General features: G+C 59.9%; 206 protein-coding genes, 1 tRNA gene, 1 other RNA gene, 1 pseudogene and 1 riboswitch (2 of these 210 running past the window's edge). Of the genes and pseudogenes, 115 read left to right on the top strand and 94 right to left on the bottom strand.

The genetic code is table 11. The features are described from left to right. The 4 genes from RLW41_RS06530 to RLW41_RS06515 form a co-directional block, all read right to left on the bottom strand. Positions 1-103, bottom strand: partial view of an ABC transporter permease gene (locus RLW41_RS06530; protein ID WP_409561101.1) — the 5' portion only. 722 nt of this gene lie to the left of the window's left edge; only the first 103 of its 825 coding nucleotides appear in the window; it begins with the start codon at positions 101-103; the stop codon falls past the left edge of the window. Continuing rightward, positions 100-996 (bottom strand): ABC transporter permease, encoded by an 897-nt coding sequence (locus tag RLW41_RS06525; protein WP_409561100.1) that lies wholly within the window; start codon positions 994-996, stop codon positions 100-102. The genes RLW41_RS06530 and RLW41_RS06525 overlap by 4 nt, the downstream gene beginning before the upstream one ends. 66 nt (positions 997-1,062) lie before the next feature. Then, positions 1,063-2,346, bottom strand: a complete 1,284-nt coding sequence (locus RLW41_RS06520; RefSeq protein WP_414463976.1) for an NAD(P)/FAD-dependent oxidoreductase — start codon at positions 2,344-2,346, stop codon at positions 1,063-1,065. Positions 2,347-2,446: 100 nt separating this feature from the next. Continuing rightward, the gene (locus RLW41_RS06515) at positions 2,447-2,881 is read right to left on the bottom strand and encodes a septal ring lytic transglycosylase RlpA family protein (protein WP_414463975.1); all 435 of its coding nucleotides are present in this window, start codon (positions 2,879-2,881) and stop codon (positions 2,447-2,449) included. A gap of 102 nt (positions 2,882-2,983) precedes the next feature. Here RLW41_RS06515 and RLW41_RS06510 point away from each other — a divergent pair, with 102 nt between their 5' ends. Further along, complete coding sequence (locus RLW41_RS06510; protein WP_414463974.1) at positions 2,984-4,240, top strand: MFS transporter; 1,257 nt, start codon at positions 2,984-2,986, stop codon at positions 4,238-4,240. A gap of 85 nt (positions 4,241-4,325) precedes the next feature. Here the strand turns inward: RLW41_RS06510 and RLW41_RS06505 are convergent, their stop codons facing one another. Further along, the gene (locus RLW41_RS06505) at positions 4,326-4,736 is read right to left on the bottom strand and encodes a hypothetical protein (RefSeq protein ID WP_414463973.1); all 411 of its coding nucleotides are present in this window, start codon (positions 4,734-4,736) and stop codon (positions 4,326-4,328) included. Positions 4,737-5,211: 475 nt separating this feature from the next. Here RLW41_RS06505 and RLW41_RS06500 point away from each other — a divergent pair, with 475 nt between their 5' ends. The 7 genes from RLW41_RS06500 to RLW41_RS06470 all read left to right on the top strand — a co-directional run bounded on the left by RLW41_RS06500 (position 5,212) and on the right by RLW41_RS06470 (position 17,667). Beyond that, positions 5,212-7,710, top strand: coding sequence for an EAL domain-containing protein (locus RLW41_RS06500; RefSeq protein WP_414463972.1), 2,499 nt, complete (start codon positions 5,212-5,214; stop codon positions 7,708-7,710). Between the two features lie 118 nt (positions 7,711-7,828). Beyond that, on the top strand, positions 7,829-8,476 hold the full coding sequence (locus RLW41_RS06495) for an ImuA family protein (RefSeq protein WP_414463971.1): 648 nt from the start codon (positions 7,829-7,831) through the stop codon (positions 8,474-8,476). Continuing rightward, entirely contained in the window at positions 8,400-9,941 is a 1,542-nt protein-coding gene (locus tag RLW41_RS06490; protein WP_414463970.1) for a Y-family DNA polymerase, read from the top strand. Before RLW41_RS06495 ends, RLW41_RS06490 begins: the two co-directional genes overlap by 77 nt. Then, positions 9,938-13,285: an error-prone DNA polymerase gene (locus tag RLW41_RS06485; protein WP_414463969.1), complete on the top strand. Its 3,348-nt coding sequence runs from the start codon at positions 9,938-9,940 to the stop codon at positions 13,283-13,285. Before RLW41_RS06490 ends, RLW41_RS06485 begins: the two co-directional genes overlap by 4 nt. Before the next feature lie 381 nt (positions 13,286-13,666). After that, on the top strand, positions 13,667-15,880 hold the full coding sequence (locus RLW41_RS06480) for a TonB-dependent receptor plug domain-containing protein (protein ID WP_414463968.1): 2,214 nt from the start codon (positions 13,667-13,669) through the stop codon (positions 15,878-15,880). 61 nt (positions 15,881-15,941) lie between these two features. Next, on the top strand, positions 15,942-16,475 hold the full coding sequence (locus RLW41_RS06475) for a hypothetical protein (protein ID WP_414463967.1): 534 nt from the start codon (positions 15,942-15,944) through the stop codon (positions 16,473-16,475). A 121-nt stretch (positions 16,476-16,596) separates the two neighbouring features. Further along, positions 16,597-17,667 carry a cytochrome-c peroxidase gene (locus tag RLW41_RS06470; RefSeq protein ID WP_414463966.1) on the top strand — a complete coding sequence of 357 codons (1,071 nt, stop codon included), beginning with the start codon at positions 16,597-16,599 and terminating at the stop codon, positions 17,665-17,667. A gap of 85 nt (positions 17,668-17,752) precedes the next feature. Here RLW41_RS06470 and cynS read toward each other — a convergent pair whose 3' ends face one another. The 6 genes from cynS to RLW41_RS06440 all read right to left on the bottom strand — a co-directional run bounded on the left by cynS (position 17,753) and on the right by RLW41_RS06440 (position 23,322). After that, the gene (gene cynS, locus RLW41_RS06465) at positions 17,753-18,202 is read right to left on the bottom strand and encodes a cyanase (protein ID WP_414463965.1); all 450 of its coding nucleotides are present in this window, start codon (positions 18,200-18,202) and stop codon (positions 17,753-17,755) included. A gap of 40 nt (positions 18,203-18,242) precedes the next feature. Continuing rightward, the gene (locus RLW41_RS06460; RefSeq protein ID WP_414463964.1) at positions 18,243-19,163 is read right to left on the bottom strand and encodes an ABC transporter ATP-binding protein; all 921 of its coding nucleotides are present in this window, start codon (positions 19,161-19,163) and stop codon (positions 18,243-18,245) included. Between the two features lie 55 nt (positions 19,164-19,218). Next, positions 19,219-20,127, bottom strand: coding sequence for a nitrate ABC transporter permease (gene ntrB, locus RLW41_RS06455; protein ID WP_414463963.1), 909 nt, complete (start codon positions 20,125-20,127; stop codon positions 19,219-19,221). 69 nt (positions 20,128-20,196) lie between these two features. Next, a complete protein-coding gene (locus tag RLW41_RS06450) occupies positions 20,197-21,540 on the bottom strand; it encodes an FAD-dependent oxidoreductase (RefSeq protein ID WP_414463962.1) in 1,344 nt (447 codons plus the stop codon). Further along, the gene (locus RLW41_RS06445) at positions 21,537-22,712 is read right to left on the bottom strand and encodes an acyl-CoA dehydrogenase (RefSeq protein WP_414463961.1); all 1,176 of its coding nucleotides are present in this window, start codon (positions 22,710-22,712) and stop codon (positions 21,537-21,539) included. Before RLW41_RS06445 ends, RLW41_RS06450 begins: the two co-directional genes overlap by 4 nt. A gap of 58 nt (positions 22,713-22,770) precedes the next feature. After that, a complete protein-coding gene (locus RLW41_RS06440; protein WP_013949582.1) occupies positions 22,771-23,322 on the bottom strand; it encodes an OsmC family protein in 552 nt (183 codons plus the stop codon). A gap of 433 nt (positions 23,323-23,755) precedes the next feature. Between RLW41_RS06440 and RLW41_RS06435 the strand changes: the two genes are divergently transcribed. From RLW41_RS06435 to RLW41_RS06425, 3 genes are all read left to right on the top strand, one after another. After that, positions 23,756-25,090 carry a CmpA/NrtA family ABC transporter substrate-binding protein gene (locus RLW41_RS06435; protein WP_414463960.1) on the top strand — a complete coding sequence of 445 codons (1,335 nt, stop codon included), beginning with the start codon at positions 23,756-23,758 and terminating at the stop codon, positions 25,088-25,090. Positions 25,091-25,191: 101 nt separating this feature from the next. Beyond that, the gene (locus RLW41_RS06430; protein ID WP_414464571.1) at positions 25,192-26,790 is read left to right on the top strand and encodes a sigma 54-interacting transcriptional regulator; all 1,599 of its coding nucleotides are present in this window, start codon (positions 25,192-25,194) and stop codon (positions 26,788-26,790) included. 176 nt (positions 26,791-26,966) lie between these two features. Beyond that, positions 26,967-28,418: a porin gene (locus RLW41_RS06425; RefSeq protein WP_414463959.1), complete on the top strand. Its 1,452-nt coding sequence runs from the start codon at positions 26,967-26,969 to the stop codon at positions 28,416-28,418. Between the two features lie 133 nt (positions 28,419-28,551). On the opposite strand, the gene RLW41_RS06420 is transcribed toward RLW41_RS06425, so the two are convergent. After that, positions 28,552-29,670: a DUF1254 domain-containing protein gene (locus tag RLW41_RS06420; protein WP_414463958.1), complete on the bottom strand. Its 1,119-nt coding sequence runs from the start codon at positions 29,668-29,670 to the stop codon at positions 28,552-28,554. Next, positions 29,600-30,061 carry a hypothetical protein gene (locus tag RLW41_RS06415; RefSeq protein ID WP_414463957.1) on the bottom strand — a complete coding sequence of 154 codons (462 nt, stop codon included), beginning with the start codon at positions 30,059-30,061 and terminating at the stop codon, positions 29,600-29,602. Before RLW41_RS06415 ends, RLW41_RS06420 begins: the two co-directional genes overlap by 71 nt. A gap of 27 nt (positions 30,062-30,088) precedes the next feature. Between RLW41_RS06415 and RLW41_RS06410 the strand changes: the two genes are divergently transcribed. The 10 genes from RLW41_RS06410 (at position 30,089) to cobA (ending at position 42,468) form a co-directional block, all read left to right on the top strand. Beyond that, entirely contained in the window at positions 30,089-30,391 is a 303-nt protein-coding gene (locus tag RLW41_RS06410; protein WP_414463956.1) for a hypothetical protein, read from the top strand. Positions 30,392-30,395: 4 nt separating this feature from the next. Further along, positions 30,396-31,091 carry a helix-turn-helix transcriptional regulator gene (locus tag RLW41_RS06405; RefSeq protein ID WP_414463955.1) on the top strand — a complete coding sequence of 232 codons (696 nt, stop codon included), beginning with the start codon at positions 30,396-30,398 and terminating at the stop codon, positions 31,089-31,091. A gap of 147 nt (positions 31,092-31,238) precedes the next feature. Continuing rightward, positions 31,239-31,850, top strand: a complete 612-nt coding sequence (locus RLW41_RS06400) for an ANTAR domain-containing response regulator (protein WP_414463954.1) — start codon at positions 31,239-31,241, stop codon at positions 31,848-31,850. Between the two features lie 2 nt (positions 31,851-31,852). After that, positions 31,853-33,076: a CmpA/NrtA family ABC transporter substrate-binding protein gene (locus RLW41_RS06395; protein WP_414463953.1), complete on the top strand. Its 1,224-nt coding sequence runs from the start codon at positions 31,853-31,855 to the stop codon at positions 33,074-33,076. A 304-nt stretch (positions 33,077-33,380) separates the two neighbouring features. After that, entirely contained in the window at positions 33,381-34,703 is a 1,323-nt protein-coding gene (locus RLW41_RS06390; protein ID WP_414463952.1) for an MFS transporter, read from the top strand. A gap of 17 nt (positions 34,704-34,720) precedes the next feature. Then, positions 34,721-37,174 (top strand): nitrite reductase large subunit NirB, encoded by a 2,454-nt coding sequence (nirB, locus tag RLW41_RS06385; RefSeq protein ID WP_414463951.1) that lies wholly within the window; start codon positions 34,721-34,723, stop codon positions 37,172-37,174. Beyond that, the gene (nirD, locus tag RLW41_RS06380; protein WP_414463950.1) at positions 37,174-37,515 is read left to right on the top strand and encodes a nitrite reductase small subunit NirD; all 342 of its coding nucleotides are present in this window, start codon (positions 37,174-37,176) and stop codon (positions 37,513-37,515) included. Before nirB ends, nirD begins: the two co-directional genes overlap by 1 nt. A gap of 11 nt (positions 37,516-37,526) precedes the next feature. Next, complete coding sequence (locus tag RLW41_RS06375) at positions 37,527-40,184, top strand: molybdopterin-dependent oxidoreductase (RefSeq protein WP_414463949.1); 2,658 nt, start codon at positions 37,527-37,529, stop codon at positions 40,182-40,184. A 4-nt stretch (positions 40,185-40,188) separates the two neighbouring features. Beyond that, positions 40,189-41,499, top strand: a complete 1,311-nt coding sequence (locus RLW41_RS06370; protein WP_414463948.1) for a porin — start codon at positions 40,189-40,191, stop codon at positions 41,497-41,499. Positions 41,500-41,538: 39 nt separating this feature from the next. Beyond that, complete coding sequence (cobA, locus tag RLW41_RS06365) at positions 41,539-42,468, top strand: uroporphyrinogen-III C-methyltransferase (RefSeq protein WP_414463947.1); 930 nt, start codon at positions 41,539-41,541, stop codon at positions 42,466-42,468. 383 nt (positions 42,469-42,851) lie between these two features. Here the strand turns inward: cobA and mddA are convergent, their stop codons facing one another. Then, complete coding sequence (gene mddA, locus RLW41_RS06360; RefSeq protein WP_414463946.1) at positions 42,852-43,631, bottom strand: methanethiol S-methyltransferase; 780 nt, start codon at positions 43,629-43,631, stop codon at positions 42,852-42,854. Between the two features lie 153 nt (positions 43,632-43,784). Here mddA and RLW41_RS06355 point away from each other — a divergent pair, with 153 nt between their 5' ends. Further along, positions 43,785-44,750, top strand: a complete 966-nt coding sequence (locus tag RLW41_RS06355) for an AraC family transcriptional regulator (protein ID WP_414464570.1) — start codon at positions 43,785-43,787, stop codon at positions 44,748-44,750. 210 nt (positions 44,751-44,960) lie between these two features. Next, entirely contained in the window at positions 44,961-45,221 is a 261-nt protein-coding gene (locus RLW41_RS06350; RefSeq protein WP_414464569.1) for an SDR family oxidoreductase, read from the top strand. A gap of 20 nt (positions 45,222-45,241) precedes the next feature. Here the strand turns inward: RLW41_RS06350 and RLW41_RS06345 are convergent, their stop codons facing one another. Continuing rightward, on the bottom strand, positions 45,242-45,838 hold the full coding sequence (locus RLW41_RS06345) for a TetR/AcrR family transcriptional regulator (RefSeq protein ID WP_414463945.1): 597 nt from the start codon (positions 45,836-45,838) through the stop codon (positions 45,242-45,244). 110 nt (positions 45,839-45,948) lie between these two features. Between RLW41_RS06345 and RLW41_RS06340 the strand changes: the two genes are divergently transcribed. Together RLW41_RS06340 and RLW41_RS06335 are read left to right on the top strand one after the other, a co-directional pair. Then, complete coding sequence (locus RLW41_RS06340) at positions 45,949-46,980, top strand: aldo/keto reductase (RefSeq protein WP_414463944.1); 1,032 nt, start codon at positions 45,949-45,951, stop codon at positions 46,978-46,980. A gap of 633 nt (positions 46,981-47,613) precedes the next feature. Continuing rightward, complete coding sequence (locus RLW41_RS06335) at positions 47,614-48,288, top strand: CGNR zinc finger domain-containing protein (RefSeq protein WP_409561069.1); 675 nt, start codon at positions 47,614-47,616, stop codon at positions 48,286-48,288. Positions 48,289-48,344: 56 nt separating this feature from the next. Here the strand turns inward: RLW41_RS06335 and RLW41_RS06330 are convergent, their stop codons facing one another. Continuing rightward, a complete protein-coding gene (locus tag RLW41_RS06330) occupies positions 48,345-49,322 on the bottom strand; it encodes an AraC family transcriptional regulator (RefSeq protein WP_414463943.1) in 978 nt (325 codons plus the stop codon). 275 nt (positions 49,323-49,597) lie between these two features. Here RLW41_RS06330 and RLW41_RS06325 point away from each other — a divergent pair, with 275 nt between their 5' ends. The 7 genes from RLW41_RS06325 (at position 49,598) to RLW41_RS06295 (ending at position 58,007) form a co-directional block, all read left to right on the top strand. Then, a complete protein-coding gene (locus RLW41_RS06325; RefSeq protein WP_414463942.1) occupies positions 49,598-50,311 on the top strand; it encodes an alpha/beta fold hydrolase in 714 nt (237 codons plus the stop codon). Positions 50,312-50,382: 71 nt separating this feature from the next. Then, entirely contained in the window at positions 50,383-51,234 is an 852-nt protein-coding gene (locus RLW41_RS06320) for an alpha/beta fold hydrolase (protein ID WP_409561067.1), read from the top strand. A gap of 67 nt (positions 51,235-51,301) precedes the next feature. After that, a complete protein-coding gene (locus tag RLW41_RS06315; RefSeq protein WP_414463941.1) occupies positions 51,302-52,276 on the top strand; it encodes a zinc-binding alcohol dehydrogenase family protein in 975 nt (324 codons plus the stop codon). Between the two features lie 152 nt (positions 52,277-52,428). Next, entirely contained in the window at positions 52,429-53,094 is a 666-nt protein-coding gene (locus tag RLW41_RS06310) for a hypothetical protein (protein ID WP_414463940.1), read from the top strand. 1,737 nt (positions 53,095-54,831) lie between these two features. Then, entirely contained in the window at positions 54,832-55,746 is a 915-nt protein-coding gene (locus RLW41_RS06305) for a hypothetical protein (RefSeq protein ID WP_414463939.1), read from the top strand. Between the two features lie 129 nt (positions 55,747-55,875). Further along, complete coding sequence (locus RLW41_RS06300) at positions 55,876-57,312, top strand: FAD-dependent oxidoreductase (RefSeq protein WP_414463938.1); 1,437 nt, start codon at positions 55,876-55,878, stop codon at positions 57,310-57,312. 23 nt (positions 57,313-57,335) lie between these two features. After that, the gene (locus tag RLW41_RS06295) at positions 57,336-58,007 is read left to right on the top strand and encodes a sigma-70 family RNA polymerase sigma factor (protein ID WP_414463937.1); all 672 of its coding nucleotides are present in this window, start codon (positions 57,336-57,338) and stop codon (positions 58,005-58,007) included. A gap of 61 nt (positions 58,008-58,068) precedes the next feature. Here RLW41_RS06295 and RLW41_RS06290 read toward each other — a convergent pair whose 3' ends face one another. Beyond that, positions 58,069-60,477: a molybdopterin-containing oxidoreductase family protein gene (locus RLW41_RS06290; RefSeq protein ID WP_414464568.1), complete on the bottom strand. Its 2,409-nt coding sequence runs from the start codon at positions 60,475-60,477 to the stop codon at positions 58,069-58,071. Positions 60,478-60,761: 284 nt separating this feature from the next. Between RLW41_RS06290 and RLW41_RS06285 the strand changes: the two genes are divergently transcribed. Beyond that, positions 60,762-61,340, top strand: coding sequence for a cytochrome P460 family protein (locus RLW41_RS06285; protein ID WP_409561060.1), 579 nt, complete (start codon positions 60,762-60,764; stop codon positions 61,338-61,340). A gap of 315 nt (positions 61,341-61,655) precedes the next feature. Further along, positions 61,656-62,150: a YkgB family protein gene (locus RLW41_RS06280; RefSeq protein ID WP_414463936.1), complete on the top strand. Its 495-nt coding sequence runs from the start codon at positions 61,656-61,658 to the stop codon at positions 62,148-62,150. Between the two features lie 296 nt (positions 62,151-62,446). On the opposite strand, the gene RLW41_RS06275 is transcribed toward RLW41_RS06280, so the two are convergent. Then, positions 62,447-62,523, bottom strand: a tRNA-Arg gene (locus tag RLW41_RS06275). Between the two features lie 197 nt (positions 62,524-62,720). Then, complete coding sequence (locus RLW41_RS06270; protein ID WP_409561058.1) at positions 62,721-63,038, bottom strand: hypothetical protein; 318 nt, start codon at positions 63,036-63,038, stop codon at positions 62,721-62,723. Between the two features lie 240 nt (positions 63,039-63,278). Here RLW41_RS06270 and polA point away from each other — a divergent pair, with 240 nt between their 5' ends. Then, positions 63,279-66,260, top strand: coding sequence for a DNA polymerase I (gene polA / locus RLW41_RS06265; RefSeq protein ID WP_414463935.1), 2,982 nt, complete (start codon positions 63,279-63,281; stop codon positions 66,258-66,260). Here polA and RLW41_RS06260 read toward each other — a convergent pair. Both RLW41_RS06260 and RLW41_RS06255 read right to left on the bottom strand, forming a co-directional pair. Beyond that, positions 66,257-66,754, bottom strand: a complete 498-nt coding sequence (locus tag RLW41_RS06260; protein ID WP_414463934.1) for an MgtC/SapB family protein — start codon at positions 66,752-66,754, stop codon at positions 66,257-66,259. The genes polA and RLW41_RS06260 overlap by 4 nt on opposite strands. A 54-nt stretch (positions 66,755-66,808) precedes the next feature. Continuing rightward, on the bottom strand, positions 66,809-68,191 hold the full coding sequence (locus RLW41_RS06255; protein ID WP_414463933.1) for a polyhydroxyalkanoate depolymerase: 1,383 nt from the start codon (positions 68,189-68,191) through the stop codon (positions 66,809-66,811). A 269-nt stretch (positions 68,192-68,460) separates the two neighbouring features. Here RLW41_RS06255 and RLW41_RS06250 point away from each other — a divergent pair, with 269 nt between their 5' ends. Then, on the top strand, positions 68,461-69,753 hold the full coding sequence (locus tag RLW41_RS06250; protein WP_414463932.1) for an NTP/NDP exchange transporter: 1,293 nt from the start codon (positions 68,461-68,463) through the stop codon (positions 69,751-69,753). Between the two features lie 69 nt (positions 69,754-69,822). On the opposite strand, the gene infA is transcribed toward RLW41_RS06250, so the two are convergent. The 3 genes from infA to RLW41_RS06235 all read right to left on the bottom strand — a co-directional run bounded on the left by infA (position 69,823) and on the right by RLW41_RS06235 (position 71,160). Continuing rightward, positions 69,823-70,116: a translation initiation factor IF-1 gene (gene infA, locus RLW41_RS06245; RefSeq protein ID WP_013949510.1), complete on the bottom strand. Its 294-nt coding sequence runs from the start codon at positions 70,114-70,116 to the stop codon at positions 69,823-69,825. Between the two features lie 89 nt (positions 70,117-70,205). Next, positions 70,206-70,412, bottom strand: coding sequence for a cold-shock protein (locus RLW41_RS06240; protein ID WP_013214405.1), 207 nt, complete (start codon positions 70,410-70,412; stop codon positions 70,206-70,208). Between the two features lie 295 nt (positions 70,413-70,707). Next, a complete protein-coding gene (locus tag RLW41_RS06235) occupies positions 70,708-71,160 on the bottom strand; it encodes a YcbK family protein (RefSeq protein WP_414463931.1) in 453 nt (150 codons plus the stop codon). A gap of 420 nt (positions 71,161-71,580) precedes the next feature. Here RLW41_RS06235 and RLW41_RS06230 point away from each other — a divergent pair, with 420 nt between their 5' ends. Then, a complete protein-coding gene (locus tag RLW41_RS06230; protein WP_013949507.1) occupies positions 71,581-72,036 on the top strand; it encodes a hypothetical protein in 456 nt (151 codons plus the stop codon). A gap of 104 nt (positions 72,037-72,140) precedes the next feature. Then, on the top strand, positions 72,141-72,392 hold the full coding sequence (locus RLW41_RS06225) for a hypothetical protein (protein ID WP_414463930.1): 252 nt from the start codon (positions 72,141-72,143) through the stop codon (positions 72,390-72,392). A gap of 9 nt (positions 72,393-72,401) precedes the next feature. On the opposite strand, the gene RLW41_RS06220 is transcribed toward RLW41_RS06225, so the two are convergent. The 3 genes from RLW41_RS06220 to fumC all read right to left on the bottom strand — a co-directional run bounded on the left by RLW41_RS06220 (position 72,402) and on the right by fumC (position 74,451). Continuing rightward, entirely contained in the window at positions 72,402-72,632 is a 231-nt protein-coding gene (locus tag RLW41_RS06220; RefSeq protein ID WP_414463929.1) for a ribbon-helix-helix domain-containing protein, read from the bottom strand. Continuing rightward, positions 72,632-72,859 (bottom strand): DUF4169 family protein, encoded by a 228-nt coding sequence (locus RLW41_RS06215; protein ID WP_013949504.1) that lies wholly within the window; start codon positions 72,857-72,859, stop codon positions 72,632-72,634. The genes RLW41_RS06220 and RLW41_RS06215 overlap by 1 nt, the downstream gene beginning before the upstream one ends. A gap of 200 nt (positions 72,860-73,059) precedes the next feature. Then, entirely contained in the window at positions 73,060-74,451 is a 1,392-nt protein-coding gene (gene fumC, locus RLW41_RS06210) for a class II fumarate hydratase (RefSeq protein WP_414464567.1), read from the bottom strand. Between the two features lie 152 nt (positions 74,452-74,603). Here fumC and RLW41_RS06205 point away from each other — a divergent pair, with 152 nt between their 5' ends. Then, entirely contained in the window at positions 74,604-74,993 is a 390-nt protein-coding gene (locus tag RLW41_RS06205; protein ID WP_409561051.1) for a GFA family protein, read from the top strand. A 38-nt stretch (positions 74,994-75,031) separates the two neighbouring features. Here the strand turns inward: RLW41_RS06205 and RLW41_RS06200 are convergent, their stop codons facing one another. The 3 genes from RLW41_RS06200 to RLW41_RS06190 are packed head-to-tail and all read right to left on the bottom strand — an operon-like array spanning position 75,032 to position 76,019. Next, positions 75,032-75,442 (bottom strand): SRPBCC family protein, encoded by a 411-nt coding sequence (locus RLW41_RS06200; RefSeq protein ID WP_414463928.1) that lies wholly within the window; start codon positions 75,440-75,442, stop codon positions 75,032-75,034. A gap of 35 nt (positions 75,443-75,477) precedes the next feature. Continuing rightward, positions 75,478-75,699, bottom strand: coding sequence for a hypothetical protein (locus RLW41_RS06195; RefSeq protein ID WP_409561049.1), 222 nt, complete (start codon positions 75,697-75,699; stop codon positions 75,478-75,480). Then, positions 75,696-76,019, bottom strand: coding sequence for an ArsR/SmtB family transcription factor (locus RLW41_RS06190; RefSeq protein WP_414463927.1), 324 nt, complete (start codon positions 76,017-76,019; stop codon positions 75,696-75,698). Before RLW41_RS06190 ends, RLW41_RS06195 begins: the two co-directional genes overlap by 4 nt. A gap of 245 nt (positions 76,020-76,264) precedes the next feature. Between RLW41_RS06190 and RLW41_RS06185 the strand changes: the two genes are divergently transcribed. Continuing rightward, positions 76,265-77,731 (top strand): ArnT family glycosyltransferase, encoded by a 1,467-nt coding sequence (locus RLW41_RS06185; RefSeq protein ID WP_414463926.1) that lies wholly within the window; start codon positions 76,265-76,267, stop codon positions 77,729-77,731. A 106-nt stretch (positions 77,732-77,837) separates the two neighbouring features. Here RLW41_RS06185 and RLW41_RS06180 read toward each other — a convergent pair whose 3' ends face one another. Then, entirely contained in the window at positions 77,838-78,500 is a 663-nt protein-coding gene (locus RLW41_RS06180) for an SspB family protein (protein WP_409561046.1), read from the bottom strand. A gap of 104 nt (positions 78,501-78,604) precedes the next feature. Beyond that, positions 78,605-79,041, bottom strand: a transfer-messenger RNA (tmRNA) gene (ssrA, locus tag RLW41_RS06175). Positions 79,042-79,190: 149 nt separating this feature from the next. Here ssrA and RLW41_RS06170 point away from each other — a divergent pair. The 9 genes from RLW41_RS06170 to pssA all read left to right on the top strand — a co-directional run bounded on the left by RLW41_RS06170 (position 79,191) and on the right by pssA (position 87,418). After that, positions 79,191-79,949: a lysostaphin resistance A-like protein gene (locus RLW41_RS06170; RefSeq protein WP_414463925.1), complete on the top strand. Its 759-nt coding sequence runs from the start codon at positions 79,191-79,193 to the stop codon at positions 79,947-79,949. 32 nt (positions 79,950-79,981) lie between these two features. Then, positions 79,982-80,776: a thymidylate synthase gene (locus RLW41_RS06165; protein ID WP_414463924.1), complete on the top strand. Its 795-nt coding sequence runs from the start codon at positions 79,982-79,984 to the stop codon at positions 80,774-80,776. Positions 80,777-81,022: 246 nt separating this feature from the next. Then, positions 81,023-81,547 carry a dihydrofolate reductase gene (locus tag RLW41_RS06160; protein ID WP_409561043.1) on the top strand — a complete coding sequence of 175 codons (525 nt, stop codon included), beginning with the start codon at positions 81,023-81,025 and terminating at the stop codon, positions 81,545-81,547. A gap of 247 nt (positions 81,548-81,794) precedes the next feature. Next, complete coding sequence (hflK, locus tag RLW41_RS06155; RefSeq protein ID WP_409561042.1) at positions 81,795-83,003, top strand: FtsH protease activity modulator HflK; 1,209 nt, start codon at positions 81,795-81,797, stop codon at positions 83,001-83,003. Position 83,004: 1 nt separating this feature from the next. Further along, complete coding sequence (gene hflC / locus RLW41_RS06150; protein WP_409561041.1) at positions 83,005-83,904, top strand: protease modulator HflC; 900 nt, start codon at positions 83,005-83,007, stop codon at positions 83,902-83,904. Further along, the gene (locus tag RLW41_RS06145) at positions 83,901-84,086 is read left to right on the top strand and encodes a DUF2065 domain-containing protein (RefSeq protein ID WP_013949489.1); all 186 of its coding nucleotides are present in this window, start codon (positions 83,901-83,903) and stop codon (positions 84,084-84,086) included. The genes hflC and RLW41_RS06145 overlap by 4 nt, the downstream gene beginning before the upstream one ends. A gap of 120 nt (positions 84,087-84,206) precedes the next feature. Next, the gene (locus tag RLW41_RS06140; protein WP_409561040.1) at positions 84,207-85,673 is read left to right on the top strand and encodes a Do family serine endopeptidase; all 1,467 of its coding nucleotides are present in this window, start codon (positions 84,207-84,209) and stop codon (positions 85,671-85,673) included. A 45-nt stretch (positions 85,674-85,718) separates the two neighbouring features. Then, positions 85,719-86,432 (top strand): phosphatidylserine decarboxylase, encoded by a 714-nt coding sequence (locus tag RLW41_RS06135; RefSeq protein WP_013949487.1) that lies wholly within the window; start codon positions 85,719-85,721, stop codon positions 86,430-86,432. A 65-nt stretch (positions 86,433-86,497) separates the two neighbouring features. Next, the gene (pssA, locus tag RLW41_RS06130; RefSeq protein ID WP_013949486.1) at positions 86,498-87,418 is read left to right on the top strand and encodes a CDP-diacylglycerol--serine O-phosphatidyltransferase; all 921 of its coding nucleotides are present in this window, start codon (positions 86,498-86,500) and stop codon (positions 87,416-87,418) included. Between the two features lie 34 nt (positions 87,419-87,452). On the opposite strand, the gene RLW41_RS06125 is transcribed toward pssA, so the two are convergent. The 10 genes from RLW41_RS06125 to RLW41_RS06080 all read right to left on the bottom strand — a co-directional run bounded on the left by RLW41_RS06125 (position 87,453) and on the right by RLW41_RS06080 (position 97,063). After that, positions 87,453-88,898 carry a mannose-1-phosphate guanylyltransferase/mannose-6-phosphate isomerase gene (locus tag RLW41_RS06125; RefSeq protein ID WP_414463923.1) on the bottom strand — a complete coding sequence of 482 codons (1,446 nt, stop codon included), beginning with the start codon at positions 88,896-88,898 and terminating at the stop codon, positions 87,453-87,455. A gap of 148 nt (positions 88,899-89,046) precedes the next feature. Next, a complete protein-coding gene (locus tag RLW41_RS06120) occupies positions 89,047-91,038 on the bottom strand; it encodes a helicase HerA domain-containing protein (protein WP_414463922.1) in 1,992 nt (663 codons plus the stop codon). A 14-nt stretch (positions 91,039-91,052) separates the two neighbouring features. Continuing rightward, positions 91,053-91,937 carry a sensor histidine kinase gene (locus RLW41_RS06115; RefSeq protein WP_409561037.1) on the bottom strand — a complete coding sequence of 295 codons (885 nt, stop codon included), beginning with the start codon at positions 91,935-91,937 and terminating at the stop codon, positions 91,053-91,055. Between the two features lie 164 nt (positions 91,938-92,101). After that, positions 92,102-92,821: an energy transducer TonB gene (locus RLW41_RS06110; protein WP_414463921.1), complete on the bottom strand. Its 720-nt coding sequence runs from the start codon at positions 92,819-92,821 to the stop codon at positions 92,102-92,104. An 18-nt stretch (positions 92,822-92,839) separates the two neighbouring features. Next, positions 92,840-93,325, bottom strand: coding sequence for an ExbD/TolR family protein (locus RLW41_RS06105; RefSeq protein WP_024276395.1), 486 nt, complete (start codon positions 93,323-93,325; stop codon positions 92,840-92,842). Continuing rightward, on the bottom strand, positions 93,325-94,008 hold the full coding sequence (locus RLW41_RS06100; protein ID WP_013949480.1) for a MotA/TolQ/ExbB proton channel family protein: 684 nt from the start codon (positions 94,006-94,008) through the stop codon (positions 93,325-93,327). Before RLW41_RS06100 ends, RLW41_RS06105 begins: the two co-directional genes overlap by 1 nt. 4 nt (positions 94,009-94,012) lie before the next feature. Beyond that, complete coding sequence (locus RLW41_RS06095) at positions 94,013-94,501, bottom strand: hypothetical protein (RefSeq protein ID WP_409561035.1); 489 nt, start codon at positions 94,499-94,501, stop codon at positions 94,013-94,015. Then, on the bottom strand, positions 94,498-94,815 hold the full coding sequence (locus RLW41_RS06090) for a hypothetical protein (RefSeq protein ID WP_414463920.1): 318 nt from the start codon (positions 94,813-94,815) through the stop codon (positions 94,498-94,500). The genes RLW41_RS06095 and RLW41_RS06090 overlap by 4 nt, the downstream gene beginning before the upstream one ends. A 14-nt stretch (positions 94,816-94,829) precedes the next feature. Continuing rightward, on the bottom strand, positions 94,830-96,449 hold the full coding sequence (locus tag RLW41_RS06085) for a lipopolysaccharide biosynthesis protein (protein ID WP_414463919.1): 1,620 nt from the start codon (positions 96,447-96,449) through the stop codon (positions 94,830-94,832). Between the two features lie 236 nt (positions 96,450-96,685). Further along, complete coding sequence (locus RLW41_RS06080; RefSeq protein WP_409561032.1) at positions 96,686-97,063, bottom strand: hypothetical protein; 378 nt, start codon at positions 97,061-97,063, stop codon at positions 96,686-96,688. Between the two features lie 191 nt (positions 97,064-97,254). Here RLW41_RS06080 and RLW41_RS06075 point away from each other — a divergent pair, with 191 nt between their 5' ends. Further along, positions 97,255-98,223, top strand: a complete 969-nt coding sequence (locus RLW41_RS06075; protein ID WP_409561031.1) for a 2-hydroxyacid dehydrogenase — start codon at positions 97,255-97,257, stop codon at positions 98,221-98,223. A gap of 222 nt (positions 98,224-98,445) precedes the next feature. Here RLW41_RS06075 and RLW41_RS06070 read toward each other — a convergent pair whose 3' ends face one another. Continuing rightward, positions 98,446-99,795, bottom strand: coding sequence for an amidase (locus tag RLW41_RS06070; protein WP_414463918.1), 1,350 nt, complete (start codon positions 99,793-99,795; stop codon positions 98,446-98,448). A 241-nt stretch (positions 99,796-100,036) separates the two neighbouring features. Between RLW41_RS06070 and RLW41_RS06065 the strand changes: the two genes are divergently transcribed. Next, positions 100,037-101,248 (top strand): pyridoxal-phosphate-dependent aminotransferase family protein, encoded by a 1,212-nt coding sequence (locus RLW41_RS06065; RefSeq protein WP_409561029.1) that lies wholly within the window; start codon positions 100,037-100,039, stop codon positions 101,246-101,248. A 173-nt stretch (positions 101,249-101,421) separates the two neighbouring features. Here the strand turns inward: RLW41_RS06065 and RLW41_RS06060 are convergent, their stop codons facing one another. Genes RLW41_RS06060 through RLW41_RS06050 form a run of 3 tightly spaced genes read right to left on the bottom strand, consistent with a single transcriptional unit; the run spans position 101,422 to position 104,670 of the window. Then, on the bottom strand, positions 101,422-103,392 hold the full coding sequence (locus RLW41_RS06060; protein ID WP_414463917.1) for a cisplatin damage response ATP-dependent DNA ligase: 1,971 nt from the start codon (positions 103,390-103,392) through the stop codon (positions 101,422-101,424). 2 nt (positions 103,393-103,394) lie between these two features. Then, complete coding sequence (locus tag RLW41_RS06055) at positions 103,395-104,414, bottom strand: ligase-associated DNA damage response exonuclease (RefSeq protein ID WP_414463916.1); 1,020 nt, start codon at positions 104,412-104,414, stop codon at positions 103,395-103,397. 49 nt (positions 104,415-104,463) lie between these two features. Beyond that, complete coding sequence (locus tag RLW41_RS06050; RefSeq protein ID WP_414463915.1) at positions 104,464-104,670, bottom strand: YdcH family protein; 207 nt, start codon at positions 104,668-104,670, stop codon at positions 104,464-104,466. Between the two features lie 257 nt (positions 104,671-104,927). Here RLW41_RS06050 and RLW41_RS06045 point away from each other — a divergent pair, with 257 nt between their 5' ends. Further along, the gene (locus RLW41_RS06045) at positions 104,928-105,104 is read left to right on the top strand and encodes a YdcH family protein (protein WP_414463914.1); all 177 of its coding nucleotides are present in this window, start codon (positions 104,928-104,930) and stop codon (positions 105,102-105,104) included. Between the two features lie 184 nt (positions 105,105-105,288). Here the strand turns inward: RLW41_RS06045 and RLW41_RS06040 are convergent, their stop codons facing one another. From RLW41_RS06040 to RLW41_RS06030, 3 genes are all read right to left on the bottom strand, one after another. Beyond that, positions 105,289-106,275, bottom strand: a complete 987-nt coding sequence (locus RLW41_RS06040; RefSeq protein ID WP_414463913.1) for a catalase family peroxidase — start codon at positions 106,273-106,275, stop codon at positions 105,289-105,291. A 214-nt stretch (positions 106,276-106,489) separates the two neighbouring features. Beyond that, positions 106,490-107,749 (bottom strand): zinc metallochaperone GTPase ZigA, encoded by a 1,260-nt coding sequence (gene zigA / locus RLW41_RS06035; RefSeq protein WP_414463912.1) that lies wholly within the window; start codon positions 107,747-107,749, stop codon positions 106,490-106,492. A 181-nt stretch (positions 107,750-107,930) separates the two neighbouring features. Beyond that, positions 107,931-108,728: a DUF1236 domain-containing protein gene (locus RLW41_RS06030; protein ID WP_414463911.1), complete on the bottom strand. Its 798-nt coding sequence runs from the start codon at positions 108,726-108,728 to the stop codon at positions 107,931-107,933. Positions 108,729-109,040: 312 nt separating this feature from the next. Here RLW41_RS06030 and RLW41_RS06025 point away from each other — a divergent pair, with 312 nt between their 5' ends. Further along, entirely contained in the window at positions 109,041-109,340 is a 300-nt protein-coding gene (locus tag RLW41_RS06025; protein ID WP_050976893.1) for a hypothetical protein, read from the top strand. 97 nt (positions 109,341-109,437) lie between these two features. Here RLW41_RS06025 and RLW41_RS06020 read toward each other — a convergent pair whose 3' ends face one another. After that, the gene (locus tag RLW41_RS06020) at positions 109,438-110,652 is read right to left on the bottom strand and encodes a polyhydroxyalkanoate depolymerase (RefSeq protein ID WP_414463910.1); all 1,215 of its coding nucleotides are present in this window, start codon (positions 110,650-110,652) and stop codon (positions 109,438-109,440) included. Positions 110,653-110,773: 121 nt separating this feature from the next. Between RLW41_RS06020 and RLW41_RS06015 the strand changes: the two genes are divergently transcribed. Both RLW41_RS06015 and RLW41_RS06010 read left to right on the top strand, forming a co-directional pair. Then, the gene (locus RLW41_RS06015; RefSeq protein ID WP_414463909.1) at positions 110,774-111,430 is read left to right on the top strand and encodes a glutathione S-transferase family protein; all 657 of its coding nucleotides are present in this window, start codon (positions 110,774-110,776) and stop codon (positions 111,428-111,430) included. A 389-nt stretch (positions 111,431-111,819) separates the two neighbouring features. Then, complete coding sequence (locus RLW41_RS06010; protein WP_414463908.1) at positions 111,820-113,793, top strand: acyltransferase family protein; 1,974 nt, start codon at positions 111,820-111,822, stop codon at positions 113,791-113,793. A gap of 21 nt (positions 113,794-113,814) precedes the next feature. Here RLW41_RS06010 and RLW41_RS06005 read toward each other — a convergent pair whose 3' ends face one another. Next, positions 113,815-114,540, bottom strand: a complete 726-nt coding sequence (locus tag RLW41_RS06005) for a DUF4396 domain-containing protein (protein ID WP_414463907.1) — start codon at positions 114,538-114,540, stop codon at positions 113,815-113,817. Between the two features lie 70 nt (positions 114,541-114,610). Then, on the bottom strand, positions 114,611-116,236 hold the full coding sequence (locus RLW41_RS06000; RefSeq protein ID WP_409561018.1) for an acyl-CoA synthetase: 1,626 nt from the start codon (positions 116,234-116,236) through the stop codon (positions 114,611-114,613). Positions 116,237-116,493: 257 nt separating this feature from the next. On the opposite strand from RLW41_RS06000, the gene RLW41_RS05995 reads away from it, so the two are divergent. Both RLW41_RS05995 and RLW41_RS05990 read left to right on the top strand, forming a co-directional pair. Beyond that, positions 116,494-116,802, top strand: a complete 309-nt coding sequence (locus RLW41_RS05995; RefSeq protein WP_013949455.1) for a helix-turn-helix domain-containing protein — start codon at positions 116,494-116,496, stop codon at positions 116,800-116,802. Between the two features lie 107 nt (positions 116,803-116,909). Beyond that, positions 116,910-118,613, top strand: a complete 1,704-nt coding sequence (locus tag RLW41_RS05990) for a SulP family inorganic anion transporter (protein WP_414463906.1) — start codon at positions 116,910-116,912, stop codon at positions 118,611-118,613. A gap of 13 nt (positions 118,614-118,626) precedes the next feature. On the opposite strand, the gene RLW41_RS05985 is transcribed toward RLW41_RS05990, so the two are convergent. After that, positions 118,627-119,367, bottom strand: coding sequence for a DUF1013 domain-containing protein (locus RLW41_RS05985; protein WP_414463905.1), 741 nt, complete (start codon positions 119,365-119,367; stop codon positions 118,627-118,629). Positions 119,368-119,611: 244 nt separating this feature from the next. Between RLW41_RS05985 and RLW41_RS05980 the strand changes: the two genes are divergently transcribed. The 9 genes from RLW41_RS05980 (at position 119,612) to mutL (ending at position 132,083) form a co-directional block, all read left to right on the top strand. Further along, on the top strand, positions 119,612-120,049 hold the full coding sequence (locus RLW41_RS05980) for a MaoC family dehydratase (protein ID WP_409561015.1): 438 nt from the start codon (positions 119,612-119,614) through the stop codon (positions 120,047-120,049). A gap of 70 nt (positions 120,050-120,119) precedes the next feature. Next, entirely contained in the window at positions 120,120-121,046 is a 927-nt protein-coding gene (locus RLW41_RS05975; protein ID WP_414463904.1) for a bifunctional riboflavin kinase/FAD synthetase, read from the top strand. A 218-nt stretch (positions 121,047-121,264) separates the two neighbouring features. Then, a complete protein-coding gene (ileS, locus tag RLW41_RS05970) occupies positions 121,265-124,405 on the top strand; it encodes an isoleucine--tRNA ligase (protein ID WP_414463903.1) in 3,141 nt (1,046 codons plus the stop codon). Then, a complete protein-coding gene (gene lspA, locus RLW41_RS05965; RefSeq protein ID WP_414463902.1) occupies positions 124,402-124,911 on the top strand; it encodes a signal peptidase II in 510 nt (169 codons plus the stop codon). Before ileS ends, lspA begins: the two co-directional genes overlap by 4 nt. A 61-nt stretch (positions 124,912-124,972) precedes the next feature. Further along, positions 124,973-125,452, top strand: coding sequence for a hypothetical protein (locus RLW41_RS05960; protein WP_409561011.1), 480 nt, complete (start codon positions 124,973-124,975; stop codon positions 125,450-125,452). A 302-nt stretch (positions 125,453-125,754) separates the two neighbouring features. Then, a complete protein-coding gene (locus RLW41_RS05955; protein WP_409561010.1) occupies positions 125,755-127,119 on the top strand; it encodes a M16 family metallopeptidase in 1,365 nt (454 codons plus the stop codon). 5 nt (positions 127,120-127,124) lie between these two features. Further along, positions 127,125-128,546 carry a M16 family metallopeptidase gene (locus tag RLW41_RS05950; RefSeq protein WP_414463901.1) on the top strand — a complete coding sequence of 474 codons (1,422 nt, stop codon included), beginning with the start codon at positions 127,125-127,127 and terminating at the stop codon, positions 128,544-128,546. 356 nt (positions 128,547-128,902) lie between these two features. Next, positions 128,903-130,228: a glucose-6-phosphate isomerase gene (locus tag RLW41_RS05945; RefSeq protein WP_414463900.1), complete on the top strand. Its 1,326-nt coding sequence runs from the start codon at positions 128,903-128,905 to the stop codon at positions 130,226-130,228. Between the two features lie 28 nt (positions 130,229-130,256). Next, positions 130,257-132,083 carry a DNA mismatch repair endonuclease MutL gene (gene mutL / locus RLW41_RS05940; RefSeq protein WP_414463899.1) on the top strand — a complete coding sequence of 609 codons (1,827 nt, stop codon included), beginning with the start codon at positions 130,257-130,259 and terminating at the stop codon, positions 132,081-132,083. 262 nt (positions 132,084-132,345) lie between these two features. Here mutL and bfr read toward each other — a convergent pair whose 3' ends face one another. Both bfr and RLW41_RS05930 read right to left on the bottom strand, forming a co-directional pair. Continuing rightward, positions 132,346-132,834, bottom strand: coding sequence for a bacterioferritin (gene bfr, locus RLW41_RS05935; protein WP_013949443.1), 489 nt, complete (start codon positions 132,832-132,834; stop codon positions 132,346-132,348). A gap of 153 nt (positions 132,835-132,987) precedes the next feature. Continuing rightward, on the bottom strand, positions 132,988-133,260 hold the full coding sequence (locus RLW41_RS05930) for a hypothetical protein (RefSeq protein ID WP_414463898.1): 273 nt from the start codon (positions 133,258-133,260) through the stop codon (positions 132,988-132,990). A gap of 381 nt (positions 133,261-133,641) precedes the next feature. Between RLW41_RS05930 and RLW41_RS05925 the strand changes: the two genes are divergently transcribed. Both RLW41_RS05925 and RLW41_RS05920 read left to right on the top strand, forming a co-directional pair. Continuing rightward, positions 133,642-134,931: a sugar MFS transporter gene (locus RLW41_RS05925; protein WP_414463897.1), complete on the top strand. Its 1,290-nt coding sequence runs from the start codon at positions 133,642-133,644 to the stop codon at positions 134,929-134,931. A 72-nt stretch (positions 134,932-135,003) separates the two neighbouring features. Then, the gene (locus tag RLW41_RS05920; RefSeq protein WP_414463896.1) at positions 135,004-135,564 is read left to right on the top strand and encodes a DUF2239 family protein; all 561 of its coding nucleotides are present in this window, start codon (positions 135,004-135,006) and stop codon (positions 135,562-135,564) included. Positions 135,565-135,568: 4 nt separating this feature from the next. On the opposite strand, the gene rsmD is transcribed toward RLW41_RS05920, so the two are convergent. Then, positions 135,569-136,135, bottom strand: a complete 567-nt coding sequence (rsmD, locus tag RLW41_RS05915; protein WP_414463895.1) for a 16S rRNA (guanine(966)-N(2))-methyltransferase RsmD — start codon at positions 136,133-136,135, stop codon at positions 135,569-135,571. Next, positions 136,132-136,929, bottom strand: coding sequence for a pseudouridine synthase (locus RLW41_RS05910; protein ID WP_414463894.1), 798 nt, complete (start codon positions 136,927-136,929; stop codon positions 136,132-136,134). The genes rsmD and RLW41_RS05910 overlap by 4 nt, the downstream gene beginning before the upstream one ends. A gap of 197 nt (positions 136,930-137,126) precedes the next feature. Between RLW41_RS05910 and RLW41_RS05905 the strand changes: the two genes are divergently transcribed. Continuing rightward, positions 137,127-137,588, top strand: coding sequence for a nucleoside deaminase (locus RLW41_RS05905; RefSeq protein ID WP_414463893.1), 462 nt, complete (start codon positions 137,127-137,129; stop codon positions 137,586-137,588). 120 nt (positions 137,589-137,708) lie between these two features. On the opposite strand, the gene RLW41_RS05900 is transcribed toward RLW41_RS05905, so the two are convergent. Then, positions 137,709-138,689: a patatin-like phospholipase family protein gene (locus RLW41_RS05900; protein ID WP_414463892.1), complete on the bottom strand. Its 981-nt coding sequence runs from the start codon at positions 138,687-138,689 to the stop codon at positions 137,709-137,711. A gap of 26 nt (positions 138,690-138,715) precedes the next feature. Then, positions 138,716-139,993, bottom strand: coding sequence for a phosphoribosylamine--glycine ligase (purD, locus tag RLW41_RS05895; protein ID WP_414463891.1), 1,278 nt, complete (start codon positions 139,991-139,993; stop codon positions 138,716-138,718). On the opposite strand from purD, the gene xseA reads away from it, so the two are divergent. Both xseA and RLW41_RS05885 read left to right on the top strand, forming a co-directional pair. Continuing rightward, complete coding sequence (gene xseA, locus RLW41_RS05890) at positions 139,955-141,565, top strand: exodeoxyribonuclease VII large subunit (protein WP_414463890.1); 1,611 nt, start codon at positions 139,955-139,957, stop codon at positions 141,563-141,565. The genes purD and xseA overlap by 39 nt on opposite strands. 91 nt (positions 141,566-141,656) lie before the next feature. Then, a complete protein-coding gene (locus RLW41_RS05885; protein ID WP_409560997.1) occupies positions 141,657-141,902 on the top strand; it encodes a DUF2093 domain-containing protein in 246 nt (81 codons plus the stop codon). Between the two features lie 139 nt (positions 141,903-142,041). On the opposite strand, the gene lpxK is transcribed toward RLW41_RS05885, so the two are convergent. Next, the gene (gene lpxK / locus RLW41_RS05880; protein ID WP_414463889.1) at positions 142,042-143,070 is read right to left on the bottom strand and encodes a tetraacyldisaccharide 4'-kinase; all 1,029 of its coding nucleotides are present in this window, start codon (positions 143,068-143,070) and stop codon (positions 142,042-142,044) included. A gap of 3 nt (positions 143,071-143,073) precedes the next feature. Next, entirely contained in the window at positions 143,074-145,077 is a 2,004-nt protein-coding gene (locus RLW41_RS05875; RefSeq protein ID WP_409560995.1) for a glycosyltransferase N-terminal domain-containing protein, read from the bottom strand. A 322-nt stretch (positions 145,078-145,399) separates the two neighbouring features. Here RLW41_RS05875 and RLW41_RS05870 point away from each other — a divergent pair, with 322 nt between their 5' ends. After that, positions 145,400-146,050 carry a fused DSP-PTPase phosphatase/NAD kinase-like protein gene (locus RLW41_RS05870; RefSeq protein WP_414463888.1) on the top strand — a complete coding sequence of 217 codons (651 nt, stop codon included), beginning with the start codon at positions 145,400-145,402 and terminating at the stop codon, positions 146,048-146,050. Positions 146,051-146,083: 33 nt separating this feature from the next. Here the strand turns inward: RLW41_RS05870 and RLW41_RS05865 are convergent, their stop codons facing one another. The 3 genes from RLW41_RS05865 to ubiA form a co-directional block, all read right to left on the bottom strand. Further along, positions 146,084-147,895, bottom strand: coding sequence for an ABC transporter ATP-binding protein (locus RLW41_RS05865; RefSeq protein WP_414463887.1), 1,812 nt, complete (start codon positions 147,893-147,895; stop codon positions 146,084-146,086). Continuing rightward, complete coding sequence (locus RLW41_RS05860; protein WP_414463886.1) at positions 147,892-148,155, bottom strand: DUF4170 domain-containing protein; 264 nt, start codon at positions 148,153-148,155, stop codon at positions 147,892-147,894. Before RLW41_RS05860 ends, RLW41_RS05865 begins: the two co-directional genes overlap by 4 nt. A 270-nt stretch (positions 148,156-148,425) precedes the next feature. Next, a complete protein-coding gene (ubiA, locus tag RLW41_RS05855; RefSeq protein ID WP_414464669.1) occupies positions 148,426-149,388 on the bottom strand; it encodes a 4-hydroxybenzoate octaprenyltransferase in 963 nt (320 codons plus the stop codon). Positions 149,389-149,510: 122 nt separating this feature from the next. On the opposite strand from ubiA, the gene RLW41_RS05850 reads away from it, so the two are divergent. The 12 genes and pseudogenes from RLW41_RS05850 (at position 149,511) to hisG (ending at position 163,174) form a co-directional block, all read left to right on the top strand. Then, positions 149,511-150,257 carry a 16S rRNA (uracil(1498)-N(3))-methyltransferase gene (locus RLW41_RS05850; RefSeq protein ID WP_409560992.1) on the top strand — a complete coding sequence of 249 codons (747 nt, stop codon included), beginning with the start codon at positions 149,511-149,513 and terminating at the stop codon, positions 150,255-150,257. A 100-nt stretch (positions 150,258-150,357) separates the two neighbouring features. After that, positions 150,358-151,740 (top strand): glutamate--cysteine ligase, encoded by a 1,383-nt coding sequence (locus RLW41_RS05845; RefSeq protein ID WP_414463885.1) that lies wholly within the window; start codon positions 150,358-150,360, stop codon positions 151,738-151,740. A 153-nt stretch (positions 151,741-151,893) separates the two neighbouring features. Next, positions 151,894-152,253 (top strand): hypothetical protein, encoded by a 360-nt coding sequence (locus tag RLW41_RS05840; RefSeq protein ID WP_414463884.1) that lies wholly within the window; start codon positions 151,894-151,896, stop codon positions 152,251-152,253. 149 nt (positions 152,254-152,402) lie between these two features. Further along, positions 152,403-153,797 (top strand): annotated as a pseudogene (locus RLW41_RS05835) (FAD-binding oxidoreductase); the annotation flags it as partial. 91 nt (positions 153,798-153,888) lie between these two features. Then, on the top strand, positions 153,889-155,112 hold the full coding sequence (locus RLW41_RS05830; protein ID WP_409560990.1) for an FAD-binding protein: 1,224 nt from the start codon (positions 153,889-153,891) through the stop codon (positions 155,110-155,112). 26 nt (positions 155,113-155,138) lie between these two features. Further along, positions 155,139-156,503: a glycolate oxidase subunit GlcF gene (gene glcF / locus RLW41_RS05825; protein ID WP_409560989.1), complete on the top strand. Its 1,365-nt coding sequence runs from the start codon at positions 155,139-155,141 to the stop codon at positions 156,501-156,503. Beyond that, positions 156,500-157,546 carry a nicotinate-nucleotide--dimethylbenzimidazole phosphoribosyltransferase gene (gene cobT, locus RLW41_RS05820; protein ID WP_414463883.1) on the top strand — a complete coding sequence of 349 codons (1,047 nt, stop codon included), beginning with the start codon at positions 156,500-156,502 and terminating at the stop codon, positions 157,544-157,546. Before glcF ends, cobT begins: the two co-directional genes overlap by 4 nt. Continuing rightward, complete coding sequence (cobS, locus tag RLW41_RS05815; protein ID WP_414463882.1) at positions 157,543-158,310, top strand: adenosylcobinamide-GDP ribazoletransferase; 768 nt, start codon at positions 157,543-157,545, stop codon at positions 158,308-158,310. The genes cobT and cobS overlap by 4 nt, the downstream gene beginning before the upstream one ends. A 149-nt stretch (positions 158,311-158,459) precedes the next feature. After that, entirely contained in the window at positions 158,460-159,653 is a 1,194-nt protein-coding gene (locus tag RLW41_RS05810; protein WP_414463881.1) for a GNAT family N-acetyltransferase, read from the top strand. Between the two features lie 127 nt (positions 159,654-159,780). Next, positions 159,781-161,277: a histidine--tRNA ligase gene (gene hisS / locus RLW41_RS05805; RefSeq protein WP_414463880.1), complete on the top strand. Its 1,497-nt coding sequence runs from the start codon at positions 159,781-159,783 to the stop codon at positions 161,275-161,277. A 2-nt stretch (positions 161,278-161,279) separates the two neighbouring features. Beyond that, positions 161,280-162,455 carry an ATP phosphoribosyltransferase regulatory subunit gene (locus RLW41_RS05800; protein ID WP_414463879.1) on the top strand — a complete coding sequence of 392 codons (1,176 nt, stop codon included), beginning with the start codon at positions 161,280-161,282 and terminating at the stop codon, positions 162,453-162,455. After that, positions 162,452-163,174: an ATP phosphoribosyltransferase gene (hisG, locus tag RLW41_RS05795; RefSeq protein ID WP_414463878.1), complete on the top strand. Its 723-nt coding sequence runs from the start codon at positions 162,452-162,454 to the stop codon at positions 163,172-163,174. Before RLW41_RS05800 ends, hisG begins: the two co-directional genes overlap by 4 nt. 27 nt (positions 163,175-163,201) lie before the next feature. Here hisG and recQ read toward each other — a convergent pair whose 3' ends face one another. From recQ to RLW41_RS05780, 3 genes are all read right to left on the bottom strand, one after another. Continuing rightward, positions 163,202-165,385: a DNA helicase RecQ gene (gene recQ, locus RLW41_RS05790; protein WP_409560983.1), complete on the bottom strand. Its 2,184-nt coding sequence runs from the start codon at positions 165,383-165,385 to the stop codon at positions 163,202-163,204. A gap of 322 nt (positions 165,386-165,707) precedes the next feature. Then, positions 165,708-166,364, bottom strand: a complete 657-nt coding sequence (locus RLW41_RS05785; RefSeq protein WP_414464668.1) for a pyroglutamyl-peptidase I — start codon at positions 166,362-166,364, stop codon at positions 165,708-165,710. A gap of 75 nt (positions 166,365-166,439) precedes the next feature. After that, a complete protein-coding gene (locus RLW41_RS05780) occupies positions 166,440-166,841 on the bottom strand; it encodes a DUF983 domain-containing protein (RefSeq protein ID WP_409560981.1) in 402 nt (133 codons plus the stop codon). A 254-nt stretch (positions 166,842-167,095) separates the two neighbouring features. Between RLW41_RS05780 and RLW41_RS05775 the strand changes: the two genes are divergently transcribed. The 5 genes from RLW41_RS05775 to modC all read left to right on the top strand — a co-directional run bounded on the left by RLW41_RS05775 (position 167,096) and on the right by modC (position 172,071). After that, on the top strand, positions 167,096-168,481 hold the full coding sequence (locus tag RLW41_RS05775) for a PLP-dependent aminotransferase family protein (RefSeq protein ID WP_414463877.1): 1,386 nt from the start codon (positions 167,096-167,098) through the stop codon (positions 168,479-168,481). Positions 168,482-168,540: 59 nt separating this feature from the next. Next, the gene (ada, locus tag RLW41_RS05770) at positions 168,541-169,668 is read left to right on the top strand and encodes a bifunctional DNA-binding transcriptional regulator/O6-methylguanine-DNA methyltransferase Ada (protein ID WP_414463876.1); all 1,128 of its coding nucleotides are present in this window, start codon (positions 168,541-168,543) and stop codon (positions 169,666-169,668) included. Positions 169,669-169,840: 172 nt separating this feature from the next. After that, the gene (gene modA, locus RLW41_RS05765) at positions 169,841-170,650 is read left to right on the top strand and encodes a molybdate ABC transporter substrate-binding protein (RefSeq protein ID WP_414463875.1); all 810 of its coding nucleotides are present in this window, start codon (positions 169,841-169,843) and stop codon (positions 170,648-170,650) included. Between the two features lie 39 nt (positions 170,651-170,689). Then, positions 170,690-171,388, top strand: a complete 699-nt coding sequence (gene modB, locus RLW41_RS05760; RefSeq protein WP_013949404.1) for a molybdate ABC transporter permease subunit — start codon at positions 170,690-170,692, stop codon at positions 171,386-171,388. Beyond that, on the top strand, positions 171,385-172,071 hold the full coding sequence (gene modC, locus RLW41_RS05755) for a molybdenum ABC transporter ATP-binding protein (protein ID WP_414463874.1): 687 nt from the start codon (positions 171,385-171,387) through the stop codon (positions 172,069-172,071). The genes modB and modC overlap by 4 nt, the downstream gene beginning before the upstream one ends. Before the next feature lie 7 nt (positions 172,072-172,078). Here modC and RLW41_RS05750 read toward each other — a convergent pair whose 3' ends face one another. Continuing rightward, entirely contained in the window at positions 172,079-172,471 is a 393-nt protein-coding gene (locus tag RLW41_RS05750; RefSeq protein ID WP_013949402.1) for a winged helix-turn-helix domain-containing protein, read from the bottom strand. A 294-nt stretch (positions 172,472-172,765) separates the two neighbouring features. Here RLW41_RS05750 and RLW41_RS05745 point away from each other — a divergent pair, with 294 nt between their 5' ends. From RLW41_RS05745 to RLW41_RS05715, 7 genes are all read left to right on the top strand, one after another. Continuing rightward, positions 172,766-173,920: an ABC transporter substrate-binding protein gene (locus RLW41_RS05745; protein WP_414463873.1), complete on the top strand. Its 1,155-nt coding sequence runs from the start codon at positions 172,766-172,768 to the stop codon at positions 173,918-173,920. Positions 173,921-173,979: 59 nt separating this feature from the next. After that, positions 173,980-174,990 (top strand): ABC transporter ATP-binding protein, encoded by a 1,011-nt coding sequence (locus RLW41_RS05740; protein WP_414463872.1) that lies wholly within the window; start codon positions 173,980-173,982, stop codon positions 174,988-174,990. Then, positions 174,987-175,922, top strand: a complete 936-nt coding sequence (locus RLW41_RS05735) for an ABC transporter permease (protein WP_409560974.1) — start codon at positions 174,987-174,989, stop codon at positions 175,920-175,922. Before RLW41_RS05740 ends, RLW41_RS05735 begins: the two co-directional genes overlap by 4 nt. Continuing rightward, the gene (locus RLW41_RS05730) at positions 175,912-176,730 is read left to right on the top strand and encodes an ABC transporter permease (protein ID WP_414463871.1); all 819 of its coding nucleotides are present in this window, start codon (positions 175,912-175,914) and stop codon (positions 176,728-176,730) included. Before RLW41_RS05735 ends, RLW41_RS05730 begins: the two co-directional genes overlap by 11 nt. Before the next feature lie 31 nt (positions 176,731-176,761). After that, the gene (locus RLW41_RS05725; protein ID WP_409560972.1) at positions 176,762-178,189 is read left to right on the top strand and encodes a gamma-aminobutyraldehyde dehydrogenase; all 1,428 of its coding nucleotides are present in this window, start codon (positions 176,762-176,764) and stop codon (positions 178,187-178,189) included. Between the two features lie 159 nt (positions 178,190-178,348). Next, positions 178,349-179,416 carry a phosphotransferase enzyme family protein gene (locus RLW41_RS05720; RefSeq protein ID WP_414463870.1) on the top strand — a complete coding sequence of 356 codons (1,068 nt, stop codon included), beginning with the start codon at positions 178,349-178,351 and terminating at the stop codon, positions 179,414-179,416. Between the two features lie 153 nt (positions 179,417-179,569). Continuing rightward, a complete protein-coding gene (locus RLW41_RS05715) occupies positions 179,570-180,625 on the top strand; it encodes an AraC family transcriptional regulator (RefSeq protein ID WP_409560970.1) in 1,056 nt (351 codons plus the stop codon). Positions 180,626-180,673: 48 nt separating this feature from the next. Here the strand turns inward: RLW41_RS05715 and fabG are convergent, their stop codons facing one another. From fabG to RLW41_RS05690, 5 genes are all read right to left on the bottom strand, one after another. Next, positions 180,674-181,453, bottom strand: a complete 780-nt coding sequence (fabG, locus tag RLW41_RS05710; protein WP_414463869.1) for a 3-oxoacyl-ACP reductase FabG — start codon at positions 181,451-181,453, stop codon at positions 180,674-180,676. Positions 181,454-181,550: 97 nt separating this feature from the next. Further along, entirely contained in the window at positions 181,551-183,098 is a 1,548-nt protein-coding gene (locus RLW41_RS05705) for an APC family permease (protein ID WP_414463868.1), read from the bottom strand. A gap of 203 nt (positions 183,099-183,301) precedes the next feature. Then, positions 183,302-183,997, bottom strand: a complete 696-nt coding sequence (locus tag RLW41_RS05700; protein WP_414463867.1) for a cysteine hydrolase family protein — start codon at positions 183,995-183,997, stop codon at positions 183,302-183,304. Positions 183,998-184,007: 10 nt separating this feature from the next. Beyond that, a complete protein-coding gene (locus tag RLW41_RS05695) occupies positions 184,008-184,436 on the bottom strand; it encodes a diol dehydratase small subunit (protein WP_409560966.1) in 429 nt (142 codons plus the stop codon). After that, positions 184,433-186,715 carry a propanediol/glycerol family dehydratase large subunit gene (locus RLW41_RS05690; protein ID WP_414463866.1) on the bottom strand — a complete coding sequence of 761 codons (2,283 nt, stop codon included), beginning with the start codon at positions 186,713-186,715 and terminating at the stop codon, positions 184,433-184,435. Before RLW41_RS05690 ends, RLW41_RS05695 begins: the two co-directional genes overlap by 4 nt. A gap of 247 nt (positions 186,716-186,962) precedes the next feature. Here RLW41_RS05690 and RLW41_RS05685 point away from each other — a divergent pair, with 247 nt between their 5' ends. Then, positions 186,963-188,300 carry an aspartate aminotransferase family protein gene (locus tag RLW41_RS05685; protein WP_414463865.1) on the top strand — a complete coding sequence of 446 codons (1,338 nt, stop codon included), beginning with the start codon at positions 186,963-186,965 and terminating at the stop codon, positions 188,298-188,300. 35 nt (positions 188,301-188,335) lie between these two features. Beyond that, positions 188,336-189,808 (top strand): aldehyde dehydrogenase family protein, encoded by a 1,473-nt coding sequence (locus RLW41_RS05680; protein ID WP_414463864.1) that lies wholly within the window; start codon positions 188,336-188,338, stop codon positions 189,806-189,808. Between the two features lie 12 nt (positions 189,809-189,820). On the opposite strand, the gene RLW41_RS05675 is transcribed toward RLW41_RS05680, so the two are convergent. The 6 genes from RLW41_RS05675 to RLW41_RS05650 form a co-directional block, all read right to left on the bottom strand. Beyond that, positions 189,821-190,582: an ABC transporter permease gene (locus RLW41_RS05675; protein ID WP_414463863.1), complete on the bottom strand. Its 762-nt coding sequence runs from the start codon at positions 190,580-190,582 to the stop codon at positions 189,821-189,823. Then, positions 190,579-191,505 carry an ABC transporter ATP-binding protein gene (locus tag RLW41_RS05670; RefSeq protein ID WP_414463862.1) on the bottom strand — a complete coding sequence of 309 codons (927 nt, stop codon included), beginning with the start codon at positions 191,503-191,505 and terminating at the stop codon, positions 190,579-190,581. The genes RLW41_RS05675 and RLW41_RS05670 overlap by 4 nt, the downstream gene beginning before the upstream one ends. A 67-nt stretch (positions 191,506-191,572) precedes the next feature. After that, positions 191,573-192,322: an SDR family NAD(P)-dependent oxidoreductase gene (locus tag RLW41_RS05665; RefSeq protein ID WP_414463861.1), complete on the bottom strand. Its 750-nt coding sequence runs from the start codon at positions 192,320-192,322 to the stop codon at positions 191,573-191,575. 51 nt (positions 192,323-192,373) lie between these two features. Beyond that, entirely contained in the window at positions 192,374-195,589 is a 3,216-nt protein-coding gene (locus RLW41_RS05660) for an efflux RND transporter permease subunit (protein WP_409560959.1), read from the bottom strand. A gap of 49 nt (positions 195,590-195,638) precedes the next feature. Continuing rightward, positions 195,639-196,841, bottom strand: coding sequence for an efflux RND transporter periplasmic adaptor subunit (locus tag RLW41_RS05655; protein WP_414463860.1), 1,203 nt, complete (start codon positions 196,839-196,841; stop codon positions 195,639-195,641). A gap of 130 nt (positions 196,842-196,971) precedes the next feature. Then, positions 196,972-197,181: a hypothetical protein gene (locus RLW41_RS05650; protein ID WP_414463859.1), complete on the bottom strand. Its 210-nt coding sequence runs from the start codon at positions 197,179-197,181 to the stop codon at positions 196,972-196,974. A gap of 92 nt (positions 197,182-197,273) precedes the next feature. Here RLW41_RS05650 and RLW41_RS05645 point away from each other — a divergent pair, with 92 nt between their 5' ends. The 9 genes from RLW41_RS05645 to RLW41_RS05605 all read left to right on the top strand — a co-directional run bounded on the left by RLW41_RS05645 (position 197,274) and on the right by RLW41_RS05605 (position 207,223). After that, positions 197,274-197,924: a TetR/AcrR family transcriptional regulator gene (locus RLW41_RS05645; protein ID WP_414463858.1), complete on the top strand. Its 651-nt coding sequence runs from the start codon at positions 197,274-197,276 to the stop codon at positions 197,922-197,924. A gap of 110 nt (positions 197,925-198,034) precedes the next feature. Further along, positions 198,035-199,336, top strand: a complete 1,302-nt coding sequence (locus RLW41_RS05640; RefSeq protein WP_414463857.1) for a PQQ-dependent sugar dehydrogenase — start codon at positions 198,035-198,037, stop codon at positions 199,334-199,336. A gap of 36 nt (positions 199,337-199,372) precedes the next feature. Beyond that, positions 199,373-200,374 (top strand): hopanoid-associated sugar epimerase, encoded by a 1,002-nt coding sequence (hpnA, locus tag RLW41_RS05635; protein ID WP_414463856.1) that lies wholly within the window; start codon positions 199,373-199,375, stop codon positions 200,372-200,374. Then, the gene (locus tag RLW41_RS05630; RefSeq protein ID WP_414463855.1) at positions 200,371-201,534 is read left to right on the top strand and encodes a glycosyltransferase; all 1,164 of its coding nucleotides are present in this window, start codon (positions 200,371-200,373) and stop codon (positions 201,532-201,534) included. The genes hpnA and RLW41_RS05630 overlap by 4 nt, the downstream gene beginning before the upstream one ends. Next, positions 201,531-202,421, top strand: a complete 891-nt coding sequence (gene hpnC / locus RLW41_RS05625; protein ID WP_414463854.1) for a squalene synthase HpnC — start codon at positions 201,531-201,533, stop codon at positions 202,419-202,421. The genes RLW41_RS05630 and hpnC overlap by 4 nt, the downstream gene beginning before the upstream one ends. After that, positions 202,411-203,253, top strand: coding sequence for a presqualene diphosphate synthase HpnD (gene hpnD / locus RLW41_RS05620; RefSeq protein ID WP_414463853.1), 843 nt, complete (start codon positions 202,411-202,413; stop codon positions 203,251-203,253). The genes hpnC and hpnD overlap by 11 nt, the downstream gene beginning before the upstream one ends. Next, the gene (gene hpnE / locus RLW41_RS05615) at positions 203,254-204,507 is read left to right on the top strand and encodes a hydroxysqualene dehydroxylase HpnE (RefSeq protein ID WP_414463852.1); all 1,254 of its coding nucleotides are present in this window, start codon (positions 203,254-203,256) and stop codon (positions 204,505-204,507) included. Between the two features lie 30 nt (positions 204,508-204,537). Beyond that, positions 204,538-206,538, top strand: a complete 2,001-nt coding sequence (shc, locus tag RLW41_RS05610; protein WP_414463851.1) for a squalene--hopene cyclase — start codon at positions 204,538-204,540, stop codon at positions 206,536-206,538. A gap of 1 nt (position 206,539) precedes the next feature. Next, positions 206,540-207,223, top strand: coding sequence for a phosphorylase (locus tag RLW41_RS05605; protein WP_414463850.1), 684 nt, complete (start codon positions 206,540-206,542; stop codon positions 207,221-207,223). Here the strand turns inward: RLW41_RS05605 and hpnH are convergent. Then, positions 207,167-208,315, bottom strand: coding sequence for an adenosyl-hopene transferase HpnH (hpnH, locus tag RLW41_RS05600; RefSeq protein ID WP_414463849.1), 1,149 nt, complete (start codon positions 208,313-208,315; stop codon positions 207,167-207,169). The genes RLW41_RS05605 and hpnH overlap by 57 nt on opposite strands. 46 nt (positions 208,316-208,361) lie before the next feature. Further along, complete coding sequence (gene ispH / locus RLW41_RS05595) at positions 208,362-209,291, bottom strand: 4-hydroxy-3-methylbut-2-enyl diphosphate reductase (RefSeq protein WP_409560947.1); 930 nt, start codon at positions 209,289-209,291, stop codon at positions 208,362-208,364. Between the two features lie 351 nt (positions 209,292-209,642). Between ispH and RLW41_RS05590 the strand changes: the two genes are divergently transcribed. Next, on the top strand, positions 209,643-212,267 hold the full coding sequence (locus tag RLW41_RS05590; protein WP_414464667.1) for an MMPL family transporter: 2,625 nt from the start codon (positions 209,643-209,645) through the stop codon (positions 212,265-212,267). A gap of 7 nt (positions 212,268-212,274) precedes the next feature. On the opposite strand, the gene hpnJ is transcribed toward RLW41_RS05590, so the two are convergent. Further along, positions 212,275-213,702 (bottom strand): hopanoid biosynthesis associated radical SAM protein HpnJ, encoded by a 1,428-nt coding sequence (gene hpnJ, locus RLW41_RS05585; RefSeq protein ID WP_414463848.1) that lies wholly within the window; start codon positions 213,700-213,702, stop codon positions 212,275-212,277. An 11-nt stretch (positions 213,703-213,713) separates the two neighbouring features. Further along, positions 213,714-214,847: a bacteriohopanetetrol glucosamine biosynthesis glycosyltransferase HpnI gene (hpnI, locus tag RLW41_RS05580; RefSeq protein ID WP_414463847.1), complete on the bottom strand. Its 1,134-nt coding sequence runs from the start codon at positions 214,845-214,847 to the stop codon at positions 213,714-213,716. A gap of 132 nt (positions 214,848-214,979) precedes the next feature. Between hpnI and RLW41_RS05575 the strand changes: the two genes are divergently transcribed. Then, a complete protein-coding gene (locus RLW41_RS05575) occupies positions 214,980-216,026 on the top strand; it encodes a VacJ family lipoprotein (protein ID WP_414463846.1) in 1,047 nt (348 codons plus the stop codon). 260 nt (positions 216,027-216,286) lie between these two features. Here RLW41_RS05575 and RLW41_RS05570 read toward each other — a convergent pair whose 3' ends face one another. Continuing rightward, positions 216,287-216,922 (bottom strand): ABC transporter substrate-binding protein, encoded by a 636-nt coding sequence (locus RLW41_RS05570; protein ID WP_414463845.1) that lies wholly within the window; start codon positions 216,920-216,922, stop codon positions 216,287-216,289. A gap of 244 nt (positions 216,923-217,166) precedes the next feature. Here RLW41_RS05570 and dxs point away from each other — a divergent pair, with 244 nt between their 5' ends. Further along, entirely contained in the window at positions 217,167-219,113 is a 1,947-nt protein-coding gene (dxs, locus tag RLW41_RS05565; RefSeq protein WP_414463844.1) for a 1-deoxy-D-xylulose-5-phosphate synthase, read from the top strand. Positions 219,114-219,171: 58 nt separating this feature from the next. Here dxs and RLW41_RS05560 read toward each other — a convergent pair whose 3' ends face one another. The 3 genes from RLW41_RS05560 to RLW41_RS05550 all read right to left on the bottom strand — a co-directional run bounded on the left by RLW41_RS05560 (position 219,172) and on the right by RLW41_RS05550 (position 220,543). Further along, positions 219,172-219,453, bottom strand: a complete 282-nt coding sequence (locus RLW41_RS05560) for a hypothetical protein (RefSeq protein ID WP_414463843.1) — start codon at positions 219,451-219,453, stop codon at positions 219,172-219,174. A 42-nt stretch (positions 219,454-219,495) separates the two neighbouring features. After that, positions 219,496-219,774: a hypothetical protein gene (locus RLW41_RS05555; protein WP_409560940.1), complete on the bottom strand. Its 279-nt coding sequence runs from the start codon at positions 219,772-219,774 to the stop codon at positions 219,496-219,498. A 211-nt stretch (positions 219,775-219,985) separates the two neighbouring features. Then, positions 219,986-220,543 (bottom strand): carboxymuconolactone decarboxylase family protein, encoded by a 558-nt coding sequence (locus tag RLW41_RS05550; protein ID WP_414463842.1) that lies wholly within the window; start codon positions 220,541-220,543, stop codon positions 219,986-219,988. Between the two features lie 118 nt (positions 220,544-220,661). On the opposite strand from RLW41_RS05550, the gene RLW41_RS05545 reads away from it, so the two are divergent. Next, on the top strand, positions 220,662-221,582 hold the full coding sequence (locus RLW41_RS05545) for a LysR family transcriptional regulator (RefSeq protein WP_414463841.1): 921 nt from the start codon (positions 220,662-220,664) through the stop codon (positions 221,580-221,582). 3 nt (positions 221,583-221,585) lie between these two features. On the opposite strand, the gene RLW41_RS05540 is transcribed toward RLW41_RS05545, so the two are convergent. The 4 genes from RLW41_RS05540 to RLW41_RS05525 form a co-directional block, all read right to left on the bottom strand. After that, complete coding sequence (locus tag RLW41_RS05540) at positions 221,586-222,011, bottom strand: hypothetical protein (RefSeq protein ID WP_013949359.1); 426 nt, start codon at positions 222,009-222,011, stop codon at positions 221,586-221,588. Between the two features lie 148 nt (positions 222,012-222,159). Beyond that, entirely contained in the window at positions 222,160-223,029 is an 870-nt protein-coding gene (locus RLW41_RS05535) for a DUF1289 domain-containing protein (protein WP_414463840.1), read from the bottom strand. Positions 223,030-223,126: 97 nt separating this feature from the next. Next, positions 223,127-223,843 carry a CbtA family protein gene (locus RLW41_RS05530; protein ID WP_409560935.1) on the bottom strand — a complete coding sequence of 239 codons (717 nt, stop codon included), beginning with the start codon at positions 223,841-223,843 and terminating at the stop codon, positions 223,127-223,129. A gap of 21 nt (positions 223,844-223,864) precedes the next feature. Next, the gene (locus RLW41_RS05525) at positions 223,865-224,092 is read right to left on the bottom strand and encodes a CbtB domain-containing protein (RefSeq protein WP_414463839.1); all 228 of its coding nucleotides are present in this window, start codon (positions 224,090-224,092) and stop codon (positions 223,865-223,867) included. 61 nt (positions 224,093-224,153) lie between these two features. Next, positions 224,154-224,228, bottom strand: a riboswitch (cobalamin riboswitch). 69 nt (positions 224,229-224,297) lie between these two features. Between RLW41_RS05525 and RLW41_RS05520 the strand changes: the two genes are divergently transcribed. The 3 genes from RLW41_RS05520 to RLW41_RS05510 all read left to right on the top strand — a co-directional run bounded on the left by RLW41_RS05520 (position 224,298) and on the right by RLW41_RS05510 (position 227,513). After that, positions 224,298-224,858, top strand: coding sequence for a histidine phosphatase family protein (locus RLW41_RS05520; RefSeq protein ID WP_414463838.1), 561 nt, complete (start codon positions 224,298-224,300; stop codon positions 224,856-224,858). A 256-nt stretch (positions 224,859-225,114) separates the two neighbouring features. Next, positions 225,115-226,833, top strand: coding sequence for a pyrroloquinoline quinone-dependent dehydrogenase (locus RLW41_RS05515; RefSeq protein ID WP_414463837.1), 1,719 nt, complete (start codon positions 225,115-225,117; stop codon positions 226,831-226,833). Positions 226,834-226,913: 80 nt separating this feature from the next. Further along, a complete protein-coding gene (locus RLW41_RS05510; RefSeq protein ID WP_414463836.1) occupies positions 226,914-227,513 on the top strand; it encodes a c-type cytochrome in 600 nt (199 codons plus the stop codon). 15 nt (positions 227,514-227,528) lie between these two features. Here RLW41_RS05510 and RLW41_RS05505 read toward each other — a convergent pair whose 3' ends face one another. Together RLW41_RS05505 and RLW41_RS05500 are read right to left on the bottom strand one after the other, a co-directional pair. Then, a complete protein-coding gene (locus RLW41_RS05505) occupies positions 227,529-228,458 on the bottom strand; it encodes an ankyrin repeat domain-containing protein (protein ID WP_414463835.1) in 930 nt (309 codons plus the stop codon). A gap of 92 nt (positions 228,459-228,550) precedes the next feature. Continuing rightward, positions 228,551-229,738: a nickel/cobalt transporter gene (locus RLW41_RS05500; protein ID WP_414463834.1), complete on the bottom strand. Its 1,188-nt coding sequence runs from the start codon at positions 229,736-229,738 to the stop codon at positions 228,551-228,553. A gap of 161 nt (positions 229,739-229,899) precedes the next feature. On the opposite strand from RLW41_RS05500, the gene RLW41_RS05495 reads away from it, so the two are divergent. Next, a complete protein-coding gene (locus RLW41_RS05495; protein ID WP_024276349.1) occupies positions 229,900-230,409 on the top strand; it encodes a hypothetical protein in 510 nt (169 codons plus the stop codon). 61 nt (positions 230,410-230,470) lie between these two features. Here RLW41_RS05495 and RLW41_RS05490 read toward each other — a convergent pair whose 3' ends face one another. Then, positions 230,471-230,686: the 3' end of a metal ABC transporter solute-binding protein, Zn/Mn family gene (locus tag RLW41_RS05490; protein WP_409560927.1), read on the bottom strand. It continues 684 nt past the right edge of the window; the window shows 216 of its 900 coding nt (coding positions 685-900); its start codon lies beyond the right edge, outside the window; the stop codon is at positions 230,471-230,473.

The following is a 230,686-nucleotide window of genomic DNA, read 5'->3' as shown; positions in this document are numbered from 1 at the left end:
AGATCGGAATGATCGCGATCGGCAGATAGAGAAAAAGCACGTAGGCGAGGATATAACCCTTGAGCCACGTCGCGTTTTTCGAACAAGCCGCGCCCGCGCTCATGTCCGGCTCCCGAAGTGCTTGTCCGCAAGCCGCACAGCCACGACAACGGCGAGGATCACCAGCATCACGATCACCGCAAGCGCCGCGCCAAACGGCCAATCGTTCGCCTTGCCGAACTGCGCTTGGATCATCGAGCCGATCATCGTGCTGTTTGGTCCGCCGACGAGGGCTGGCGTAACGTAGTCACCAACGGTCGGCACGAACACGACGAGCGCCGCTCCCATGACGCCTGGCATCGAAATCGGCAGGATAATCTTGCGGAAGATTGTGAACGGCCGCGCACCAAGATCCTCTGCGGCTTCGATCAGAGAACGCGGCACATTCTCCAGCGCGACGTAAATCGGCAGGATTGCGAACGCCGCATAGGCATGTGCCAGCGTTACGACGACAGCGGCCGGCGTATTGAGAAACGCGAGGATCGGTTCCGACGTGAGCCCGGTCGTCAGCAGGACCGAGTTTAGAACGCCGTTGTACGCCAGCACGACTTTCCACGCGAAAACGCGCAACAGGTAGCTGGTCCAGAACGGCAGCGTGACGATGAAGAGCAACAATCCGCGATGCTTGCCGGCGTGAAACGCCAGATAGTACGCCACTGGATAGGCCGTCACGACCGTCGCAAGCGTAACGAAACCGGCAATCGCCAGCGATCTGAGGATGATCGTTGCGTAAAGTGGATCGGACAACGTGTCTGAGAAATTGCGGAGCGTGAACGCCCCGCCGAGCAGAGAGCCATCATTCGTTCTGAAGCTCAGAAACAGCACCACGCCAAGCGCAAAGAGAACGAGGATGGATGTCGCCAGCGCACCCGGCGCCGACATTCCAAGCTGGAATAGCCCTCTGTGGCGCGCAGAGGCCGCCGGTATTGCGTGGTCAGTTTCGGCGGAAGCGTTCATCAACTCGCAATCCTGAACTGGCAGGATAGTTTTTCACATTTGCGAAAATGTCAATCGCTGTATTACTCAGCGCTCCAGCATGTCGATCAGCCGGTACCACGCGATGGCTGCACCGATGCCGATGTTGCGAAACGCGTGAAACGGGATCGGATTTATCGGCGTGATTGGGAGCGGAATGCATTCGGGATCACGTGACGCGAGATAGTCGACGAGACGCGGAGCGAGCGCCGTCATCAGGCCGACGCCGCGCCCTTGGCATCCCGCGGCGACCATCAAGCCGCGCTCCGGTTCGTGAACATGCGGTAAGTAATCGAGCGTGACGGCGACGCGCCCATGCCAGCGCTTTTCGATTTTTACATCGGTGAGAGCGGGATAGAGCCGCTTCAGCGCATGTTCGAGGTGCGCCCAGGCTTTCGGGCTCGTTGGCTCCGCCATCGAGCCGCGCCCGCCGAGAAGCATGCGATTGTCCGGTCCTCTGCGGTAATAGGTGACGATGCGGCGCGAATCCGAAACGACCTGGCCGCCGGGAAGAATATTTGCGAGCACCTCGTAGGGGAGCGGCTCGGTTGCAATCTGGAATGAGTGCAGCGGTAACAGCGTGCGCGCGAGGCCCGGAATAAGACCGTCTGCATAGGCGTTCGTCGCAACGATAACGGATTTCGCATGCAGCGTTTTTCCATCTGCTGTCGCAAGCGCCCATGACGAATTTTCGCGCCGCAACCGCGAAATTCGCGTGTTTTCCGCAATGCGAACGCCGGCTGCCACGGCGATGCGCGCAAGCTCGCGTGTGTACGTAAAAGGCTGGATCGCTCCGCCGCGCGGATCTAGCCAGCCACCGAGATAGCCCTGTGCTCCGGTCATCTGTGTCACGTCATCGGCGGTAAGAATTTTTGCCGGCACGCCGCGCGCGATCCACTGCGCCGCGCGATCTTCCGCGGCCTTCAATGCCGTTTCAGAATGCGCAGCTTGGATCCAGCCTTTGGCTTGTCGTGGGACGTTAAGGTTCTCGCGCTCGATGAGCCCAAAGACGGCATCGGGCGTCGACGCACCGAACGACACCAGTGCTGATCCTCGCTTGTCGCCAAAATGCTCGATGAGCCAATCAGGATCGTACTTAAATCCCGCGATGACCTGCCCACCGTTGAGACCCGAAGCGCGGTCGGCAATCCGCGCCGCATCGACAATACGGATAGCAAGTCCTTGTCGCGCCGCATGAAGGCCAGAGCAAAGCCCGAGAATCCCGCCACCGATGATCGCAAGGTCGCAATGTTCGTCGGGCCGCAGCGGATCGTCGGGAAGCGTCCCTGAAGACGTGTCGGCCCATGCCGAAGCAGTCGTGAAAGCTGTCACGAGATGTCCCCATCCTTCCTAAATGAAGAATGGCGAAAGTTTTTCATTTATATGAAAGCATGTAAAGAACCTGACGGGCCCGCGAACATTCGGTCGCGGGCTATTGGGCCGAAATTTCCACCCGCATCAAATCCGCCGAGCCGAGTTGGCGCGCTGCGCCCTCGGAAAGATCGATAATCCGTCCTTTGACGAACGGCCCGCGATCCACGATCGTCACCGTCACGCGTTTACCGTTCTCCAGATTTTTTACTGTTACGCGAGAGCCAAACGGCAGAGAGCGATGAGCAGCGACCAGCGCCGTGCACGGATAGGATCGTCCGCTGGCGGTGCGCGATAATTCGCAAAATTTTGAGGCGATGCCGACTTGTCCTGCGCAGAGGGAATCTGAGGAAAATAGAATAAACACAAGAAATAACGTCGCTTTATACATGGTCGCACTCCTTGCGAACGAAACGCCGTGCCCGCTTGCTTGTTCCGAGAAAAATTGGATCCCCGCCCCCGGAATGGTCAGCCAACAAATAGAGCTGTGTTTCAAGCATTCCCCCGATGTGCATTCCACCAACGGCGGGCAGGGCCGCGGGAACTTTTAAGATTGGTCAGTCGTCTTCATCGCGGCTTTGTTGTTCGGAGCAGGGAAGTGCAACGGTCGTCTGCACGCGAGTTTTCAATCGAGAGGCAGACGAAGCCAGAACTTGCGGGCGCTCACCTTTGGCCGCTGCTCGCCGTCAATTTCTTTATGGCGGATTTTCAGGCCGGGATCGGTCCGTTTCTCGGCGTCTATCTGCTCGGGCATCACTGGCAAAGCGGACTGATCGGCACTGTGATGACGATTGGTGGCATCGCCGGAATGCTGATGGTCATCCCCGCAGGCGCATTCATCGATCGCACGCATGCCAAACGAGCATGGGTTGTCGTCGCCGGGATCAGCACGATAGCGGCGTCGGCGATCATCTTGCTGTCGCAGGAGTTCTGGGTCGTCGCGACATCGCAAGTCGCAACAGCTATCGCCGGAGCCGCAATCGTTCCAACCATGAACGCCATTACGCTCGGAATTGTCGGGCAGCGCGGATTTAACCGCCAGAATGGAAGAAACCAGGCTTTCAACCATGCAGGCAACGTCATCGGCGCCGCCTTGTCGGGTTATCTGGGCTGGAAATTCGGCTATGGCGCCATCTTCGCGTTGGCCGCAGTGTTCGGTGTGCTGTCGATAACATGCATCATGCTGATCCCGCCGTCATCGATCGACCATGCCGCCGCCCGCGGAATGAAGGAAGGTGAAAGCGACTCGTCGGCAAGCAGCCTTGCCGTGCTGCTCGAATGCAAGCCGCTTCTTATTCTCGCGGTCGCTCTTTTGGCTTTTCATCTCGGCAACGGCGCGATGCTGCCGCTTTACGGTATGGCCGTCGTCTCGCACGGACAAGTAAGCGGTCCGTCGTTCGTTGCGATGACGATCATCGTCGCACAAGCCAGCATGATCGTTGCTTCGATTGTCGCGATGCACATGGCTGAAGGCGGCGGGTATTGGCCGGTGCTTTTGATCTCGTTCTTGGCATTGCCGGTGCGGGGCGTCATCGCTGCACAGCTGCTGACGCCTTGGGGCGTCTACCCCGTGCAAATCCTCGATGGCATTGGCGCAGGTTTGCAGAGTGTTGCCGTCCCGGGATTGGTTGCGCGCATATTGAATGGCACTGGCCGCATCAACGCCGGTCAAGGCGCTGTGATGGCGATACAAGGCGTCGGCGCCGCGCTCAGTCCCGCGATCGGCGGGTGGATGGCACAACAATTCGGTTACGCCGCGATGTTTCCGACGCTGGGCGCTTTCGCAGTGCTGTCAGTCGTACTCTGGCTGAAATTCCGCACGGAACTCGTAGCAGCCGAAACCATCCGCGAGTGATAGCAGGCTATGCAAAGAAACGCCGGGGCTTTCGCTCCGGCGTTGTGTCGATCTGGCGGTCATGCACAAAGGCTTTGCAGCCTTGTTACTTGATCAAAAATTCGTTCTGCAGAGGGAGCGATTTTTTCCAGAAGGGCTGCTTGTCGGAGTTTGTGAGCGAAGCCCACAAAGATGTGCCCGCTGGCAAATCTTTATCGAGCTTGACGCTGAAGTCGTTGTGCGCGCCGGCATCGAGCTTCACACTGCCGACGATCGAGTCATTGGCTTTGCCCGAACCATTCGATCCGTAAATCACGAAGTGCCCAGCCGACGGCATAAACGCATACGTGACGTTGATTTGGCCGTCCTTGGGTTTCTGGTTGAACACAATCACTGAAGGCGGCGTTTGCGACATAGTGCTAGAAGGATTCTCTACGAGGGCGTAGGCCGACATCGGTACGGCGAACAGCATAAGAGTGGCGGCGGCGATTCCACTGCTGATTTTCAGACGAGACATAGGGGATCTCCATTCTGGCAAGTTGGCTTCGGCGACTCGAAAACCTCCCCGCGCCCCGTCCGAGTTGCGCGAGCGGGAATTTAAGATCGCTATGTTTGACGTATGGTGCCCGCTGCAGAAAAAAAGTAAGCCGCTTGGCCATATCGGTTCACGTTTGTTTGAGTCCGGCGTGACCCTCTTCGTGGGCCCTAACGCATCATTCTTAAGCTGCGCTTGTGTCGATCATCGGCTAAGTGCCGTCGACCTCGTGGTGGTTAGAAGACCTACATGAGGCCACCGTCGGAGTACGAGCGACGTGCTGACGCCGAAGAGATTGCTCGGCGCGTCCGCCTCGACATCATTTTTCTGTGCATTTTTCATTGTCATCAAACTGACATATTAGAAAGTGAATTAGGCATCATTTTCAACGCGTTAGTGAAGATAAAACACTTTTGCTCTAATGCCGGCGCCGGTCCAACTGGCAGCATAGATTCTCATGAAAGTGCCTATCGTTTTCCGCTTCGGCATCGCCGCCAAAGCCGCGGTGCTCATCGTCTCCCTTGGGGCGCTATCGGCGCTCGCTAACTTCTTCGTGCTTGAAGGGGCGCAAAGTCTCGATCGGGTCAATCGCGCAATGATTGAGCGTGTTGGACCCGCACGCCTCGCGTTGTCCGATGCCAAGGCGGCCCTGAACGATGTCGGCTTGGCTGTTTATAAAAGCATGTCCGCATCGGACTTGGACGATGCGCGGATGGCCAGCCGCGAAGCCATCAATCAAATCGCAGCTGCACGCCGCTGGATCTCCGCCGTCGCCGATTATTTCCCCGCGCGTGGCGCAGATTGCGACCTCATCCAGAGCAAGCTGCGATATCTCGAAGGCACCGTACGTCCGCTTCGCGATGCAATCCTCTCCAGCGACAAGCAACGTCGTGCTGATGAAATGCTCGATCTCCGTTTCGATGCGGCGCTCGACGACGCGCTAGGGCAGATGAACCGGCTGACCAATCTCCTCGGCGCTGAATCCCGTGAGGTCCTTGCCCAGGCGGAAGCCGAGCAGAACGCGATGCTTGAGGTTATCATCGCGATCTTAGCAATCGGCACGTCGTTGATCGTTTTATTGGCGTTGGCGCTCGTTCACTATTCGCAGGCGCGTCCCCTTTGTCATCTCAGTGAAGCTGCGCTGCGAGTTCGAGAAGGCGGGGCGATGTTACTGGATCTCGATGAGGATCTGCTCCGCCGCTCCGACGAGATCGGAACGCTTGCGCGTTCATTCCAATCAATGCTGACGAAGCTTGCCGAGGCCCAACAGTCGCTGGCTGTTCAATACGCCCGTGTCGATGCTGCGATCAACAACCTGCCTCAGGGTCTCTGCATGTTCGACGCTGAGCAAAATCTCATCATCTGCAACCGGCGCTATGCCGAGCTCTACGGTCTGAATCCAGAGCTGACCGTCGCGGGCACGCCCCTCCGATCGATATTGCGGGAGCGCCGTAAGAACGGCCATTTCTCGAAGTTTCAGGAAATGGCTTTGGTCGATCATATCGAGTCGGCCTCCGGCCGCGATCCAATCTATCGAATCGAAGAACTGACCGACGGCCAGGTCATCGCCATTTCCCATCAGCCGATGCGTGACGGTGGCTCAATCGCTATTCATGAAGACATCACCGAGCGGCGCAAGATGGACGCCAAAATCGCCCACATGGCGCATCATGACGCTCTGACCGACCTTCCCAACAGAGTGCGGTTCCACGAGGCTATGGAAATGGCGCTCAAGGGCGCCGAGCACGGTCGCACGGTCTCAATTCTTTGTCTCGACCTCGACAACTTCAAGACGGTCAACGACACGCTTGGGCATCCCGTCGGGGACGCTCTGCTCCAGGCGGTGGCGGATCGGCTGCGCGCCTGCGTCAGAAAACATGACATCATCGCGCGTCTCGGCGGCGACGAGTTTGCAATCGTGCAAATCGATGCCGATCAGCCTCTCGGAGTCACGATTTTAGCGCAGCGCATCATCGCCGAATTGAGTGCGCCGTTCGAAGTGCTCGGGCACCAGGTCGCGGTGGGTGTTAGCATCGGTGTTGCAATGGCTCCGACGGACGGCAACACCGTGGATCAGCTGATGAAGAACGCCGATATGGCACTCTATCGCGCCAAAGAAGCGGGTCGTGGCATCTATCACTTCTTCGAGCCTGGCATGGACGCCAAGCTGCAGGAACGCCGCGCGCTCGAAATTGATCTGCGCAAGGCAATTGACGGTAACCAGCTCGAACTCTTTTACCAGCCGCTAATTTCTCTCGACACGAACGAGGTCAGCGGCTTCGAAGCGCTCGTGCGCTGGCAACACCCGACGCGCGGAATGGTTTCTCCGGTGGAATTCATCCCGCTCGCCGAAGAGATCGGTTTGATCGGCGCAATCGGCAACTGGGTGCTGGATCGCGCCTGCGCAGATGCGATGAAATGGCCATCAGACGTCAAGGTCGCCGTAAATCTTTCGCCGCTGCAGTTCAAGAACAATGCGCTCGTTCTTCAGGTTGTCGGTGCGCTGGCGAAATCAGGCCTGCCTGGGTATCGCCTCGAACTTGAAATCACCGAGACGGTCCTGCTGCGCGATACGGATGCAACGGTTGCGATGCTGAATGAACTGCGCGCCCTCGGCGTCCGCATCTCTATGGACGATTTCGGCACGGGCTATTCGAGCCTTGGTTATCTGCGGAAGTTTCCGTTCGACAAGATCAAGATCGACCGGTCGTTCATTCAGGATCTTGAGGCCAATCCGGATTCCATCGCTATCGTGCGTGCCGTTGCAAGCATCGGCCATGCGCTCGGCATGGCGACGACGGCGGAGGGGGTCGAAACGGAAGCGGAGCTGCTACAGCTTCGCCATGAGGGCTGCACCGAGGTGCAAGGCTATCTCTTCAGCGAGCCACGGCCGGCGGATGAGATTCTGTATCTGATGGCGCATCGGACACCGAAGCTGGAGAAAGAGGCTGTCTGAGCGGCATCTCTCGCGAGATCGCTGCCTTGTCGACTGCAAAAGCAGGACTGGACAGGGCGGCTATCCTGCTGTAGAACAAAAAGGGAACAATCATGTCTGAGGCTCTTTCTCTTTTGCCATGCTGCCGCTCTCGATTTGCGCCCCCTCAGCCCCTGTCATTCTTCGCGAAGTCGTCGCCGGGCCGGGGCATGCCGCTGCGGCTGTCGGCTTCGGCCTGACGCTGGCGGCCCAGACGAAGGCAGCAGCGCCGCGCGATGCCATGCTGTTGTGGGTGCGCGAGGCAGCGGCAATCGCGGAAACCGGAGACGCCTATGGTCCGGGCTTGGTCGCGCTTGGCCTGTCTCCCGAGAGCTGCATCGTTGTGGAAGCGCGTTCTTCCGTTGACGGACTGCGCGCCGCTCTTGAAGGCGTGCGTTGCAGTGCGCTGCATGCCGTCATCCTGGAGACGGCCGCTCCGATCGACCTGACGGCCAGCCGACGATTGAAACTTGCTGCGGAGAAGTCGGGAGTCGAGATCGTGCTCATTCGGCACGGTGGCCGCATCGCCCCCAATGCCGCGCAAATCCGCTGGCGCGTGCAGGGTGCACCTCAGATGAAGCCGAACGGCCAGCGGCGGGCAGCCTTCGACGTGTTCGTGCTGAAAAGCTCGTCGGGTCTCGATGAGAGAAGCTGTATCTTGGAGTGGGATCATGAGCGGCGATGTTTCGCGCAGGCGGTATCTGTGCCTCTGGATGCCGTTCCTGTCGTCGGATCGTTGGCAGCGTGACAACGGCGGCGGCGCACCTCTGCCGCTGGTCTTCGTTGCCAAGGTCAAGGGCGTCTCGCAATTGGCCGCCGTCGATTCCCGGGCTCTAGCCGTCGGCCTGCGAGCTGGAATGACGCTCGCCGACGCGCGGGCGCGGATGCCGCGATTGCGCGCCATCGAGGCCGATCCCTCAGCCGATACCGCTTTCGTTGCGTATCTTGCCGATCTGGCGCTGGCTTTTACGCCCTCGGTCACCTTGGATCCGCCCGACGGTCTCGCACTCGATATCACAGGATGCAGCCATCTCTTCGCAGGTGAGACGATGCTTGCCGCGCGCCTGCAGAAGGTTTTGCAGACGGCCGGCATCTCAGTCGCGAAACTTGCCGTCGCTCCGACGCCTGATATGGCGCGCGCACTGGCGCGCTTCTCTGACGTCAATCCATGCTTTGTCGAGGACGCTAGGCTTGTGCGGGTACTTCCTGTCGCGGCGCTCGAATGCGCGGAAGAAGACGCAACTGCCTTGAGGCGCGCCGGGCTGAGGACTGTCGCCGAGATTGCCGACCGGCCGTCCTTGCTGTTCACCGCCCGTTTTTCGTCGGCTTTCACGGCCAAGCTCGCCCGCGTGCTCGGAGAGGAAGACAGACGAATCGCGCCTCGCCGCCAGCCTGCGCCTTACAGGGCCGAGCAGCGCTGCGCCGAGCCGGTTGCGAGCCACGAGGTCATTGCCAACATGCTCGCCGATCTGGCTGCGTCCGTCTGCGATCAATTGGCAGCGCGAAGCGTCGGCGGCCGCATCTTTACGGGAACTTTTTTTCGGGCTGACGGCGTCGTCCGCCGCATCCGCGTCGAGACCAGCCGCCCGACACGCGATCCTGAAGGGATCTTGCGCCTCTACCGCGACCGTCTCGATGGCCTCGCCGACCCGCTCGATCCTGGCTTCGGTTTCGATCTCATTTGCTTCGAGGCGACGCGCGCTGAACCGTGGACTGAGAGCCAGTGCACGTTCAATGCGCAAGACGACCAGCAAGACAAGGTCGCGCAACTCGTCGACCGGTTGAGCATCATGTTCGGACGCGAGCGCGTAATGCGATTGCAGCCGGTCGATAGCCATATCCCGGAACGGGCGCAGGCTGCGGTTCCGGCAGCGCTTCCCGCGTCGCCACACGAATGGGAGCAGGAGACGATCCAAAGCAGGGCGGGTCTGCGTCCGCCACTGATCTATGCGCGCCCGCATCCAATCGACGTCGAAGCCGACAAAGACGATAGGCTGGAAAGCATCCGCTGGCGCCGCGTTACGCATCGCATTGCGAACGCGATCGGTCCGGAGCGCATTGCCGAAGAATGGTGGCGCCCACAGTCAGACTATGGTGTGCGCGACTACTATCGTGTCGAAAGCTCTGAAGGGCGGCGCTTCTGGATTTTCCGCGCAGCCGTAACGGCGGCCGATGGACAGCCTCGGTGGTTCCTGCATGGAGTGTTTCCATGACGCCCTATGCCGAACTTGCTACCACCACGAATTTCTCGTTTCTGCGCGGCGCCTCAAACCCTGAGGATTTCGTCGCGCGCGCCGTCCTTCTTGGCCATACGGGGCTCGGCATTGCCGACCGCAATACACTCGCCGGCGTCGTCAGAGCTTACAGCGCTCTCGAAGACTTGCTGAACGAAGGATTGCCCGCTCCGCAAAAGGTCCGCGAAGGCTCCGGCCCCGGCGAATACGCTTGGATCGACGATGCGAACGCCGACGATTGGGCCGGCATTTCAGAAGCCGTCAAAGCTCGCGCAAAAAATTTCAAGTTGCTCGTCGGCGCACGCCTCGTCTTCATCGACGGTACCCCGGATATCATCGCCTATGCCGAAAATCGGGCCGGTTGGGCGCAGCTCTGCCGTCTGCTCAGCTTTGGCAAGCTAAAGGCCAAGAAGGGCGAATGCAGTCTGCAACGCGACGATTTGCTTTCGGACTGCGCCGATCTGCAATTGATCCTCATGCCGCCGTCGGTGCGCGGTGGCCTCGAAGCGCATGTTCAAATTGTTTCAGAAGCAGCGCCCGGAAAAACATGGCTTGCCGCTGCAATGCATTTGCGCGGAAACGATCGGGAAGAGCTGCATCATCTGATGAGCGTCGCTGCTTTAACGCATGTGCCGCTGATCGCCACAAACGACGTTCTGTACGACATACCGGAGCAACGGGAGGTGCAAGACATCCTGACGTGCATCCGCGAAGGCTTGCGCATCGAGACGGCGGGCCGGCGCCTCGAAGCCAACGCAGAGCGCCACCTCAAGCGACCCGCGGACATGGCGCAGCTATTCCGCGACTGTCCTTCCGCCATTTCCGCCACGCAGGAACTTCTTCAGCGCATCGACTTTTCTCTTGGGCAGCTTAAATATGAGTATCCCGACGAGCCCGTTCCGCCCGGCTGGACACCGCAAGGGTGGCTTGAGCATTTGACGTGGCAGAAAGCGCACGAGCGCTATCCGGCAGGCATCCCGGATAAAGTGCGAAATCAGGTGGCGGACGAGTTGGCACTCATCGCCAAGCTCGAGTATGCACCGTACTTTCTCACCGTTTACGACATCGTCCGCTACGCCAATGAACAAAAAATTCTGTGTCAGGGACGAGGCTCAGCAGCGAATTCCGCCGTTTGCTACGTGCTCGGGATCACGTCGGTCGATCCTGAACGCAATAACTTGCTTTTCGCCCGTTTCATTTCGAGCGAGCGGCGCGAGCCGCCGGACATCGACGTCGACTTCGAGCATGAACGGCGCGAAGAGGTCATCCAATACATCTATAAGCGCTATGGACGCGAGCGCGCGGGCCTCGTGGCGACGGTGATCCGCTATCGCCCGCGCAGCGCTATTCGTGAAGTCGGCAAAGTTCTGGGCTTGAGTGAAGACATCACCAGCCGCATCGCCGGAACCGTGTGGGGAAGCGGGGGATCGAAACTGTCCGAAGCGCATCTCCGGCAAGCCGGCATTGACCCGCGCAATCCGGTCATCGGCCAGGCGATCGCATTTGCGACACGTATTCTCGGTTTTCCGCGCCATCTCTCGCAGCATGTCGGCGGCTTCGTGCTGGCTCGGGGACGGCTGGACGACATTGTTCCCATCGGCAATGCCGCGATGGATAAGCGGACCTTCATTGAATGGGACAAGGACGACATCGATGTTCTCGGTCTGATGAAAGTCGACGTTCTCGCGCTGGGCATGCTGACCTGCATCCGCAAGGCGTTCGACCTGATCCGCACGCACGAAGGCAAGAGCTTCGATCTCGCCGACCTTCCTGCCGAGCAGTCGGATGTCTACGAAATGCTGCAGAAGGGCGATTCAATCGGCGTCTTTCAGGTCGAGAGCCGGGCGCAGATCAACATGCTCCCGCGCCTGAAGCCGAAAGAGTTCTACGATCTCGTCATCCAGGTCGCGATCGTACGGCCGGGGCCTATCCAAGGCGATATGGTGCACCCCTATCTGCGCCGCCGCAAAAATCCGGAAGAGATAACCTTTCCATCGCCCGCGCCACCGCACGATCCTGATGAGCTTCGCAACGTGCTGTCGCGAACGCTCGGCGTTCCGCTGTTTCAGGAACAGGCGATGCAACTCGCGATGGTCGCGGCAAAGTTCACTGATGCCGAGGCCAATCAGCTTCGCCGCGCAATGGCGACGTTTCGCAATGTCGGCACGATCCATAAATTCGAATCGATGCTTGTCGAGCGTATGGTCGAGCGTGGCTACGATCGCGATTTCGCACAGCGCTGCTTTGAGCAGATCAAAGGCTTCGGCGAATATGGGTTTCCCGAAAGTCACGCCGCCGCGTTCGCCAGGCTCGTCTATATCTCTGCCTTCATAAAATGCCGCTATCCGGCGGCTTTCGCGTGCGCGCTTCTGAATGCGCAACCTATGGGATTTTATGCCCCGGCACAGATCGTGCGCGACGCGCGCAATCATGGCGTCGAAGTCTATCCGGTGGACGTCAACGAAAGCGACTGGGACAATACGCTGTGCGCTGGCGCCGACGGCAAAACGGCGCTGCGTCTCGGTTTCCGGCAAGTCGACGGCTTGTCGGAGGCGTGGTGCAAACGGCTGATTGAGCTGCGCCGAAACGGATATGCCGACCTCGATAACCTGGCGCAGCGCACCCGTCTGCCGCAACGGGCGCTTCGCGTGCTTGCCGATGCCGATTGCTTCCGCTCTGTCGGTATTCATCGCCGAGACGCGTTGTGGGCGGCGCGGCGTTTGCCGGAGGCAGACGAACTGCCGTTGTTCGCTGCCGCGCGCGAGCCGGATCTGGGTGACGAGCCTAATGCGCAATTGCCGTCAATGTCGCTCGGAGAAAACATCGCAGTGGACTACCAGACCGCCCGTTTGTCGCTCAAAGGCCATCCGATGGAATGTCTGCGCGACATCTTCCGGAGCGAAGGCATTGCCACCTGCGCCGAGCTTGCGGCTCAACGTGACGGCAGCCGAGGACGCGTCGCCGGAGTTGTTCTCGTGCGTCAGCGCCCGGGCAAGGGCAATGCCATTTTCATAACTTTGGAGGACGAGACGGGAATTACGAACGCCGTGCTTTGGGTGCGTACGTTCGAGAAGTTCCGCAAGGAGGTTATGGGCGCCCGGTTGCTGCTGATCGAAGGCAAAGTGCAGCGCAGTCCCGAAAACGTTATCCATCTCATGGCGGCGCGTGTCATCGACCGGACGGCTGAGCTTTCTCGCCTTTCAGACGCCTACGAGCCGACGATCGAATTATCTAATGCCGACGAATTCGTGCATCCCCAGCATTCACGTGCGGGCCATCCCCGCAACGTCCGCATTCTGCCGGGCTCTAGGGATTTTCATTGATCGAACGCCCCTTTCAACGAAGGACTTGGTCTCTCAAGATCACAGCCGCAGGCGCCATGAAACAGGCAGGACCATGTGGCTCGCCGAAATCAAGTACGTGTCGGAGAGAAAGACGCCACCGCGGATCCCCGAAGTCGTGACCCAGTTGCATGCCTCGACTGCGAACGAACACACGCAGTCTTCGGCAAGTGGGCAATGTGGAAGCGACATTTCGATTCACTAATCTGTTCACTGAAACCAAACTGCCACACTGCATCCGATAGGCGCCATCGCCTCGGCCATGCGTATTGCATCCCCGCAACTTTCAACATAGTCGTTCGGCTATATCGTTTGCGTAATTGGAGTTGGGGGAATTAGCGAATGTGCCGGCGAAAAGTTCGTGTGTTAGCGTTCACTGCCTTTGCGATGTCATCTGCTGGAAACCTGAAAGCCCAAGAAGCCGCACAAAACGTTCAGGATGCATCGTCCGTCGCCTTGCCGCCCGTCGTGGTGGCAGCTCCGAAACAGCTCATTTCGCAAAAGCCCAGCAGCACATCCGCGGGCATCGACGACGGCAAGTCAAAAGGTACAGCCAGCAAATCTAAAAAAGCCGACGGCGGCACCGATACCGCAGCATCCAGTCAGGGCCTGCCAGGATCCGCAGGCGTTTTTACCCTCGGCCAAATCGATATGGTCGGCGGCACGGCGATCACGAACGACGCTATGTGGACGTTCTCGAAAGCGACCTTGGATCAGTCGCTGTCTCTGGCTCCCGGCGTCGCCGCATCGAATTCAGGCGGCACGCGCAACGAACAGCTGATCTTCGTCCGCGGCTTTGACCGCTGGCAGGTTCCGATCTCGATAGATGGTATCCCGATCTATCGTCCCGCCGATAACCGCATCGACTTCTCAAGCTTCCTGACAGCCAATCTGTCCGAAGTGCAGATTGCGAAGGGTTACACGTCGGTTCTCAACGGACCCGGCGGCATGGGTGGCTGGATCAATATGGTGACCAAAAAGCCGACCAAACCGTTCGAAGGCCAGATCGAAGGCGGCATGATGTTCGGCGGTGACGGACAATACGAGGGTTATAGAACCTACGCGTCGTTCGGAACGCGGCAGCGCGGATACTATGCGCAGGTCAGCGGCTCTGTGCTGGATTTGGATGGCTGGTACCTGTCGGACAATTTCAAGCCGACGTCGGTCGAAAACGGCGGCGAGCGCGATCATTCCAACAAGAGCAATTGGGAAGCCAACGCCAAAATCGGTTTGACCCCGAATGCGACCGACGATTATTCGATCAACTACGTGCGAATGAACAATTCCAAGGGCGCGCCCTACCACGTAACGGATCCCGTCTCGACGCAGCGCTATTGGGATTGGCCGGACACCACGCAGCAAAACATCTATTGGCTTTCACATACGAAACTCTCTCCGGCGTCGTTCGTCGAAACCAAAGTTTACTACACGACTTTCAGCGATAACCTGATGAGCTACGACGATGCGGCTCAGACCACGCAGAAGACTCCAAAAGCCTTCGATAGTATTTATAACGACTGGGCGGGCGGCGGCAGCATCCTGTACGGCCTCGACATCACGCCGTGGGACACGCTGAAGTCAACCTTCCTTTATCGGCGCGATAACCACACGGAATCGCAAGGCTACAACGTCAAGGGCGTATCTTGCGGTAAAACCACGCCCTGCTTCTGGGAACCTGATCAAACCGATCTGGAAGACACCTATTCCGTTGCCTTCGAAAACACGCTCCGCGCCACCAATCGCATCGATATCGTCTCTGGCATCAGCTACGACTGGCGCAGGCTTTACGAGGCCCAGGAGTTCACGACGACCGACGGTCTGTTCGAATATCCAAAGAAAGATACCGACGCGCTCAATTGGCAGTCGGCCGTCGTTTATCGCTACAACGATACCGGCACGATGCACGCAAGCGTTTCCGACCGCACTCGATTCCCGACGATTTTCGAGCGTTTCAGCTCACGCTTCGGCGGCGCCACGTCGAATCCGGGTCTTCAGCCTGAGCGGTCGATCAATTACGAAGTGGGCTGGGCCAACAATTTCGCGCGCAACAGCCAGATGTCGGCGGCTGTGTTCTACAGCGATGTCACCAACCTCATTCAATCGGTGCCGTTCATCTATGATGGGCAGGCGGTGACCCAAAGTCAGAACGTCGGCGACGGCCATTACTACGGCATCGAATATTCAGTTGATTATGCAGTGAACGACTCGCTGCTCGTCGGTGGCAACATCACCTGGATCCGCCGTGACGTGCATAATCCCGACAACCCATCATTCGAGCTGACCGGCCTGCCGGCGGTGAAGGGCATTGCTTACGCCACGTACAAGATCACCAACGCCTGGAGCATCACGCCGAACGTTGAATTCGCCACTGATCGCTGGACGGTCAACACCGCCGGCACCGTGTATTACGAAACTGGGGCATTCGCGCTCGCGAACTTTCAGACCGAATACGACATCAACGACACGACGAGCCTTATCTTCAACGCTCGCAACTTGACGGACGAGAACTACACGCTGACGGACGGCTATCCGGAGCAGGGACGCAACTTCTACGTCGGCATGCGCACGCAATTCTAGGATCACGATCTCAACATACCGCCGACGCTTCGATAGCGCCGGCCTTCGATAAGGAATAGAGATGTCGCGCAATTTTCCATTACTGAAATCTCTTTTACCGATCGCGGCCTTGGTGGCGGCGTTTTCCGGAGTAGCCTCCGCCGAGACGTGCACCGGTTTTAAATGGTCCGTTGCGACCGAATTGAGTTGGATCGCCGCGCCGGACGCGGAAGCGGTGGAGACAGGCGGCAAGATCGTGTCGATCCCTGATAAGGCGATCGAGCTGACGCTCAAACCCTCGCCATCAGTCAAGCTACCGGCGACACCTGGCATCAAGAAACAAGCCATAGCGAAAAACAGCTTTTCCGGCTGGTTCTCGATTGCCGATGTGGGCAAGCCCGGGCTCTATCAAATCACGATTCCCAGCCACGCCTGGATTGATGTCGTCCAGAACGATGCGTTGGTTTCCACGGTCGCATTTTCCGGCGACAAGAATTGTAAAAGTTTGCGCAAGAGCGTGCAGTACGATCTTGGCGCTGGGCCTGCGATCATTCAGATCAGCGGGGCGCCGGATAAATCCATGAAGTTGACCATCCATGCCGCGGAAAAAAAATGAAGTGAATGCGTCCCGCAGCATAGCTGTGGCTTGTAAGAGCCGACGGTGGGCCTTCATCGGCTTCTTGGCGGCCACATCAATCGCGACCGCGGTAGCATCCCGTCCTGTCGAGGCCGCAAGCTTGCGTACGCCGATCGAACTTGGCCGGGCGCTTTTCGCAGATCGAAACCTTTCGTTCAGCCGCAAGCAGAACTGCGTAAGCTGTCACTCGCCGGAGTTGGCGTTCACCGATCCTCGTGCGTTGGGAGACGTGCAAGGCGCGGTTTCTCGCGGAGGAGACGGTCACTCGCTCGGCGATAGAAATTCGCCGACACTCAGCTACATCATGATGACGCCACCGTTTCATATCTCGGCAGAGCACACGGCGGCAGGTGGAATGTTTTGGGACGGCCGAGCGCGAACCATAACGGATCAAGTGCGCGTCCCAATCCTCAATCCAATAGAAATGGGCATGCCCAATGAGGCAAGTGTCGTCGCGCGGCTTCGCGAAAGCGCGGATTATCAAGCGGCCTTTCCGGAAATTTTCGGACCTGGCGTCTGGGACGACACGCCAAAGGCGTTCGCGGCACTTCAGACCGCATTGGCGTCTTATTTGAAAACGTCCGATTTCGCACCGTTTGATTCCAGGTATGACAAGTCGCTCCGAGGCGAAGCGGCGCTCTCGCAAAACGAAGCCAGGGGACGCGACTTGTTCTTCGCCGCGAACGGGGCGGGTTGCTCCCGCTGTCATTCGAGCACGGGCGTCGCAGATTCGCGCAACGATGCATTCACAAACTTCCGGTACTATAATCTGGGAGTTCCGGAAAATGTTGCGGTTCGCCGTCTGAACGGAAGCGCCGCTCAACGCGTCGACCATGGTCTCATGCAAAATCCTGCAGCGAATGACCCGACCTATGACGGTGCGTTTAAGGTCCCGACGTTACGCAATATTGCCGTCACCGGCCCTTACATGCACAACGGCGCCTTTCAGGAGCTGCGCACCGCCGTCCTATTTCACTTGAGATTTTCAGCCGGCAGCGTCGGGAAGATTAATCCGGAAACCGGAACAGCGTGGAACGCACCGGAAGACGGCACCAATCTCGCAACCTCCGATCTGAAGGCGCGACCGCTGTCAGACGCCGACGTCGATGCTTTGATCGCATTCCTGAAGACGTTGACGGACCGGGCTTACGAATCTCTCGTCGACAACTGAAACGAAATGGCCATCGCGCGGAAATCCGTGCGATGGCCTTGTTTGATCAGTTTCGCCGTGCGAGGGCAGCAGCGGTCACGCCGCTTTAATAGCGGCGATAGCCGAGGAACTTTCCAGACATGCCGATTTTCACGCGGTCGCCCTTCTGGTCGGGCTGACGTTCCAGCGTCATATCGAAATCGATTGCTGACATGATGCCGTCGCCGAACTCCTCCTGAATGAGTTCCTTCCACGTCGTACCGTAGACCTGAACCAATTCGTAGAAGCGGTAGATCAGCGGATCGGTCGGCGGCACTTGCGGGAGCGATCCGCGGTAGGGAATTTCCGTCAGAATAATCTTCGCTTCCTCGGGAAGATCCAGCAGCCTCGCGGCACGCTCGGCTTCCTCAGGCTCCAGACGCATCTGTCCGAGAAGGGCTGCGGTGACGACGATCGGTGAGGTCGAGACCGACACGGTTTGCTGAATCTCTGCCCACGTCAGGCCCTTCATCCGTTTTGCGGAAAGCACAAGTTCGGTCACTTCGGCGCGGTTCATGCGTGTCACTCCTTTGGTTTGGATGGCTAAAGAATTCGGTTCAGGCTGTTACGGCAGCGCGGTCGACGACGGCCGCGGCTCCATCTTTCTCGGCATCGACCCGCATTGGTTTTGCAGTTGGGCGCACGATGGGAGGTCGCATGGGATCGTAGGCCTTGCCCGCGATTTCCTGGTCGAACGTCTTCGAGCGACTGACGAGAAAATCGAGAAGATGGTTCCGCATCGGATAGTAATTGGCATGCCGATGCATCGTCGCCGGTTGCCGGTCTTTCGGCAGCGTATTCTCAACGATCTCCGCGATCTTGGCATGCGGACCGTTCGTCATCAGTACGATCTTGTCAGCGAGCAATAATGCTTCATCGACGTCGTGCGTAATCATAAAGACGGTCTGCTGCGTCTCGGTGCAGATGCGGCGGACTTCGTACTGCAACGAGCCGCGCGTCAGTGCATCGAGTGCCGAAAACGGTTCGTCCATCAGCAACATCTTCGGCTCGATGGCGAGCGCGCGGGCAATGCCGACGCGTTGCTTCATGCCGCCCGACAACTCAGCTGGTTTCTTCTGCTCAGAGCCTTTGAGATGGACAACATCAATATACGTCTGACAGTGCGCAAGAATTTTCGCCTTCGGCCAATCGGGATGACGGGACTTCACCGCGAACGCGACGTTCTGCTGGACTGTCATCCATGGCAGCAACGAGTGCCCCTGGAAGATGACAGCACGATCGAGGCTCGGTCCCGATATCTCGCGGCCGTCGACGATCACCACGCCATCGGACGGATTGTCGAGGCCCGCTAGAACGTTGAGGATTGTCGTCTTGCCGCAACCCGAATGCCCGATGAGACAGACGAACTCGCCCTTCGCAATCGGCAGCCAGATATTCTCAAAGACGGTAGTCTCGCCGCCGCCATGCTTGGGATAGCGCCGAGCCAGGGCTTCGATGGAGATCAGTGGCTTTTCCATAGCGTCCTCGTGTTCGGGCCTGGGGTGAGTGATTGCAATCTTCCGCTGGCGGACGTCATTCCCGATAGGCGACCAGCCGGGCCGCGCGCGCCAGGATGACGTCCAGCGCCATGCCGGTCAGACCAATCAGCAAGATCGCGGTCAGGATGTTGGAGATCGAGAGATTGTTCCACTCGTTCCAGACGAAGTATCCGATGCCGGTACCGCCAACGAGCATCTCGGCTGCGATAATGACGAGCCACGCGATGCCGATCGAAATTCGCATGCCGGTCATGATCGTGGGAGCGGCCGCGGGCAATATGACCTGAAACGCCTTGCGCAACGGGCTGACCTCAAGGGTGGCTGCAACGTTCAGCCATTCCTTACGCACGCTTGCGACACCGAAGGCGGTATTGAGCAGCATGGGCCAGAGCGCACAGATGAAGATCACGAAGATCGCTGAAATGCTGGAATCCTTGATCGTGTAGAGCGCGAGCGGCATCCAGGCCAAAGGCGAAATCGGCTTCAGGATCTGAATGAAGGGATCCAGCGCGCGGTGGATGAGCGGCGACATGCCGATCACGAATCCCAGCGGAATCGCGACTATTGCCGCAAGAAAATAGCCAAGCAGCACGCGTCCCAGCGAGTAGCCGAGCTGAATGCCGATGCCTTGGTCGTTGGGGCCATGAACGTAAAACGGATTTTTGATTTGGCCCCAGAGCGTCGACGCAAAGTCGGCCGGCGTTGGAAAGCCGGTCTTCTGTCCTTCGGCGGCGGCACCTGAAACAAGAGCTGCGTATTCTGGGTCGACTGACGTCGCGGTGCTAGCGGCCGGCGTCGTTGCGAGCTGCCATACCCCGACTAGCAGGAGGAGGATGACGAGCGATAAGCACGCTGCGCGGATTGCCAGCGGAAACTTCGGCAAGCTGCCTCGCTCTTTGCGCCGGAAGGATGCGCCTGAGGTGGTGATATCTGTCGTGGCCATCTTCAAAGTCTCCGTGAAAGTTCCGGCGCATATGAGCGGGAGATCGCGTGGCTCCCGCGAGCGGCAACATCATGCAGCGAGCTTGGCAACGCGCTCGGTTCCCACCCATTGCTCCATGATCAGCGCGCTTGCATCGTCGCGCAGGATGCGCCACTCGCCATAGGCCGAGATCCAGCCTTCGAGCACGATCGGCGTCGATCGTGTCTTCAGGCGAACGGTCGGCGTTTTATGAGCGTAGCCCTCGTGCTCATGTCCGAGGATGGCTTTGGCAATCGCCTCGGCCTGGCCGCGGATCGGCTCGATGTAGCGGCATGGTGCGCCGCCGATGGTCACGCAGTCTCCGAGCGCGTAGACGTGCGCGACGCTCGTTCTCATCGTTTTCGGATCGACGATGATGCCGCGGTCGAATGCAATGCCACCGCTGCGTGATAGCCGCTGCTCCGTCGCCAAGCCGGTAGCCGCGACGACATGGTCGGCTGCGATCGTGTCGCCCTTCATGGTCGCAACGAGCAGTTTACCGTTACTTCGCGCGACGCGCTTTACATTCTGTTCGCCCTGGAAGGTCACGCCGACGCTTTTAAGTCCAGCGGCAAGCCGCGCGGCAGCGGGCACCGGTAAAAAGGGCCGCATTGGCAGCTTGTCCGGCGCCAAGAGTGTGACGTGATGGCCCGCACGCGCAAGATCTTCGGCCAATTCGCATCCGACCATTCCAGCGCCAACGATGACGATACGTTGAGGACCGGTCGAGAGCGCACGATAAAGCCCGCTCCACGCGGTAAGATCGTTGATGCGCCAAACGAGCTCGGGCGGCAAGCAATCGGGCGCCGCTGAGCGCGCCCCTTGCGCGAGAACGAGATTGTTAAAACGCAGCGTGCCGCGCGTGGTCCGCAGCATCCCGAGATTTGGCGACAGACCGACCGCATACGTCTGCGGCAGCAACTGAACGCCAAGGCGCGCGGCCGCCTCGGTGCCGGTTTCTCGCGTCAGGCTTTCGGGCGTCGCACCACGCGTCAATGCAATTGAAAGCTCAGGCTTATAATAGACATCCCCGCTGCAACCGGTAACGACGGTAATCGGAAGCGTGCCGTCGTGGGCGCGAATGGCTTCCGCCACTGCCCATCCGGCAGCACCCGCGCCGACAATGACGACGCCTGTTTCGCGCGACCGCACCGCCGTCGATACGGGCATATCCGTAATGGCACGCGGCACGTAGGGATCGAAATCGGCCTTGGTGACGTTACAGATTGGGCATTCCCAATCGTCTGGAATGTCCTCGAAACGCGTGCCCGGTGGAAGTCCGCTGTCGATGTCGCCTTCGGCTTCGTCGTAAATCAACCCACAGACGCGGCAGATGAAACGCTTCCACGGCCCGCGGCCGTCGGTTGGTTCGATCAATCGTGTTTTGGTGCTCATGGTTGCGCTTCCGTTGGCTGCACGTCTTTCGACAGGCGTTCCATCTCGCGCCTCAGATGTTTGATCGCCGGGGTGACGATAGCAACGAAATGCGCTTCCCGGATGCGGCGCTGAGGCGCGGCCGACATCAGATAGCCGCGCGCGCCCTGATGCATCAGCGCCGACTGCGTCGCCCGCAACGCTAGCTCCGCCGCTTGCGCGCGGACGTCGATGACATCCAGAAGAAAATCTTTCGATCGTTCGAATGGGGTTTCGATAAGCTTCGATGCGCGGGTCGAAAGCTCTTGGAACTCCGCTACGATGTCTGCCGGACGATCGGCAAGATACTGATTGACGTGACCGAGCACGCCTTCGACGTCCAGCATCGACTCGATTGCGCCGTCGATGATGCCGAGCGCCATTCCGTACTGTAGAAGAATAAACGCGCCTTGAATCTGACCGATGAACGGCCGCGCCGGATCGGCAATCAAATCCGACTCGTCGATGAAGACGTCGGTCAGTCGCACACTCCACGTGCTCGTGCCTTCCATGCCGGAAAACGCCGGGCACTGCCGCAGCTCGACGGGCTCATGGCAGCGGAGCACGAACATGATCTCGTGCAATGGGGCACCAAAACCATCAAACACTTGCGCGATCGCGCCAAAATATTGGCCGCGCCCGATATGGCTGACCCACGGCAGTGTGCCCGAAACGCGATATCCGGCCGGAGCACGCACGGCCTTCAGCGCCATTGGCTCAATCCCGGCGAAGGCCTTCATGGGGTTCGACAGGCCGGTGCCACCGAAGGTCTCGCCCATCGCGTGGGCGGCAAGCATGCGGTCGGCCAGCGATCGGTTCGGCGACTGATCGAGATAGAGTCCGAATACGTCGTGACACCATGTCAGAAAGCCGGTCGAGCCGCACGACTTGCTGACGGCCCGCATCGCCTCGATAGCGACGCCGAAGCGCTCACCGCCGCTTTTGAGATGCGCCGACAGGGCTCCGGCCTCGCCCAAGGCGCGCATCATGTCGAGAGGATAGTGTCCTTTGTCGATGGCGTTGGCCTGGTCGCGCAAAGGGCCTTCGGCAATCGTGCGCGTGCGCGACAGAATCTCCTCGTCTGGCCGGGCACTGACGGGCGGAGCTGCATCGCCGCTCGGCGCGTTCTTTTTAAACGCGAGGACAGTCTGCATGGGGGAACTCCCGCTGAGGAAATGGGAAGAGACCGGGGGTCGGTCTCTTCATCGGCAATCAGTCGGCGACTGCGATCTTGAACGGGATCGGGTTGCGCATCGTGTTGGCGACCGGCGAGAAATAGTTCGCATGACGCACGATTTCCGCGAGTTCTTCGCGGCTGGCGTCGCCCTCGACGTCGACCGTAACGCGGATTTCCTGAAAGCCCATCTGCGACGGTTCACGCTCAGCGCCGCCTGCACCCCATGCGGCAGGGTTGCCGATGTCGCCTTCAAGTTTCAGCTCAAGTTTCGACAGCCGCACGTTCTTCCAGGTCGCGACGGCCGTGATGCCGACGGCAAGGCAGCCGCCAAGCGCTGAGAGGACGATCTCGCCCGGAGCCGGAGCGGTGTTCTGACCGAAGAGATGCAGCGGCTCGTCGACGACGACCGGCGTGTGGTCGCCGACATAGCTGAGCGTGCGGTATTGGCCCTCGCACACCGTCTTGACGACGTTGGTGCCGCGGGAGCCGGGGTTGTTACGGCCCTTTTCGGCGAATGCCATCAGGCCGTCGCGGTCGATCGGCCGAAGATAGGTTTCGATGGTCTTGGTCTGGGCAGAGGCGGTCATGCTGTTTCCTCGGTTCTCATGGATTGACGGTCTTTCCGTCGCCTTCGAGGGGATATCCGCAAGCCGCGTGCCAAGACCTCAAGCAATCGTAAACAACCAAAAATTCATAAACATATTCAATTTGTTAGATTGACTGTGGCGCCATATCGGGCGCATTTCGAATGCGCCTCTCTCGCCAACAATTTGTCGACAATGTCGACGGTCTTTTTTTGCTTGGCGATTGGGATGCGAGAGGAGTCCTAGATGGGCTGTCCTAGCCATGGCGAAGGCACTGACAAAATGTCGACGAAAGTCGACAAGAGGCGGGGACTGGCCGCTCTGTCACAGCGTCGCGCTTACGTAGTCAATTGATTCTGCGCGTCTATTTCAAAACTCCAGGCCTTGGCACAGCTGTTGCGAAGCGCCGATCCATGCAACAACTGGGGTGCGCGATATGGATAAAGACAAAGTGGCAGGCGGTCGAAGCGGATGTTCGTGCGGGGGGCACGACGCGCATGACATTGCGACATCGGGTCAAGCCAGCGCCCTTGAGCGAGCGACTGAGCGCGCACTTTTCAGAGCTGTGTTTCCCAATCCGCTGGAGCGGCGCAACTTCCTGAAAGCTGTCGGCGCGACGACAGCTGCGGCCGCACTCAATCATCTCTTTCCGGTCAAGGCAGCGGCCGAAGCGCTGGAAGAAACCGGCAAGCCAGAAAAGACCGACCTCAAGATCGGATTTCTTCCGATCACCTGCGCGACGCCGATCATCATGGCGGCGCCGATGGGCTATTACACCAAACAGAAGCTCAACGTGCAGCTCATGAAGACGCCGGGTTGGGCCATCGTCCGCGACAAGACGATCAACGGCGAATATGACGCAGCGCATATGCTGGCGCCGATGCCGCTCGCGATCTCACTCGGACTCGGATCGACGAAAGCGCCGTTCGTTTCGCCCGCAATCGAGAACATCAATGGTCAGGCCATTTGTTTGGCCAACAAGCACAAGAACAATCGCGATCCGAAGAACTGGAAAGGCTTCAAGTTCGCAATACCCTACGATTTCTCAAATCATAACTATCTGCTGCGCTACTATCTGGCGGAGCACGGCATTGATCCCGATACCGACGTGCAGCTTCGTTTGGTGCCGCCGCCGGAGATGGTCGCCAACCTGCGCGCCAACAACATCGACGGTTTCTTGGCACCCGACAACCTCGTCCAGCGCGCCGTATACGACGGCGTCGGCTTCATTCACATTCTCTCCAAAGAGATTTGGGACGGTCACCCTTGCTGCAGCTTCTCGCTGTCGCGCAAGATGATCGCTGAGACGCCGAACACGTCCGCGGCGTTGCTGCGCGCCATCATGGAGGCGACGGCCTATGCGCAGAAGGCGGAAAATCGCAAGGAGATCGCCGCGGCCATCGCACCAACGAACTATTTAAATCAGCCGCTGACTGTGGTCGAGCAGGTGTTGACTGGGACTTACGCTGATGGTCTAGGCGGCGTTAAAAAGGACCCGGCTCGCATCGCATTCGATCCGTTCCCTTACGAAAGCTTCGCCGTCTGGACGCTGACGCAGATGAAGCGCTGGGGCCAGATCAAGGGCGACGTTGACTATCAATCGGTCGCGCGCGAGGTATACCTTGTGACGGACGCGGCGAAGGCCATGAAACAAGCAGGTTTGACGCCGCCACAAGCAACGACAAAGACGTTCAGTGTCATGGGCAAGCTGTTCGATCCCGCCAAGCCGGACGAATATCTGAAGTCCTTTGCAATAAGTCGCGCCGGGTGAAACGCTCGATCCGCGATCTTTCGGCACTGGACGCCCGCGCCGCATCGTCGGCGCGGGCGATTTCGCGTTATGAAAGGTCCGGAGATGCAATCGAAAGCGTTATGACGGCGAGCGAGAAGAAATCACAACGCGAGAGCAGTAATTTCTGGCGGGCTCAGGAGCTTTATCTGATTCAGGAAGTCGCGAACCTGATCGGGAAAGGACTCTACTTCGATCAGGTTGCGCGCGGGGTGCTGCACCTGCTTTCGGAGATGCTTGGGCTGAACCGCGGCCGCATCGTGCTGAAGTCGCCTGACGAAGACATCTACCGCATCGCTTATTACTACGGGTTGACGTCCGCAGAAGCTGCGCGCGGCCGATATGCACTCGGCGAAGGCGTCACGGGTTACGTCATTCAGACCGGCCAACTCATTATCGTCCAGGATATTGATAAAGACCCAAGCTTTCTTGGCCGCGCGGTCGAACGCAGCAAGTTGCCGGAAGGCGTCGTCTCGTTCTTTGCCTGCCCGATCCGTGTCGAGGACCGCACCGTTGGTGCGCTCGCCTGTCACAGGATACGCCATAGGGATCGTCCGCTGCAGGACGATGTTCGCATTCTCAAAATTCTTTCTGCGATCCTCGGTCAATTTCTAACGCTCAACGATCGCATTGATCGGCGGATGCGGGCCATCGAGGCGCGCGATGCAGCGTCGGCACCGGCCGGCGACAAGGCAACACAATACGGCATTGTTGGACGCTCGCCGGCCCTGCTGCGTGCGATCTCGCAGATCGAGCAGGTCGCGGACGCCACCGCGAGCGTTTTGCTGCTTGGCGAGTCGGGAACCGGAAAAGAGCTTTTCGCCCACGCGCTGCACGTCGCCGGGCCGCGAAAAGACAAGCCGTTTATCAAAGTCAATTGCGCAGCCATTCCCGAAACGCTGTTTGAATCGGAGCTTTTTGGGCACGAGCGCGGCGCCTTTACCGGCGCAAGCGAAGCCCGCATGGGCTGGTTCGAGCAAGCCAACGGCGGCACGATCTTTCTCGATGAGATCGGCGAGATGCCGCTGCTCATGCAGACTAAGTTGCTGCGTACGCTGCAAGAGGGGACTGTCGTCCGCTTGGGCGGTAAGCGGGAGATCAAGGTCAACATGCGCGTGGTGGCGGCCACCAATCGCGATCTTGCCGGAGCGGTGGAGAGCGGCGACTTTCGCGAGGACCTTTATTACCGTCTCAACGTCATTCCCATTCTTCTACCGTCGCTCGCGCAGCGTCAGTCCGATATTCCCGAACTCATCCGTCATTTTTTGGGCCGCGCGAACGTGGCGAACAAGCGGGAGGTCGCGTTGACGGCCGACGCGATGCATTATCTTGTCGAACAGCCGTGGCCAGGAAATGTCCGTCAACTGTCGAATTTCATCGAACGTCTGGTTCTTCTCGCGAGCGCACCGGTTCTCGGTCGTGTCGAGGTTTCCGCCTTGTTGACCGATCGCGTCTTCGATATCAATCCGCCGAGCGAGCACCGTCAGACGCGGCAACCGATGTCATCCGTGATGCCTGTTCGCCCCTATCTTCCGGCCGCGTCGCACGGACCCGACGATCTGAAACGGGCGCTCGAATTCTCAGGCGGCAACAAATCGCGAGCCGCGCAACGGCTCGGTTTGACGGAGCGGCAGTTCTCGTATCGGCTTCGCAAGTTCAAGGCCGAAGGCACGAAATTCTAAGTCGACAAACTTTGACATTGTCGACACTTTGTCTTGCAGACAATGCCGGCCATCGCGAAAAGCTCATTGATAAGTGCCTGAATTCAAGCATTACGAGCTGCCGCCCCTTCGGACGTAATTGGCACATCGATTGCAACCTCCCTCTCTCAGGCGACGGATGAACCGGGGGGTACAGCATGAACGCCATCACAGAGATCACCGCTCTCGATAGCCGAGAGTCGGTTGATCGCCCGCTACTGCCTCTCGGCAACGAGCGGATAAGCGACACTGCCGCCAGACACAAATCGAAGCATGAAATCTGGACGCGGAGTCGATCATTGAAACGAGCAACCGAACTTCTTTGCATTGCCGTTGTCGCAGGAGTGTGTGTCGCTGCGGCTACCCCCTCTCAAGCGGCCGATCTTGGCGGCGATTGCTGTGCGGATTTGGAAGAACGCGTTGCCGAGCTTGAAGCAACGACGGCGCGCAAAGGCAATCGCAAGGTCTCGCTGACGATCTCCGGCTACGTGGCTCAGGAGATGACCTGGTGGGACGATGGCGCTGAAAGCAACGTCTACCTGCATGGCCTCGGGCCCACACAGGCCACGAATGTGAGGTTCAACGGCCAAGCCCGGATTCTACCCGAATGGACCGCAGGCTACATGCTGCGCATTCAGAACCTTGCGGATAATCCGTTTGGCCGCAACGCCTCGACCGGCGCGGCGATGAACCAAAACTCAGCGGACTTCAACCAGGGCCTCAATGTCCAGATGTCGTTCTGGTATCTGAAGAGCGACCAGTTGGGCAGCGTCAGTGTCGGCCGTCAGGCCAACGCTTCAAAAAGCGCGGCGATGTTCACGGATCAATCCGGTACGCAGATCATCGACAACTACACGTTCTTCGACGGCTTTCCGCAGTTCAAGCTGCGCCAGAAAGGCGGCGGGTACGCGCCAGGCAACATGACGTGGGGGCAGCTGTCTTATTGCTATTCGCAGGATGCGCCGATCGGCGGCGATTGCGACGGCATCGTGATGAACGCGGTGCGCTATGATTCACCCGTGTTCGGCGGCTTCTCGGTCTCGGCGAGTTGGGGCGAAGACGACGACTGGGAACTTGCGGCGCACTATGCCGGCAAGTGGAACGACTTCAAGGTCAACCTTGGCGTTGGCTATTCTGAGAACTCTGATGAGCGCATCAGCGGCACGGCAGTCTTGACCTCGAAGGACAGTCAATACTTCCAGGCTGGCGGCTACATCGAGCATATGCCGACGGGTCTGTTCTTCCACGGCGCGTATGGCCGTGAAGACAACAACGACGCCAAGCTTGTGAACGGCGCGACCGCCCCCGACAGCCATCACTGGTACATCAAGTCGGGTATTCGCCGGAACTGGATGCCGCTGGGTGCGACGATCGTCTATGGTGATTATGCCGAATACGATGACCAGCTTGGACCGTCTGCGCTGGCGCTTGGCGCGACGGGGAGTTCGTTCCAGCGTTACGGCGGTGGCATAGCCCAGGAGATCGACGCAGCAGCTATGACGGTCTACGTCAAATATCAGCACTACGATGCGGATGTGTCGGGCGTGTCCAGTCTATCCGACCTCGAAGGCCTCGACCTCGTCAGCTTTGGTGGGCTGATCAATTTTTGATCGAAGCTTCCTTCCGCAACTTCGGCGGAATGCCAGCGAGCAGCTAAATCCCGGGCTGCTCGCTGGCGCTTGATGAACTCCAGGCTATCAGGTCATCGCCGTATGCGCGATCTTTCACTCCGATAAGTGCAGCTCAGTTTGCCTTCACGACCTCGGGCGGGCTCCAACTCCCATCCAGAATCGAAGGGCTCGTTTCCTTAGGCCAATACATCCGCAGCATCGGCAGGAATGCACCTTTCGGAGCCGGGAGCCAATTGGATTCCTTATCGGCACCCGGCGATTCATTCTGAAAGTAAAGCGTAACGGAGCCGTCGGGATTGGCTTTCAAATCGTTGCGCGGACTGACAGTAAATTTGTTCAGCGCATTCGGTACGAACCACCACCCCTGGTCGATTTGGTACATCGTGATCGACCAGAAACCGTTGACCGGCGGCTCCTGGCCCTTAGCAAACGTCAGCGTATATTTGTCCGCGCCGCTGAGCGGCTGTCCGGCGCTGTCGACCTCCGTATAGGGATAGACGGCGTCAGCCTGCAAATTGGCCGGCCATCCAAAAGCCGCGACGAGCGCGCGCTTCATGTAGTCGGTGCCGTATTCACCAAGACCCTTGGTGAAGATCCATCTCTTGACCTCCACTCCCATCGCAGCCTTGTTCGCTCCGATTTTATCGAGCGCCTGCTGCGGCAACGCTTTCAACGCTGCCTGAACATCAGGATCGAGATGAGCCAAGCTGAATGTCTTGCACGGTTCAATGCCGATTTTCGCCATCTCTGCGAGGATAGGTGCGTCCTCAGTCGCCGGGGGCGCATCCATGCACATCAATCGCGCCATCATATTGAAGTAGCCTTCGGTTCCAAGGCCAAGAATGACGTCCTGTGGTTTGTCGGTCATGGAGAAACCCGGATTGGGATCCACCGGCGGGGCCACATACGTGTAATCAGCGCCGACCGCCGAGAGCGGCCGGAGGTCGTACTCAGCCTGCAGAGCATTCACGGCTTTGTAGTCGGCCTCGCTTCCGTCTGCGTACGTCCGTCCGAGAATCAGCATGTAACGCGTGGGAGATTTGATCTCCGTCATGCCGGACGGCACCTCGCCTTTCCATCCCGGGCCGGTCAGCAGGAATTTCTCTGCTGCGCCGCCCGTCGTGCGGGTGCCAGGAGAATGGATCACAGGCATCCAAAGACTATACATGGGAAACAGATAGTATCGCTTCCCCATATCCGGATGAGAGAAAACGGTCGGACCTTTTTCCAAATCTATCCAGGCGAGCGAATAAAGCGTATCGGCATTCGGCGCTGATACCGCGATAGTCCGCAGGCGGATAACGCGGAATATTAACAAACTTGCCCATTGGCCCCCGCGTGCCGTCGGGCTTGTCGACGTTCGTCATTTGAAAGCGCGTAACTTCAGTAGTGATGAGAGAATAACCATAGATATAGGCATCCATCGCAATCGCTTTGGATTCGTCCACCGTCAAGGCGTGAGCGGCGCATGAAAAAAAAGCGGCACTCATGAGAGCCGCCGACGCAATTTTAAATTGTTTTTTTATTACCACGCTGTCTCTCCATTTCACATTTTTGCGGGAGAATACGATGCGGGCGGAGGAATAATTCGCTTTATGCGCCAGACGGTGTAAAATAGCCAAGGTCCGCTTGTTTGTATCGCTGCTCGCATGATCTCAAGCTTTCCGTTGGTGCGCGCGTCCGATATCGCGCCGTTCGTTCGATGGGTTCAAAAAAACGGACGGTCGCTCGACGACGTGCTCGCGTGCGGAGGGTTGTCGGCCCCGCCTTGGGACGCGACCGCCCGCCCGATTTCCCTGATCAAAGCTCTTTCAGTAATGCGGATGCTGTCCCTGCAGGAAGGACCGGACATCGCGACGCGCGTCGTGACAGACACGAGCATTCTCGATCTCGGAGAGCTGGGTCAGCTCGTGCTTGGCGGCAAGACGCCGCGCGAGGCACTCACTCTCTGAAGCGATGCCCCGTCATTGTACACACGAATTTCTAACGATCACGCCTGCCGCCGCAGGCGCGTTCATTCGTGAGGAACTCACTCTCGATGTGGACGATGTCACGCGGCACACCGTGCAGCAATACGTGGCCGCACTGATCCGTTCGCTCTGTAAAACGACGGGTTACGCAGGCGAGCCGCTCAGCAGGATCGAACTCACGCCTCATCCGGAATTCGGCTTGTCGCACCTCAACGGGAGCCTCGGACCAGAGCTGACGCCGAGCGCCACGAACGCGCTCACGGTCTTTATATCGGATGATGTTCTGGATCGGGCGTTCCCCAGTTCCATCCGGAAGTTTGGAGGCGATTGGCCCAAAGATCATTGGGATTCGCTCTACAGCGCAAACAGTTTCGCGTGTACAGCGCGGGCATTCATCGATTTCATGCTCGATGATGGCGAACCGACCGTTGAGCGGTTTGCCGAGGCGAGTGGCTTCAGCGTGCGAACATCGCAGCGGCGACTTGCGGCCGAAGGCACGAGCTTTTCGGATCTTCTGGATGAAGCGCGAAGGGCCCGCGCGCTCGTTGCGTTGAGCGACTCTTCGAAATCGATCACGCACGTTGCCGCGGATCTAGGATATTCCGGGCAGCCCTCTTTCGTTCGCGCCGTCCGCCGGTGGACGGGCGTATCGCCGCGACGGTATCGGAACGGCGCCGTTTGAGCAAACCGGCCCGGCGCGAATTTCTGTGCAATCAACGGTCCGTCGTCCGGCCTTGTCGCGACCCTAGTTCCGACCCTGAGCACTTGCGGGCAGTTGACCGCGCGCGGAAATCGTGTACCCGAGACAGTCTTCTTGGTGGACACGGGCATGCACGCTGGGCCGAAACGACTTTCCATCTTGGTCATAGATGAAAACCGTCTGCGCGCCTCGGTCATCGAAGCGGGCCTGCGGGAAGCCGGCTATGATCACCTCACCGTCGTCCACGACGTCGCGGGAATTGCGCGCCGTATTTCCGAGATCGAGCCGGACGTCATCGTTATCGATCTCGAAAATCCCAACCGCGATATGCTCGAGAACATGTTCCAACTTTCTCGTGCCGTGAACCGCCCCATCGCGATGTTTGTCGACCGTTCGGACAGTGCATCGATCGAGGCGGCGGTCGAAGCGGGGGTATCGGCTTACGTCGTTGACGGACTGAAGCAGGAGCGCGTCAAGCCGATCCTCGAGATGGCGATCAGTCGCTTTAACGCCTTCTCGCGCATGACCCGGGAACTTGAAGAGGCGCGTTCGGAGCTTGAAAACCGCAAGCTCATCGACCGGGCGAAGGGCATTCTCATGACGACGCGCGGTCTCTCCGAGCCCCAGGCTTACGCCTTGCTACGCAAGACTGCGATGAACCAAAATAGAAAGCTCTCCGAAATCGCCGAAAGCTTGATAACGGCAGCCGGGCTTCTCGCCCCACCCGACGAGGAGGGATGACGATGGCGAGCCTTTACCAGATCACTGCCGGGTTCATGCCGCTTCTCGACAGCGCGGTTCTCGTGACTGCAAAAGAAATGGGCTTCGCCGAGGCCGAAGGCGTCGATTTGGTGCTCGTCCGTGAGATGTCGTGGGCCAACATCCGTGATCGCCTCGCGGTTGGACATTTCCAGGTTGCCCACATGTTGGCGCCGATGCCGATTGCCTGCAATCTTGGCCTGACACCGCTGGCTGTTCCAACCATCGTTCCGATGGCGCTCGGTCTGGGCGGCAACGCCGTTACCGTGTCGAATGCCCTGTGGGACGCGATGGCAGACAACGGCGCAAAGGCCGACTTCGATCCTGCGACGAACGGCAAGGCTCTAAAGGACGTCGTTCGTACGCGCACGGCCCAAAACAAGATGCCGTTGCGGTTCGCTGTCGTCCATCCACACTCAGGGCATAACTACGAGCTTCGCTATTGGCTGGCCGCCTGCGGCATTGACCCATCGCGCGATATCGAGATTGTCATCGTGCCCCCGCCGTTGATGGTGGACGCTCTCGCGAGCGGCACGATTGACGGCTATTGCGTCGGCGAGCCGTGGAATTCTGCCGCGGCTCTCCTGGGGCACGGCCATATAGCGACCGTGAAGGCCGCCATTTGGCGGTCGAGCCCCGAGAAAGTTCTCGCCGCCGGCGCGCACTGGGCGCAAGAGAATCCTGAAGCGCTGTCCGCCTTGTTGCGCGCGTTGAATAACGCCGCCCAATGGTGCGCCGACGCGCACAATCGTAATGATCTCGCACGCATTCTGGCCGAGCGGACGTATGTCGCTCAGCCTGTCGAATGGATGCTGCCTGCGCTGCAGGGCCAGTTGCCCGTCGGCAATGAACACGCCGTCGCCGTCTCCGACTTCTTTGTACCGTTTGCCAAAGCAGCGACGTTCCCATGGAAGAGTCATGCGCTCTGGTTTTATTCGCAGATGGTTCGCTGGGGGCAGGTGCTACACAGCGCGGAGAACGCAAAAATTGCGCGCGAAACGTATCGGCCGGATCTTTATCGTGCCGCGCTGAAGCCGTCAGGCATTGCGCTCCCGGTGGCGAACGCGAAGGTTGAAGGAGCGCTCACGGCGCCCACTCCGGTCGGTTCATCCGGCGCGAGCCTGGTGCTTGGGCCGGACGGTTTTTTCGACGGGGGCTTGTTCGATCCCGACAAGCTCGACGCCTACATCACAAGCCAGAAGCGGTGACGATCCCCGACCTGCGTCAAACGTGCACTGCACAAAATTTGCGCCGACGGGTCGTGAAATTGCTAAATGTTTGGACTTGCGAAGCGTTCGCTACTGCCGCAATCCTGGCAGGGACTCGAGTTGAAGGTTTGTAATTTCAGCTCGCCTAAGTTGCGTGATTTCCGCGCTTAGGGTTTCGTCCGCGTCCAATGACGGGCGCTCAATAGGCAAAGCTGCCGTTCAAGCCTTCCTACCCTCTTTGCCGAGGGTGCGAGCGCTTGGCCGGCAGCTTTTTTGTTTTTGGCGCCACGACCGGGAGCAATCGATGCGCACACAGGAAAGTTCGGGATTATCGCTGTCCACGGCCGAAGGGCGCGCTCTTTGGATTTCGACGATCGCTTTCACGGCCTGCTTCGCAGTCTGGACGATCTTCGCGATCATCGGTATTCGCATCAAGGCACAGCTCGGATTGAATGAAACCGAGTTCGGCCTGCTGGCGGGAACGCCCATTCTGACGGGCTCGCTCGCTCGTATCTTCCTCGGCATCTGGACCGACCGCTACGGCGGACGGGTCGTATTCACGCTCAACATGATCGCGGCAAGCATCGCGACGGCGCTTCTCGTTTTCGCGCACACCTATACGCAAATGCTTGTCGCGGCGCTTGGTGTTGGTCTGGCGGGCGGCTCATTTGCGGTCGGTATCGCCTACGTCTCGCGCTTCTATCAATCCGGCCAGCAAGGCACCGCGCTCGGTATCTTCGGCGCCGGCAACGTCGGCGCGGCCGTCACTAAATTTCTTGCCCCGTTTGCACTTGTCGCCTGGGGCTGGCATGCCGTCGCGCTGATCTGGGCGGCTGCACTGGCGGTGATGGCCATCGTCTTCTGGTTTACGACGACTGACGACCCGGTCACCGCCGAGCGCCGCCGCACAGGCGAAGCGCCAAAGGCGTACGCGATGGAACTCGCGCCGCTGAAGGACATCCGTGTTTGGCGGTTTTCCTTCTACTACTTCTTCACATTTGGCGCTTTCGTCGCCCTTGCACTCTGGCTGCCGCGTTACCTGATCGGCGTCTATGGTTTCGACATTGAAACCGCGGGCATGATTGCTGCCTCCTATTCGATTCCGGCGAGCATATTCCGCGCTTACGGTGGTGTGCTGTCGGATCGCATCGGCGCCCGCGCCGTCATGTACTGGTGCTTCGGCGTCTCCGCCATCGCGACGCTAGCTCTGTCGCTGCCGCCCACCGACTACGTCATGCACGGCACGCACGGGCCGATCTCCGCGCATTTCGAGATTAGCCCCTTGATATTCGTCGGGATCGCGATGGTGCTCGGGTTCTTCATGAGCATCGGCAAGGCCGCGGTCTATAAGCACGTTGCGACGTACTATCCCGACAACGTCGGCTCTGTCGGCGGCCTCGTCGGCATGATCGGCGGCCTGGGAGGTTTCGTTCTGCCAATTGCCTTTGGCTTTCTCAATCAGGTGACAGGCCTTTGGACGAGCTGCTTCATGCTGCTGTTCGTTATCGTCGTCGCCCTGTTCGTCTGGATGCACGTTTCGATACGGCGCATGGAGCGAGACGGCACCTCCCAGAAATCCGCAACCAATACCGACAGCGCCCTGGTCCAAATCGCCGGCCAGGCATGAGAGCGGGAACAACAGTCATGACGGAAAAACTCGTCATAATCGGCAATGGCATGGCGCCTGGGCGGATGCTTGAGCATCTGTTCGAGACATCACCCGGCCGCTACGCCGTCACGATTTTTAACGCCGAGCCGCGCGTCAATTACGATCGCATCATGCTCTCTCCCGTTCTGTCCGGCGAGAAGAACTATGAGCAGATCATCATCCACGGCGACGGCTGGTACATCAAGAACGGCATCACGCTCTACAAGGGCCACAAAATCGTCGCTATCGATCGCAACGCCAAAACCGTCACGTCCGATCACGGCGTCGTCGAATCTTATGACAAGCTCGTCATCGCGACAGGATCGGTGCCGTTCATTCTGCCGGTGGCGGGTAACAATCTGCCGGGCGTCTTGAGCTATCGCGATCTGGATGACGTCAACGCCATGCTGCTTGCGGCGCAGTCGCGGGCCAAGGCGGTCGTCATCGGCGGCGGCCTCTTGGGATTAGAAGCTGCGGCAGGTCTTGAAGCACAGGGCATGGACGTCACCGTCCTGCATTTAATGCCGACGCTGATGGAGCGCCAGCTCGATCCAGCGGCAGGTTATCTCTTGCAGCGCGCGATTGAAGACCGCGGCATCAAGGTCATCTGTAAAGCCAACACGAAAGCCATTCTCGGCGACAGACGTGTTGAAGGTGTAGAGCTTGCTGATGGTCGTATCATTCCGGCGACGCTCGTCGTCATGGCGGCCGGTATCAAGCCGAATGCCGAGCTCGCAAAGGACGCTGGTCTGGCCACCAATCGCGGCATTCTCGTCAACGCCGGCATGCAGACGTCCGATCCTGATATTTATGCGGTCGGCGAGTGCGCTGAAGTCGGGGGGCACGTCTACGGCCTCGTCGCACCGCTTTACGAAATGGCGCGCGTGGCAGCGGCCCGCCTCGCAGACGAAAAAAGCACGACGGCGTTCGTCCACAACGACACGCCGACGAAGCTCAAGGTCACCGGTATCGAGCTTTTCTCGCTCGGTGACTTCGCTGACGGTGAAGACCGGCACGAGATCGTCCTGCGCGATGCTTCGGCCGGTGTTTACAAGCGCATCATCCTGAAGGACAACCGCATCATTGGTACCGTCCTTTATGGCGAAACCGCCGATGGCGCGTGGTTCAACGACCTGAAGAAGAAGCAGGTCGATATCTCCGACATGCGCGACACCTTGATCTTCGGCCAGGCCTATCAGGGAGGAATGCCCCTCGACCCTATGGCGGCCGTTGCAGCCTTGCCCGATGACGCAGAAATCTGCGGCTGCAACGGCGTATGCAAAGGCAAGATCGTCGGTGCCATTCAGGTGAAGGGCCTGACGTCGCTCGATGACGTCCGGGCTCACACCAAAGCTTCTGCCTCGTGCGGCTCGTGCACGGGCCTCGTTGAGCAACTCATGGCTCTGACGCTCGGGGATACCTACAACCCGACCGCCGTGCAACCGATGTGTGGATGCACAACCCTGGGCCATGACGATGTTCGCCGATTGATCAAGGCGAAAAGCCTCAAGAACATTTACGCCGTCATGCAGGAGCTTGAGTGGACGACGTCGTGCGGCTGCGCCAAGTGCCGCCCGGCGTTGAATTACTATCTCGTCTGCGACTGGCCCGGCGAATACGCCGACGACTATCAATCGCGTTTCATCAACGAGCGTGTGCACGCAAACATCCAGAAGAACGGCACGTATTCCGTCGTACCGCGCATGTGGGGCGGCGTTACGAGTGCAAATGAGCTGCGGGCCATCGCCGACGTCGTCGACAAGTTCAACATTCCGACCGTGAAGGTGACCGGCGGCCAGCGCATCGACATGCTGGGCGTGAAGAAAGAAGACCTGCCCGCCGTCTGGGCCGATCTCGGCAAAGCGGGCTTCGTATCGGGTCACGCTTACGCGAAAGGTCTGCGAACCGTGAAGACGTGTGTCGGCACCGACTGGTGCCGCTTTGGCACGCAGGATTCGACCGGCTTCGGCATCCGCATCGAGAAATTCATGTGGGGCTCGTGGACGCCCGCGAAGGTCAAGATGGCCGTTTCGGGCTGTCCGCGAAACTGCGCCGAAGCAACTTGCAAGGACGTCGGCGTGATCTGCGTCGACTCCGGCTACGAGGTTCATTTTGCAGGTGCGGCCGGTCTCGACATCAAGGGCACGGAAGTTCTGGGTCTTGTCAAAACCGAGGACGAAGCCCTCGAAGTCATTGTTGCGCTCGTACAGATGTACCGCGAGCAGGCGCGCTATCTCGAACGCATCTACAAATGGGCAAAGCGCGTCACCATCGACGAGATTCGTCGCCAGGTTCTCGATGATACCGAGAAGCGCCGCGGCTATTACGACCGCTTCGTCCATTCGCAGAAATTCGCACAGGTTGACCCGTGGTCGGAACGCGTTTCCGGCCTGCACAAGCATGAGTTCAAGCCGATGGCAACCATCGGCATGGCAGACGCGGCGGAGTGATGGACATGAGCTGGGCATTGATAGGCAGCATCACCGATATTCCGCGACGCGGTGCGCGCTGTGTCGAGACGCCGCGAGGCAAGGTCGCGGTCTTCCGCACGGCGGAAGATCGCATCTTTGCAATCGAAGATCATTGTCCGCACAAGGGCGGGCCGCTGAGTCAGGGCATCGTCCACGGCGCCGCCGTAACATGCCCGCTTCACAACTGGGTCATCTCGCTCGAAACCGGCAAAGCGCTCGGCGCCGATGAAGGCAGCGTGCGGACGATACCGGTCAAGGTCGAAGGCGACCAACTCTTTATTGCCTTGGCTTCCGAAGCCAAAGCCCATCGCGCGGCGTAAGGCAAATAGAGATGACCATGCCTCAGCCAACCAAGACGACGTGTCCGTACTGCGGCGTCGGCTGCGGTGTGCTTGCAGAAGCGTCGGCTGACGGCACGGTCGCGGTGAGCGGCGATCCGAATCATCCGGCAAACTTTGGCAGGCTGTGCTCGAAGGGTTCGGCGCTTGGCGAAACCGTCGCTCTCGATGATCGCCTGCTATATCCCGAAGTCGGCGGTCGGCGCGTGAGCTGGAACGCGGCGCTCGATTTCGTCGCTTCTGGTTTTTCCAAGACGATCGCCGAGCACGGCCCGGACTCGGTCGCGTTTTATGTCTCCGGCCAGCTTCTCACCGAAGACTATTACGTCGCCAACAAACTGATGAAGGGCTTCATCGGCTCGGCGAATATCGACACGAATTCGCGGCTGTGCATGGCGTCGTCTGTTGCGGGGCACAAGCGCGCATTCGGCACCGATACCGTACCTGGCTGCTACGAGGATCTCGAATGCGCGGATCTCATCGTGCTCGTCGGCTCGAACCTCGCGTGGTGTCATCCGGTTCTCTATCAACGCATCGTCTCGGCAAAAGAAAAGCGGCCGAGCATGAAGATCGTGCTGATCGATCCGCGTCGAACGATGACCGCCGATCTCGCTGAGATGCATTTGCCGATCAAGCCTGATGGCGACGTCGCGCTGTTCGTCGGCTTGCTCAATCATCTGGCTGATGTGGGCGCAATCGACGACGCCTTCGTTTCCGCACACACAACGGGGTTCGAAGGCACACTCAACACTGCGCAATCTGTTGATGCGCTGACCGTCGTTGAGCGAACCGGACTGTCGCACGCACGGCTTAAAGACTTCTTCGATATCTTCGCGCGCACGGAAAAGGTGGTCACCATCTTCAGTCAGGGTGTCAACCAATCGTCCTGCGGCACCGACAAGGTCAACGCCATCATCAATTGCCACCTCGCGACGGGCCGCATTGGTAAGCCAGGCATGGGGCCGTTTTCCATTACCGGCCAGCCAAACGCCATGGGCGGTCGCGAAGTTGGCGGTCTGGCAAACACGCTCGCCGCTCATATGGAATTCGACAGGGTAGGCGACGGCGACCGCGTCCAACGCTTCTGGCAATCTCCGGTGATCGCGGCAAGGGCCGGCCTCAAAGCCGTCGATATGTTCCGCGCCGTCGCCGATGGACGCATCAAGGCGATCTGGATCATGGCAACGAATCCCGCCGTTTCGATGCCAGACGCAGGCGACGTTGAAGAATCATTGCGCAACTGCCCGTTCGTTGTAGTCTCGGACGTCATCGCGAAGACAGACACCGTGCGCCATGCTCACGTCACGCTTCCCGCCGCAGCATGGGGAGAGAAAAGCGGCACCGTCACCAATTCCGAGCGGCGCATCTCGCGACAGCGCAGTTTCCTACCGCTACCCGGCGAAGCACAACCCGACTGGTGGATCATGTGCGAAGTCGCAAAGCGCATGGGATTCGGCGGCGCCTTCGCGTTCCAATCGCCGTCAGAGATTTTCGCTGAGCATGCGGCGCTCTCCGCATTCGAGAATAAAGGCACCCGCGATTTCGATATCGGCGCATTCAGCAATATTTCCGGGGACGATTTCGACGCACTCGAACCGTGTCAGTGGCCTCGCCGGATAGGCGAGAGTTCCCGCATCCGCTTCTTTGCGGACGGAAACTTTTTCACGCCTGATCGCAAGGCACGCTTCGTAAACACTAGGATCGGCAGCGGTCGGCGCGAACTTTCAGCTTTTCCTCTGACTCTCAATACCGGTCGCATTCGCGATCATTGGCATACGCTGACCCGTACTGGAAAAAGTCAGCGTCTGTCACAGCATTACGGCGAGCCGTTTGCCGAGATCCATCCCGAAGACGCAAGTCGTTACGGTATCGCGGACGCAGATCTCGTTCGCGTTTCGACTGGGTCTGCGGCTGTCCTGGTGCGAGCGCTGATTTCGCCGCGCCAGCAACGCGGCTCGATATTCGTTCCGATGCATTGGACGGATCAGTTCGCCTCGAAGGCTCGCGTCGATACTCTCGTGCCGTCTATTGTCGATCCGATCTCGGGTCAGCCGGCTTCGAAGAACGTCGCTGTTCGCATCGAGCGCTTCGTCGCCGAAACATATGGCTTTGCGGTTCTTGCCCGCAAGCCAGAGCACATCGACGCTGAATACTGGGCGCTTGCCAAGTGCAATGGCGGCTGGCGCATCGAGCTTGGCTTTGCGTCGGCGCGCGAGGATTGGGCCGCGTTCGCCAACGCGCTTTTCGGTTCGTCGTCGAACGCCGATACGATCGCCTTTCACGACTGCCAAAGCGCACGCTACCGCTTCGCTTGCTATCGCGATGAAACGCTGTTGGGCGCTGTTTTCCTCGCTCCCGAGCCGGTGGCCGTGTCCCGCGATTGGGCTGTTGCACAACTCGCGGCGGCACATCAGCGCGCTGCTCGCTTTAGGATCATCGCTGGTCGTCCGGGCGCTGGCGGTGCCGATAAGGGCGCAACGGTCTGCTCGTGTTTCGGGGTCGGCGCCAACGACATCGCTGCTGCTGCGCGGCGCGGCTGCCGTACCGTGGCAGACATCGGCGAGACGTTACAGGCCGGAACAAATTGCGGCTCATGCCGTGCCGAAATCAAAACCATTATCGAAGCGCAGAACCTTCAGGCAGCGGAGTGAATCTTTGAAGCGAGCAAGCAAATATCTTTCTGTGATGCTGGCGTTTGGTGCGTTGCCGAGTTTCTCTACCCCGTCTCAGGCAGCCGACCTTGGCGGTGATTGCTGCGCGGATTTGGAAGAACGCGTTGCCGAGCTTGAAGCGACGACGGCGCGCAAAGGAAACCGCAAGGTCTCGCTGACGATCTCGGGCTACGTGGCTCAAGAGATGACGTGGTGGGACGATGGCGCTGAAAGCAACGTCTACCTGCATGGCCTCGGCCCGACGCAGGCCACGCATGTGATCTTCAACGGCAAGGCCCAGATCCTGCCCGGATGGACCGCCGGCTACCTGCTGCGCATCCAGAACCTCGCTGATAATCCGTTTGGACGCAACGCCTCGACCGGCGCGGCGATGAACCAGAATTCGGCGGACTTCAACCAAGGCCTCAATGTCCAGATGTCGTTCTGGTATTTGAAGAGCGAGCAGCTCGGCAGCTTGAGCGTCGGCCGGCAGGCCAACGCCTCCAAAAGTGCGGCCATGTTCACGGACAAATCCGGCACGCAGGTCATCGACAACTACACGTTCTTCGACGGCTTTCCGCAGTTCAAGCTGCGCCAGAAGGGCGGCGGCTATGCACCAGGCAATATGACGTGGGGCCAGCTGTCTTATTGCTATTCGCAGGATGCGCCGATCGGCGGCGATTGCGACGGCATCGTGATGAACGCGGTGCGCTATGATTCACCTGTGTTCGGCGGCTTCTCGGTCTCGGCGAGTTGGGGCGAAGACGACGACTGGGAACTTGCGGCGCGCTATGCTGGCAAGTGGAACGACTTCAAGGTCAACCTTGGCGTCGGCTATTCTGAGAACTCTGATGAGCGCATCAGCGGCACGGCCGTGCTGACCTCGAAGGACAGTCAATACTTCCAGGCCGGCGGCTACATCGAGCATATGCCGACGGGTCTGTTCTTCCACGGCGCGTACGGCCGTGAAGACAACAACGACGCCAAGCTTGTGAACGGTGCGACCGCACCCGACAGCCATCACTGGTACATCAAGTCGGGTATCCGCCGGAACTGGACGCCGCTGGGTGCGACGATCGTCTATGGCGATTATGCCGAATACGATGACCAGCTTGGACCGGCTGCGCTGGCGCTTGGCGCGACGGGGAGTTCGTTCCAGCGTTACGGCGGTGGCATAGCCCAGGAGATCGACGCAGCAGCGATGACGGTCTACGTCAAATATCAGCACTACGATGCGGATGTGTCGGGCGTGTCCAGTCTATCCGACCTCGAAGGCCTCGACCTCGTCAGCTTTGGTGGGCTGATCAATTTTTGAAGCCTGAAATTTGGATCGGCGATGGCTGAGGACTTCTCCATGCAATCAGATGCGACGACGTTTTCGCAGCCGGCCGCAAGTTGGCAGTTGTCATTGCTCCGAATGTTCGGTTTGGCATTAAAGGCCGCCGTGGCGCCGGTTGCCGCAATGCTGAAGGGTTCGGCAGCGAAGATCGGCTCGACAATAAAAGGCGACAAGCCGCGCGGTTGCGTTACGCTGGTCGGCGCGGGGCCCGGTGATCCCGAGCTTCTGACGATCAAGGCGTTGCGCGCCATAGAAGCAGCGGATGTCATTCTATTCGATGCGCTTGTCTCCGACGCCATACTCAAAATGGCATCGGGAAACGCCGAGCTGATTTGCGTTGGCAAGAGAGGTGGACGGCCGAGTTGCCGCCAAGACGACATCAATCGGCTGATGGTCGAATACGCCAGCGCGGGCAGTCATGTCGTTCGCCTGAAAGCCGGAGATCCCGCGATCTTCGGAAGGGCAGGAGAAGAAGTATCGTATCTCGCAGCACAAGGTCTGGAGGCACGAATCGTGCCCGGCATCACAGCGGCATCGGCGATGGCTTCCGCCTTCGGAATTTCGCTGACGCATCGCAATCACGCAAAATCAGTACGCTTCGTGACCGGGCATTCGAAAAACGGCGGCCTGCCGGAAGATCTCGATTGGCAAGCGATCGCCGATCCTTCGGCGACGACGGTTTTCTATATGGGCGCGCCTCTCGCCGCAGAAATTTCCGAGCGCCTCATCGCGCTCGGGATGTCAGAGGATACACCCGTTGGTGTGGCGTCTTCGCTCAGTCGTCAAAATCAGAAGGTTGCGAGCTGTCAGCTTAAAGAGCTTGAAAGTGTTGTTGCGACGTTCGATCGTTCGGAACCGCTCGTACTCGGAATCGGATCAGTATACGCGGGAACCGAAACCGTAGCCGCGCATTGCCTGCCGCAGAGTGGATACGCGGCTGTTTGAGCGTGCGCTTTGCGCTGCGGTTTTTTGAGGGATATACCGCCTGCAGAACGACCCGCCCTGCGACGGAGACCCCTTTCAGCCTGCATGCGAAGGCGATCGAGACGCTGTTGGAGACCAGCCTCAGCCAAAAGCAGAGGTAATAGCAACCTACCGCACTCCGCAGCGCCCTTTCTAGTTCGTAAGGTGACCCAGTCTGCTCAATCGCACTAGTCGCATTGAGCGAAAATCCTACTCTTGGCCCGGCAGTTGGGGTCGCAGCCGCCGCGTTGGCGGGCGGATAATCTCATGCGGGAAGATGATGACTGCGAAGGGCGCGCTGCCTCGTCGGAGGAGGAGTTATCCCGCCGGGCAGTGCAACCGACCAATCGTATTGCGTCCGAACACTAGCAAATTTCGGAGTTGGCCCGGTGGATCGCCGTAGCTTTGTCCACATCGTGCTTCCGCAATAATGGCACAAGCATCGGGACGCGCTGACGGTAGTGATTATACTCGTCGCCAAAGAGTTCGCTCAAGTCTCGCTCCTCGAGTGCGATGCCCACAAGTATGTAGGCGGTTGCCCCCACGGCGAAAAGCAGATGCCCCGCTGTCATCAGCGGCGTTGCCCACATCGCAATGACAAAGCCGAGATAGAGGGGATGTCGGACAATTTTGTATAGCATGGGTGTCCTGAATTGAGGTTCCGCTTGACGTTGCCCCGTCAGATTGAGAAGGACTTGCCGCAAGCCAAACAACTCTAAATGGCTGATCAGGAACGTGCTGGCGAAGACGAGCAACCAGCCAAACAACGACAGCCCAAACAAGACTATCGCCAGAGTTGGTTCACTCATGTGCCATACAACGTGAGTAATCGGTCGCCACTGCCAGAACAGCAGAATGAGCGCCAAACTGGACAAGAGAACGTATGTGCTGCGCTCGACTACAGAAGGAATGAACTGCGTCAGCCATTTCTTGAACGGCTTCCTGGCCATCACACTATGTTGCACAGTGAACACCGAAAGGAGAAGAATGTTCACAATGAGTGCTTCACTGAGAGGCGCAGCTTGGCCGGTGTCGATCGTCTTTGGAACGCCAAAACCGCTAACGAAGCCGATAGTGTACAAGATTGTGCCAAGGAACGCGCAGTAAGATGCGAGTCCATAGGCGAAGGTAATTCCTCGACCCATTGAGATTCCTCCTCGTTTGGGGCAGGCCGAATTTGTCGGCCGAGTAGGCGCATAGCCGTCTCCTCGGAGACTGGTATAGTTGAAGCCCCGTTGGACACCTATGATCAGTTCACCGAACGTCTTGCTCAAAACGCCGGAATATGTTGGTCGGCAATGGATGCGCTGTCAGATGTCCTGAGAGTTGTTCGGCTACGAGGCGGTGTGTTCTTGCACGCCGAGTTCGCTGCGCCGTGGTGCGTCTCCTCTCATCTCGGCGAAGAGGAAAGGCGAGTCTTGACCAAGGGCGCGGAGCACCTTGTTCTCTACCATTACGTCGTTGAAGGACGCTTGCTGGCACAGGTTCCGGGCGAAACTCCCGTAGCTATCGAGGCTGGCGAGGTTGTGATCCTCCCGCATAATCACATCCATGTCCTGGGCAGCACACTAGATCTGCCGCCCGTGCCGACACGGCAGGTAATGAACGTTACGCCTGGTGGCGGGTTTTGGACGGCTCGGCACGGTGGCAATGGCGAACGCACACGCATTGTGTGCGGCTTCCTGGGTTGCGATCGCCTCGATGGCAATCCCTTAACGGAGAGGCTTCCGCCGTTGCTTCGCTTCGACATCCGACAGGGGAGCGCCGCGGCCTGGATGCGAAGCTCGCTCGAGTTCGCGGCCGACGAGGTCGCAGCCAACAGAGCTGGCTCCGAGACAGTGTTGGCAAAGCTGTCGGAACTCCTTTTTATCGAAACTCTGCGGAGGTATGTCGAAGGTCTTCCCGACGAACACACCGGATGGCTCGCGGGCTTGAAAGATCCATTCGTGTCGCGTGCTCTTTCCTTGCTTCATACTCAGATCGCCGACGAATGGACCGTTGAGAGCTTAGGGCGCGAGGTCGGCCTTTCCCGCTCGGCGTTAACGGACCGCTTCGTCCGCCTAATTGGTGAGCCACCAATGCGCTATCTAGCGCGCTGGCGAATCCAGGTCGCCGCGCATCACCTGCGCAACAGCGAAATGTCATTGGCGCGCATAGGTGAGCAAGTAGGATATAAGTCCGAAGCTGCCTTCAACAGAGCCTTCAAGCGCAGCCTGGGGCTCCCTCCGGCCACGTGGCGCAACAACCTTTATAAGGTCGAATAGGAACGGCCGCTGCAACGGCTGAATTAATTTAGCTTTTTGGAGTGGCGCGCCGGTGATGATGAAGATGAGAACTTTTGCGTCATTGTTAAGGTTGCTTGAAACAGCCTGACCCACATAACGCTTCAAGGCGCAGCTTCGGTGACGGGCTCGTCGGCGGTAGGTGTCTTGTAGCTCTGCAGCCCAGCAGCGCGCGTCGTTTTTCCGACATATATTAGCTCGTGCCGGGCTGCTGACCCTTCAGGCCGTTCTGCCCCACAACTGCGCGAGGACACGTCCGTGATCCTCAATACGTCATTCGTCGCGCAGACTGGAAAGCACGGGATTTCGTTGACAGCAGCCGCGAAAGCCGCACTGCGATCGCTTGCGCGCAGCTGGTCGTTCGAGTTCCTCGATCGCAAGATGCGTGTTAATGCCCACGTCAGGAAAGGTGTGCTTCATGATCGCTCGTGCCCCGTTGCGGACGTGCGGTAGCTTTATGGCAACGTATTCACTCAAGACGCGCCGTAGCGTAATCCATCTACAAGGAGGGCAACAATTCGTCGAGCGCGCGCCAAGCCCTCCTTTCCCTCGGCGGACATGCACAGGCTCGGAACCGCGCGCAGCAGATCGTCCGGCTCTTCCCCCGCTCGGATCTCGCCTGCTCTAACCGCATCATCCAGCAGCGCGCAAAGCGCGGGCTTGAGATGCTGGTCAAAATATCCTCTCAGCGGCTCGTAGGCCGGATCGCCCGAGTGGAGTGCGCTTGCCAGGCCCCGCTTGTTCGCAACGAAATCGACGTAACGCTGCATCCAACGAGCCAATGCTTCGCCCGGCTTGTGCTTGGCAGACAAAGTCTGCGCGGCCTCTGAGCAGGCGTCGATCTCACGTTGCATGATTGCGACGATCAGATCAGATCGCTGAGGAAAGTGTCGGTAGACGGTGCCGAGGCCGACGCCGGCTTTCTCAGCAATCTCTCGAACCGGCGCGTCTACTCCTGATGTCGCGAAGACTTCCTTAGCGGCTTGCAGCAACGAGTCGACGTTGCGCCGCGCATCTGCGCGCTTCGAATGTTCCGATCCCTCTTCGCGATGCGCCGGTTTGTCCTTCACATGCGCCTCTTGCTAATCGGAACATTGTTCCATATAAACGGAATCGTGTTCCGCTTGATCTCTATAGCGTGGCACGCTTGAGTTGACCACATCGGAGCAAAGAACCAGCAATGCAATATCGCTCATTGGGACGAACAGGCATCAAGGTCAGCCCATATTGCCTGGGTGCGATGATGTTTGGAAAACTTGGAAACCCCGATCACGACGATGCTGCCCGCATCGTCCACAAAGCGCTGGACGCTGGCATCAACTTCATCGATACCGCCGACCGTTACAGCGCTGGCGAGTCCGAAGAAATTATCGGCAAGGCGCTGAAGGGACGTCGAGATAAGATCGTGCTCGCGACAAAAGTGCATGGGCCGATGGGCGATGACCCAAACATGCAGGGCAATTCGCGGCGCTGGATTACCCGCGCGGTTGAAGACTCGCTTCGTCGGCTGCAGACGGACTACATCGACCTCTACCAGATTCACCGGCCTTCACCCGATACCGATATCGAGGAGACGCTTTCCGTGCTCACCGATCTGATGCGCGCGGGCAAGGTGCGCGCGATCGGCTCCTCGACCTTCCCCGTCTCCGAGATCGTTGAAGCGCAGTGGGTGGCAGAGCGGCGCGGCGTCGCTCGCTTCCGTACCGAACAACCGCCTTACTCGATCCTCGACAGGGGAATTGAGCGGGACATGCTGCCGACATGTCAGCGCTATGGCATGGGCGTATTGGTCTGGAGCCCGCTTTCGAAGGGCCTGCTCACCGGGCGCTACCGCAAGGGGCAGCCGCTGCCTGATAGCCTGCGGGTGAAAGTGTTTCCGAAACAGATGTCGGATGAGCGGAGCTTGGATGCCGTGGAGGAGTTGATTCTGCTTGCGGTCGAAGCAGGGCTATCACTCACCCACATAGCGATGGCGTTCGTGATGGCGCACCCGGGCGTGACGTCCGCCATTCTCGGCCCGCGCACGATGGAGCATCTCGACGATCTCCTCGCCGGTGCAGAGTTGCGCCTCAGCGATGATCTTCTCGACCGAATCGACCAGATCGCCCCGCCGGGCAACGATATCGCTGTAAATGGGGCAGCCTACAATCCGCCGGCAATCTTGAAAGCCGACCTGCGCCGCCGGCCCGCGGTCGAACGCGCCGCCGTGTAGATCAGCGGTATCGCCCGACAACCCAGACAATTCGTAACTTCGAAGGAGAATGGCTATGCTCGACAAACGCGTAACCCTGGTCACGGGCGCCAATCAGGGGAACGGCCTCCAGATCTCAATGGATCGTTGACGATGCTGGCGTCCGGCAACTCTTCGTTCAAACTTGTCTTTCTTTCCGTTGGGTGAAATTTCGCTTTGGCCCGAGCGGAATTGGTCTTTGGCGTTTTGCGCAAACGCTTTTTGGTCAGAAAGCAGATGTTCTGCCAACTTCTTCCCGAGCCGTGATTTGAGTGGTGGTCGACTGCGGCCCTCTCGCCATATGGCGCGCCGGACAAGATGAAAGTACGAACACTTATGTCATTGAAGTTTCATTTTAATTTCGACGCCTTCGGTGACGTTGAGTTCGGATTTTTAGGCTGCTACCTCGGCGGCTTGGAGCGTAGGGACGCAGTGGAGTTCCCACGCGATGTGGGTTCGCACGCTGTGGTATCCCTTCAAGCTAATGGCAGGCAGGTTGAAACGCCTGTTGCTCGCCTCAGCTAATTTTCTTGGTCAGAGGGCTCAATTTTAGTGTAACTTGTAAAATCCGAAATCAATGGTTACTTAGTGGGTTGAAGTTTTTCTTGAAAGTCCATGACAACCAACCGTCCGCCCCCGTTTTTCATTGCTGACAATTTGGGATTAGACTTCCTGAACTCTATCGCCGTTCCGGTGGACGAGAAGGTTGAGTGGCTTGGCTCTGGGGAGGATCTTCTCGCTTGGCTTAAACAAGGTGGATTGGTCCCCGAGGACGTGTTGGAGGCTTTTCGGAAGAAGTCGGCTCCCCGTGAACTCGATGCGGTTGCAGCGCAAGCTCGCGACCTACGGGATTGGTTCAAGCGGTTTGTTTATAAGCATATGGGCAAGCCACTCGACGCGCGAGCGCTCCGCGAACTCCAGCCTCTTAATCAGCTTCTTGCGCGCGATGCAGAGTATGGTCAGCTGGTAGTTCGCGGTCGATCCCACGGCAGAAATTCGGTGCACGGTCACGATGTTGCGCCGGGATCGGGTTTCATGTGGCGACCACAGAGGCGCTGGGAAGCGCCCGACTCGTTGCTGTTTCCGTTGGCGCGATCTCTGGCTGATTTGATCTGCACAGAGGATTTCACCAACCTAAAAGCTTGTGAAGGGCCAGCCTGCACGCTTCTCTTTGTCGATCGGACGCGAGCTCGCGGCAGACGGTGGTGCAGCATGGCTGTCTGTGGCAATAGGGCTAAACAAGCTGCACACCGCGAGCGGACGCAAAAGGCACGAGATCAGCGTCATTGATATACGCTTTACACCGTGCCGCTGCGATTTGCGTCCGACAAACAGCGAGAAAACGATCAGTCCAATAGGGACGTTTCGAGGCTCTCAAGTTTTCCCAAAGAGTGGATCGCCCGGTATTCCATCGGATCTATGCCGTAGATCGCGCGAAACGCACGGAAAAAGCCACTTCGGTTCTTGTACCCGACCGCGCTTGCAATCTGTTCGACAGAGCGCACGTTGGCCTCCAGAAGACCGGCCGCTTTCTTCATTCGAAGTTGCCGCAATACGACCAGGGGCGGGGATCCGATAAGTTTAGTGAAGCGCTGCATGAAACTCGATCGGCTTAAACCAGCTGTGCGCGCAAGCGATTCAACGGTGTGAGAGGCTCCCGGTTCGGCGACCATCCCGGCATATGCGCGGGCGATTTGAAAATCATTCAAGATTGGAAAACGTTCGATCCAACGTTCACTAGACGTAAACGACCGCCGTAAAACTGCGATCAATACCTGTTTGATCAATGATGCCGTCATCGCTCGCGCTCCGACCTCATGGCCGATTAGCTCGCAGAGCGCCATTTTGAGGCTGAGATCAAGTCGATCGCAGGCACCGAACTGTTCGACAAGCGGCGTGGGTAAATTGCCGAGAATGTCAAGCGACGTCCCGTAAACCGTACGGATAAAGCCGCAGATCAGAAGGATTTCCGGCGCGCCGTTACCCGCAACATAACGCGTTAGCTCTGACGGGGCGGACTGATGCACGTTCACCTGTTGGTACGTAGTTCCGTTTGACCCATTCGCTTCAATGCGAAAGGGCGTCATCGGCGGTAGGATGACCAACGTGTGCGGAGCGAGGGGAATGGGGGGGAAAGTCCCGGCAATCATTCTTCCATGACCGGCGAGATTGTAGTGCATGCCGGCGAATTCGCTCGGGGGTAACGATAATGCCCAGCCTGGCGAAACGAGACATTCAGTCAAGCTGACGAAGTCGACTTCAAGACCGGATATCAACCGGTCGAGATCCGAAACCTCGATTTTTTTTGGACGATCGGCAACCAATTTTGGACCCTCAGATCAAGTCATCACTCTAATGCCAGTGGGCATTCGGGAGGTTCTTGAGGTCATTCCTGACATTCAAAGTCCATTTCGCAGACCGGAGACGATGGCACCCATGCTCTGCGTTCTCCGGCGCCGTTGCGAAATTTCTGCACGCTGACTGATAACCTCTAAAACTTAACTTGACAAGTTACGCAACCATAAAGTAACCGCTAAAATAAGATTATAGAGGTTAGCTCCGGAGAACGGAAATCCGATGCTATTTCGCAAGACAGGCCATGATCGAGGGCAACGTGAGTAAATCGAGCGGTTGCGCAACAGTGATTATGGTTCACGGCGCTTGGGCTGACGGCTCAAGCTGGAATCAGGTCATCGCACCGTTGCAGGCGGGAAGCCTCGATGTCATCGCCGCACCATTACCATTAACGTCGTTGTCTGAGGATGTGACGGCACTCGAGCATGCCATCGAGCGGACGCAAGGTCCCGTGGTGTTGGCAGCGCACGCATATGCGGGGGCCGTGATATCCGCCACGCGGAATGAGCGCGTGAAATCTCTCGTTTACGTATCGGCGCTTGCACCGGATGAAGGCGAGACGGTCGCGGATGTCTTCTATCGTGAACCGCCACATCCCGAAGCGCCGCAGCTGGTGCCGGACGAGCATGGTCTCATCTGGATGCCGGCGGATGGGTTCGCATCAGCATTCGCTCAACATGCTTCGCCGAAGCAGAATGCGCTGTTCGCTGCAACCCAAAGGCCGATCGCAGTTGCCTGCATTCAGGAAGGCGTACAGCGCCCCGCCTGGAAAGAAAAACCGTCTTGGTTCTTGATTGCGGAAGAGGATCGCATGATCAACCCGGCAACTCAGCAATTCATGGCTGAACGAATGGGCGCGAAAATACACTCCGAGAAAGTCGATCACATGCCTCTGGTCACGGCGCCAGAACTCGTCGTGGAAATCATTCTGGAGGCGATGGGGCCCGCGCGCCCCTAACCCCAAAAATTTCCGGCAATCGCACTCCGACAACTATCAAAGCGCGTTTTCATGTCACTTTGAGGTTCCCCATGAGCAAGGTCAGCTACAAGAAAGCCGATGTCGATGGCTTCAACATCTTTTACCGAGAGGCAGGTGCTAAGGATGCGCCGACCATCCTTTTGCTTCACGGGTTTCCAACCTCCAGCCATATGTTTCGAGACTTGATCCCGCTGCTTGCGGATCGCTTTCACGTCGTTGCGCCAGATCTCCCAGGCTTTGGTCAATCCGATATGCCGTCGCGAGACACGTTCGCCTACACGTTTGATAACATCGCAGCCGTGATGGATCGGTTTACGGAAGTGATCGGCCTCCAGCGCTTCGCGATTTACGTTTTCGATTACGGCGCGCCAACCGGCTTCCGAATTGCCGCAAAACATCCCGATCGTATTACCGCGATTATCTCACAAAATGGTAATGCATACGAGGAAGGGTTGAGCGATGGTTGGAATCCCATTCGCGCTTATTGGCAGGATGCTTCTAAAGCCAATCGCGATGCGCTCCGGGCTTTTCTGAAACCGGAAACGACGATGTGGCAGTATACGCATGGCGTGACCGAAGGATCATCGGTGTCGCCGGACGGTTATACGCTGGATAATTTTTACCTCGCGAGGCCAGGCGCCGACGACGTCCAGTTGGATCTCTTCAGCGACTACAAGAGCAACGTCGCACTTTATCCGGCCTTTCAGGAGTATTTTCGGGCGTACACGCCGCCCTTTCTTGCCGTTTGGGGCAAGAACGATCCGTTTTTCCTGCCCCCGGGCGCCGATGCATTCAAACGCGATATCCCGAATGCAACCGTGAAATTCTTCGACACTGGCCACTTCGCTCTTGAGACACATGCTTCCGAGATTGCGTCGGCAATCCGGAACTTCCTCTCCTGAACACAACCATCGCAGCCGTGGACCGCATCATCGTAGGTGCGACAGAGCGGCGTCCTGGAGGTTCGCTATGCGCGCGATCGTTCTCGAAAAATTCGGCGGCCTCGACAGTCTTGTCTACAAAGACATTCCTGAGCCGAAGCCGATGGCTGGTCATGTCGTGATTCAGATCAAAGCGTTCGGTATCAATCATGCCGAGATGCACATGCGGCGCGGCGAATGGCCCGAAGCTGCCGAGGTCAGTGGCATTGAGTGTGTTGGTATCGTGAAGTCCTGTCCCGGCGGCGAATTTCCCGTCGGAGCAAAAGTTGCTGCATTAATGGGAGGTCTCGGACGCACGATCAACGGCAGCTATGCGGAGTTTACGCGTGCGCCCGTATCAAATGTCGCGTCGATTGAATCCGAACTTCCATGGGCAGAGCTTGCTGCCATTCCCGAAACCTATGCAACCGCGTGGACCTGCCTCTTCCGCAATCTCGACCTGCAAAAGGGTCAGTCGCTTCTTATTCGAGGCGCGACCTCGTCGTTCGGCCAGGCGGCCGTCAACATGGCGGTCAACGCCGGCTCTCGAGTCATCGCTACCACACGCAGCAAAGAGCGCTTTGCCAAGCTCGAAGCTCTTGGCGTCCTGCGTTGTGAAATTGAAGGGCCAAATATGTCGGCCCGTCTACCGGAAACCAAGAAGCTCGATGCGGTGCTCGATCTTGTTGGCAACAGCACGATCGTCGATTCGCTCAACATGCTTCGGCGGGGCGGCCGTGCTTGCCTCGCTGGATGGCTCGGTGGTCTTGATCCGATCCACGACTTCAACCCGCTCCTCCAAATGGCGAGCGGGGTCTATCTCACGTTCTTCGGGAGCTTCGTTTTTGGAACTCCGGGATTTCCTTTGTCAGACGTGCCGCTTCAGGACATCGCACGGGACGTGGCGGAAGGAAGGTTGCAAGCGAAGCCGTCCCGCATCTTCAATTTCGAAGACATCCGTGAAGCACATCGCGTTATGGAGGCAAATCAGGCGAACGGAAAAATGGTCGTTGTGCACGCATGAACGGAGCTTTGTTGAGAACCGCTGCAATTTTTGCCGGCACCGAGATTCGAACGGATATTCGGTTCCAAATCAGCCCTGCGATGTGATTTGCGCAGCTCAGTAAAAATCCAAAGAATTTCGGAATACACCGAAACACTGCAAGTGCAATCGCTGTGCTCGCTCTTGTTTTCGTTGCGCGTTCTGTGGCTGCGGAAAGTAACGGTTTTTCTCCTTGGCAGGAGAGCTTTACCGGCCGGCTCGAGGCTCTAGCGGTGCTCGAAACCTTGAATGCAGATCTTCTCAGTCACGACGGCGCAACGCTAACTCTAGACCGCTGGTGTGGTGGCCACCATCTTGCGTCTTCGGCCCACGTCGTCGCCGAGCTTATCCACGGCACGGACAAGGCGCCAACAGCAGAGCAACGCCAGCTGCTCGGCGTGACGCCCTCAGAGCCGATCCGCTATCGCAAGGTGTGTCTTAGCTGTGGTGACCACGTCCTCTCGGAAGCGGACAACTGGTGCGTGCCTAGTCGGCTGACACCAGACATGACCCAGCAACTCGATCACACCAACATTGCCTTTGGACGCGCAGTGCACGCCCTCAATTTCCGTCGGCGGACGCTTTCAGCGAAGCTTCTCTGGACGCCTTTGCCTCATAACTGGGATATGGGAGAGCCAATTCCGGAGAGGCAAGAGACTACGCTTGCGGTGCCGCATGCGGTTTTGGAGCACCGTGCCATGCTGACACTACCTAATGGGATTCCGTTCAGCCAAGTGGTCGAGACCTACACTTCGGAGGTGCTCGCCTTTCCGCAGCCGCAGGGCGCGGATCAGCGATGACGTAACGATGTCGTCGAAGCGTCGCTCGAAAATCGTGACTGGTGTGCTGTTTCGTTGAGGGAAGGCCCCGCAGATTCTCCGCAGGGCCTCTATAATACTAACCTTTGTGGTTTGCCGGCACGAACCGAGTGCCCGCAATTTCTTGGCATTTGGCTGCAGTCATTTCTTTGAACCCCAGCCCCTTGCAGGCGTTCTGTCCCTTGCAAGCGTTCGAGGCAGACTTGCAAGCGCTTTGGCCCTTGCAGGCATTCGCGCCGAAGCATTGGCCAGCGGCTGCAGCATGAGCAGAGGGAGCAACGACCGCTCCAGCAATAAAAAGTGCTGCCGCTGCTGTGGCAATCGTGGCGCCGGAATTTACAGAAAATTTCATTCAATCCTCCAAGAGTTGCCATTAGCCCGATCGACTAATGCGTTGAGCCCGACATTTTCTCAAAACGTCGGGCGGACGCGGCTCCTACGTTGATAGAAAGCACGCCGTTTCAGCTCGGCTGAAATATGTCCCGGCAAGATTGAGCCGACAGCTTTTTTGAGATGTTTTGTCCAGGCCTATCGTCGGGGGCCGGCCTCTGCTCCCGGATCCTGATATTCAGCGTCAGTAACGAGTTTATTTTTGAGGCTATGAAACGCATCGAATTGGATAGGCGAAACCTGTTCTCGAGCGATCGCAAGAATGAGCGACCTCGCGCAACTTCGCAATCTGATTTGGAGTTTCATCATGTCTGTCTTTCTTAGAATTGGCGTCGCGGCTATCGCATTATCTATAGCGGTGAGCACTTTGGCAGTTGCGGGTGGGCATGATGACCCGCGTGCTTGCAATGACCATGCTTTCAGACATTGCCGGTAAAATTTATCTTTGATGCCGATCTTCTTGCCAGAGGCGTTGTCGAAACTATTAAGCGAAACAGGCCATTTCGCCGGCCAAATTGGCGTTAGTGCTCGGGGAGCGGTCAATTCCCGCTGCCCGAGCTTTGAAGAAATGTGCATTTCAGTAGAGGAAGCTGACGTCAATTTAAGAATTGCGATATTCGGCCCAGTTGATCGCCCGCGTGGAAACAAAATCCGAAATTTTTCGGACGAACGGCAACCGATTTCGGACCTTCAGCTTTCATCCTGATCTTATCAAATGGCTATTCAGTTCGAGAGAGTTATCGGACCGATTGTTCTCATTGAAACAGTGCCGCTGGACCCGTTGTGAGATAAAAAGGATCGAAAGCAAGAAATGCATCCTGTCATCGATATTGCCAATATGATGCCGGTACCGATGACGGCAACCACTGCTCCGATCATCGAGTCGAGAAAGGATTCTGGTAGCTGGCGCTATCTTCGCCAAGCCTCAGAATCCGGCGACCTCTCTTCACGAATGAAAAACATGCACGCCGATGATGCAGCTAAGATCATCGCAGCTCAGCTACGTCGCCAAGGTGTCGCTTGCACGTTTCCGCGACACGCCCACAGGAACTCCGAAAATTCAGCGGCTAATCAAGTCGTTTGGACTTTGCGCTGCGATGAAGCCTCCTACAGGGTCCAACTAATTCCGCATATAGGAGCGCGCGTCATGACCGTAGAAGAGGATCTCAGCAGGCCTCAGGGCGGGCAGAATGGAGATATGGAGAACTCGCCCCCGGCTGTGAAACGTCAGCCGGCGCGCTAGCGAGAAACCCCAGCAACTTCCTACACCGCGTGTCGAGCCTGCCGGTTCGACGTCTCAACTACGGATCCGACTAAAGAGGATCGCTTATGAACTTCCGCCTCCCACTCGTTATGATCGCAGCTTGGTTGGCTGTTGCCAGCTGTCCTGCGCAATCGGCGATCGAGCCTAAGGATCCGGACCACGCACCAATCGCATCGGTCGACCGCTTCGGCGACAAAGCCGGAACTCTTTTACGGCGGTCGGCTGATAAACGTCTCCCTGGGCCGAACGAGCCGATCGACTTCGACACCCAGCCGTTGAACGCGCTCGGGTTATCTCCCCAGGGTAAGCCAGCGCTTTACTATCATCTGGATGTGCGAAGCACCACGCCGGCGCCGGTCTATATCTTGTATCGGGACGGAGAAGACACGCCCATCGCCGGGCAGCTCGATATCATAGACACGTTGCCGGGTGATCAGGGCTACAACGATTTCCGCCAAGTTTCCAAAGTGTGGGTGCCGAAGGAATACGTGCCCAATACGATAGTGGACGCAGCGTCTTTGCTGCGAGCCGGCTACAAGATGGAGAAGACAGGCACGCTGCTTAACATGGCGGTCGTGCCCGATAAATCGGTCGCGCGCATGCGCTTTAAAGGCGGAAAATCCGAGTTACAGCGCGCTTGGTATCGGGGCGAGGTCGCGAAATATTTCCTTTTCGACGAAGCGCCGCTGTCGGTATCGGACGGCGAAGTCCCAGTGTCGCCAATATACGATGGCTTCACCATTAATCCCGGGCAACCGAATGGGGGAGAAGTCTTCCACACCGAGCCAAATTCGAAGCAGACGCATAATGTCGTCGCTACTGCGCCAGGCGATGAAGGTTACTCGCCACTGTGGCTACGGGTTGTCTACGATAGCGCAGCCTGGCCGTCGGTACACGACCTCGACTCAGCGCTCAAGGCGAAGGTAGTCCCCGCCGAAACGCTCTTGATCAACTGCCCAATTGTATCGGTTGGGCAATAGCGAGCGGAAGGTGGTGGCCTACCCCCGGCATCACCTTCCACTCTGTCTCCGGGAGATCCGGAAATTTCATGGCACTTCGCCATCTCTGAAGAATTTCAATCACTGATCGAACATACCTAAGAGGATTTAATGGCAACGGCCGAGCACTTCGAAAACCTAATTCTCGGTAGCGGACAGGGAGGGAAATTACTCGCTTGGCATTTGGCGCGAGCAGGACAACGCACGGCCGTCGTGGAGAAACGCTGGATTGGAGGTTCCTGTCCTAACGTCGCGTGCATGCCTAGCAAGAACGAAGTTTGGAGCGCGCGGGTCGCTCATTTGGTGAAGCGCGGCGCCGAGTTCGGCGCAATGACAGGACCGGTCACGGTAGACATGGCCAAGGTCCGGCTGCGCAAGCGAGCCATGGTTGCCCATGAGATCGCATTGCATTTGCAGAACTACGAGCAAAGTGGCGCTCAACTCATCATGGGAAGCGGCCGGCTTATTGCGGAAAAAACGCTTGAGGTCCGCCAGAAAGATGAGAGTACACGTCTGCTCACAGGCGATCGCATTTTCCTCAACGTCGGGACGCATGCCGCTATTCCAAATGTTCCCGGCCTCGAGGCTGCTCGACCCCTCACGCACATTGAAGCTCTCGATCTCGACTACGCGCCGTCTCATCTGATTGTTTTGGGTGGCGGATATGTTGGGCTCGAAATGGCCCAAGCCTATCGACGATTTGGCAGTCGCGTCACCGTCATAGAGGCAGGTCCGCAAATCGTCGGGCGTGAGGATTCGGACATCGCAGACGCTCTGCAGCAGATCCTAAGTGATGAAGGCATTCAATTTGTGCTCGGTGCCGAGTCCATTCGCGTGAGTGGCAAATCGGGCCGGGAAGTCAGCATCGTTGTTCGAACGCCCTCCGGTGATCAAACGATAGACGGTAGCGACATCTTGGTCGCAATCGGCCGCGTTCCGAACACAGCAGGTATCGGGCTTGAAGATGCGGGTGTCGAATTGGATGCAAACGGCTACATTCGAACGAATGAGCGATTGGAGACAACGGCACCCGGTGTCTGGGCGATTGGTGAAAGTGCCGGTAGCCCGCAATTTACGCATGTTTCCGTCGATGACTTCCGAATTATCAAAGACAATTTAGCTGGCGGCGCTCGCAACACGGGGGATCGGCTCATTCCGGCTTGCGTGTTTACCGATCCTCCATTCGCCCGCGTTGGATTGAGCGAAGGCGACGCCAAACGGCAACGACTTTCGGTCCGCGTCGCGGTGCTGCCAATGAGCGCCGTGCTCAGGACCGCTGCAACGGATGAAACTCAGGGCTTCATGAAAATACTGGTCGATAGGAGTGACCTCATCGTTGGATTTGCAATGGTTGGCTCGGATGCCGGCGAGGTTGTGGCAGCGGTGCAAACAGCGATGTTAGCGAAGCTGCCATATCCAAAGCTTCGGGACGCTGTGATCACTCATCTGACGATGGCCGAAGGGCTCGGACCACTCCTAGGCAAGGTTCCATCCTATCAGAGCGCGAGCCGCAAGGCGGATCATGATAGCAGTGAGATTTCACTTTAAATTATGCGAACGAGCGTTGAGCTATGGCGAACGCCGATGTTTTTGATGAGGTCGATGCAGAGCTTGAACTTCGACGTTCCACCTCCCCAAAAGAGTCCCACACACTGACAACCCCGCTAAGAGACTCAATATGGGAAACTCAAAGACGCCAAGAAGCCCGCTGCTCGACCTTGATGCGCAAAGGACTTGCGGGTGACGAAGCGGCCTATAACCAGCTTCTTACAACATTGTCGGTCCGACTGGGTGCCATTATCCGATCCAAGTCGCGGCGCTACCGAATGGCGGCAACAGACATTGATGATATTCTTCAGGAAACCCTTATTGCGGTCCATACTCAGCGGCACCGTTGGAATCCAACGTTACCTCTAATGCCCTGGGCGGCAACAATTGCAAGAAACAAAATTATCGATGAGATGCGGCGTCGCAACCGGAGCCACTGTACAGCGACCGGCGACGTTTCACAAATTTTCAGCGGCGCATCCTGCGAAGAGGCAACTGCTCTTGCAAAATACGACGTAGAGCGCCTTATCAAATGCCTGCCGGAGAGGAGTCAGGAAATAGTTGCAGCTATTGCATTGAATCAGAATTCCGCGCGCGAGGTCGCAGCTCGCTTGGGAATGCTCGAGGTTACGGTCCGCGTAACCCATCACCGAAGTCTGAGGTATCTCGCCAAGAAGTTCGCAAATGGGAAGTAGCAAACTTGCCGCCGAAGCGCTGGGGCCGTCGAGTATTTTCTCTCGCGGTGGATCGAAGGCGTCACTTCGGGTCTCGCTGGACTTCGCAAGGGTACGAACGGTGCGATGCGGTTCCGCTGAGGGGATCGAGTGTCTCGGTGCCGATGATTAAATTAAGATTGGCGCCGTCACTGGTGAAAGGATTATAGCCAGGCGCACCTATCTCCTGACAAGATTGCCACCAACCATGCTCTCCGACAACCACGCGAGGATCAAGCTTGTCGTTCAAGCGCGCGTGGGCATGCACGCTGCCTTCGGGTGTGAAGATTGAGACCCAGTCGCCTTCAGAAATACCCCGTGATTTTGCAGTGTCGGGGTGCAATTCGACCTTCGGGTAAAACGCATGCTTGCGGAGGCTTGGCACCGCGCGGTGCTGCGACTGGCAGAACAATGAGTGTTTGGCGCTCGTGAGAATCAATGGGAAGCGTGCCAGAAAATCTGAGCGTGCAACGCGCCCGATCTGCGGTTCTTCGAATTCGGGCAGCGGTGCGTAGCCATGATCGAGGAAGGTTTGCGAATAGAGTTCGATTTTGCGCGAGGGCGTTGCAAAGCCACGTGCCTCACCGCACGCACCCCTCTCGGCATATTTGGCATAGCGGGTCTGCAGGGGCAGGTGGACGCCCCTTGGAGCGGCCCGCAGTTGTTCCACCGTGATGCCCGTCGGACCAAGTTGCTGGCGATAAGCGCCGTCAATTTCGCCGTTCCAAAACTGCTGGGCCAAGCCTAGATGCGAAGCAATGCCAAAGACGATCTCCGTATCTGAGCGGGCTTCGCCGGGCGGAGATACCACGGCCTGACGCAACTGAATATGCGATTGCGCCTCAGAGCTGATTTCGAATCCGATCTTGAGCGCTTCTCGTTCGAAGCACGAAGCGGCCGGGAGGACGATGTCCGCAAGTTCGGCAGTCGGGGTCATGAACAGATCGGCGTGTGCGTAAAATTCCAATGCGCTGAGAGCTTTTCGTCCCGTCCTGCTGTCGGCGTGCGCCAATAGCATATTTGATCCGAAGCCGATCAAAGCGCGGATCGCATACGGTTTGTTCTCGAGAATAGCTCGGTAGAGATCATGGGTGGTGACGCTGCCCCATCGCGCTGGTCCTAAAGGACGTTCGGTTTGGCCGAGGACATCAGCCATGGGTTTGTTCGAAATTGATTCCACACGATTAATCGGCGCCGCGCCAACTGTTGGCAAGATTACGTTCCCACCCGGCGCATCGAAATTTCCGGTAAGCGCATAAAGCAGCGACATCGCGCGTGCGGTCTGGGTGGTGTTGGAATGCTGTTCGTGACCACTCCAGGCGTAGTAGGAAACCGGACGCGAGTGCCAGATAAGCCGTGCAGTTTCCTCAACTTGATTGGCTGGAATACTTGAAATCGTTTCAACAATTCCGGGCGAATAGCGTCGACAGAGCCGAGCATAAAGTTCGAAAACGGTGTGGCAGATGACATGACCGCCAGTAGCCTTGACGCGATACTCGCCCTCTAGAGCGACATCAGCGGTATCGACTTTGTAGCGACCGGTCGTCGTGTCGTAAGGCACCAATCGCTTCGCCGATCTGTTCCATGCAAAATAGCGATGTGCATCTCCACCTGGTGTCACGTCGCGTTCAGTGAGCAGCCTTCCTGTGTCGGCTCGAACTAGGAGCGGTCCATTGCTCCAAGCGCGGATGAACTCGCGATCGTACCAGCCGCGTTCGATCATCACATTGGCGATTCCGAGCGCTAGGGCGCCATCACTTCCAGGTCGCACGCGGAGCCAGAGATCCGCCTTGCTGGCGAACCCCGCATGGCGTGGATCTATAACGATCAGTCGCATGTCGCGCTTAAGCGCTTCGGTAATAGCGGTCGCGTGGGTTAAACGGGAGAAGCTAGGATTGTAGCCCCAAAGGATCATGCAACCGCTTTTTGATATTTCCGGCATGGCACCGCCGAGTGCGCCGGCACCAAGACTCCCGACGCCGAAGGTGTAGCTCGTTGCCAAGGCGCGGCCCCAGCCGCATAGGTCGATACTATTAACTGCATTCGGACTGCCGAAAGCGCTCATCAGTCGCTGGACAAAAGCGTATGAATCCGCGAGCGCGGTCGTCGAGGGCGAAGATAAACTGAAGGCAACTGACTCCGGTCCATACTTCTCGGAAATTCCCGACATTGCGTCGGCTATCAATCCGAGTGCCTCATTCCAGCTAATTTGTTGCCAGCGAGGATCGGCCTCCCCTTTCGGGGTCGTCCGCCGAAGTGGGTTTTTTAGTCGGTCCCGATGATAGACGAGCTCGGGCGCCGCGCGGCCCTTCGCACACAGAGCTTGGCCGGTCGGATGTGCGGTATCAGCTTCCAGAGTAGTGAAGCGACCGTCTTCGACCACCGCCATTGCACCGCATCGCGCGACACATAGGCTGCAATAGATGGGGACGCGCCGTGCATTCTTAGCCACGATCTTTCGCCTTAGGGCAAATCCGATATCAATTATTCGGGAAAAGCTCCGTTGTTGCAGGTTGGTTTCAATATTCAAGGGTCGGAACGCGGAGGCACTTCAGGACTATCGGCACCAACTTCAGGACTCTCGGCTGAAGCCAATATTTTAAACGTGAGAAGCATTTCGGGCTCGCGGGCCAATAAAGTCGATGCTCTCGCGCGAACTCACATTAGGGCGGAATTCAAGGTCGTCGGCCCCGTGCGTTCAACTTCCCGATATAACCATTCGCTTAGGGAAATAATATGAAAACACCCTACAAAGTAGCAATAGTTTTTGCCTGTGTGGGTGCGGTCGGCGCGCTCTCGACGGTGTCTAGCAGCCAGGATGCTACCTCAAATAAGACGGAAGCTCTTGTCGACAACGCCGGTAATTTGAAGGTCCCGTCTAATTACCGCGCGACTTACGAATATCTAGGAAGCTGGGCAGTTGCTGACGACAAGGGCCAGGAAGGTTCGAAGCAGATCCATACAGTTTACGCATCTCCGGGAACGATAGAAGCGTATCGAACGAGCGGCAAATTTCCGGACGGCTCAGCGCTAGTGAAGGAGGTCTTTGCCGCGAAAACCCAGCCGATGACGACCGGCACCGTAAGCCATGAGGATAAGTTGCAAGGTTGGTTCATGATGGTCAAGGACGATAAAAACGCTCACCCCGAAAACAATCTTTGGGGAGATGGTTGGGCGTGGTCGTGGTTCGACGCCAGCAATCCTAACAAGACAACGTCGACAAATTACAAAAACGACTGCAAGTCATGTCATGAGCCCGCGCAGGCGACAGACTGGGTTTACACGAACGGCTACCCATCACTGCAAAAACAGTAAACTTCTTAGAAGGAAGTCTCCTCGTTTCATTGGCCGGAGAAAGCCGCCGGTCTGAGAGATGAGAAGCGCAGTGACTATCAGTGCCAGAGCGGAAATTGCAAGATAGACGCTGCATAGCGCTTTGACTGCTTGGTCTTTAGCAGGCGACGACTTGGCTCGTAATCGATCGCTCCGCGAAATTTGCTGAGATCGTTTGGACGCAGTTCCGCTGGCAAACGCCTCATGTCGGAGCCCGGCCATTTTTCTTTTCAAGCCTGTTCCGCTGCGCTGCCCAGGCGGCGCGGATCGGCGCCTTCGTTTCAACAGGAGAACACTATGAACTTTATCGTCGATGCGCTTAGCCGTTCGGGACTGCTCCGGCGCGATCTCGATTATCACCTACTCCGTGCCTCGATGGTGATTATCTTCGCGTGGTTCGGATATGATAAATGGTTCGAATCTGAAATCAGAGGACTACTTCCATTGATCAGCCACGGCCCTTTTATCTCCTGGACGATTCCAGTCTTCGGCATTCGAGGCACCGGCTATTTTCTAGGAATGTCCGAATGGATCTTCGGTTCGTTATTGTTATTGGGGTTTTGGAATAAGAAATTAGGCGTGCTCGGGGCTCTCGGTTCTTGCTGCACCTTCCTTGCTACCTTGACGATAATGCCATTCGCTCCTGGTGCGTGGGACCCCGCTGCCGGAGGTTTTCCAGCCATGACAATTGTTTCGGCCTTTCTTTTGAAAGATCTCGTTTTGTTGGCTGTCTCTGTCTATTTGCTGAAGCAGGATGTCTCGCGGGTGCTCGCGGCGCGCGAAGAGGCCTAGTGATTTGCCCGCACCGTTGAAAGGAAACTCAGGCGAGGGTACCAAGAGAATTAACATGGCTCGAGCCACCCTTCCTTCGGGCATCGTTATGCCGGTCTTGCTCAGGACCTCGTCGGCTCGCTCGAACTCGGCCAAATATCTCGCGATTGCGTTATCGGTCTCGCCTAGGCGTCGCAACAGCTTCGGCGAGATCGCACAATAGTTCGCTAGATCGGAGGAATTTTCACGCAGCCACTCTGCAAAGCGACGTCAACCGTGTGGCGGCGAGTTACTTGTTCGAATCCCGCTCGGTGACATGGCGCACCCGAGAGGATTCGAACCTCTGGCCTCTGCCTTCGGAGGGCAGCGCTCTATCCAGCTGAGCTACGGGTGCTTCGGGCGAGACTGATAGCCCATTCGAAGGTCGGCCGCAAACGCCATGCTGCGCAGCCCAGGCCGCAGAACCGGCGATCCTCGGAAAATTGAGGTGAGGCGGGACGCCTCACCCGGCTTCCTGCCAGAGCGGCGCGAGCTACAACCCGTGAGTTCAGGCGCCGAAGCCCTTCGTCACAAGCCCTCAATACTGGCCGCTCAATACCGGCAAGGCTTGGCGACGACGACACACTTGGCGAGCAGGATCGCGCCCTTCTTGCAATCCCATTGCTTGTTCTGGGCGTTGTAAAAATCGGCATAGCGGCGGCCATAGAGACGGGCGACCGTGTACTTCCAATTTTCCCGCGCCTCGATCCGCGCTTTCTCGGTACCGGCACCTAGGATGCCGGTCGCAGATGCCGTACCTTCGACCGGGGGTCGGCAGCGCGGCAGGGCGCTGGCGTCGGTGGCCGCAAGCCCGGACGCCATGGCTCCAGCAGTGACGGCGAGGGCAGCGAGTTTGACGGTCGTGCGCATGACAAATACTCTCCCAAGAGCGACGATTTGCAACTTTGCCGGCCGGTATTTAGATAAGGACCGGCGGACTTCAGCCATGGGGGCGACCCGCTGTCAACGGACGTCTGACCCAAGCAACAGAATGTTCCGATAGCGTGGGAAAATGGCCGCGATTTCGCGGCGAAGCGCATATTCCGAGGCAATTCGATAAACGACGCGCAACCGCAACCGGGCGCTTCCGCCATGGCCAACAGAGAAACAATGCAGCAAACGAAAATTGAATCTCCTTCAGCTTCAGAACTGGCCGAGACCGTACCGGTCGCCAAAGGAAGCCACGTCTATCTGATCGATGGATCAGGCTACATTTTCCGCGCCTTTCATGCCCTACCGCCACTGACGCGACCGTCGGACGGCTTGCCGGTCGGCGCCGTCCACGGTTTCTGCGCCATGCTTTGGAAGCTGCTGCGCGAGACGAAAATCTCTGAAGCGCCGACGCACTTCGCGGTCATCTTCGATGCCGGGCGCGAGACGTTCCGCAACGCTATCTATCCCAAGTACAAGGCGCAGCGGCCGCCCCCGCCGGAAGAACTGTTGCCGCAATTCCCGTTGATCCGCGATGCCGTCAAAGCCTTCAATGTCGCTTGCATAGAGCGCGAGGGCTACGAGGCCGACGATCTGATCGCGACTTATGCCAGGCTCGCCGTCGATGCCGGTGGCGACGTTACGATCGTGTCGTCCGACAAGGATCTTATGCAGCTCGTGCGTCCTGGCGTCACGATGTTCGACGGCATGAAGTCGAAACGCATTGGCCGAGACGAGGTGATCGAGAAATTCGGCGTGCCGCCCGAAAAGGTTATCGATGTCCAGGCTCTGGCAGGTGACTCGGTCGATAACGTTCCGGGCGTGCCCGGTATCGGCATCAAGACGGCGGCCGAACTCATCACCAGCTACGGCGATCTCGATACGCTTCTGGCGCAGGCCGGCGAGATCAAGCAACCGAAACGGCGGGAAAAGCTCATCGAGTTTGCCGAGCAAGCCCGTATCTCGCGCCAACTCGTCTTGCTGAAGGACGACGTTCCGCTCGATACCGTCATTGAAGCGCTCGGCGTGCGCGATCCGCATTCGGATGCCCTTCTGAGCTTCCTGCGCACGATGGAATTCAACACGCTGACGAAGCGCATCGCCGAAGCGCTGGGCACCGAAGCGCCGCCGCCTCTTGCCGTATCAGTCGGTGCGAGCGTGAAAGCTAAGCCGCAAACGCTTTCCGACAAGATCGAAGATTTAGAAGAAGAAGCTGCATCGGAAGATGCCACGCCCGCCGCTGCAGTGGCGGCCGGTAGCGCGCTTGCGCGCGGCGCGCAGGTCGACCGGTCGCGTTATCAGACCGTCACAACGCGCGCCGAGTTGGAAACATGGATCGCCAAGGCGCAGAGCGCAGGCCGCGTCGCCTTCGATACCGAAACCTCGCGGCTGAGCGCGACGGAAGCTGACCTCGTCGGCTTTTCATTGTCGGTGACGCCGGGCGAGGCTTGCTACGTTCCCGTCGACCACCAGTCCGGCGGCGGCGATCTCTTTGGCGACGGCAAACGTCCGCCTCAACTCGCCGTTGCCGAGGCGGTCGCGCTGATGAAGCCGCTGCTCGAAGACCCATCGGTTTTGAAAATCGGACAGAACATCAAATACGACGTGCTGGTCCTGAAGCGTTATGGCGTCGAGGTCGCGCCGTTCGACGATACGTTGCTGCTCTCTTATGCGCTCGACGGCGGGCGCGGCCAGCACGGTATGGACGTTCTGTCGGAACGCCACCTGGGCCACACATGCCTGTCGTTTTCCGAAGTCATCGAGCACGCGCCCGGCGCCAAGAAGGCCGACAAGTCGTTCGCCGGCGTTCCAATCGACAAGGCAACCGAATATGCGGCCGAAGACGCGGACATCACGTTGCGTCTCTGGATGGCACTGAAGCCGCGCCTCGCCGCTGAGCACATGGCAACGGTGTACGAGACGCTTGAACGACCACTCGTCCCCGTGATCGTCGCGATGGAGCACGCAGGCATCAAGGTCGATCGCGATATTCTCGCACGACTTTCAAGTACATTCGCGCAACGCACTGTGCAGCTCGAAGAAGAGATCTACGGCCTCGCCGGTCACAAGTTCAATCTCGGCTCACCGAAACAACTCGGCGAGTTGCTGTTCGATCGCCTGAAACTTCCCGGTGGCAAGAAAACAAAAACCGGCCAATGGGAGACGCGCGCCAACCTGCTCGATGATCTCGCCGCCAACGAAGACCTTCACGGCGACGCCCGTCGCCTCGTCAACACGATGCTCGAATGGCGGCAGTTGATGAAGCTCAAGTCGACGTACACCGACGCGCTGCCGACTTATATCAATCCAGAAACGGGCCGCATTCACACTAGCTACGCGCTCGCCTCCACGACGACTGGGCGCTTGGCATCGTCCGAGCCGAACCTGCAGAACATTCCGATCCGCAACAAGGAAGGCCGCGAAATTCGCACGGCTTTCATTGCAGAAAAAGGCATGAAACTCGTTTCGGCGGACTATTCGCAGATTGAATTGCGCGTGCTCGCCCACGTCGCCGACATTCCGCAGTTGAAGAAGGCTTTCGCTGACGGCCTCGACATTCACGCCATGACCGCGTCAGAAATGTTCGGCGTGCCCGTGAAGGATATGCCGGCCGAAGTTCGTCGCCGCGCCAAGGCGATTAACTTCGGCATCATTTACGGTATCTCGGCCTTCGGCCTAGCGAACCAGCTCAGCATCAGCCGCGAGGAAGCAGGCGATTACATCAAGACCTACTTCCAACGCTTTCCCGGCATTCGCGACTACATGGATGCCACGAAGAAGCAGGCGCACGCGCACGGCCATGTCGAAACGATTTTCGGACGCCGCATCCATTATCCTGAAATCAACACCAAGAACCCGTCGATGCGTGGCTTTCTTGAGCGTGCCGCGATCAACGCGCCGATCCAAGGTTCCGCCGCCGACATTATCCGCCGGGCGATGATCCGCATGCCAAATGCTCTCGAGGTGGCAAATCTGTCATCAGCGCGCATGCTGCTGCAGGTCCACGACGAACTGGTCTTCGAGGTTCCGCAAGATAAGGCTGAGCTGCTGATCAAGACCGCACGCCACGTGATGGAGACCGCAGCCGAGCCTGCGATCAAGCTTTCCGTTCCGATCCACGTCGATGCCAAGGCCGCGGACAATTGGGATGAGGCGCATTAATCCCCGTCGCGCGACTTGAACGTGTCCTCCTCGGGCTGATCGGGAGGATCGTCGGGCTTTGTCCAAAAGCGCGATCCAAGGAAGTCGAGGACCAGCACTGCTATCGCAAGCGCGGACGCGGCAACCGCCAATTGCAGCTCGCCGAGGCCGCACAACAGGCCGATTGCGGCCGTGAGCCAAATCGTGGCCGCCGTCGTCAGCCCTTTGACGTTCCGGATCTTGTCGCCGCGTTGAAGAATGACGCCTGCGCCGAGAAAGCCGATACCGGTCACCACGCCCTGCGCGATACGGCTGAACGCTGCTGTGTCACCCGTGCGCTCACCGGCGAGGGTAGCGATGCACGCACCGAGACTGACGATCGCCATCGTCCGGAATCCGGTCGGCATGCGTCGCAGGTCGCGCTCGAGGCCGATGACGCCGCCGCACAGAACAGCTGCTACCATGCGCCATACGACTTCATAGTAGTCGAGAGGGGTTGTCAGAGGAGTTGTCATGTGAATCCCATCCGAGACAGAGATGAGGTCAGCACGACATGACTGACCTTAAAGCTATTCGCCGGCGGAAGCAGGCGAATGCTGCCCATTCACCTCATCAAGAACGCCGTTCGCCTTAGCTCGCCAATCGGGCGCGACGTCGGGCGTATCCTTCAGCGCGCGATAAGGTCTCGGCATCTTCGTGCTCTTGCCGCCGGTCAGCCGCTTGTAGTTGATCGTGCGGATGAACTCGCGAATGCGTGGTTGGATTTCGGTGCGCCAGCGTGTGCCGTTGAATACGCCGTAATGCCCGACGCCGGACTGCACATAATGAATTTTCTCGTCCGTCGGTACGCCGACGCAGAGATCGTGCGCCGCCTCCGTTTGTCCTAGTCCGCAAATGTCGTCACGCTCGCCCTCGACCGTCATGATCGCGGTCTGGCGGATCGCTGCGCAATCGACGAGTTCGCCGCGGTGCATCAGTCTCCGATCAGGTAACAGATGCTCTTGGAATACGATCTGGACTGTCTGCAGATAGAACTCGGCCGTGAGATCCATCACTGACAGATATTCCTCGTAGAACGTCTGATGCTGCTTGACGCTGTCGCAGTCGCCTTTGACGAGGTTGTTGAACAGATCGACGTGCGCATTCATATGCCGGTCGAGGTTCATCGTCATGAAGCCGGTGAGCTGCATGAAGCCCGGATAGACGGGACGCATGAAACCAGCGTGCGGGAAGGGCACCGTCGAAATGACGTTGTTCTCAAACCACGCAAGCGACTTTTGTGCCGCCAGATCGTTGACCTTCGTCGGATTGCGCCGGGTGTCGATCGGCCCGCCCATAAGCACCAGAGACGACGGCTGACACTGCTCGCCGCGCGCCGCCATCACGGCCGCTGCGACGAGTGCCGGAACGGCCGGCTGACAAACCGCAATGACGTGCGTGTTGGTGCCGATAAAACTCATGAACTCGATCAGGTAATCGACGAAATCGTCGAAATCGAATTGGCCGGAGGCGAGGGGAACGTTCCGCGCGTCTGACCAATCGGTGATGTAGACATCGTGCTCGGGAAGCATGGCTTCGACCGTGCCGCGCAGCAGCGTTGCGTAGTGGCCCGACATCGGCGCTACGATCAGCACCTTCGGATCGTGGCGTTTGCCGGTGACCGTTTCGTCGCGCACAAAATGGATGAGGTTGCAGAATGGCTTGGAGAGCGCGATTTCTTCGCTGATCGGGACTGTAAGACCCGCGTGCTGCACATTCCTGATGCCGAACTCAGGCTTCCCGTAGCGGCGCGTAATGTTTTCGAACACCTCGCACGCAGCGATCATGTTTTTGCCGGCAGTCGTGTACCCCATTGGATTTAGTGGCCATCCAAGCGTCTGCCTCAAGGCCTGGACGCCGAATCGCACCGGGGACATGAACGCATGGGCCATTTCATAGGCGTAATAGTTCATATCAATCCCAACCCTTTGTTTTATATGGTCTTTGGGGGCTTCGACCACGTCGCAGTGCAGCGCGTTGTTGCTGCATTGCATAAGTATAGAACGATTACACATCGTCACAATCTAGAAATAGTTCATGAGCCTAACGATTAAGCACCCCGTGCATAAAGGGTACACTTGGTGCTTCACGATTGCGGTGCACCAATCATAAAGACGCGCGCCCTTGATTGATTGTTCCGTTTTAAGCAAAGACCGTACCATCGTCGGTACCGCGGGGAACAATGCTAACAGAACAGTCTGGGTCGCCGCGGCTGTGGTTGCGCCGTTTCGTTAATGTTCGGCCTGACGAGGTGGCGGCACTTCTCGCGTCCTTCGCGATGTTTTTCGCGTTGCTGTCCGCCTATTATGTCATCCGCCCGGTGCGCGATGAAATCGGCGTCGCCTTAGGTAAGGATTCGCTCCACCAACTTTTTACCATCGTCTTCTTCGTGATGCTGGCGCTGGTGCCGCTCTTTGGCTTTATCGCTGCCCGCTTTCCGCGCCGCTACGTGCTGCCCGCGATCTATGCATTCTTCGTCGCCAATCTGGTTGCCTTCTGGCTGGTGCTGAGAGCGGCACCGGAAAATCACGCGGCGCTGGGAGCGTTTTTCGTATGGGGCAGTGTCTTCAATCTTTTCGTCGTGTCGCTGTTCTGGAGCTTGATGTCGGAGCTCTGGTCGCACGACGCGGCGAAGCGGCTTTACGGCTTCATTTCAGCCGGTGGCACCGCAGGCGCGCTGGCCGGTCCTCTCATTACGCAAGGGCTCGTGCGCATTTTCGCGCCCGTCGATCTGATGCTCGTTTCGGCGGTCTTGCTGTTGGCCGCGATGATCGCGAGCCTGCTGTTGCGCCGTATCAAACCGCCGGAAGCGACGGGTGGTGAAACCGAGCCCGCTGGCGGCGGCATTCTCGACGGCGCCATCAAGGTCTTCACGACGCCGATGTTCGCGCGCATCGCGCTTTTTATTTTCATCGCGAACGTCATCGGTACGTTCTTCTATCTGGAGCAGGCGCGCCTCGTGGCAACGTCGATATCGAGCAACGCCGACCGCGTCCTATTTTTCTCCGGTCGCGATCTCGTCGTCAGCATCGTGACGTTCCTGATCGAAGTGTTTGGCACGGCGCGCATCCTGAAACGCTTCGGCGTGACTGCTGCATTGCTCGCATTGCCGGTGACCGGCGCGATCGGTGTGCTGATGTTGTCGTTCGATGCTGCGCTCGGCATCGTCGCCGCCGTCATGGTCGCCGAGCGCATTGTGGCGTTCGCGCTCGCCAACCCCGCGATCAAGCTGATCTACACGCTCGCGAGCCCGGACGAGAAGTACAAGGTGCAGAATTTCATCGACACCGTTGTGTTTCGCGGCGGCGACGCAGCATCGGGCTGGCTCTATGCGTTGCTCGGCGGAGGCCTTGGCTTTGCCGGAGGCGCAATGGGCGCCGTCGCCGTTCCGCTTGCCGCCGCTTGGTTGTGGATCGCGCAGCGCCTCGGCGCAGATCACAAAAGACGGGCCTCCGAGATCGTCACTCGCGCCTGAGCAGCGCTTCGGGGCCGTCAGTAGATAGACGCTGCGTCGCCGTGATGACGGTGCAGCCGTTGCTCTTGATTAGCGTCCGCCGCGGCGCGGAGGTCCGCCACTCGTGCGCGAGGCGCCAGAAGCATCACCCATCGGCGGGCGTCCGTCCTTGTGACGGAAATTGATGCGGCCCTTGGTCAAGTCGTAAGGCGTCATCTCGACCGTCACGCGGTCACCAGCGAGAATGCGGATGCGGTTCTTCTTCATGCGACCGGATGTGTAGGCAATCACTTCATGCCCATTGTCGAGCTTCACGCGGCAGCGGGCGTCCGGCAGAACTTCGTCCACCACGCCTTCGAACTCGAGCATCTCTTCTTTCGCCATTCGATCTCCGAACGTTGTTTGTTTTCAGAATAAGAAAAGCGGGGAGCAGACGAGCTGCTCCCCGCATGAGTGGAGTGGTTTCGAAAACCTTAGAGCGGACGCAGGTTCACAGCAGCGATTTTGCCGTTACGTCCACGCTCGGTTTCGAAGTAGATCTTCTGGCCTTCGCGGAGCGACTGAAGGCCTGCACGCTCAACAGCGGAAATGTGGACGAACACATCGTTCCCACCTTCTTCCGGCTGAATGAAGCCATAGCCCTTCTGACCATTGAACCACTTCACAGTCCCGTTCGACATCAATTGCCTCCAAAGCAAACATAAATTCCCCGGTTAAACACCGGAGGCTAATCAAATCGCGCGATGGAGACGTCTTAGGGCAGGCGGTAGCGCTGGTAAGAGTAAGCCAAGGCGTGTTCGACGGCGACTTATATGCCTTGGTCCTGTGAGAAAGGCAAGATCGTCGCAGCCTCCGGGCACCCCCTTCCGAGATCAAAATAGCTTTGAAATGCGGGGCGTTTCCGATCGTCTTCGCAAACCATATGCGGCGCCCAGAGGAAAATCAGGCGGGAAACCATATTCCCGCCTTCAACCTTTAGCTGCGCCCGCTGGCGGCATTGAGCGCCACGAACCGAGGCCCGACGTCGACGTGAATATGGTCCATGTCCCGGTAGGTCATGACGCCCCCGTTCCGGTGGTTGGCGATAAGCCAACGCACGACCTCAGCCTTGCGGCCCGGCACGCGGAAATCGATCGCCTGCCCCGAGGCATGACGGGACGGCCGTCCCGTACCGGCAATGCGAGCGCCCGGCCGGCAGGTGGAGACGATCTGGACGTTGCCAAACTGTCCGCGGATACGCGCGAGGAGGTTGCGAGCCTCCGATGTCAGACACGCAGTCGATGTACCGGAGCCGCGCGCGATCTTGCGGCTCGTCATGGCCCGATCTCGATAGTGGTCGCCGTCGTCGCTGTCCGGCCTGGCGTCGGCTACACCCGACGTTGTGGCGGCAAGTACAAGAGAAAGCGCGGCAATCGTTCCCTTACGCATGGGAAGTCCTCGTTTGGTTGACTGATGGGAAAAAGCCCAATCGGGGTCCGCTCCGCGTCGGTGCGACGCGGCTCTGGCGAGCTCAAGGCTCGAACGGCCAAGCGATTGGGATAAGCAGGGAACCGCGAGCGCCAGCCCCCCGACGCGCCGCCCCCGTTTCAAATCTCATTCGAGATTGCGGTGCCCATCCTGTGGATAAGCGGCACCTTTTGTGCGGCGCGCACTGAAAGCCGTAGCGAATAGGCGAAAATGAGGCCGTTCGCGTCGCCGAGGCCGGAACCGTTGCCGCATGCGGACAATGCCAGCCCGAAATCCGCATTTTGAGCATCGGACAATGGATTTGGCCGACCAAGCAGAGTAGCAAGACAGTGTGGGGAGCGTCACACGTAAAAAGGGGACATCTGGAAGGGGGACACGGCCATGAATGTCTTGAAGAGCTTGGGTTTGGGCTTCATCGCGGGAGTGATCGCCGCCGCGACCGTCCAAGAGGCGATCAGCTGGTTTTTCGTTCACTACTGGACCGGGTGGGACGCCGAACCTTGGAGCCTTCGGCCGATGCCGAGCCTCCTTATTCCTTCGGTTGTGCTGCCTTGGATGATTGGCAACGGCATCACCGCCGGGCTTTGGGGCGCACTCTTCGGTTTTCTCCTGGGTTGGAAGCCGATCGGCATGATGACGATCCGCGGCGCCATCCTCGGCCTTTTCGGTCCGGCACTCATCGGCGCATTCATCGTCGTGCCGTACCTCGCCGGAAAACCTTCGCCGCTGCTTGAGGGTGACGTCAGTCAGATCGTGCCCATCCTGTGCATGTCGGCAGGATTCGGCGCGGTCACGGCGTGGTTTTACGGCCTCTTCAGCTGGGGCAGACTGCCCTAGGCAATTTCGGCGCGGCGGCTGTTTATCCGTCGCGCCAATGCTTACCTCCGGTGCGGCGCGGTCCCGTTTGTGACGTGCGCCGCGCATTTTAAGCGAGGTTGGGCATGCGAGGATTATCGATTGCACTAGCCGCTGCCGTTGCAGCTTTTGCCGTCTCATCACCGGCAGAGGCGACGCATAAGCCGCGCTCCAAAACCAAGCACACTTGGCAGAAGCCCGCGCCCCGCGGTGACCGTGATTGCGTGCCGATCAATGGCCGCTTTGGTTATTATGGCAATCCATGGTGCGACACCGGCTCGTCACGGCCTCCCGACATCGAGTTCCGCGAGCGCCAGCGCCTGCAAAAGCAACGTTGAAGAAGTGCGTTAGCGATCGGCCGATGGCTGCGCGCGCGCTTTGAGCCGCTCCAGCAACCAAACGCGCACGGCGCTCGAAAGCCCGGCTTCACCACGCGTTTTGTCTATGGAATTGATGAGACCTGCGAGCGTCATACCGTCTTCCGCCGCGGCTTCCTTGAGTGCGACCCAGAACGCGCTCTCCAGCGAAATCGACGTGCGGTGGCCCTGGATCGAGAACGAGCGCTTCTCAGGCCTCATTACGAGGCGGTGCTGGGATCGAAGTCGTCAGCATCTTCCGCCGGACTGTTATCGTCGCGCCGCGCGCCGTCGAGTTCGCCTTGCGTCTTGCGCTGCTGCGCATCGGCGAGACTGCGTTCAGCCTTCGATTGCCCGTACTTAAGCCGGTTCTCGTGCGCCTCCCGTTCGCGGTCGGCGCGCTCGCGGGCTTTACGGACCTTGTTGAGATTGATGATCTCGGCGGTCATAAAATGCTCTCCGCATGGGATGCAAATCGCATCCTGGCTTCGCGCTATTTTAGGAGCACCTGCGCAAAGTCGTCAAACACTCGCGCACATTTTATTGCGCGAGTGCCGTTCGGTCGCAACGCGTTTCGGTTTCAGCATTCGTTCAGAGACGTCGTCGGTGCGCCTCAGCGGACGCACACAGATAGAACGATTTTAAATCGTCACTCCGGTCCGATCATTTTTTCCGGACGCACGATGGCATCGAACTCCTCGTCTGTTACATAGCCGCCGCCGACGGCTTCCTCGCGCAGCGTCGTGCCCTTTTTGTGCGCGGTTTTCGCGATCTTGGCGGCGTTATCGTAACCGATCTTCGGTGCGAGCGCCGTCACAAGCATTAACGAGCGCTCGAGCCCCGCCTTGATGTTGTCTTCCCGCGGTTCGATGCCGACGACGCAGTTGTCGGTGAACGATACCGCTGCATCGCTCATCAGGCGGACTGATTGCAGGAAGTTATAGGCCATCACCGGATTGTAGACGTTGAGTTCAAAATGACCTTGGCTGCCGGCGAACGAGATTGCAGCGTTGTTGCCGAAAATCTGAATGCAGACCTGGGTCAGCGCTTCGCATTGCGTCGGGTTAACCTTGCCCGGCATGATCGACGAGCCCGGCTCGTTTTCAGGCAGCGACAACTCGCCGAGGCCTGAGCGCGGCCCCGATCCGAGCAGGCGGATATCGTTCGCGATCTTGAACAGGGACGCCGCAACCGTGTTGATCGCGCCGTGCGTGAAGACCATGGCGTCATGCGCGGCGAGCGCTTCGAATTTGTTCGGCGCCGATTTGAATGGCATGCGGGTGATGGTCGCAATCCGCTCCGCAACCATTTCCGCGAAGCCCTTCGGTGCATTGAGGCCGGTGCCGACGGCGGTGCCGCCCTGCGCGAGCTCCATCAGCTTTGGCAAAGTTTGCTCGATGCGCTCAATGCCGTTTTCTACCTGCTGGGTATAACCGGAGAATTCCTGACCGAGTGTCAGCGGCGTCGCATCCTGCGTATGTGTACGCCCGATCTTGATGATCTTCGCCCACGCGTTGGCCTTGTCGTCGAGCGCGCCTTGAAGCTTCTTGAGCGCCGGGATCAGCCGGTTAACGACTTCCTCCGAGCACGCGATATGCATCGCAGTCGGATAGGTGTCGTTCGAAGACTGGCTCATATTGACGTGGTCGTTCGGATGCACCGGCTTCTTCGAGCCCATCTCGCCGCCGAGCATTTCGATGGCGCGGTTCGAGATCACCTCGTTGGCGTTCATGTTCGACTGCGTGCCAGAGCCCGTCTGCCAGACGACGAGAGGAAAGTGCTGGTCGAGCTTGCCGTCGATGACTTCCTGCGCCGCCTTGACTATAGCGTCGCCGATTTTTTGGTCGAGCCGGCCGAGCGCCATGTTCGTCTCGGCTGCAGCGCGCTTGACGATGCCGAGCGCGCGGACGATCGGGGCCGGCTGCCTTTCCCAGCCGATCTTGAAATTGCCGAGACTGCGCTGGGCCTGCGCACCCCAATATCGGTCCGCAGCAACGTCGATGGGCCCGAAGGTGTCGGTTTCAATGCGCGTCTTGGTCATGAGATCGGTCCATTCTTCGTTCGGATGCCGGAAAATGCGTGCTTCGTCGCGCATGGAAGCCGCTTTGTCGAGTTGTTTCGAATGCGACTACGGGGTTAACTTCTCCATTCGTCGCTTTTCCCGTAAGTCGAGCCGCCAGGGAGAATAGCGGAATGCTGGAAGGATCCTGTCACTGCGGCGCTGTGCGCTGGACGTTCGACGGCGTCCCGCAGGATGCCACCGCCTGCAATTGTACGGTCTGCCGCCGCTACGGTGTACTTTGGGCCTACGACTTCGAAAATGAGCGCATCCGCGTCTCGGGCCAGACGAAAGATTACGCCCGCGGCAAGGCCCTCGAATTCCACTTCTGTCCCGAGTGCGGATGCGTGGCCTACTGGCGCGCATGTTTCGCCCAGGAAGACGGCCGCCGCCGCATCGCCGTAAACCTTCGCCTCACCGAGCCCGACGCAATCGCCGCGATCCCGATCGATCACTTCGATGGTCTTGTGAGTTTCGATGACCTTCCACGCGACGGACGCTGCATCCGCGATATGTGGTTCTAGCGGCGACGACGCGGCCAGAAGGTATCATCAGATTGGCGCTATTTTGTTTTCGCGAGCACGCTGTCGAGATTGTCGAAGAACTTCGACCAGCCGAACTTCGCGCCTTGATACGCCTGCTGCTGATCCGGCCGGAAGCCAGACTGCTCCATGCGCAGACGCGTTCCGGTATCGGTCGGCGTAAGCGTCCACGTCACGACGCTCTCAAGACCGTAAGCTGCCCAGGTGTACGACAACGACGTATTCGGGTCGACGACCAGAACCTTGCAATCGACGGCGCCCCAATCGGCGCGAAGATTGAAGCGATGATCGACCACCGGCACGAAGTCGTTCTGCATCAGCCACTCTTCGATTAGATGCGGCTGCGTCAGCGCCCTCCAGATCTTTTCCGCCGGATAGGGAATATCGCGCTCGATGACGACGGACAGCGTTTCGCTCGCAGTCTGCTTCATGGGGCGTCCTCTCATTTTCTTCGTTGCGATGCGTGTCATTGAAGGGCATTGGCCCTCCGGCGTGATTTCGCCATGTAAGGCAGAGCGAACATGTAGAGTCCGCTAAACAGCAGCAAAAAGAGCGGTGGCAATGGCGAATAAGTAATCCACGCCGGAGGCTCGCCCCAAATCCGCACAACGAAATTGGCGATGACCGTCAGAGTGAATGCAATCGACAGCCAGCGGTGAATTTGCCGAACCCACATGTTGAGAGTCATTGGTCCATCCTCTTCAGCAGGTCTTCGAGTTGATCAAAACGGCTCTGCCAGAAGCCGGTCATCTGGCTCGTCCAGTCGATGAGCGGAGCAAGCGCGCCGACCTTTGCGCTGTAGTGCGTCTGCCGGCCTTCATGCCGGTCTCGCACGAGCCCGGCATCTCTCAAGATGCCGAGATGTTTCGAAACGGCCGGCTGCGAAATCCCAGCTTGCGCCGTCAGCACACTGACTGTTTGCTCTCCATTGCGGCACAGGCACTCGAAAATGGCGCGCCGTGTGGGATCGGCGAGTGTGCGAAAAAGAATGTCGTGAGTGCCCTGCATCGCAATCCATAACCCATTGGCTATGAATAGATCCATATCTGACCAGTTATGTATTAGTCAAGCGCCAAAGGAGGAGGAGTGATCAATGACATGAGAAGATGAGAGAGAGGTTGCGCAAGCCAGTGCGCACACGGAACACATGTCGTGTTACAGGATCGTATGACCGATGACCTGATTTTGCCGCCAGGAACGGCAATTCCTCCTGGCGTCATTTTGCAAAACCGTCTCGGGGCAATTCAAAAAGCATGTCAGACGAAATCGTCGGGTTGGCCCAAGCCAAAGGCTGGCGCGCGCTGCGTCTTCCGCTTCTCGCTCAGCATTCAAAGAGAATATTCAAAGCGCTAGCCCATCGCAGCGATGCGATAGTCCTCATCATCGCCCTGGCGCTCATCGTCTCCGTGCCGCAATCGCTCCTTCACGGATATCACTACGTCGAAGGACTAACCGTCACCGTGGCTCAAAGCGCCTTGGATGACGGGAATTGGTTTAATCAGCATATGTACAATCTGCGCTGGATAGAGCGGCCTATGCTACTGTCCTGGGTTATTGCCGCGCTGAGTATGCCGTTTGGCCAGGTGTTCCCATTTATCGCGCGTCTGCCCGTGGTGCTTTCCCTCGTCGCGGGCACCGTTCTGATCTGGCGCGCAGTACGACCGAATGCCAGTCCTGAAGCTGCAGGCTTTGGGGCCCTGTTGTTTTTGGCCTGCCCGCTTGTCATGAGATATTACGTGACGTCCGTGGCGGACCTTCCGCTAGCGGTATTATTGTTTGGCGCTTTTCTGGTGTGGTGGAATGCATATGTCGCCGACCGGCTAACGGTCGGTCGCTGGATTATCATTGGAGCTATCTTAGCGATCGCCGCCCTTATGAAGGGTCCGCAACCGACAGCATATTTCTTTCTCGGTATCTTCGTCTTTCTCTCGTTGACCTCAGGGTGGCGTCAACTTCCTGGCCTCATCCTCGCCGGCTTTATCGCAACGGTTCCAACTGCGTTGTGGTATGCCCATGTTTTCGTCGCCGGAGATCAAGGCGAATGGCTGCGCTACACTCGGCTTTCGTCCAACGGCGTTGTGTGGCCTCACCCGTTTGCGAACGGCGCCGATTTCTTTTTTGAATGTTTGCCGGCTGCAATGCTGGCGGCGGCTCTTCCGTTTGCCGACTTCAGCGCTATGGAAACGAAACCTCGCCGGCACTTCATCCTTGCTGTCAGCTGCTATGGTCTGACGTGCACTTTGGTTGTTCTGTTCTGGCCGGCCGAAGTTAACCCGCGTTACATCTTGCCTGCGGTGCTACCCTTGTGCGTTCTTGGGGGCGTTGCATTTGATGCCTTGTCGAAACGAATGGCGCCGTTCGTTGCGACAGCCGGTGTGCTCGTCGCCGCTCTGTTGGGATACGCGATTTACCACTCGATGAGCGACGTGTTCCTGACGCCGGGATATATTCGTTCAGAAGTCGACGGCGCGAAAATCGCAACGCTCGTGAAGGAAGCGCCAGGCCCAGTCTATCGAACGGGCTGGCATGTGGCCTTGAACGAACTTCCGTATGTGCACGTCCCGGTGATGACGATAACGCCCAATCAAATAGCAAAGATTACGAGACCGGCTTGGCTTGTCGCGCCGGAGACTGATGCGCGCGCCATGCTCGCTCGAAGCCACGGACTAATGACATCGGTTCTCGCGTTTAACCACTTCGCGTTGCTTCGATTGAACTAGCAAGAAGCCGGCATCGACCGACGAAATGGGAGCATCAATCCGATGCTCTTATCGGCTGCGGTTTGCTCGTTTCGAACGATAATCGAGAGCGGCCGTCAAAGACGGCTCACTTCTTCCTGAACTGATCCAAGCTCAGAATTTTTGCGCCGCCGCTTTCGGGCTGTTTATCCGCCGCATCTTCGTCGCCGTCGCCCGGCAGGTTTTCTCCGGCGCGCGCTGCAGGCTCCGGATTGGGCGGCAGCACTTCCACCGGTTCGACTGCCGTCAGCGTAGAGACGTTTTGCGCATCCTTTTCGGCGGCGCGGGGCTTGCGCGGTGCGCGCGGCTTCTTCGGACGCGGCGCTTCGGTGCTCGCGTCATCGTAAGTTGCGTCGATGGCGCGAGGCGAAGAGGCAGCCTCCTGCTCGTTCGTTTCTTCATCGAACTGCAGGCCGTAGCGTACGCTCGGATCGATGAAGACCTTGATCGCCGCGAACGGCACGACGAGACGTTCCGGAATGCCATCGAACGTCAGCTTCACTTCGAATCGTTCGTCGGAAACGATCAGGTCCCAGAAGCGATGCTGGAGGACGATCGTCATCTCGGTCGGATATTTTTCCTTGAGCCGCTTCGACAGGATCACGCCCGGAGCCTGCGTTAGGAAGGAAATATAAAAGTGGTGGTCGCCGGGGAGACCCGTCTTGACGACCCGTTGCAGAACGGCGCGCACGACCCCGCGCATCGCCTCCTGCTGCAACTTCCCGTAATCTATGGACGGCCCCGATGCCATGCCTCAGCCTTCGATCCTACTTGAATTCCATCTGACCTCTGAAATCAGATTTCCCGTCCCGTCAAGCCCGCGCCGTCAAGTTTACCTCGGCGCCCAGGCGGAAAGGTGGAGGGCTTCTGTTGCCCGGTGCCCTCCGGACCGCGCCTTACCCTGCTAGGGGCAAGGGCTTCAAGTTCAGGCTAGTCGCGCTGCATTACGCAGCGAGAGCGGCCTCAGCATAGTTGTCATTGGCAACTATTCTGTATGACCCGATAACGGTGGTATCATGCCGGGCAAAAGCTAAGTCCTTTACACCTTCGTCGATCCTATTTCGCCCCCATAACAGCTGGGCCTTACGGCCGGTGCTCGCCGGGAAACCCAACGAGATCACCGGGCCTTGCGGCCGGCTCCCCGGAAGGGGAGTCGCAAGGCCCAGCGTAAATGGTGGAGGCGCCGGGTACCGCCCCCGGGTCCGATCGGCTTATTACGACCGCGTTTATCGCCATAGCTGGCAGAGCCAGCACCATTGAATATAGGGGGCAATGCTTACGAAAAAAAGCGTTTCGGTGACCTAGTTTCGCTCGCCCTGAAAACCTGTTACCCGCTGTGACGGCTGGGTGACGATCAACCGGCTCAGGCGGACCCCCCGGAGGCCGTATTTGCGTGGGTGTTTCGATGCGACCGCCGCCGGAAAGAAGCAGATAATCCCCCGTGGAAAACATAATTCAGACCTGGAAAGGTGTGGTCGTCACGGCCGTTCTGGCTGTCGCGATCATCGTCCTGGCCACCGGAGCCGGGTATGGAGCAGCCTGGCTGTTCGACGTCTGGGCTCAAATTCATGAGCCTCGCGCATTTGCCGCAGGCGAGCTTGAGGCGCTGCTGACCGGCCGCGTCGCGTCTTCGCTGTTCGCCTTCCAGGTGGTGACGGTCGCCTCGGTCCTGATGGTCAACGCCTACGGACGCCGGACGACGGGCGCCAGCGCGTTGAGCTTTGCCATGCCGCGCGGCGGAATCTGGACGCTTTTTCTCGCCGTCATTGCCCTAGTCTCACTGGCGACCTGTTTCGCCTCGCTCGTCTTCGTCTTCAATCCGGATGCGCTGCGCCACGATTTGCAGCCGTTTTCCGAGATGATGAAGTCTCGGACCTGGTGGCTCATCCTGCTGGCCGCCGGCATTGGCGCACCGTTGGCGGAAGAATTGCTGTTTCGTGGCCTGATCTACGGCGCGCTGCGGCAATCGCCGCTAGGCTTCGTGGGGGCGATGGTCATTACAGCGGTCGCGTGGGCCTCCCTCCACGCCAACTATTCGCTTTACGGTCTCGGCGCGATCACGCTCATCGGTCTTTACCTAGCGTGGCTGCGCGAGCGCACCGGCAGCCTGCTGACCCCGATGGTGTGCCATGGGTGCTACAACTCATTGATCATTCTGCTTATGGTCTTGGCGCCCGATAGTGCGCTGACTACGGGCTGAAGGTCGTCTCAGAATCGCATAAGTCTGACCCCATGCAGCAATACCTCGATCTCCTGCGCCGCGTGCGCGACCACGGTACCGAAAAGACTGACCGCACCGGCACCGGCACGCTGTCCGTCTTCGGTCATCAGATGCGCTTCGATCTGGCCGAGGGCTTTCCGCTCGTCACGACCAAGAAGCTGCATACGAAGTCGATCATCGTCGAGCTGCTATGGTTCCTCGCCGGCGCGACGAACACACAGTATCTGAAGGAATATGGCGTCAGCATCTGGGACGAGTGGGCAGACTCGGAGGGCAATCTCGGTCCGGTCTACGGCAAGCAATGGCGAAGCTGGGAAGCCGCCGACGGCTCGACCATCGACCAGATCGCGAACGCGGTGTCTGATCTGAAGCGCAATCCGGATTCGCGCCGCATCATCGTGACGGCCTGGAACCCCGGCGACCTCTCGAAGATGGCGCTCGCGCCGTGCCACTGCCTGTTCCAGTTTTACGTCGCCGACGGCAAGCTCTCGTGCCAGCTTTATCAGCGTTCGGCCGATATTTTCTTAGGCGTGCCTTTCAACATCGCGAGCTACGCGCTGCTGACGATGATGATGGCGCAGGTAACCGGGCTGAAGCCGGGCGAGTTCGTGCACACGTTCGGCGATGCGCACCTTTATCTCAATCATCTCGAACAGGCCGACCTGCAGCTTTCGCGGGATCCACGGCCGCTGCCGACGATGACGATCAACCCGGACGTCGCGTCGATCTTCGATTTCAAATACGAAGACTTCACGCTGTCGGGCTACGACCCGCACCCCCACATCAAAGCGCCCGTCGCGGTTTAAGCTATCTCCACATCGTCATGCCGACGAAGAGCCTGCCCCGGCGAAGGCCGGGGTCGGCACCCAGGCAAGCATCAGCAGACGCTTGTTTCGAGTTGACTGGATCCCGGCCTTCACCGGGATGACGTTGCTGGTCTCCGTCCACGACGGCCGGCTAGACGAATGAGAGTCGTCGCGACAAACGAAAAGCTCGGCCGGCTCCCCGCAGGGGAGTCGCAAAGAGCAAACAAATAATGCTATGCCCCGCCGATGAATGACACATGCATATCCCTGATCGTCGCCGTTTCGGAAAACGGCGTCATCGGCCGTGACGGCGCGCTGCCGTGGCGGCTCTCGTCCGATCTGAAAACATTTCGCCGCCTGACGATGGACAAGCCCATCGTCATGGGCCGAAAAACGTTCGACTCGATCGGCAAGCCGCTGGACGGCCGCGATAATATCGTCATCACGCGCGATCCGGCTTTCGAGGTAGCAGGCGTCTCGACCTGTGAGTCCGTAGCCGACGCGCTGACGCTCGCCCGAGTGCTCGCCAAAACCCGCGGCGCCGACGAGATCATGGTTATCGGCGGCGTTCAGGTATTCGAGGCCGCGCTTCCCGTTGCAGATCGAATTTATCTGACCCGTGTTCACGCCGATGTCGAAGGCGACCGCCATTTCGGCGCGCTCGATGCAGCCGAATGGCGCGAGTTAAGCCGCGAGCCGCTGCCCCAAGGCCCGCGTGACGACCACGCCGCAACGCTCATTGTTTACGATCGCCAAAAGCAGGACGCCTGAAAAGCCTGGCCGCCCTTGAAGGCGCGTGCCGAGGCCCCAAATTGCGATTAGCCAAACCAACGGGAAATTTGCGAACGTCGGGGCCCTGCCCTATAAGCTGCGCAAATCCCGGTTTTATCTACGTTGCTCAGGCCTTTGCAGTGCGTGTGTTTACATCCGGCGTCACCACGGTGCCGCCACATCTCGAAAAGGCCATTGGGGGGCACGATTTTAATCTTCAGCTCAAATTCGAAAGAGGCCCTGATTTATGCCCTGGAGTAGTCAAGGCGGTAGCGGCAGCGGTGGGGGAAACGGCGGCCGCAAAGGTGGTGGTGGTCCGTGGGGCCAAGGGCCATGGGGACCGCAGGGCGGCGGTGGCGGCGGGAAAGAACCGCCGGATCTCGATGAAATTTTGCGTCGCGGCCAGGATCGCATGCGTCAGGTGATGCGCGGTGGCGGCGGCAACGGCAGTGGCGGCGGTAGCTTCGGCGGCGGCGTGCCCAAACCGTTCCTGTTCTTTATTGCGATGCTCGTTCTGGCGGGCGTCGTCTTCTACGGCTTTTTCTTCCGCGTGAACCCGGACGAGCAGGGCATCGTCCTCCGCTTCGGCAAGTATGAGCGCTGGGTCGGCCCCGGCCTCAATTGGCGCTTGCCGTACCCGATCGAGGAAGTGCGCCTGCCGAAGGTTACGCAGCAGCGCACCATCGAAATCGGCGCCGGCCGCAGCGTCATCGGTGCGCGCGACAGCGGCTTGATGTTGACAGGCGATGGCAGCGTCGTTGACGTCCGCTTCGTCGTCTTCTGGCGCATCAGCCCTGACAAGAATGAAGCCAACGGCCAGACCGGCGTTGAGGAATTCCTGTTCAACATCGCACAGCCGGAAACGACGGTGCGCGAGGTTGCTGAAAGCGCGATGCGCGAAGTCGTCGGCCAGTCCAATCTGCAGCCGCTGCTGACCGGCGGCCGTCAGGCGACGCAGGAAGCCGTGCAAAAGCTCATGCAGAAGACGCTCGATTCCTATGGGGCCGGCATCAAGATCGACCAGGTTCAGCTGAAAGAGGTCGATCCGCCGGAAGAAGTCATCCGCTCGTTCCGCGAAGTTGCAGCCGCGGCTCAGGAAAAGGAAACGCTGATTAAGCAGGCGCAGACCTATGCCGATCAGGTGGTGCCGCGCGCCCACGGTGATGCCGATCGCATCATCGCCGCCGCCGAGGGCTATCGCGATCAGACGGTCGCGGAAGCAACCGGTCAGGCCGCCCGCTTCCTCAAGGTCTACGATGAATACAAGAAGGCGCCCGACGTAACGCGCGAACGGCTCTATCTCGAAATGCAGGAGCGCGTGCTCTCCGGCGCCGACAAGATCATTCTGGACCAGAAGAGCAACGGCCAGGGTGTCGTGCCGTTCTTGCCGCTGGAGCAGCTCCAGCGCCGCCCGAGTGACGATCAGACCAGCACCGATACGGATGGAGCGAAATAACATGCGTGCGTTCTTCGCTTTCATTCTCGCCGTTATCGGCGTCGCAGCGGTGGTGCTCTATTCCTCCGCGTTCATCGTCCACCAGAACGAGCAGGCGCTTGTCCTGCGCTTTGGTAAGGCGCAACCCGCGATCACTCAGCCGGGCCTGCATTGGAAGATGCCGTTCATCGATACGGTCGAGAAATTCGACAAACGTATCCTCGATCTCGACACGACCGAGCAGGAAGTGACGGCGTCCGATCAGCAGCGTCTCATCGTCGACGCTTACGCCCGCTATCGCATCGTCGACTTGCTGAAGTTCTATCAGAACGTCCACGACGAGGATCGCGTCCGCGAAGTTGTCGGCCCGCTGATCGAATCTGAAATCCGCCGCGTGCTTGGCTCCGCGACCTTGCAAGAGGTCGTGAAAGACAAGCGTGAATCGCTGATGAAACAGATCGCGGATCAGGTGAATACGGAAGGCCGCGACTATGGCCTCGAAGTCGTCGACGTCCGAATCAAGCGCGCAGACCTGCCGCAGGAAAACCTCGTGAAGGTTTATGACCGCATGCGGGCCGACCGTGTTCGCGAGGCGACTGAGCTTCGCGCCCAGGGCGAAGCCGAAAGCAACCGCGTTCGCGCCAACGCCGACAAGGATGTGACGATCATCAAGGCGACCGCCACGCAGAAGTCGGACGAAATCCGCGGTGACGGCGAGGCCAAGCGCAGCCGCATCTTCGCTGAAGCCTTTGGCCAAGATCCGGACTTCTTCCGCTTCTATCGGTCGATGCAGGCGTATACGACGGCCCTGAAGCCGAGCGATACCCGCATGCTGTTGTCGCCCAACAGCGAATTCTTCCGGTACTTTGAGGATCCTAACGGCAAGCCTCCCACTGCGGCTGCTCCCGCGCCCCAGCGATGAACGACCTCCTGGCGGGACTGGGCGTCGCCCTTGTCCTTGAGGGTCTCTTATGGGCCGCCGCGCCCCAGTTTGCGCGGCGGACCGTTGAAGAGATTGCGAATTTCTCCACCGGCCGCATCCAGATCTGCGCGGTCGCCGCAGTGGCCGTTGGCGTATTTGTAGTCTGGCTCGCGCGGGGATAGGCAACTTATCCCCGCATGCTGGCGATATGCTACCTTGCCATGTTCACGCTTTGATGTTGGGCGAGCTAGCATAGGTCCGCGGCGGTCCTCGGGTGCCGGTCAGACTTGGAGTTCCTTGCAATGACGAAGAAAGTATCGGCGCTTCTTCTCGGCTTGAGTTTGAGCCTGGGATTGTTGAACGTGCCAGGCGCCTGGGCTGAGACGTTCCAATACGGTCCCGCGTCTGTTGCTCCGCTGGCCAAGAAACTCTCTGATGCCGTCGTCAACATTTCGACGTCGCAGACCGTGAAGGGGCCGGCAGGCGTGCCGCTGCCGAAGGTGCCGAAAGGTGCGCCATTCGAAGACTTCTTCGATGATTTCTTCAACAAGCGCGGCGGCGTTCCGCACGGCGACCGCAAGATTTCCTCTCTCGGGTCCGGCTTCGTCATCGACGGCAAGGAAGGCCTGATCGTCACCAACAACCACGTCATCGAGGGCGCGGAAGAGATCGACGTAAATTTCCACGACGGCTCGAAGCTGGTCGTCGAGAAAGTCATCGGCCGCGATACCAAATCCGACTTGGCACTTCTGAAGGTTTCACCGAAGAAGCCGCTGGCAGATGTGAAGTTCGGTTCCTCCGACGCCATCGAGGTCGGCGACTGGGTCATGGCGATCGGCAATCCGTTCGGACTCGGCGGCTCGGTGTCGATGGGCATCATTTCGGCCAAGAGCCGCGACATCAATTCCGGTCCGTATGACGACTATCTGCAGACCGACGCAGCCATCAACAAGGGCAACTCCGGTGGTCCGCTGTTCAACATGAACGGCGAGGTGATCGGCGTGAACACCGCGATCATTTCTCCGACCGGCGGCTCGATCGGCATCGGCTTTGCCGTGCCGTCCGACACTGTCTCGAACGTCGTCGAGCAGTTGAAGCAATACGGTGAGGTTCGCCGCGGTTGGCTCGGCGTCAAAATTCAATCGGTGACCGACGAGATCGCCGAAACGCTCGGGCTCGATGAAAACGAAGGCGCGCTGGTCGCGGCCGTCACGCCCGACAGCCCCGCTTCGAAAGCCGGATTACAGCCGGGTGACGTCATCCTGAAGTTCGACGGCAAGGAAGTGACGAGCATGCGCGGCCTGCCGAAAATCGTATCGCAGGCGCCCATAGGTAAGGCCGTCGACGTCGAGCTGCTGCGCAAGGGCAAGCAGGAGAGCACGAAGGTGACGGTCGGCCGTCTCGAAGACGATGACGATAACGCCAGCGATCTCAAAAACGACGAGGGCACGGAAGACGAAGATCCGAAGGGCTCGGCCATTATCGGAATGCGCCTGTCGCCGCTGACCGATGAACTGCGTAAGAAATATGGTTTTGACGCCAAGATCGCTGGCGTCGTCATCGAAGCCGTCGATCCGCAAAGCCCGGCAGCCACCAAGGGGCTGAAGGCAGGTGACGTCATCGTCGAAGCGGCCCAGGACACCGTGTCCGATCCGCAGGATGTCGCCAAAAGCATCGAGAAGGTGAAGAAGTCCGGTCGCAAGGCCGTGCTATTGCGCGTCGAGGATTCGAAAGGGGATCTTCGTTTCGTCGCCGTACCAGTGTCGTAACGGGCGTGCTATCGCCATCTGAAAATTCACGCCAGGAGAGAATTGGTGTCTGAGGGTCACGGCTTACTCGATACGATCTTTGATCAGCTTTCGCCCGTGCATCCCGATGGACACAAGTTCATCGCGATCGCCGCCGCGGTGACGCTGCTGTTCTTCTTTCTTTATCCACCGCTCGGCTGGCTTTGCGCCGGCATCACGGCCTGGGTCATCTACTTTTTCCGCGACCCGCTGCGCGTGACGCCGCTTCGGCCCGGCCTCGTCGTCTCGGCCGCCGACGGAAAGATTTCCGGCATCGAGAAAATCATTCCGCCGGCAGAGCTTGGTCTTGGCTCCGAGGAACGCGTCCGCATTTCGACGTTCCTGTCGGTGTTTGATGTTCACATCAACCGCTCGCCGGTCGCCGGCCGCATCATTCGCTCGCTCTATGTTCCGGGCAAATTCCTGAATGCCGCCCTCGACAAGGCGAGCGAGGACAACGAGCGGCGCATCCTCGTCATCGAAACGCCGACCGATGGCGATGTCGGCGTTGTCCAGATCGCGGGCCTCGTCGCGCGGCGCATTGTGACGTTTTCGGATGTCGGCGACGCCGTCGGCGTGGGGCAGCGATTCGGCCTGATTCGCTTCGGTTCGCGCGTCGATATCTATCTGCCGCCCGGAAAAACGGCTCTTGTCAGTATAGGCCAACGTGCAGTTGCGGGCGAAACCGTTTTGGCGGATCTTCACTCGCCGGAGCCGGAACGGGAGGCGCGTCGCGCCTAGAGGCTGGACGATCGCGTCGTTGACGAAAAGCGATGTCAATTCGGCATGGGGGCAAGGAGGCTGCCATGGAGAACGATGAGCCGTTTATCGAAACCGAAACGCGTCGCCGCAGACGCCGATCGCTGTTTCGCCATCGGCGCGTTCCGGTGCGGATGCTCGTCCCGAATTTCTTCACGCTGCTCGGGCTATGCGCTGGTCTGACGTCGATCCGCATGGGCATCGAAGGCCGCTGGGATCTCGCCATCGCCGCGATTGTCTTCGCCGCCTGCCTTGACGGCATCGACGGCCGCATCGCGCGCCTGTTGAAAGCGTCTTCGCGCTTCGGCGCCGAACTCGACAGCTTGGCCGACTTCGTCAACTTCGGCGTCGCGCCCGCCTTCCTCATTTTCAACTGGGGCCTTGGCGACCTCAAAAGCGCGGGCTGGATCTGCGTTATGATTTTCGCTCTGGCCTCCGCTCTGCGTCTCGCGCGCTTCAATGCAGCCCTCGATGACGATCGGCCGAAGTGGCAGTCGAACTATTTCATGGGTATGCCGACGCCCGCCGCCGCCATTGCGGTGCTGCTGCCAGTCTATCTCTTTCAGCTCGGTCTCGATGAAACGAAGTCGCAGTGGGCGTTGAAAATCGTGCTCACCTACACCGTCTTCATAGCCTTCATGATGGTGTCGAACATTCCGACCTATTCCGGCAAGCTGCTCGGAGAGCGTGTCCGCCGCGAATGGGTGTTGCCGATCTTCATCGTCGCTATCGGCGTCGTCGCATTTCTCTTCACCTATCCCTACGAGACGTTGACGGTGCTGACGTGCCTTTACCTCGGCTTCATCCCGCTGAGCTGGCGTGCATTCCGCGACAAGTGCGAAGGTGAGGGGGCCGCGTCGGCTGCCGCTGCTTCTCCGGATGCATCTCCGCCGGGAGACACATCGGGAAAGCCTGAGACGACGACAGGCCGCATCTTCGCGTTCCGTCCGAACGATCCGGGAAAATAAGAAGTTTTTCGAGCGCGGATATATCCGCGCTCCGCTACTTCGTCTCTTCGGGCTGGCGATTGTAGATGTCGTCGGTGCGCTGAATGTCGTCCTCGCCGAGGTAGGACCCGATCTGCACCTCGATGATCTCGACTGGAACCTTGCCGGGGTTCTGCAGCCGGTGCCACTGCGTCGCAAATATGTAGACGCTCTCGTTCTCGCGAACGAGCTGTTCCTTATCGCCGATCGAAACCTGCGCCGTGCCCTGCACCACGATCCAATGCTCGGAGCGATGATGATGCATTTGCATCGACAGCTTGCCGCCGGGCTTGACGTGCAGCAGCTTGACCTGGAAGCGCGGTCCGATGTTCAGCGTCTCGAAGTAGCCCCACGGCCGATAGTTCCGCAGGTGCTGTTCCTGCTCCTTGCGGTTCGACAGCTTCAGGCGCTGCACAACTTTCGAAACGTCCTGCGTGCGGGTCTTGTCGGCAACGAGCAGCGCATCCGGTGTGTTGACGATGATGAGATCGTTGAGCCCGATCGTTGACACGATCGACTTCTCGGAGTGGACATAGCAGCCGGATGTATCTTCCAGCACGGCTTCGCCCTTGATGAAGTTGCCCTTGTCGTCGCGCGGCGCGATATCCCACAGCGACGACCACGAGCCGACGTCGTTCCAGCCGACATCCATCGGCAGGATCGCGGCCTTGTTCGTCTTCTCCATCACCGCGTAGTCGATCGAGATGTTCGGCGAGGCCGCAAAGCTCGTTTTATCCAGCCGCAGGAACCCGAGGTCTTCGCTGGCGCCCGCGAGCGCCGCGCGCGCGGCGTCCAGAATGCCCGGTTCGTAGCGTTCGATCTCGGCGAGGAACGTCTTGGCGTTGAGCGCGAAGATGCCGCTGTTCCAGAAGTACGAGCCATCAGCCAGATAATCTTCGGCGGTGGCGCGGTCGGGCTTTTCGGCAAAGCTCGCAACCTCGAAGGCGTCGCCGTCAAATCCTGACAGCGCCGCGCCGCGCTTGATGTAGCCGTAGCCGGTGTGGGGCTCCGTCGGCGTGATGCCGAAGAGAACGAGCTTGCCCGTCTCGGCCACGGCGGCGGCCCGCCGGATATTCTCCGCAAAGAGCGCCTCGTCGCCGATGACGTGATCGGACGGCATGACGGCGAGGATCGCATTTGGATCGTCACGCAGCGCGATCAGCGCCGCAACTGCAATCGCCGGCGCCGTATTGCGCGCGATCGGTTCAAGAATGATGGCCTTAGGCTCGATGCCGGCGCGGTCGACTTCCTCGCGCACGAGAAAGCGATGATCGTTGTTACACAGCAGGATCGGCGCCTCGAAACCGGCCTTCTGCGGCAAGCGCGCCAATGCCGAACCCAGAAACGATGTGTTCTGACCATTAAAGAAGCGAATGAATTGCTTCGGATACATCGAGCGCGACAGCGGCCAAAGCCGCGTCCCCGAACCACCCGACAAGATCACTGGATAAATGGTGCTCATGGAACAGTCTAACCCCGGTTAAGAGAAATAAATTTAAATCTCAATGGCTTATTGAACAAGGCACCAAGATAGCGCGGAAACATGACAGTTTCCAAGCGGTTCATTTTGGATAATCGACCGGGAACAGCGTTTTCGGACGAACGCGATATCAGGAGCGCGCCAGCCGTTCGCGCAACGATCTGAGCGTATCGAACGTGCTCGCCGCAGATGGCGCCATCGGCTTAGCTGGCGGTGCGGAAGATGCAGCGTTGTGCATCGGCGCAGCACCTTCAGACGGCGCTGCCGAAGTCTCGCGGCGGACGATCGAGCTGTTCGGACGCGTCGTTGACGCCGAACCGGGATAGGGCGGCGGCATCGTGGCCGGCCGATATCCGGCGGGTTCCGGAGCGAGGTCGTGGGCGGGCGCTTCCACGGGCTGCGCGCCATGAAGACCGAGAGCATCGGCCATCATCGCAAGCTGAGACGACGCGCCGTCGGCCGTCACCGGAATAGCCGATGCGCGCCAACGTTCGACGATTTGATCGAGGAAGCCTTCGTCGTTCAGCGACGTCTGCCAGCGTTTCGAGAAAACTGCGGTGGACGATCGTGGTAGTCCGTGCTTCGGCAATTCATCGAACTTGATGCGGACAGGCAGCGCCATACCGTCACCGAAGGCGATGGCTTCGCGTTGCCCGAGCGACGGCAGGAATTCCAGCAAGCCCGAGCCGGTGTCCGCGACAGCCGATTGCACGATCGCCTGGTCGCGGTCGTTCGACATGCGCAGCGCAAACACGGTATTGCACTGGGACAGGATTGTCGGATCGATTTCCGCGGGGCGCTGCGTGACGATGCAAAGCGACGCGCCGTACTTGCGGCCTTCCTTCGCGATCTTCGCAATCGAGCGTTTGCACGGCTCGAACCCGAGCGCCGAGTTCGCCGGAACGTAACGGTGGGCTTCCTCGCAGACGAGCGTCACCGGCACTTGGCCTTCGCTCCACAGCGCGAAGTCGAAGGTCATGCGGCACAACACCGACACGACAACGTTGACGACTTCCGACGGAATGCCGGTCAGTTCGAGAATGGTAATGGGTTTGTCGTTCACCGGCACGCGGAACAGGCGGCTCAGCACCTGTGCCATGGAATCATAGACTGTCCGCGAACCGAACATGAAGGCGTAGCGGCCATCCTGCGACAGCGTCTCGATGCGGTTTTTCAGAACGCGGTACGGTGCGAGATCCTTGCGATTTTCGAGCTTGCCCATCCGTTCGTCGATGAGTGATAGCAAGTCCGAGATGCGATAGGGAACCGGTGTATCGACCGTATAGCGGCTCGCGTCTCCCAGTCCGCGTCGGCCGCGCGGAGACTCTCCGGCGCGCCCCGTCGCGTAGCGCGTTTTTGCGATCGGGATGAGATCCTGCAGCACCTCGATTTCGGTCTTGCGATCGCCATCGCCGACTAGAACCTCCACCATCTCCTCGAACGTCAGGAGCCAGTAGGGCAGCTGCATGTTGCGCGGAGAAATTACCTCGGCCCACTCGCGGAATGCGGTCGCGTATTCGTTATGCGGATCGAGCAGAACGATATGAGCCGCCGGGTTCTTTTCGACGATCGAGCGCAGGATGAGCGCCGTCGTGCACGATTTGCCCGTGCCCGTCGTGCCGAGAATGGCGAAATGCTTGCCGAGCAATTCGTCGACGCGCACCATGGCCGGAATGCTGTTGTCCTGGCGAATGGTTCCGACGCGCACCATGGCCGAAAGATCGCCGCAGAACGTCGCCTCAAGCTCGGGCTTTTGGGCCAGCCGCACCCGATCGCCAAGCGCTGGATATGCGGTGACACCCCGGTTGAACGTCGTCGAGCTATCGGATTTTGCACCTGCCAGCTCGCCGACGAGTCCCAATTCCGCAATCCACACCTCGCCTTCACCCTCGCGCTGCGAGGGCACCGGAACGCTCAGCGCAGAAACAATAGCAAGAACAGTCGTGCGCGACGTATCGATGGCAAGAAGGGTGCCCATTTCAGGGCGGTGCTCCGGTGACCGGCAGCGCAGGTCGCCGCCCCCGTCAAGCAGCACGATGGCTTTCGAGCCGGTGACTGAGACGATACGGCCGATGGAGAGGTCGGTGCCGTTCGTGGGAGTCGGGGTGCTGATGCTTGGCATTCAGGATCCGGAGGTCAGGGGGACGAAGCAGCGCTGAAAGTCGATTGCGACGAAACTATGGGGCTGACGCTGTCGCTCGCCGGGAATGCCATGACGACATCGGTTCCCGAGCCCTTCTTCGACCTGATCTCGATGACGCCGCCGTGCAACTCGACGAGAGCCTTGGCGATCGGCAGACCGAGGCCGACGCCTTCGCGCCAGCGCGAGCGGCCACTATCGACCTGCCCGAATGGCGTCATCGCGATATCGATTTCTTCGGCCGTCATGCCCAGCCCGCTGTCGCGGATGGCGATGATCGTGCCGCCGCTCACACTGCGATGGGCGATCACCTCGACGATGCCGGTCGCCTGCGTGAACTTCAGCGCATTCGAAATGATATTCATGAAGATCTGGCGCAGCTTTGTCGCGTCGCCGCGAACGGCCGGCAGATCGGCGGAGATATCCGAGCGAAGGTCGACATGCGCCTCGCTCGCCATCATCTGATAGGCGTTGACGCAGCCCGAGAGAATGCTCCCGACGTCGATCTCTTGCGCCTCGAGCGTGTACTTGCCGCTCTGCATCTTAGAGATGTCGAGTATGTCGTTGATGACCGAGAGCAGGTGCTCGGCCGCGTCATGAATGAGGTTCGCGTAATCGACGATGTCTTTGTCGGCGAGCTTGCGCTCATCGTGCTGCGACAGCAGCTTCGAAAAGCCGATGACGGTATTGAGCGGCGTCCTGAGCTCATGGCTCATGTTCGCGATGAATTCGGATTTGATCTTGCTTGCGAGTTCGGCCTGAATGCGGGCCGACTGCTCTGCGGCGCGGGCACGATGGCGCAGAACCGCGTCGCTCAAGAGCGAGGCGTACTCGTCCATCAACGAGTTGGATTTGACCTGTCCAACCGACCCAAACATCATCGACTGAGCTCAACGCGATTACAATTGCTCGGCTCAACTTATCGGCGACTGCCTAACTCAAGGTTAATCACAGTCCTCAGCGCGCAGATGCGCGAACGAAATCATAAAGATTGCGTAAAATTGTAGGCATCGCGCAGGCGGGGATTCGAGAACGCCGGCCGGCGTTACCGCATGATGAATTTGAACGGCTGCGTGAAGGCGAGCGGCTTGACGCTGACATCCGGCGGGATCGGCGGGAACGGCGCAGCGCGATCGAGCGCGTCGGTCGCCGCGTCGTCAAGCTGCTTGAAGCCGGAGCTTGTCGCGATCTCTTTCGACAGGATGTGGCCATCGACGCCGATCGTGTAGCGGAGCACCACCGTTCCCGATGCGGGAACGCGCGGGTTGCGCTTCGCCTTTTGAACGCGGTCGTTGATTTGGCTCATGTAGCGTCCGAACGCCTTGGCGTTGCCGCCGGACGCTTGCCCGGCGCTGCGGACTTCAAGAACGGCGACCTGGGCCGGCTGCGTGATCGTTTGCACCACTTCCGGCGGCGGAGGCGGCGTATCGGGCGGCGGCGGCGGTTCTTCCGTCTTGACGACTTGCTGCTCGACCGTGCCCTCGGGTGACGAGATGACGTCGCGCAGCTCGTCCGGCTTCTTTTCTTCCGGCGGCGGCGGCGGCGCAGCCTGCATCGCAGCGATTTCGGGAATTTCGCGCGTCTCCGAAGAATCGCCCTTCGTAACGCCCTCGTTCGACTCGGCGCCCTGGACCAGCATCACGTCCATGCCCTTGCCCATGTCCATGGCAGGCGCACTGGTATCCATGAGATGCGGAAGCATAGCGTAGCCGACCGCCCCGTGAATGATCAGGGCAAAGAGTATGGCGGCAATTCGCAAATACATCCCGGGCGGCTCTCGTCGTCAGTTGTTGGCCGTGGCCCCCGATGGAGGGGCACCCGATGCGGCGGACGACGACGATGGCGCCGGTTGAGACAGCAGCGAGACTCGGGCGTAGCCCGAATCACCGACGCGTCCCAAAAGCTCCATCACGTCGCCGTAGGGAATCTTCCGGTCGGCGCGAACGTAGACGACCGCGTCGCCTTCCTGAGCCTTGATCTGCTCAAGCCGCGGCACGAGCGTATCGCGCGTCACTTCTTCGTCGCGAATGTAGAGCTTGCCGTCCGGCGCCAGCGAAACGACCATCGGCTTTTTTTGTGCACCGATCTTGGAAGCGGTCGTTTTCGGCAGTTCGAGCGGCACGCCCTGAACCATCAGCGGTGCGGCGACCATAAAGATGATCAGCAGCACGAGCATGACGTCGACGAACGGCGTGACGTTGATTTCGGCGAGAGGCTTATAGCCTCCGTCGTCATCACCCCCCGAACCATTGCCAACAGCCATTCCCATTAGTTCGCGCCCTCCAGGCCGCGCCGGGACATTGTCCGCGCGATACCGACGATCGCCGGCATGACCCGATCGGACGCACGTCCGAGCGCGACCGTGATCTGGTTATAAAAAATGACCGCAGGAATGGCGGCAGCAAGGCCGACCGCGGTGGCAAATAGCGCCTCGGCGATGCCCGGGGCCACGACTGCAAGGCTCGTGTCTTTCTGCTGCGCGATCGCTGTGAACGAATTCATGATGCCCCAAACGGTGCCGAAGAGACCGATGAAGGGTGCAGCCGAGCCAATCGTCGCCAGAAATGGCAGTCCTTGCTCGATGCTCTTGAGCTTGCGTTTGACGGCGGCGCGCATGGCGACTTCGAGACGGTCGCGCACTTCGCCGGTCGAAGCATCGTTGCCGGCTTCGCTCCATTCGGTGCGTGCCGCTTCGCCAACCGCACCGATCAGGCTTGACGCCCGAGCCTCCGGCAATTTAGCGGTCACACCACTCTTTTCGAGCTTGGTGATCTCGCGGTTGACCATCCACACGCGAATGAGCTTCTCGAACGCCATGGCCCAGCAGATGACCGAGGCGGCCAACAGGCCAAGGATAATGCATTTCACGACGATATCGGCGTGATGAAACAGCCCCATGATCGATAGATCTTTGGCGGCGATTTCCGCTGACATCACATATAAGGGGTTCATCGCGTCACTTCGAAAGTTGAACTTTTGTCAGGGAAGTCGTCTTGAGCTGATCGAGACAGCCGGAAACAGGCCCTGACTCGGCCTTGCACTCCATGACGTCGTTGATCAGAAACGATCCGATCTTGTCGCACTGAATCCCGTCGATCTCGAACAGCTTGACGGATTTCTTCTTTGCCCTGAGCGGCGCCAGATCGATCGAAAAGCGCTTGCCGATCACGCCATCGGTCTGAAACAGAACGAGGTCGATCTTGTACGACTTGTACGTTGTCTCAGCAGGGTTATCGACCACGATATAGGCACGACAACCCTTCGAGGAAGCTTCGAGCTTATTCAATTCTACGTGGACACCGGCGCTCGGGGCTGCGGGAGCTTCTTCCGCATGCGTCGTCGAAGCGGGAGCGGCATTGGGATCGGCATTTGCAAGTGTCGCCCACAGACATGCGGGAAGAACAAGCAGGCAGGAAAGCGAGAAACGCTTCAGGGTTCTGATCACGCTAAGGTTTCCATTGCGTTTAAATTGAAATTCCCCAAACGCGTGTAGCCACTTTGGCCCGTTGTTGCCAGTGTGAAATTCGTAAGGCTGGCCAGTTCCGTCAACGCGATGAGTTTTCGATTTAGAACAATTTTCAGATGCGGCAGCGGCCTAAGCGAAGCTCGATTTTTGTCGTCGCGGCGCACCAAGAATTTTTCCCGAATTAACACGGGAAAAGCTCCCGCGCGGCGATTTGAGCTGTTATGTGCGCGCCGTCCCGTTGCGTTGGAACTCTGCGATTTGAATGCGAGCATGATCGCCAGCGCTTCGCGCACGACGTCGGGCGATTTCAAGCGGCGTGGGCGACGGCAGGCAGCCGAGCCGCGCGGCGGATCTCGTTGAACATGGCAGCGAAGGTCATGAAGCCGGCGTCGCGGTCATCCGAAATATCGGCGAGCACCGCCCCCGCGATCTTGCGCTGGTTCGCTTCGAGCAGCGCCACGGCCTTCTTGGCAAGCGCGCGCGGTGTCCGGTGCCAGGCCGTGAGGAACACGATCTGATCAGCGAGATCGGCCAGAATTTGCGCGTCGTCCGCTTCGAGTAACGGCGGCGCCGAGATGATGATCGTCGGGAAGCGTGCCTTGAGGTGCTGGAATGCCGCCGTGAACGCCACCGAACGAAGTGCAGACGGCATCGCCAGCGGGATCGGTGCCGAGCCACACGATGGCAGGAAATGCAGTCCCGTCAGGTTGTCGCGCAGAATGACGTTCTCGACCGGCGCATGCGACGCGATTTGATCGAGCAGCCCTGGCGGCGCATGCGGGGTCAGCTCCCGGCTGAGCACCTTGGCGTGAAAATCGCAATCGACCAGCAACGTCTTTTGTCCGTCGACCGCCAGATGATGCGCGATGTTCGATGCGAATGGCTCAGCGCCTTCACCGGTCAGCGCCGATACCGTGAGGATCACGCTCGGACCGTCACCATTGGCGCGCGCCTTGAGCGCGTCGCACGCCGCACGAACAGCTTCCGCATAACGGCATCCGGGCTCAGCAATGATCAATCGCGCCCGCCGCATCGCATGCGTGGCTTCATCGTCGTGCGTCACCGCGGGAAGCGACGTCATGTGCGGACAAGCGAGCATCTGCTCGACCTTGCGGGTACGCAGTCGCGTATCGCGTTCGAGCAGAACAGCAAGCATCAGCATGAGCAGAAGCGTTGACATCGCCACCGTCTCAGCGATGCGGACGCGTTTCGGCCCCGCTGGTACATCAGGTATTTTTGCGGCCTCAACGATCCGCGAGCCCGTCAGCGTCCGCGTCAGTCCATAGCGATCGAGAAGGGAAGCAAAAACCTTCTCCGAAGCGGTCGGTTCGGCCGATCGTTTCTCTGCGCTGCTGTTCGCGGTTGCTTCAGAAAGCAGCTCGGCGATGTAGCGCGCCGCGACGGCATTGGCGATTTTTGCCGCCTTCGCCGCATCGTGCGATGAGATGCCGATATTGATCAAAGACGAGTTGTGAACCCGTCGAACCGACAGCCGCGTTTCCAGTGCTTCGCGCGCTATAGCATGTGGATCGGAGTTATCGAGGGGCGACATCAGCCGCGAGAGCCAGGACCGCGATTGGAATTCCGGATCGGCCGTCAGATCCATCGCCGTCACCACGTTATCGAGCAACGCAGGCGAGGTCATTCTCTCGATCTGTTTCTCGACCTCGCGGCGTTCAAGTTCGAATGCCGCCGGTGGAGACGTTTTCGGCTCATCAGCCGATGGCATCGCCCGTCCAGGATCGACCTGGATCAATACGAATGCCGCATAACGGTTCGGAACGAACGCCACGACGGCCCAGGCGATCAATCCTATCACCAACGGGAAAAGCGCCACGGCCTTTGCCCGCTTGACGACAGCCACCTTGGCATCCGCAAGGGCGGACCGAAAGCGATGATGGTCGGCGCGTGCGCTGTGTTCGGCCATGGCCTCAGTTCATTTCCCCGCAGCGCCCGCGTAGCCCATCGCCGAACGCTCTCGTGACCGGCGCCAAGCCGACTCACTTCGCCATTGTCACGATCAAAGATGAACAGGATGTTGTTGGTTAAAGGGTGCGCAGTGTATCTGCATGCCTAAAGCTGCTGCCAGTGCGCCTCATCCACCGCCATCCCGCCGCAGGCAGGGATAAGGTCGAACCATAGCGCGTCGGAAGATCGCCCGGCTCAGCGCGCCGCTAGCGAAAGCGTCGCACTGCCCTGGCGAACGTCATAGGCACACCGCGCCGCGCCGCCCGTCGAACTCAGGATCAACTGCGGATCGCGAAAACGCTGGTTCCACCGTGGGTTCTGCGTATCCCAGATCGCGACGTCGATGTCCGGATTGCCGATGACGGCTTCGGCCTTCGATGCCGTACCCCACGCAGAAACGCCGTCCTCGCGCGCATCCGTGCCCCGCTTCAGCGCCATCCGGCGACAGATCTCGATGGCATGGTCGCGATAGGCATCCACCACGGCATCGCTCATGGCGACGCGATAGGTATGGTCCTGGAACCAGACCTTGCCGACTGCCAGCAGGATCAAACCGAACAAGACCGTACGCATGACAACGCCCTGGACGCGAAAACCTAAATTTCCCTCGCGGCCGATCATGCCTCCGTTATGGTGAAAAAAGCGTTGTCCAGCGGCAGGTTGCGGTGCAGCGGAGCGACTTGCCAGACTTGTCAGTTGCGCTTTGGTCGGGCACAAGCGTGCCGGCGAAAAACATCCGAATGTCCGGGAGGACCCCTCACGTCATGTCCAAGAAGAAGATCCTGATTACGTGGCCTCTGCCCGAAGCCGCCATGGCCCGCGCCCGCGAGACCTACGATGTCATCGCACATGGAGATAATCCGAAGATCACCGTCGACGAGATGCTCGAGACGGCGAAAACGGTCGATGCCATCCTTCTCACCCTCAACGAGAAGTGCCCCGCTGCGGTGATCGAAAAGATCCCCGAGAACATCAAGTGCATCTCGACGTTCTCGATCGGCTTCGACCACATCGATCTCGAAGCCTGCAAGAAGCGCGGCATCAAGGTCGGCAACGCCCCGCACGGCGTGACGGTCGCCACCGCCGAAATCGCGATGCTGCTGCTTCTGGGCTCGGCGCGCCGCGCTTCCGAAGGCGAAAAGATGATCCGCACGCGGTCGTGGCCGGGCTGGCAGCCGCTGCAACTCGTCGGTCAGCGCCTCGACAACAAGAAGCTCGGCATCTACGGCTTCGGCAAAATCGGCCAGGCCCTCGCGCAGCGCGCCCGCGGCTTCGACATGGAAATCCATTACTACGACATCTACCGCGCGAAGCCCGAGGTGGAAGCGAAGTACAACGCCACCTACCACGACAGCCTCGACAGCCTCTTGAAGATCTCGCAGTTCTTCTCGATCAACGCTCCGTCGACGCCGGAAACGCGCGGCTTCTTCAACAAGGCAACAATCGAGAAGCTGCCGCAGGGCGCCATCGTCGTGAACACAGCGCGCGGCGATCTCGTCAACGACGAAGACACGATTGCAGCACTGAAGTCGGGTCGCTTGGCCTACGCCGGCCTCGACGTTTTCGCCGGTGAGCCGAAGATCAATGAAGGCTATTACGACCTGCCGAACACGTTCCTGTTCCCGCATCTGGGCTCGGCGGCGATCGAAGCACGCAACCAGATGGGCTTCGAAGCGCTCGATAACATCGACGCGTTCTTCGCCGGCAAGGAGATGCCGTTCAAGCTCGCTTGAGGCTGCTCGCTCGCAAATGTTTTTACGAAATGGCCGGGCTCTCCCCGGCCATTTTGTTTTGCATCATGCTGGGGTTCCGGTGCCTCCATCTCCTCGTGCCGACGGAGGTCGGCACCCAGACAACGATCAACATACGCGGTGTATCGGGTTGGCTGGATCCGGGCTGCGGCGGGATTACGACAGAGGACGAAACCGGCGCGGCAATTTTCGGGGACAGTTCGCCTACGTTCTCCGCCCGCGCTCTTTCATCATCCACGACGCGACGCCGAGCAGGCGTCCGCTGTCTCCGCGCGCGCCAACGAGCTGCACGCCAAGAGGCATCGCATCGACGGTCAGCAGCGGTAGTGAGATGCACGGCAGCTTGAGATAGGTCCACAGGCCGTTGAACATTGGGCTGCCCGTGCTCTGCAGTCCGACCGGCGCGATGCCGGGGGCTGCAGGTGTCAGGATGGCGTCGTTGTGGACGAAGATCGGTCGCAGCGCCTCGCACAACGTTTCCTGCTTGCTGCGCGCGTCGTCGTAGCTTGTCGCCGAGAACGACCGTCCCTCGGCGATCACTTCCTTGAGCTTCTCCGACACGCGGTTCGGATGCGCATCGGCGATCGGCCCGTAGTTGCGCGCGATATCCGAGAACTGCACGATCTGCTGTAGGCGGATGATGTGCTCGAAGCCCGCAGGCAATTCCGTTTCGGTGACCTCGATGCCCTGGAAAGTCGACGCGAACAATTCGATCGCGGCGCGCATCTTCTCGTCGCCCTGCGCCCAAGCTGGCGATTTGACGAACGCCAGCCGCCGCGGCGCCCGTGATTTCGCGTTTTGCATCGCCGACATCAACTGCGGATCGTGCCCGATCATATCGCGGTCGACCGTGTCGAAACCGCTGATGCAGTCGATCAGCAGCGCCAAGTCGTCGACCGAGCGCGCATAGCCGCCGATCGTGTCGAGCGGCGCCGACTGTTCGAGAACGCCGGTGCGCGACACGTATCCGAACGTTGGTTTGTAGCCGATGACGCCGCAATAGGACGCGGGCCTGATGATCGACCCGGCCGTCTGCGTACCGAGCGCAATCGGTACTTGAAAATCGGCGACGGCAGCGGCCGAACCGGACGACGAGCCGCCCGGCGTTCGTTCGAAATCGTGCGGATTGCGCGTTTTGCCCGGACCGAAGAACGCGAATTCCGTCGTCACCGTCTTGCCGAGAATAATTGCCCCGGCAGCTTTAAGCTCGGAGACGACGAATGCATCCTCCGTCGGCTGACGGCCTGCGAAAATCTCCGAGCCAAGCTCCGTCGGGAAGTCTTTGGTGTCGATGATGTCCTTGACGCCGACCGGGATGCCTTCCAGCGCCCCCAACGGCTCGCCGCGCGCCCGCCGTTGGTCGCTCGCACGGGCCGCCGCCAGCGCAGCGGCGCTATTGAGATGTGCCCACGCGCCGATTTCCGGCTCGCGCTCGGCAATCCGCTTGAGACAAGCGCCGACAAGCTGTTCCGATGTCAGATCGCCTGCGGCGAGCGCCTTTTGCGCCTCGACCGCCGTCAGACGGACAAGACTGCCTGGTTCACTTGCATACATTTCAGTATTTCGCCCCATGTCCGGGTGACATGCGCCCACCAGCGCTTCGATGCAAGTGGCGCGCCTCCGACGTGCTTGTTATTACGGGAAAGAACCATTTTTTCCTGTTCAAACAGTCACCAGGACAAAATGCGCAGTACAGGCGCGAAAATCGGTCTTCGGGCCAATTGTATCCGGAACGGTTCGGTACTAGGACACCCGCGGAGACGAACAATAATAAGACTCTTTGAGGACTACGCGAATGTCGACAAGCCACCGCCGCCCCGGCCGCCACTTTTTGCAGATCCCGGGGCCGACCCCCGTTCCGGAGCGGATTCTGGCCGCGATGGCGCGTCAGGTTCTCGATCACCGCGGCCTTGAGTTCGGTGAGCTTGGCCGTCGCGTGCTCGGTGGCATCAAGGGACTGTTCAAGACCCAGGGCCACGTCATCATTTATCCCTCGTCCGGCTCGGGCGCCTGGGAAGCGGGTCTCAGCAACACGCTGTCGCCCGGCGACAAGGTGCTGATGTGCGAGACGGGGCAGTTCGCCGTGCTGTGGGAAGCCATGGCGCGCCGGCTCGGTCTTGAAACGGAAGTCATCTCGACCGACTGGCGCATTGGCGCCGATGCCAACGCCATTGAGAAGAAGCTGCGCGAAGACACGAACAAGAAGATCAAAGCCGTCTGCGTGGTCCACAACGAAACCTCGACCGGATGTCTGACGCGCCTCGATGAAGTACGCAAGGCGATCGACGCCGCGGGCCACCCCGCGCTGCTGATGGCCGACGCGATCTCCTCTCTGGCCGCCGCCGACATCCGCCACGACGAGTGGGGCATCGACGTCACGGTGTCCGGCTCGCAAAAGGGCATGATGCTGCCGCCGGGCCTGTCGTTCACCGCGATCAGCGCCAAGGCCATTGAGGCGTCGAAAACCGCCCAGCTCAAGAAGTCCTATTTCGCATGGGACGACATGCTGTCGATGAATTCGACTGGCTACTTCCCGTACACGCCGGCGACGAGCCTCCTCTATGGCCTCGCCGAAGCGATCGACATGATCAACGAGGAAGGCCTGGAAAACGTCTTCGCGCGTCATCGCCGTTTGGCAGAGGCAACCCGTCGCGCCGTCCGCGCCTGGGGCTTTGAAATTCAGTGCCGCGACGCGAAGTATTATTCGCCCGCCGTCACGACGGTGCAAATGCCCGAAGGCCATAACGCCGATGCGTATCGCAAGATTGTGCTCGACAACTTCAACATGTCGCTCGGCACCGGTCTCAACAAGATCGCTGGCAAGGCGTTCCGCATCGCGCATCTCGGTGACACCAACGAGCTGACGGTGCTCGGCGCGCTGACCGGCGTCGAGATGGGCTTCGAGTTGGCAGGCGTTCCTCACAAGAAGGGTGGCGTTGCAGCGGCGATGAGCTACATCGCCGAGACGGCCAATCCTGCGGAAGCCGCCAAAGCCGCCGCCGAGTAAGCGATCACCTCAACAAATGTCATCCTCGGCTTACTGCCGAGGATGAAACGTTTTTATTGCCGTCCGCCTGGCGCAGCCGGGATCCATCCAAGCAAGACACACCAAATTTTCTGACGCGTGTCTGGGTGCCGACCTCTGTCGGAATGACGGAGTAGATCGGGCCGCCCGCATATTTACGCGAGATGCGATCGCTCTGCAGCCGTTGCACCCCCGATCAACCGCAGCACACTTTCCAGCGTGTCGGCTTCGGTCGCGGGTTTATCCCAACGAATGCGATGAATCCGCGGAAACCGCATCGCGACGCCTGACTTGTGCCGCGTCGACGGCTGTACCGCATCGAACGCCACTTCGAACACCAACTGCGGCTCGACCGCGCGCACCGGACCGAACGCTTCCGTCGTATGGCCTCTGATCCATTTGTCGAGTTCGAGCAGCTCTTCGTCGGTAAAGCCTGAATAGGCTTTACCAACCGGAACGAGTTGCTTCTCGCCGTTGTCGTCCGTCTTCCAGACGCCGAACGTGTAATCTGAATAATACGACGACCGCTTGCCCGATCCGCGCTGCGCGTACATCAGCACGCAGTCAAGCGTCAGAGCCGCGCGCTTCCACTTGAACCATTCGCCCTTGACGCGGCCCGCCTGATAAACGCTCGCGCGCCTCTTCAACATGAGGCCTTCGATACCTTCCGCCCGCGCCGACGCCCATAGCTCGCCGAGTTCCTCGAACGTCTTGAACGCCACGAGCGGCGACACATCCGTCAGCGGCGGATGATGTTTCGCGTGCCATGCTTCGAGCCGCGCGCGCCGGTCTCCGAACGACAGCCCGCGCAAGTCTTCTGCTCCATCGAATAGCAGATCGTAGAGCCGCACATGCGGCGGATACATCTGCATCATCTTCGCTGTCACGGTCTTGCGGTTGAGACGCTGCTGCAAGTCGTTGAACGGCGCGATGTCGCCGTCGCGCATAACAAGCAATTCGCCATCGACGACGCAATCGTGCCCCTGAAATGCGCTGCGAATTTCGGGAAACGCGCCAGAGATGTCATCGCCCTGGCGAGAGAACATTTTCACCTCGCCGCCACGCGCCGCGATCTGCACGCGAATGCCGTCCCACTTCCATTCCGCCGAAAAATCTTCCGGCGAAAGCCGCGGCCAATCTTCTTCCTCGATCGGATGCGCAAGCATGACCGGCCGAAAGACGGGCTTGGAACCAGGGTCCGGACGCCCGGCTTCACCATCGAGCCACCGAAAGAGATCGAGATAGGGCGGCGTCAGCGCGTGCCAGATCTCTTCGATCTCGGAGACGTCGCGCCCGTAGCATTCCGCCAAGGCCGTTCGCGCCAGACGCGCAGATACGCCCACGCGCGGCGCGCCGCCGATGAGTTTCAAAAGCGCCCAGCGGCCGGTCGCGTCGAGCTGATCGAGGAGGTGTCCCAGGCGCTCGGTGCGTTGCGCAGTCGTACCGTCCGCCATCGCCTCAATGACCGCGCCGAGGGCAAGCTCCGGCGGCTCACCGGAGTTATGTCCCGCTTCACCCCACCCCCGACCCCTCCCCGTCAAGGCGAGGGGAGAAGTGGGAACGCCCATCGTGGAGGGCAGGTGAGAGTTCCCGTTGTTACTCTCTCCTTCCTTTACGGGGAGAGGCCGAGGCGCGGAAACATTCGGCGACGGCTGCCCCTCCCCCCAGCCCTCTCCCCGCACGCGGGGCGAGGGAGAAGTGAACGATTCCCCTCCCCCTTGCGGGGAGGGGCTAGGGGTGGAGGACTGACGAGCGGTGGGGGTGAGATCCAGAACAAGCTGCTTCGGCTTTTCCGGCACGTCATCTCGGGTTTCGACAGCCTCTGAAACGTCCGATATCGCAACGACAACCCGGTCGTCCGGCCAGAGCAGCGAAACCGTCTCCGCCGTATCGCCGACGTAGTCGCGGGAGAGACGATAGAGCACCGGATCGACAAAACGCGAGACGAGATCGCTCAGCATGCGTCGAAGCGGAATGCGGATCGGCACGCCATCGGTGAGAGCTGCAAGCGCCCAGCCGCGATCGGGATCAGGCGCGTTGCGAAAATAATGTCCAAGCAGCGCGACCTTGCGATTGCGGCTTTGCGTATAGACGAGGCTGTCGAGCAGGCGGGCGAACGCGCGCATCGCTATTCCGCCTCCTCGCCATATCCGACGAGCGCCAGCGCCCGTGCCTTGCGCCCGATAGAGCCCAGGTAATGCACCAGCGCATCCTCACGCCCGTGCGTCACCCAAACGTCTTCAGCTTCGGTTTCGATGATCGTCTGGATCAACTCCGGCCAATCGACGTGGTCGGACACGACGAGCGGCAGCTCGACGCCATGCTGACGGCCGCGCCCACGCACGCGCATCCATCCGCTCGCGAATGCCATCACCGGATCGCCGAACCGGCGCGACCAGCGATCGCCAAGAGCGGACGGCGGACACATCACGATGCCGCCGCGGATCGCTTTCGCGTCTGTCTCCGATACAAGTTGAAGGTCGCCCAGATCGATGCCGAGCTTCTGATATAGCTCCGTCAGCGCCGCTACCGCGCCGTGCAGATAGATCGGCTTGTCATAGCCCTGATCGCGAACGACGCGGATCATGCGTTGGGTTTTGCCAAGGTTATAGGCGCCGACAAGATGCGTGCGGTCGGGCTCGGCCGCGAGCGACGCCAGCAGCTTCTGCGCTTCGTGCGCGGCCTTCTCATGCCGGAATACGGGCAGCGCAAACGTCGCTTCGGTCACGAACACATCGCAAGGCACGAGTTCGAACGGCGTGCAGGTGGGATCGCTGGCGCGTTTATAGTCACCCGAGATCACCGCCCGCCGCCCAGCCCATTCGATCACGACCTGCGCTGAGCCGAGAATATGGCCAGCCGGGGCAAGACGCACGCGGACGCCGTTGATCGAGATTGTCTCGCCAAGCGCCAAAGCCTGGAACGAGCCGGCGCAATCCTCGCCGTAGCGCACCTTCATGATGGCGATGGTTTCAGCCGTCGCCAGCACGGCGCGATGGCCTGAGCGTGCGTGATCGCTATGGCCGTGCGTAATGATGGCGCGATCGACCGCCCGGCCGGGGTCGATATAAAAATCGCCAGGTTCGCAATAAATTCCGGATCCGACCGGATAAAGCCAAGTATCGACGGTAGGTGAGGGCGAGGTCATGAACTACTAAACGCGCGGAACTGCAAAGCAGCCTAGCGCGAAACGTCGTTCACGCAATAATATCGGGAAGGAGCTTATCCTCGATCTGGGTTATCCGATCTTTCAGGACGAGCTTCTTCTTTTTCAGCCGCTTGATAAGAAGTTGGTCAGCCGAAGGGTTACCTTCAAGGGCAGCGATTTCGCCGTCGAGCTCGCGATGCTCGGCGCGCAACGTGACCAACTGTTCCCTGAGCTCGCGTTCGTCGCGTCGCTCCATGCCTATTCCCTGTCGCTACCCGGATCGACTGTCCGTCGCTTTTGGGCGATTGCCTCACGTCTGGCAAGCCTTCCAAAGCGCGAACCTGGGCGACCTTTCTAATCGTCTGAATTTATTTTACGAATCACTAATAGCCGCAGCTGTGACGGCAACAGTAACAAAAATCAAACATCCAAGCTCAGACCTAAGACGCGTTGGACAACGTGAGAAACGTGTGGCACGATTTCAACGTCGGCAATCTCCATAGGAGGCAACTGATGACGATCACGGCTCATCTCGCGGAACTCGCAGAGAAGCACCGGGCACTCGAACAAAAAATCAATCAAGCAATAGTCAGCCCAGGTTCGGACGACATCGAAGTCCGCAGGTTGAAGCAAGAAAAGCTGAAACTCAAAGACGAAATCGAGCGGCTGCGTAGAGAGACGCGCCACTAGCTCAGGAACCAAAAATCGAATTCATGGTCGAAGCCCTGCCACCGGCGACAGCCGGGCGGGGCTTTTATATTTTTGGAGTTTTCTACCGTGCGTCGCTGATTCGCGAGACGTTCAAACGGTGGTCATCCCGGCCCAGGGCTTCCGGTAAGAAGGCCGGGATGAAAAGGAATTGCCCTTGGGCCCGTTACGGCGCCGCGCGGCGCGAGAACGAGACTGCGTAAGCCGCCGAACGCATCGGGAAGATCTTATCGTTCTCCGGCCCGTCGATGCCGTCGGTCACGTTGGTCGGATCGAAGATGCCGGCATCGCACGTCTTGTCGTCTTCGAAGCCGGTGATCGAGAGTGTGCCGAGCGTCAGTGTTTTGCGCTTGTCTTCCGGCCACATCGCCGTCGGATCGTCGGTCGGATCGCCGGGCTCACCGAGAATTGCGATCAGCTTGAACTGCGCAGGGCCTTTGGCCAGCCGATCTTTCAACTCCGGACGATAGAAGTCGGGATCTTTCTTTTTCGCTTCCTCATCCGACAGGCCGACGTCGCCCGCGACCGGAACGAGCTTGTACTTGAAGACCTGCTTCTTGCCTTCCGCGTTCGTTGCAGTGAAAGCATGAACGCCCCAGTAATCGACGGTCGCGAAGCTCGCCGGTACCGGTCGTGCGTTGAGCCATGCGACTTGCCCAGTCGAATTCGGGTTCTCCTTGAAGAATTCGCCGATCTTCGCCTTGTCTTTCGTCGCGACCGTTTGCAGCAGCTTCAGGAATTGATCCGGATCGCGCGCAACAAAAACGGGTGCCGAGATCGTCACGAGGTCGGTCGTGGTGTCCTGTCCGAGATCGAAATGGATCGCAAAGCCGCGTGCATTATCTTTCTGAGCGTCGGAAGCATCCGGGCTGCCGCCTGCCATCGAAAAGCGGGCGATGACTCCAACCGGCGTCTTCGAATTGAAGTGCTGAGCTCTCGTCAGCGTGGCAGCGGCAGGGTCTGCCACGAAGTTGCCTTTGACGCAAAAGCCATGCGGATGCGCCGCACGCAGACCTTTGTGAGCGCCGAAGACGGCGTTGAGTGCGTTGACGAGGCTTTCGGCATCGGCTTCTTCCGCGTATGCGCGGGAGATTGGGACAATCGCAAGCGCAGCGACAAGCGTGGCGGCAGCTACACGCCGTTTGAAATTCATGGAAGCTCTCCATTGCAGGTTTGCAGAAAGAGAGCGGAAATCCCGCCGAACGACACCGCTCTCCTAACGCCGTCATTGATAGAGAACAATTATTGCGGGGAAAGCACTGTGTACGCGGCCCTTAGCCACGTAAAGCCCAATCGAACTGATCGAAAATAATGATGTAGGGCCGGACATCGGTTTTGTCCGGCCCAGTGAAACGGCATCGGCTCATTTATGCGGCGTCCCGGCGCCATTCAGGGAACGGATCGGGTAGCGATCGCCACGCCGAGACGTCGAGCGGCTTATTCTCAGCAACGGGGAGCAGGCAGGCATCGAGATCGGCTTTGATACGGTCCTGGTCCATGTCGCGCATGCCGATGAAGACGATCTCTTGGCGGCGGTCGCCCCAGACCTTGTGCCAACCCTTGTCGATCCGCTCGACGAGGCTGGCATCGGCGGGCCAGTTCTTTTTCGGCACCGCCGCCCACCAATAGCCAATTGCTTCATGCCGCACGACGGCGCCCGCTTGGCTGACCTCGCCAACCCATTGCGGCCGCGAAGCCAGCCAAAAGAAACCTTTCGCCCTGACGACACCGGACCATGCCGTATTGAAGAACGCATGGATTTTTTCCGGCACGAATGGCCGCCGCGCGCGATAGACGAAGCTCGTAACGCCATATTCGTCCGTTTCCGGCGTGTGCTCCTTGAAGCCGTTGAGCTCCTTCAGCCAGGTCGGATGGCGATGAGCATGCTCGAAATCGAAAAGGCCGGTATCGAGAATGTCCCAGGTATCGACGCGCGCATGGCTCGTTTCGATGATCCGCGCATCGGCATTAAGGGAACGGAGGATCATCCGTGCCGCTGAGATGTCCTCCGGCGTCGCGATATCGACCTTGTTGAGAACGATCACATCGGCGAATTCGATCTGCTCGACGAGAAGCTGCACGAGCGGTCGCTCGTCGTCTTCGCCCGCAACCTCGCCGCGATCTTTCAGAAAGTCGCGGGACGAATAATCTTTCAGCAGATGTGCGGCATCGACCACCGTCACCATCGTGTCGAGGCGCGCGACGTCCGAAAGGCTGCGGCCTTCTTCGTCGCGAAACTCGAACGTCGTCGCGACGGGAAGTGGCTCGGCGATACCGGTCGACTCGATCATCAGGTAATCGAACCTGCGTTCGGCGGCGAGGCGGCGAACCTCTTTCAAGAGATCATCGCGCAGCGTGCAGCAAATGCAGCCGTTCGACATCTCGACCAGTGTCTCGTCGGTTCGCGAGAGGTTGCTGCCGCCCATTGCGACGAGATCAGCATCGATGTTGACCTCGCTCATGTCATTGACGATGACCGCGACCTTCAGGCCCAGCCGGTTATTCAGGACGTGATTGAGCAGCGTCGTCTTGCCTGCGCCGAGGAACCCGGAAAGCACCGTCACGGGCAAGCGCCCGTCCTTCGTGGCGGCGGTCTTTTTCAAATGCGTGATGATGTCGGAATCCATAGCCAATCTCCCGGGTTGAGGATCGACCATATATTCGGATGTTATAACATCCGTCAAGTGACGGACGATGACTCTTTGGTCCTCGCCATCTCGGTGAATGCCGGCCCCAGTCAAGCGGGAACAGTCCACAAAAAAAAGCCGCCGGGAATTCCGGCGGCTTTCAATCCTCTGCGCGTAAAGGCTACGCAATGACGATGATATCAACGACCTCGAGCGTGTCGGGATCAACGATCGCAACGTGCGAGTCGTCGATCATGAAGTACTCGTAGCCGCTATAGTCGGGCGCGATCGTCACGATGGTAGGCGGCAACGGATAGAAATGCACCGACCGCGGCACGACTACGCCGACCCGCACATCGACCCCGATATCGCGGGCGGGCGCCACCCGATGTCCGGAAAATGCCGCGCGCACTTTCGTCTTCTGCTCCGGGCTGATGTTCGTCAGCGAACCTTTTGCCCCTGCCTTGCCTTCCGTGCCCTCGCCGGCGCCCGTCGCGCCCCGATCCGGCCGGGAGTTGTCCCTGGCCTCATTGGAACGTGCACGGTCGTTTCGATCGTTCGTATCGGCACGGTTTTCGCGTTTGCCGCTACTATTATTGTCCTCGGCTTGACGATTGTACTGGTGAGTATTCCGCTTGTCGTTCGGCATGTTCTCGCTGCGTGCGTCGTTCTTCCTGTCGCCGGAAGACGCAGACCTATCCGTCGCGTCGCGATGGCTCTCCTGTGCCTCGCTACGGTCGCTTCTCATTTGGCGGTCGCCAAGGCTTTTCGCTTGGCCCGCCTCGCTGCCCTTCATTGCCGGGCCGCGATTGCCCATACCGCGGTCACCTAAACCTCCGCCTTTCAGATCGCCGCCGGAGCGCTCCATCGCGCCGCCGCCCGGACCGTTTCCGCCCCCGGGCTTGCTCATGTTCGGGTCCGCCATCGCAAACGTCGACGTCGCGACGAGTGCGAGGGCAGTGAGTGAAAACTTCAGCATTGAAACACCTCCATACGTTGTCCATTGAAGCGCGACTGCCCCTCGCGTTCGGGTGATCAACGTGTTGAATGGTGTGCCGTTCCAATTCGCCGAAATGGAACGCGTGCTGAGAAGTGCTTTGCGTTCGATCGCATTGACTTGCGGCAAACGGCTCAAAAACCACTGCGCTTATTGCAACGCAATCGCCGCGTCGCAAAAGGATTGAGCGCGTTGAATCGCCGTAAAATATCGCGAGAGTTGCCGAACTCTTCTTGTGTCGCAGGGGTTATCATCATACGATTCAACTATTCAAATGAACCCACGGTGATTGCGATGACTGATACCGCAACAGTGGAACGAGAAACGGCCACTGAGACACGCGACCTCACGAAAGCCGAGGTCGATAAATTCCTCTTCGGAAAGCACATTACGGGTTGCCCGGTCTGCGGACGCTTTCGCTCCAATTGCGACGTCGACATTCACATGCTGACGTGCGAGCGGAAATCGTCATCCAGCAACGCACCCGTCAACGTGCTGATGATCGTCTGCCAGAATTGCGGAGCGATCCAATTTCACGATCGGTCCGTTATCGCTAAATGGCTCGATTGCCAGCATAAAGTCTGGGTGAAATAGAACGGCCCGGCGCTTCCTTCGAGTGTGCTCGCTCGGTCGGAGAGAACTCGGACGCTGCCGGGCGCGACAGCGACGTCACTTTCGCGTCGCCGCGCCGCTATTCCATCGATAGGATAAAATTCTTCACGACCGGATAAATCTCGCGTTCCCACCGTTTGCCGTTGAACGTGCCGTAGTGGCCGACATTGGCTTGCAGGTGATGGCGCTTCAAATGCGGCCGAAGCGAATGGCAGAGATCGTGCGCGGCTGACGTCTGCCCCAGCGAGCAAATGTCGTCGCGTCCGCCCTCGACCGTCAGCAATGCCGTTCTCAGAATCTTGCCGGGATCGACCTTGCGGCCGTGATAGGTGAAGTCGCCAGTCGCGAGTTGCGCTTGCTGAAAAATCCGGTCGATCGTTTCGATGTAGAATTCTTCCGTTAGATCGAGCACCGCGAAATACTCGTCGTAGAAGGTCTTGATCTTCTGTGCTTCCGCGATTTCGTTGTTAGCCAGATGCTCATAAAGCTTCTGGTGCTGCGCCCGGTGACGATCGACATTCATGGCGACGAAGCTGAAGAGCTGTACGAATCCCGGATAGACGCGGCGGCCGCGCCCGGGATACCGCGACGGCACCCGCGCCGTGACATTCGACTTGAACCACGACAGCGGCTTGTCGTTCGCGAGCTTGTTGACGGCCGTGGGGCTTTCGCGCACGTCAATCGGGCCGGCCATCAGCGTCATCGAACGGGGCGTCGCCGGGTTCTTGTCCTCCGACATGACGGCAACGGCGACCAGCGCCTGCACGCACGGTTGGCAGACGGCGAGCAGATGCGAGTCGGGTCCGAGTTCTTCAAGAAAACGAATGACGTAATCGACGTGCTCATCGACGCCGAAACGCCCGGCGTCCAGCGGCACGTCGCGGGCGTTCGTCCAGTCGGTGATGTAGACGTCGTGATCCTGCAGCAGGGTCTCGCACGTCTTGGCAAGCAGCGTCGCGAAGTGTCCCGACAGCGGTGCGATCACGAGCACCTTCGGCTGCGGCGCGTCGATATCCTTTTTGAAGTGCAGGAGATTCCCGAACGGCAGGCTGAGCGCCACTTCTTCCGTCACCGGCACGTCGCGGTTGCCGACTCGCACCGTCGAAATTCCGAAGTCGGGTCGCGTATGAGTGAGTTGGAACCGGGAGATCATCTCGAAGCCCGCCGCCAAATGCGACTTCAGGGTGTCGACGGTCGGAAAAAGCTCTTTTTCTATCGCGGCTTTCGAGTTCTTGGCGACTTCGCGGAAGGGCGCGAGCAGGTCGTCTTGAAACTGATAGGCTTGGTAAAGCATTCGCGAGAAAGTCCCCCGGCAGTAACCGTAAAAAACCATGCGACTGAAAAACGTAGTGCATTCTTCGTTGCACTGCGAGAAGATTGTTTAGGCAGGGTTAGGACGACGGAGCAGATCGTCAATGGCGAACGCGACACTGACGATATCGTCGAAGAACTATTCGTCGTGGTCGCTGCGCGGCTGGTTGCTGTGCCGGATGGCGGGCCTCGATTTCGACGAGGAGATCGTGACGCATGACGATCAGGAGATTCGCCAGGAGCTTCTGCTGCTCTCGCCCTCGGTCAGGGTGCCACGGCTGATCCACGGCGCCGTGACGGTCTGGGACACGCTCGCAATTGCCGAATACATGGCGGAGATCGCGCCCGACGCCGGACTGCTGCCCGCCGACCAGGCGACGCGCGCACACTGCCGTTCGATCTCGGGCGAAATGCATTCCGGTTTCTACAACCTGCGCTCGGCTCTGCCGATGAACCTGAAGGCTCGGCACCAGTCCTTTAAGATCTTTTCCGGCGCCCGCCCGGACGTTGAGCGGATCAAGACGATCTGGCTGGAATGTCTCAGTAAATACGGCGGCCCCTATCTCTTCGGCGAGACGCCGACCGTCGCCGACGCGATGTACGCTCCCGTCTGCACCCGCTTCCGCACCTACGCCGTGCCGCTCGAACCGGAACTGTCGGGCTACTGCGAAACCATCTTCCACTGGCCGCTGATGCAGGAGTGGACGCAAGGCGCGCTCATCGAACCCGACGAGATCGTTGAACTCGAAGTTGAGTTTTAACCGCCGCTAGGATGTCGTCTCGTCTGCAGGCCTAGGTCCTTTTCTCTCTTCGTATTGCGGCCCGATGGCGTTTGATCGGCGTGTCATCCCGGGCGAGCCCCTTCGCGAGACCCGGGACCCAGGGTCCCTATGCAAAATTTTGATGCATTTAAGCGCTTCGAGCAACGCCGATGGCGAAAACAAGGCGTTAAAGACCGCTCTGTGGCATTTCTGAATGCCCATTGAATGCTGCGACGGAAGGCGAGAAATAAATCGTTTGAGAGCCAGTCGCCGAATGACGATAGTGCGGCCGCGCCCTGGTCGTGCGCACCGGAATTCGCAAGTCTTCTGAGGGTTCATGAGCGCCATTGCAAAGAAGCCGGCTTGGGCCGTCGCGGGGAACCGCGCGCGTGCTTAGCCATTCAGCCAAGCCGGGCGAAGGCTATCGGCCGGATCTCGATGGACTGAGGGGCATCGCCGTCGCAGCGGTCGTGGCGTATCACCTCGACCTGCCGTTCGTGACCGGCGGCTTCGTCGGCGTCGATATTTTCTTCGTTCTGTCCGGCTTTCTGATCACCCGATTGATTGCCGCCGAACTGCGCGCCGGGACATTCAGCATCGCGCGTTTTTACGAACGCCGTATCCGGCGCATCGTGCCCGCCCTTGTTTTCGTTTGCGCCTGCACGACGGTCGCGGCGACGGCGTTTCTTCTGCCCGACGAGCTGCAGCGTTACGCGTCGAGCCTGATGGCGGCAGCGCTGTCCTACAGTAACGTCTGGTTCTTCCAGCACTCCGGCTACTTCGATCCGGGCAGCGGTACCCAACCGCTGCTCCACACCTGGAGCCTCGGCATCGAAGAGCAGTTCTACGTGGTCTTTCCGCTTGTGCTGATGGCGGTTTTCCGCTGGTGGCCGCGGGCGCTCGGCGTGACCGTTTGGCTGGCGTTCGCGGCATCGCTTGTCGCCAGCATCGTCTTCCTGCCCGCGCATCCGATGGCGACGTTCTACCTCCTGCATTCCCGCGCTTGGGAACTCCTCGCTGGCTCCATCGTCGCGCTCGGGCTTTTGCCGCGCCCGACGTCACGCCTTCAAAGCGAAGCGGCGGCAGCGCTCGGCCTGACGGCAATCGCCGTCGCAATTTCCGTTTACACGTCGAAGACGTCATTCCCCGGCGCCGCAGCGCTTCTGCCGTGCATAGGTACGGCGATGGCGATATGGGCGGGCGAGGGGAGAAGCGGCGGCCCCGAAAGCGCTTTCGGCACGCGCGTGCTGACGTTCCGGCCGCTGATGCTGCTCGGTCTTATCTCGTACAGTCTCTATCTTTGGCACTGGCCGCTGATCGTCTTCACCAAGGTTCTGACGGCCGAACGCCTCTCCGGCATCGAGCAATTGGCGCTCGCAACGGCCGCCATCGGCCTTGCCACCGCGACGTGGTATTTCGTCGAGCAGCCATTCCGCCGCCGTGGCTCTGCGGGCTATTCGCCGAGTGCGATTTTCAAAGGCGGCACGCTGGGCCTCGGCGCCCTCGCTGCATCGGCGGCGGTCCTCGTTGGGCTCAACGGCATGCCGCAGCGTTTCCCCGACGCGGTACTTCAGATCGCCGCTGCGCAAGCCGATGCCAGTCCGCTGCGCGAGAAATGCCATTTCCACGGCGAGGGCAAACGCTCTTTCGACGATACCTGCATCATCGGCGATGACGTCGCGCCAAGCGTCATCGTCTATGGCGACAGCCACGGCGCCGAATTCAGCGCTGCGCTGGGCGAGTTTGCAAAAGCCCGGCACGCCAGCGTTCGCCAGATCACGGCCTCAGGCTGCCCGCCCGCTGCCGGTTTCACATTTCCGGCAGACGATCGCTGCGAGCACTACAACTCCGGCATCATCGATCGGCTGACGTCGATCTCGCCCGCGACCGTCGTGCTGGCGACCTATTCGCTCGCCTGGGATCGCGAGTATCCCGATCAGTTCTGGCCGAGCTTCGAGCGCACCATCGCGACGCTGCAAGCTGCCGGGCATCGCGTCGTCGTCCTCGGACCAGTGCCCGATCTGCCCGAAGCATCCGGCATCCCGGCGGCGGTTGCGCGCTGGACGGCGAAGGGTCGCGACCCGAACGACTTTTCGTTCAAGTATGGCGCCAAGCAAGTCCATGCCGTCGAGGCGCGCCTGAACGCCATCGCAACGGAGCATGGAGCCGTCTTTGTTCCCGTGTCGTCGGAGCTGTGCTCGGACAAGCGCTGCAAGCCCTACGCTGACGGCGCGGTGCTCTATTTTGACAACAACCATCTCTCGATGAGCGGCGCACAGTTGATCGCCAGCCGCTTGCTCGTGCCGGTGATCTGGCCCGAGCCCGATATTTCGCACCTCGGCACCGGTCCCGTGCCGTACTGACGGCGTCGGTCTGCGTGGGTCTTACATCTTCTCTTTGATGCCCGCGCGGATGAGCCACCAGTTCGCCGGAAAGCTCGTGATGAATCCGGCGATCATCGCGATCTGCATGGCGAACCAGAAGACCGGACTGTCCGGCCTCGCCTGCCGCCCAAACGATGCGCTGAAATAGCGTTGCGCCAGATACATCAAACCATACATCCCGATTTGCCAGCAGATCAGCGACAGCGCATCGGCCTTGAAGGCTTCGCGCAGGCCTTCGAGTGGCGCCAGCTTCCGCATCGGCACGATGGCAAAATATTGGAAGACGATGCCCAGCCCGAATGCGAGCACGAAATCGAGAATCCAGACGGCATACGTCTTGTCGGCAAAAATCGTTTTCCAGCCGAACAGAATAGCGATGGCCGGAAAGAGGAATGCCAGCGTTTCGGCAATCACGTCGCCGAGCGTGCAGCCCGCGCCGCAATGGAGCGTTCCTTTCGCCACCATGATCGGAAACGGCGTCTCCGGCGTTTGGTGCGTTTCGCCGCGATGCGACGGCTCGGCGTTGCGCCCGTACCTGAAATAAAGGGCCGCAACCAGCACCGTACCGAACAGCGCCGTCACCGGCCACACGACATTCATGATTCCCATATGCTGGGGAAAACGCGCCACATCGACCAGGATCAGCGCCGCACATCCGACGCCCAGATAGAGCGCCGACCACGACAGAATGATCAACCAATCGGGAAACGGTGCAGCGGCGGGCAACAGAACTTTCCTTCGCAACGGATACCTGTGAAAGCATCACGCGCGACGGAAGTTCCGTGCGGATAGACGCTCACGCGTCCTTTGCCATCTCGCGCAATTTGAATTTCTGAATCTTGCCGGTCGAGGTTTTCGGCACTTCGGCGAACACGATGTGGCGCGGAACCTTGTAGCGCGCGAGGCCGGCGCGACACCACTCAATGATCTCGTCGGCGGTCGCCGTCGTTCCCGGCCGCAGCTCGATGAAGGCGCACGGCGTCTCACCCCACTTCTCGTCGGGCTTTGCGACCACGGCGCAGAACGCCACCGCCGGATGCTTGTAAAGCACTTCTTCGACCTCGATCGACGAGATGTTCTCGCCGCCCGAGATGATGATGTCCTTCGAGCGATCTTTCAGCTGAATGTAGCCGTCCGGGTGCATCACGCCGAGATCTCCGGAATGGAACCACCCACCGGCGAACGCTTCATCCGTCGCCTTCTCGTTCTTGAGATAGCCCTTCATCACGATATTGCCGCGGAACATGACTTCGCCCAGCGTTTCGCCGTCGGGCGTTACTTCCTGCATCGTCTCTGGGTCGCGAACGCTTAAACCTTCGAGCGCTACATAGCGCACGCCCTGGCGGATGCGTTTGGCGCTGCGTTCGGCCGGTGGCAGGTCACTCCATGATGCATCCCATTCGTTGATCGTCGCCGGGCCATAGGTCTCCGTCAGCCCGTAGAGATGGGTCAAATGGAAACCGGCGTCCGTCATCGCCGCGATCACCGAAGCAGGCGGCGGGGCGGCCGCGTGATTGAACGCGACGACATGCTCGATCTTCTGCTTTTCGTCGTCCGGTGCGTTGAGCAGCGTCGCCATCACGATCGGCGCGCCGGAAAGATGCGAAACCTTGTGCGCCACGATGTAATCGTACATCGCCTTGGCGCGCACCCAGCGAAGACACACGTGCGTGCCTTGCACCATCGTGATCGTCCACGGGAAGCACCAGCCGTTGCAGTGGAACATCGGCAGTGTCCACAGATACACTGGGAAGCGTGTCATACCGGTCGAGATTGCGTTCGCGTAGCACATCAGCGCTGCGCCGCGATGATGATAGACGACGCCTTTCGGATTGCCCGTCGTGCCGGACGTATAATTGAGCGAGATCGCTTCCCACTCGTCTTTCGGCCAGCGCCATTTGAAATCCGGATCACCCCCTTGCAGGAACGCTTCATAGTCGATTGACGAGAGCGCCTCGCCCGTCTGCGGGAATTCGAGATCGTTATAATCGATGATGATCGGCTTCACCTTGGCCATCGCCAAGGCCGGCTTCATGATGTTTGCGAACTCGCGGTCCGTGATGAGAACTTTCGCGCCGCCATGATCGAGCTGGAACGCGAGGATCGCTGGGTCAAGACGCGTGTTGAGTGTCAGCAGAACTGCGCCGAGCATTGGCACCGCGTAGTGCGCTTCGAGCATCGGCGGCGTGTTGGCGAGCATGACCGCGACGGTGTCGCCCGGTCCGATGTACTTCTGCGCCAGCGCACACGCGAGCTTTTTGCAACGGGTGTAGAAGTCCGCGTACGAGATGCGTGTGTTGCCGTGAATGATGGCTGTGTGGTTCGGCGCGGCGATCGCCGACCGCGGCAGGAACGAAAGGGGCGTTAACGGCTGATAGTTTGCCGGATTCTTATCGAGGTGGTGCTCAAAAGGGTTCGACACGATTGCTGCCCTGCTTCTTCCTGCACGCGAACGCTCAGACTTTCAAAGCCGAAAGCCGGTCCGAGCATGGGCCGACGCTAGCGAATGCGCCTTGAGCCGACAATGCCGGATTTCAGCTTGATCCACCAATGCGAGCAGCCGCGAGGGACGAGGGCAATCGTGCCATTGATCTAGATCATGTTTCAAATATTCATCTTGATGTTTAAAGCATCAATACTTAGGCATAAAGCGTTAGAATCGGCACAGGGGGTTTGCGCTTGATCACGGCCTCGCAGATGCGTGCAGGTCGCGCTCTTCTCGGCATCGACCAGCAGACGCTTGCCGACCGGGCTGGCGTCTCGCTGCCGACGATTCAGCGCATGGAAGCGAGCAGCGGCAATGTTCGCGGCGTCGTCGATACGTTGACGAAAGTCGTAGCAGCGTTCGAAGCCGCAGGCGTCGAACTCATCGGTGAGAATATGCCAAGCACCGGACAGGGCCGGGGCGTTCGTCTGAGGGAGCGGCAGCCCGTGAAGGCCGCGCCCCCGGCACCGGGCCATGGCCGAGGCAAAAAGGGCAGCGTCTGAGTGCACCGGCACTTCTGAACGCCCGCAGATCTGAGTTTGCGCGACGACGACCGCCGACGGTGCAGCCGACGATCTCGCCGCTCCTTGTCAAAATGGGAGACGGAGACATGGACACTTCGGTAACCGGTAGATCCGCACGCGGACGACCGAGCTGGGCTGACCTGTTCACGCCCAAGCTCGTGACGGTCTTGCGTGAGGGATACCGCTGGAATGACCTGCGCGCCGATACCGTCGCGGGTCTGACCGTCGCCATCGTGGCTCTGCCTTTGTCGATGGCCATTGCCATAGGTTCCGGGCTCTCCCCGGAAAAAGGTTTGTTCACGGCCGTCGTCGGCGGCTTCCTGATTTCGGCGCTCGGCGGCAGCCGCTACCAGATCGGCGGCCCGGCCGGTGCCTTCATCGTGTTGATCGCGACCATCGTGGAACAGCGCGGCTATGACGGCCTGGTCTTGGCGACCGCGATGGCGGGCCTGATCATGATGGCGGCCGGCTTTCTGCGCCTCGGCACCTACATCAAGTATATCCCGTTTCCGGTGACGGTCGGTTTTACGGCGGGCATCGCCGTCATCATCTTCGCCAGTCAGATCAAGGATCTCCTGGGCCTCAATCTCGCCCACGAGCCTGCCGCGCTATTGCCCAAGCTCGCCGCGCTCGGTTCCCATATCGGAACGCTCAATCCGGCGACCCTTGCAATCTCTATATTGTCGATTGCGTTGATCGTCGGCTTGCGCCGATGGAGGCCGACCTGGCCGGGAATGCTGATCGCCGTGGGCGTGACCTCTGTCCTCGCCTGGGCGTTGGGTCTCGACATCGCGACCATCGGCTCGCGGTTTGGCGAAGTGCCGCGCACGCTGCCCGCGCCGCATCTGCCGGCGTTCGATATTGCCAAATTACAGGCTGCGCTACCCGACGCCATTTCGATTGCACTGCTCGGCGCCATCGAAAGTTTGCTGTCCGCTGTCGTCGCTGACGGCATGACCGGTCGCCGTCACCGCTCGAATTGCGAACTCGTTGCGCAGGGCGCGGCCAACATTGCGGCCGTTACGTTCGGCGGCATGTGCGTGACGGGAACGATCGCGCGCACCGCCACGAACGTCCGCGCCGGAGCGCACGGCCCCGTTTCGGGCATGCTGCACGCGGTCTTCGTCCTGCTGTTCATGCTCGTGGCCGCGCCGCTCGCGGCCTATATTCCGCTTGCGAGCCTTGGCGGCGTTCTCGCGATCGTTTCCTGGAACATGGCGGAGAAGGCGGAGTTTGCGGCGCTGTTACGCTCCTCGTGGGGCGACGCCGCCGTTCTGCTCGCAACCTTTCTGCTGACGATTTTGGTCGATCTGACGACGGCCATTGCGGTCGGCGTGACGCTCGGCGCCTTCCTCTTTCTTCATCGCATGGCGGAAGCCGTCGAGATCGAAACCGGCGCGCCTCTCATCAGGGACGATGTCGCCGATGTCTCCGATACCGAGCAGCCCGTGGATCTCGGCAACGACGTGATGGTCTACCGCATTTCCGGCGCGTTCTTCTTCGGAGCGACCGCGGCCGTCGGCACGGTGCTGGACCGCGTTGGCGCCAGCCCGAAACTTTTCGTTTTGGATTTCGCGGACGTGCCGCTCGTCGACAGCACGGCGGCGCGCACGCTGGAGGGCTTTGCGCACAAGCTTACGCGCTCCGGGACGAAGCTTTATTTCACGTCAGCCAACCGGAACGTGCGTCGCACGCTCCTGGCTGCCGGACTTCGCACCCCGCTCGTGCATTATGCGGCGCAGATCGAGGATGCGGTCGCTTCGTACCGGAGCGGAAAGACGATCAAGTAACGGCGAACAGCCGTTACTCGTCTTCGGACTCGTCCTTGGGTGCAGACGACATTTCCTTGAGCTTGGCGAAAACGCGAGCCTGCTCTTGCTCGGGCGTCTCTTCAGATTCTTCAGCAGCCTTCGGCGCCAGAATTTCGGCTCGAGCCGTCGTCTCGGCGGCGGGCAGCAGCGTCCCGGCGCGTTCCAACTCTTCGCCGCCAGTTTCCTTGCGATCTCGCTCCGTGCGGCGTGCAGCCTTCTTCACCTCGGCATCGAGATCGATCTGCGAGCAAAGGCCGAGCGTCACCGGATCCTGCGGCGTCAGCTGTGCCGAGTTCCAGTGCGTGCGGTCACGGATTTGCGCAATCGTCGGCTTCGTCGTCCCGACAAGGCGCATGATCTGGCTGTCTTTCAATTCCGGATGGTTACGCAGCAGCCAGAGCACCGCGTTCGGCCGGTCATGACGGCGCGAAACCGGCGTGTAGCGCGGTCCCTTGCGCGTTTGCGGCATCGGCGGCAGCTCGACCTTGCTGACGGCAAGCTGGAGCTTATGAGAAAGGTTCTTTTCGCCCCGCGCGATTTCTTCGCGCGTCAGCTGCCCCGTCGTCACGGGGTCCATGCCTTTGATCCCCTGCGCCACTTCGCCGTCGGCGATACCCTTAACCTCAAGCGGATGCAGGCCGCAGAATTCGGCAATCTGATCGAAGGAGAGCGCCGTGTTCTCCACCAGCCAAACGGCGGTGGCTTTCGGCATTAGGGGGCGGCGGTCGCTCATGATGTCCTCGTTCGGTCCTTCGCAACGGGTCGCGAAGGGCGGCTAAAACGGTAAATTAAAGGGGAATGGTCCTTTATAACGCCTCCAACCGCCTCGATGCAAGGCTCATTGCCTTAATCAAATGCAACAAGGCCGCAGCCATAACTGGTCCAGTATGGTTGCAGCCAGCGTTTGTAGCGGGTTAGTGTTCGAGAAAAATGGCTTGGTCCAATGATCTGGCTCAATAACATGCAGGGACGTCTGAATGCTCGCAACAGCCGGCCGAACCAAATATTTCGAAGACTTAGAGGTCGGTCAGGAAGCCTCGATGTCGCGAATAGTCAGCGAGGCGGATATCGTTGCCTACGCGGCGCTGTCTGGTGACTACAACCCGGTCCACCTCGACTCTGAATACGCCGCCAAGACGATCTTTAAGGAACGGATTGCGCACGGCATTCTGTCGGCGGGCTACATCTCGGCCATTTTCGGCATGAAGCTGCCCGGTCCCGGCGCCATTTACATTTCCCAGACGCTGAATTTCCGCGGCCCCGTCAAGATTGACGACCGCGTCGAAACCCTGGTCCGGCTCGTCGAACTCATTCCCGATAAAAAGCGCGCGCGCTTCGAGTGCTTGTGCTCCGTCGCAGGTAAGCCGGTGCTGACCGGCGAAGCGGTTCTGATGGTTCCTGGCCGGCCGAGGTAAAGGCAGTCTAGCCCGCGATCGTTTTCCCTTAATAGGTATGCCACCGGGAACTCCGACGAGGCTGCGCCGAATGCACGTCATCCATGGATACAAGCACGTTCCGCCGGAATATCGCGGTTCGGCCGTCGCCATCGGCAATTTCGACGGCGTCCATCGCGGCCATCGGGCGCTGATCTCGGAGGCAAAATCGCGCGCTGCCGAAAAGCACGTCCGCGCATCGGTGCTGACCTTCGAGCCTTATCCGCGCGAGTTTTTCCAGCCGAACGAGGCCCACTTCCGGTTGACGCCGCTCAGGCGCAAACTCGAGATCTTCGCGGGCCTCGGTCTCGATATTGCGTTTGTCGAGCCGTTCAACGCCGAAATGTCCGGGCTGACTGCCGAAGACTTCATCCAGCGCGTGATCGTGGCGGGCCTTGGCGCCAGCCACGTCGTGATCGGCTACGACTTTTATTTCGGCCATAAGCGCAGCGGCAATCCGGAGATGATGTTGCGCGCCGGGGAAGAACTTGGATTTGGAGTGACCGTCATGCCGCCAGTTGCCGAAGCGGGCGAACCGTTCTCATCATCGGCCGTCCGGCTCTATCTGGCGCAGGGCGACGTCAAGGGCGCCGCCAACGTCCTAGGGCAAACGTGGCGCGTCGCAGGCAAGGTCGTCGGCGGCGCCAAGCGCGGCACCGGCATGGGCTACCCGACCGCCAATCTGCCGATGCCGAGGGGCACGACGCTCGGCCACGGCATTTATGCTGTCAGGGCCTACTTTGACGGCGTTCCCCACGATGCCGCAGCCTATCTGGGCACCCGGCCCACGTTCGACGATGGAATGCCGGTGCTGGAAGTCTTCCTGTTCGACTTCAATGGCGACCTCTACGGCCGCGACATGGAGGTCGAATTCGTCGATTTCATCCGCGCCGACCGGAAATTCCACACGGTCGACGAGCTAGTCGCCCAAATGGACAAAGACATTGCAGAGGCGAAGGCCGTTCTGGCCAAGTCTTAATCTCGTCGCCGAGAAGATGGGGGCATGTCCGTCACCCCGACGAAGGTCGGGGCCCAGCCAAGCCTGAGGCCACCCGTCTTCCGAGGTTTGCCTGGATCCCGGCCTGCGCCGGGATGACGTCAGACAGTGATGGGGGCGTCAGCCGGGCGAAGGATGACTTGGCGGACGCACCTTGCTAGAACCCGCGCTGATTTCCTTTGGAATTGAAAGCTCAACTAATGTCGAAAGACGCCAAGGCTGCCGAAAAGGCAGCTGCAACTCCAGACGCCGCTTCCGGCCGGGATTGGGGCAAAACGCTGTTCCTGCCGCAGACCGACTTTCCCATGCGCGCCGGGTTGCCCGAACTCGAACCCAAGCTCTTGAAGCGCTGGGACGAGATCGGCCTTTACGAAAAGCTGCGTTCACAGTCGAAAGGCCGAGTGAAGTTCACCCTCCACGACGGCCCGCCCTACGCCAACGGCAACATCCACATCGGCCACGCGCTGAACAAGATCCTGAAGGACCTGGTCGTCAAATCGCACCAGATGCTCGGCAACGATTCAAACTACGTTCCGGGCTGGGACTGCCACGGCCTCCCGATCGAATGGAAGATCGAGGAACAGTACCGCGCCAAGGGCAACGAGAAACCGAACTTCTCCGACCCCGTAGCGATCAACGCCTTCCGCGATGAATGCCGCAAATTCGCCGCTCATTGGATCGACATCCAGCGCGAGGAATTCAAACGTCTCGGCGTCGTCGGCGACTGGGAACGCCCGTACCTGACGATGGACTATCGTGCCGAAAGCATCATCGCGCGCGAGCTGATGAAGTTCGCCGCCACCGGTCAGCTCTACCGCGGCTCTAAACCCGTCATGTGGTCCGTCGTCGAGAAGACGGCGCTGGCTGAGGCTGAAATCGAGTACCAGGATTATCAGTCCGACACGATCTGGGTGAAGTTCCCAGCGAAGGCGCTCCCGGAACTCGACTATATCTCGCAAGCCGATCTGCCGCCCGAACTCCATCCCGAGTGGACGCCGGACAATCTACTTGGCGCCTCCGTCGTCATCTGGACGACGACGCCGTGGACGATTCCCGGCAATCGCGCGATCAGCTTCTCCTCGAAAATCACCTATGGGCTTTACGAGGTGACGGCTGCGCCCGACGGCAACTGGGCGAAGGTCGGCGACCGTTACATCCTGGCCGATAAGCTTGCCGCCGACGTGATGAAGGCAGCCAAGGTCGAAGCGTACGAGAAGCGCGAAACAGTCAGCGCCTTCGAGCTGCGCCATCTCGTATGTGAGCATCCGCTGCGCGACCTCGGCTATGCATTTGATGTGCCGATGCTCGACGGCGATCACGTCACCGACGACGCCGGTACGGGCTTCGTCCACACCGCGCCTGGCCACGGTGCTGACGACTACAACATCTGGATCGCGAACCAGAAGAAGCTGCGCGATCGCGGCATCGACACCGAAATCCCCTTCACCGTCGACGCCGACGGCGTGCTGACGAAATTGGCGCCCGGCTTCGAAGGCAAACGCGTGCTGAAAGAGAACGGCGATAAGGGTGATGCCAACGACGCCGTCATCAAGGCGTTGGCCGAAGCCGGAAACATCGTCGCGCGCGGACGCTTGAAGCATCAGTATCCGCACTCGTGGCGCTCGAAGAAACCGGTCATCTTCCGCAACACGCCGCAGTGGTTCATCTCGATGGATAAGCCACTTTCCGCGCTTGGCGGCCGGCTCCCCGAAGGGGAGTCGCCAAGCGCCAACAAAAGAGGCCATAATGCGCCCACCCTCCGTCAGCTTGCTCTCGAAGAGATCAAACGCGTCGCCTGGGTGCCGGCGGCGGGCGAGAACCGCATCACCGGCATGATCGAGAACCGGCCCGACTGGGTCGTCTCGCGCCAGCGCGCGTGGGGCGTGCCGATCACCGTTTTCCGCAATGTCGAGACGGACGAGGTGATCCCCGGCCCCGGCTTCGAAAAGTCGGACGAGCTGATCGCGCGCATCGAAAAGGCGTTCTACGAAAAGGGTGCCGACGTCTGGTTCGAGGAAGGCGCGAAAGATCGCTTCCTCAAAGGCTTCATCTCGCCGAAAGACAAGAACAAGTGGGAGCAGGTGAAAGACGTGCTCGACGTCTGGTTCGATTCAGGTTCGACGCATGCCTTCACGCTTGAAGACCCGACCGCCTTCCCCGGCTTCAAAGGCTTGAAGCGTAAACGTGACGGCGGCCAAGACCGCGTCATGTATCTCGAAGGCTCCGACCAGCATCGCGGCTGGTTCCATTCGTCCCTGCTTGAAAGCTGCGGTACGCGCGGCGACGCGCCCTACGACATCGTGCTGACTCACGGCTTCGTGCTGGATGAGAAGGGGCAGAAAATGTCGAAGTCGCTCGGCAATGTCGTCGCGCCGCAAGACGTGATGTCGAAGTCCGGCGCCGATATTCTCCGCCTTTGGGTTTCCGCATCCGACTATTCTGACGATCTGCGCATCGGCTCGGAAATCCTGAAGACATTCTCGGAAACCTACCGCAAGCTGCGGAACACGCTACGCTGGATGCTCGGCGCGTTGGCGCACTTCAAGCCCGAAGAAGCCGTGCCGGTAACCGCAATGAAGCCGTTCGAGCTTGAGCGGCTCATGCTGCATCGTCTTGCCGAACTCGATCACGAGATCCGCAAGGCCTATGAGCATTACGACTATCGCAAGATCATCGGCCTGCTCTCGCAGTTCATGAATACCGAGCTGTCGGCGTTCTATTTCGACATTCGCAAAGACACGCTCTATTGCGAAGCGCCGTCGAGCCTGAAGCGCAAGGCGGCGCTCACCGTCATCGACAAGCTGTGCGATGCGCTGATCCGCTGGCTCGCGCCGATCCTATCGTTCACGGCGGAAGAGGCATGGCTGCTCTACAAAGCGGACGAAGCCGAGAGCGTGCACTTAATGCCGTTCCCGAAGATCCCGCGCGAGTGGCGTGACGACAATCTGGCTGCCAAGTGGGATCGCGTGAAGGAAGTCCGCAGCGTCGTGACAGGCGCGCTCGAAATCGCCCGAGCCGAAAAGAAAATCGGCTCGTCGCTCGAAGCCGCGCCCGACGTGTTCGTCACCGACGCGGATTTGATGTCGGGTCTTGACGGCGTCGACATGGCGGAGGTGTGCATCACATCCGGTATTTCGATCTCGGCCGATGGCCCGCCCGAGGGCGCCTTCACGCTTCCGAACGAGCCGGGCGTCGGCGTTGTCGTGAAACGCGCTGAAGGCAAGAAGTGCGCGCGCTCCTGGCGGATCACGCAGGACGTCGGCTCCGATCCTGCGTATCCGGAGCTATCGGCCCGCGATGCCTCCGCCATGCGCGAGATCGACGGCGGAGCGACGGTATGACGGAGGTGGCGTCCTCGCGAAGCATCTTCTGGAGCCGCTCGGCGCCGCTGGCGTTTGCCGTCATCGTCCTGACGATGGCAATCGACCAGTTCCACAAGTGGTGGATGCTGCACGTCTACGACATCGAAGCGAAGGGCCGCGTCACGGTCGGTCCGTTCCTCGATCTCGTCTACGTCAAGAACATCGGCATCAGCTATTCGCTCTTCAATCAGGCGAGCATGACCGGCCAATATCTACTGGTTGCTTTTGCCGTAGCCGCCAGCTTCGGTCTGTGGCTTTGGCTCAACTGGAGCCGTGGCAGCCGCCTCATGGCCTTAAGCCTCGGACTGATCATTGGCGGCGCGCTCGGCAATGCCATCGATCGGCTGCATCTGGGCGGTGTGGCCGATTTCTTCTCGTTCCACGCCTACGGTTTTCACTGGTACGTCTTCAACATCGCTGATGTAGCCATCGTTGCCGGGGTAATTGGCTTGTTGTATGAGTCCTTCAGGGGCGAGTCGCATTAGCGCCGCAAAGTCGGCCTAACTGGGCTTCGGGGGCGTGTCGGTGGGACACGGACATAAAAGCATGTCGTTGAAAAACGGTCCGAAAATCAGTTTCTGCGTATCGGCGCTGACGCTGGTTCTGGCCGGCTGCGGCGGAATTGACGGCGTGCAATTGAACGGCAAGGTCTTTGACGCTGTTGGTTTGAACGGCCCGTCCACCCCGGAAGGCGATCCCAAAATGGCCGTCCGCCAGCCGCTGACGCTGCCGCCGACAGACTCGCTGCCGCCACCCGGAAGCGGAAGGGCCGACCAGCCGTCGCTTGCCTCCATTCAAGACCCCGATCGAAAGAAGGTCGTCGATCAGGCCGCGCTCGAAAAGCAGCAGGCGGAATATTGTCAGAAGAACTATACGGAGCCGATGCAGCGGGGCGACTCGTCTGCCGAATCCGCGTCGGGTCCGCTTGGCTCATGTCATCCGTCGATTTTCACGGCCGTTCAGAAGTGGACGCAGAAAAAGCCCTATGAGGACACCGGCGGCGAAGACACTTCGTCGACGCAGTGATCGCCCAAAAGCGCAATAACCAAATATTTCCATCGCCGTAAAAATATTGATCGGGGCGGGGTTTGACGCGCCTTGAGATGAACGCCTTGTCATTTGACTTTGATTGCCCATCTGCCGCTCACTGGCACGGCTTCCCGCTATCCGGCGTCCGCGCCTTCTCGCGAAAGTAATCCCCGGCTCTGCAGTTTGGGGTAGGATCAAAAACGCTAGGGAGCAAACTACTGCATTCGGTTCGAAGGATCGCCATAATGCGTCTAGCGACGTGCTCCCGTATTAGCCTCTTAACCGTATTGGCCACCCTGATGCTCGCTGTTACCCCACACGCCCGCGCCGCCGACGGCAGCACCCGTGCTTCGGAATTCAAGCTGTCGAACGGCATGGAAGTCGTCGTCATTCCGGATCATCGCTCTCCGGTCGTAACCCACATGGTCTGGTATCGGGTCGGCGCCGCAGACGAAGTGCTCGGCAAGTCCGGCATCGCCCACTTCCTTGAGCATCTGATGTTCAAATCGACCGACAAGATTCCAGTCGGCGAATTCTCCAAGATCGTCAGCCGTCTCGGCGGTCAGGACAACGCTTTCACCGGCAACGACGCGACCGCCTATTTTCAGCGCGTCTCGAAAGACCGTCTCGGCAAGATGATGGAGATGGAAGCCGACCGCATGGTCAACCTGCGGCTCGACGAAAAGGAAGTGCTGACCGAGCGGAACGTCATCCTCGAGGAGCGCCGCTCGCGCATCGATAACAATCCCTCTGCGTTGCTCGATGAGCAGATGAACGCCGCGCTCTATCTCAATCACCCGTATCATAAGCCGGTGATCGGCTGGTATCGCGAGATGGCGCAGCTCTCGCGTCAGGATGCGCTTGATTTCTACAAGCACTATTACGCGCCAAACAACGCCATCCTGGTCGTCTCGGGCGACGTCACCGATGCCGAAGTGAAGAAGCTCGCCGAAGACACCTATGGCAAGATCCCAGCCAATCCGGCCGTCTCTTCCGTTCGCCATCGTCCGGGCGAGCCGCCGCAGCTTGTCGCGCGCCGCTTAGTGCTGAAAGATCCCCGAGCGGGCAATTACCTGATGCAGCGTTACTATCAGGCGCCGAGCTACGTAACGGCCAAGCCCGGCGAAGCCGAAGCGCTTGACCTGCTGATGAAGATCGCAGGCTCGGGCTCCACCAGCCGCATCTACAAGAAGCTCGTCGTCGAGCAGAAAATCGCCTCCAGCGCCGGCGGTGATTATTCCGGCTACGGTCTCGACGGCGGCACGATCTCGCTCTACGGCATCGCCGCCGATGGCGTGCCGCTCGAAAAGGTCGAAGCCGGCATCGATGCTGTCCTGGCCGACATCGTCAAGAACGGCGTCACCGACGCAGAGCTGACGCGCGCCAAGAACAGCTATCTCGCCGACTACGTCTACGACAGCGACAATCAGGCGACGCTCGCGCGCCGCTATGGCTGGAACCTCGCCGTCGGCCGCACGGTCGCCGAAGTCGAAGCGTGGCCCGACAATATCTCCAAGGTCACGACCGACGACGTGAAGAAAGCCGCTGCTCAGTACCTCGACATCAAGGATTCGGTGACGGGTTACCTCGTTCCCGACCAGTCGGGCGTTGCCCAGGCCAACGACGATCTTCCGCCCCCGTCCGCAGGCGGCGTATTGAGGTGATATTGATGACAGTAATCTCACGCGCGGCTGCAAAGGTCGTTCACCATGCAGCCCGCTTCGGCATCGTCTCGGCCCTTCCGGCCTTGGCTCTGTTGTTCACCGCATCCGCCAGTCAGCCAGCATCAGCCATGAACATTCAGAAAATCAAATCTCCCGGTGGTATCGAGGCATGGCTCGTCGAAGAGCACAGCGTTCCTCTGCTGTCTTTGCGTTACGCATTTGACGGTGGCAGCAGCCAGGACCCGGTCGGCAAGGAAGGCCTCGCCAACTTCCTCACCGCGATGATGGACGAGGGTGCCGGCGACATCAAATCCGAAGACTATCAGGAGCGCATGGAAGATATCGCCATGCGCATGAGCTACGACGACAGCAAGGATTCGCTCTACGGTTCGTTCGAGACGTTGACGAAGAACCGCGATAAGGCCGTAGAGCTGTTGAAGCTTTCCGTGCAGAAGCCGCGCTTCGACACCGATGCCGTCGAGCGCATCAAGCAGCAGCTTCTCGCCAACCTCGCCTATGCCGATAAAGATCCCGACAAGGTCGCGATCCGTGAATGGTACGCGCAGGCTTTCCCCAACCATCCTTACGGCCGTTCGGCGACGGGCACGGCCGAAACCGTCTCGAAGATCACGCGCGATGATCTCGTCGCCTATCACAAGAACAACTTCGCGCGCGACAATCTGAAGGTCGTCGCGGTCGGCGATATCAACGCTGCCGAGCTTGGCAAGCTGCTCGATGATGTCTTCGGCAGCCTGCCCGCCAAGGCCGACCTGGCGCCCGTCGCCCAGACTGCGCCGGTGAAGGGCGGCAGCCAGAAGATCGTCGAAATGGGCGTGCCGCAATCCGTCGCCGTGTTCGGCGTTGGCGCCATGGCGCGCAAGGACCCGGACTTCATCACCGCATTCGTCGTCAATCATATCCTGGGCGGCGGTGGTTTCTCGGCCAAGCTGATGGAAGAGGTCCGCGAAAAGCGCGGTTTGGCCTATTCGGTTTATACCTATCTGCAGCCTTATCAGCACGCGTCCATTCTTGTCGGCAGCGTCGCGACGAAGAATGCGTCGATGGCTGAAAGCCTCAAGATCATCCGTAGCGAAATGAAGAAGATGGCCGACAACGGCCCGACAGCGGAAGACCTTCAGGCGGCGAAAGATTATCTCACGGGCTCTTATGCGTTGCGCTTCGACACCAACTCGAAGATCGCCTCGCAGCTTCTGGGCCTGATGCAGGAAGGGTTCGGCCCCGACTACGTCGAGAACCGCAATGCGATGATCAACGCCGTCACGCTGGCCGATGCCAAGCGTGTCGCTGCTCGCTTCCTGCAGCCCGACAATCTGGTCGTCACGATTGTCGGTAAGCCGGTGGGCATGAACTCCGCTGCAACACCGCCGGTTCTACAACCCGCGGTCGCCGCCCCCACCCGTGGCTGACAAAAAGCAAAAATGCCATCTTCGGATTTAATCCGAGGATGGCATTTGTGACCCCGTTTCCATTTACGTCGTCCTGGAGGCGGCCGGGACCCAGCCAAGCAGAACAACTGCGGTGCCTGACCGGGGCCGATACGGCTCGCGCAGGCTCTTCGTCGGCATAACGGCCGGTCTGTCCCGCGTCTTTGCGGCACATCTCTTAGGCACATGTCCCATAACTGTTGGCACGCCGGTTAACGCTCCCCTTGGCATAACGCGAAGCGCACTTGGCCGCACATCCGAAATCGGTTAGGCCGGAACGGATTTAGGTAGGGAGCGTTGAAGCGGCCATGCAAGACGGGCAGCGACACGACGGGAATATGTTTCAGCAGAATATTGACGGGTGCCTCGAAAACGCGATTGGCCAACACGGTCTCGCGCCTCAGGCTTACGCCTCTTGGCTCGACAGCATCGGGCCGCATGTCGAAACCCTGAAAGACGACTATCGCAAGGACCGTCTCCCGCTTCTGCGCATCGCCGAGGAGGAGCAGGACATCGCTGACGCCGAAGCGGCGCTCGCGAAACTTTCCGAAGGCGCCAAGACGCTCGTCTTCTTCGGCACCGGCGGATCGAGCCTCGGCGGCGAGACTTTCGCGCAGATCGCAGGCTGGGGCATTTACGGCGTCGCACTCCCGGGACAGGCCAAGCGTCCTCGTACGCGCTTCTATGCCAACCTCGATGGCGGTACGCTGCAAGGTGTTCTCGACTCGCTAGACCTGCCGACGACGCGCTTCATCGTGACGTCGAAATCTGGGGGCACCGCCGAAACACTGGCGCAAACGATCGCCGCGTTGACGGTGGTGAAAGCTGCGGGTCTCGAAGCGCAAATCCCGAAAATGTTTCTCGGCATCACCGAGCCCGACAAGCCCGGAAAGACGAATGGCCTACGCACGCTGCTGTCGACGTTCGGTATTCCCATGCTCGAGCATCACACCGGCATCGGCGGCCGCTTTTCGTGCCTGACCAACGTCGGCCTGATGGCTGCTCTTGCGCGCGGTCTTGATGCGCGCGCCATTCGCGCTGGCGCCAAGAGCGTGGTCGACGCGCTTCTCGCCGCCAAGTCCGCGGCTGATTTCGCGCCCGCCGTCGGCGCCGCCACCGCCGTCGCGCTGTCGAAGGAAAAAGGCATCGCCACGCTCGTAATGATGCCCTACGCCGACAAGCTCGGCCGCCTCTCGGCGTGGTTCGTGCAACTCTGGGCAGAAAGCCTCGGCAAGGGCGGCGAGGGGACGACGCCGATCGGCGCGCTTGGCCCTCTTGACCAGCACAGCCAGCTTCAGCTCTTTATGGATGGTCCGCACGATCACTATTTGACGATTCTACGTGTCGCGAGCGAGGGCGTTGGCCCTAGGATCGACCCGGAACTCGCGCGAATCGCTGGCGCCGAAATGCTTGGCGGCCACACCGTCGGCGATATCGTCTCCGCCCAGTCGCATGCTCTGCCTGAGGCTTTGGCGCGCGCCGGGCGTCCGGTGCGAACAATCGACATTGCAAAACTCGACGAAAAGACCATCGGTGCGCTGCTGATGCATTTTATGATCGAAACGATTCTCGCGGGGCGCTTGCTCGGTGTCGATCCCTTCGATCAACCGGGTGTCGAGCTTGCGAAAGTCCTGACGAGAGAGCGCCTCGCGAAAGGCGCTTAGGCGCCTTTTGACTGGGGGAACGTTTAAGGTGGCGATCCGGCAGCTATCGACAGAAACGATCAATCGCATCGCCGCGGGCGAGGTGATCGAGCGTCCGGCGAGCGTCGTCAAAGAGCTTGTCGAGAACGCCATCGACGCCGGCGCAACGCACATCGAGGTCGTCGTCTCGGGCGGCGGGCTGTCCCTCATCCGTGTGACCGATGATGGCTCCGGAATGAGCCCGGATGATCTCGCGCTCGCCGTCGAACGTCACGCGACGTCGAAGCTCGACGAAGAAGATCTATTCGACATCCGCTCGCTGGGTTTTCGCGGCGAAGCGCTGCCGTCCATCGGCTCAATCGCGCGGTTGGAAATTCGTTCGCGCACGGACGGCGTCGCGCAAGGCTCGGCCATTGCCGTCACACGTGGCGCCAAAGCACCCGTAGCGCCGTCGGCAGTCAATCGCGGTACGGTCGTCGAGGTCCGAGATCTTTTCTCCGCGACGCCCGCGCGCCTGAAGTTTCTGAAATCCGAGCGCGCCGAAGCGATGGCCGTGACCGACGTCGTCCGCCGTTTGGCGATGGCGCATCCTGACATCGGCTTCACACTGCAAACGGGCGAAAAGCGTCCAACGGTTTTCGCGCAAGGCGATCGCTCCTCGGCTGCCTGGCTCGAACGTATCGGCGCCATCATGGGGCGCGAGTTCATGATCGACGCGCTTGAAGTCTCCGGCGCGGCGAGCGGCGCGTCTGCGCCTATGCGTGTCTTCGGCTTTGCCGGCTTGCCGACGCTGCACCGGCCCGATAGCACGCAGCAGTTCCTGTTCGTCAACGGCCGCTCGGTGAAGGACAAGCTCTTGATCGGCGCGGTCCGTGCAGCCTACGGCGATCTCATTCCGCGCGGACGCTCGCCGCTGCTGGCGCTGTTTCTCGACGTCGCGCCGTCGGATGTGGATGTGAACGTGCATCCGGCCAAAGCCGAAGTGCGGTTCCGTGATTCTGGCCGCGTCCGTGCCATGCTCGTGCGTGCGCTGGCTGACGCATTGGCGACTGCGGGCCATCGTGCCTCCGCGCAAGGCGGTGTGCTGACGGTCGAGAGTTTCGAGACGGGCGTTCTGCCGAATGCCGCGGCTCAACAGTATTCCCCTCAGATGCCTTCGGATTACGGTTGGATGCCCTCGCCCGCGCGGCCACCGGCTTTTGCAGAAACCACGCCGTCACCGTTCGCCGTATTCGATGCGCCAAGCGCTAATGCGCCGGTCATGCACGCGCCCCCTGTCGCCGAGCACACGATCGACAAGCCGCTCGGCGCCGTTCGCGCGCAGGTGCACGAGAATTACATCGTCGCGCAAACGCGCGATGGCCTCGTCATCGTCGATCAGCACGCCGCGCATGAGCGTCTCGTCTATGAGAGATTGAAAACCGCGCTGGCGAATGGCGGCGTCGCGACGCAAGGCTTGCTCATTCCGGCGATCGTCGAACTCGATGCCGACGACGCTGCGTTGTTGGCGGATCGCGCCGACGAGCTTGCCGAACTCGGCCTTGTGCTGGAAAGCTTCGGGGAGGGCGCGGTCGCCGTGCGCGAAACCCCTGCACTGTTGGGCGATACCGACGTCGAAGGCTTGGTGAAAGATCTCGCCGCCGAAATACGGGCGGATGGCGCGCCGCGCGCTTTGAAGGATCGCCTCGATAGCGTGGCCTCCCGCATGGCCTGCCACGGCAGCGTGCGCTCTGGGCGAAGGTTGACTGTCGAAGAGATGAACGCGCTGCTTCGCCAGATGGAAGCGACGCCCTATTCCGGCCAATGCAACCACGGCCGCCCGACCTACGTCGCGCTCAAACTTACCGACATCGAACGCCTGTTCGGCCGGCGCTGAGCGATACCAAGCGTCATCCCGGCGAAGGCCGGGATCCAGTCAACCATAAACGGCGCAAGTGCTGCCAATGGCCCGGATGCCGACCTCCGTCGGCATGACGGTGGTGTGGATGCAAAGTTTGTCATCCTCGGCTTTATGCCGAGGGGGCCATCCTGCATTGAGGTTGGTGCGAAATGGATCCTCGGGACAAGCCCGAGGATGACAAGTGGGAAGGTATGCGCTTGCGGCCGCGCGCGGAAGGCGTGTCGCAAGCGCAAACTTATCAGTGATCGTCGTCGCTTGCGGGCTCAGCATTGAGCTGGCCGTAGTTCTCGACACCAATCTTGGAGAGAAGGTCGAGCTGCGTTTCGAGGAAGTCGATGTGACCTTCTTCGTCTTTCAGAAGGTCCTCAAACAGCAGCATCGTCACGTAGTCGCCGACGTCGCGGCAGATCTCGCGCGACTTTTTGTAATGATCGCGGGCGATGTTCTCACCCTTGAGATCGCATTCCAGAACTTCCTTGAGGTTCTCACCGATCATCAGCGGCGCGACGTGCTGGAGGTTCGGGTGGCCATCGAGGAAGATGATGCGGTCGATCAGGCGATCCGCGTGCTCCATTTCCTCGATCGATTCCTTGCGCTCTTTCTTGGCGAGCTTCTTGAAACCCCAGTTGTCCAGGAGGCGATAATGCAACCAGTACTGGTTGATGGCGCCCAGTTCGAGCTTCAATGCCTCATTGAGACGGGTGATGACGTCTTTATTGCCCTTCATGGCGCCGCTCCGTGCCGAATGTTGTCTCTGAATGCTTCCGTCCTGGAAATCCAGAAACATTCTAAAGTAGACAACTAACGGATTAGAGCGAGTTTAACCAGAGGCTTGCGAGATTTCTCGCGCCTTCGCAAAGGCACCAAATTTTTCAGAGTGTTACGCGATTGCGCGGCGTCTCTGGGCACGACGTTCTGCAATTTCCGCGTCGATCCGGCGCTGGCGGCGCTCACGGCGCTCTTCGATGCGGATGAGGCGCGCGCGCGCTTCAGCCAGTGCAAACGGACAGACGCCCGTGGTCGTCTCAAGCCGGTCCATGGCGGCATAAATAGCCGAAACCGTCAGCGGCGCGCAGCGGCAGCAGTTCATCTTCTTGTTGAGATGGCGAAAAACCACGCCAGGAGTCGGCAGAATGGCCGGACCTGTGCTCATGATTTCGGAAACCGCAACATCAATGTCGCGATCAGTGATTACGGCGCACGAACAAACGATCAATTGCGGCTCCAATCAAACGGGGTTCAAGGCCCCGGCATCGGATACCCAGTCGGGTTATCGGCTAGTAGTTTTCAGAAAAAGTATACTTTCGTCAAGCGCCCTTTTTCATGCGTTCGACATAGTACGCCAGTTCGCGAAAATCAAAAGCTTCCGTGCAGAAATGCGTGCATTTTCGCGCTTTCGATAGGTGCGGCGCCGCGTCGCCGGATCTGCTAACTTTGACGGGAAAATGGGGATTCTCAAGCTGCTAGCATATCTTAGCGCTACGCCCCTGGTGAATGGCGTCGGCGCAGCAAAAGACGGCCCTTGGAGTGGGATTTGAATAATAGGGGTCCGGAGATATCCCCAGACAGCACTGGCGGCGTCAGAGGTATCCTGACGATCGGCCTGCTGTTCTTCATCTTCGGGTTCGTGACGTGGCTGAATGGCCCGCTCATCACTTTCGTCAAACTCGCCTTCACCCTCGACGACGTCAACGCCTTCCTCGTGCCGATGGCGTTCTATCTGTCGTATTTCTTCCTGGCGCTGCCCGCGTCCGCCATTCTGAGGCGCACGGGAATGAAACAGGGGATGGCGCTCGGCCTCTACATCATGGCGGCGGGCTCGGTGCTGTTCGGTCAGTTCACGACGATGCGCGACTATCCCGGTGCGTTGGCGGGGCTGTTTATCACCGGCGCAGGCCTGTCTCTGTTGCAGACGGCGTCGAACCCCTACGTCTGCATCATCGGTCCGCATGAAAGCGCCGCGCGACGCATTGCGGTGATGGGCATCTGCCATAAGCTCGCGGGCGTCATCGCGCCGTTCATCTTCGCGGCGCTCGTGCTGAAAGACGTCGAGACATTCGACACCGACGTCGCCAAGGCGCCGACACATGAGGCGCGAGAAGCCCTTCTGGATGCCTTCGCCGCGCGCGTCTACGCGCCCTATCTGTTGATGGCGCTGATGCTCGCGCTGCTCGGTGTTTGGATTGCGCGCTCGAAATTGCCGGATGTCCGGCCGGAACCCGCAGTCAACAGCGGAGAGATGCGAAGCGTCTTTGCCGTGCCGCATCTCTGGCTCGGCGTCGTGTGCCTGTTTCTCTACGTCGGCGTCGAGGTGATGGCGGGCGATGCCATCGGCCTCTACGGCGCGGGCTTCGGCCTGCCCATCTCGGCGACGCGGCTGTTCACCTCATACACGCTCTTCGCGATGCTGATCGGTTATGTCGCCGGTCTGCTCGTCATTCCGCGCTTCATTTCGCAGCAAAGCTATCTGGCGGTGTCGGCTGCGCTGGGCGTCATCCTAACGGTCGGCGCGTACCTGACGGGCGGGTACACATCCGTGGCCTTCATTGCTGCGCTGGGCTTCGCCAACGCCATGATGTGGCCCGCGATCTTCCCGCTTGCGATCCGCGGTCTCGGCAGCCACACCGAAACCGGCTCGGCCTTCCTCATCATGGCGATCTCGGGCGGCGCGCTGATGCCCTACGCGTTCGGTCTGCTGAAGGAGCACGTTGATTTTCAGCTGGCATACCTGCTGCTGGCCGTGCCGAGCTATCTCTACATCCTGTTTTACGGGGTAGCCGGATGGCGGGCGAAATCCGCAGCGTCGCTGGCCCAACCCATTTAATTTTATCCGGGTATATTGACGGCATGTTTAATCCGGGTAATATTCATCCAAATCGCAATTGGGAATACCGAAATGACCGACTCCTTCAGCGCCTTCGACGGCAGCCGCCGCTTTGCATCCGGCACGCGCGCCTGCGTAATCAAAGCCATCAAGAAGCACCTCGAGCGCCAGCCGCAGGCGTCCTTGCTGATTTTCGATGATGCCACCGGCAATCAGACCGATTTGGATTTGCGCGACAGCGGCGAGCAGCCCGCTGCAACTCCGCCGTCGGCACCGGCGGCTGACGTCAGCCGCGGACCGGGCCGCCCGAAGCTCGGCGTCGTCGCCCGCGAGGTGACGCTGCTGCCGCGGCATTGGGATTGGCTTGCCAAACAGCCGGGCGGCGCGTCGGTTGCAATCCGCAAGCTCGTCGACGAGGCGCGGCGCACCACGGCGGCCACCGAGACGCCGCGCGTCGCACGGGAGCGAGTCTACCGGTTCATGTCGGCGATGGCGGGCAATCTGCCGGGCTTCGAGGAAGCGAGCCGCGCGCTTTTCGCTGGCGACGCAGACCGCTTCGCGGCGCAGATCGAAAGCTGGCCCAAAGACGTCCGCGCGTATGCGCTTGGGCTGGCCGAAGGCGCATTCGCCTGACGGATCACGCCGCCGCTGCGAACTTCAAAAATCGCACGTCGGTGTCGCCGTAGGTCCGCGTATCGAGCAGTTCGAACGCCGCCGGAATAACGACGTCCGTTCCGGCGCGTTCTTCCAGCATGCAGATCGCGCCGGGCGTCAGCCATTTGCCCTCGGCAAGTCCGGCCAGCGCTTTCTCGCCAAGGCCTTTGTCGTAAGGCGGATCGAGAAACGCGAGCTCGTACGGCTCCATATTGCCGGCTGGCCCAAGATGGGTCGCATCGCGCCGGAAGATGCGCGTCTCGCCCGTGAGGCCCATGGCTTCAACGTTCTTGCGGATCAGCGCCCTGGCGTCCGGTGCCTCCTCGACGAACAGGCAATACGCTGCCCCGCGCGACACGGCCTCGATGCCGAGCGCGCCCGTCCCGGCGAAGAGATCAATCACGCGCGCGCCGTTCAGCGAAAAACCCTCGATGCCGTGGGTCAAAATGTTGAAAACACTCTCGCGCACCCGGTCGGACGTCGGACGAATGCTCATATCGTCCGGTGCCTGCAAAGCCCGGCCTCGAAACCGTCCGGCGACAACTCTCATCTGTCGTCGGCCTCGCTCGCCGCCTTGCCGCGTGCGTGGCGTTCTTTGCGCTGTGCCTGGCTTTCCGAAAGTCCGAGCGCTTCGGACGTGCGCGGTCCGAGCTGTGCGATCAGCACCTTGCGGCGAACGGCTTCAACGGCCCCCGGCTGTAGATCGAGAAGCTGAAACGGCCCGAACGAGACGCGGATCAGCCGGTTCACCGTCAAGCCCAGATGCGCTAGCACGTTGCGCACTTCGCGGTTCTTGCCTTCGCGGATCGCAATCGTCAGCCACGTATTGGCGCCCTGTATGCTATCGACTTGCGCTTCGACCGGACCGTAGTTCACGCCGTCGATAGTGACACCGTCCTTGAGCTTGGCGAGATCGTCCGGAGAAACGCGGCCTTTGGCGCGGACGCGGTAGCGCCGCACCCAGCCATTTGCCGGAAGCTCCAGATGCCGCGCCAGCGCGCCGTCATTGGTTAAGAGCAGCAACCCTTCCGTATTGAAATCGAGCCGCCCGACGGAGATCACGCGCGGCATCTCGGGAGGCAGCTTGTCGAACACCGTCGGGCGGCCTTCCGGGTCCGAATGCGTCGTGACGATGCCCTTTGGCTTGTGGTAACGCCAAAGCTGCGGCGGCTCGGCGCTGGGCAGCGGCTTGCCGTCGACGATCACTTTGTCGCCGGGTTTGACTTCAATGGCCGGCGTCTTCAGCAGCTTGCCGTTGACGCTGACGCGCCCATCGGCGATCCAACGTTCGGCCTCCCGGCGCGAGCAAAGCCCGGCGCGCGCCATCGCTTTTGCGATGCGCATCGGCCCGTCGCGGTTTACGGGCGGAGGCACGGCGGCCGGTTCCGGCGGCTTGGAGCGCTTTGGCCCGGATTGTCTCGGGCCAGACGCTTTTGGGCCTGACGTTTTTGGGCCGGACGGTTTCGGTCCGGAGGGTTCGGGCCTGGATCGTGGTGCGTTGGACATCATCACATTCGAGCTATGAGGAGCGAAGCGAGCTTATGACATCGAAGGACGCCGTAAGCCATATGGCACGCGCGCTTTCCGAAGCGGAAGCCGCAGCCGCGCGCGGCGAGGTGCCGATTGGCGCCGTCATTGTCTCGCCCGACGGTCGCATTCTTGCCAGCGCAGGTAATCGCACCCGCGAGCTGAACGATCCGACCGCCCACGCCGAAGTGCTCGCCATCCGCGCCGCCTGCGCCGAATTGGCTGATGAACGCCTCGTCGGCTGCAGCCTTTACGTTACCCTCGAACCCTGTCCGATGTGCGCCACGGCGATCTCCTTTGCACGCGTGAAGCGGCTCTATTACGCCGCCAGCGACCCCAAGGGCGGCGGCATCGAGCAGGGCGCGCGTATCTTCAGCCAGCCGACGTGCCATCACGCCCCCGAAATTTACCCCGGCCTCGCCGAGGCCGACGCGAGCGCGCTACTGAAAGACTTCTTCGCCGCCCGGCGTGATTGAGGCGTCTTTTGTCTCCATGTCCCACCGTCACGCCGACGAAGGTCGGCACCCAGTCAAGTATCCGCAGGGCGGTGTCTCGATTTGTCTGGATCCCGGCCTGCGCCGGGATGACGGTGTTTACTAGTGCCCCTTGCGGCTACGTGGCAGCAGGCGGCGTTTTCGCCGCTCGGGACGCGGGATCGTGCGCACTTCGATGTCGCTGCCTTCGAGCACCGGGAGCGTCTCGACCGACAGCACGCGCGAAAGCTGTTGCTTCAGACGCTCTTTTGCGGGCTCGGCGGCAGCTAGGATATCGTCGCATTTGAGGAAATCGAGCACCTGGAACTGGCTCGTTCCCGAATAGATCAGAATGTCCGGCTGCCGCGTCTTGAGCTTCTCTTTGATGATCGTCCGCTCGAACAGAAACGCGCTCGAAAAGAGCGCCGAGAACGCGGTCGGCGCCACACGCCTCGGATCAGGCACAGGCGCACCCGAAACGTCAATGGCAACGACGATGTCCGCTTCAGGCAGCAACAGATCGAACGGCAACGGATTGGTCAGGCCGCCGTCGATCAGCGCACGTCCTTCCTGTATGACCGGCTGGAAAAGAACCGGCAGCGCCATGCTCGCCGCAACCGCCGGACGAAGCCGCCCATCCGTGAAGATCTTCTGTTCCTGATCGTAGAAATCGGACGCCACGATCTTCAGCGGGATTTCGCATTGATCGAACGTTTCCTTCACGTCATTCGGAAGGATCATGTCGAGCACGGCTAGCGGATCGAGAATGGCGTTACGCGCGCCGAAAAGGCTCAGAAACTGCGAGAACGGCTGCGCGCGACGCACGAACAGATCGCGAATGAGTCCGAACCGCTGTGACAAGATATAGCGCGTATGCTCACGCAATTCGCGGCCTCGAATGCCCGACGCGTACGCCGCGCCGTAGACCGCGCCGATAGATGTTCCGGCGATGACGCTCGGTTTGATCCCCAGTTCATCGAAGGCTTCGAGCATGGCGATATGGGCAAGACCGCGTGCGCCGCCGCCGCCAAGCGCCAAACCGATTGTCGGCTTGTGCGCCGGGAGCTTGCCGTTGCCCGCAGACGTTTCCAGTGTTCTCGCCATGCCCAGCTGTTGTCCGATAATCCCGCTTATGTCTTCTGCCGTTCCAAGGCGCGCCAGCCGATGTCCTTGCGATAAAAACCGCCTGGCCAGTCGATCTTGGCGATCGCCGCATAAGCGGCATCGCGCGCGTCCTTCACCGTCTTGCCGCGCCCCGTGACGTTCAGAACGCGGCCGCCGTCAGCGATGATGCGGTCCCCGTCGCGGCGCGTTCCGGCGTGGAAGATTTCGACATTCGGGACGGCTTTCGCAAGATCGAGCCCTTTGATCTCAGTGCCTTTCTGCGGTGTGCCCGGATAGCCGTTTGCCGCCATCACGACCGTCAGTGCCGCGTCGTCGCTCCAGCGCATGTCGAAGGTTTTGAGCACGCCGTCCGTTGTTGCGAGCAGAGCGGCAAGCAGATCGGATTTGAGCCGCATCATCAAAACCTGTGTCTCGGGATCGCCAAAACGCACATTGTATTCGATGAGCTTCGGCCCCGTTGCGGTAATCATCAGGCCTGCAAACAAAATGCCCTTGAATGGCATGCCGCGCGCCGCCATTTCCTTGACGGTCGGGCTGATGATCTCGGTCATGACGCGTTCGGTCATTTCTGCGGTCATGATGGGCGCAGGCGAATAGGCCCCCATGCCGCCCGTATTGGGTCCGGTGTCGCCGTCGCCGACACGCTTGTGATCTTGCGCCGATGCAAGTGGCAGCGCCGTGACGCCATCGCAGAGCGCGAAGAAGCTCGCTTCTTCGCCGACTAGAAATTCCTCGATGACGACTTCGGCGCCCGCTGCACCGAATGCGCCTCCAAGACACGCTTCGACGGCCGCCTCAGCATCGGCGCGCGTTTCCGCAATGACGACGCCTTTACCGGCCGCAAGTCCGTCCGCTTTGATCACGATCGGAACGCTCTGCGATGCGAGATACGTTTTCGCCGCGTCGAGATCCATGAAACGGCCATAAGCCGCTGTCGGAATACTGGCTTTACGGCAAAGATCTTTGGTGAAGCCTTTTGACCCTTCGAGTTGCGCCGCGCTTTTCGTCGGCCCGAAATACCGGATGCCGGCATCACCGAGCGCGTCTCCCAATCCGGCCACGAGCGGCGCTTCCGGCCCGATTACCACGAGCTCGATGCGCTCATCGCGGCAGAATTCAATGATGCTGTCCTGGTTCGCAGGATCGAGCGGAATGCATTGCGCCACCTCGGCAATTCCGGCGTTGCCCGGTGCGCAGAAGAGTTTCGTCAAGAGGGGGCTCGCGCTCAACGCCCAGGCGAGCGCATGCTCGCGGCCGCCGGAGCCGAGAAGAAGGACATTCATCAGGTCGCCTGTTGCAATCCGGTTGTCAGTGTAGCATCCCCGTGTAGCATCGGCGGCGAAACAAGCAAGACCGCCAAAGAGAACGGTAAACTCTTGAATTCCATTCCAAACACGCGCGAATCCCGTTCCGGCGCCAATGCGCCCGAATTTTCCGTTTCCGAGCTGTCGGGCGCCATCAAGCGCGCGCTGGAAGACGGTTTCGGCTATGTGCGCCTTCGCGGCGAAATCTCGGGTTACCGCGGGCCGCACGCGTCCGGCCACTGCTATTTTGCCCTGAAGGATGACAAAGCAAAGATCGAGGCCGTCGTCTGGAAAGGCACGTTCGGCCGCCTGCGTTTCAAGCCTGAAGAAGGCATGGAAGTCGTCGCGCAGGGCAAGATCACAACGTTCCCCGGCTCATCGAAATATCAGATCGTCATTGAAGCGCTGGAACCGGCCGGCGCTGGCGCGCTGATGGCGCTCTTGGAAGAACGCAAGCGCAAGTTCGCCGCTGAGGGTTTATTCGACGAAGACCGCAAGCGGCCGCGTCCGTTTTTGCCGAAGATCGTTGGCATCGTGACGTCGCCGACCGGCGCCGTCATCCGTGACATGCTGCACGGCTTCAACGAGCGTTTCCCGACGCGTGTCCTGCTTTGGCCGGTGCGTGTGCAAGGCGAAGGCAGCGCCGCCGAGGTCGCCGCCGCTATTCGCGGATTCAACGCGCTTGAAGCCGATGGCGCCATCCCGCGTCCCGACGTGCTGATCGTCGCGCGCGGTGGCGGCAGCCTCGAAGATCTCTGGAGCTTCAACGAAGAGATCGTCGTGCGCGCCGTTGCCGAAAGTACAATTCCGCTCATCTCTGCGGTCGGTCACGAAACCGATTGGACCTTGATCGACCTCGTTGCCGACGCCCGTGCGCCGACGCCAACGAAGGCCGCTGAATGGGCGGTGCCGAAGTATTCCGAGCTGATCGAAAACGTCGAAAAGCTGATGCTGCGCAAGCGAACGGCTGTGCGTCGCGCCATTGAAAGCGCCCGCACGCACCTGAAGGCTTCGGCGCGTGGCCTGCCGAAGCTTCAGGATCTGGTCGCCTTGCCGCGGCAGCGTTTCGATGCCGCCGACCGCCGATTGTCCCGCGCGCTGCTGGCCAACACCCGCGCCCATGCAACCAGGCTCGCCCGCGTCAGCGGCCGCCTGTCGCCCTCACCGATAGTTCAGAAGCATTCCAGATGTGCCGAGCGGCTCGATGGCCTGGAGCGCCGCGCCGGACGGGCTTTACTCAATCGCGTCGCGGTGAGCCGCCGCGTTTTCGAAGGCCGTGCGGCGCTGCTCAAGTCCTTGGGCTATCAGAGCGTTCTGTCTCGCGGCTTTGCCCTTGTGCGCAATGAAGCGGGGCATATGGTGCGTCAAGCCGCCTCTCTCGTTGCTGGCGACGTTTTGAATATTGAGTTTTCCGACGGCCGGGTCGGCGCCACGGTAAACGGCTCCGACGTATCCTCCGCAACGCCTGACGTTTCCAATCCGACGCCGAGCAAAGTTAAAACGCCGCGACAAAAGTCGAGTGGGCGAGGCGGGCAAGGCTCACTATTTTAAAAGGCTTGAAGTAGATTATAGTTCGCATCCGCCCGGATTATCCGATTGCAGATGATATCGGCGGCAGAACGGGATTACGGCTCGGAAACGAATGAACCGCATCGAGAAATTTTTTGGTCTGCGCAACGAAGCTAAAATTCGCTACCTGGATGGCGAATTCGAAGTCCTGTCTCCCGGCGACTTCGTGCGCTGTGCCGTGACGGGCCAGCCGATCACCCTGCCGGATCTGCGTTATTGGAGCGTCGACGCCCAGGAAGCCTACGCGTCGCCGGAAATTTCGGTGCAGCGCTACCTTGAGCTGAAAGCCAAGGAAAACGACGACGCCCAGCCCGGCTGAGCCAGCTTTCCAGTTTCTCCCCCGTCGTCATCCCGGCGCAGGCCGGGATCCAGGCAAATCGAGACTCTACGCATGCGGGTGCTTGACTGGGTGCCGACCTTCGTCGGCATGACGGAACCGAAGTCAGCAGACTTTAACATCACCGGCCGAGCGCAGCGCGCAATGATTGCCGTAAAATTTCAAGGCCGTCGCCTTCGATCACCGTCGCAATGGTCAGCGTTTCCGAACGCTTTTTGAGATCGGCGCAAAATCCTGAGCGATTGCCAATCCGGGCGTGATCCTTTTCCGTCGTCACGAGCATCGCGCCGAGACGCTCGGCATCATCGAGAAGGCCGCGCGCCTCTGCCTCGCTGAACGGGTGATGATCGGCAAATGCCCGCTTCGCAACGATATTCGCGCCCGTCTGTTCCAGTGTCGAAAAAAACCGTTCCGGATTGGCAATGCCAGCGAAGGCCACGACCCTTCGACCGCGAAAGCGGGCGGCGGTTTCGTCAGCTTGCGTCCGTGCGGCGATGATCGGCACTTCCGTCAGCTTGCGGATCATTCGCACGGCGGGATTGTCGGCGTCCGCCGCGCCGCTCATCAGCATCACCAACTGCACCAGCGGTGCTTGCACGGCCAGCGGCGCGCGCAGCGGTCCGGCAGGAATAACGCGGCCGTTGCCAAATCCCCGTTTGGCATCGACGACGGCAATCGAAAGTTCCTTCGCCAGCGCCGGGTTCTGCAGGCCGTCGTCCATGATGATGACGGCATTGGCGGATGCCATCGCTTCGATCATCTTCGCGCCCTGACGGCGGTCGCGGGCGATGACCGCCGGAAATGCGCGCGCGAGCAGCAACGGCTCGTCACCGACGTCTCCCGCGCTATGATGTTCCGGATCGACGCGAAGCGGACCTTCAAGCTTACCGCCGTAGCCGCGCGACAGAAACCACGGCTCTCGGCCTTCCGCGGCGATGATGTTCGCCAGCAGCAGCGCGAGCGGCGTCTTGCCTGACCCACCTGCCGTGAAGTTACCGACACAGATGACGGGCAGCGGGGAGCGATACGGCTTTGCATTAAGAATGCGCCGCCGCGCGATCGCGCCGACGATGGCGGCGATGGGGGAAAGCAGCGATGCCTTCCATGTCCCGCCCGCCTCGTACCACCATCTCGGTTCCGAGACGGGCACGGCTCAGGCCTGCTTCTTTTCGAGCAGGGGCTGAATGGCGCCGACCGTTTTCGCCAGCGCGCCGCTCAATGATTGCAGCGCAAGGTCCGCGCCGTGGCGCATGCGTTTCGCCGCCGATTGATCTTCGAGCAGCATTGTCACTTGCTTTGCGATGTCATCGGACGAACGGACCTCGACCGCACCCCCTTCGCGGAACAGAGCGGAATAAGCATCACGGAAATTATAGACGAACGGCCCCGTCAGCACACACGAACCAAGCCGCACGGCTTCAATCGGATTTTGGCCGCCATGTTCCACCAGCGATCCGCCGACGAGCGCCACCGGCGAAATCGAATAGAACGCGCCAAGCTCGCCGATCGTGTCGGCAATATAGATTTCCGTGTCGCTCTCTGGTGCTGCCGAGCGCGTGCGAAGTTGCGTCCTGAGGCCAAGGCCGCCGAGCGTAGCGGCAAGCCCGCTGCCGCGCTCGGGGTGCCGCGGTACGATGATCGTCAGTAGGCCGTCGATCTCGCGGCGGATCAGCGAATGCGCCGCAGCGATCATCGCGTCTTCGCCCGGGTGCGTGCTCGCGGCGAGAAACAGCGGTCGTTGCCCGACAGCGTTGCGCAACGACGCCAACGTGGCGGCATCGACAGGCGGCGGCGGTGCATCGATCTTGAGGTTTCCGGCCGTGATGACGTTCGGCGCGCCGAGCCATTTCACAGCGCGCGCGATCTGCGAGTTCTGCGCCAGCACGGCAGCGAAGCGCGAGAACAGCGGCCGTCCGACAGCGGCGTATTTCCGCCAGCGGCGGATACTGCGCGGCGACATGCGCGCATTGACGAGCACCAGTGGAATATGACGCTCCGATGTGCCCAGAATGAGATTGGGCCAGATGTCCGATTCCGTGAAAATCGCCAGCGACGGCTTCCAGTGATCGAGAAAGCGCTTCACGTATTGCGGCACGTCGAGCGGCACGTATTGGTGCACAGCGCGCTCCGGCAGCCGGTTGGCGGCGATCTCGGCCGACGTCCTGGTGCCCGACGTCAGAAGAACATGAACGTGCGGATTTGCCCCGAGAATGCTGTCGATCAACGGCAGGATGGCGTTCGTCTCGCCGACGCTCGCGGCATGTATCCACACGACCTGGCCTTCGGGCCGCGGCCTGCCCGCGAAGCCCAGCCGCTCGCCGCGCCGGTCCGGATCTTCCTTGCCGCGCTTGCCGCGCAAGTTCAGCAGCATTGGCACGGCCGGTCGCAACACCGCCGTTCCAAGGCGATAGGTTTTCAGAGCCATCCCCGGCGCCGGAGGTGTCTCCGCAGCGAGCACATCGAGTGGCGTTGCCCGTGTGATATCGGCCCCCGCAAGTTCGTAAGCCCTCAGTGTAGCGGCATTGAGCGCAGTCTCAAGTTCGAGACGCTTGGCTTCCACATCCTCGGCCGTCGCTGTGCTCGGAACAGTGATGGGATCACCGGCGACCGCTGCTAACCGCGAGAACGGCAGATTGATCGTCAGCCTGCTCCAAGTATCGAAGGATGCGAACCGATTCGTCGCAACGGCAACAGGCACGATCGGGCGTCCCGACATTTTCGCGATCGCGATGATGCCGGCGCCCGCCTCCCGCGCCGGTCCCGGCGGCACGTCCGCGGTCATGACGACCGATGAGCCTTCCTCAAGAGCTTGCAACGACGATCTGAGCGCCGATGCTCCGCCGCGATCCTTTTTTCGGTAGCCCGCGCCTGCGCCGCGAATCAGCTGAACGTCGATGGCCTGGAGCGTTTCGCTAATGATTTCCGCGTCGCCGTGGCGTGCCACCATTGCGGCAATTTTCACATTCTCCGGCCGCAGCGTCGCAACCATCATGAACTGGCCGTGCCAACACGCCGCAATGCACGGATGCGCCTCGCTAAGACGCTTCATCAGGTCCGGCGGTTCGTGGATAACGGTCGAGGATTGAGCAACGAGCCGAATGATACGAGCAGCGGTTTGTCCGCCTAGCCGCATAAGCTGCTTATTGATTTTGGCCATGCGAGCAGGGGCTGCCTTAATTGTGAGGTAAGCGGAAGGTTGTGCGCGACGCAGGACGTGGTTCTTCAAGCCCCTTGCAGCACGTTGCTATAGCGAATAACTAGCAAGTTCAATTGCGAACGGGCGTGGCTTTTTATGGCGTTTTGTAAACGAACATGAACCCCCGAGCCGTCGCTGGTGAAATCATAGCAGAAGGGCTGCCCGCTAATCGGGAGCATCGAGACAACTCCTGATGGCAAGCCTCCTTAAGCAGGCAAAACGCGGATTGCGACGCAAGAGCGGTGCGCTATTGCATAATGCAGTGCACGCCTCGCCACCTTGGATGCGTTCTAGATTTGCGCCAGCGCTTTGTTACGCTGAGATGCTATTTATCGATTATGGCATCGTTCGCATCCTATATAACAATCGCCATCATATCTCCAAAGACGTCTGGCGTTCCGCACAACCTGCTCCACATCACATTTCCTGGGCCGCGCGGCGAGGAATCCGAACCGTCGTCAATCTACGCGGGCCTGAGCAGTCTTTCGGGACGCGCTGGCTGGAGCAGCGGGCGTGCACGCGCCACGGCATCGCCCTCGCGGACTTGCGGCTGCGTTCGCGCGCCGCGCCGACGCGCGTCGAGTTCCAGTCGATCAAGGATCTGCTGGAAAAGGTCGAATTTCCGATTCTGGTGCACTGCAAGTCGGGTGCCGACCGCGCCGGTCTGATGAGCGTCATGGTGCGTCATATCCACGACGGTGTTCCGATTCGCGAAGCCGTTGACCAGCTTTCGTTTCGCTACGGACACATCCGGAGTGCCGACACCGGAGTGATTGATGCGGTCTTCGATCGTTATCTCGAAGCCGAGGCACAGACAGGCATCGGCTTCTGGGATTGGGTCAACACTGTTTATGACGCCCGCGAGGTCAGCACGACGTTCAAGGCGCGCGGCTGGGCCAACCGCCTCGTCAATGGCATCCTTCGCCGCGAGTAGCTTCGCGCCGACTGGCATCGGCATTATGCGATATCAATTGGCGATCATCGCCTGCGGACCACTCGCCGAGCGGTTAAGCCGTGCATAAGAACCGTTTCGCGCAATCAATTCCGAATGCCTGCCGCGTTCGACGATGCGGCCGCCGTCCATCACGCAAATGACGTCGGCATTCTGTACCGTTGAAAGCCGATGCGCGATGACGAGCGTCGTGCGCGAGCGGGTGAATTTCGCCAGCGCTTCCTGCACGAGCTGCTCGCTCTCGTTGTCGAGCGCGCTCGTCGCTTCGTCGAGCAGCAGGATCGGCGCATTCTTCAGGATCGCGCGCGCTAACGCCAAACGCTGACGCTGTCCGCCAGAAAGTCGGCTGCCGCGATCGCCGATGATCGTCTTGTAGCCGTCGGGCAGCGTCATGATGAAGTCGTGCGCGGCAGCGGCCTTCGCAGCTTCGATGATATCGGCCTCGCTCGCGCCGAGCCGCCCGAGGCGGATGTTCGCTTCGATCGTATCGTCGAAAAGCGTGATGTCCTGACTGACGATCGCGATCTGATCGCGCAGCGATTTGAGCGTGACATCCATGACGTCCTGGCCGTCGATCAGGATCTGCCCTTCGGTCGCGTCAAAGAGCCGGGGCACGAGGTTAATGATCGTCGATTTTCCGGCACCGGAGCGGCCCACGAGCGCGATCGTCGATCCGCCCGGCACGTCGAGCGTGAACCCATGCACGGCCCGTTCCTCGGACGTCTTGTCGTAGGCGAACGAGACGTTGCGGAACGCGATTTCGCCTTTTGAAATAGCAAGCGTCTTGGCGCCGGGCTTGTCCGTGATCGACGGCAGTTCGTCGATCAGGCCGTAGAAACTTTCCGCGGCGGCAAGGCCTTCCTGCAGGCGACCCGTTAGATTGCCAAGCGATTTGATCGGCTGCGCGGCCATCATCAGCGCCGTCACGAAACCCATGAAATCGCCGACTGAGGATATGCCCTGCGAAATGCGCAAATATGCGAAGCCCACGACGCCCGCAATCGCGACGCCGCCCAGAACCTCAAGGATCGGATCCATCCGCGCCCGCGTCCGGACGGACTTCATCCGCAGCGAATAGATCTGCTCGAACATCGAATCGAGCCGGTCAGCGGCATAGTTTTCGAGCTGAAACGATTTGATCAGCCGGGCGCCGGAAAGCTTCTCAGTCAGCAGCGATGTCATGTCGCCGAGGCCGCTTTGCGTCTGCTTGGCGACGCGACGCAGCCGATGACTGATCGAGGCAACGGGAATGGCGGCCAGCGGATAGACGCCCAGCACGATGAGCGTCATCGCCCAGTCGAGATAAAGCATCGCAATGACGAGCGCGATGACCGAAAACGTATCGCGGAAGATCGAGTTCAGCGTCGCCGTCAGCGCGCTCTGAATGAAGCCGATATCGTTCGTCAGTCGCGACATCAGCCGTCCCGGCGTCTCGCGAGAGAGGCGCGCGAAATCGGCGTTGATGAGATGTCGGAACGCTATCTTCTGCATGTCCGATGTCATGCGCAGCACAAACCGGCTTGTCGCGACCGCCTGCAGAAACAGCAACGTCGCACGCGCGAGCGTGATTCCGACGATGGCAACCAGAACGTAGGGGAGGGCGCCGGCCTTGCCGCCCATCAACAGATCGAACGATTTCTTGATGACGCCCGGATAGCCGCCCGTGACGGCGGCAAGGCAGGTCGTGAGGAAAAGCGTCCAGGCGAGCTGCCAGCGACGCGGCCATACCCAATCGCGCACGAACCGCGCAAGCAGCGCGCGCGAAGCGGCATCGAGCCGGAGCTTCGGCCGCGGTTTCTTCTCGGCTTTCTTCAGGAGATCCGTCACGTCGTGGCAGTTGTCGGCTGTGAGAAGTCGAGCATCCGATGCAGCGGAACAACGAAATAGCGCATCATGGCGTTGTCGACGGAGCGCTGGGCCGCGCTTTTCCACGCAGCATAAGCTGACGGATAGTCGGGGAAGATGCCGACGACATCCAGACTGTCGGGTTCGCGGAATTCGTGGCCGTTGAGGGTTTTCAGTTCACCGCCGAACACGAGGTGCAGAAGCTGAGGCGCAGACTCGGGTGAAGATGTGGACTTGGACATGGACGGCTGTCGACTCCTGAAGGTTGCTCCCGCGAGATTCCTAGAAACCGCGTCGTTCCAGGACCGTCAACGGCGCAAACCGTCCGCCATGGCCCGGGAAAGTCGCGAATTCAGAATAAGTATTTGTTTACGCTATTTATTAAGCCGATCGGAAGAAAATTCTGCGAGGATGACAATCAATGCCCGTCTTGAGCGGCTCGAAAAGTCAACAGTGAGACCGAATAGCGCGGCGTGAGGTGTCCCTTCTCACGCCGCGTTATTTTTTTGCATTCAGCTAAGGCCCGCGAACCACGATAGGGCCATATCCGCGACAAGCCCCGCGAGCAGCGCCAGCCCGACGTCGCGATTGGACTTGAAGCGGCGCAGGCAATTGGCCGGATCGTCGATATCGAGCGTCGAGACCTGCCACGACATCTGCAGGAAAACCAAAACCACGGCGAGGAAGTAAACGAGGTGGGCGCCCGCGAGCGCACCCGCAACGAGCCACATCACGCCCGCCAGTGCATACATGCCGCCGACGAAAGAAACCGTGTCCTCGCCGAACTTCAACGCCGTCGAGCCCAGCCCGAGGAGCGCGTCGTCTTCCTTGTCCTGATGCGCATAGATCGTGTCGTAACCGACCGTCCAGAACACGCAGCCCGCATAGAGCGCCAGGGCAGGCAGCCCGATCGAACCTTTGATCGCCGCCCAGCCGACGAGCGCCCCCCAGTTGAACGCCAGCCCGAGAACGATCTGTGGATAAGACGTCACCCGTTTCGCGAACGGATAAACAGCAACGATCAGCAGCGACGCGATCGCCAGCCAGATCGTGAAGCTATTGAACTGCACGAGCACGGCGAGGCCGACTAGGGCCGAGATGATGATGAACGCAAGCGCAGCCGCCGGTGCGATCTGCCCGGACGCCAGCGGCCGGCTGGCCGTTCGTTGCACGCGGGCGTCGATATCGCGGTCGACGTAATCGTTATAGGCGCAGCCCGAGGCGCGCATCGCCAGCGCACCGATGGCGAACAGCAGGACATAGGTGAGATCGGGATAGTGGTCGCCTGAGTTCACCTGCGCCAGCGCTTGCGACCAAAGGCAGGGGAAAAGCAGCAGCCACATGCCGATCGGGCGATCGAATCGCCCAAGCCGAAGGAACGGCCGCCAGGATTCCGGCGCCCAGCGATCGACCCAGTTTTTCGGCGGTGCATCGGCAACACTTGCTGGCGGCTCGGGCGAAATCGCGGCACCCATCGTCAACTTCAGTTTCTCCTTAGCCTAATCCGCAAGACCTATCCGGCCTCCGTCATCGAAGCAACACGACCATCCGATTGCGATGAATTTGACTGCGCGCGCGGCTCCGATAAGACCGCATCATGGCCATCAGAGACTTGACCTCAGAACGACTGTTTGTTGACGCCGATCTTGCCCCGGGCGGGCGCGTCGAGCTGGAGCCCGCGCAAGCCCATTACCTGACGGCGGTATTGCGGCTGAAGCTCGGCGCCCGGCTCTTGGTCTTCAACGGCCGGAACGGTGAGTGGGTTGCGACCCTCAGCGAAACCCACAAGCGCGGCGGTGCTCTGACCGTCGACGATCAAGCGCGGCCGCAGGAAAGCGGCCCGGACGTCGATTATCTTTTCGCTCCGCTTAAGCGATCCCGGCTCGATTACATGGTCCAGAAGGCAACCGAGATGGGGGTCGCTCGGCTGCGGCCTGTGATCACGGAGCGGACCATCGCCGAGAGGGTTAATGGCGAGCGGATGCAGGCCAACGTCATCGAGGCGGCCGAGCAGTGCGGCGTCCTTCGAGTACCCGAAGTTCAGACGCCAGTCAGGCTCGACGACGTTTTGGATGCCTGGGACGCCAGCCGACGCATCGTGTTTTGTGATGAGCAGGATCAGGAAAACGACCCTATTGCCACGCTGCAAAAGCTTGAACCGGGTCCGCTCGCCATCCTGGTCGGTCCGGAAGGCGGGTTTTCGCCGCGCGAGCGTGAGCGCCTCGTCAGCAAGACATTCGTGACGCCGCTGTCGCTCGGCCCGAGAATCATGCGCGCCGACACCGCTGCCGTCGCAGTTCTGGCGCTTGTCAATGCCACACTTGGGGATTGGCGCCGCGACTAGGGTGACGCAGCCGAACCTATTGCCGTCCCCCTCGCACCTCGCCATAAGGCTCAAGCTGCGGGTCTGCCCGCGTCGGAATAGGAAGCTGGGCCGCTCGGGCATGTCGACACGAGAACAAGGTGCTGCCAGCGCGGCGATTGAGACGCGCGACGATCTCGTGCGCTGGATCGCGGCGGGCGAGAAGCCGAAGGTCGATTGGCGTATTGGCACCGAGCACGAGAAATTCGTCTTTCGCACCGTCACGCTGAAGCCGGTGCCTTACGGCGGTTCGGATGGCATCCGCGCGCTGATGGAAGCGCTCATCCAGCGCTATGGTTGGGTCGCCATCAAGGAAGGCGACAACATCATCGCCTTGAAGCGGCCTGAGGGCGAGAAGGGTGGCACGATCAGCCTGGAGCCCGGCGGCCAGTTCGAGCTTTCGGGTCAGCCGCTCGAAACACTGCATGAAACCGCGGACGAAACGGACGAGCACCTGCGCGAAGTCCTCCGCGTCGGCGAAGATCTCGCTATCGGTTTTCTCGGTGTCGGCTTCACGCCGAAGTGGCGTCTCGATGAGATCCCGATGATGCCGAAGAAGCGCTATCAGGTGATGGCACATTATATGCCAACCGTCGGCAGCCGTGGTCTCGACATGATGTTCCGGACCGCGACCATTCAGGTGAACCTCGATTTCGCCTCCGAAGCCGACATGGTGAAGAAGCTGCGCGTCTCGCTGGCGCTACAGCCAATTGCAACGGCGCTATTTGCGTCTTCGCCCTTCACCGAAGGCAAGCCGAACGGTTATCAGTCGATGCGTAGCGCCGTCTGGCTCGATACCGACAAGCGGCGCACCGGCATGCTGCCCTTCGCATTCGAAGACGGTATGGGCTACGAGCGTTACGTCGATTATGCCCTCGATGTGCCGATGTATTTCGTCTACCGCGACGGCAATTACATCGACGTCGCTGGGTCTTCGTTCCGCGATTTCATGGCGGGCCGCCTGAAGGGCTTCGAAGGCGAGCTGCCGACCATCGACGACTGGGCGGATCATCTCACCACGCTTTTTCCGGAAGTTCGCCTCAAACGTTTTCTAGAAATGCGTGGTGCGGATGGTGGACGCTGGGGGACGATCACCGCGCTTCCCGCGTTCTGGACCGGAATCCTTTATGATGAAGACGCGCTCGATCAGGCCTGGGAGTTGGTTCGCGATTGGAGCGAAGAAGAACGCGAAGCTCTGCGTGTCAGCGTCCCGAAAACAGGACTAGCGACCCCGTTTCGTATCGAGACGGTAAGGACGTTGGCGTTGCGGGTATTGCGCATTTCGCGCACCGGTCTCAAAAATCGGCGTCGCATCAACGCTAAGAATCAGGACGAAACGATCTATCTGGCGCCGCTTGAGAAAATTGCCGGCAATGGCCAGACGGTTTCTGATGAGCTGCTTCGGCGCTATTCGGGGGAATGGCAGAACAATATTGATCATATTTTCGAAGAGCTTGCGTTCTGACCGCGCGCCTCGACAGCGTGCGGTTCAGCGCGTGTTCATGGTCGGCGCATTAGCCTCCCCGGTTTGCTTAGGACCAGCCGCCCAGCACCTAGGCCAGGTTTGAGGAGGCGGTACGTGTCGCGGTTGCGGTTGGCATCGATGAGGATGGGGGGGATGGCTGTTCTGGCTGTCCTGATCTTCTTCGCCTTTGCCGGAAACGCAGCGAAGGCCGACCCCTGTGCCGTAGCGTGCCGCTCGCAGCACAACGCCTGCCGCATGGCGACCAAGCTTTTGTATACGCCGCGCTGCGACGCACAACTGCAAGCCTGCATCAGCCAGTGTTTCTCCGCCGGGCGGTTCAATCGTGGCATTCGCGAAGGCCGCGGACCTGACGATTTCCGTGATCACCGTGGCCCTCCTCCGCCGCCGGAAATGAGGGAGCCGCCAGAGCGACGCGGCCCACCACGCGATTTCCGCGACCCGAGAGGTCCGCGCTGGCTCGGCGGAACCGGGCGTTGGGGCAGCTTTCGCTGACCCATCAATGGCTGTGGTCGCTGGCGTGCGGCCATATTGCCGGTCGCGGACACACGTGCGAGGATGCTTAACGCTGTTGAGCGGCGCCAAAGGCTGCCGTCCGCGACCTCGAAACAGCACCCTGAAGACCAACGTGGAGACGAACGACGATGCCGCATATCGAGCTGCCTGAGCCCGATGCCGGCGTCATCCGCCGCTTGCCGATCCTGGTGGAAGGCTTGAAAGCGCGCGTCGGCAAAGACCTTCTGATCCTCGACGAGGAAGGCCGCCGCGCCTACGAGACGGATGCCTTCACCGCCTACCGCCGCGTGCCGATGCTCGTCGTGCTGCCGCGCACCACCGAGGAAGTCTCCAAGATCCTGAAGTTCTGCCACGAGAACGACGTCAAAGTTGTTCCGCGCGGCGCCGGAACATCGCTCTGCGGCGGCTCGCTGCCGACAGAAGATTCTATCGTTCTCTGCATCTCGAAGATGAACCGCGTCATCGAGATCGACGGCGCCAATCGCATCGCGCGTGTCGAAGCCGGCATTACCAATCTGCAGATTACAGCGCAGGTCTCCAAGCAAGGTTTCTTCTACGCGCCGGACCCGTCGTCGCAATTGGCCTGTTCGCTAGCAGGCAATATCGCGATGAACTCTGGTGGTGCGCACTGCCTGAAGTACGGCGTCACGACGCACAATATTCTCGGCGTGAAGATGGTCCTGATCGACGGCACTATCGTCGAGATCGGCGGCACGACGCTCGAACGCAACGGCTATGATCTGTTGAGCTACGTCATCGGTTCTGAAGGTCAGCTCGGCGTCATAACAGAGGCGACGGTGAAGCTCGTCCCCGCACCGGAAGGCGCTCGCCCGATGATGATCGGCTTCCGCTCGCCGGAAGCGGCAGGCAGTTGCGTGTCGGCCATCATCGCCGCCGGCATCATTCCGGTCGCCATCGAATACATGGATCGCGCGGCCATCGAAGTTTGCGAAGCATTCGCGGGCGCTGGTTACCCACTCGACGTTGAAGCTTTGCTCATCGTCGAAGTGGAAGGCTCCGAAAGTGAAATCGGCATCCTCTTAGGCCGCGTCGCCGAAATCGCCGCGCGCTTCGATCCCAAGACCGTGAAAATCAGCGCCGATCCCGAGCAAAGCGCCCGCATCTGGGCGGGCCGTAAGGCGGCGTTCGGCGCCATTGGCCGCGTCGCCGATTACCTTTGCATGGACGGCACCATTCCGCTCGGGCAGCTTCCGCACTGCTTGACGCGTATCAACCAGATCTGCGCCGAATACGGCCTGAAGGTTGCCAACATCTTCCACGCCGGTGACGGAAATCTGCATCCGCTCGTTCTCTACGACGCCAACGATCCCGAACAGGCCGACAAGGCCGAACTGGCGGGAGAAGCTATCCTGAAGCTCTGCGTCGAACTCGGCGGCTGTCTCACGGGTGAGCATGGCGTCGGCATCGAGAAGCGCGAGCTGATGGCGACGCAATTTTCGCAGACGGATCTGATGGTCCAGATGCGCGTTAAAACCGTCTTCGACCCGACGTGGCGGCTCAACCAGGCGAAGGTTTTCCCGCTCGCCTATACCGACGTCATGCGCACCGGAAATGCCGCAAGCGCGCCCGAGGCCGCCTAGGAGATCATTGGCTGTGAGCGAACTTTGGCGTCCCGCCGCCGAGTGGGAATTGCAATCCATGATCGCCAAGCTCGTGCGCGAGCAGCGCGGCATCGAAGTGGTAGGTCATGGCGCGCTTCGCAACACCGGCCGCGTCGCGAAATCCGATGTCGTACTGACGACGTCGGGCCTGAAAGGCATCACGCTCTACGAGCCGACCGAACTTGTCATGTCGGCGCGCTCCGGCACGCCGCTTTACGAGATCGAAGCAGTGTTGGCAGCGCGCGGCCAGATGCTGGCGTTTGAGCCGATCGACCTCGGTCCGGCGACGGGGGCTCCAGGAGGCGCGCTGTCGATCGGCGGCGTCTTCGCTACGAACTTCTCCGGCTCTCGCCGTATTTCGGCTGGTAGCGCGCGCGATAACCTCTTGGGCGTGCGCGCCGTCAACGGTCGCGGCGAGCTGTTTAAGTCGGGCGGACGCGTGATGAAGAACGTCACAGGATTGGACGTCGCGCGCGGCCTAACCGGAAGCTGGGGCACCCTCGCCGTTATGACGGAACTGACGTTTAAGGTCGCGCCGATCCCGCAAACGATGCAGACGTTGGCGTTTGTCGGCCTGCCTGACGATCTCGCCATCGAAGCGCTGAACGTCGCGCTGAATACGCCGCTGGAGGTTTCCGGCGCCGTCCATCTTCCGAAGAACTGTGCCGCGCGCCTCCGAACGCCGAAGCTGAGAGGCCTTGACCAGTCATTGACGCTGCTGCGACTTGAAACGTTTGCGGCCACCATCGACGAGCGCAAGGAAAAGCTGAAAGCTGCGCTGAAGGTCTACGGCGCGCCAGTCGAACTCGATTCCGAACATTCGTTCGGTCTCTGGAGCGAATTTCGCGCGCTGTCGATCATGCCTTTCTCAACCGAGACGGCGTTGTGGCGCATTTCGTCATTGCCCACGAAAGCCGCCGAGATCGTCTTCGCGATTCAGAAATTCATGCCAGCCGTTGCCTTCTACGATTGGTCGGGCGGCATGATCTGGCTCGAAGTCCCAGCCGCCGCGGACGCAGGCGCTGCCGACGTGCGCCGCGCCGTCGCCGTTCGCGACGGTCATGCAACCTTGATCCGTGCCGAACCCGAGGTTCGCAGCAGCGTCGATGTGTTCGAGCCGCTGAAGCCCGAAATCGAGCGATTGACACGTGGCATCAAGTCGGCGTTCGATCCGGCGGGCCTTCTCAATCGCGGCCGCATGTACGCCAGTTTCTAGAAAAATAAGCCCGGCAGTCAGGCGCGATGCAAACCAATTTCAAGCCAGAGCAACTCAACGATCCGGATGTGAAGGAGGCCGAGCGCATCCTGCGCCGTTGCGTCCATTGCGGTTTCTGCACAGCGACCTGCCCGACCTACGTCGTGCTGGGCGACGAGCGCGACAGCCCGCGCGGCCGCATCTACGCCATCAAGGACATGCTTGAGAAAGGCCTCGACGCGAAGCCCGAAATCTCGACGCACATCGATCGCTGTCTTTCGTGCTTCTCTTGCATGACGACCTGCCCATCGGGCGTCGATTACATGCATCTGGTTGAAGTGGCGCGAAAGCATATCGAGAAGACAGGGCATCGTAGCCTGAAGGATCGCCTCATCCGCCGCGCCTTGACAGAAATCCTGCCGCATCCGCGCCGCTTCCGCTGGGCGTTACGCGCAGCCCCGCTCGGCCGTCGTCTGGCGCCGACGCTGCGCAAGCTGAACTTTCCCGAACTCGCCGCAATGGTCGAGCTGGCGCCTCAGCAAAGTCCGAACGCCGGACGCTTCAAAGGTCCTGGCACAGCGTCGCCGACAGGCGTACGAACCGGCCGCGTCATCATGCTCGCCGGCTGTGCCCAGCAGGTGCTGCGGCCCGAGATCAACGACGCGACGATCCGGCTGTTTGCGCGTGGCGGCGTCGATGTCGTCGTCTCAGCGGGCGCGGCGTGCTGCGGCGCCTTGAGCCAGCACATCGGCCAGGAGGAAAAGGCGATCGCAGCGGCCAAGATCAACGTCGATGCCTGGAGCAAGGAAATCGCCAAGGGCGGCGTCGACGCCATCATCATCAACACGTCGGGCTGCGGCACGACGGTGAAAGACTACGGCCACCTGTTGAAGCACGAGCCCGACTACGCCGAGCGGGCTAAAACCATCTCGTCGATGACTAAGGACGTGACGGAATTCCTAGATCAGTACGACATCGGCGCTCCGAAGCGTTGGTCGAGGCTTAAGGTCGCGTATCACGCCGCCTGTTCACTGCAGCACGGTCAGCGCGTGACGACGCAACCGAAAGCGCTATTGAAGAAGGCTGGATTTACCGTGCTTGACGTTCCGGAAGCGCATCTATGTTGCGGCTCGGCGGGCATCTACAATATTGTTCAGCCGGAGATCGCAGGCGCGCTGCGGGATCGCAAGGCCGGTCACATCAAGTCGTTGAAGCCCGACGTTGTGGCGGCCGGTAACATCGGTTGCATCACGCAGCTCGGGACGGCTCTTGAGGTTCCGGTCGTGCATACGATCGAGCTGCTCGATTGGGCGCACGGCGGCCCGGTTCCACCAGGCCTCGAAGCGCTTGAGAAGTATTCGACAGACGTTCCGCAGCCGAAGAACACAGTTGAGGATTATATCGGCGCATGACCCCCGCACCCCCAGTTACCAAGTCCCGCGAGCTTTTAAGCGACAAGCTGAAGGCCCACATCCGCGGCAAAGCCAAGCCGGTTGGCTCGCTCGGACGGCTCGAAGAGCTCGCCCTGCAGATCGGCCTGATCGCCGGATCGACGGCGCCCGATCTCGGCAATGCAAAGATCGTGGTCTTCGCCGCCGATCACGGCATCACGGCCGAAGGCGTGACGGCATATCCCTCCGTCGTCTCCCGCGAGATCGCGAAGTTCGTTCTCTTGGGCTCCGCTGGCGTCAACGTGCTCGCGCGCGCGGCTGGCATCGGCGTTGAACTCGTCGATGCCGGACTGCTCGAACCGCTGCCGCCGCATGAATTATTGACGGAGCGCCGCATCGGCCCCGGCACGAAAAACGCGCGCCGCGAACCGGCAATGTCGGTTGAAGAATGCACCGCTGCGCTCGACGCAGGCCGCGTTCTCGATGCACGCCTAGGCACCGAAAATGTCGGCATCGTCGGCTACGGTGAAATCGGTATCGGCAATACGAGTTCGGCGTCGCTGATCGCGCATGCCCTGACAGGCCTCGATCTCAGAACATTGGTCGGCCCCGGCGCAGGCGCGCCCGCCCTCGGCCTCGATCACAAATATCAGGTGCTGACGGAAACGATTGATCGCGCCGCCATCGCACCGTCGACTGAAGCGGGCCGCACCTTCGAAGTCCTCCGTCAGTTCGGCGGTTTCGAAATCGTCATGATGGCAGGCGCCATGACGGCGGCGGCACAAGCGGGTCGGGTGATCGTCGTCGATGGCTTTATCTCGACGGCGGGCGCCATTGCCGCGGAAGCGCTTTATCCGGGCACGCTCGACAACTGTGTCTTCGCCCATTGCTCGGCTGAACCCGGCCACGCTGCATTACTCCGTCATCTGCACGTTAAACCGCTGCTCGAACTGGAGATGCGGCTTGGCGAAGGGACGGGCGCGGCCCTTGCCGTGCCGATCATTCGCGGCGCGGAATTGATGCTGCGCGAGATGGCCGATCTGCCGGGCGAACATCCCGAATGATCGCGCATGAGGTTCGGTTCTTCCTCATCGCTCTGCAATTTCTGACGCGCATCCAGGTAAAGCAGATCATTCCTTTTCCCGAGGATTGGCTGCCGCGCTCGGCGAAATATATGCCGCTTGTCGGCGCGCTCATTGGCGCGACCGTCGGCCTTGTCATGCTCGCGGCTACTGTTGTCTTTCCCGCATCGGTCGCCGTCGTCATCGGCCTCGTCGCGTCGGTGCTGCTGACCGGCGCGCTGCATGAAGACGGACTTGCTGACACGGTCGATGCTTTCGGCGGCGGGTCGAACGTCGAGCGCCGCCTCGAAATCATGAAGGACAGCCGCATCGGCACCTATGGCGTCCTCGCGCTCATTGCCGTTCTCGCACTGAAAGGAACGTCGCTTGCCGCCATCGGGCCGGTCGCGGTTATCGGCGCGTTGATCGCCGCTTATGCGGGTGGCCGCCTCGCCGCGGTGCTAGCGCTGGCATTTCTCCCTTATGCCGGCGGCGATAACGTCAAAGTCAGCCGCTCGCCGGTCCGGATGACGCGGGGCGAACTCATCGTCGCGATCGTGACAGGCCTCGCCGTCGGGCCGCTCGTTATGAGCATCGCAGCTTTCTTCGCGGCAACCGTTGTCGCTTTCACCGCCGCGGCCGTGATTGCGATCCTCGCGCAACGCAAGATCGGCGGTTATACCGGCGACGTGCTGGGCGCCGTCGAGCAGGTTTACGAGACTGCGTTCCTGGCTGTTGCCGCTGCCGTAATCGCAGGCGCTGGCTGATCGCCTTGTCCGCCTCGCGCAGAACTGCTGATACGAATCCGCACGAGGCAAAGCCGTAGTTCTCATTTAAATGAATGTCGTTCACACGGCGCATTCTCGCCGCGATGGGGGGCGAGTATCCGCTCGCAACGCCAAGAGTGTAGTGCGTAATGGCGACGGCAGAAACGGGGAACGGCGCTTATCTGAGCGCCGGAGGGGAGCAGGCGCGGTCGGCGACGCCGGGCGAAATGCGCTTTGTTGCCGAAATTTTTGACGGTGCCAACGACGCGCTGGCAGCGCTCGAAGTCATTGAAGGCGGCCTCGTCGCAACGGGCTTTCAAACGCTCAACTGGCTTACCGTTTTCTATGACGAAGTCGCGCACGCGCACCGCGCCATGCCGCGTCTTGTTGTCGTAACCGACAGCGAAAGCGATCAGGTTGTTCTGGCTTTGCCGCTCGTTGTCGCGAAGGAAGGTCTGTTGCGCGTTGCGAGCCTCGCCGCTCTCGAAGCCGTGGGCCAAGGCGCGCCTCTTCTTGGGCCCGAGCCGTTGTCCGATCCCGACCGCATTCGCGATATTTGGCGAGCGTTGCGTGCCGCCATCCGCGATGTCGATCTTATCCGCCTCGAACGTATGCCCGCCGAGATCGGCGGTTGCCCGAACCCACTGATTGTTCTGTTCGGCAGTTCCACGTCACGTGCTTCGGCGCACCGCCTCGTCATAACGGGCAGCTTCGATGATTATCTGCAGGGGCTCGGCAAGAGGTACCGCAAGGACGTGGAGCGCTGCCATCGGCTCTGGCAGAGCGAGGATAACCCGCGCCTCTTTTGTGCTGAGACAGACGACGAAATCGCCCACGTCTTCGCGACAATGGAGGAGCAGCAGGCCGTCTGGCACGCGGCCCGCGGCACGAAGGATATCTTCGCTGAGAGATCCAATCGCGAATTTTTGGAGCGACTGGCCTTCGACGGCGCCGACGCCGGGGTGACGTCACTGTTTGCGCTCGAAGCGGGCGGCCGGATCGTCGCCACCCTGTTTGGCCTGACCCACGACGGCGTCTTTTCGCTGCTCTGCATTTCGACGGGCGGCGAACAGTGGAGCCATCTTTCGCCCGGACGCCTCATCGTTCTTGAAACGGTCAAGCATCTGTCGGCCCAGGGCGTCCGCTGCTTCGAACTGGGGGTTAACGCCAACCCTCTGAAGCATGGCTTCGGAACCGAGGAACTCCCCCTTTACGACCTCATCGTCGCCCAGGACCTCGCAGCCATGCCCAAAGCGCTCGCGCACGAGCTGGCCGTCCACCTTCGCGGCACTTCGCGCCTCACATCGGCTCTCAAACGGGCACTGCCACGCTTTCGGAGCTGATTTCTGGGCATTTCTGCCCGACTTTCCTCATGCCGGTCGATCCGATATAAGGCGGGCTCACACGCCGGACGCCCGCCAGGGTGTCTCGGCAACTTTTTTATTTGGCCCTGGTTCTCCGATCCTCGTCATGTCCAAAGCAAACATCAGCAAGCGTCCAAAAGCGCGCCTCGCGAAGGGTTTTCGCGATATCGAAGCGCCCGAGCTGAAGGCGCTCAATGACATGATCGCGAAAATCCGTGACGTCTACGAGCGCTATGGCTTCGAGGCGCTCGAAACGCCTGCGATCGAGTACACCGATGCGCTCGGCAAGTTTCTCCCCGACCAGGATCGCCCGAATGCAGGCGTCTTCTCGTTCCAGGACGAAGACGAGCAATGGATGAGCCTGCGCTATGATCTCACCGCGCCGCTCGCTCGTTATGTCGCCCAGAATTTCCAGACCCTGCCGAAGCCGTTCCGCCGCTATGCGTTCGGCAACGTCTATCGCAACGAGAAGCCCGGCCCCGGACGCTTTCGCCAGTTCATGCAGTTCGACGCCGATACGGTGGGAGCGAAAAGCGTCGCCGCCGATGCCGAACTCTGCATGCTCGCCGCCGATACGCTTGAAGCACTTGGACTGAAGGGCAAATACGTTATCAAGGTGAACAGCCGCAAGGTGCTCGACGGTATGTTGGAGACGGTCGGCGTTGATCTTGCCGACGACACGCGCCGCTTAGCAGTCCTCCGTTCACTTGATAAGCTCGATAAATTTTCTAAGGACGACGTCGCGCTTCTTTTAGGCCCTGGCCGCAAGGACGAATCCGGCGATTTCACCAAGGGCGCTGGACTAAAGAAAGAACAAATTGATGCGCTCTTGGATTTCGTGAGTCAGCCGGCTCTCGAACAGAACGGCCCTGGCCTTGCAGCAAAGCGCACAGGCGGATTCGAGCCGTCGCAGCTCTACATCGATGGATTGGCCGATCTCAGCGAACTCAAACGCTTCGTGGAGAAAGCCGGATATGAGGGCAAAATTCGAGTTCCCGATTACTCCGTCGTCCGCGGCCTTGAATATTACACCGGCCCGGTCTTCGAAGCCGAGCTGACGTTCGAGATCAAAGGCGACGACGGCAAACCCGTGCGCTTCGGTTCTGTTGGCGGCGGCGGTCGCTACGACGACCTCATCGCGCGCTTCACCGGCCAGCAAGTTGCTGCCACGGGCTTCTCCATTGGCGTGTCGCGCTTGCAGGCTGCGCTGTCGCTCATCAACGAGAGCAAGATCCAAGCGCTCGGCCCAGTGGTCGTTCTCGTCATGGATAAGGACGCCGACTCGGTGGCCGGTTATCAAAAAATGACGCAAGCGCTTCGCAACGCCGGCATCCGCGCCGAGATGTACCTCGGAAACGCAAAATCATTCGGCGACCAAATTAAATACGCCGACAAGCGCAACAGCCCGTGCGTTATCATTCAAGGTTCCGACGAACGCGCGAAGGGCGAGGTGACGATCAAGGATTTGATCGAAGGCGCGAAAGCCGCCGCCGCGATCAAGGACAACAAGGAATGGAAAGAGACGCGCCCGGCGCAGTTTTCCGTTTCCGAAAGTCGCCTCGTGCAGGAAGTTCACAACATCATCAAACGGCACCAGGAATAGCTATGGCCGCCGAGCCGGTCCAAAATCTCGAAGCATTGGCGTCGCAGGCGCAGACGATGATGTCGGTCTTCATCAAGGCCGGCTATGATGCCGTCTCGCCGCCGATCATCCAGCCCGCCGACGTCTTCCTCGACGTCATCGGCGAGAGCCTGCGCGCGCGAACGTACGTCTTCACCGATCAGGACGGCGCCGAGCTTTGTCTGCGGCCCGACATCACCGTGCCGACCTGCCGCCTACACTTGGAGCGCCATGCCGATCCGATGACGCCCGCGCGCTATTGCTACAACGGCCCAGCGTTCCGCTTTCAGCCGCAAGGCGCAACCGCCGCGCACCCGCGCGAGTTCCGCCAAGCCGGTATCGAGCGCTTCGGCGATAAGTCGCGCGAAGTGGCCGAAGCTGAGACAGTCGCGATCATCATCAAGGCCATCGAGAAGACGGGCTTCAAGGACTGGACGATGCGCCTCGGCGATCTGGGCCTGTTTTCGAGCGTGCTCGAAGCGGCTGGCCTGTCCCCGAACTGGAAAAAGCGTCTCGACGATGCGTTCCTGCGGCCGCTTTCGTTCCGTGAAGCCCTGAAAGGCTATGCGGCAAGCGTGCGACCGGCGTCTTCGAGTATCCCGGAAGAGGTTCTCTCCTCTCTTCGCCGTGACGACATGGAGGCAAGCGAAGCCGCGGTCGCCGTCTATCTCGAAGAAGAAGCCATCGAGCTGATCGGCACGCGCTCGCTCACCGACATCACGACGCACCTCATCGACATCGCCGAGGATCGCCAGGAAAAGCCGCTCGACACGCGAACCGTTGAGTTGATCGAGCGTTACATCAACGTCTCAGGTCCGGCGATCACCGCGGGCGAAAAGATTTCCGCGCTGATCAAGGAAGCGCCGAACGGTTCGGGCTACGCGCTCGAAACCTACGACCGCCGCCTGGCGCTGCTCGCCAATGCCGGTATCGACCTTGACCGTGTGACGTTCTCGGCCGAGTTCGGCCGCACACTCGCATATTATACCGGCCTCGTCTTCGAGGTGAACGCCGCGGAACTTGGCGCCAAAAGTCCGATCGCCGGAGGTGGTCGTTATGACGGTTTGATGCGCGCCGCGGGCTCGAACGAAGACATTCCGGCCGTCGGCGCGGCGGTTCATTCCGAGCGCTTGCTGGCAGTCCGGGGAGGCAAAGCATGAGCAAGCTGACGCTCGCTATCCCCTCAAAGGGCCGTCTGATGGAACAGACGACCGACATGTTCGCGCGAGCTGGTCTTGTCGTGCGCAAGGTCGGCCACGTTCGCGGCTATCGCGGCGAGATCGAAGGCCTTCCCGGCGTCGACGTCGCGTATGTGTCGTCGAGCGAAATCGCCGAAGCCTTGAAGTCCGGCAGCGTCCACCTCGGTATTACCGGCGAGGACTTGATCCGCGAGAACATCTCCGACGCCGCTACGCGCATTCGTTTCCTGCACAAGCTTGGCTTCGGTTTCGCTGACGTCGTCGTTGCAGTGCCGACGTGCTGGATCGATGTTTCGACCGTGGCCGAACTCGAAGAGATCGCCATTCCGTTTCGCCGCAAGCACGGCCGCTGGCCTCGCGTCGCGACGAAATACATCAACCTGACGCGCCGCTTCTTCGGCTCCAAGGGTTACGGTGATTATCGCATCATCGAAAGCGCCGGCGCGACCGAGGGAGCCCCGTCATCCGGCATGGCGGAGCTGATCGTCGACATAACGACGACGGGCGAAACGCTCCGCGCCAACGGTCTCAAGATTTTGGACGACGGCGTGATCCTGAAATCGCAAGCCAACCTGTTCGCGACGAACGCCGCGCCATGGACGCCGGAACTCGAAGCGCTTTGCGCTGAACTGACGGGCAAGCTGTCCGCCTCGATCCCGGAGAAAGCGACGGCCCGCTAACGCGCCTTCGCCGTACGGCAGCGAAGTTTACATGCTATCCGCGAGCAGGCATTTCAGGATGCCATAGTCGTACTGCCCGTCGAGCGCCGCGAATGCGGGACCAAGCTTGCCGCTATCACGGGTCTGACAACGCTCAAATGCCGCTTCGATTTCGTCGCGCTCCGCCGGCTCGAGCTTCAAGGCATCGTCCGCCGTGACGAGACCGGCTTCGATGGCTTCCGCCAGATGACCGTAAACCGTCGACACCTCGATCCCGCGATCCGCTGCGATCGCTTCGGCATCAAGCCCGCGCAGGTGCGCGGCAAGCGTGACATTCACCGTCGCCGACAAACGGTTGTTTAGTGCCGGATGCTTCTTGAATTGTGAGATCACCTCAAGAAACGCCGCGCCGTAGCGCGCGATCTTGCTGGCGCCGAGGCCCATGATGTCGTGCAGAGCGCTTTCCGTCGTCGGCCGCTTCTCAGATAACTCGATCAGCGTCTTGTCCTGCGCGACCACGTAAGGCGGCAGCTTCGCAGACGCCGCAAGTTTCTGGCGCATCGCGCGCAGTGCGTCGAACAGCGGCTGGTTTTCGCGCGCGACTTTGGGGCTCGCCGATGCCGAACGCTTCGACGATTTCGCGCTCTGCCGCGTCACGCGCAAAAGGAAACGCTCCTCGCCGCGCAGCAAAGGCCGCGACCGTTCGGTCAGCACGAGCGAACCGACGCCCTCTTCGTCGATCGAGAGATAGCCGAGCGCCGTGAGCTGCCGGTAAAGCCCTTTCCACGTTGCCTGCGGCACGTCCTTGCCGATGCCGTAAACAGAAAGTCGGTCATGGCCGTTACGGATGATCCGCTCATCGACGCCGCCGGTCAGAACGTCAACGAGATAGGTAACGCCGAAACGCTGCTCGGTGCGATAGACGGCGGAGAGCGCCTTCTGCGCCAACACCGTGCCATCTTCGGTGTGGGGAGGATTGAGACAGTTATCGCAGTTCCCGCACGGCTCCGAACGCGTCTCGCCGAAATAGGCAAGCAATGCTTGACGGCGGCAGCCCGGCATTTCCGCCAGCCCGATCAGCGCGTCGAGCTTCTGCCGCTGCACCTTCTTGAAGGCGTCCGAACCTTCAGATTGATTGATCCATTGCCGAAGCTGCACGATATCCTGGAAGCCGTAGGCCATCCAGGCATTCGCCGCTTCGCCGTCGCGCCCGGCACGGCCCGTCTCCTGATAGTAGGACTCGATCGACTTCGGCAGATTGAGATGCGCGACAAAGCGCACGTCCGGCTTGTCGATACCCATGCCGAACGCGATCGTGGCGACGATGATAAGCCCGTCTTCCGTCAGGAATTTCGACTGCGCCGCTGCCCGCAAGTGTGCATCGAGGCCCGCGTGATAGGCCAGCGCCTTGCGCCCCTTCGATGACAACCACGCAGCCGTCTCTTCCACCGACTTGCGCGACAGGCAGTAGACGATGCCCGCGTCCGTCGGATGCTCGCTCTCGATGAACTGCCACAGCCGCTCGCGCGAGCTGACGCTGCCGAGCTCGGCAATCGTGTAGCGAATGTTCGGCCGGTCGAAGCTCGCGATGAATGCTGCCGCGTTTTCGAGCGACAACTCCGAGATGATGTCCTGCCGCGTGCGCTCGTCCGCCGTCGCCGTCAGCGCCACCCGCGGCACGTTCGGAAAACGTTGCGCCAGGATTTTGAGCTGCCGGTACTCCGGCCGGAAGTCGTGTCCCCATTGCGAGACGCAGTGTGCCTCGTCGATGGCAAAAATCGCGATGTCGCTGCGTTCCAGCAGATTGAGCGTGCGCTCCTGCACGAGCCGTTCGGGAGCGACGTAGAGCAGGTCGAGCCCACCGGCAGCGAATTGCCGCTCGATCTGGTCTTGGGTTGCGCGATCCTGCGTCGAGTTGAGGAATGCCGCCTTCACCCCGAGATCGCGCAGGGCATCGACCTGATCCTGCATCAAGGCGATGAGCGGTGAGACGACAATGCCGGTGCCGGGTCGGACGAGGGCAGGGATTTGATAGCACAGCGACTTGCCGCCTCCGGTCGGCATCAGCGCCAGGCAATCGCCGCCGCTGAGGAGCGTCCGGATGATGTCGCTTTGGTGAGACCGGAAACCCTTGTAGCCGAAGACATTTTCAAGGGTCGCGCGAGCGGCCTCCATCTGGCTGTCCGTGGTTGGCGCAAGCGGAAGGGAAAGCGGCGCGGCGCGGGCCGGCATGCGAAAACCTTTGAACTGAACGATCGAAGCCGGAACGCTAATCTGATTCGAGGGCCGGGGTCTCCGCTCATGGTCCGTGCAACTCAAAAAGTCGTTGATTCTATTGAGGGCTTCCCTGATGCCGAAAGGTTGCGACTATTTAACCCTGCGTTCAGGATGAGTTCATGTTTTCCCGGCTATGTTGCTCCTCAAGCTGGTGTCGACACCTCCCCCCGTGCGCACCAGATGCTGCTGAGCCCGACCGAGCCCCAAGACATCCCCCCGTCTTCCCCGCTTGGTCGGGCCGCAGCCTAATCCTCACAGAAAATCAGAATCTTACGACCTATGCCGAAGCCGGTGTGGCGGCTGTTGCGTCCTTGGCGCCGAGGGCGATTCCGATAATGCCGAGCACTGTCGCCCCGGCCTCATCCATGGTGATTGCTCTGGCCGAACCAAGATCTGCGGGAATATGGACGAAGCCTACCGCTCCTGACCCGCGCGCTTCGGCGCTCGCGAGCGATTGATAGAGCACGGCATTGCAGAGATAGCCCCCGGCGTCGTCGGAAATCGTGCAGGTTTTGCCACGTGCCCGCAACGCGGCTGCAATCGCAACGTTATCGATGCTGGCGCGGCGTTCCGACGGTCCGCCGGCACACAGTGAGGTCGCGAGCGGTAGCAACCCCGCAGCATCGGGTGCCGCCCGGCACACATTTCCCGCGCATGTCTCAAGCCGAATGCTTGGCTCACCGGATGCCACACCGATATGCAGCGTCAGGCTCGGACGAAAGCGATCCTGTAACGTCGCGACGAGTTGAGGCGCGCGCCGCCATTCCGTCGGCAACACCGCGGCGACGAAATGAAATGCCGGAAATGCCCGGCGTGCAAGGCGAACGACAACCCTGACAACTTCTCCAGACACATTAACCGGGACACCCGGAAATGGGCCAAAACCCGTCAGCAGGACCGTCGGAGATAAAGCGAGCTCGTCGGAATTGGGCATCTGCCGACTATAGCGGCTGTCCGTTATCCCTTGAACGGCCGGGATCGCATGTCTCACGCCTCACCGACCGGCGTCTCACGGCGTCTTCGGAGGCTCCTTGCTGAACACTAGCCGGCCCTCCTCAGCTTTGTTGAAGTACTGGCTCGCGATGAGCCATCCCTTGAGAGGCCGCAGTGGCGGAATGCACGTCAGCAGGATCAACGGCAGGCTGGTGACGAGATGCACCCAGTACGGAGGGGAATGCGCGACCTCCAGCCAGACCGCGAACAAGGCGCTCGGAATACAGGCGAAGCACATTACGAAAAACGCCGGTCCATCGGCCGGATCGGCAAATGACAGGTCCAGTCCGCACACAGGGCAGGCCTTCTTGAGCGTCAGGAATCCGTCGAAAATCTTGCCCTTGCCGCAGCGCGGGCAAAGGCCCCACAGCCCCGTTTTCGTTGGGGGAAGTTCCGGCCATTGATGTTCCGCACACATGATAACAATCCTTTTTTAGTCAGTTTCAGACCACGTGCACACATAATGTATGGCTTATGGGCAGGACATTATAGCTATTGTATGGCTCAGCGTCATTTGGTCTAAAAGGCTTCAAAACACGACAAGATACGAGTAAATAGCTACTTTCGTCAGACTCGGAAGTCAACGGTGGCGAAACTGTATGATTTGCACTTCCGTGTATTTGCCATGCATGATAGAAACATGTATGGCTTCTGTATTCAAGGATATCGGAAATGTCTTGGAAACCTTGGCTGGTTGAAGGTAGCCAGCTCAAATACCGCGGCATTGTCGAAGCCATCGAGGCGGACCTGAAGGAAGGGCACATTCAGCCCGGCGATCGGCTGCCGCCGCAAAGGACGATCGCCGAGGTGCTGGGGGTCGACCTCACGACGGTTACGCGTGCGTTCAACGAGGCGCGGCGGCGTGGACTTGTGGAAGCCAATGCCGGACGCGGGACGTTTATTCGCCGCCGCATTGATGATGGCCGCATGTTGGGTCTCGGATCACCGCCTGCCGTCGATCTCAGCATGAATATTCCCCCACAGCCGACAAGTGCGAATCTCAAGCGCCTGATTCCGGAGACCGTCGCCAATCTCCTCTCCGAAGAACATGGCATGCTCCACCTGCACTATCAGGAGAGCACCGGCAGCGACACCGATCGCGCCGCGGCGGCAACATGGCTTGGGCGTCGCATCAATCAGGTTCGGCCATCGTCGATCGTGTTGGCGAGTGGCGCCCAGAGCGCGCTCTTCGCCATTTGCGAATGCGTGCTCGCTCCAGGCGATACGATTGCCGCCGGCTGCGTCACCTATCCTGGGCTGAAGGCAGTCGCACAGCAGCGCGGGTTTGTTTTGTATCCGCTGGCAATGGATGACAAAGGTATCGTTCCGCAGTCGTTCGAGGCCTGCTGCCTGAAACGACCGCCGAAGGCGCTCTATGTCATCCCGTCCATCGACAACCCGACGACGGCAACCCTTCCCGAAGAACGCCGCCGCGAGATCGTCGCCATCGCCCGACGCTACGGCGTGACGATCATTGAAGACGATCCTTATTCGGTACTGCAGTTCGAGCCGCTGGCACCGCTCGCGGCTTTGGCGCCGGAGTTGACATGGCATATTGCGACCTTGTCCAAGTGCGCAACACCGGCGCTGCGTATCGCCTACGTCGTTGCGCCCGGCGCAGCCCAGGCGATGCGGCTGGCGGGCGTCATCCGCGCCGTCAACCTGATGGTGCCGCCGATCAATGCCGCTGTCGCGTCGCGTTGGATTTCGACAGGCATCGTCGACGATCTGACTGTTGCCATTCGCGATGAAAATATCGCCCGCCAGCGTTTGGCAAAAACAGTCCTCGGCGACGCCAATATCGCAGCTGACCGCTGCGGCCATCACATCTGGCTGAAAATGCCGGTGCATTGGCGGGCTGCGGATTTCGCCGATCACGCAGGCCGATCAGGAATTTCTGTTGTCCCGAGTTCCGCTTTTGCGACGGGCGCCGAAGAACCTGAAGCGCTGCGGCTCTCGCTCGGCGTCGCAACGGACCGCGAGTCGCTGGTCGAAGCGCTAAAGCAGGTCGCGACCATCATTTCGCAACCGGCAGTCGCCGTAAAGGCGATCGTCTGAAATTTGAAAGCAAGGTTCGGGGTGTATTGAAATGGGCCTCGCGCTACGATGCGCTTACCATGACATCCCGAACCGCAATGGCCCGCAAAGATAAAGCTCCACATAAATCCGCTGAGGCGGCCGACCCGAATGCAGAGCGCTGGGCCGCCATCATTGCCCGTGATAGATCCGCCGACGGAGCGTTTTTCTTTTCCGTCAAGTCGACGGGCGTCTATTGCCGGCCGTCATGCCCATCGCGTCGCGCTAAGCGCGAGAACGTGGCGTTTCATGCAACGCCGGCGGCCGCCGAAGCCGCAGGCTTTCGCCCCTGCAAGCGTTGTCGTCCCGATGAGATATCGCTGGTTGCGCGTCGTGCCGAAATCATCGCTGCTGCATGCCGTGCGCTGGAGGACGGCAGCGATGTTCCGAACCTCGACGAACTGGCGAAGGTAAGCGGTCTCAGCCGGTTTCACTTCCATCGGATCTTCAAGGAGATCGTCGGCGTGACACCGAAAGAGTATGCTATCGCGCATCGCCGCAAAGCTGTTCGCAAGGAATTGCAGAGGAGCACGTCCGTGACAGAAGCAATTTACAATGCTGGCTTCAATTCGAGCGCTCGTTTTTATGCGAACGCTTCCGAGTCGCTTGGCATGTCACCGAAAACGTACCGTCGCGGCGGCAAAAACGAGGTGCTGACGTTTGCCTATGGACGCAGCTCTCTGGGAGATATTCTGGTCGCCGCAAGCGCCAAGGGAATAGCCGCCATTCTGATCGGCGACGATCGCGAGCAACTGATCGCAGACCTTGAAACTATTTTTCCCCACGCCGAACGCGTTGCCGGAGATCGCCAGTTCGAAAAAATCGTCTCGGATGTCGTCGGTCTGGTCGAGCATCCGCAACAGCCGGTTGACCTGCCGCTCGATATTCGCGGCACGGCATTTCAGCAGCGCGTCTGGAAGGCGCTCCGGGACATACCCCTCGGCGCAACTGCCACGTACACGGAAATTGCTGACCGGGTCGGCCGTCCCAAAGCTGTCCGGGCCGTCGCGAGGGCCTGCGCAACCAACCCGTTGGCGATCGCCGTTCCCTGCCACCGCGTCGTTCGTGCCGACGGCAGCCTGGCTGGTTACCGCTGGGGCGTGGAGCGTAAAAGCATGTTGATCGCGCGCGAAGCGGGTAGCGCCAAAAAGCCAAAGCCGCGCGGTTAATGGCGCACCGAAGGTCGATTGAACCTCATGTGTCGCGTATCCCGGCGACGGCCTTTAGGCGTCGAAGTTTGAACTAAGTCTGGATTATGCTTCCAAACGACCCGTTGCAAACGCTCACGTCCTAGATATCCTTGCGACTATATCGCAATTGATCATCAGGGTGGGTCTGGAAATGCTCGCGGCGTCGATCCTGTCACGTCTATCTCTGCGTATGGCCCTTGCCGGCCTCATGTTGGTTTCAACCCTTTGGGCCGACGCCCAGGCGCAAAAGACCGATACGTCAACCATCACTATCTTCGCCGCAGCCAGTCTGAGGAACGCGCTCAACGACGCCGTCAAGGCCTATGAGAAGAGCACCGGCAACAAGATCGTCATCTCTTACGCGGGTTCATCCGCGCTCGCTAAGCAGATCGAGCAGGGGGCACCTGCCGACATCTTCATTTCGGCCGATCTCGACTGGATGGATTACGTCCAGAAAAAAGATCTGATCAAGACCGACACGCGCTTCAACCTGCTTGGCAACCGCCTTGTCCTGATTGCTCCGAAAGACAGCACGGTCTCATTGAAGATCGCGAAGGATTTCCCGCTCGCCGCGACCCTGGGCGACAATCACATCGCGATGGCGAACGTCAAATCGGTGCCGGCCGGCAAGTATGGCCATGCCGCACTTGAAAAGCTGGGCGTCTGGAAGGATGTCGAACCCAAAGTCGCGCAAGCCGATAATGTCCGCGCCGCCTTGGCGCTCGTTGCGCAGGGCGAAGCACCACTCGGTATCGTCTACGAAACGGACGCTGCTGCGGAGCCCAAGGTTAAGATCGTCGACGCGTTCCCCGCCGACACGCATCCGCCGATCATCTATCCCATTGCGATCATCGCCGCATCGAAGAATGCCGACGCCGATACGGCGTTCGTCAACTATCTGAAGACGCCAGAAGCACACGCCTTCTTCACGAAGCAAGGCTTCACCGTTCTCACCAAATAGCGAAACGATCTGCGGAATTGCGAACGAAAGGCAGGCAGGGTGCTAGGATTTTCCCCCGACGAATGGACGGCCATTCTGCTTAGCCTGCGCGTCGCAACGGTCGGCACGCTTGTCGGACTGCCGATCGCGCTTTTTCTGGCCTACGTTCTCGCGAGGTGGCGGTTTCCAGGGAAGGTCATTCTTGACGGGTTCCTCCACTTGCCGCTCGTCCTGCCGCCCGTCGTTACCGGCTATTTTCTGCTGCTGACGTTCGGCCGCCAGGGGCCGGTGGGCAGGGAGCTCTATGACCTCTTCGGCATCACTTTTTCTTTCCGGTGGACCGGCGCCGCGCTCGCATGTGGCGTCATGGGCTTTCCGCTGATGCTGCGCGCGATAAGGCTGTCTTTTGAAGCCATCGACCGCCGCCTCGAAACAGCGGCGTCCACGCTCGGCGCCAATGCCTGGTGGACCTTCACACTTGTGACGCTGCCGTTGGCGCTGCCCGGAATCCTGGTCGGCGCCATTCTCTGTTTCGCGAAGGCGCTCGGCGAATTCGGTGCGACGATCACCTTCGTTTCCAACATCCCAGGCGAAACACAAACGATACCCTCGGCCATTTACACCTATACGCAGGTGCCGGGCGGCGACTATCAGGCTCTCCGGCTGGCGGCGGTCTCGATTTTCATCGCGATGGTCGCGTTGATCGTGTCCGAAATGCTGAACCGCCGCATCCAGAAGCGGATTGCCGTATTCGAATGACGAGCATGGAGCCGGCACTCAGCGTCTGGGCATTTCAAAAGCGAAACGGTTTTACCCTCGACATCGCCTTCGAGAGCAACTGTCCGCTGACGGCGCTCTTTGGGCCGTCCGGCTCGGGCAAGACGTCGGTCTTGAATATGATCGCTGGCGTTCACCGGCCTGCCAAAGGCCGCATCGTTGTTTCTGGTCACGTGCTGACCGATATCGAAGCCGGCATCTTCGTGCCGAGCCATCGCCGCCGCGTCGGGCTGGTCTTTCAGGACGCCCAGCTTTTCCCGCATCTCACCGTCCGGCAGAACATCAAGTTCGGGCAATGTTTCAGGCGGAGCGAAGGCAACGCTTTGCCCGAAGACGCGATTATCGCCGTGCTTGGTATCGGCCACCTTTTGAAGCGCCGACCTGCAACGCTTTCGGGCGGCGAGAAGCATCGTGTGGCTATGGCGCGGGCGCTTTTGTCCTCGCCGCGCATTCTGCTGATGGACGAACCCTTGTCGGGCCTCGACGACGCGCGACGCATGGAAATCATGACCCTGATCGAGCGCGTCCGCGATGAATTTAAGGTGCCGATCGTTTTTGTGACGCATAACACCGACGAGGTGCGCCGACTGGCGTCGCGCGTCATTAAGATCGCAGATGGCCGAGTAGTCGCCGTAGGCACGCCTGCCGAGGTATTGAGCCGTTAGCTCGCGATCACGTCCGCGCTGGCTGCGATCCTTTTTTCGGCGGCTTGGCTGCTGGCTTTTCGACTTCCGCCAGATGTTTCTCCATCGCCGAGAGCGGTTTCGCAAAGACGGTCAACGCTCTGGCTTCCATTTCCCGGTATTGCCGGACCAGCTCGGCGCCGAACGGGGTGAGCTTCGCGGCCCCGCCGCCCTTGCCGCCATGCTGACGCTCGATCAGCGGGTCGGCAAACATCGAATTGAACGCGTCCATCAAATACCAGGCGCGCTTGTATGACATGTCCATGGCCTTTGCCGCCTTGGCGATGGAGCCGTGCTGGCCGATCAGCTCCAAGAGCTGAATCCGCCCATGACCGATGTAGCGGTCGTCGTCGAAGTCGATCCGGATCTTAATGACTGTCATTTCGCACCGTGTCGTATTTTCGGAGAGGCGCTGAAGCTCGCCGGTCTTTCATCGTTTGGCCAATCCGGCAGGAAGCATGTTCCGTTAAGAGCGCATTGGCGCATTCTACGTGACAACCAATTGCGACCACAGGACATTTTCGCATCTGCTCAGCAAACGAGTCGCTTCAGGCCTCTCTGGCGTGTCCGAAAATCCTGAACTAACATCCCTTCCGGTATAACCCGGCGAAGAGGTTTGGGCGGCTCTTGGTGCCCGCCGCTTCGTCGCGGCGTGCAATCGGAGGAGTAAGCACACATGACGCCCACCCGGAAGACACTAGTAGCATCGTCAGCGATTCTTTTGTTGGGCAGCTTCTCCGCTTGGGGCGAGCCTTTGAAGTCCATCGGACCGGGCGAGGGCGAGGTCGATATCGTCGCTTGGCCCGGCTACATCGAGCGTGGTGAGTCCGATAAGAACTACGATTGGGTCACGGGCTTCGAAAAGGAAACGGGCTGCAAGGTCAACGTGAAGACCGCAGCGACGTCCGATGAAATGGTCACCCTGATGAACCAGGGCGGCTTCGATCTCGTCACGGCATCGGGCGACGCTTCACTTCGCCTCGTCGCGGGCAAGAAAGTCCAGCCGATCAACATCGACCTGATCCCGAGCTGGAAGACCATCGATCCGCGCCTTCAGAATGCGCCATGGCACACCGTCGACGGCGTCCATTACGGCGTCCCGTACCAATGGGGCCCGAACGTCCTCGCCTACAACACGACAGTCTTTAAGGAGCCGCCGAAGAGCTGGTCGGTCGTGTTCGAAGAGCAGACGCTGCCGGATGGCAAGAGCAACAAAGGCCGCGTTCAGGCCTATGACGGCCCGATCTATATCGCCGATGCTGCGCTCTTCCTCAGCAAGAAGAAGCCCGAGCTTGGCATCAAGAACCCATACGAGCTGAATAAGGAGCAGTACGCCGCAGCCATTGCGCTGTTGCAGTCGCAGCGCGCCTTGATCGGCCGCTATTGGCACGATGCCACCGTCCAGGTCGATGACTTCAAGAACGAAGGCGTCGTTGCCTCGTCGTCGTGGCCGTATCAGGTCAACCTTCTCCAGGCTGACAAAAAGCCGATCGCCTCGACGATCCCGGACGAGGGCGCAACGGGTTGGGCCGATACCACGATGATGCACGTGAACGCGGCTCACCCGAACTGCGCCTACAAGTGGATGGAACACTCGCTGAACCCCAAGCTGCAAGGCGATCTCGCCTCTTGGTTCGGATCGGTCCCGACGGTTCCTGCTGCCTGCAAAGGCAATGCACTTTTGGGAGACAAGGGTTGCGAAACGAACGGGTCTGAGAACTTTGAGAAAATCTGGTTCTGGCGTACTCCGACGGCCAAGTGTGAAAAGGAAAGCTCTTGCGTCCCCTATTCTCAGTGGGCGAAAGATTTCATCGCGATCCTTGGCAAGTAAAGGTCACGTGGCCTGCGGTCGGCTGCTCGTCAGCCGGCCGCAAGGTCCAAAAGAGTTTCATGTCTCCAGCAGTCCGCTTCCAAAACGTATCGCGTCGCTTTGGCTCCGTGCGGGCCGTTGACGACGTCTCGCTCGACATTGAGCCGGGCGAATTCTTCGCGCTCCTGGGCCCATCGGGCTCCGGCAAGACGACGTGCCTCCGGCTGATCGCCGGATTTGAGCAGCCTGACGACGGCCACATCGAAATTTTCGGCGAAACCGCTGAGGGTGTTCCCCCCTATCGGCGCAATGTCAACACCGTCTTTCAGGACTACGCACTTTTCCCGCACATGACCGTCGGCGAGAACGTCGCCTATGGCCTGATGATCAAGGGCGTTGCGAAAGCCGAGCGCGAGGCGAAAGCCAAGGATGCGCTCGCCCTCGTCAAGCTCGCAGGCTACGAGACGCGCCGCACGGCACAGCTTTCCGGTGGTCAGCGTCAGCGCGTCGCTCTGGCCCGCGCCCTCGTGAACGGCCCGAAGGTCCTGCTGCTCGACGAACCGCTCGGCGCGCTCGACCTGAAACTGCGCGAGCAGATGCAGGAAGAGTTGAAATCCCTGCAGACGAGCCTCGGCATCACGTTCGTCTTTGTCACGCACGACCAGGGCGAGGCTCTTTCTATGGCGAACCGCGTCGCGATCTTCAACGAAGGCAAGATTGTTCAGGTTGGAACGCCGTCCGACGTCTATGAGCGTCCGACAACCCGTTTCGTCGCCGATTTCGTTGGATCTTCGAACGTGCTGCCGCCAGAATTCGCGATCGCTCATGGCGGCACGGCGTCCTGGACGAGCCTCCGTCCCGAACGGATCGACGTCGTACCGGAAAGCGCCACCGTCGCTGCCGACTATGCCTCCGCTAGGGGCACGGTCAGTGCCGTCAGCTATCAAGGTGCAGTGACCCGCGTCACTGTCGTCACCGAGAAACTACCGCTGATCGCCACGATCCCGGCAGGCACATCGCTCCATAAAGACGAGCGCGTCATGCTCGTGTGGCCGAAATCCGCAATGGTCGCGATGGGAGATGGCGCGTGACGATTGCGGCAGAAAGACCGCGCGGGATCGCAGGCGCTATATCGGACGTCTTCTTCGCCCGCCCGCAACTGTTGACGTTCCTGCTGCTGGCGCCGCCGTTGCTCTGGATCGGCATCGTCTACGTCGGCTCGCTATTTGCGCTTCTTCTGCAGAGCTTCTATTCGCTCGACGACTTCTCCGGTCTCGTGATCCACGAGTTTACGCTCTCGACCTACGAGCAGCTTTTCGATGGTTCCAACGTCCAAATCATCTTGCGCACCGTGACAATGGCGGCTCTGGTCACGATCGCGAGTGCGTTTATCGCTTTTCCGATCGCCTATTACGCTGCCCGTTACGCGCGCGGTTGGATGAAGGCGCTCTTCTATCTGGCGGTGATGATGCCGCTGTGGTCGAGCTATCTGGTCAAGGTCTACGCCTGGAAGCTCATTCTGGCGAAGGAGGGTGTCATCACCTGGTTTGCCGGGATTTTGCATCTCAATTGGCTGCTCGATGGCATTTTGGCGTTGCCTGTCATTGGCGGCCCGTCGCTATCGTTTAGTTATCTCGGCACGTTTCTGGTGTTCGTCTACATCTGGCTGCCGTACATGATCCTGCCGACCCAAGCTGCGCTCGAACGCGTTCCGACGAATTTCATCGAAGCATCGGCCGATTTGGGTGCCGAGCCCGGACAGACCTTTCGCACGGTGATCTTTCCGCTGGCGCTGCCGGGCATCGTCGCAGGCTCGATCTTCACGTTTTCGCTGACGCTCGGCGACTACATCATTCCGCAGATCGTCGGCAATTCGCGCCTGATGATCGGCCAGGCGGTCTATACACTTCAAGGCACGGCCGGAAATATCCCGCTGGCAGCGGCCTTCACCGTCGTGCCGATGGTGATCATGGCCTTCTATCTCTGGATGGCAAAGCGCATGGGGGCCTTCGATGTCCTCTAACGGCAAGACGAAATCGCCGGTTGGTTTGCGCATCTCCGCGACTGCCGGATTGCTGTTCCTGCATCTGCCGCTCTTCTTCATTTTCCTCTACGCCTTCACGACCGAGGAAAAGAGTTTCGAATTTCCGCCGCCGGGGCTGACGACCAAATGGTTCGGCGTCGCCTGGAATTCGCGGCCCGATATCTGGCCGCCGCTTTACCTGTCGCTGCAAGTCGCAGCGATTGCGACCATTCTCGCGCTGATCTTCGGCACGCTCGCTGCGGCAGCGCTCTCTCGCGCGAAGTTCTTTGGCCGCGAAACGATCTCGCTGCTGTTCGTTTTGCCGATTGCGCTGCCCGGCATCATCACCGGTATCGCGCTGCGCTCGGCCTTCGACATCATGAGCATACCGTTCTCGGTCTGGACAATTATGCTCGGCCACGCCACGTTCTGCATCGTCGTCGTCTATAACAATGCCGTTGCACGCTTCCGGCGACTGTCCGGCAATCTTGTCGAGGCATCGATGGACCTCGGCGCCGACGGCTTCCAGACGTTCCGCTATGTCATCCTGCCGCAAATCGGCACCGCCCTGCTCGCAGGCGGCATGCTCGCATTCGCGCTATCGTTCGACGAGGTCATCGTCACCACGTTCACGGCCGGACAACAGACGACATTGCCAATCTGGATGCTGTCCGAACTGATCCGTCCGCGGCAACGGCCGGTGACGAACGTCGTCGCCGTCTTCGTCTTTCTCGTAACGCTATTGCCCATTCTCGCGGCCTACTACCTGACGCGGGAAGGCGAACACACTGGCGGCTCCTCGAAGTAACGAGGCGCCCGAGCGACCATTGGAGGAAACCATGCTCGAAACCAATATGCTGATCGGTTCGGACTTCGTCGCCGGCACTGACGCTCCGGAACCGATCGTCAACCCGAAGACGGAAGAGGTCATCACCAATCTTCCAGACGCGTCCGTCGCGCAAGTGGATGCGGCCGTCAGCGCTGCCGAAAAGGCCTTCAAGACCTGGTCGCAGACGACGCCCGCCGAACGCTCGACCCTGCTCTTGAAGCTCGCCGATGCGGTCGAAAAGGAATCGGAAGCCTTCGCAGCGCTCGAAGCGCTGAATACCGGCAAGCCGCGCATCCGCGTCCTGCAGGATGAAATGCCCGCGATCGTAGATTGCTTCCGCTATTTCGCCGCCGCCGTCCGCAATATGCACGGCCCTGTTGCGGGCGAATACCTCGCCGGTCACACCTCGATGATCCGTCGCGATCCGGTCGGCGTCGTCGGTTCGATCGCGCCGTGGAACTACCCGCTGATGATGGCGGCTTGGAAGCTCGGCCCGGCGCTCGCAGGCGGCAATACCATCGTGCTGAAGCCCTCCGAGCAGACACCGCTGACGCTGCTGAAACTCGGCAAGCTCATCGCCGACATCTTCCCCGAAGGCGTCGTCAATATCGTTGTCGGCAAGGGCGCAACCACCGGTTCGGCGCTCATCAACCATCCGAAGGTTGCGATGGTTTCGCTGACCGGCAGCATCGGGACCGGCCAGAAAGTGCTTCAGGCCGCAGTCTCAAACATCAAGCGCACACATCTCGAACTCGGCGGCAAGGCACCGGTCATCGTGTTCGACGATGCCGACATTGCTTCCGTTGTCGAAGGCGTGAAGATCTTCGGCTTTTACAATGCCGGTCAGGATTGCACCGCTGCTTGCCGCATCTACGCCGGTAAGAAGGTCTACGACAATCTCGTCGCCGACCTCGCCAGCGCCGTTAGCAGCCTGAAGTTCAATCAGCCGAATGACGACGACAACGATCTCGGCCCGCTGATCTCATCGGCTCAGAAAGGCCGCGTGCAGGGCTTCGTCGAGCGTGCGTCGCAGTTGAACCATGTCAGCGTTGCGGCTGGCGGCAAGGCGCCAACGGGCAAAGGCTTCTTCTTCGAGCCGACGCTTATTGCCGGTGCGCAGCAGGAAGACGAAATCGTGCGCAAGGAAGTCTTCGGCCCGGTTGTTTCAGTCACGCCGTTCGACGACGCCGACGAAGCCATCGCCTGGGCGAACGACAGCGACTACGGCCTCGCATCGTCGGTCTGGACGTCGGATATCGGCAAGGGCATGAAGGTCGCCTCCCGCCTTCAATACGGCTGCACCTGGGTCAACACCCACTTCATGCTTTGCAGCGAGATGCCTCACGGCGGCCTCAAGATGTCGGGCTACGGCAAAGATCTCTCGATGTACGCGCTTGAGGATTACACCGTGCCGCGTCACGTGATGGTGAAGCTCTGATACCGTAAATATTGCGCGGCAGCACGATGCGCTGCCCTGTCAACTGCGGCGGCGAAGAGGTCAAGTCCTCTTTGCCGTCGCTTCATAGTGTGGTCTCAACGGAAATTGGTGTGGTCGACGAGTCGGATCGCACGGGAACACACGGGATTTCGAACCACAATGAAGGGTTCCGACGAACTAACCCACGAAGACCTGCTGCAACGCCTCCAACACGTGGCAGAACGTTCGGTAAAGCGGTTCGGCCTGCCCGCCGGCGTCCCCGTCAAACTCATCAACGTATCCGAAAACGCGACGTACAAGGTCGAAGACAGCACCGGCCGCAAGTGGGCGCTGCGCGTCCACCGCGAGGGATATCATTCGCGCACGGCGATTGCGTCGGAACTGGCCTGGCTTGCATCGCTGCGCGAAACCGGCGGCGTTGCGACGCCGGTGCCTGTCCGCGGCCTTGACGGTGAATACATCCAGACCGTCGCAGGCGAGGGCCTGCCCAATCCGCGCAATGTGGTGCTCTTCGATTGGGAAAATGGTGCCGAGCCCGAACGCACGGACGTCGCGGGATTTGAGCTTTTGGGCGAGACGGCCGCGCGCATGCACGCCCACGTCCGCAAATGGCGCCGCCCTGTCTGGTTCGAACGACATTCTTGGGATTTCGAGACCAGTCTCGGCAGCCGCCCGCATTGGGGCTATTGGAAAAACGGCATGGGCATGACGGCGGAGGCGATGGAAGCCTTCACCGAAACGGTCGCCCTGATCGAGCAGCGCCTTGAAGCATTCGGCAAGTCGCCAGACCGCTTCAACTTGGTCCACGGCGACATGCGCTTGGCCAACCTCCTGATGGACGGCAGCACCGTCAAGGTGATCGATTTCGACGACTGCGGCTTTTCTTGGCTGCTTTACGATTGCGCGACCACGGTCTCTTTCTTCGAACATACGCCGGAAGTTCCCGAGCTTCTGCAAGCCTGGGTGCGGGGATACCGCCGTATCGGGACCTTGAGCGCTGAGGAAGAGAACGAAATCGCGACGTTCGTAATGTTGCGCCGCCTGCTGCTCGTCGCCTGGATCGGTTCGCACTCGGAGACAGAGTTGGCGCAGTCTATGGGAGTCGACTACACGCGCGAGTCGATACCGCTTTGCGAAAAATATCTCTCAGCGTACGGCCGGCCCAACGTCAGCACGGTTGCGGCGCCAGTCCCCAAAAAAGGCGTTCTTGGTCGCCTGTTCGGCTGATTGCTGCAGCGCAATTGTGCAGTTGCTAGTATTGAATGCCGAATAATTCAGCGTGCGCGCCGGTTGACCACGCGGTGGCATCTGATAGCCTTTTTCTCTTCGAGATAGGCATCTTCTCATCAGGAACCGATGGGAACCGGTATTGGCGATATAATGGCGTCGGACGCCGGCAGCGCGATTGGCAGAGGTGCCGATCCCTCGGTTCTTGCGTCCGCCGCAACCGGCATCGTCAAGTTCATCGAACGCCAGCGCGGCGACGTCGATCGCATTTTCGGCAATGCCGGCATCTCGCCGGAAATGGCCGGATCGCCGACGCTTCAGCTCAGCCTCAGTTCCTATTGCCGCCTGTTTGAGGAAAGTGCGCGTATCACGCGCAACGATAACTTCGGACTGTGGTTCGGCCACGCTTTTGATCCGCGCGATCTCGGTCTCTGGGGCTACGCCTCGTTGTCGGCGCCGACGGTAGGCGCGGCGCTCGAAACTCTCGTCGGTCTCTTTCCGCTGCACCAGCAGTCGTCCTCGATGGCGCTCAAGATGTCGCCTGAAGGCCTGATGCGGCTGGAATACCGGGTGGATGCTCCTCAAATTGTCGAGCGCCGCCAGGACGCCGAGCTGTCGCTCGGTATGTTCCTGAATTTCATTCGCGAGGCGATGGGCCAGAGCTGGGCGCCAGAAGAGGTTCATTTCGAGCATCCCAAGCCCGAACAATGGCGCGAGCACGAACGCGCTTTCGCGGCGCCTGCTTTCTTCGCCCAGCCGACAAACGCCATCGTCTTCCGCCCGCAGATCCTAAGGCATATCATGCCGGCCGCCGATCCGCGGCTGATGTCGGCGATGAAGCTTTGTCTCGAACGGCTTTCTGAACGTCAGGACGTCCGCTTCAGCGTGACCGATCGCGTTCGCAGCGCCGTCCGCGCCAAGCTGCCTGAAGGGTTTCCGCCGATTGAAGGCGTCGCTGCCGAGTTGCGATTGCCGCTCTCGACCATCCAACGCGAACTTCATTACGACGGTTTGAGCTACAGCACGCTGGTCGAGAACACGCGCCGCGATCTAGCGCTGTCTTATGTGCGCCAGCGCCAGCTGTCGTTTTCAGAAATCGCTTTTCTGGTGGGATATTCCGAGCTTTCCGCTTTCAGCCGTGCGGTCCGCCGCTGGACGGGGCTGTCGCCGCGAGCGCTGCGTGCCGAGGTTCTCCGTAACCACGGGTGACCTTCGACGACGTGGCGCTCGCGGCGCATGATCTATGCCTGCATCATCTTAGGCTTGCGCTAGCGCGTCCATGCTCTCGGGCAGGATTTGGCCGCCATCGACGATGATCGTCTGTCCGGTGATGTAAGCGGCCTCCTTCGAGGCGAGGAACAATGCCGCATAGCCGATGTCTTCCACCGTGCCGAGCTTGTTGAGCGGGATCGACGCTGCCATCGACTTCTCATAGTCGGGTCCGAGTGCAGCCAGGCCTTCCGTCTTGATGTTGCCCGGTAGAACCGCGTTGACGGTGATGCCGTATTTCGCGAACTCGAGGCAGGCCGTGCGCATGAAGCCGAGCTGACCGGCTTTCGTTGCACCGTAGTGCGCCCAGCCCGGAAAGCCGGTGATCGGCCCGGTGATCGACGACGTGATAACGATCCGCCCCTGGTCCGATTTCTTGAGGTACGGCAGGCACGCCTTGATGGGCAGGAACGTGCCCTTGAGGTTCGTCGAGGAAACGAAATCCCAGTCTTCCGGCGACAGGTCCTCGATCTTTGTCTGCGGGAAGATGCCGGCATTAGCGCAAAGAATGTCGATGCCGCCGTGAGCGCTGGCAGCCGCTTCAGCGAGCATCTGCATGTCGCCCATGCTGGTGATGTCGGCCGCGAAGCCTTTGGCCGTCCCGCCGGCCTGGCGGAATTCCTCGGCGGTCGCCTCCGCCTCGTCGAGATGGCGGGACACAACCAAGACTTTGCCGCCGTTCTTCGCGAACACGCTAGCGATGCCTTTGCCGATTCCTTTGCTGGCACCGGTCACGATGACGGATTTGCCTGCGATAGATGTGAGCATTGGGCTTGCTCCCCTTTTTCGTGCGGTTATGTGATGAAAAGGCGGGCGCCGGTTTCAGCGTCCGCCTTCTGGGTTTTGTTTTATATGAGCGTATAGGCTAATCGTTCAGAACCATGCGGCCGATGCGGGCGTGGGCGGCAGGCGAGATCACCCGTAGCGCCAGACCCCAGACCAGACCGACGCCAAGAATGATGAAGGCGATCAGCGGAATGCGGCTGCCGAAGCCGCCCGTCCCGCCGAAGGTCTCGAGGTTCACGACCAGCAGGTACACAAGGTAGACCTGCGAAAGGAACGCGATGGCGGGTGCAATCAGGCCGGCGAAGACATTGACTTCACCTGGATGGTTGGCCCGGAAGTACACGATGATCGCAATCGAAACGACAGCCTGCAGGATGAGCAAGAGCATCGTGCCGAGAACGGCGAGCATCGTGTAGACGCCGAGATAGGCCTGGGCGTTCGGGTCATTGGTTCCCGTGAAGTAAGCGAACAAGATGATCCACAGGGCGGCAAGCAGCGTCTGGACGACGGATGCCACGTGCGGGCTCTTGTGCGTCGGATGCGTCTTGCCGAGAACGCCCGGCAGCACGCCCTCACGGCCGAGTGAATACATGTAGCGAGAGGCCGTGTTGTGGAACGCCATGCTGCAAGCGAAAGAGCTGGTCAGGATCAGAAGAGCCATCGCTTCGTTGGCCCACTGTCCGACAAACTCCGTCAGCGGCGACAGGAAGAAGTTGCCCGAGTCGCCAACCGCTTTCGCCAGCATGTCGCCCTCGGTCGGATAGGCCGCGATCGCGCACCAGCTCGTGATGATGTAGAAAATGCCGAGACCGATAACGGAATAGTACAGCGACCGCGGGATGATATGCTTTGGATTGACCGATTCTTCCGCGTAGTTCGGCGCCATCTCGAAGCCGACCCACGACCAGAACGCCATGAATACGCCGACCGCCGCCGCGCCGGACGCGATATCGACCGTGCCGACTTTCTGTGCTGCTACCGGGGTCATGACGTGGAGAAGGTTGAGTGATTCAAGATTAAACGCGCCGGGGCCTTTTGCGACGAACACGCCGACGTCGAAGATCGTCAGCATGATGACTTCAAACACCAGGGCCGCTCCCAAGACCTTCACCGACAGCTGCACGTCCTGATAGGAGAGGATCGAGGTCAAAACGACGACGAAAAGCGCGAGATAGAGCCACGGCACGTTGATGCCGAAATGCGTTTGAAGCCACGAGTTGCCGAAGAAGGCGAACAAGCCGGTAAGGGAGGCTTCGAAAACGCTGTATGACGCCAACGAGGCAATGCCTGCCGCCATGCCGACGTCGCGCCCCAGGCCCATGCTGATGAAGGAATAAAAGCCGCCAACCGACGAAACCTTGCTGGCCATCGCGGCGTATCCGACCGAGAAGATGGTGAGCACGATCGTGGCGAGCAAGAACGCCGCCGGAACGTAGATGCCGTTGCCGAAGCCCGCTGCGAACGGCACGTTGCCGAGCATGGCGGATTCGGGTGCAGCGCCGGTCACCGTCAAGAATAACACGCCAATCAAGCCGATGGCCTTGGCGTGCAACTTGTCGACCGACCCATCCTTACTTACATCGAAGCTCTCTGTGGCTTCGAGAGTACTGGTGTTTGGTGATGTCACGTTGGCTACTCCCCCTGGGTTGTGGTCAGCCGAACATCCAGGATCTGTTCGGCGCGATATTAAATCGTACACGTACTATCCGGCGGTGATTCACGGCGGATCGCCATGCATCAGGTATTCCAGGCAGTGCGCACATAGTCGACGAGCGTATATGTGCGGCGCAGTGCAAGGTTTGACATTGCGCTGTCAAAACTTGACCTACTTCAGTCCAGGCCCATGATCTGTTTGAGTTCCGTGCTCGACATGACGTGGCAGTAGATCATATTTATGATCTCGAGTTCCTTATGGTGAAGCTCGTCCGAGCCAGCCGCGCAGCAGTCCTCGACGACGACGACAGCGAAACTTTCATCCGCCAAGCTCCTCACCGTCGATGAGACACATTGGTCGGTAAAGATCCCGCAGCATACGACGGTCTTGATCCCGAGGTTGGTAAGGATAAGGCGCAGGTTCGTTCCCGTCAGTGCGCTATCCGTTGTCTTCGTCACGACGATTTCATCGCCGACGGGGGCAAGGTCCGGCACGATCTGCGACGGCAGCTCGTCCTTCGGCAGTAGCAGGTTGTTCCAGCCCGGCATCTTCTGCGATAGCGACCGGTCCCGCCCGTCTTTGGTGTGGCAGGCGATGCGGGCGAACAGGCATTCGATGCCGTTTTTGCGAAAGGTCGCGAGCAAATCCTTGGTTCGCGGCAGCACGGTTTGATGCATGCGGTCGTGGAAAGGCGTCCAGGCGTCGTACCGGCGTTGGTCTTCGGCCGAAAGCGACGCCCGGTCCGGCCGTTCGAGGTATGTGTTCTGGACGTCGATGATGAGGAGGGCGGTGTGGGCTTTGGAAAGGTCGGGATCGGCTGGCTCCGGCGCGCCGTCGTAATAAATGGACCGGTAGGCTGTCTTCCAGCTCATGCGTGACCTTTCAATATCGCTTCTTGTAGAGAGAGCGGCGCTCATAAACGTCTGCGGCTTCCTCGATGAAGGCCGCGACGCCGTTGGCGCCGTAGACCTCCCGCAGCTCCTTGGCGGCCGCCAGCAGTTCGTCCTTCGACCCCGCTCGTCCGGGGCGCAGCAGTTCGTAAGTCCGCATGATCACGTCCTGAGGCACGTCCACAAGCTCGGCGCCACGCTCGAAGTTGGCCGCCAGTGTCGGCCGCCCGGCGGCTTTCGCGACCTCAGCCTGCTGCCGCAGCGCCCGGCCCGTGATCCGTAGATCTTCAAGCCCGACCTTGTCAGTCAAGACTGCGTCAAGGCTGATATCATCGAGCGTTCTGCCGGTTTTCGTTTCGACGATGTCCGGGCGTCGCTCGGCCAGCGGATAATCGGCAACGGAAAGAGGTTTGTCGCTCATGCTGCCGCTCCGAGGAATTTGATGTCGATCTCTTCGGGCTCGGCGCCTTCGGATGTCATCTCGGTTTCGATGGCGTAAATCATCGAAACGCGGGCGTGGTAGCGAGAGCCCATGGCCTCCCCGCGCGTCGGCACGATCACGGGCTCCGGCATTTCGCCGCGCGCATAGGCGGCCGCGTTGAGGCCCATCCGCTCGTAATGGTCGAGCTTGGTAATCGGCGAGTTCGAGAACAGTTCAAGGTTATTATGCGGCAGCCGGTCCTTCTGGTGAATGACGGCCGTGCCCTTCGCCTGGATCCCGATCCCGACGCCGGACCCCGCCAGCCGAGCCGCGCTGAGGCCGAGAAACGATGTGTCAGCGGTATGCAGCATCCGCACGACCCTTGCCGTGCAGCCGCCTTCCGTGATTCCGCCGATCAACACCCGCAAAATGGCCGACAGCGGATGGCCCGCGACCGTCTGGAACAGCTTGACCCCGAATGCCGGGCTGATGCCGATGACGACCTCGCGTGGATTGCCGGTCACCGCTGCCGGTCCGACCGGACGATAGGCGATGCGGGTCACTTCAGCCGGACGATATTGCGCTTCGCCGCGGAGCACTTCCTGCCGGGTCAGCACATCGCGGATGGCGACCAGTTCCTCACGCCGGGCCTCGCTGACGCGGTAGCCCGTGCCTGGCCCCTGGTACTCGTTCGGATCATTGACGGCGCTGACGATCTTGCCGTCGCGGACGACAGCCGAGGTCTGCAGGTAGTCACCCGAGACCCGCAGGCGCACCAGCTTTAACAGGTTTTCCGCTTCATCGCGGAACCCGCGGGCCGCCAGCGCCTTGATGACATCAATGACCGTGATCGACCGCGCGAAGATTGTCTCGCTGATCTGCCCAACTTCCCGGCCCGAGAACGTCCGCGTCTCGTCCGAGCCGGATGCAGCAATAACGCTCTGCTTCATGTCGGAGGTCGGCTTGGCGAGCCCCAGCTCTTCGAGAACGGCGCTGATGGCATCAACCGCCCGGGCGCGAAGATCCATGATCTGCGCTTCGCCGACCGGCGTCAGCCCGCCGTCGGCCTCGAAGTCCCGCTGCAGAACCAGATAATCCTCCAGCTCTTCGCCGTTGAGCAGCGACGGGTTGAACGAGTTGTCGTACTTCAGGATCGAGCCGAAGCCCGAGCAGATGAGGTCCGATCCGGCGATCAGATACGGCAGGATTTTCGCGCCCACACGAATTTCGGATTCAGTCGCCCGTGCATCGTTGCCCGACGCGCATTCGAGGTCGAGCCAGACGGCAATCAGGTTCTCGGCCATCAGCTCGCGCATGCCGCCGGGAACCGTGCAGGTCACCGGCGCGCCATCAACGCCACCGTTCTGCGTGCCTTGCACGCCCATGGCGCGCTGGAGGCAGAGACAGCGGGCTTCGAGATAAAGCAGCGACTTGCGCTCGTGAAATCCCATCAACAACTCGGACCCGGCGCCCGACGTGCATCGCATCTTGATACCGCGCGACGCGTAAGCCGCAGCCAGAAACGCCTTCGACCAGGGCGTATCGTCGCCGTCGATGAAGCTCTTTTCAGTGCCGTAAACCGACAGCGTTTCCGCATACGAGGTGAAGCCCGCCATGCCGATCTTCAGCTCTTCGGCTTCCTCGCTCGAACACTGAAACAGCGTGCCCCAACGCCCGACCGACGCCCCCACCGCACAGGCGACGGCGTTGGACCACGAGTTCCGCGCCACCCGCATCGTCGTTTCGATCTCGTCGAACCCGAAGGCGACGGCCGTCGCCGCGTCGGCGGCCATCTGTAGCGGGTCGTCTTTGGCGTTGGTGACGTGCGCTTGGTTTCCGGGCGTCTGCCGCGCCCGCATCTTGCCGTAGGCGAACGCGATCTCTAGCGACGACAGATGCGCAACGACTTCGGCAAGCTTAGCGGGCGTCATGCCGTGCGCCAGCCTGACGAGCGTGCTGCGCGGCACGTTCATATCGACCAGCATCCGTGCCACCTCGATCGAAGGCATCGCCATCGCTTCCGGCGCAATTTCGGGATCGAGATGATATTTCGATATGAAGATGTCGATCATATCGAAGTCGCGGACGGCAACGCCATCCATGGACTCGACGACGCCTTTCCCCATCGCAATGCCTGGCTTGGGATCGTCGGGGCTCTTGAAAGCGGCAAAGCCGCTCGATGCGTCCTCGATAGCGAACTTGTCGAGACGCAGCGGCCGCTCGTCCCAGTCGGAAAACCGCTTCCAGCGATTGGCGCGAACGTGCGACTCTTCGGTCATGGCGTCTGTTCTCTGCGATGGCGGCATCGAATTGAATCGCAGTCACGATACCCCGGTATCCGTACCGGGATTTGACCCCAGCCGCCCTGAAGTTGACGTATTGCGCGCAAGGCCAATGGCGACCGAGCCGGCAAACTGAACAGACAATGCAATTGACGGTCAAGCTGCAAGACCGCGGGGCGCCTATATAGCCATTGGGAATGTGCCAAACGGCACCGCATTATGAAGGAGCCTCTCCGAGGTCCGCATGGAAGTCACAAAAAAAATCCTCGAGCTCAACGCCTTCGACATGAACGCGGCCGCGGGGCTCTCGCCGGAGGTGGTAACGCTGATCGGCCGACGGCGCGCGACCTTCGGCCCGACCTCCATGCTGTTCTACGAAAAGCCGCTCAACCTCGTGCGCGGCGAAGGCGTGTGGCTTCACGATGCCGACGGCACGCGTTACCTCGATGCCTATAACAATGTGCCGTCCGTCGGTCATTGCCACCCGCGCATCGTTGAGGCAGTTGCCCGCCAAATGGGCACGCTTAATACCCACACGCGCTATCTCTATTCGAACGTCTACACCTATGCGGAGCGATTGCTCGGGACGATGCCGGCCACCGTCTCGAATATCGTCTTCACCTGTACCGGCAGCGAAAGCGCCGACTTTGCCCTTCGCGTCGCCCGCGCGGTGACTGGCGGAACCGGCTTCATCGTTACCGACAACGCCTATCACGGCAACACCTCGGCCGTGACTGAAATCTCGCCATCCTCCGCCAGCGCCGAGCCTCGCCCGCCGTACGTTTTCGTCGTACCCGCACCCGACACCTATCGCGAGATTTCCGAAGCCGTCGGGCGGCGCTTGGCGCGAGACGTTCGCACGGCCATCGCGAAAATGAATGCCATCGGCATACGCTTTGCGGGCTTTATCGCCGACAGCATCTTTTCGAGCGACGGCGTCTTTCCCGGAGAACCCGGGTTCTTGAGAGAAACGCTGGAAGCCGTGCACGCGGCGGGCGGCGTTTACATCGCCGACGAAGTGCAACCGGGATTCGGCCGCACGGGCGAAAAAATGTGGGGCTTCGATCGGCATGGCCTCGTGCCGGACATGGTTGTCATGGGCAAACCCATGGGCAACGGCTTTCCGATGGGCGGTGTCGCCATAAAGCCCGACCTGCTCAAGACCTTCGGTGAGACGTCCGGCTATTTCAACACGTTTGGCGGCAATCCGGTCGCAGCCGCCGCGGGACTAGCCGTGTTGGATGTGCTGAAAGACGAAGGCCTGCAGCAGAACAGTTTCGAGACGGGTGCCTATCTGCGTTCGGAAATTCGCATCGCCGGTTCCGAGGGAGGCTGTATCGGCGACGTTCGTGGTGCCGGGCTCTATATCGGCGTCGACATCGTCAAGGACACGCAGACGCACGAACCCGATCGCGACACTGCCGAGAAAATCGTCAACGGCATGCGTGACCGCAACATCCTGATTGGCATAGCAGGCGGCCATGGGAACGTCTTGAAGATCCGTCCGCCGCTCTGCTTTAATCGCGAGCACGCCGATATCTTTCTCAACGGATTGAGGGGCGCGTTGGCCGACGCATCCTGACGACCCGCCGTGTTTCGTTTCAAGCAGGAGCCGTAATGCAATCGAAGCTTTTCATCGACGGAAAGTGGACCGACGCCCGTGAGGGCGGCACGCTCGACGTCATCAATCCCGCCGATGAGCGCGTGTTTCACAAGTGCGCGGCCGGAACGGCTGCGGATATAGACGCCGCAGTCGCCGCTGCCAAAGCCGCAATGGCCGGCCCTTGGTCACGCACCTCCGGCCATGATCGCGCCGGATATCTCCGCGCCATCGCAGCGAAAATCGAAGAGCAGAAGCAGGCACTGGCGGAAATCGAAGTCCGCGACAACGGCAAGCCGCTTCCCGAAGCACTTTGGGACGTGGGCGACGCCGCTTACTGCTTCAATCTCTATGCAACCTATGCCGAAGAGCTCGATGGCCGCCAAGGCGAAGTCATCGGCGTGCCGGACGAGCGCTTTCAGTCGCGCGTGAAATATATGCCGGCCGGCGTCGCGGGTCTCATCGTTCCGTGGAACTATCCGCTGTTGATGGCCGCCTGGAAAGTCGCGCCCGCGATTGCCGCCGGCTGCGCCGTTGTCTTGAAGCCATCGGAATATACGCCTTTAACGGCGCTGGAACTCGGCCGTATCGCCGCCGAAGTCGGCTTGCCTAACGGTGTGTTGAATGTCGTGACGGGTTACGGCGCTACCGCCGGCGCACGGCTGTCAACGCATCCAGACGTGCGCAAGCTGGCCTTTACCGGCTCGGTGCCGACCGGCATTGCCGTGGCATCCGCCGCGGCGCGTGATGTGAAAAGCGTCAGCCTGGAACTCGGCGGCAAATCGCCCATCGTTGTCTTTAATGACGCCGATATCGAGCAGACCGTCGAATGGGTGATGTTCGGCATTTTCTGGAACCAGGGACAGGTTTGCAGCGCGACCTCGCGTATGATCATTGAGAAAGGCATCGCGCCGAAGCTCATCGACCGCCTTTCGGAAGAAGCCAAGAAGATCACCATCGGTGATGGCATGGCGCCTGGCACGCTTCTGGGTCCGCTCGTCAGCAGGACGCAATACGACAAGGTCCTGAACTACATCGACGTCGGCAAGAACGAGGCGACGCTCGTGACGGGCGGCGGGCGGCCGTCGCATCTCAATGAGGGCTACTTCCTTGAGCCCACGATTTTCGCCGACGTGCCATCCAGCGCGCGCATCTGGAACGAAGAAATCTTCGGCCCCGTCCTCGTCGTTTCGACGTTCGAAACCGAAGACGAAGCCTTGAAGCTTGCCAACGACAGCGAGTTCGGTCTCGCCGCCGCCGTCATGTCGCAGGATCACAAGCGCGCCGAGCGCGTCGCCGATGCGTTTGAAGCGGGCGTCGTCTGGATCAACTGCTCGCAGCCGAACTTCCTCGAGCCGCCGTGGGGCGGCGTCAAGAAGAGCGGCATTGGCCGCGAACTCGGCACGTGGGGCCTCAACAACTTTTTGGAGCCCAAGCAGATCACGAAATATCTGAGCAGCGATCCGTGGGGTTGGTATCTGAAAGGCTGACGGCTCTCGCCGTTACGCCTTCAGGCGATAGCCCGTCCTGAAGATCCACCAGACGATGCCCATGCAGATCGCGAGAAACACAAAGATCATCAGCACGCTGACGCCGACATTCACATCCGAAATCTCATAGAAGCTCCAGCGGAAGCCGCTGATGAGATAGACGATGGGATTGAAAAGCGTCACCGTCTGCCAAGCGGGCGGCAGCATCTTGATGGAATAGAACGTGCCGCCCAGAAACACGAGCGGCGTGATGATGAGAAGCGGCACCGCTTGCAGCTTCTCGAAGCCGTCCGCCCAGACGCCGATGACGAACCCCAGCATGCTGAAGGTCGCGGCCGTCAGGATCAGAAAGCCCAGCATCCAGAACGGGTGCGCGATATGGATCGGCACGAACAGGCTCGCCGTCGCTAAAATAAGCAGCCCCAGCAGGACCGCTTTCGTCATCGCTGCGCCGACATAACCCAGCACGATCTCGAACGGCGAGATCGGCGCTGAGAGATGCTCATAGATCGTCCCGGTGAAGCGCGGAAAATAGATGCCGAACGAAGCGTTCGACGTACTTTCCGTCAATAGCGACAGCATCATCAATCCCGGCACGATAAACGCCGCATAGCTGACGCCCTCGATGTTCGATATCCGCGAGCCGATGGCCGCGCCGAATACGATAAAATAGAGCGAGGTCGAGAGGACGGGCGAAATTACGCTCTGCATGAACGTGCGTTTCCACCGCGACATCTCGAAGGTGTAGATGGCTCGAACGGCTTCGATGTTCATCGCTTTTCCTTCACGAGATCGACGAATATGTCTTCCAGCGAACTTTGCGTCGTCGACAGATCCTTGAACGTGATGCCGGCCGCGCGCATGTCGTTCAGCAGCGCCGTGATGCCGGTGCGCTCTGCGCGTGTGTCGTAGGTGTAGATCAGCTCGCTCTTGTCGGCTCCGAACTGCAGGCCGTAAGCACCGAGCGTTTCCGGAATAACGTCGACGGGAGCGGAAAGCTGCAGCTGAAGCTGCTTCTTGCCGAGCTTGCGCATCAGCTCGTTCTTTTCCTCGACAAGAATGATCTGCCCCTTGGCGATGACGCCGACGCGATCGGCCATCTCCTCGGCCTCTTCGATGTAGTGCGTGGTCAGGATAATGGTGACGCCCGTTGCGCGAAGTTCGCGAACGATGTTCCACATTTCGCGGCGAAGTTCGACGTCGACGCCGGCCGTCGGCTCATCGAGAAAAAGAATGCGCGGTTCATGCGCCAACGCTTTCGCGATGAGCAGACGCCGCTTCATGCCGCCGGAAAGCGTCATGATGCGCGCATCCTTCTTGTCCCACAGCGACAGGTCGCGCAGCACCTTTTCGACCAACGCCGGATTGCGCGGCTTGCCGAACAGGCCCCGGCTGAAATTGACGGTCGCCCACGGCGTCTCGAACATGTCGGTTGAGAGTTCCTGCGGCACCAGGCCGATCATCGCGCGAACGGCGCGATAGTCCGTGACGATATCCTTGCCATCGACGGTGATCCTCCCGGCTGACGGATTGACGATGCCGCAGATCGTGCTGATCAGAGTGGTCTTGCCTGCGCCGTTTGGACCGAGCAGAGCGAAGATCTCGCCCTGCTTGATCTCAAGATTGATATCTTTCAGGGCCGTGAAGCCGGAGGCGTAGGTTTTGGAGAGATCGGCAACGCGAATGATCGTTGTCATATTCAGGACTGTTCTGCTCTTTTGGCTGCGAGCGCCGGGAGGGGATCGCAGCCCAACCAGCATGTTGTCAATGGTATCCGCCTGCGACCCGGATAGTTTCGCCCGAGACCCAGCCGGAATTGTCCGAAGCGAGGAATAGCACGACTTTTGCGACATCATCGGGTTGTCCGATCCGGCCGAGAGGCGTTCCCGCAACCATCTGTTTCTCTAAATCGGTGCCAATGAGGCCGAGCGTATGAACACCTTCCGTTTCGACGGGGCCGGGAGCGATGCCGTTGACACGGATTTTTTTCGGACCGAGTTCCGCGGCGAGCACGCGTGTTACGGCGTCGATCGCCCCTTTAGTCGCCGAATACGAAACGGTTGTCGGCATTGAGGCGGTGCTCGCAATAGAGCTAACGTTGATGATGCTGCCGCCGTTCGGACCGAAATTCTTGAGTGCTTCTCGCGCTGTTAAGATGGTGCCGAGTACATTGATGTTGAAGAGACGATGAAACTCGTCTTCAGTCAACGCGTCGAGTGGTTGGAACGCGTAGACACCGGCATTGTTGACCAGAATATCCAGAGAACCGAACGCTTTTTTCGTCTCGGCGAAGATGTGCTCAACATCGGCCGCTTTCGCGACGTCGCCTTTGATGGCAATTGCTTTGCCGCCTTTGGCAGTAATGTCCGCGACCACGCGATCAGCGCCTTCTTTGCTCGATGCGTAGTTGACTGCAACCGCCGCGCCCGCTTCTGCCAATGTTCGTGAAATTTCAGCGCCGATGCCCTTCGACGCGCCAGTTACGATGGCCACTTTGCCTTGCAAGATGCCCATAGGGGTTCTCCTCCTATTGCTTGTTCGATTGTGAATCTTCGCGCCAATTATTTATTCAGCCGGAACGGGTGGGGCGTGACCGTGCGATTCGTGTGAATGCGCCACCGGAGCCAAGACATCGCCCGTATGCTTCAGCGGTCTGTTGCCGCTGAGCTTGCGCAGGATGACGTAGAACACCGGCGTCAGGAATATGCCGAATACCGTCACTCCGATCATGCCGGAAAACACGGCGACGCCCATGGCACGTCGCATTTCCGCGCCCGCTCCGATGGAAGTGACAAGCGGCACAACACCCATGATGAAGGCCATGGACGTCATCAAGATCGGCCGCAGCCTGAGCCTGCTTGCTTCAATCGCGGCCTGCACCGGATTGCGTCCGGCAAATTCCAGCTCTCGCGCAAATTCCACGATGAGAATGGCGTTCTTCGCCGACAAGCCCACGAGCACGATCAAACCGATCTGCGTGAAGACGTTATTGTCGCCGTGCGAAAGATAGACGCCCGTAATCGCCGCCAGCAAACCCATCGGCACGATAAGGATGATCGACAGCGGCAGCACGAGGCTTTCGTACTGCGCCGCAAGTACCAGGAAGACCAGGAACACAGACAGCGGGAAGACCCAGATGCCGGAGTTGCCAGCAAGAATTTCCTGATACGTGAGATCAGTCCACTCGAAGCCGATACCTTTGGGCAGCACCTGTGCCGCGATACGCTCGACGGCAGCCTTCGCTTGCCCCGACGAATATCCCGGCGCCGCGCCGCCATTGACGTCGGCCGTCAGGAAGCCGTTGTAACGCATGGCGCGTTCCGGTCCGGCAATCTGCTTGATGTTGAGCAACGCCGAAAGTTGAATCATCGCGCCGGAATTCGAACGGACTTTCAGCAAGCCGATGTCTTCCGGCCGCGCGCGATACTTCGCGTCCGCCTGCACGCGAACCGAATACGTGCGTCCGAATTTGTTGAAGTCGTTGACGTAGAGCGATCCGAGATAGATCTGCATCGTATCGAACACGTCTTGCACAGCGACGCCAAGCTGCCGCGCTTTCGTGCGGTCGATGGCGGCGTAAAGCTGCGGCACGTTCACCTGATAAGACGTGAAGATTCCCGCAAGTTCCGGCGCTTTGTTCAAGGCCGCCGTGAAATCCGTCATCGCCTTGGTCAGTGCGTCGTAGCCCAAGCCTGCGCGGTCTTCGACCTGCAGCTTGAAACCGCCAATGGTTCCGAGCCCCTGCACCGGCGGCGGCGGGAACATGACTATGAACGCATCTTTGATGACCGCATATTCCTGATTGAGCTTACCCGCGATGGCCGGGCCGCTGAGATCGGGCGATCGCCGCTCGGCAAAGGGTTTTAGCGTCGCAAAGACGATGCCGGAGTTGGAGCTATTGGTGAAACCGTTAATCGACAGGCCGGGGAACGCCACCGCGCTTTCGACGCCCGGCGTCTTCAACGTGATTTCGCTCATCTTACGAATGACGTCTTCCGTCCGGTCGAGCGTTGCACCATCGGGAAGCTGCGCAAAGCCGACGAGATACTGCTTGTCCTGTCCCGGCACGAAGCCGCCGGGGACCGACTGGAACAGACCGTAGGTTACGCCGATCAAGCCGAGATAGATGAAAAACGCCAGCGCCTTGTGGCCAAGGATGCGTTTGACGCCGCCGCTGTAGGCATCAGAGCCCCAGCTGAAGGCGCGGTTGAAGCGTCGGAAGAACCAGCCGAATGCGAAGTCCATGCCGCGCGTCAGCCAGTCCTTCGGCTCATCGTGTCCTTTGAGCAGAACGGCGGCGAGAGCAGGGGAGAGCGTCAGCGAATTGACGGCCGAGATCACCGTCGAGATCGCAATCGTCAACGCAAACTGCTTGTAGAATTGCCCTGTCAAACCTGTGATGAGCGCCAGTGGCACGAACACCGCGACGAGCACAAGCGCAATGGCGATGATCGGTCCGGACACCTCGCGCATGGCCTGAATGCTCGCGTCGCGCGCGGACAGGCCGTTCTCGATATTGCGTTCGACGTTTTCGACGACGACGATCGCGTCGTCCACCACAATGCCGATGGCGAGCACCAGCCCGAACAGCGTCAGCGCGTTGATCGAAAATCCGAACACATGCATCACCGCAAACGTGCCGATGATCGACACCGGAACGGCAATCAGCGGAATGATCGACGCACGCCACGTCTGCAGGAACAGAATAACAACGAGAACAACCAGCGCCACCGCTTCGAGCAGCGTGTGAATGACGGCCTCGATTGACGCCCGCACGAACTGCGTCGGATCGTAAACGATCCGGTAATCGACGCCTTCGGGCATGTACTTCTTCAGTTCCGCCATTGTCGCGCGGACGTTGTCTGAGATCTCGATGGCGTTCGAGCCGGGCGACTGGAAAATCGGAATAGCGACAGCCTGCTTGTTGTCGAGCAGCGAGCGTAACGAATAATCGGCGGCGCCAAGTTCAATGCGCGCAACATCGCGCAGGCGCGTCACCTGATTGTTATCACCTGCTTTGACGACAATGTTGCCAAACTCCTCTTCCGTCGTCAGGCGTCCTTGCGCATTGACGGAAAGCTGGAAATCGAGGTTCGGAAGCGACGGTGATGAGCCGACGACGCCTACGGCGGCTTGCACATTTTCGGCGCGCACGGCGTTGACAATGTCCATCGCAGAAAGGCCAAGCTCCGCAGCCTTCGCCGGATCGACCCAAACGCGCATCGAATAGTCGCCCGAGCCGAATAGCTGTACGTCGCCGACGCCGTTGATGCGCGCCAGGCGATCCTTGACGTTGATCACCGCGTAGTTGCGCAGATACGTCATGTCGTAGCGGTTGTTTGGCGACAGCAAGTGCACGACCATCGTCAGGTCGGGCGAACTTTTTACTGTTGTGATGCCGAGCGCGCGTACGTCTTCAGGCAGGCGCGGCTCCGCCTGTGCAACGCGGTTTTGTACCAGCTGTTGCGCCTTGTCGGGATCGGTCCCCAGACGGAACGTTACCGTGAGTGTCATCAAACCGTCGGTCGTCGCCTGGCTGCTCATATAGAGCATGCCTTCGACGCCGTTGACCTGCTCCTCGATTGGCGTCGCAACGGTCTCCGCAATCACCTTTGGGTTGGCGCCCGGATAGTTGGCGCGCACCACGACCTGCGGAGGGACGACCTCCGGATATTCCGAGATTGGCATTGCCGGCAGCGAGATCAGGCCGCCGAGAAAAATTAACGTCGACAGCACGCCCGCGAAGATCGGACGGTCGATAAAGAACTTCGAGATATTCATGACAAGCGTGCCTGACGAGGTTGGTATGAAGCCTTGCTGTGTTGAGGCTTTATTGTTGAGGAATGTCCGCGGACGCGTGCTCTTCCGTCAGCGGCTGGCCGTTCATTGCCACTGACTCCGGAGCCACTTCGTCGCCAGGCTTCACGTGCTGAAGACCCGCGACGATGATGCGATCGCCCGTATTGAGGCCTTTCGTGATGATGCGCAGATCGTCCGACATCGCGCCGAGCTTCACTTCGCGATAGACGGTCTTGTTGTCCGGGTTGACGATCATCACGTACTTTTTGTCTTGGTCCGTTCCGATCGCCCGTTCGCTGATCGCGACCACCGGCGCGGGTTGGAACCGGGCCAGCCGGACGCGAACGAATTGCCCGGCAATCAGCCGCCCATCGCTATTGTCGAAGCGCGCGCGCAGGCGCACGGTGCCGCTCCCGACGTCGACTTTATTGTCGACGAACTGAAGCGCGCCTGGCTGCCAGACGCCTTCGTTGATGGCAGTCGACATCTGGACGGCGATCTTCTCGACGTGCGCCGACGCGTTGGCTTCCGGCGAGAGCGTCGCAAGGGCGCGCGCGACGACGTTTTCATCGGCGTTGAAGCTCGCGTAGATCGGATTGACAGACACGAGCGTCGTCAGCAGCGGCGCGTTTGGCCCAGCCTCGACAAGATTGCCGACTGTAATCTCTCGACGCCCCACGCGCCCGGAAACCGGCGCGCGCACTTCCGTCCATTCGAGATTGAGTTTCGCAGTCCGCAGCGCCGCTTGCGCGCTTTTCAGATTGGCGACGGCCGCATCGTAGGCATTCGCGCGTGTATCGAGTTCGCGTTCGGAAAGCGCATCGCCGATGATCTGCCGTGCGCGCGCAACGTCGGCCTTGGTGAAGACTACCTGAGCTTGTGCAACCGCGACGACGCCGTTCAGCCGGTCCACCTCCGCAGCATATGGCGCTGGGTCGATCGTCACCAGCGAGTCGCCAGCCTTCACCATCGCGCCTTCACGGAAGTGAATGGCGACGATCTGCCCGGCGACGCGGGGGCGCAGATCGACACGCTCGACCGCTTCGAGGCGACCTGAGAATTCATCCCAGACGCTTGCCTCGCGCGCCTTGACGGTTGCGACCGAAACGGCGACCGGGGCGTGAGCCGGTGCCTCTTGCGCGAAAGTCGCGTCGAACGGCACGCCGACGAGTGCTATCGCGACTGCTGACGCCGCTAGGCCGTTCAAAAATTTGGATCGTGTTTTGCTGCTCATGATCGTCGATCTCTGCGAGGTTTGCTGGTCGCACGGACCCAAGACCGACCGTTGCCGGACCGGCCGTGCGCGCGAAAATTTGGGGAGCGAGAACGCCAGCCGCTGCGCCGGCTGCCGTTCTCGAACGGCTTCAGGAGAAATTGTCGAGGCTGAGCCCCGGATGCCAACGGTCGTCACGCTCGCTGAATTCAGTCGGCGTCGGCGCCTGGCGATATCCACAGGCGGATACAACAAACGGGACGTGATCCTCGTCGGCCATTGTCTCGCCGCCGCGACCGGCGAACCATCCTGTCAAACCCCGAAGGGCCGCTGCGGTCGTAAAAGTGAGAGAGCTTTTCATGACGAGCGCGTTCCCTATATATATACTGAGCGGTACGGATATAGGTCGCGGTAAGGTGCTGTCAACTACTATTTGTACTGATGAGTACGTAAATGTATAGTGGGTCGGCGAAGAAAACGAAGTTCGGGAGAGAAGCGGTGCAAAAAGAAGCGGTGCATAAAGGCCGCCCGCGCGAGTTCGACGTCGAAAAGGCGCTCGACAAGGCGCTCCACGTCTTCTGGCAGCATGGCTATGAGGGCGCCTCTCTGTCGGACCTGACGGAGGCCATGGGCATCAGTCGCCCAAGTCTCTACGCGGCCTTCGGCAACAAGGAGGAGCTTTTTCGCCGCGCTCTTGACCGCTATGCCGAAAAGGGCCCGGGCGCGGTCCAGTCGGAAGCCCTAGCCGAACCGACCTCTAGAAAGGTCGTCGAACATCTTCTGCATTCGGTCGTGATGTCGCTGACCGACCCCTGTAATCCCGCCGGATGCCTGGCCGTACAAGGCGCACTGACGTGCAGCTCGGCTGCGGAATCGATCAAGCAGGAGCTTTGCAAACGCCGTTCCGAAGCTGAGGAAAATCTCCGCTGTCGCTTTGAGAAAGCCAAGGCTGAGGGCGATCTTGGCGCCGATTCAGATCCTGCCGCTCTCGCGCGTTATGTCTCGACCGTGACTCAGGGCATGTCGGTGCAGGCCTCGGGTGGTGCTTCTCGCAATGAGCTGCTCGCCGTCGCGGAGATGGCCCTGAAGGCCTGGCCAGCCTGATGGCGGACATGCCGAGAACCGCGCTTGCCTGCGGCGGCCGGGTCTTGTAGGTCGCGCCAGGCACGGCCACGTCTCTTCACAACTGAAAATAATCTGCGGAGCATGCGCTTATGGCGAATGGCTTGATCACGCGTCTCGTCGGAAACCGATCTCGCCGAGTGGGTTTCAACGCAGCAGCTTTCTTCCTCGCCGCGCTGGCGATATCGCCGCTGTCGGCAGTCGATCGCGCGTCGGCCGACGAAACCTGTCCTGACGGCAATACAGGCCTCAAGTTGCCCAAGGGGTTCTGCGCCACGATTTTCGCCGACAATGTCGGCTCGCCCCGCCACTTGGCCGTTTCCGCCGATAACGTCGTTTACGCCAACAACCAGAAATCGTTGCTTGCGCTCAAAGACACGAAGGGTGTGGGGCACGCCGATGTCATCGAAAAATTCGGGCCGCCCGGCGAGGGCGGCACGGGCATCGGCGTTTACAGGAATTGGCTTTATGCTGAGATCGGTGATGAGATCGTTCGCTATCAGTTGAAACCCGGCGAGATCGCTCCAACCAGCAAGCCGGAGGCGATTGTTTCGCAATTGCCTATCGACGGCGATCACCGGCCGCGCCCGTTCGCAATCACGCCTAAAGGCGAGATGTTCGTCGATCTCGGCTCGGCGACGAATTCTTGTCAGGAAGAGAACCGCACCAAAGGGTCTCCCGGCATCGACCCGTGCACAGAGCTTGAAACGCGCGCCGGTATTTGGCGTTTCGATGCCGATACGCCGGGCCAGATCTTCTCATCCGCTCAGCGTTACGCGACAGGTCTGCGAAACGCCGAAGGCATCGACTACGGCGCAGACGGCCGCCTCTACGCCACCCAGCATGGGCGCGATCAGCTTTCTCAAACTTGGCCGAAGCTTTACTCATCCGAGCAAAGCTCCGATCTTCCGGCCGAAGAACTCGTCGAAGTGCGCGATGGCGGCGACTACGGCTGGCCGTATTGTTATTACGACGGTTTTCAGAAAAAACTGGTCCTCGCACCGGAATACGGCGGTGATGGCGGCAAGGCCGTTGGGCGCTGCGCCGACAAACTCCCGCCGGTTGCCGCCTACCCAGGACACTGGGCGCCGAACGATCTGAAAATCTATAAGGCGAAGCAGTTCCCTGACACATATCAGGGCGGCGCATTCATCGCCTTCCACGGTTCGTGGAATCGGTCGTCCGGCGGCCAGCAGGGCTATAATGTCGTCTTCCAGCCGTTGAAGGATGGCAAAGCCTCTGGCCCGTATATCATTTTTGCTGATGGCTTCCGGAACGGAGACGGAACAGGCGTCGAGCATCGTCCCACAGGGCTTGCAGTCGGTCCCGACGGTGCGCTTTACGTTGCCGACGACGCTGCCGGCCGCATCTGGCGGATCGTCTACAAAGGCTGACGTTTTAGATCGTATTCGCGAGCGGGGCGCGGAGACTTGGCAGCAAAAGACATCGCGTTCCTGACAGGCGCTTCGGGCTTTGTCGGCTCGGCCGTCGCGCGCAAACTTCTCGACGAAGGGTTTGCGGTGCGCGCGCTCGTTCGTAAGAGCAGCAATCGCGCTAATCTCGCAGACATTCCGCTCGACGTCGTCGAAGGCGATATCCGCGATGCGGCTCTCGTCGAAAGGGCCATGCAGGGCGCGCGTTACGTCTTCCACGTCGCCGCCGACTATCGCCTGTGGGCGCTCGATCCTGAGGAGATCGTCAGAACTAATACGGAAGGCACGCGCGCCATCATGAGTGCCGCGCAGAAGGCCGGCGCCGAACGGATCGTCTACACATCGAGCGTCGCCACCCTGCGTTTGGCGGGTGATGGCACGCCGTCGGACGAAACGATGCCGCTCAAGGCAGAAGACGCCATCGGCGCCTACAAGAAAAGCAAAGTGCTGGCCGAGCGTCTCGTCGAACGCATGATTGCCGACGACGACCTGCCGGCAGTTATCGTTAATCCCTCCACACCGATCGGCCCCCGCGACGTGCGGCCAACGCCGACCGGCCGCATCGTAGTCGAGGCTGCGGTCGGACGGATGCCCGCCTACGTCGAGACGGGCCTGAACCTGGTCCACGTCGATGATGTCGCGGACGGTCACGTTGCCGCCTTGAAGAAGGGGCGAATTGGCGAGCGATATATCTTGGGGGGCCAAGACATGACGCTCGGGCAAATGCTCGCTGAAATTGCGCAACTCGCCGGACGCCGCGCGCCGACGATCAAGCTGCCGCGTGAGCTGATCTATCCGATCGCCTATGGCGCCGAACTCGCCGCCCGCGTGACGGGCCGCGAGCCTTTCGCGACTGTCGATGGCTTGCGCATGGCGAAGTACAAAATGTTCTTCTCCTCCGCGAAGGCGGAGCGCGAGCTTGGCTATCGGGCGCGTCCGGCGCGCGAAGCTTTGGCTGAAGCCTTCAATTGGTTTCAGCGCGCGGGGTACCTCAAGTGACCGCGCTGACCGTCATCGCGAGTATCGGCCTCGCCGCGTGGCTCTACCTTCTTCTTTTCAACGGCGGCTTCTGGCTGAGCAGCGAACGCGAGGAAGCTGAGCAGAACAAATATCCTGAACCCAAAGTTTGGCCGCGTGTCACAGCCGTTATCCCGGCACGTAACGAAGCCGATATGCTGCCAGGATCTCTGACGTCGCTCGTTAAGCAGGATTATCCCGGCGCCTTTTCGATCGTCCTTGTCGATGACCAGAGCACCGACGGGACCGCCGACGTCGCTCGTGCCATTGCCGCGGCGTCGAACCGCGAGATTACCATCGTCAGCGGCGCACCGCTGCCGCCACGCTGGACCGGCAAAGTCTGGGCCATGCATCAAGGCATCGCGACGGCATCGGCAGGAGACGCGCCGCCGGAATACCTGCTCTTGACGGATGCCGACATCGGCTATCGTCCCGATGTTCTGAAATCGCTGGTCGTTGGCTCGACCGCGAAGGGCCGCGCCATGACGTCCGTGATGGCCAAGCTCAAATGTGACAGCCTCGCCGAGCGGTGGCTGGTCCCCGCCTTCATCTTCTTTTTCGAGATGCTTTACCCGTTCCGTCGCGTCAACCGGCGCGCTGATCGCACCGCCGCCGCAGCGGGCGGCTGCATGCTTGTCGAACGCACTGCACTTGAGCGCGCAGGCGGCATCGCTGGCATCCGCGGCGCCCTTATCGACGACTGTGCGCTCGGAAAACTGTTGAAAACGCAGGGTCCGATTTGGCTTGGACTTTCCGACCGTGTCCTGAGCCTCAGACCCTATGAGACCTTCGAAGATATTCGCCGAATGGTTGCGCGATCGGCCTATGCCCAGTTGCGTTATTCGCCGGTTTTGCTGGTTGGAACGGTCCTCGCGATGCTCGCAATTTATGTTGCGCCGCCCGCTCTGGCTGTACTCGCCGCCTATCCAGCGAATATGCTCGCTGCCGTAACGTACCTATTGATGTTTATCGCATATCAGCCGACGTTGCGCTTTTACAACCGTTCGCCACTTTGGGGCTTGGCGCTACCACTTATTGCGACGGTGTATGTGGGTTTCACGTTAGATTCGGCGTATCAGCATGTACGGGGTCGAGGCGGTCTGTGGAAGGGCCGCGTTCAAGCCGAAGTAGGGCGGCAATGACAGTCGATACGAAGTACAAATCCGGCAAGTCGGAGGGTGACGAGAACTTTCCCGTCGCTTCGCGTATCGTCGCTGCGCGCCATCGCGCGCCGATCCTGGCGTTCTACCGTTTTGCTCGCGCCGCTGACGACGCCGCCGACCATCCGACGCTCGATCCGCAATCGAAGCTTTCGATCCTTGATGCACTTGAAGACACGCTGCTCGGTCGTTCCGATGCTGCAACGGATGCGATCGCGCTGCGCGAGCAGCTGCAGCTTCGAAACCTCAGCTCGCAACATGCGCTCGATCTTTTGAAAGCCTTCCGCCAGGACGTCACGAAGCTCCGCTACGAGACGTGGGAAGAACTTCTCGATTATTGCCGCTATTCGGCGATGCCGGTCGGCCGCTTCGTGCTCGATGTCCACGGCGAGTCCAAGTCGACGTGGCCGGCATCGGACGCGTTGTGCGCAGCACTGCAGATCATCAATCATCTGCAGGACTGCGCGAAGGACTATCGCAATATCGACCGCGTCTACATTCCGCGAATGGATCTCGCCGCGCATGGTATCGGTGTCGAAGCGTTGGCGGAGCCGCAGGCATCTCCCGCGCTTCTGGCGTGTATCCACGCTCTGGCCGAGCGAACCGAGACGCTGATGCCCGATGCCGCGTTGCTTCCGCCGGGCGTTTCCGATCTTCGTCTTGCCGCCGAGACGTCTATCATTGTTGAACTCGCGCGCAAGCTGATTGCCATTTTGAAAACGCGCGATCCACTGTCGGAGAGCGTGCATCTGTCAAAATTGCAGGCGGCGATGGTCGCTTCACGCGCCACAGCTGTTACGGTCGCGAGCCGGGCTCTTGCACGTTTCGCGTTTTCGAAGTCGACGGGGATGATGCCGCATGAGCGCTGAAGTTGATACCTTGAGTGCCGAAGACGTTCCGGCAGCGGCAAGCAGCTCATTCTATGCCGCGATGCGGGTGCTCCCGCGCTCGCAACGGGATGCGATGTATCACGTTTACGCCTTTTGCCGGGCGGTCGATGACGTCGCCGACAACGGCGGCTCGCGCGAGGTGCGCCACGCCGACCTCGAACGCTATCGCACCGACATTGAGCAATTGTACGCTACCGGCCGCACGACGCCGCGCACGCGCGATCTGCTCGTGCCGATCCGGCAATATGGTCTTCTGATGGACGATTTCATCGCCGTCATTGACGGCATGGAAATGGACATCCTCCGCGATCTACGCGCGCCGGAATGGAAAGTTCTCGATCTCTATTGCGATCGCGCCGCCTCTGCGGTCGGACGTCTGTCGGTGCGCATTTTCGGCATGGACGAGAAGCCTGGGATCGAGCTGTCGCACAATCTCGGCCGTGCTTTGCAGTTGACGAACATTCTGCGCGACATCGACGAAGACGCCGCGATGGGCCGCCTCTATTTGCCCAAGGAAGCGCTGCGTGATGCCGGTATCGACGACACATCGATTGACGGCATTCTTGCTAATCCGACATTGGATCGTGTCTGTCGCGGCATCGCCGAGATCACACGGAAATACTACGATCGCTCCGAAGCGATTATGGCCGCCGCGCCGCGTCGCGCAGTGCGGTCGCCGCGCATGATGGCGACGGTCTATCGCGGCATTCTCGAAAAGCTGATCGCCCGTGGCTGGAAAGCGCCGCGCGTGGACGTGCGTCGTTCGAAGCGCACCGTCATCTGGGCGGTTCTGCGTGACGGCATCTTCTGAATGACGAGCGGCACCGTTCACATCGTCGGGGCCGGTCTCGCCGGCCTTTCGGCGGCGGTTGCGCTGGTCGGTCAAGGACAAAAGGTCGTCGTCCACGAACTCGCGCGCCACGCAGGCGGCCGCTGTCGATCCTATTTCGAGCCGGCGCTCGGAATGACGATCGATAACGGCAATCATCTTCTGCTGTCGGGAAACGCCAGCGCGCTTGCCTTTCTCGACAAAGTCGGCGGCAGGCATCTTCTCGATGAGCCGCAGCACGCCGAATTCCATTTCTTCGACCTCGCTGCCAAAAACAGCTGGGTGCTGCGGCCGAACGACGGCCCTGTGCCGTGGTGGATATTCAGCAAGGACCGCCGCGTGCCGCAGACGCGGGCGAGAGACTATCTTCGTCTCGGCCGCCTCTTGAAGGCCGCGCCATGCGAAACGGTCACGGAAAAGATCGACTCGAACTCGGTGCTCTATAAGCGGCTGATGGAGCCGGTACTGCTTGCGGCGTTGAATTGCGATCCTAAGGAAGGGTCGGCGCAACTCGCAGCTGCCGTCATTCGCGAAACGCTCGGGCGGGGCGGCAAGGCCTGCCGTCCGCTGTTCGCCGCCAATGGTCTCGGACCCGCGCTCGTCGATCCAGCAATTGCATTCATCGAGAAAAACGGTGGCGAAGTACGCTTCGATCATTCTCTCCGCGCCATCGAATGGCAGGACGCGCGCGCTCGCGCCCTGCAATTCGACGACGGCCGGGTCGAGTTTGGTCGCGACGACCGCATCGTCCTCGCCGTACCGGCCTGGGTGGCGAAAACGCTTGTCCCCGAATTGCGCGTGCCGACCAAATACCGTTCGATCTTCAACGCCCACTTCGCGTATCCATCGCCGAAAGGCGTGCCGAAGATTACCGGCGTCATCAATGCCACGACGGAATGGCTGTTTGCCTTCGACGACAGGCTATCGGTAACGGTTAGCTCAGCCGATCGATTCAACGAAGCCGAGCGCGAGCCACTCGCCCGCCGCATCTGGTCCGAGGTTGCGACAATCGCCGGGATCGACGCCAACCTTCCGCGATGGCAGATCGTCAAGGAACGCCGTGCGACTTTTGCGGCAACGCCGGACGAGAATACCTTGCGACCTCGCGCGCAAACGCACTGGAAAAACCTTTTTCTTGCCGGAGATTGGACCGCCACCGGCCTTCCCGCGACAATTGAGGGCGCGATAAGGTCAGGCGAAACCGCTGCCAAACTGGCGATGGCGACACAACTCTGATACGACGCTCGGACTTCTGGAGAGCCCGAAATGACTTTCGAATCCACATCGCAATCTACGCGCTTGGCGTCTGAGATCACGGCACGTGAGTTGACGCCGTCGGAGATCGAAGGCGCGATCGCGGCGGCGAAAAATGCTCTCCTTGCGCTCCAGCGCGATGACGGCCATTTCGTCTTCGAGCTTGAAGCCGACGCGACGATTCCCGCCGAATACGTTCTGATGCGCCACTATCTTGCTGAGCCGGTCGATGCCGTGCTCGAAGGCAAGATCGCCAACTATCTTCGCCGTATCCAGTCGGAGGACGGCGGCTGGCCGCTGGTTCACGACGGGGCGTCCAACATCAGCGCCAGCGTCAAGGCTTACTTCGCTCTGAAGATGATCGGTGTCGGCATCGACGAGCCGTACATGAAGAAAGCGCGCGGCTGGATCTTGTCGCAAGGCGGCGCCTCACACAGCAACGTCTTTACGCGCAACCTGCTCGCTCTTTTCGGCGTCATTCCGTGGACGGGCGTTCCGGTGATGCCGGTCGAGATCATGGTGCTGCCGCGCTGGTTTCCGTTTCACCTCGACAAGATTTCCTATTGGGCCCGCACCGTTGTCGTTCCGCTGACGGTCTTGAATGCCTTGAAGCCGAAAGCGCGCAATCCGCTTGGCGTCGGCATCGCCGAGCTTTTCACCATTCCGCCGGACGAGGTGAAGGTCTGGCCAAAAGGGCCGCATCAGAAATCTCCGTGGTCCGAAATCTTCGGCGCCATCGACCGCGTCTTGCGCTTCACCGAACCACACTTCCCGAAGTCGCTACGCAAGAAGTCCATCGATAAGGCTGTCGCGTTTGTCGATGAGCGTTTGAACGGCGAGGATGGGCTCGGTGCGATCTTCCCGGCGATGGTCAACGCACTGCTCGTTTACGATGCGCTCGGTTATTCCAAGGATCATCCGAACTATCAGACCGCGCGCGGCTCGATCGAAAAGCTTGTTACCGTCAACGACGATGAAGCCTACTGCCAGCCATGCCTCTCGCCGGTTTGGGATACGGCGCTGTCGGCCCATGCACTGATGGAAGTCGGGGACGCCGAAACCGAGGCTGCCTCCGACCGCGCGTTGCAGTGGTTGAAGCCTTTGCAGGTACTCGACACCGTGGGCGACTGGGCAGCGACGCGTCCGAACGTCCGTCCCGGCGGCTGGGCGTTCCAATATGCAAACCCGCACTATCCCGATACCGACGATACCGCCGTCGTGGCAATGGCGATGGATCGCACGCTGGGGCGTACCCAGCAGCCTGACACGACGTATCGCGAAGCCATTTCGCGTGCCCGCGAGTGGATCGTCGGCATGCAGAGCAAGAATGGCGGCTGGGGCGCATTCGATGCCGATAACACCTACGAATATCTGAACCAGATCCCCTTTTCCGATCACGGCGCGCTGCTCGATCCGCCGACGGCAGACGTCACCGCGCGCTGCCTGTCCATGCTGGCTCAACTCGGTGACCGTCCCGGGAACTGCTACGAACTCGATAGGGGGATCGCGTATCTCAAGTGCACCCAGGAAAAGGACGGCAGCTGGTACGGCCGCTGGGGAATGAACTATATCTACGGCACGTGGTCAGTGCTGTGTGCGCTAAACGCTGCCGGTGTCGAGCCGTCTTCGAGCGTCGTGCGCAAGGCCGTCGATTGGCTGCTTGCTATTCAGAACAAGGACGGCGGCTGGGGCGAAGACAGCGAAAGCTACAGGCTCGATTATCGCGGTTACGAAGCGGCGCCTAGCACCGCGTCTCAAACTGCCTGGGCGCTGATGGGTCTGATGGCCGCCGGTGAGATCGACAACCCGGCCGTGAAAAAAGGTATCGCCTATCTCACGTCGACCCAAGCCTCGGACGGCTTCTGGAATGAGAAGCGTTTTACGGCGACAGGCTTTCCCCGCGTCTTCTATCTCCGCTATCACGGCTATTCGAAGTTCTTCCCGATGTGGGCACTAGCACGCTATCGTAACTTGAAGGCCTCCAACGCCAAGGCCGTGCTCGTCGGGATGTAAGGTGGCTCTAGGTTTCGTCATCGCCGCAACGGGATTGAAGGCTGAGGCGCGCATCGCCGAGCAGCCGGGACGCGTGAAAGCCGTTATCGGTGGTGGCCGCGAAGACCGCCTCGCAACGCTACTTCAAGAGGGCCTGTCGGAAAGCACGCGCGGCCTTATCAGCTTTGGCATAGCGGGCGGGCTCCGGCCCGGACTGAAGCCCGGCACAATCATCGTCGGCACGTCGGTGCTGCACAGTAGCGGCAGGATCTATCCAGCAGATGTGCGCTGGAGCGATCGGCTGTTCGAGGCTCTACCGAACGCCGAAAGCGGTCCGGTTACAGGTTCGAGCACCATCATCGCCAATCGCGACGAGAAGCACGCGATCTATCTCAAATCTGGTGCCTTTGCGGCCGATATGGAAAGTCACGTCGTGGCGCAGATGGCCGCCGAGAGGGGACTACCGTTTGCGGTCCTGCGAGTGATAGCCGACCCGTCGACGCTGAGCCTGCCGCCCGCAGCCGTCAACGGTCTCAATCCGGACGGCTCGCCGAACATTCCGGCCGTTTTGAAATCGCTCGCGACGCAACCGAGCCAGCTATGGGACATCATCCGCATAGCCGGCGCGACGCGTCGCGCGATGAAGAGCCTACTCCGCTGCCACCGGCTTCTGGGCCCGGGCCTCGGCTGCGCTGATCTCAGCTAGCTTGTTCTCGACATGCCGTGAGAACACGAACTCAGCTGGACGCTGCTTGTCGAGTGCGATTTCGGGCGCCATCGGACCGTCCGTCTTGACGCCGCGAAGCGCAACCGCCGCGATCTTCCACGGCTTCTTGACGGCATCCATGACCGCAGTTGCTTCGAAGCCCGAATGCACCATGCAGTCGGCGCACTTCTCGTAGTTGCCGGTGCCGTACTTGTCCCAGTCCGTGCTTTCCATCAGCTCCTTGAAGGTTTTCGTATAACCTTCGCCGAGCAGATAGCAGGGCTTCTGCCAGCCGAACACGGTGCGCGTCGGGTTGCCCCACGGCGTGCAATTGTAGGTCTGATTGCCCGCGAGGAAGTCGAGGAACAGCCCCGACTGGAAGAACGGCCAAGCGCGTCCGCCCCTGCCGAGCTTGAAGATGTCGCGGAACAGTTGCTTCGTCTTCGTGCGGTTGAGGAAGTGCTGCTGATCGGGCGCGCGCTCGTAGGCGTAGCCTGGCGAGATCGTGACGCCGCCGATATCGAGCTTCTTCATCTCGTCGAGGAAACTCGCGACCTGCTCGGCCTTGGCGTCGCTGAACAGAGTCGTGTTGATGTTGACGCGGAAGCCTTTTGCCTTGGCAACCTTGATCGCTTCCACAGCGCGATCATAGACGCCCTTTTGGCAAACGGAACGGTCATGCATCTCCTTGTCGCCGTCGAGATGGATCGACCAGTTGAAATTCTTGTGCGGCTTGTAGAGATGAATTTTTTTCTCAAGCAGCAGCGCGTTCGTGCACACCGTGACGAACTTGCCCTTCTTGAGCGCACCTTCGACGATCTCCGGCAGCTCTTTGTGCAGCAATGGTTCGCCGCCAGCCAGCACGACGACCGGCGCGCCGCATTCGTCCATCGAATGCAAAGCATCGGCGACGGAAATGCGCTGGTTCAAAATCTTGTCGGGATAATCGATCTTGCCGCAGCCCGCGCACGCGAGGTTGCAGCGAAAGAGCGGCTCGAGCATCAGCACGAGCGGATAGCGCTTGTTCCCCCTGAGGTGCTGTCCGATGACGTAGGCACCCACAGACAAAGCTTGGTTTAGCGGAATTCCCACCCCAACGGGCTCCTTCTAGTGAGGCTCGAACCAGCAGGCGTCCCGGTCATGATGCTTCGAGCAATTCAGGCGGCAGGCGGAAGGTTATCTTTTCTTCGACGCCGTCAAGCGTCTCGATTTCGATTGGCCCCGCCTTACCTATCGCAGCTAATACGTCCTGGACAAGGACGTCAGGCGCCGAGGCACCCGCAGTTACGCCGACCGTCGCAACTCCGGCGAGCCAAGCCAAATCGACTTCGCTGCCGTCGGCGACGAGATAACTTGGAACCCCACATTCCGACCCGATTTCCCTCAGGCGGTTCGAGTTCGAGCTGTTGCTCGCCCCGACCACCAGCAAAAGCTCGACATGCCGGCAAAGGTCCCGCACTGCCGTCTGCCGATTTTGCGTGGCATAGCAGATGTCACGCGTTTCCGGCCCAATTACGTCCGTGAACCGCTTTTTGACGGCCTCGATCGTCGACCGGGTATCATCGACGCTGAGCGTCGTCTGGGTGATGTAGGCGACGGGGGTATCATCCGGAATATCGAGTTTCGCGACATCCTCGCCGTTTTCCACAAGGTAAACGGGACCGGAGATGCGCCCCAATGTCCCTTCGATCTCGACGTGCCCAGCATGCCCGATCAGGATGATCGTTCTGCCCAGTGACGAATAGCGCTGGCCCTGCTTATGGACCTTCGAGACGAGGGGGCAGGTCGCATCGACGACATTAAGACGACGAAGGCGCGCCTCGTCCTCGACGGAATGGGAAACGCCGTGAGCACTGAAGATCGTGACGGAGCCGTTCGGCACGTCCGCTAGGTCCTCGACAAAACGGGCGCCCTTGGCCTTCAAATCTTCGACGACGTGCCGGTTGTGGACGATTTCGTGGCGCACATAAACAGGCCCATCACGATGAGCAAGTGCGCGCTCGACGGTGTCGATCGCACGAACGACGCCTGCGCAAAATCCCCGGGGCTGTGCCAGAATCACTTTCATGCAGAAACCCCCCGTTTTCTGCCAACCGGGCATCGCCGTTGCGGGCTTCAGCCTTAAATCCGTACGTCAAAGACTGATAACTTTGACGTGCCCACCCTCTAATACTTCTGACATTACGCGCGAACGCTGTGCGGGGCAGCAAAGCCAGCGTCGCGCCATTCACGCTGGCGGTATGACGTGTCTCAAAAGCAACACAGATCGCATGCTCCTCACCCTAGCGGCTCGACATGACGGCCGTCCGGAGTGCAGTGGTTGGGAGGGATGCCCTTTGCTTACGAATAGGAAGAGCCGCCGCAGAATGGCCAAACACGACACTTCGCAATGCCGCCCAAACGTGACGGTGCTCGAAGCATGATCGAGCGCGTCGTTGCCGGCATTGTTGCAGCCTCGGTGCGGCTGTCGTGGCTGACGATTTTGCTTGGCCTCGCTGTCTCTGCGGGCGCGATTTATTACGTCGTCAATAATTTTGCGATTACCACCGACACGAGTCAGCTGATTTCGCCAGAGCTTGATTGGCGTAAGCGCGAACGTCAGTTCGACGCGGCGTTTTCCCAGCACACCGACACGATCGATATAGTCATCGACGGTAAAACGCCGGAGCTGACAGAGAGCGCCGCCGCCGAGCTCGCAGCCGCTCTCAGCAAATCAAAGCCGGACCCGTTCCAGATCGTACGCCGACGCGATGGCGGACCGTTCTTCGACAAGAACGGCTTGCTCTATCTGTCGCTGCCCGAGGTACAAGACATCACGGCAGGCCTCATCAAGGCACAGCCGGTGCTCGGCACGCTATCGGCTGATCCGACCCTCAATGGCTTGGCGAAAGCATTGGCGCTCGTCCCGCTCGGCATCAAAGAAGATCGGGCGAAGTGGATCGATTTCGAGAAGCCTTTGGGTGTGATGGCCAATGCCATGGACGGCATGCTGACCGGCAAGCCGACGTACTTTTCATGGGGGCAGTTGCTGACTGGCGGCGCGCCGAGCCCGTCGGAGCTACGCCGCTTCCTCGAAGTAAAACCGGTTTTGAATTATTCCGATCTCGAACCCGGTGCCGAAGCGACCGATCTCATTCGCGCTACGGCCAAACAGCTGGGGTTGACCCCTGAGAATGGCGTTCGGGTCCGTCTCACCGGCTCAGTCCCGATGGCGGATGAGGAGTTCGGCACGGTCGCGGAAGGCGCAGCACTCAATACTACGCTTACCATTGCTGCTGTGCTGGTCATTCTTTGGCTGGCGTTGCGATCCGGCAAGATCATCTTTGCCGTGCTTGTCGGCCTGTTTTCCGGCCTCGCAATTACAGCGGCGCTGGGTCTCTATCTCGTCGGCGCGCTGAATCTCATCTCGGTTGCTTTTGCGGTTTTGTTCGTCGGCATCGGCGTCGATTTCGGCATCCAATATGCCGTTCGCTATCGGCATGAGCGCTATAGCCGCCAGGGTCTGCGCGAGTCGCTTGTTGCGGCAGGACGCAATGCCGGCAAGCCCTTGGCGCTCGCTGCCGCGGCCACAACCGCTGGATTTTATGCCTTCTTGCCGACCGATTACGTCGGCGTTTCCGAACTAGGTCTCATCGCCGGTAGCGGCATGATCGTCGCGTTTTTAACCAGCATAACGCTGCTTCCGGCGCTTCTGGAGGTGTTGAACCCACCCGGTGAGTTGCACGATGTCGGCTACCGCTCGCTGCAGCCGGTCGATCGCTTCATGGCCCGGCATCGCAAGATCATTCTTGCGCTCACGGCAATTGGCGTGATGGCTGGATTACCGCTGCTCGCAAAGCTCGAATTCGACTTCAATCCGATCAATCTGCGCAGCCAAAAAGTCGAATCCGTCTCGACCTTCAATGACCTGATGCGCGATCCGAACACCGCGCCGAACACGATCGAAATTCTGACACCGAACCTCGCCGACGCCGAAAAACTCGCGACGAAACTCGACAAGCTGCCCGAGGTCGATCGCACCGTAACGCTCGCAAGCTTCGTTCCCGATCATCAGGATGAAAAGCTGGCGCTCATCCGCGATTGCTACGATTTGATCGGCCCGACAATCGAGCCGGACGAAGTGGCAGACGCCCCGACAGACGCGGACACGAGGCAGACGCTTCTCGATACTGCCAAAGACTTCGAGGACGTCAGCAAATTGCCCGGCGCTTCGCCGCTCGCTGCGCACATGGCAAGCACGCTGCGCAAGCTCGCTGACGCAACCCCTGATGTCCGCGCCAAGATCGGCGCCGCATTGCTCGACGGCATGAAATTGCGCCTGACACAGATCCGCGCCGCTCTTAAAGCGGAGCCGATTACGTTGAAAAACCTGCCGCCCGAAATCGTCGCCGACTGGGTGACAGCCGATGGCCGTGCCCGCGTCGAGGTCGGCCCCAAGGGAGACGGCAACGACAACGCCAATTTGCGCCGCTTCGCGTCTGCTGTTCTCGCCGTCGATCCGAACGCAACCGGCGTCCCGATCCTGATCCAGGAATCGGCGAAGACGGTCGTTCGTGCCTTCATTCAGGCGGGGCTGCTGGCGTTCGTTTCGATCACGGTCATTCTGTTCGTCGCGCTGCGCCGGGTGACGGATGTGCTGCTGACTCTCGTGCCGCTGCTGCTCGCAGGTGTCGTGACGCTCGAACTGTGCGTGCTGCTGAAACTGCCACTCAATTTCGCAAATATCATTGCGTTACCGGTGCTGCTCGGCGTCGGAGTCGCGTTCAAGATTTACTACGTGCTGGCTTGGCGAGCGGGTGAAACCAGCCTGCTTGCGTCGCCGTTGACGCGCGCCGTCATGTTCAGCGCGATGACGACGGCGGTGGCCTTTGGAAGCCTGTTCTTCTCAAGCCATCCCGGTACGTCGAGCATGGGCGAGCTGCTCGCCCTTTCGCTGGTGACGACGCTCGCCGCAGCGGTGCTGTTCCAGCCAATATTGATGGGTCCGCCACGTGCGGTAGCGAGCCCTAAGGACAACAAAATTCCAGAGGCCGTTGAGCCTTAAGTGAGCTCTAAGCGGCGGCGCTGCGGCGCTCACGCAGGAACTGGAAGAATTCCACGCCCTCGCGAAGGCGGCGCTTCATCATGTCGGGCTGTGTCACCATCTCGCCGACGATCGCGGCGATCTTCGGCACCCGGAAGTAGAACTTGCGATAGAAGTCCTCAACCGAGTTGAAGATTTCGGTGTGCGACAGGCCGGGATAGTGCAGTGGCGCGATCTGGATGCCGTTGTCGTTAATGAGTTCGGCGTTGTCGACATCGAGCCAGCCGTTCTCGGACGCCTGCTTGTAAAGGAACGTCCCCGGATAGGGCGCTGCCAACGAGACCTGGATCGTATGCGGATTGATCCGCGTCGCGAACTTGATGGTCTCCTGGATCGTTTCCTTCGACTCGCCCGGAAGACCGAGGATGAAGGTGCCGTGGATCTTGATGCCAAGCTCGTGGCAGTCTTTGGTGAACCGCTCGGCAACTTCGACCCGCATACCCTTTTTGATGTTGTGCAGGATCTGCTGATTGCCGCTCTCGTAGCCAACGAGAAGCAGGCGCAGGCCGTTGTCTTTCAGCACTTTCAGCGTTTCGCGCGGCACGTTCGCCTTGGCATTGCACGACCACGTAACGCCGAGCTTGCCAAGTTCCTTTGCAATCGCTTCCGCGCGCGGCAGGTCGTCGGTGAAGGTGTCGTCGTCGAACATCAGCTCTTTCATCTGCGGGAACGCCTTGAGGATGTATTTCACTTCCTCGATGACGTGCCCAACGGAGCGGGTCCGGTAGCGATGGCCGCCTACCGTCTGCGGCCACAGGCAGAACGTGCAGCGGCTTTTGCAGCCGCGACCCGTGTAGAACGAGATGTACGGATGCTTGAGATAGCCGATGAAGTAATTCTCCATCACGAGGTCGCGTTTGTAGACCGGCGTAACGAAGGGAAGCGTGTCCATGTCGTGCATCACGGGGCGGTCTTCGTTGTGCACGATCACGCCCTGGGGGTTGCGATAAGACAGGCCCTTGATGTCGCTCCAGGCCTTGCCGTCGGCGACGTCTTTGATGGTGAAGTCGAACTCGTTACGCGCCACGAAGTCGACGATCGGCGCGTCCTTCAAGCTCTCATCGGATTGAACCGCGACCTTAGCGCCGATCAACCCAACCTTGAGGTCCGGGTTCGTCGCCTTCATTGCCTCGATGACCTTGACGTCGGAATCGAATGATGGCGTCGAAGTGTGCAGCACCGCTAGATCGTAATCGCGAACTTGGCTGAGCACGTCCTGAAGACTTGTGCGGTGAGGCGGCGCATCGATCAGCTTGGAGTTCTCGACGAGCGCGGCGGGCTGCGCCAGCCAGGTCGGATACCAGAACGATTGGATCTCTCGGCGCGCCTGATAGCGCGAACCGGCTCCGCCGTCGAAGCCATCGAACGAAGGGGCCTGCAGGAAGAGTGTGCGCATCTTGGCGCCTTTCATATCGGCGTGACGGTTCCATCGGAGCCGACGCTATAGCGACGGCCTCTCCAGTTGACGGCTCCGGGCATGAAGCTCGCGACGAACACCGCGAAGCTCAGCAGATCCCTCAGCGGACTGAGCCACCACGTGCTCTTGCCCCCACCCGCCAACTTCTCAACTTGTATCGGAACAAAAAGGCGGCAGGCAAGCGTTCCTGCGAGGATCATCCACGCTATGGCGCTGAAGCCACTGAGCGGCAACGCTGCCAGTGCAAAAGGCAGGGGATGCGTCACGATGGATCCTGCGTACCCCATGGGGTCGACAAGACGAATCGTCCGCGCCCAACGGAGTTCATGCGCCCAAAGCTCTTTAAACGACGCTTCCGAAAACGTATGCCCGACCGTGAACGGGGCAATTTCGACCTTCAGACCGAGACGGCGGACGGCGTCCCCCATCGCGTAATCATCAGCAAGAGTATCAGCGAAAGCCTCGAAGCCGCCGATTCGTTCAAGCGTGCTTCGCCTCAGCGCGATCGTTGAACCGAAACAGGGCTTTGCCAGTCCAACGGCGAGGCCGACAAGCACACTCGGAAGAAAGTGCTGATCGACGGCCGAGGCTGCCATCCGCGACCAAAAGCCTGTGAGCGCCGTGCCGCGGTAGAGACACGTGACGAGCCCAACTCCGGGTTGCTGCAAGATCGCAGAAACGTGCTGCGCATAGTCGGGAGCGACCCGCATGTCGCTGTCACTGAGAATAAGAAAATCATGCTTCGCAGCCGGAAACATGTTGGCGATGTTTTCGACTTTCGGATTTCCCCCGCCGCGTCGCTTGCCGACAACCAGTTCAAGGTCGCGCGACGGGAACCGCTGTTGCAAACTGTGGACAACTGCGATGGCCGGATCCGCCGGGTCCTGGACCCCGCACAGCATCTGCAGATCGCGCGGGTAATTTTGCGCGCAAAAAGAGGCGAGACTCACGTCAAGGCCGGTTTCTGCACCGTAGAGCGGCTTTATCAGCGTGACATTTTCGAAGCGTTCCAGTTTAGGCTTGGGTTCACGGGCAAATCGTGCCACCAAAAAAGTCGCAAACAGGGCGTAGACGCAGCCGATTAAGGCAATAAGGGTGCATACAAGCCACAGACAGGACGTCATTCGGACGTTACTTTCTGGTTTGAGTTGGGGGCAAGCCTGTCGGTAGTGGCAGGGAGGCTAGCGCCTCGTGCGCGATTACGGTAGATCTGGAATTGCTCGGCTGGTGGGGCCAAGCAGGGGGAATATCGGGACGTGAAAGTCAGCGCCATCCTAAATTGGGTCGGCTGCGTTTTCGTTGGTGTGGGCCTTTCGGCTTGCGCCAGCACGTCACCGCCTGCGCTGGAGCCCCAGCATCTTGCCGCCACCGGCGACGACACCACACCGAAGCCGGTGTCTGATCCGAACGAGGCGTTCAACCGCCAGATGTTCGACAATAGCCAGGACTTCAACCACAACGTTCTTTATCCGGCGGCGGAAGCTTATAACAACAACGTACCGGAAAGCGTCCGTGATCGCATTGATGCGTTCACGACGAACCTTTCCGAGCCGATGACGTTCGCCAACAACGTGCTGCAGCTTCGCCCTGAGGCCGCGGTGACGACGCTTGGGCGTTTCGCGCTGAACTCGACATTGGGCCTGGGTGGCCTGTTCGATGTCGCGGCTGAACAGGGCATGACGCATCAATCGGGTGACTTCGGCCAGACGATGTACGTCTGGGGGTATCGCGACAGCGCCTATGTCTATCTCCCCGTTCTGGGTCCGACGACGGTGCGAGATGCGATCGGCAGCGGGGTTGAATTCGGTGCGTCCTTACCTGCTGCGGCTTTGATCCCGACGAAATTCGCGACCCTCGCAAGCCGGGTTGATCTCGCCGGAACCGTGACCAGCCCGCTCTCGAACCTCAGCAAGGCTGAGGACATGAAGACGCTGGAAGACAGCTCGATCGATTTCTATTCGATGCTTCGCAGTGTCAGTCAGCAGAAGCGGCAGGCCGACCTAGATGAAGCCATAAACACGAGCGTCCTGACGAGCACCAACCCGCCAGTCCGCGATCCCAATGCGATCGAACCGGTGACGGAACTCGTCTCATCGCCGATGATGCTCGAAGATCGCCGCCGGGTCACCGACGTTCCAAAGATGACGCGTACCGCCGACCGCAGGCCGTTCGTCGTTGTCGGACCGCCGACCGCCGTTCAGGCGTCGCCAGCCGAGGAGCAGGCGTCTCCCGCCGAAGAAATGTCTCCGGCGCAAGAACAGCCGTCTCCGGCCGAAGAGCAAAAATCGCCTGCCGAAGAATAATCGGCGGTCGATCGTGACGCCGCGCGTCGCGATCTCGAAATCCGTACAGTCAGACGATTTGCCATCGCACGAATGATTCGGGCATGGCACGATAGCCGCGAATGAGCGCCCTGTTTACGTGCCACGAGCTCCGTGAAGCTATGGGCTTGATCCGCCGACGTGGGCTCCTATAGCGGCTTTCACCCTGTCAAAAAAAATTAAGGGCGCCGATTGCTACGGCGCCCTCAAAATATCCGAGCTATCGAGAGGCGTGATCTCTCTCAGCTGCCCGAGAGCAGTTTGTCGCCCTGCTTCTTCAGCGACGCAATGAGCGCATCCGGTCCGCCGGCCTTCAGGATGGATGAAAACTCAGAGCGCCGGCTCGCCAGTTCGCTGATGGTGCCGTCGAGATAGATGTCGACGATCTTCCAGTCCGGTCCCGATTTCCGCATGAGATAGTTGATCGCCACAGGCTTGCCGTTGCTCTGGATGATCTGCGTCTTGACCATCTTGTCAGCCGCGCCGCGGTTGGAAATCTCGACGATCCGGAAGCTTTCTCCCGAGAATCCATCGAAGCGCTTCGCGTAGGTCGCGATCATCATGCGCCGGAACAAATCGATGATTGACGCCTGCTGTGCAGGAGGCAGAGATCCCCACGTTTGGCCCACCGCCAAGCGCGTCATCAGCGGTGTATCGTAAATCTTCGACAGTACCGGTGCGAGCGCTTGATAGCGCCCTTGCACGCCCAGGGACTGAGCCTGCTTCATGGTGTCCAGAAGTGCCGTGTTGAGGCCGTGAATCGTCGCTTCCGGAGAATCGGCCGCCTGCGCCGTCGTAAATGACGCAGCCGCGACGGATACCATCACAAATGCCGCCAACGATAACCCAAACGCCTGCAATTTCCTGATCAGGAGCATTGCCCCTCCCTCGATATCTTCAATGTATGCCTTAGCCCCGCCATTATCAGCGTTTCGGCTATAAGGACCTAGGCAGTTACAATGGCGGTATTTAGTCGGCCATCCTTCTAATTTGTGAGGCTTGGCTGCAACACATCCCCGCAGAGTCCACTCTGCGCTGTATGATCCATTTTTTGCGACGTGTCATAGGTTCATAATTTGCCATCGAGCTCGGGACTCGAGCGGCAGTTGGGGGAGTTCGGTCATGGATGCAAGGGTCACTCGGCCATCCAAAACACCGCTTTTGGATCAAGTCGATACGCCGGACGATCTCAAGCAATTGTCCGAAAGCGAACTACCGCAGCTCGCGGACGAGCTTCGCACGGAATTGATCGAAGCCGTTTCGCAGACGGGCGGCCATTTGGGCGCTGGTCTTGGCGTCGTCGAGCTGACGGTCGCTCTGCATTACCTCTTCGATACGCCGCGCGACCGTTTGATCTGGGACGTCAGCCACCAGTCCTATCCGCACAAAATTCTCACCGGTCGCCGCGATCGCATTCGCACGCTTCGCCAGCCTGGAGGTCTTTCCGGTTTCACGAAGCGCACCGAGAGCGAATACGATCCCTTCGGCGCCGCGCATTCCTCGACGTCCATTTCGGCTGGCCTCGGCATGGCCGTTGCCCGCGAGATGTCGGGTGGCACGAACAACGTCGTTTGCGTCATCGGCGACGGCGCAATGAGCGCGGGCATGGCCTACGAGGCGATGAACAATGCCGGCGCGCGCAGCCAACGGCTGATTGTTATCCTGAATGATAACGAGATGTCGATTGCGCCGCCGACAGGCGCGTTGTCGTCCTATCTCGCCCGCACGACATCGAGCGATTCCTATCTCTACGTTCGCGATCTCGCGAAGCAGCTTGCCAAGCGCCTTCCGAAAAGCTGGGGAGAGCGCGCCGCGCGCGTCGAAGAATATACTCGCAGCCTCTGGCACGGCGGCGCGTGGTTCGAAGAACTGGGTTTCTACTACATCGGTCCGATCGACGGTCATGATCTCAGCCAGCTCGTGCCGATCTTGCGCAACGTCCGCGATGCCGAGCAGGGGCCGATCCTCGTCCATGTCGTGACGAAAAAGGGTAAGGGCTACGCTCCGGCCGAAGCTTCCGCCGACAAGTATCACGGTGTCACGAAGTTCAACGTCGTCACCGGCGTGCAGACGAAAACTCCGGCCTCGGCGCCGTCATACACGCGCGTGTTCGCCGATAGCCTCATCGACGAAGCTAAGAAGGACGACAAGATCGTCGCCATCACCGCGGCCATGCCGGACGGTACGGGTCTCGATGTTTTTGGCCGCGCATTCCCGGATCGCACGTTCGATGTCGGCATTGCCGAGCAACACGCCGTGACGTTCGCAGCCGGTCTCGCGACTGAAGGCATGAAACCGTTCTGCGCGCTCTATTCCACGTTCCTGCAGCGCGGCTACGATCAGGTCGTGCATGACGTCGCGCTGCAAAGCCTGCCGGTGCGCTTCGCCATCGACCGCGCCGGTTTCGTCGGTGCTGACGGCGCGACGCATGCTGGATCGTTCGACCTCGCGTATCTCGGCTGTCTGCCCAACATGGTCATCATGGCCCCGGCCGATGAATGCGAACTCAAGCACATGGTCGCCACTGCCGCGGCAATCGACGACCGTCCAAGCGCGTTTCGTTATCCGCGCGGCGAAGGTACAGGGGTGGCGCTTCCCGAGACGGGCATTCCTCTCGAAATCGGCAAGGGTCGCATTTTGCGCGAAGGCTCGACGATTGCGCTGCTCTCGCTCGGGACGCGGCTTCAGGAAACACTGAAGGCCGCCGATCAATTGGCAGCGCTGGGTCTGTCAGCCACGGTTGCTGACGCGCGCTTCATGAAGCCGCTCGACACCGATCTTATCCGCCGTCTCGCCGAAAACCATGACGTGCTGATCACCATCGAAGAAGGCTCGATTGGCGGCTTCGGTAGCCACGTGCTCCATTATCTGGCTGAAAACGGCTTGCTCGATCGCGGTCTCAGAGTCCGATCGAAAGTGATGCCGGATGAATTCGTCGATCAGGATAAGCCGGAAGTGATGAACCAGCGCGCCGGGCTGTGCGCTCAGGGCATCGTCGAGACGGTTTGCGACGCTATTCAGCTCGAAAGAGCGCCCTCGAAGACAGCCGCTCGCGGCCACGCCTGCTGATTTGGCGGCCCATCACGCCGCCATTTCCGTGATCTCGGTCACGCAATTGGCGGCGGTTTTATTTCTTTGAGCGCTTGCTGCTCTTTTTGTCGTCGTCGTCGCCCGCGATCACCTTACGGCACTCGGGGCTGAGCCGATTGATATTCTTGTTGAGGCACGCGACGATCTTATCTTCGTTAGGGATCTGCCAAAAGCAGAGGCTCAGAACGTCGGACGTGCAGGCAGATTGTTCTTCGGCAGTTCCGCTGTGAGCGGACGCGCCGTGCGTGCTCGCAATCACGAAGACAGGCGCCGCAAGCCCGGCCAGCAGCATCGCTCCAAGTCGAAATATTCGTTGCACGGTCTTGAACCTCACAAGAATTGGTTGGCGTCGCGATCGGGCTTAGTGCTTCTTGCGCGCATTCGCTTTGGGCTTGTCGCCTTTCATCACGTCACGGCAAGCAGGGCTGAGCTTTGCCATGTTCTTGTTCAGACAGGCAACGATGCGCGTTTCGCTTGGGATCTGAGCCGAGCAAAGTCGAAACACGTCTGGCGTGCAGGCCTGCTGCTCATCGGCCGTGCCGCTGTGCGCGAAGCTCGCTTCGGCGCTGGCGCAAAGGAAGGCCGCGATAAGCGCGCCTACCGATGCCGTGCGCGTCCTAGAAAAGTTTCCGATGATCACGTTTGCTCGCTGACAGAAGAATTGATGTGTTACCGCCCGCCGATATGACGATGCGCAATGGTGAGACTAAGGCACGTCCGTAACAGTCCGCCAGCCTATCGTCTCTGATGCGCGTTCGCCGACGGATCATTTAAGTTAACAACGCCAAAAAAGAAGCGCCGCCGTCGCATAGGCGTCCGGCGGCGATAGATTTCAGGGTTTCGGAAACCGTTCAGGCAACGGAGATTTTGCTGGGCGTCACGACCGGAAAGTCGACATCGGTCTTGAACGTCTCGTTGAAGAAGTTCGTCCACACGTTGAGTGCGACGTGCTGAACAATCTCAATGACCTGACCGTCGTCGTAACCAGCAGCCTTGACAGCGGCCAGATCGGCGGCGCTCACATGTCCACGCGCCTCCACGACTTTCACCGCAAAGCGAACGGCGGCATCGGCTTTCGGATCGTTCGAGGCACCATTGCGATTGGCCGTGATTTCAGCGTCGTCGAGCTTGGCGAGTTTCCGCCCAAGGTAGGTATGCGCTGAAAGGCAATAGCTGCAACCGTTGAACTCTGCGACGGCCAGCGCAATGCGTTCGCGGGTCTGCGGCGGCAGCTTGCCCTTTGCCAGCGCGCCCGAAAGACCAAGGTAGCCCTCCAAAGCGGGGGGGCTTGTTGCGATCAGCCGAAACATGTTTGGAACGGTACCGAGCTGTTTATTCACCGCCTCTAGGAGCGGCTGTGCAGCGGCGGGAGCATCAGCAATGGTGACGGGGGTCGGGATGCGGGACATGGGCGTCTCCTACTCTCTTCGGGCCGGGATTGGCCGACGCCCCTGAATTAGGTCCTTTCATTTTCACGAAATAGTCGACAATATTGGCAGCCACCCTACCGGATTATGAGAGTCAAAAATGGACCGCTTCGACGCCATGTCGGTTCTTCTTGCCGTAACGGACGCTGGTAGCCTCTCGGCTGGAGCGCGCAGGCTCAGCATGCCGCTAGCAACGGTTAGCCGGAAGGTGTCCGAACTCGAAGCCCATCTCCACACCAAGCTCTTGAATCGCGGCAGCCGTCGATTGGAACTGACCGATGCCGGGCAATCGTACGTCGCCGCCTGCCGCAGAATTTTGGAAGACGTCGTCGAAGCCGAGCGCGCCGCCTCCGGCGAATATCGCGCGCCGCGCGGTGAGTTGGTCATTACGGCGCCGATCGTTTTCGGTCGCCTGCATGTGCTGCCGATCGTCGGCGCGTTTTTGAAGGCTTACCCCGATATCGACGTGCGCTTAACGTTGGCCGACCGTGTCGTGAACATCCTCGAAGAGCACGTCGATGTCGCGCTTCGTATCGGCGAACTCCCCGATAGCAGCCTGATTGCGAGCCGCGTTGGATTGATTCGCCGTGTTGTTTGCGCGAGCCCTGATTATCTCGAAGCACGCGGAACCCCTGCCGATCCGAACGATCTCGAATCGCACGATTGCGTCACCTTCGAAGGCCTGATGTCGTCGCGTTCGTGGACCTTCTGGAACAATGGCGTGCCCCAGGTTGCCGCCATTCACTCCCGCCTCGTCGTCAACACGGCGGAATCTGCCGTCGACATGGCGGTCGCCGGACTTGGGTTGACGCGCCTGCTTTCCTACCAGATCGAAGCACCGCTTGCAGAGGGAAAGCTCACGGTCGTGCTGGAGCGGTTCGAGCCACCCCAGGTCCCGGTCAGCCTCGTTTACGGCAGCAGCGGACTGCTGCCGCTGAAGCTTCGGGCATTTCTCGACTTTGCGATGCCTCGGCTGAAAGCGAAATTGGCCAAAGCCTCTTCGCCCGCCGAGAGCAGCTAGAAATTAAGGGTTTGTGCTCGGAGCGGCAGGCGTTGTCGCCTCGGCCGGAGGCGTCGTCGCTTCGGCAGGTGCCGCCGGCTCGCTCGGTGCGGCTGCCGGTGCTGCGCTCTCTTCGGTCGGCGAAGAACGGACTTCGCACAGCGTCGCGGAATCGAGCGACGCCTTGTTCATGAATGCCCAATTCGCGAACGCGATGTAGCAGACGGCAACCGTTTCCTGCTTCTGTAACGTGACGACGACGTTATCGGTCTTGACCTTTTCCGTGACCCTCTTGGCGACCTCGAGAGGAATGAGCGTCACGGATTTGACTTCGTAACCTTTGCCGACGAGCGCAGTGAACGAAGATTGCAATCGCTCGTCTGCAGAGGCTGGAGCCGAAATCAAAGCTGCCGCTGTGGCGAAGGCGAGTCCAAGGCTGATGCTGCGCATCCCGTCCCCTCTCAAGTTATCGAAGCCCTCAGGCTAATCAACAAAACGTCACTACTACGGCGCGCCGAGGCTCTCAACCCAGCAACGGACGGCTGCGGTCATGAACTGGGGACAAGAGCGACTTTCCAAGCGCGATAGTGCGTTTTGCCTAGGTTTTATTAGGATAAAAGATCGCGACTGGGCCAACATAGTCGGGCGGCGCCAGACTTGGAGCGATCTCCTCGCCGGACTTCAGGAACTCGGCAAGGAAATGGGTATGCGCGCCATTGGGTGACGACTCGCCGGAGCCTGGAATTCTGGAAAAGATTTCGATGCGCGCTGCAGCGCTTTCAACGATGCGATGCGGACTCACGGCGACAAATTGATTGAGCATGACCGGCATGAAATCCGACCAATGCCGCCGATCATGATCCGATAGCGCCGATGTCAGCGTCTCGTCCCGCGTGCGAACGCAGAAGCGGGTATATCGGCGCCCAATTCCGAGATCGAAAAGTTCGTCGCCGCGATGCGTCTCGTCGATTGCGCCGGCATCCAGACCAACAGCTTGAAGTGCCGAACCAGATTGAATGGCGGCGCGTCCTCTCGGTAGTCCGAGCACAATCGGGCCGCCATCCGTGAACGCGAAAGCACGAACCTTGTCGTTGATCGCGATACGAAACGCGGCATCTGCACGCCGCGCAGTTATCACGCCGTCCTCGACGTGCAAATCAATCGGTGTGTTATCGGCGCTGGGAAACTCCGCGACAGCGCCCGGCACGCCGACGACCCACGCGCCTTGCCGAGCAACGAGGGTGTCGCGGACCCAGTTAATCAACTCGTCGCGAACCCACGGCAACACGCGAACGCGCACCGAGAGCTGTGCGAGCCGTTCTGGCAGCTGGTCCCAGACGGAGTCGCGCTGAGCTTCGCTCATCGCCATCCAGTCGCCGATTTCAGCGGCCGTGCGCGCGCAGCCGAGGCAAAAGCCCGTCCCGTCGTCGAGTTTGCAGATACCTATGCAAGGCGAGTGGCGTGCCACTAGCAGACAGCCTTTTCAGGATGTTTGGCGATTGCAGGTCAGATCGCAGCAGCAAGCGCAATGCGATCTGGCGGTATTTGAGCGGCGCGTGCGCCGTTCAATGAGCGATTTTCTCGTTCGATCTGTCGACCAGCATTCCAAAGATAATGCCAATCGTCATCCACAGGATGCCCTGAATGCCGAACGACACCACACGGAACTTCCAAAGCAGATCGGCAGGAAAATCATTTGGAACTTCGTTGATCGGCGGTAGGAAATAGCCCGCAAGCGCCGTTAGGGCAATATAGACACCGCCTCCGATCAGGATAGCGTTCCAGCCGCCGACCTGAGCGAAGAACTGCCGTCCAGCGCTGATCGCGATCGCCAACGCGGCGAGAGAGAAGACGATCATTCCGAAGTAGAGCTGCGTTCTGTAGCCGATCGTTTCCGGTGCCCCGACCGCAGGTGGGTTGGCCGGATACTTGATGTTTGGAATGAAGTAGATCGCCAGAAAGCCAAGCGCCGCTATGATGATCGCCGTGGTCCGCGGTGACATGCCGACGAGAAGTCGGCCATTGAAGAACGCAAAGGCCAGCGCAAAAAGACCGCCCATCGCGGTCCCGACGACGGCGACGCCGGTGAACAGCCCGAAGCTCGCCTGCACTGCGCGGCTGACGATTTCCGGTTCTTCCGGTTCACCGCTCGCTTTTGCCATTTGCTCTTCGAAGCCGATCGCCCGATCGACCTGAGGTTCGCCGAAAACCTTCGCAAAGCCGAAAGCCAGAATACCAGCGAGAAGCCCGGCAATCATGCCGCGCACAAGAAGAGATCCCATATTTGAAATTCTCCGCCGCGGTTAGTGGCAGGGGAAGCCGAGAAGGTGACGGGCGTCATGCACATACTCGTGCACGTACATTCCGTTGAAGATCGCCATGGCGCCTTCTTCGACGCCGATGAAATACATGGCGAGGAAGAACAGCAACCCGGCGAAGATCGCCCAGGGGAGAATCTGGCGAACCGGAATAGGCGTAGCGAAGCCGCCTTGAGCGCCGAGAGATTGTGCGACGATAGAAGAATGAGCCATTTTAAAGAGCCTCCATGGGATTACGCGTCCCGTTTCAAGGTGTGCTCTGATCACGAGGAGGGTCTGACTTTCGGTGGACGCTTGAAGCGACCCACGATTACAGTGGCGCGACCGTTCCGGAATTTCACCGGCTTCCGACCCGTGAGGATGCACGTCTCACCATAGGGCGGGCCGGGCATTTGTCAACGCAAGCCATTGAGCCAAGATGCCGCCACGCCTGACCTTTGTTGCCAACGCCTCGACCACCGCGGCGAGGGCCGCGGCCTTTCCTCTTGACGAAGGAATCGACGATTTTGGCCAACAGGACGCGGCCGCAATGGCCGGCGAATTTCGCAATGCCTCCATCGTCTTCTCCAGTCCCGCTCGGCGGGCGCTGGAGACCGCCGCTGTCTTAGGACTTTCTCCCCGGATCGACCCGGCGCTCAGGGACATCGAACTTGGCGACTGGGCGGGCCGCACCGTGAGTAGCGTTGCTCTATCCGACGCCGACGCATTAGCAAGCTGGCTCTCCGACCCAGGCTCTGCGCCTCATGGCGGCGAAACAGTTGAAGCGCTCATCGCGCGGACGTCGGTCTGGATGCAGACGATTTCGGAGCGTGAGGGACCCATTTTGGCCGTGACGCATCCGGCGGTCATGCGCGCGGCGATTGTCGTCGCGATCGAGGCGCAAGCGATCTCATATGCGCACATTGATATTGCGCCGCTTTCCGTCGTCGAACTGACATCCAATGGACGGCGATGGGCGCTTAAATCCATACGAAGTTAGAACGCGCCGATATTGCAGCAGGGAAAGACAATTCGCATACATTTCATTTTGTATTTGCTGGTCCTCGTTTTGCCTTTGTAGTTCCGCGCCACGTTGTCTCGGAATGCGGAAAGCGGCAATGGATTTGATACTTTAGAAGTGTTCACCCTATTGCCGGGAAAAAATCGGGGGTGCACTATGCCAATGTCAGACAACGGATCTGACGCCCCCCTCCGGTGTTGGCGGCCGGTTTGAACTTCAAGTAAGCGAGGACAACATGGTCGGTATAAAAAGCCGCGCGACCGCGGCGGCGCTCGCAGCGTCGCTTGCGGTTTTCGCATTTGCTCCCGTCGGCGCTCAGGAAATCGAGCACAAATCTAAAGAGGCGATCAAAGGAGCTCCTGCGCGAGCGGTCACGCAGGAAGAATTGTCGAACGCTGCGAAAGATACCAAGCAGTTTCTCCACACCAACGGCAATTACGACCAGACACGGTATTACCTCGGCAAACAGATCAATACCGGCAACGTCGCAAAGCTTCGTCCGGCGTGGATCTTTCAGATGGACGTAAAAGAGTCGCTAGAGACGACGCCTATCATCGTCGGCGACGTGATGTACGTGACGACATCGTTCGATCATGTCTACGCGCTGAACGCCAAGACCGGCGAGCAATACTGGCACTACAAGCACAAGATGGGGCCGATCACGACGTATTGCTGCGGCCCGAACAATCGCGGTGTCGCGGTTTACGACGACAAGGTTTACCTCGCGACGCTTGATGCCAAGCTCGTCGCGCTCGACGCCAAGACCGGCAGCCTCGTTTGGGAAACGGAAATCGCCGATCCCGAAGACGGCTATAGCGAAACGATGGCGCCGACAGCCGTTAACGGCAAGATCATCATCGGCACCAACGGTGGCGAATACGGCATCCGCGGTTTCGTCCGCGCTTATGATGCCAAAACCGGCAAGCAGGTTTGGAATTTCGACACCGTGCCGGAAAACACGGTCGGCGTCTGGGCCACGAAGGATGCCACGGGCAAGGATCTGCACCGCGACATCGAAGCCGAGAAAGCTCAATTCGCCAAGACTGGCGATCCCTACAAGACGTTGGGTGGCGGCGTTTGGCAAAATCCGGCGGTTGATCTCAAGCTCAATCGCTTGTTCTTCGTGGTCGGCAACCCGTCGCCGGACCTCGACGGTTCGCTGCGTCCGGGTGACAATCTCTACACGGACTCGCTCGTATCGATCGATCTCGATACCGGCAAATACGTCTGCCACCTTCAGTATATCCCGCACGACGTTTGGGACTTCGACGCTGTCAGTCCGCCGATCTTGGTCGACGTCAAGGACAAGGACGGCAAGGTCGTTCCGGGGGTCATCCATGGCGGCAAGACCGGTTTTGTCTATGTTCACAACCGCAAGGATTGCAGCCTGATCCGCTTCTCTGAGCCGATGGTCGCGCAGGAGAACATGTGGACCTTGCCGACACCGGAAGGTGCGCGCATGCTTCCTGGCGCAAACGGTGGCGTTGAGTGGTCGCCTATGGCGGTCAACCCGAAGCTCGCTCTGACCTATGCCGTCAACTTGCACCAGCCGATGACGTATCAGGTCCAGTCGAGCCCCTATCCCGATGGAAAGCTGTGGCTTGGCGGCGCCTTTAAGGTCATTCCGACCGAGGCTTCGTTCGGAAACGTCACTGCGGTCAACTACAACACCGGCAAAATCAAATGGCAGGTCAAAACACCTGAGCCGATGATGGGCGGGGCACTTGCAACCGCAGGCGATCTCGTTTTCACCGGCGAAGCCAACGGCTGGTTCCGCGCCTACAACGCCGAGAGCGGCAAGATCCTATGGTCGTTCCAGTGCGGCGCAGGCGTCAATGCTCCGCCATCGGCGTATTCGCTCGACGGCAAGGAATACATTGTCGTCGGCGCAGGCGGAAACACGCAGATTGACTTCAAGCGCGGCAATAACATCATTGCCTTCACGCTCAACTGATGATGTGGACGTCGGAAAGGAGCGCGCATGCTCCTTTCCGATTTTATTTTAATCGCTCGTCGAAGACCGGGAGTTTCGATATGCGGCAAGCAGTAATTGGATTGGGGTTGCTCGTTGCCGCAATCTCGACCGGCAGTCATTCGGCATTTGCCGACGAGATCGCTGACAAAATTCAGCTTTGTGCAGGATGTCACGGCGAAAACGGCATCCCGCAGCAAAAGACGACCCCCGTCATCTGGGGCCAGAACCAGGGCTACCTCTATATCCAGCTTCGCGACTTCAAGAGAGGTGCGCGCAAGAACGATCAGATGTCGGCAATCGCTGAGGGATTGAGCAAAGACGACATGAAAGCGCTGGCCGCGCATTTCTCTGGGCTCAAGTGGCCGAGTATTCAACAGCCGTCGCCTTCCAAAGACGTCACCAAGCACGCGCTCACTGTGATTGGCTCCATCGGCTGTACGTCGTGCCATCTCGATCAGTATCAGGGTGACAGCACGACGCCACGGCTGGCCGGTCAGCAGGCCGCTTATCTCCTCAAAACGATGACAGATTTTCGCGATCACAGCCGGGCGAACAATCCCGGCATGTCGGATCTCATGAATGCAGCCCAGCCGGCCGATCTCGATCCAATCGCCCAGTATCTTGCAAGTTTGACGGTCATTGGCGGCGGCGGGCAGTAGCCGCTCCCACCTCCATCAACTCGCCGCGAGCCTCTTTTTGAGTTCGTCGTTTGAGGCGAGGTCCGCTGCCGTCTTTCCTGACTTGTCACGCAATGTCCGGCTCGCACCGTGTGCGAGGAGCACATCGACAGCGCGCTCGTGACCAAGCGAAGCTGCGATCATCAGCGCTGTCCGCCCGCGATTGTCCCGGTCGTCGATATGCGCGCCGCGCGCGATAAGCAACGCCAGCACGTCCGCGACATCGCTCGTTCCCGCGCCGTCTTCGTGCCCAGCCGCCCACATCAACGCCGTCAGGTCGTTGCCGTAGCGAGCGTTCACGTCGACGGAATGATCGAGCAGAATGCCCGCAACTTTAGCGAAGCCGCGGGCGGCCGCGTAGCAGATCGGTCCCTTTCCTGTCGCGTCCGTGCGCTTAGGATCGGCACCCTTGGCGAGCAACAGCGTCGCGATATTTTCATTTCCCATGTAGGCGGCGGCTTCCAACGGCGTCAGTCCGCTGCGGCCTGCGAGATTGACGTCTGCACCATGTGCAACGAGGGATTCGACGGCCGGTTGGTTGTCTTGTTCCGCCGCCAGGAACAACGCGGTCGATCCATCGAGATTGCGCGCATCGATAATGGCGCCGTGCGCAATGAACAGATCCAGAATGTCGGTGTGTCCGGCCTTCGCTGCGTGAGACAGCGGCATCGCGCCCTGGCGGTCGCGTGATCCCAGTGACGCGCCATCGTCAAGAAGGCGCTGAGCGAGCTTCACGCACCCTTTATCGGCAGCAGCTGACAGCGCGGCGTTGATCTCCAGTGGCCCGGCCGATGGTTTGATCTCCTCGTAATGCTGGTCTTGTTCTTGGCAGATGCGCATCTTCGCGGCGGCAGCGTCCGTCGCCGCGATCGTGCAGAACGCTGAGCCGACAAGGGCAACAGCCGAAATACGAGCAGGATTAATCAAGCATCGGCTCCATCGTTATCGGTCATTCTATGCCGATAATCGAGGATTTCCATAGGTACGGAAGTCCGACGCGGCGTGAAGTTCGTAGCCGATCAGAACGGGCGGACGTCGTGGAACGACGCGAAAAAGAATACCGTCCCGAGCACGAAGACCGCGGCCGAACTGACAACGCTGGCGCTCCGCGCGACGAAGTCGCCCCATCGGCTTTCGGCGCCCGCCAGGATGATCGCAAGATTACGCGAGCCGACCGATACCGCTGCCAATGCCGATACGGTTAAGGCTGTGCCAAACGCCATCGCGAATGTCGCCAGAATGCCGGCCCAGATCATCCCCTGCGTCGCAGCGAAGATGATAACGAGCAAAGCTCCGGTGCACGGCCGCATGCCGATCGAGAACGCAATGGCGAGCGCCCGGCTCCACGACAGCTTGCCTCTTAACTCGTCCGGACCCGGTAGATGGGCGTGACCGCAGTGCTCGTCATGGACATGATCGTGCCCGCAACCATGAGAGTGATCGTGTGAATGATCGTGTCCGCATGACGCAGGCGCAGCTTGGCCGTGGTGATCATGACTGCATCCGTGATCGTGTCCATGTTCGTGATCGTCGCCATACAGTTGATCGGCGCGAACGGGCTGGCGCCGAGACGTAAACATCGGCCAAAGCTGCTTGAACATCAGCCAGGCCCCGAGCAACGCCACCGCGCCCCAGCTTAACGTTTCAAGCCAGGCCTCCGCCCATTTTGTCTGCAGTCCCGTGGCCAGGGCCGCCACGTACAGTCCGCCGATCAGCGTAATTGCGGACAGCGCTTGGATCAGGGACGATAGGAACGCGAGGAATATGCCGCGCCGTAGCGTCTCCTTGTCCGCCAGCATGTAGGATGAGATGACCGCCTTGCCGTGTCCCGGCCCGACAGCATGAAGGATGCCATAAATGAAGCTCGCTACAACAAGAGCGCCGGTTGCGGCCATGACGTTGGTCGTCGATTTCAGATTGCGCACCGCGCCGGTCATGTTTTGAGTAAAGCGATGCTGTTCGAAGAGAAGGATGGACCACGCGGCGTCCATGGCCTGCGTAATCATCGAAGGTTCGCGAACAGGCTGCGCCTGCATCGCGCCAGCGAATCCGAACGCGGATTTCGGTCCTGTGGGCGCCTCGTTAGCGTGCGCAGCCAAACCGAGCGACATGACCATGGTGAAAATTCCTGCAGCCCAGGCCGCGGCCCATGCGGCTCGTTTGCCAAGCCGACGGCTGGCCGTGCGGCTGCTCTTCCAATGTCCCATCGGACCCCCCGAAACTGCAATGCGTGAATGTAACTTTGGCCGCTTGATGCGTATGTTATATTATTGGATAGACACCGTATGATTATGACCGGACCGAGGCGGCCGCAGCGCGCGTCGGATTGGCCGCAATCAAATCCTTCGGAGAATGGACCATCGCCAACATGAATCGATTGAAACTTCTTGCGCGTCTTTGTGTTATCGCGCCGGCCCTGGCGTTGGCGGGCGTTTCCGATGGGGGCCCCACCGCTGAAGAATACATCGGCTATACAAACGGCTCAGCGTATCTCGTCCCCGTCGGCCAACTCAGGCTCAAGGGATATCGCATCCAATGCGGCGACCGTCCGACCGTAATTGACGAGAAGCTTGACGATTATGGTGCGGCCTATCCGGGCTTCATCATTCTCAACACGCACTTGCTCGATAAGCTGCCGCGCCCAGTCGAACTCTGGATCTATTCGCACGAGTGCGGACATCAGTTCCGCGGACCCGATGAGCAAACCGCCGACTGTTTCGGCGTGCAGCGCGGACGCAGGGAAGGGTGGCTAACGGAAGACGGATTGAATCAGGTGTGCGACTTCATTAGCGCCGCTAAGGGCGACAATATGCACTTTGCCGGTCCGCATCGCTGCGAAGCCATGCGCGCCTGCTACACCGACTCCAACGTGCACTAAAAAATGCGGCGAGCTTTTGAGGCTCGCCGCTTGATCGTTGGAGGTTGGTTTTCGCTGCCGCTCAGGTTCCCGCGAAGGCCTTCGACAACTGATCGACGTTGTAGTGAAACATCTTCGCGTAGGTCGGCGCCGGGCCATCGGCCTTCGACAACGATTCGACATAAAGCTCGCCGCCGGGTTGCGCGCCCGTGGCCTTCGCGATCTGCTTGACCAAACGCGAGTCGTTCGAGTTTTCGAAGAAGTACGTTTTGACCTTCTCGGCCTTGATCTGATCGAT

This window comes from Hyphomicrobium sp. DY-1, from assembly GCF_047497105.1.
GTDB lineage: Bacteria > Pseudomonadota > Alphaproteobacteria > Rhizobiales > Hyphomicrobiaceae > Hyphomicrobium_B.
Note: the sequence above shows the minus strand (reverse complement) of the source record. Positions and strands in the feature narration are given on the sequence as shown.

Bases quoted from the DNA above. Each gene is read 5' to 3' on its own strand.
- RLW41_RS06525 (WP_409561100.1), bottom strand. From the start codon at position 996: ATGAACGCTTCCGCCGAAACTGACCACGCAATACCGGCGGCCTCTGCG.
- RLW41_RS06505 (WP_414463973.1), bottom strand. From the start codon at position 4,736: ATGTCTCGTCTGAAAATCAGCAGTGGAATCGCCGCCGCCACTCTTATG.
- RLW41_RS06500 (WP_414463972.1), top strand. From the start codon at position 5,212: ATGAAAGTGCCTATCGTTTTCCGCTTCGGCATCGCCGCCAAAGCCGCG.
- RLW41_RS06495 (WP_414463971.1), top strand. From the start codon at position 7,829: ATGCTGCCGCTCTCGATTTGCGCCCCCTCAGCCCCTGTCATTCTTCGC.
- RLW41_RS06490 (WP_414463970.1), top strand. From the start codon at position 8,400: ATGAGCGGCGATGTTTCGCGCAGGCGGTATCTGTGCCTCTGGATGCCG.
- RLW41_RS06485 (WP_414463969.1), top strand. From the start codon at position 9,938: ATGACGCCCTATGCCGAACTTGCTACCACCACGAATTTCTCGTTTCTG.
- RLW41_RS06475 (WP_414463967.1), top strand. From the start codon at position 15,942: ATGTCGCGCAATTTTCCATTACTGAAATCTCTTTTACCGATCGCGGCC.
- cynS (WP_414463965.1), bottom strand. From the start codon at position 18,202: ATGAACCGCGCCGAAGTGACCGAACTTGTGCTTTCCGCAAAACGGATG.
- RLW41_RS06460 (WP_414463964.1), bottom strand. From the start codon at position 19,163: ATGGAAAAGCCACTGATCTCCATCGAAGCCCTGGCTCGGCGCTATCCC.
- ntrB (WP_414463963.1), bottom strand. From the start codon at position 20,127: ATGGCCACGACAGATATCACCACCTCAGGCGCATCCTTCCGGCGCAAA.
- RLW41_RS06450 (WP_414463962.1), bottom strand. From the start codon at position 21,540: ATGAGCACCAAAACACGATTGATCGAACCAACCGACGGCCGCGGGCCG.
- RLW41_RS06445 (WP_414463961.1), bottom strand. From the start codon at position 22,712: ATGCAGACTGTCCTCGCGTTTAAAAAGAACGCGCCGAGCGGCGATGCA.
- RLW41_RS06440 (WP_013949582.1), bottom strand. From the start codon at position 23,322: ATGACCGCCTCTGCCCAGACCAAGACCATCGAAACCTATCTTCGGCCG.
- RLW41_RS06435 (WP_414463960.1), top strand. From the start codon at position 23,756: ATGGATAAAGACAAAGTGGCAGGCGGTCGAAGCGGATGTTCGTGCGGG.
- RLW41_RS06430 (WP_414464571.1), top strand. From the start codon at position 25,192: ATGACGGCGAGCGAGAAGAAATCACAACGCGAGAGCAGTAATTTCTGG.
- RLW41_RS06425 (WP_414463959.1), top strand. From the start codon at position 26,967: ATGAACGCCATCACAGAGATCACCGCTCTCGATAGCCGAGAGTCGGTT.
- RLW41_RS06410 (WP_414463956.1), top strand. From the start codon at position 30,089: ATGATCTCAAGCTTTCCGTTGGTGCGCGCGTCCGATATCGCGCCGTTC.
- RLW41_RS06405 (WP_414463955.1), top strand. From the start codon at position 30,396: ATGCCCCGTCATTGTACACACGAATTTCTAACGATCACGCCTGCCGCC.
- RLW41_RS06400 (WP_414463954.1), top strand. From the start codon at position 31,239: ATGCACGCTGGGCCGAAACGACTTTCCATCTTGGTCATAGATGAAAAC.
- RLW41_RS06395 (WP_414463953.1), top strand. From the start codon at position 31,853: ATGGCGAGCCTTTACCAGATCACTGCCGGGTTCATGCCGCTTCTCGAC.
- RLW41_RS06390 (WP_414463952.1), top strand. From the start codon at position 33,381: ATGCGCACACAGGAAAGTTCGGGATTATCGCTGTCCACGGCCGAAGGG.
- nirB (WP_414463951.1), top strand. From the start codon at position 34,721: ATGACGGAAAAACTCGTCATAATCGGCAATGGCATGGCGCCTGGGCGG.
- nirD (WP_414463950.1), top strand. From the start codon at position 37,174: ATGGACATGAGCTGGGCATTGATAGGCAGCATCACCGATATTCCGCGA.
- RLW41_RS06375 (WP_414463949.1), top strand. From the start codon at position 37,527: ATGACCATGCCTCAGCCAACCAAGACGACGTGTCCGTACTGCGGCGTC.
- cobA (WP_414463947.1), top strand. From the start codon at position 41,539: ATGCAATCAGATGCGACGACGTTTTCGCAGCCGGCCGCAAGTTGGCAG.
- mddA (WP_414463946.1), bottom strand. From the start codon at position 43,631: ATGGGTCGAGGAATTACCTTCGCCTATGGACTCGCATCTTACTGCGCG.
- RLW41_RS06355 (WP_414464570.1), top strand. From the start codon at position 43,785: ATGGATGCGCTGTCAGATGTCCTGAGAGTTGTTCGGCTACGAGGCGGT.
- RLW41_RS06340 (WP_414463944.1), top strand. From the start codon at position 45,949: ATGCAATATCGCTCATTGGGACGAACAGGCATCAAGGTCAGCCCATAT.
- RLW41_RS06335 (WP_409561069.1), top strand. From the start codon at position 47,614: ATGACAACCAACCGTCCGCCCCCGTTTTTCATTGCTGACAATTTGGGA.
- RLW41_RS06325 (WP_414463942.1), top strand. From the start codon at position 49,598: ATGATCGAGGGCAACGTGAGTAAATCGAGCGGTTGCGCAACAGTGATT.
- RLW41_RS06320 (WP_409561067.1), top strand. From the start codon at position 50,383: ATGAGCAAGGTCAGCTACAAGAAAGCCGATGTCGATGGCTTCAACATC.
- RLW41_RS06315 (WP_414463941.1), top strand. From the start codon at position 51,302: ATGCGCGCGATCGTTCTCGAAAAATTCGGCGGCCTCGACAGTCTTGTC.
- RLW41_RS06305 (WP_414463939.1), top strand. From the start codon at position 54,832: ATGAACTTCCGCCTCCCACTCGTTATGATCGCAGCTTGGTTGGCTGTT.
- RLW41_RS06300 (WP_414463938.1), top strand. From the start codon at position 55,876: ATGGCAACGGCCGAGCACTTCGAAAACCTAATTCTCGGTAGCGGACAG.
- RLW41_RS06295 (WP_414463937.1), top strand. From the start codon at position 57,336: ATGGCGAACGCCGATGTTTTTGATGAGGTCGATGCAGAGCTTGAACTT.
- RLW41_RS06285 (WP_409561060.1), top strand. From the start codon at position 60,762: ATGAAAACACCCTACAAAGTAGCAATAGTTTTTGCCTGTGTGGGTGCG.
- RLW41_RS06280 (WP_414463936.1), top strand. From the start codon at position 61,656: ATGAACTTTATCGTCGATGCGCTTAGCCGTTCGGGACTGCTCCGGCGC.
- RLW41_RS06270 (WP_409561058.1), bottom strand. From the start codon at position 63,038: ATGCGCACGACCGTCAAACTCGCTGCCCTCGCCGTCACTGCTGGAGCC.
- polA (WP_414463935.1), top strand. From the start codon at position 63,279: ATGCAGCAAACGAAAATTGAATCTCCTTCAGCTTCAGAACTGGCCGAG.
- RLW41_RS06260 (WP_414463934.1), bottom strand. From the start codon at position 66,754: ATGACAACTCCTCTGACAACCCCTCTCGACTACTATGAAGTCGTATGG.
- RLW41_RS06255 (WP_414463933.1), bottom strand. From the start codon at position 68,191: ATGAACTATTACGCCTATGAAATGGCCCATGCGTTCATGTCCCCGGTG.
- RLW41_RS06250 (WP_414463932.1), top strand. From the start codon at position 68,461: ATGCTAACAGAACAGTCTGGGTCGCCGCGGCTGTGGTTGCGCCGTTTC.
- infA (WP_013949510.1), bottom strand. From the start codon at position 70,116: ATGGCGAAAGAAGAGATGCTCGAGTTCGAAGGCGTGGTGGACGAAGTT.
- RLW41_RS06240 (WP_013214405.1), bottom strand. From the start codon at position 70,412: ATGTCGAACGGGACTGTGAAGTGGTTCAATGGTCAGAAGGGCTATGGC.
- RLW41_RS06235 (WP_414463931.1), bottom strand. From the start codon at position 71,160: ATGCGTAAGGGAACGATTGCCGCGCTTTCTCTTGTACTTGCCGCCACA.
- RLW41_RS06230 (WP_013949507.1), top strand. From the start codon at position 71,581: ATGAATGTCTTGAAGAGCTTGGGTTTGGGCTTCATCGCGGGAGTGATC.
- RLW41_RS06225 (WP_414463930.1), top strand. From the start codon at position 72,141: ATGCGAGGATTATCGATTGCACTAGCCGCTGCCGTTGCAGCTTTTGCC.
- RLW41_RS06220 (WP_414463929.1), bottom strand. From the start codon at position 72,632: ATGAGGCCTGAGAAGCGCTCGTTCTCGATCCAGGGCCACCGCACGTCG.
- RLW41_RS06215 (WP_013949504.1), bottom strand. From the start codon at position 72,859: ATGACCGCCGAGATCATCAATCTCAACAAGGTCCGTAAAGCCCGCGAG.
- fumC (WP_414464567.1), bottom strand. From the start codon at position 74,451: ATGACCAAGACGCGCATTGAAACCGACACCTTCGGGCCCATCGACGTT.
- RLW41_RS06205 (WP_409561051.1), top strand. From the start codon at position 74,604: ATGCTGGAAGGATCCTGTCACTGCGGCGCTGTGCGCTGGACGTTCGAC.
- RLW41_RS06200 (WP_414463928.1), bottom strand. From the start codon at position 75,442: ATGAAGCAGACTGCGAGCGAAACGCTGTCCGTCGTCATCGAGCGCGAT.
- RLW41_RS06195 (WP_409561049.1), bottom strand. From the start codon at position 75,699: ATGACTCTCAACATGTGGGTTCGGCAAATTCACCGCTGGCTGTCGATT.
- RLW41_RS06190 (WP_414463927.1), bottom strand. From the start codon at position 76,019: ATGCAGGGCACTCACGACATTCTTTTTCGCACACTCGCCGATCCCACA.
- RLW41_RS06185 (WP_414463926.1), top strand. From the start codon at position 76,265: ATGTCAGACGAAATCGTCGGGTTGGCCCAAGCCAAAGGCTGGCGCGCG.
- RLW41_RS06180 (WP_409561046.1), bottom strand. From the start codon at position 78,500: ATGGCATCGGGGCCGTCCATAGATTACGGGAAGTTGCAGCAGGAGGCG.
- RLW41_RS06165 (WP_414463924.1), top strand. From the start codon at position 79,982: ATGCAGCAATACCTCGATCTCCTGCGCCGCGTGCGCGACCACGGTACC.
- RLW41_RS06160 (WP_409561043.1), top strand. From the start codon at position 81,023: ATGAATGACACATGCATATCCCTGATCGTCGCCGTTTCGGAAAACGGC.
- hflK (WP_409561042.1), top strand. From the start codon at position 81,795: ATGCCCTGGAGTAGTCAAGGCGGTAGCGGCAGCGGTGGGGGAAACGGC.
- hflC (WP_409561041.1), top strand. From the start codon at position 83,005: ATGCGTGCGTTCTTCGCTTTCATTCTCGCCGTTATCGGCGTCGCAGCG.
- RLW41_RS06145 (WP_013949489.1), top strand. From the start codon at position 83,901: ATGAACGACCTCCTGGCGGGACTGGGCGTCGCCCTTGTCCTTGAGGGT.
- RLW41_RS06140 (WP_409561040.1), top strand. From the start codon at position 84,207: ATGACGAAGAAAGTATCGGCGCTTCTTCTCGGCTTGAGTTTGAGCCTG.
- pssA (WP_013949486.1), top strand. From the start codon at position 86,498: ATGGAGAACGATGAGCCGTTTATCGAAACCGAAACGCGTCGCCGCAGA.
- RLW41_RS06125 (WP_414463923.1), bottom strand. From the start codon at position 88,898: ATGAGCACCATTTATCCAGTGATCTTGTCGGGTGGTTCGGGGACGCGG.
- RLW41_RS06120 (WP_414463922.1), bottom strand. From the start codon at position 91,038: ATGCCAAGCATCAGCACCCCGACTCCCACGAACGGCACCGACCTCTCC.
- RLW41_RS06115 (WP_409561037.1), bottom strand. From the start codon at position 91,937: ATGATGTTTGGGTCGGTTGGACAGGTCAAATCCAACTCGTTGATGGAC.
- RLW41_RS06110 (WP_414463921.1), bottom strand. From the start codon at position 92,821: ATGTATTTGCGAATTGCCGCCATACTCTTTGCCCTGATCATTCACGGG.
- RLW41_RS06105 (WP_024276395.1), bottom strand. From the start codon at position 93,325: ATGGGAATGGCTGTTGGCAATGGTTCGGGGGGTGATGACGACGGAGGC.
- RLW41_RS06100 (WP_013949480.1), bottom strand. From the start codon at position 94,008: ATGAACCCCTTATATGTGATGTCAGCGGAAATCGCCGCCAAAGATCTA.
- RLW41_RS06085 (WP_414463919.1), bottom strand. From the start codon at position 96,449: ATGGCCGAACACAGCGCACGCGCCGACCATCATCGCTTTCGGTCCGCC.
- RLW41_RS06080 (WP_409561032.1), bottom strand. From the start codon at position 97,063: ATGCGTACGGTCTTGTTCGGTTTGATCCTGCTGGCAGTCGGCAAGGTC.
- RLW41_RS06075 (WP_409561031.1), top strand. From the start codon at position 97,255: ATGTCCAAGAAGAAGATCCTGATTACGTGGCCTCTGCCCGAAGCCGCC.
- RLW41_RS06070 (WP_414463918.1), bottom strand. From the start codon at position 99,795: ATGTATGCAAGTGAACCAGGCAGTCTTGTCCGTCTGACGGCGGTCGAG.
- RLW41_RS06065 (WP_409561029.1), top strand. From the start codon at position 100,037: ATGTCGACAAGCCACCGCCGCCCCGGCCGCCACTTTTTGCAGATCCCG.
- RLW41_RS06060 (WP_414463917.1), bottom strand. From the start codon at position 103,392: ATGCGCGCGTTCGCCCGCCTGCTCGACAGCCTCGTCTATACGCAAAGC.
- RLW41_RS06055 (WP_414463916.1), bottom strand. From the start codon at position 104,414: ATGACCTCGCCCTCACCTACCGTCGATACTTGGCTTTATCCGGTCGGA.
- RLW41_RS06050 (WP_414463915.1), bottom strand. From the start codon at position 104,670: ATGGAGCGACGCGACGAACGCGAGCTCAGGGAACAGTTGGTCACGTTG.
- RLW41_RS06045 (WP_414463914.1), top strand. From the start codon at position 104,928: ATGACGATCACGGCTCATCTCGCGGAACTCGCAGAGAAGCACCGGGCA.
- RLW41_RS06040 (WP_414463913.1), bottom strand. From the start codon at position 106,275: ATGAATTTCAAACGGCGTGTAGCTGCCGCCACGCTTGTCGCTGCGCTT.
- zigA (WP_414463912.1), bottom strand. From the start codon at position 107,749: ATGGATTCCGACATCATCACGCATTTGAAAAAGACCGCCGCCACGAAG.
- RLW41_RS06030 (WP_414463911.1), bottom strand. From the start codon at position 108,728: ATGCTGAAGTTTTCACTCACTGCCCTCGCACTCGTCGCGACGTCGACG.
- RLW41_RS06025 (WP_050976893.1), top strand. From the start codon at position 109,041: ATGACTGATACCGCAACAGTGGAACGAGAAACGGCCACTGAGACACGC.
- RLW41_RS06020 (WP_414463910.1), bottom strand. From the start codon at position 110,652: ATGCTTTACCAAGCCTATCAGTTTCAAGACGACCTGCTCGCGCCCTTC.
- RLW41_RS06015 (WP_414463909.1), top strand. From the start codon at position 110,774: ATGGCGAACGCGACACTGACGATATCGTCGAAGAACTATTCGTCGTGG.
- RLW41_RS05990 (WP_414463906.1), top strand. From the start codon at position 116,910: ATGGACACTTCGGTAACCGGTAGATCCGCACGCGGACGACCGAGCTGG.
- RLW41_RS05985 (WP_414463905.1), bottom strand. From the start codon at position 119,367: ATGAGCGACCGCCGCCCCCTAATGCCGAAAGCCACCGCCGTTTGGCTG.
- RLW41_RS05980 (WP_409561015.1), top strand. From the start codon at position 119,612: ATGCTCGCAACAGCCGGCCGAACCAAATATTTCGAAGACTTAGAGGTC.
- RLW41_RS05975 (WP_414463904.1), top strand. From the start codon at position 120,120: ATGCACGTCATCCATGGATACAAGCACGTTCCGCCGGAATATCGCGGT.
- ileS (WP_414463903.1), top strand. From the start codon at position 121,265: ATGTCGAAAGACGCCAAGGCTGCCGAAAAGGCAGCTGCAACTCCAGAC.
- lspA (WP_414463902.1), top strand. From the start codon at position 124,402: ATGACGGAGGTGGCGTCCTCGCGAAGCATCTTCTGGAGCCGCTCGGCG.
- RLW41_RS05960 (WP_409561011.1), top strand. From the start codon at position 124,973: ATGTCGTTGAAAAACGGTCCGAAAATCAGTTTCTGCGTATCGGCGCTG.
- RLW41_RS05955 (WP_409561010.1), top strand. From the start codon at position 125,755: ATGCTCGCTGTTACCCCACACGCCCGCGCCGCCGACGGCAGCACCCGT.
- RLW41_RS05950 (WP_414463901.1), top strand. From the start codon at position 127,125: ATGACAGTAATCTCACGCGCGGCTGCAAAGGTCGTTCACCATGCAGCC.
- RLW41_RS05945 (WP_414463900.1), top strand. From the start codon at position 128,903: ATGTTTCAGCAGAATATTGACGGGTGCCTCGAAAACGCGATTGGCCAA.
- bfr (WP_013949443.1), bottom strand. From the start codon at position 132,834: ATGAAGGGCAATAAAGACGTCATCACCCGTCTCAATGAGGCATTGAAG.
- RLW41_RS05930 (WP_414463898.1), bottom strand. From the start codon at position 133,260: ATGAGCACAGGTCCGGCCATTCTGCCGACTCCTGGCGTGGTTTTTCGC.
- RLW41_RS05920 (WP_414463896.1), top strand. From the start codon at position 135,004: ATGACCGACTCCTTCAGCGCCTTCGACGGCAGCCGCCGCTTTGCATCC.
- rsmD (WP_414463895.1), bottom strand. From the start codon at position 136,135: ATGAGAGTTGTCGCCGGACGGTTTCGAGGCCGGGCTTTGCAGGCACCG.
- RLW41_RS05910 (WP_414463894.1), bottom strand. From the start codon at position 136,929: ATGCGCATCGCAAAAGCGATGGCGCGCGCCGGGCTTTGCTCGCGCCGG.
- RLW41_RS05905 (WP_414463893.1), top strand. From the start codon at position 137,127: ATGACATCGAAGGACGCCGTAAGCCATATGGCACGCGCGCTTTCCGAA.
- RLW41_RS05900 (WP_414463892.1), bottom strand. From the start codon at position 138,689: ATGGCGAGAACACTGGAAACGTCTGCGGGCAACGGCAAGCTCCCGGCG.
- xseA (WP_414463890.1), top strand. From the start codon at position 139,955: ATGCTCGCGGCCGCCGGAGCCGAGAAGAAGGACATTCATCAGGTCGCC.
- purD (WP_414463891.1), bottom strand. From the start codon at position 139,993: ATGAATGTCCTTCTTCTCGGCTCCGGCGGCCGCGAGCATGCGCTCGCC.
- RLW41_RS05885 (WP_409560997.1), top strand. From the start codon at position 141,657: ATGAACCGCATCGAGAAATTTTTTGGTCTGCGCAACGAAGCTAAAATT.
- RLW41_RS05875 (WP_409560995.1), bottom strand. From the start codon at position 145,077: ATGGCCAAAATCAATAAGCAGCTTATGCGGCTAGGCGGACAAACCGCT.
- RLW41_RS05870 (WP_414463888.1), top strand. From the start codon at position 145,400: ATGCGTTCTAGATTTGCGCCAGCGCTTTGTTACGCTGAGATGCTATTT.
- RLW41_RS05860 (WP_414463886.1), bottom strand. From the start codon at position 148,155: ATGTCCAAGTCCACATCTTCACCCGAGTCTGCGCCTCAGCTTCTGCAC.
- ubiA (WP_414464669.1), bottom strand. From the start codon at position 149,388: ATGGGTGCCGCGATTTCGCCCGAGCCGCCAGCAAGTGTTGCCGATGCA.
- RLW41_RS05850 (WP_409560992.1), top strand. From the start codon at position 149,511: ATGGCCATCAGAGACTTGACCTCAGAACGACTGTTTGTTGACGCCGAT.
- RLW41_RS05845 (WP_414463885.1), top strand. From the start codon at position 150,358: ATGTCGACACGAGAACAAGGTGCTGCCAGCGCGGCGATTGAGACGCGC.
- RLW41_RS05840 (WP_414463884.1), top strand. From the start codon at position 151,894: ATGGCTGTTCTGGCTGTCCTGATCTTCTTCGCCTTTGCCGGAAACGCA.
- glcF (WP_409560989.1), top strand. From the start codon at position 155,139: ATGCAAACCAATTTCAAGCCAGAGCAACTCAACGATCCGGATGTGAAG.
- cobT (WP_414463883.1), top strand. From the start codon at position 156,500: ATGACCCCCGCACCCCCAGTTACCAAGTCCCGCGAGCTTTTAAGCGAC.
- cobS (WP_414463882.1), top strand. From the start codon at position 157,543: ATGATCGCGCATGAGGTTCGGTTCTTCCTCATCGCTCTGCAATTTCTG.
- RLW41_RS05810 (WP_414463881.1), top strand. From the start codon at position 158,460: ATGGCGACGGCAGAAACGGGGAACGGCGCTTATCTGAGCGCCGGAGGG.
- hisS (WP_414463880.1), top strand. From the start codon at position 159,781: ATGTCCAAAGCAAACATCAGCAAGCGTCCAAAAGCGCGCCTCGCGAAG.
- RLW41_RS05800 (WP_414463879.1), top strand. From the start codon at position 161,280: ATGGCCGCCGAGCCGGTCCAAAATCTCGAAGCATTGGCGTCGCAGGCG.
- hisG (WP_414463878.1), top strand. From the start codon at position 162,452: ATGAGCAAGCTGACGCTCGCTATCCCCTCAAAGGGCCGTCTGATGGAA.
- recQ (WP_409560983.1), bottom strand. From the start codon at position 165,385: ATGCCGGCCCGCGCCGCGCCGCTTTCCCTTCCGCTTGCGCCAACCACG.
- RLW41_RS05785 (WP_414464668.1), bottom strand. From the start codon at position 166,364: ATGCCCAATTCCGACGAGCTCGCTTTATCTCCGACGGTCCTGCTGACG.
- RLW41_RS05780 (WP_409560981.1), bottom strand. From the start codon at position 166,841: ATGTGTGCGGAACATCAATGGCCGGAACTTCCCCCAACGAAAACGGGG.
- RLW41_RS05775 (WP_414463877.1), top strand. From the start codon at position 167,096: ATGTCTTGGAAACCTTGGCTGGTTGAAGGTAGCCAGCTCAAATACCGC.
- ada (WP_414463876.1), top strand. From the start codon at position 168,541: ATGACATCCCGAACCGCAATGGCCCGCAAAGATAAAGCTCCACATAAA.
- modA (WP_414463875.1), top strand. From the start codon at position 169,841: ATGCTCGCGGCGTCGATCCTGTCACGTCTATCTCTGCGTATGGCCCTT.
- modC (WP_414463874.1), top strand. From the start codon at position 171,385: ATGACGAGCATGGAGCCGGCACTCAGCGTCTGGGCATTTCAAAAGCGA.
- RLW41_RS05750 (WP_013949402.1), bottom strand. From the start codon at position 172,471: ATGACAGTCATTAAGATCCGGATCGACTTCGACGACGACCGCTACATC.
- RLW41_RS05745 (WP_414463873.1), top strand. From the start codon at position 172,766: ATGACGCCCACCCGGAAGACACTAGTAGCATCGTCAGCGATTCTTTTG.
- RLW41_RS05740 (WP_414463872.1), top strand. From the start codon at position 173,980: ATGTCTCCAGCAGTCCGCTTCCAAAACGTATCGCGTCGCTTTGGCTCC.
- RLW41_RS05730 (WP_414463871.1), top strand. From the start codon at position 175,912: ATGTCCTCTAACGGCAAGACGAAATCGCCGGTTGGTTTGCGCATCTCC.
- RLW41_RS05725 (WP_409560972.1), top strand. From the start codon at position 176,762: ATGCTCGAAACCAATATGCTGATCGGTTCGGACTTCGTCGCCGGCACT.
- RLW41_RS05720 (WP_414463870.1), top strand. From the start codon at position 178,349: ATGAAGGGTTCCGACGAACTAACCCACGAAGACCTGCTGCAACGCCTC.
- RLW41_RS05715 (WP_409560970.1), top strand. From the start codon at position 179,570: ATGGCGTCGGACGCCGGCAGCGCGATTGGCAGAGGTGCCGATCCCTCG.
- fabG (WP_414463869.1), bottom strand. From the start codon at position 181,453: ATGCTCACATCTATCGCAGGCAAATCCGTCATCGTGACCGGTGCCAGC.
- RLW41_RS05700 (WP_414463867.1), bottom strand. From the start codon at position 183,997: ATGAGCTGGAAGACAGCCTACCGGTCCATTTATTACGACGGCGCGCCG.
- RLW41_RS05695 (WP_409560966.1), bottom strand. From the start codon at position 184,436: ATGAGCGACAAACCTCTTTCCGTTGCCGATTATCCGCTGGCCGAGCGA.
- RLW41_RS05690 (WP_414463866.1), bottom strand. From the start codon at position 186,715: ATGACCGAAGAGTCGCACGTTCGCGCCAATCGCTGGAAGCGGTTTTCC.
- RLW41_RS05685 (WP_414463865.1), top strand. From the start codon at position 186,963: ATGGAAGTCACAAAAAAAATCCTCGAGCTCAACGCCTTCGACATGAAC.
- RLW41_RS05680 (WP_414463864.1), top strand. From the start codon at position 188,336: ATGCAATCGAAGCTTTTCATCGACGGAAAGTGGACCGACGCCCGTGAG.
- RLW41_RS05675 (WP_414463863.1), bottom strand. From the start codon at position 190,582: ATGAACATCGAAGCCGTTCGAGCCATCTACACCTTCGAGATGTCGCGG.
- RLW41_RS05670 (WP_414463862.1), bottom strand. From the start codon at position 191,505: ATGACAACGATCATTCGCGTTGCCGATCTCTCCAAAACCTACGCCTCC.
- RLW41_RS05665 (WP_414463861.1), bottom strand. From the start codon at position 192,322: ATGGGCATCTTGCAAGGCAAAGTGGCCATCGTAACTGGCGCGTCGAAG.
- RLW41_RS05660 (WP_409560959.1), bottom strand. From the start codon at position 195,589: ATGAATATCTCGAAGTTCTTTATCGACCGTCCGATCTTCGCGGGCGTG.
- RLW41_RS05655 (WP_414463860.1), bottom strand. From the start codon at position 196,841: ATGAGCAGCAAAACACGATCCAAATTTTTGAACGGCCTAGCGGCGTCA.
- RLW41_RS05650 (WP_414463859.1), bottom strand. From the start codon at position 197,181: ATGAAAAGCTCTCTCACTTTTACGACCGCAGCGGCCCTTCGGGGTTTG.
- RLW41_RS05645 (WP_414463858.1), top strand. From the start codon at position 197,274: ATGTATAGTGGGTCGGCGAAGAAAACGAAGTTCGGGAGAGAAGCGGTG.
- RLW41_RS05640 (WP_414463857.1), top strand. From the start codon at position 198,035: ATGGCGAATGGCTTGATCACGCGTCTCGTCGGAAACCGATCTCGCCGA.
- hpnC (WP_414463854.1), top strand. From the start codon at position 201,531: ATGACAGTCGATACGAAGTACAAATCCGGCAAGTCGGAGGGTGACGAG.
- hpnD (WP_414463853.1), top strand. From the start codon at position 202,411: ATGAGCGCTGAAGTTGATACCTTGAGTGCCGAAGACGTTCCGGCAGCG.
- hpnE (WP_414463852.1), top strand. From the start codon at position 203,254: ATGACGAGCGGCACCGTTCACATCGTCGGGGCCGGTCTCGCCGGCCTT.
- shc (WP_414463851.1), top strand. From the start codon at position 204,538: ATGACTTTCGAATCCACATCGCAATCTACGCGCTTGGCGTCTGAGATC.
- ispH (WP_409560947.1), bottom strand. From the start codon at position 209,291: ATGAAAGTGATTCTGGCACAGCCCCGGGGATTTTGCGCAGGCGTCGTT.
- RLW41_RS05590 (WP_414464667.1), top strand. From the start codon at position 209,643: ATGATCGAGCGCGTCGTTGCCGGCATTGTTGCAGCCTCGGTGCGGCTG.
- hpnJ (WP_414463848.1), bottom strand. From the start codon at position 213,702: ATGCGCACACTCTTCCTGCAGGCCCCTTCGTTCGATGGCTTCGACGGC.
- hpnI (WP_414463847.1), bottom strand. From the start codon at position 214,847: ATGACGTCCTGTCTGTGGCTTGTATGCACCCTTATTGCCTTAATCGGC.
- RLW41_RS05570 (WP_414463845.1), bottom strand. From the start codon at position 216,922: ATGCTCCTGATCAGGAAATTGCAGGCGTTTGGGTTATCGTTGGCGGCA.
- dxs (WP_414463844.1), top strand. From the start codon at position 217,167: ATGGATGCAAGGGTCACTCGGCCATCCAAAACACCGCTTTTGGATCAA.
- RLW41_RS05550 (WP_414463842.1), bottom strand. From the start codon at position 220,543: ATGTCCCGCATCCCGACCCCCGTCACCATTGCTGATGCTCCCGCCGCT.
- RLW41_RS05545 (WP_414463841.1), top strand. From the start codon at position 220,662: ATGGACCGCTTCGACGCCATGTCGGTTCTTCTTGCCGTAACGGACGCT.
- RLW41_RS05540 (WP_013949359.1), bottom strand. From the start codon at position 222,011: ATGCGCAGCATCAGCCTTGGACTCGCCTTCGCCACAGCGGCAGCTTTG.
- RLW41_RS05530 (WP_409560935.1), bottom strand. From the start codon at position 223,843: ATGGGATCTCTTCTTGTGCGCGGCATGATTGCCGGGCTTCTCGCTGGT.
- RLW41_RS05525 (WP_414463839.1), bottom strand. From the start codon at position 224,092: ATGGCTCATTCTTCTATCGTCGCACAATCTCTCGGCGCTCAAGGCGGC.
- RLW41_RS05520 (WP_414463838.1), top strand. From the start codon at position 224,298: ATGCCGCCACGCCTGACCTTTGTTGCCAACGCCTCGACCACCGCGGCG.
- RLW41_RS05515 (WP_414463837.1), top strand. From the start codon at position 225,115: ATGGTCGGTATAAAAAGCCGCGCGACCGCGGCGGCGCTCGCAGCGTCG.
- RLW41_RS05510 (WP_414463836.1), top strand. From the start codon at position 226,914: ATGCGGCAAGCAGTAATTGGATTGGGGTTGCTCGTTGCCGCAATCTCG.
- RLW41_RS05500 (WP_414463834.1), bottom strand. From the start codon at position 229,738: ATGGGACATTGGAAGAGCAGCCGCACGGCCAGCCGTCGGCTTGGCAAA.
- RLW41_RS05495 (WP_024276349.1), top strand. From the start codon at position 229,900: ATGAATCGATTGAAACTTCTTGCGCGTCTTTGTGTTATCGCGCCGGCC.